Source organism: Shimia sp. (genome assembly GCF_965227725.1).
Taxonomy (GTDB): Bacteria; Pseudomonadota; Alphaproteobacteria; order Rhodobacterales; family Rhodobacteraceae; genus Shimia.
Genome location: NZ_CBDDGH010000005.1, coordinates 679,174 through 901,445, shown reverse-complemented (window position 1 = coordinate 901,445; position 222,272 = coordinate 679,174). Strand labels below are relative to the sequence as shown.

Annotated in this window: 231 protein-coding genes, 4 tRNA genes, 1 other RNA gene and 2 pseudogenes (2 of these 238 only partly in view); 112 read left to right on the top strand and 126 right to left on the bottom strand. The window is 58.7% G+C overall.

Going from position 1 to position 222,272, the window contains the following annotated elements:
* Window positions 1-45: the beginning of an Lrp/AsnC family transcriptional regulator gene (locus ACO07T_RS14740; protein WP_209062445.1), read on the bottom strand. It extends 417 nt beyond the left edge of the window; the window shows 45 of its 462 coding nt (coding positions 1-45); it begins with the start codon at window positions 43-45; its stop codon lies beyond the left edge, outside the window.
* Between the two features lie 123 nt (window positions 46-168).
* Here ACO07T_RS14740 and ACO07T_RS14735 point away from each other — a divergent pair, with 123 nt between their 5' ends.
* On the top strand, window positions 169-966 hold the full coding sequence (locus ACO07T_RS14735; RefSeq protein WP_422050033.1) for a phenylalanine 4-monooxygenase: 798 nt from the start codon (window positions 169-171) through the stop codon (window positions 964-966).
* Between the two features lie 2 nt (window positions 967-968).
* A complete protein-coding gene (locus ACO07T_RS14730; RefSeq protein ID WP_422050032.1) occupies window positions 969-1,304 on the top strand; it encodes a 4a-hydroxytetrahydrobiopterin dehydratase in 336 nt (111 codons plus the stop codon).
* A 12-nt stretch (window positions 1,305-1,316) separates the two neighbouring features.
* On the opposite strand, the gene ACO07T_RS14725 is transcribed toward ACO07T_RS14730, so the two are convergent.
* Window positions 1,317-1,499 (bottom strand): hypothetical protein, encoded by a 183-nt coding sequence (locus ACO07T_RS14725; RefSeq protein WP_209078943.1) that lies wholly within the window; start codon window positions 1,497-1,499, stop codon window positions 1,317-1,319.
* A gap of 168 nt (window positions 1,500-1,667) precedes the next feature.
* Window positions 1,668-2,213 (bottom strand): hypoxanthine phosphoribosyltransferase, encoded by a 546-nt coding sequence (hpt, locus tag ACO07T_RS14720; protein WP_209062457.1) that lies wholly within the window; start codon window positions 2,211-2,213, stop codon window positions 1,668-1,670.
* Window positions 2,214-2,336: 123 nt separating this feature from the next.
* On the opposite strand from hpt, the gene ACO07T_RS14715 reads away from it, so the two are divergent.
* On the top strand, window positions 2,337-2,792 hold the full coding sequence (locus ACO07T_RS14715; RefSeq protein WP_422050031.1) for a type II toxin-antitoxin system RatA family toxin: 456 nt from the start codon (window positions 2,337-2,339) through the stop codon (window positions 2,790-2,792).
* A gap of 87 nt (window positions 2,793-2,879) precedes the next feature.
* Here ACO07T_RS14715 and ACO07T_RS14710 read toward each other — a convergent pair whose 3' ends face one another.
* From ACO07T_RS14710 to ACO07T_RS14695, 4 genes are all read right to left on the bottom strand, one after another.
* Window positions 2,880-4,067: an ammonium transporter gene (locus ACO07T_RS14710; protein ID WP_209078941.1), complete on the bottom strand. Its 1,188-nt coding sequence runs from the start codon at window positions 4,065-4,067 to the stop codon at window positions 2,880-2,882.
* 160 nt (window positions 4,068-4,227) lie between these two features.
* Entirely contained in the window at window positions 4,228-4,701 is a 474-nt protein-coding gene (locus tag ACO07T_RS14705; RefSeq protein ID WP_422050030.1) for a CinA family protein, read from the bottom strand.
* Window positions 4,701-5,183 (bottom strand): phosphatidylglycerophosphatase A, encoded by a 483-nt coding sequence (locus ACO07T_RS14700; RefSeq protein ID WP_422050029.1) that lies wholly within the window; start codon window positions 5,181-5,183, stop codon window positions 4,701-4,703. Before ACO07T_RS14700 ends, ACO07T_RS14705 begins: the two co-directional genes overlap by 1 nt.
* The gene (locus ACO07T_RS14695) at window positions 5,180-6,361 is read right to left on the bottom strand and encodes a bifunctional 2-C-methyl-D-erythritol 4-phosphate cytidylyltransferase/2-C-methyl-D-erythritol 2,4-cyclodiphosphate synthase (RefSeq protein WP_422050028.1); all 1,182 of its coding nucleotides are present in this window, start codon (window positions 6,359-6,361) and stop codon (window positions 5,180-5,182) included. Before ACO07T_RS14695 ends, ACO07T_RS14700 begins: the two co-directional genes overlap by 4 nt.
* 159 nt (window positions 6,362-6,520) lie before the next feature.
* Here ACO07T_RS14695 and dusB point away from each other — a divergent pair, with 159 nt between their 5' ends.
* The 5 genes from dusB (at window position 6,521) to ACO07T_RS14670 (ending at window position 13,784) form a co-directional block, all read left to right on the top strand.
* Window positions 6,521-7,537: a tRNA dihydrouridine synthase DusB gene (gene dusB / locus ACO07T_RS14690; protein WP_422050027.1), complete on the top strand. Its 1,017-nt coding sequence runs from the start codon at window positions 6,521-6,523 to the stop codon at window positions 7,535-7,537.
* On the top strand, window positions 7,534-8,619 hold the full coding sequence (locus ACO07T_RS14685) for a two-component system sensor histidine kinase NtrB (RefSeq protein ID WP_209078936.1): 1,086 nt from the start codon (window positions 7,534-7,536) through the stop codon (window positions 8,617-8,619). Before dusB ends, ACO07T_RS14685 begins: the two co-directional genes overlap by 4 nt.
* Entirely contained in the window at window positions 8,619-9,983 is a 1,365-nt protein-coding gene (locus ACO07T_RS14680; RefSeq protein ID WP_422050026.1) for a response regulator, read from the top strand. Before ACO07T_RS14685 ends, ACO07T_RS14680 begins: the two co-directional genes overlap by 1 nt.
* 136 nt (window positions 9,984-10,119) lie before the next feature.
* Window positions 10,120-12,372, top strand: a complete 2,253-nt coding sequence (locus ACO07T_RS14675) for an ATP-binding protein (protein WP_422050025.1) — start codon at window positions 10,120-10,122, stop codon at window positions 12,370-12,372.
* The gene (locus ACO07T_RS14670) at window positions 12,369-13,784 is read left to right on the top strand and encodes a sigma-54-dependent transcriptional regulator (RefSeq protein ID WP_209062485.1); all 1,416 of its coding nucleotides are present in this window, start codon (window positions 12,369-12,371) and stop codon (window positions 13,782-13,784) included. Before ACO07T_RS14675 ends, ACO07T_RS14670 begins: the two co-directional genes overlap by 4 nt.
* 72 nt (window positions 13,785-13,856) lie before the next feature.
* Here the strand turns inward: ACO07T_RS14670 and ACO07T_RS14665 are convergent, their stop codons facing one another.
* Both ACO07T_RS14665 and ACO07T_RS14660 read right to left on the bottom strand, forming a co-directional pair.
* Window positions 13,857-14,318 carry a hypothetical protein gene (locus ACO07T_RS14665; RefSeq protein ID WP_422050024.1) on the bottom strand — a complete coding sequence of 154 codons (462 nt, stop codon included), beginning with the start codon at window positions 14,316-14,318 and terminating at the stop codon, window positions 13,857-13,859.
* 39 nt (window positions 14,319-14,357) lie between these two features.
* Window positions 14,358-14,843: a hypothetical protein gene (locus ACO07T_RS14660; protein WP_422050023.1), complete on the bottom strand. Its 486-nt coding sequence runs from the start codon at window positions 14,841-14,843 to the stop codon at window positions 14,358-14,360.
* A gap of 130 nt (window positions 14,844-14,973) precedes the next feature.
* Between ACO07T_RS14660 and trkA the strand changes: the two genes are divergently transcribed.
* From trkA to hflX, 4 genes and pseudogenes are all read left to right on the top strand, one after another.
* Window positions 14,974-16,350 (top strand): Trk system potassium transporter TrkA, encoded by a 1,377-nt coding sequence (gene trkA / locus ACO07T_RS14655; protein WP_209062495.1) that lies wholly within the window; start codon window positions 14,974-14,976, stop codon window positions 16,348-16,350.
* A gap of 4 nt (window positions 16,351-16,354) precedes the next feature.
* Window positions 16,355-17,851 carry a potassium transporter TrkG gene (locus ACO07T_RS14650; RefSeq protein ID WP_422050022.1) on the top strand — a complete coding sequence of 499 codons (1,497 nt, stop codon included), beginning with the start codon at window positions 16,355-16,357 and terminating at the stop codon, window positions 17,849-17,851.
* Between the two features lie 151 nt (window positions 17,852-18,002).
* Window positions 18,003-18,242, top strand: a complete 240-nt coding sequence (gene hfq, locus ACO07T_RS14645) for an RNA chaperone Hfq (RefSeq protein ID WP_008204623.1) — start codon at window positions 18,003-18,005, stop codon at window positions 18,240-18,242.
* Window positions 18,242-19,517: pseudogene (hflX, locus tag ACO07T_RS14640) on the top strand (GTPase HflX). The gene hfq and the pseudogene hflX overlap by 1 nt, the downstream one beginning before the upstream one ends.
* 43 nt (window positions 19,518-19,560) lie before the next feature.
* Here hflX and ACO07T_RS14635 read toward each other — a convergent pair.
* A complete protein-coding gene (locus ACO07T_RS14635) occupies window positions 19,561-22,029 on the bottom strand; it encodes a penicillin acylase family protein (RefSeq protein WP_422050021.1) in 2,469 nt (822 codons plus the stop codon).
* Between the two features lie 81 nt (window positions 22,030-22,110).
* On the opposite strand from ACO07T_RS14635, the gene ACO07T_RS14630 reads away from it, so the two are divergent.
* A complete protein-coding gene (locus tag ACO07T_RS14630) occupies window positions 22,111-22,983 on the top strand; it encodes an NAD(P)-dependent oxidoreductase (protein WP_422050020.1) in 873 nt (290 codons plus the stop codon).
* Window positions 22,984-23,223: 240 nt separating this feature from the next.
* Here ACO07T_RS14630 and ACO07T_RS14625 read toward each other — a convergent pair whose 3' ends face one another.
* Together ACO07T_RS14625 and hemB are read right to left on the bottom strand one after the other, a co-directional pair.
* Window positions 23,224-23,784, bottom strand: coding sequence for a YSC84-related protein (locus tag ACO07T_RS14625; RefSeq protein ID WP_209086473.1), 561 nt, complete (start codon window positions 23,782-23,784; stop codon window positions 23,224-23,226).
* A 105-nt stretch (window positions 23,785-23,889) separates the two neighbouring features.
* Complete coding sequence (gene hemB / locus ACO07T_RS14620) at window positions 23,890-24,885, bottom strand: porphobilinogen synthase (protein ID WP_209078926.1); 996 nt, start codon at window positions 24,883-24,885, stop codon at window positions 23,890-23,892.
* 107 nt (window positions 24,886-24,992) lie between these two features.
* Between hemB and ACO07T_RS14615 the strand changes: the two genes are divergently transcribed.
* Together ACO07T_RS14615 and mfd are read left to right on the top strand one after the other, a co-directional pair.
* The gene (locus ACO07T_RS14615) at window positions 24,993-25,526 is read left to right on the top strand and encodes a component of SufBCD complex (RefSeq protein WP_422050019.1); all 534 of its coding nucleotides are present in this window, start codon (window positions 24,993-24,995) and stop codon (window positions 25,524-25,526) included.
* A gap of 38 nt (window positions 25,527-25,564) precedes the next feature.
* On the top strand, window positions 25,565-29,032 hold the full coding sequence (mfd, locus tag ACO07T_RS14610) for a transcription-repair coupling factor (RefSeq protein WP_422050018.1): 3,468 nt from the start codon (window positions 25,565-25,567) through the stop codon (window positions 29,030-29,032).
* Between the two features lie 163 nt (window positions 29,033-29,195).
* On the opposite strand, the gene ACO07T_RS14605 is transcribed toward mfd, so the two are convergent.
* The 3 genes from ACO07T_RS14605 to ACO07T_RS14595 form a co-directional block, all read right to left on the bottom strand.
* Window positions 29,196-30,404 carry a multidrug effflux MFS transporter gene (locus ACO07T_RS14605; protein ID WP_422050017.1) on the bottom strand — a complete coding sequence of 403 codons (1,209 nt, stop codon included), beginning with the start codon at window positions 30,402-30,404 and terminating at the stop codon, window positions 29,196-29,198.
* A 179-nt stretch (window positions 30,405-30,583) separates the two neighbouring features.
* A complete protein-coding gene (locus tag ACO07T_RS14600) occupies window positions 30,584-31,225 on the bottom strand; it encodes a DsbA family oxidoreductase (RefSeq protein WP_209062518.1) in 642 nt (213 codons plus the stop codon).
* On the bottom strand, window positions 31,222-32,769 hold the full coding sequence (locus ACO07T_RS14595; protein WP_422050016.1) for a class I adenylate-forming enzyme family protein: 1,548 nt from the start codon (window positions 32,767-32,769) through the stop codon (window positions 31,222-31,224). Before ACO07T_RS14595 ends, ACO07T_RS14600 begins: the two co-directional genes overlap by 4 nt.
* 86 nt (window positions 32,770-32,855) lie before the next feature.
* Here ACO07T_RS14595 and ACO07T_RS14590 point away from each other — a divergent pair, with 86 nt between their 5' ends.
* On the top strand, window positions 32,856-33,479 hold the full coding sequence (locus tag ACO07T_RS14590; RefSeq protein WP_209062522.1) for a helix-turn-helix domain-containing protein: 624 nt from the start codon (window positions 32,856-32,858) through the stop codon (window positions 33,477-33,479).
* Window positions 33,480-33,763: 284 nt separating this feature from the next.
* On the opposite strand, the gene ACO07T_RS14585 is transcribed toward ACO07T_RS14590, so the two are convergent.
* The 4 genes from ACO07T_RS14585 to ACO07T_RS14570 form a co-directional block, all read right to left on the bottom strand.
* Entirely contained in the window at window positions 33,764-34,267 is a 504-nt protein-coding gene (locus tag ACO07T_RS14585; protein ID WP_422050015.1) for a hypothetical protein, read from the bottom strand.
* 130 nt (window positions 34,268-34,397) lie between these two features.
* The gene (locus ACO07T_RS14580; RefSeq protein WP_422050014.1) at window positions 34,398-35,075 is read right to left on the bottom strand and encodes a DUF1638 domain-containing protein; all 678 of its coding nucleotides are present in this window, start codon (window positions 35,073-35,075) and stop codon (window positions 34,398-34,400) included.
* A gap of 20 nt (window positions 35,076-35,095) precedes the next feature.
* The gene (locus ACO07T_RS14575) at window positions 35,096-35,788 is read right to left on the bottom strand and encodes a methyltransferase domain-containing protein (protein WP_422050013.1); all 693 of its coding nucleotides are present in this window, start codon (window positions 35,786-35,788) and stop codon (window positions 35,096-35,098) included.
* Window positions 35,789-35,992: 204 nt separating this feature from the next.
* The gene (locus tag ACO07T_RS14570; protein ID WP_422050012.1) at window positions 35,993-36,694 is read right to left on the bottom strand and encodes a corrinoid protein; all 702 of its coding nucleotides are present in this window, start codon (window positions 36,692-36,694) and stop codon (window positions 35,993-35,995) included.
* Window positions 36,695-36,911: 217 nt separating this feature from the next.
* Here ACO07T_RS14570 and ACO07T_RS14565 point away from each other — a divergent pair, with 217 nt between their 5' ends.
* Complete coding sequence (locus ACO07T_RS14565; protein WP_422050011.1) at window positions 36,912-37,997, top strand: PA0069 family radical SAM protein; 1,086 nt, start codon at window positions 36,912-36,914, stop codon at window positions 37,995-37,997.
* Window positions 37,998-38,175: 178 nt separating this feature from the next.
* Window positions 38,176-38,883: a TIGR02594 family protein gene (locus tag ACO07T_RS14560; RefSeq protein ID WP_422050010.1), complete on the top strand. Its 708-nt coding sequence runs from the start codon at window positions 38,176-38,178 to the stop codon at window positions 38,881-38,883.
* 83 nt (window positions 38,884-38,966) lie between these two features.
* On the opposite strand, the gene bmt is transcribed toward ACO07T_RS14560, so the two are convergent.
* From bmt to ACO07T_RS14545, 3 genes are all read right to left on the bottom strand, one after another.
* Window positions 38,967-39,989, bottom strand: a complete 1,023-nt coding sequence (gene bmt / locus ACO07T_RS14555; RefSeq protein ID WP_209078917.1) for a betaine--homocysteine S-methyltransferase — start codon at window positions 39,987-39,989, stop codon at window positions 38,967-38,969.
* 98 nt (window positions 39,990-40,087) lie between these two features.
* Window positions 40,088-41,998 carry a phosphatidylglycerol lysyltransferase domain-containing protein gene (locus ACO07T_RS14550; protein WP_422050009.1) on the bottom strand — a complete coding sequence of 637 codons (1,911 nt, stop codon included), beginning with the start codon at window positions 41,996-41,998 and terminating at the stop codon, window positions 40,088-40,090.
* Between the two features lie 143 nt (window positions 41,999-42,141).
* The gene (locus ACO07T_RS14545) at window positions 42,142-42,456 is read right to left on the bottom strand and encodes a DUF1476 domain-containing protein (RefSeq protein WP_422050008.1); all 315 of its coding nucleotides are present in this window, start codon (window positions 42,454-42,456) and stop codon (window positions 42,142-42,144) included.
* A gap of 156 nt (window positions 42,457-42,612) precedes the next feature.
* Between ACO07T_RS14545 and purC the strand changes: the two genes are divergently transcribed.
* The 12 genes and pseudogenes from purC to ACO07T_RS14485 all read left to right on the top strand — a co-directional run bounded on the left by purC (window position 42,613) and on the right by ACO07T_RS14485 (window position 57,101).
* Window positions 42,613-43,371: a phosphoribosylaminoimidazolesuccinocarboxamide synthase gene (purC, locus tag ACO07T_RS14540; RefSeq protein WP_422050007.1), complete on the top strand. Its 759-nt coding sequence runs from the start codon at window positions 42,613-42,615 to the stop codon at window positions 43,369-43,371.
* Window positions 43,372-43,481: 110 nt separating this feature from the next.
* The gene (purS, locus tag ACO07T_RS14535) at window positions 43,482-43,712 is read left to right on the top strand and encodes a phosphoribosylformylglycinamidine synthase subunit PurS (protein WP_209062546.1); all 231 of its coding nucleotides are present in this window, start codon (window positions 43,482-43,484) and stop codon (window positions 43,710-43,712) included.
* Entirely contained in the window at window positions 43,712-44,380 is a 669-nt protein-coding gene (purQ, locus tag ACO07T_RS14530) for a phosphoribosylformylglycinamidine synthase subunit PurQ (protein WP_209086497.1), read from the top strand. Before purS ends, purQ begins: the two co-directional genes overlap by 1 nt.
* Before the next feature lie 36 nt (window positions 44,381-44,416).
* Window positions 44,417-46,179, top strand: a pseudogene (locus ACO07T_RS14525) (sensor histidine kinase).
* 4 nt (window positions 46,180-46,183) lie between these two features.
* Window positions 46,184-47,518 (top strand): sigma-54-dependent transcriptional regulator, encoded by a 1,335-nt coding sequence (locus tag ACO07T_RS14520; RefSeq protein ID WP_422050006.1) that lies wholly within the window; start codon window positions 46,184-46,186, stop codon window positions 47,516-47,518.
* 127 nt (window positions 47,519-47,645) lie between these two features.
* A complete protein-coding gene (locus ACO07T_RS14515) occupies window positions 47,646-48,332 on the top strand; it encodes an HAD family hydrolase (protein WP_422050005.1) in 687 nt (228 codons plus the stop codon).
* A 578-nt stretch (window positions 48,333-48,910) separates the two neighbouring features.
* Entirely contained in the window at window positions 48,911-52,270 is a 3,360-nt protein-coding gene (locus ACO07T_RS14510; RefSeq protein ID WP_422050004.1) for an Rne/Rng family ribonuclease, read from the top strand.
* A gap of 218 nt (window positions 52,271-52,488) precedes the next feature.
* Entirely contained in the window at window positions 52,489-53,622 is a 1,134-nt protein-coding gene (locus tag ACO07T_RS14505; protein WP_209062556.1) for an ABC transporter substrate-binding protein, read from the top strand.
* A 142-nt stretch (window positions 53,623-53,764) separates the two neighbouring features.
* Entirely contained in the window at window positions 53,765-54,682 is a 918-nt protein-coding gene (locus ACO07T_RS14500) for a branched-chain amino acid ABC transporter permease (RefSeq protein ID WP_209078911.1), read from the top strand.
* Between the two features lies 1 nt (window position 54,683).
* Window positions 54,684-55,667, top strand: a complete 984-nt coding sequence (locus ACO07T_RS14495; protein ID WP_422050003.1) for a branched-chain amino acid ABC transporter permease — start codon at window positions 54,684-54,686, stop codon at window positions 55,665-55,667.
* Entirely contained in the window at window positions 55,660-56,415 is a 756-nt protein-coding gene (locus ACO07T_RS14490; protein ID WP_422050002.1) for an ABC transporter ATP-binding protein, read from the top strand. The genes ACO07T_RS14495 and ACO07T_RS14490 overlap by 8 nt, the downstream gene beginning before the upstream one ends.
* Complete coding sequence (locus ACO07T_RS14485; RefSeq protein ID WP_422050001.1) at window positions 56,412-57,101, top strand: ABC transporter ATP-binding protein; 690 nt, start codon at window positions 56,412-56,414, stop codon at window positions 57,099-57,101. Before ACO07T_RS14490 ends, ACO07T_RS14485 begins: the two co-directional genes overlap by 4 nt.
* Here the strand turns inward: ACO07T_RS14485 and ACO07T_RS14480 are convergent.
* Window positions 57,098-58,210 carry a CaiB/BaiF CoA transferase family protein gene (locus ACO07T_RS14480; protein ID WP_422050000.1) on the bottom strand — a complete coding sequence of 371 codons (1,113 nt, stop codon included), beginning with the start codon at window positions 58,208-58,210 and terminating at the stop codon, window positions 57,098-57,100. The two genes, ACO07T_RS14485 and ACO07T_RS14480, sit on opposite strands and share 4 nt — an antisense overlap.
* 236 nt (window positions 58,211-58,446) lie before the next feature.
* Between ACO07T_RS14480 and ACO07T_RS14475 the strand changes: the two genes are divergently transcribed.
* A complete protein-coding gene (locus ACO07T_RS14475; RefSeq protein WP_422049999.1) occupies window positions 58,447-59,661 on the top strand; it encodes an acyl-CoA dehydrogenase in 1,215 nt (404 codons plus the stop codon).
* Between the two features lie 37 nt (window positions 59,662-59,698).
* Here ACO07T_RS14475 and ACO07T_RS14470 read toward each other — a convergent pair whose 3' ends face one another.
* The 3 genes from ACO07T_RS14470 to ACO07T_RS14460 form a co-directional block, all read right to left on the bottom strand.
* Entirely contained in the window at window positions 59,699-61,456 is a 1,758-nt protein-coding gene (locus ACO07T_RS14470) for a hydantoinase B/oxoprolinase family protein (protein ID WP_422049998.1), read from the bottom strand.
* Complete coding sequence (locus tag ACO07T_RS14465) at window positions 61,453-63,531, bottom strand: hydantoinase/oxoprolinase family protein (RefSeq protein WP_422049997.1); 2,079 nt, start codon at window positions 63,529-63,531, stop codon at window positions 61,453-61,455. The genes ACO07T_RS14470 and ACO07T_RS14465 overlap by 4 nt, the downstream gene beginning before the upstream one ends.
* 61 nt (window positions 63,532-63,592) lie before the next feature.
* On the bottom strand, window positions 63,593-64,378 hold the full coding sequence (locus ACO07T_RS14460; RefSeq protein ID WP_422049996.1) for a copper chaperone PCu(A)C: 786 nt from the start codon (window positions 64,376-64,378) through the stop codon (window positions 63,593-63,595).
* A 28-nt stretch (window positions 64,379-64,406) separates the two neighbouring features.
* Between ACO07T_RS14460 and ACO07T_RS14455 the strand changes: the two genes are divergently transcribed.
* The 6 genes from ACO07T_RS14455 (at window position 64,407) to ACO07T_RS14430 (ending at window position 70,596) form a co-directional block, all read left to right on the top strand.
* The gene (locus tag ACO07T_RS14455; protein ID WP_422049995.1) at window positions 64,407-65,846 is read left to right on the top strand and encodes a hypothetical protein; all 1,440 of its coding nucleotides are present in this window, start codon (window positions 64,407-64,409) and stop codon (window positions 65,844-65,846) included.
* A 107-nt stretch (window positions 65,847-65,953) separates the two neighbouring features.
* Window positions 65,954-67,258 carry an ABC transporter substrate-binding protein gene (locus ACO07T_RS14450; protein WP_422049994.1) on the top strand — a complete coding sequence of 435 codons (1,305 nt, stop codon included), beginning with the start codon at window positions 65,954-65,956 and terminating at the stop codon, window positions 67,256-67,258.
* A gap of 66 nt (window positions 67,259-67,324) precedes the next feature.
* Entirely contained in the window at window positions 67,325-68,251 is a 927-nt protein-coding gene (locus ACO07T_RS14445; protein WP_422049993.1) for a branched-chain amino acid ABC transporter permease, read from the top strand.
* Complete coding sequence (locus ACO07T_RS14440; RefSeq protein ID WP_422049992.1) at window positions 68,248-69,195, top strand: branched-chain amino acid ABC transporter permease; 948 nt, start codon at window positions 68,248-68,250, stop codon at window positions 69,193-69,195. The genes ACO07T_RS14445 and ACO07T_RS14440 overlap by 4 nt, the downstream gene beginning before the upstream one ends.
* Window positions 69,192-69,914: an ABC transporter ATP-binding protein gene (locus tag ACO07T_RS14435; protein ID WP_422049991.1), complete on the top strand. Its 723-nt coding sequence runs from the start codon at window positions 69,192-69,194 to the stop codon at window positions 69,912-69,914. Before ACO07T_RS14440 ends, ACO07T_RS14435 begins: the two co-directional genes overlap by 4 nt.
* Window positions 69,901-70,596, top strand: coding sequence for an ABC transporter ATP-binding protein (locus tag ACO07T_RS14430; protein WP_422049990.1), 696 nt, complete (start codon window positions 69,901-69,903; stop codon window positions 70,594-70,596). Before ACO07T_RS14435 ends, ACO07T_RS14430 begins: the two co-directional genes overlap by 14 nt.
* A gap of 32 nt (window positions 70,597-70,628) precedes the next feature.
* On the opposite strand, the gene ACO07T_RS14425 is transcribed toward ACO07T_RS14430, so the two are convergent.
* Complete coding sequence (locus ACO07T_RS14425; protein WP_422049989.1) at window positions 70,629-71,144, bottom strand: MarR family winged helix-turn-helix transcriptional regulator; 516 nt, start codon at window positions 71,142-71,144, stop codon at window positions 70,629-70,631.
* A gap of 79 nt (window positions 71,145-71,223) precedes the next feature.
* On the opposite strand from ACO07T_RS14425, the gene ACO07T_RS14420 reads away from it, so the two are divergent.
* From ACO07T_RS14420 to ACO07T_RS14405, 4 genes are read left to right on the top strand one after another with little or no spacing between them, the layout of a single operon-like run.
* The gene (locus ACO07T_RS14420; RefSeq protein ID WP_422049988.1) at window positions 71,224-72,069 is read left to right on the top strand and encodes an FAD binding domain-containing protein; all 846 of its coding nucleotides are present in this window, start codon (window positions 71,224-71,226) and stop codon (window positions 72,067-72,069) included.
* Window positions 72,066-74,786, top strand: coding sequence for a molybdopterin-dependent oxidoreductase (locus tag ACO07T_RS14415; RefSeq protein ID WP_422049987.1), 2,721 nt, complete (start codon window positions 72,066-72,068; stop codon window positions 74,784-74,786). Before ACO07T_RS14420 ends, ACO07T_RS14415 begins: the two co-directional genes overlap by 4 nt.
* A 1-nt stretch (window position 74,787) precedes the next feature.
* Entirely contained in the window at window positions 74,788-76,254 is a 1,467-nt protein-coding gene (locus ACO07T_RS14410; RefSeq protein WP_422049986.1) for a 6-hydroxynicotinate reductase, read from the top strand.
* Window positions 76,251-77,072 carry a UPF0280 family protein gene (locus tag ACO07T_RS14405; RefSeq protein ID WP_422049985.1) on the top strand — a complete coding sequence of 274 codons (822 nt, stop codon included), beginning with the start codon at window positions 76,251-76,253 and terminating at the stop codon, window positions 77,070-77,072. The genes ACO07T_RS14410 and ACO07T_RS14405 overlap by 4 nt, the downstream gene beginning before the upstream one ends.
* Here ACO07T_RS14405 and rsmA read toward each other — a convergent pair.
* From rsmA to lptF, 6 genes are all read right to left on the bottom strand, one after another.
* On the bottom strand, window positions 77,056-77,898 hold the full coding sequence (gene rsmA / locus ACO07T_RS14400; protein WP_209062593.1) for a 16S rRNA (adenine(1518)-N(6)/adenine(1519)-N(6))-dimethyltransferase RsmA: 843 nt from the start codon (window positions 77,896-77,898) through the stop codon (window positions 77,056-77,058). The genes ACO07T_RS14405 and rsmA overlap by 17 nt on opposite strands.
* Before the next feature lie 86 nt (window positions 77,899-77,984).
* Window positions 77,985-78,977 (bottom strand): 4-hydroxythreonine-4-phosphate dehydrogenase PdxA, encoded by a 993-nt coding sequence (pdxA, locus tag ACO07T_RS14395; protein ID WP_422049984.1) that lies wholly within the window; start codon window positions 78,975-78,977, stop codon window positions 77,985-77,987.
* On the bottom strand, window positions 78,974-80,218 hold the full coding sequence (locus ACO07T_RS14390; protein ID WP_422049983.1) for a peptidylprolyl isomerase: 1,245 nt from the start codon (window positions 80,216-80,218) through the stop codon (window positions 78,974-78,976). Before ACO07T_RS14390 ends, pdxA begins: the two co-directional genes overlap by 4 nt.
* A gap of 22 nt (window positions 80,219-80,240) precedes the next feature.
* Window positions 80,241-82,412, bottom strand: coding sequence for an LPS-assembly protein LptD (locus tag ACO07T_RS14385; RefSeq protein ID WP_422049982.1), 2,172 nt, complete (start codon window positions 82,410-82,412; stop codon window positions 80,241-80,243).
* Complete coding sequence (gene lptG, locus ACO07T_RS14380; protein ID WP_422049981.1) at window positions 82,409-83,506, bottom strand: LPS export ABC transporter permease LptG; 1,098 nt, start codon at window positions 83,504-83,506, stop codon at window positions 82,409-82,411. Before lptG ends, ACO07T_RS14385 begins: the two co-directional genes overlap by 4 nt.
* Window positions 83,503-84,618, bottom strand: coding sequence for an LPS export ABC transporter permease LptF (lptF, locus tag ACO07T_RS14375; protein WP_422049980.1), 1,116 nt, complete (start codon window positions 84,616-84,618; stop codon window positions 83,503-83,505). The genes lptG and lptF overlap by 4 nt, the downstream gene beginning before the upstream one ends.
* 144 nt (window positions 84,619-84,762) lie before the next feature.
* Here lptF and ACO07T_RS14370 point away from each other — a divergent pair, with 144 nt between their 5' ends.
* Together ACO07T_RS14370 and ACO07T_RS14365 are read left to right on the top strand one after the other, a co-directional pair.
* The gene (locus tag ACO07T_RS14370) at window positions 84,763-86,229 is read left to right on the top strand and encodes a leucyl aminopeptidase (RefSeq protein ID WP_422049979.1); all 1,467 of its coding nucleotides are present in this window, start codon (window positions 84,763-84,765) and stop codon (window positions 86,227-86,229) included.
* Between the two features lie 4 nt (window positions 86,230-86,233).
* Entirely contained in the window at window positions 86,234-86,701 is a 468-nt protein-coding gene (locus ACO07T_RS14365) for a DNA polymerase III subunit chi (RefSeq protein WP_422049978.1), read from the top strand.
* A gap of 10 nt (window positions 86,702-86,711) precedes the next feature.
* Here ACO07T_RS14365 and ACO07T_RS14360 read toward each other — a convergent pair whose 3' ends face one another.
* From ACO07T_RS14360 to ACO07T_RS14350, 3 genes are read right to left on the bottom strand one after another with little or no spacing between them, the layout of a single operon-like run.
* Window positions 86,712-87,293 carry a retropepsin-like aspartic protease family protein gene (locus ACO07T_RS14360; protein WP_422049977.1) on the bottom strand — a complete coding sequence of 194 codons (582 nt, stop codon included), beginning with the start codon at window positions 87,291-87,293 and terminating at the stop codon, window positions 86,712-86,714.
* 26 nt (window positions 87,294-87,319) lie between these two features.
* Window positions 87,320-87,943, bottom strand: coding sequence for a MarC family protein (locus ACO07T_RS14355; protein ID WP_209062609.1), 624 nt, complete (start codon window positions 87,941-87,943; stop codon window positions 87,320-87,322).
* Between the two features lie 42 nt (window positions 87,944-87,985).
* On the bottom strand, window positions 87,986-89,836 hold the full coding sequence (locus ACO07T_RS14350) for an ATP-binding cassette domain-containing protein (RefSeq protein WP_422050512.1): 1,851 nt from the start codon (window positions 89,834-89,836) through the stop codon (window positions 87,986-87,988).
* Window positions 89,837-89,970: 134 nt separating this feature from the next.
* On the opposite strand from ACO07T_RS14350, the gene ndk reads away from it, so the two are divergent.
* Complete coding sequence (ndk, locus tag ACO07T_RS14345; protein WP_209062611.1) at window positions 89,971-90,393, top strand: nucleoside-diphosphate kinase; 423 nt, start codon at window positions 89,971-89,973, stop codon at window positions 90,391-90,393.
* 208 nt (window positions 90,394-90,601) lie between these two features.
* Window positions 90,602-91,021 (top strand): NUDIX hydrolase, encoded by a 420-nt coding sequence (locus ACO07T_RS14340; protein ID WP_422049976.1) that lies wholly within the window; start codon window positions 90,602-90,604, stop codon window positions 91,019-91,021.
* Here the strand turns inward: ACO07T_RS14340 and ACO07T_RS14335 are convergent.
* From ACO07T_RS14335 to ACO07T_RS14305, 7 genes are all read right to left on the bottom strand, one after another.
* A complete protein-coding gene (locus ACO07T_RS14335) occupies window positions 91,018-91,347 on the bottom strand; it encodes a TfoX/Sxy family DNA transformation protein (RefSeq protein WP_209062617.1) in 330 nt (109 codons plus the stop codon). The two genes, ACO07T_RS14340 and ACO07T_RS14335, sit on opposite strands and share 4 nt — an antisense overlap.
* Before the next feature lie 44 nt (window positions 91,348-91,391).
* On the bottom strand, window positions 91,392-91,517 hold the full coding sequence (locus ACO07T_RS14330; RefSeq protein ID WP_422049975.1) for a hypothetical protein: 126 nt from the start codon (window positions 91,515-91,517) through the stop codon (window positions 91,392-91,394).
* 82 nt (window positions 91,518-91,599) lie between these two features.
* On the bottom strand, window positions 91,600-92,247 hold the full coding sequence (locus ACO07T_RS14325; protein ID WP_422049974.1) for a hypothetical protein: 648 nt from the start codon (window positions 92,245-92,247) through the stop codon (window positions 91,600-91,602).
* Window positions 92,248-92,518: 271 nt separating this feature from the next.
* Window positions 92,519-93,688, bottom strand: coding sequence for a ribonuclease D (gene rnd, locus ACO07T_RS14320; protein ID WP_422049973.1), 1,170 nt, complete (start codon window positions 93,686-93,688; stop codon window positions 92,519-92,521).
* 85 nt (window positions 93,689-93,773) lie between these two features.
* Entirely contained in the window at window positions 93,774-94,367 is a 594-nt protein-coding gene (gene purN, locus ACO07T_RS14315; RefSeq protein ID WP_422049972.1) for a phosphoribosylglycinamide formyltransferase, read from the bottom strand.
* A complete protein-coding gene (gene purM / locus ACO07T_RS14310) occupies window positions 94,364-95,413 on the bottom strand; it encodes a phosphoribosylformylglycinamidine cyclo-ligase (RefSeq protein WP_422049971.1) in 1,050 nt (349 codons plus the stop codon). Before purM ends, purN begins: the two co-directional genes overlap by 4 nt.
* Window positions 95,414-95,520: 107 nt before the next feature.
* Window positions 95,521-96,486 (bottom strand): MBL fold metallo-hydrolase, encoded by a 966-nt coding sequence (locus tag ACO07T_RS14305; protein ID WP_422049970.1) that lies wholly within the window; start codon window positions 96,484-96,486, stop codon window positions 95,521-95,523.
* A 125-nt stretch (window positions 96,487-96,611) separates the two neighbouring features.
* Here ACO07T_RS14305 and ACO07T_RS14300 point away from each other — a divergent pair, with 125 nt between their 5' ends.
* On the top strand, window positions 96,612-97,544 hold the full coding sequence (locus ACO07T_RS14300; protein WP_422049969.1) for a LysR family transcriptional regulator: 933 nt from the start codon (window positions 96,612-96,614) through the stop codon (window positions 97,542-97,544).
* 35 nt (window positions 97,545-97,579) lie between these two features.
* A tRNA-Ile gene (locus tag ACO07T_RS14295) sits at window positions 97,580-97,655 on the top strand.
* Between the two features lie 90 nt (window positions 97,656-97,745).
* On the opposite strand, the gene ACO07T_RS14290 is transcribed toward ACO07T_RS14295, so the two are convergent.
* Complete coding sequence (locus ACO07T_RS14290) at window positions 97,746-98,252, bottom strand: hypothetical protein (protein WP_209078881.1); 507 nt, start codon at window positions 98,250-98,252, stop codon at window positions 97,746-97,748.
* A 128-nt stretch (window positions 98,253-98,380) separates the two neighbouring features.
* Here ACO07T_RS14290 and ACO07T_RS14285 point away from each other — a divergent pair, with 128 nt between their 5' ends.
* A complete protein-coding gene (locus ACO07T_RS14285; RefSeq protein WP_209062633.1) occupies window positions 98,381-98,791 on the top strand; it encodes a SufE family protein in 411 nt (136 codons plus the stop codon).
* A gap of 69 nt (window positions 98,792-98,860) precedes the next feature.
* Here ACO07T_RS14285 and ACO07T_RS14280 read toward each other — a convergent pair whose 3' ends face one another.
* The 12 genes from ACO07T_RS14280 to ACO07T_RS14225 form a co-directional block, all read right to left on the bottom strand.
* Window positions 98,861-99,094, bottom strand: a complete 234-nt coding sequence (locus ACO07T_RS14280) for a ribbon-helix-helix domain-containing protein (RefSeq protein ID WP_422049968.1) — start codon at window positions 99,092-99,094, stop codon at window positions 98,861-98,863.
* Window positions 99,091-99,276: a DUF4169 family protein gene (locus ACO07T_RS14275; protein ID WP_209086585.1), complete on the bottom strand. Its 186-nt coding sequence runs from the start codon at window positions 99,274-99,276 to the stop codon at window positions 99,091-99,093. Before ACO07T_RS14275 ends, ACO07T_RS14280 begins: the two co-directional genes overlap by 4 nt.
* Before the next feature lie 76 nt (window positions 99,277-99,352).
* Complete coding sequence (locus tag ACO07T_RS14270; protein WP_422049967.1) at window positions 99,353-99,490, bottom strand: hypothetical protein; 138 nt, start codon at window positions 99,488-99,490, stop codon at window positions 99,353-99,355.
* Window positions 99,491-99,618: 128 nt separating this feature from the next.
* A complete protein-coding gene (fumC, locus tag ACO07T_RS14265) occupies window positions 99,619-101,013 on the bottom strand; it encodes a class II fumarate hydratase (protein ID WP_422049966.1) in 1,395 nt (464 codons plus the stop codon).
* Window positions 101,014-101,165: 152 nt separating this feature from the next.
* Window positions 101,166-101,636: an SspB family protein gene (locus tag ACO07T_RS14260; protein ID WP_209062642.1), complete on the bottom strand. Its 471-nt coding sequence runs from the start codon at window positions 101,634-101,636 to the stop codon at window positions 101,166-101,168.
* Window positions 101,637-101,715: 79 nt separating this feature from the next.
* Entirely contained in the window at window positions 101,716-102,972 is a 1,257-nt protein-coding gene (gene chrA, locus ACO07T_RS14255) for a chromate efflux transporter (protein ID WP_422049965.1), read from the bottom strand.
* Between the two features lie 51 nt (window positions 102,973-103,023).
* Window positions 103,024-103,455 carry an ester cyclase gene (locus ACO07T_RS14250; RefSeq protein ID WP_422049964.1) on the bottom strand — a complete coding sequence of 144 codons (432 nt, stop codon included), beginning with the start codon at window positions 103,453-103,455 and terminating at the stop codon, window positions 103,024-103,026.
* Window positions 103,456-103,684: 229 nt separating this feature from the next.
* Window positions 103,685-104,034, bottom strand: a transfer-messenger RNA (tmRNA) gene (gene ssrA / locus ACO07T_RS14245).
* A gap of 120 nt (window positions 104,035-104,154) precedes the next feature.
* The gene (locus ACO07T_RS14240) at window positions 104,155-104,802 is read right to left on the bottom strand and encodes a TenA family protein (RefSeq protein ID WP_422049963.1); all 648 of its coding nucleotides are present in this window, start codon (window positions 104,800-104,802) and stop codon (window positions 104,155-104,157) included.
* A gap of 77 nt (window positions 104,803-104,879) precedes the next feature.
* Window positions 104,880-105,512, bottom strand: coding sequence for a ferric reductase-like transmembrane domain-containing protein (locus ACO07T_RS14235; protein WP_422049962.1), 633 nt, complete (start codon window positions 105,510-105,512; stop codon window positions 104,880-104,882).
* 1 nt (window position 105,513) lies between these two features.
* Window positions 105,514-105,999: a twin-arginine translocation signal domain-containing protein gene (locus tag ACO07T_RS14230; RefSeq protein WP_422049961.1), complete on the bottom strand. Its 486-nt coding sequence runs from the start codon at window positions 105,997-105,999 to the stop codon at window positions 105,514-105,516.
* 111 nt (window positions 106,000-106,110) lie between these two features.
* Window positions 106,111-106,857, bottom strand: coding sequence for a FadR/GntR family transcriptional regulator (locus ACO07T_RS14225; RefSeq protein ID WP_422049960.1), 747 nt, complete (start codon window positions 106,855-106,857; stop codon window positions 106,111-106,113).
* 81 nt (window positions 106,858-106,938) lie between these two features.
* Between ACO07T_RS14225 and ACO07T_RS14220 the strand changes: the two genes are divergently transcribed.
* From ACO07T_RS14220 to ACO07T_RS14150, 15 genes are all read left to right on the top strand, one after another.
* Window positions 106,939-107,742: a DUF2182 domain-containing protein gene (locus tag ACO07T_RS14220; RefSeq protein WP_422049959.1), complete on the top strand. Its 804-nt coding sequence runs from the start codon at window positions 106,939-106,941 to the stop codon at window positions 107,740-107,742.
* Window positions 107,743-107,744: 2 nt separating this feature from the next.
* On the top strand, window positions 107,745-108,449 hold the full coding sequence (locus ACO07T_RS14215; RefSeq protein WP_209078869.1) for a DUF1326 domain-containing protein: 705 nt from the start codon (window positions 107,745-107,747) through the stop codon (window positions 108,447-108,449).
* Complete coding sequence (locus ACO07T_RS14210; protein ID WP_422049958.1) at window positions 108,449-108,964, top strand: DinB family protein; 516 nt, start codon at window positions 108,449-108,451, stop codon at window positions 108,962-108,964. The genes ACO07T_RS14215 and ACO07T_RS14210 overlap by 1 nt, the downstream gene beginning before the upstream one ends.
* Window positions 108,955-110,058: a dimethylsulfoniopropionate demethylase gene (locus ACO07T_RS14205; RefSeq protein ID WP_422049957.1), complete on the top strand. Its 1,104-nt coding sequence runs from the start codon at window positions 108,955-108,957 to the stop codon at window positions 110,056-110,058. The genes ACO07T_RS14210 and ACO07T_RS14205 overlap by 10 nt, the downstream gene beginning before the upstream one ends.
* A gap of 105 nt (window positions 110,059-110,163) precedes the next feature.
* A complete protein-coding gene (gene acuI, locus ACO07T_RS14200) occupies window positions 110,164-111,156 on the top strand; it encodes an acryloyl-CoA reductase (RefSeq protein ID WP_209078866.1) in 993 nt (330 codons plus the stop codon).
* A gap of 201 nt (window positions 111,157-111,357) precedes the next feature.
* A complete protein-coding gene (locus ACO07T_RS14195) occupies window positions 111,358-111,801 on the top strand; it encodes a hypothetical protein (protein ID WP_422049956.1) in 444 nt (147 codons plus the stop codon).
* Between the two features lie 123 nt (window positions 111,802-111,924).
* Window positions 111,925-112,341, top strand: a complete 417-nt coding sequence (locus ACO07T_RS14190; protein ID WP_209062667.1) for an HIT family protein — start codon at window positions 111,925-111,927, stop codon at window positions 112,339-112,341.
* Between the two features lie 80 nt (window positions 112,342-112,421).
* A complete protein-coding gene (locus tag ACO07T_RS14185; RefSeq protein WP_422050511.1) occupies window positions 112,422-113,645 on the top strand; it encodes an aminotransferase class V-fold PLP-dependent enzyme in 1,224 nt (407 codons plus the stop codon).
* Window positions 113,646-113,713: 68 nt separating this feature from the next.
* Window positions 113,714-115,141 carry a cryptochrome/photolyase family protein gene (locus ACO07T_RS14180; protein WP_422049955.1) on the top strand — a complete coding sequence of 476 codons (1,428 nt, stop codon included), beginning with the start codon at window positions 113,714-113,716 and terminating at the stop codon, window positions 115,139-115,141.
* A 65-nt stretch (window positions 115,142-115,206) separates the two neighbouring features.
* A complete protein-coding gene (locus tag ACO07T_RS14175; RefSeq protein ID WP_422049954.1) occupies window positions 115,207-116,418 on the top strand; it encodes a class I SAM-dependent methyltransferase in 1,212 nt (403 codons plus the stop codon).
* Window positions 116,415-116,849, top strand: coding sequence for a TrgA family protein (locus ACO07T_RS14170; RefSeq protein ID WP_422049953.1), 435 nt, complete (start codon window positions 116,415-116,417; stop codon window positions 116,847-116,849). The genes ACO07T_RS14175 and ACO07T_RS14170 overlap by 4 nt, the downstream gene beginning before the upstream one ends.
* Before the next feature lie 3 nt (window positions 116,850-116,852).
* Window positions 116,853-117,980 carry an NUDIX domain-containing protein gene (locus ACO07T_RS14165; RefSeq protein WP_422049952.1) on the top strand — a complete coding sequence of 376 codons (1,128 nt, stop codon included), beginning with the start codon at window positions 116,853-116,855 and terminating at the stop codon, window positions 117,978-117,980.
* A 58-nt stretch (window positions 117,981-118,038) separates the two neighbouring features.
* Complete coding sequence (locus tag ACO07T_RS14160) at window positions 118,039-119,076, top strand: cysteine synthase A (RefSeq protein WP_209078860.1); 1,038 nt, start codon at window positions 118,039-118,041, stop codon at window positions 119,074-119,076.
* A gap of 12 nt (window positions 119,077-119,088) precedes the next feature.
* A complete protein-coding gene (locus tag ACO07T_RS14155) occupies window positions 119,089-121,548 on the top strand; it encodes a DUF3772 domain-containing protein (RefSeq protein ID WP_422049951.1) in 2,460 nt (819 codons plus the stop codon).
* Window positions 121,545-122,264, top strand: coding sequence for an alanyl-tRNA editing protein (locus tag ACO07T_RS14150; protein WP_422049950.1), 720 nt, complete (start codon window positions 121,545-121,547; stop codon window positions 122,262-122,264). Before ACO07T_RS14155 ends, ACO07T_RS14150 begins: the two co-directional genes overlap by 4 nt.
* Window positions 122,265-122,426: 162 nt before the next feature.
* On the opposite strand, the gene ACO07T_RS14145 is transcribed toward ACO07T_RS14150, so the two are convergent.
* The gene (locus ACO07T_RS14145; RefSeq protein WP_422049949.1) at window positions 122,427-123,125 is read right to left on the bottom strand and encodes a PAS domain-containing protein; all 699 of its coding nucleotides are present in this window, start codon (window positions 123,123-123,125) and stop codon (window positions 122,427-122,429) included.
* Between the two features lie 235 nt (window positions 123,126-123,360).
* Between ACO07T_RS14145 and ACO07T_RS14140 the strand changes: the two genes are divergently transcribed.
* The 12 genes from ACO07T_RS14140 (at window position 123,361) to ACO07T_RS14085 (ending at window position 136,590) form a co-directional block, all read left to right on the top strand.
* A complete protein-coding gene (locus ACO07T_RS14140; RefSeq protein WP_422049948.1) occupies window positions 123,361-124,251 on the top strand; it encodes a YicC/YloC family endoribonuclease in 891 nt (296 codons plus the stop codon).
* A 4-nt stretch (window positions 124,252-124,255) separates the two neighbouring features.
* On the top strand, window positions 124,256-124,897 hold the full coding sequence (gene gmk, locus ACO07T_RS14135) for a guanylate kinase (protein ID WP_209062693.1): 642 nt from the start codon (window positions 124,256-124,258) through the stop codon (window positions 124,895-124,897).
* Window positions 124,897-125,418, top strand: a complete 522-nt coding sequence (locus tag ACO07T_RS14130; protein WP_422049947.1) for a gamma carbonic anhydrase family protein — start codon at window positions 124,897-124,899, stop codon at window positions 125,416-125,418. Before gmk ends, ACO07T_RS14130 begins: the two co-directional genes overlap by 1 nt.
* Window positions 125,419-125,550: 132 nt before the next feature.
* Window positions 125,551-126,639, top strand: coding sequence for an ATP-binding protein (locus ACO07T_RS14125; protein WP_422049946.1), 1,089 nt, complete (start codon window positions 125,551-125,553; stop codon window positions 126,637-126,639).
* A 153-nt stretch (window positions 126,640-126,792) separates the two neighbouring features.
* Window positions 126,793-127,830 (top strand): substrate-binding domain-containing protein, encoded by a 1,038-nt coding sequence (locus ACO07T_RS14120; RefSeq protein ID WP_209078854.1) that lies wholly within the window; start codon window positions 126,793-126,795, stop codon window positions 127,828-127,830.
* Between the two features lie 90 nt (window positions 127,831-127,920).
* Complete coding sequence (gene pstC, locus ACO07T_RS14115; protein ID WP_422049945.1) at window positions 127,921-129,393, top strand: phosphate ABC transporter permease subunit PstC; 1,473 nt, start codon at window positions 127,921-127,923, stop codon at window positions 129,391-129,393.
* Window positions 129,390-130,745, top strand: coding sequence for a phosphate ABC transporter permease PstA (gene pstA, locus ACO07T_RS14110; RefSeq protein WP_422049944.1), 1,356 nt, complete (start codon window positions 129,390-129,392; stop codon window positions 130,743-130,745). The genes pstC and pstA overlap by 4 nt, the downstream gene beginning before the upstream one ends.
* Before the next feature lie 17 nt (window positions 130,746-130,762).
* Window positions 130,763-131,560, top strand: a complete 798-nt coding sequence (gene pstB, locus ACO07T_RS14105) for a phosphate ABC transporter ATP-binding protein PstB (protein WP_422049943.1) — start codon at window positions 130,763-130,765, stop codon at window positions 131,558-131,560.
* 12 nt (window positions 131,561-131,572) lie between these two features.
* Complete coding sequence (gene phoU, locus ACO07T_RS14100) at window positions 131,573-132,268, top strand: phosphate signaling complex protein PhoU (RefSeq protein WP_422049942.1); 696 nt, start codon at window positions 131,573-131,575, stop codon at window positions 132,266-132,268.
* Between the two features lie 23 nt (window positions 132,269-132,291).
* Window positions 132,292-132,981 carry a phosphate regulon transcriptional regulator PhoB gene (gene phoB / locus ACO07T_RS14095; protein ID WP_209062710.1) on the top strand — a complete coding sequence of 230 codons (690 nt, stop codon included), beginning with the start codon at window positions 132,292-132,294 and terminating at the stop codon, window positions 132,979-132,981.
* Between the two features lie 310 nt (window positions 132,982-133,291).
* On the top strand, window positions 133,292-134,056 hold the full coding sequence (locus ACO07T_RS14090) for a LuxR family transcriptional regulator (RefSeq protein WP_422049941.1): 765 nt from the start codon (window positions 133,292-133,294) through the stop codon (window positions 134,054-134,056).
* 722 nt (window positions 134,057-134,778) lie between these two features.
* Complete coding sequence (locus ACO07T_RS14085) at window positions 134,779-136,590, top strand: HAMP domain-containing methyl-accepting chemotaxis protein (protein ID WP_422049940.1); 1,812 nt, start codon at window positions 134,779-134,781, stop codon at window positions 136,588-136,590.
* Window positions 136,591-136,813: 223 nt separating this feature from the next.
* Here ACO07T_RS14085 and tsf read toward each other — a convergent pair whose 3' ends face one another.
* On the bottom strand, window positions 136,814-137,689 hold the full coding sequence (gene tsf, locus ACO07T_RS14080) for a translation elongation factor Ts (protein WP_209062716.1): 876 nt from the start codon (window positions 137,687-137,689) through the stop codon (window positions 136,814-136,816).
* Between the two features lie 75 nt (window positions 137,690-137,764).
* Window positions 137,765-138,535, bottom strand: coding sequence for a 30S ribosomal protein S2 (gene rpsB, locus ACO07T_RS14075; protein ID WP_058240801.1), 771 nt, complete (start codon window positions 138,533-138,535; stop codon window positions 137,765-137,767).
* Between the two features lie 338 nt (window positions 138,536-138,873).
* Between rpsB and ACO07T_RS14070 the strand changes: the two genes are divergently transcribed.
* Window positions 138,874-139,488, top strand: coding sequence for a glutathione S-transferase family protein (locus ACO07T_RS14070; RefSeq protein WP_422049939.1), 615 nt, complete (start codon window positions 138,874-138,876; stop codon window positions 139,486-139,488).
* Window positions 139,489-139,543: 55 nt separating this feature from the next.
* Here ACO07T_RS14070 and ACO07T_RS14065 read toward each other — a convergent pair whose 3' ends face one another.
* The 3 genes from ACO07T_RS14065 to ACO07T_RS14055 all read right to left on the bottom strand — a co-directional run bounded on the left by ACO07T_RS14065 (window position 139,544) and on the right by ACO07T_RS14055 (window position 141,442).
* Window positions 139,544-140,362 (bottom strand): lysophospholipid acyltransferase family protein, encoded by an 819-nt coding sequence (locus tag ACO07T_RS14065; protein WP_422049938.1) that lies wholly within the window; start codon window positions 140,360-140,362, stop codon window positions 139,544-139,546.
* Entirely contained in the window at window positions 140,359-141,138 is a 780-nt protein-coding gene (locus ACO07T_RS14060; RefSeq protein ID WP_422049937.1) for a GNAT family N-acetyltransferase, read from the bottom strand. Before ACO07T_RS14060 ends, ACO07T_RS14065 begins: the two co-directional genes overlap by 4 nt.
* Before the next feature lie 121 nt (window positions 141,139-141,259).
* Entirely contained in the window at window positions 141,260-141,442 is a 183-nt protein-coding gene (locus ACO07T_RS14055) for a DUF3553 domain-containing protein (protein WP_209062721.1), read from the bottom strand.
* A gap of 29 nt (window positions 141,443-141,471) precedes the next feature.
* On the opposite strand from ACO07T_RS14055, the gene ACO07T_RS14050 reads away from it, so the two are divergent.
* Entirely contained in the window at window positions 141,472-142,068 is a 597-nt protein-coding gene (locus ACO07T_RS14050) for a histidine phosphotransferase family protein (RefSeq protein WP_422049936.1), read from the top strand.
* 59 nt (window positions 142,069-142,127) lie between these two features.
* Here the strand turns inward: ACO07T_RS14050 and ACO07T_RS14045 are convergent, their stop codons facing one another.
* The 36 genes from ACO07T_RS14045 to ACO07T_RS13870 form a co-directional block, all read right to left on the bottom strand.
* On the bottom strand, window positions 142,128-143,393 hold the full coding sequence (locus tag ACO07T_RS14045) for a glutamate-5-semialdehyde dehydrogenase (RefSeq protein ID WP_422049935.1): 1,266 nt from the start codon (window positions 143,391-143,393) through the stop codon (window positions 142,128-142,130).
* A 76-nt stretch (window positions 143,394-143,469) separates the two neighbouring features.
* The gene (proB, locus tag ACO07T_RS14040) at window positions 143,470-144,576 is read right to left on the bottom strand and encodes a glutamate 5-kinase (RefSeq protein WP_422049934.1); all 1,107 of its coding nucleotides are present in this window, start codon (window positions 144,574-144,576) and stop codon (window positions 143,470-143,472) included.
* The gene (obgE, locus tag ACO07T_RS14035; RefSeq protein ID WP_422049933.1) at window positions 144,564-145,610 is read right to left on the bottom strand and encodes a GTPase ObgE; all 1,047 of its coding nucleotides are present in this window, start codon (window positions 145,608-145,610) and stop codon (window positions 144,564-144,566) included. Before obgE ends, proB begins: the two co-directional genes overlap by 13 nt.
* 55 nt (window positions 145,611-145,665) lie before the next feature.
* Window positions 145,666-146,205: a GNAT family N-acetyltransferase gene (locus tag ACO07T_RS14030; RefSeq protein ID WP_209062731.1), complete on the bottom strand. Its 540-nt coding sequence runs from the start codon at window positions 146,203-146,205 to the stop codon at window positions 145,666-145,668.
* 14 nt (window positions 146,206-146,219) lie between these two features.
* Window positions 146,220-146,813, bottom strand: coding sequence for a LysE family translocator (locus tag ACO07T_RS14025; protein ID WP_422049932.1), 594 nt, complete (start codon window positions 146,811-146,813; stop codon window positions 146,220-146,222).
* A gap of 83 nt (window positions 146,814-146,896) precedes the next feature.
* Window positions 146,897-147,166 carry a 50S ribosomal protein L27 gene (gene rpmA, locus ACO07T_RS14020; RefSeq protein WP_209062735.1) on the bottom strand — a complete coding sequence of 90 codons (270 nt, stop codon included), beginning with the start codon at window positions 147,164-147,166 and terminating at the stop codon, window positions 146,897-146,899.
* A 23-nt stretch (window positions 147,167-147,189) separates the two neighbouring features.
* Window positions 147,190-147,795 (bottom strand): 50S ribosomal protein L21, encoded by a 606-nt coding sequence (locus ACO07T_RS14015; protein WP_209086667.1) that lies wholly within the window; start codon window positions 147,793-147,795, stop codon window positions 147,190-147,192.
* A gap of 235 nt (window positions 147,796-148,030) precedes the next feature.
* Window positions 148,031-148,903, bottom strand: coding sequence for a DUF2059 domain-containing protein (locus tag ACO07T_RS14010; RefSeq protein WP_422049931.1), 873 nt, complete (start codon window positions 148,901-148,903; stop codon window positions 148,031-148,033).
* 620 nt (window positions 148,904-149,523) lie between these two features.
* Entirely contained in the window at window positions 149,524-149,826 is a 303-nt protein-coding gene (locus ACO07T_RS14005; protein WP_422049930.1) for a hypothetical protein, read from the bottom strand.
* Between the two features lie 24 nt (window positions 149,827-149,850).
* Window positions 149,851-150,144: a helix-turn-helix domain-containing protein gene (locus ACO07T_RS14000; protein WP_422049929.1), complete on the bottom strand. Its 294-nt coding sequence runs from the start codon at window positions 150,142-150,144 to the stop codon at window positions 149,851-149,853.
* Between the two features lie 4 nt (window positions 150,145-150,148).
* Window positions 150,149-153,976: a beta strand repeat-containing protein gene (locus ACO07T_RS13995; RefSeq protein ID WP_422049928.1), complete on the bottom strand. Its 3,828-nt coding sequence runs from the start codon at window positions 153,974-153,976 to the stop codon at window positions 150,149-150,151.
* The gene (locus tag ACO07T_RS13990; RefSeq protein WP_422049927.1) at window positions 153,969-154,325 is read right to left on the bottom strand and encodes a hypothetical protein; all 357 of its coding nucleotides are present in this window, start codon (window positions 154,323-154,325) and stop codon (window positions 153,969-153,971) included. The genes ACO07T_RS13995 and ACO07T_RS13990 overlap by 8 nt, the downstream gene beginning before the upstream one ends.
* Window positions 154,326-154,530: 205 nt before the next feature.
* Complete coding sequence (locus ACO07T_RS13985) at window positions 154,531-154,836, bottom strand: hypothetical protein (protein ID WP_422049926.1); 306 nt, start codon at window positions 154,834-154,836, stop codon at window positions 154,531-154,533.
* Window positions 154,833-155,390 carry an N-acetylmuramoyl-L-alanine amidase gene (locus ACO07T_RS13980; RefSeq protein ID WP_422049925.1) on the bottom strand — a complete coding sequence of 186 codons (558 nt, stop codon included), beginning with the start codon at window positions 155,388-155,390 and terminating at the stop codon, window positions 154,833-154,835. The genes ACO07T_RS13985 and ACO07T_RS13980 overlap by 4 nt, the downstream gene beginning before the upstream one ends.
* A gap of 154 nt (window positions 155,391-155,544) precedes the next feature.
* Window positions 155,545-155,877: a hypothetical protein gene (locus ACO07T_RS13975; protein WP_422049924.1), complete on the bottom strand. Its 333-nt coding sequence runs from the start codon at window positions 155,875-155,877 to the stop codon at window positions 155,545-155,547.
* Window positions 155,878-155,888: 11 nt separating this feature from the next.
* Window positions 155,889-157,736 (bottom strand): glycosyl hydrolase family 28-related protein, encoded by a 1,848-nt coding sequence (locus ACO07T_RS13970; protein ID WP_422049923.1) that lies wholly within the window; start codon window positions 157,734-157,736, stop codon window positions 155,889-155,891.
* 26 nt (window positions 157,737-157,762) lie between these two features.
* The gene (locus ACO07T_RS13965; RefSeq protein WP_422049922.1) at window positions 157,763-159,832 is read right to left on the bottom strand and encodes a hypothetical protein; all 2,070 of its coding nucleotides are present in this window, start codon (window positions 159,830-159,832) and stop codon (window positions 157,763-157,765) included.
* Window positions 159,826-160,197, bottom strand: a complete 372-nt coding sequence (locus tag ACO07T_RS13960; protein WP_422049921.1) for a DUF6950 family protein — start codon at window positions 160,195-160,197, stop codon at window positions 159,826-159,828. The genes ACO07T_RS13965 and ACO07T_RS13960 overlap by 7 nt, the downstream gene beginning before the upstream one ends.
* Entirely contained in the window at window positions 160,194-160,808 is a 615-nt protein-coding gene (locus ACO07T_RS13955) for a hypothetical protein (RefSeq protein ID WP_422049920.1), read from the bottom strand. Before ACO07T_RS13955 ends, ACO07T_RS13960 begins: the two co-directional genes overlap by 4 nt.
* The gene (locus ACO07T_RS13950; protein ID WP_422049919.1) at window positions 160,805-161,515 is read right to left on the bottom strand and encodes a hypothetical protein; all 711 of its coding nucleotides are present in this window, start codon (window positions 161,513-161,515) and stop codon (window positions 160,805-160,807) included. The genes ACO07T_RS13955 and ACO07T_RS13950 overlap by 4 nt, the downstream gene beginning before the upstream one ends.
* On the bottom strand, window positions 161,515-163,713 hold the full coding sequence (locus ACO07T_RS13945; protein ID WP_422049918.1) for a hypothetical protein: 2,199 nt from the start codon (window positions 163,711-163,713) through the stop codon (window positions 161,515-161,517). The genes ACO07T_RS13950 and ACO07T_RS13945 overlap by 1 nt, the downstream gene beginning before the upstream one ends.
* A 5-nt stretch (window positions 163,714-163,718) precedes the next feature.
* The gene (locus ACO07T_RS13940) at window positions 163,719-164,246 is read right to left on the bottom strand and encodes a gene transfer agent family protein (protein ID WP_422049917.1); all 528 of its coding nucleotides are present in this window, start codon (window positions 164,244-164,246) and stop codon (window positions 163,719-163,721) included.
* On the bottom strand, window positions 164,246-164,689 hold the full coding sequence (locus ACO07T_RS13935) for a phage tail tube protein (RefSeq protein WP_209065643.1): 444 nt from the start codon (window positions 164,687-164,689) through the stop codon (window positions 164,246-164,248). The genes ACO07T_RS13940 and ACO07T_RS13935 overlap by 1 nt, the downstream gene beginning before the upstream one ends.
* Window position 164,690: 1 nt before the next feature.
* Window positions 164,691-164,861, bottom strand: a complete 171-nt coding sequence (locus tag ACO07T_RS13930) for a hypothetical protein (RefSeq protein WP_422049916.1) — start codon at window positions 164,859-164,861, stop codon at window positions 164,691-164,693.
* Between the two features lie 27 nt (window positions 164,862-164,888).
* Complete coding sequence (locus tag ACO07T_RS13925) at window positions 164,889-165,293, bottom strand: HK97-gp10 family putative phage morphogenesis protein (protein WP_422049915.1); 405 nt, start codon at window positions 165,291-165,293, stop codon at window positions 164,889-164,891.
* Window positions 165,293-165,685, bottom strand: a complete 393-nt coding sequence (locus ACO07T_RS13920) for a DUF3168 domain-containing protein (protein WP_422049914.1) — start codon at window positions 165,683-165,685, stop codon at window positions 165,293-165,295. Before ACO07T_RS13920 ends, ACO07T_RS13925 begins: the two co-directional genes overlap by 1 nt.
* Before the next feature lie 8 nt (window positions 165,686-165,693).
* A complete protein-coding gene (locus ACO07T_RS13915; RefSeq protein WP_422049913.1) occupies window positions 165,694-166,017 on the bottom strand; it encodes a phage head completion protein in 324 nt (107 codons plus the stop codon).
* Window positions 166,014-166,580, bottom strand: a complete 567-nt coding sequence (locus ACO07T_RS13910; protein WP_422049912.1) for a head-tail connector protein — start codon at window positions 166,578-166,580, stop codon at window positions 166,014-166,016. Before ACO07T_RS13910 ends, ACO07T_RS13915 begins: the two co-directional genes overlap by 4 nt.
* Before the next feature lie 6 nt (window positions 166,581-166,586).
* Entirely contained in the window at window positions 166,587-166,721 is a 135-nt protein-coding gene (locus tag ACO07T_RS13905) for a hypothetical protein (RefSeq protein ID WP_422049911.1), read from the bottom strand.
* A gap of 55 nt (window positions 166,722-166,776) precedes the next feature.
* Window positions 166,777-168,006, bottom strand: coding sequence for a phage major capsid protein (locus ACO07T_RS13900; protein WP_422049910.1), 1,230 nt, complete (start codon window positions 168,004-168,006; stop codon window positions 166,777-166,779).
* Window positions 168,007-168,022: 16 nt separating this feature from the next.
* The gene (locus ACO07T_RS13895) at window positions 168,023-168,859 is read right to left on the bottom strand and encodes a head maturation protease, ClpP-related (RefSeq protein WP_209065649.1); all 837 of its coding nucleotides are present in this window, start codon (window positions 168,857-168,859) and stop codon (window positions 168,023-168,025) included.
* Complete coding sequence (locus ACO07T_RS13890) at window positions 168,846-170,102, bottom strand: phage portal protein (RefSeq protein WP_422049909.1); 1,257 nt, start codon at window positions 170,100-170,102, stop codon at window positions 168,846-168,848. Before ACO07T_RS13890 ends, ACO07T_RS13895 begins: the two co-directional genes overlap by 14 nt.
* Before the next feature lie 10 nt (window positions 170,103-170,112).
* Window positions 170,113-171,894, bottom strand: a complete 1,782-nt coding sequence (locus tag ACO07T_RS13885; RefSeq protein WP_422049908.1) for a terminase large subunit — start codon at window positions 171,892-171,894, stop codon at window positions 170,113-170,115.
* Entirely contained in the window at window positions 171,872-172,270 is a 399-nt protein-coding gene (locus ACO07T_RS13880) for a P27 family phage terminase small subunit (RefSeq protein WP_422049907.1), read from the bottom strand. Before ACO07T_RS13880 ends, ACO07T_RS13885 begins: the two co-directional genes overlap by 23 nt.
* A gap of 122 nt (window positions 172,271-172,392) precedes the next feature.
* Entirely contained in the window at window positions 172,393-172,683 is a 291-nt protein-coding gene (locus ACO07T_RS13875) for an HNH endonuclease (protein WP_422049906.1), read from the bottom strand.
* 87 nt (window positions 172,684-172,770) lie between these two features.
* The gene (locus ACO07T_RS13870) at window positions 172,771-173,955 is read right to left on the bottom strand and encodes an SGNH/GDSL hydrolase family protein (protein WP_422049905.1); all 1,185 of its coding nucleotides are present in this window, start codon (window positions 173,953-173,955) and stop codon (window positions 172,771-172,773) included.
* A 96-nt stretch (window positions 173,956-174,051) separates the two neighbouring features.
* Here ACO07T_RS13870 and ACO07T_RS13865 point away from each other — a divergent pair, with 96 nt between their 5' ends.
* Complete coding sequence (locus ACO07T_RS13865) at window positions 174,052-174,441, top strand: thermonuclease family protein (protein WP_422049904.1); 390 nt, start codon at window positions 174,052-174,054, stop codon at window positions 174,439-174,441.
* Window positions 174,442-174,696: 255 nt separating this feature from the next.
* Here ACO07T_RS13865 and ACO07T_RS13860 read toward each other — a convergent pair whose 3' ends face one another.
* The 9 genes from ACO07T_RS13860 to ACO07T_RS13820 form a co-directional block, all read right to left on the bottom strand.
* The gene (locus tag ACO07T_RS13860) at window positions 174,697-175,323 is read right to left on the bottom strand and encodes a hypothetical protein (RefSeq protein ID WP_422049903.1); all 627 of its coding nucleotides are present in this window, start codon (window positions 175,321-175,323) and stop codon (window positions 174,697-174,699) included.
* Window positions 175,324-175,344: 21 nt separating this feature from the next.
* Window positions 175,345-175,560, bottom strand: coding sequence for a hypothetical protein (locus ACO07T_RS13855; protein ID WP_422049902.1), 216 nt, complete (start codon window positions 175,558-175,560; stop codon window positions 175,345-175,347).
* 201 nt (window positions 175,561-175,761) lie between these two features.
* Complete coding sequence (locus tag ACO07T_RS13850) at window positions 175,762-176,100, bottom strand: helix-turn-helix domain-containing protein (RefSeq protein WP_422049901.1); 339 nt, start codon at window positions 176,098-176,100, stop codon at window positions 175,762-175,764.
* On the bottom strand, window positions 176,097-176,537 hold the full coding sequence (locus ACO07T_RS13845) for a hypothetical protein (protein WP_422050523.1): 441 nt from the start codon (window positions 176,535-176,537) through the stop codon (window positions 176,097-176,099). Before ACO07T_RS13845 ends, ACO07T_RS13850 begins: the two co-directional genes overlap by 4 nt.
* Entirely contained in the window at window positions 176,422-177,264 is an 843-nt protein-coding gene (locus ACO07T_RS13840) for a YdaU family protein (RefSeq protein WP_422049900.1), read from the bottom strand. Before ACO07T_RS13840 ends, ACO07T_RS13845 begins: the two co-directional genes overlap by 116 nt.
* The gene (locus tag ACO07T_RS13835; RefSeq protein ID WP_422049899.1) at window positions 177,261-177,581 is read right to left on the bottom strand and encodes an HNH endonuclease; all 321 of its coding nucleotides are present in this window, start codon (window positions 177,579-177,581) and stop codon (window positions 177,261-177,263) included. Before ACO07T_RS13835 ends, ACO07T_RS13840 begins: the two co-directional genes overlap by 4 nt.
* Entirely contained in the window at window positions 177,578-178,036 is a 459-nt protein-coding gene (locus ACO07T_RS13830; protein ID WP_422049898.1) for a hypothetical protein, read from the bottom strand. The genes ACO07T_RS13835 and ACO07T_RS13830 overlap by 4 nt, the downstream gene beginning before the upstream one ends.
* Window positions 178,033-178,209, bottom strand: a complete 177-nt coding sequence (locus ACO07T_RS13825) for a hypothetical protein (RefSeq protein WP_422049897.1) — start codon at window positions 178,207-178,209, stop codon at window positions 178,033-178,035. Before ACO07T_RS13825 ends, ACO07T_RS13830 begins: the two co-directional genes overlap by 4 nt.
* 221 nt (window positions 178,210-178,430) lie before the next feature.
* On the bottom strand, window positions 178,431-178,619 hold the full coding sequence (locus tag ACO07T_RS13820; protein WP_422049896.1) for a hypothetical protein: 189 nt from the start codon (window positions 178,617-178,619) through the stop codon (window positions 178,431-178,433).
* A 248-nt stretch (window positions 178,620-178,867) separates the two neighbouring features.
* On the opposite strand from ACO07T_RS13820, the gene ACO07T_RS13815 reads away from it, so the two are divergent.
* Entirely contained in the window at window positions 178,868-179,101 is a 234-nt protein-coding gene (locus ACO07T_RS13815; RefSeq protein WP_422049895.1) for a hypothetical protein, read from the top strand.
* A 396-nt stretch (window positions 179,102-179,497) separates the two neighbouring features.
* Window positions 179,498-180,154, top strand: a complete 657-nt coding sequence (locus ACO07T_RS13810; protein ID WP_422049894.1) for a hypothetical protein — start codon at window positions 179,498-179,500, stop codon at window positions 180,152-180,154.
* Between the two features lie 115 nt (window positions 180,155-180,269).
* On the opposite strand, the gene ACO07T_RS13805 is transcribed toward ACO07T_RS13810, so the two are convergent.
* Complete coding sequence (locus tag ACO07T_RS13805; protein WP_422049893.1) at window positions 180,270-180,470, bottom strand: helix-turn-helix domain-containing protein; 201 nt, start codon at window positions 180,468-180,470, stop codon at window positions 180,270-180,272.
* Window positions 180,471-180,543: 73 nt separating this feature from the next.
* Between ACO07T_RS13805 and ACO07T_RS13800 the strand changes: the two genes are divergently transcribed.
* Both ACO07T_RS13800 and ACO07T_RS13795 read left to right on the top strand, forming a co-directional pair.
* Window positions 180,544-180,879, top strand: a complete 336-nt coding sequence (locus ACO07T_RS13800; protein WP_422049892.1) for a helix-turn-helix domain-containing protein — start codon at window positions 180,544-180,546, stop codon at window positions 180,877-180,879.
* A gap of 178 nt (window positions 180,880-181,057) precedes the next feature.
* The gene (locus ACO07T_RS13795) at window positions 181,058-181,819 is read left to right on the top strand and encodes a hypothetical protein (RefSeq protein WP_422049891.1); all 762 of its coding nucleotides are present in this window, start codon (window positions 181,058-181,060) and stop codon (window positions 181,817-181,819) included.
* On the opposite strand, the gene ACO07T_RS13790 is transcribed toward ACO07T_RS13795, so the two are convergent.
* Window positions 181,740-182,459 carry a hypothetical protein gene (locus ACO07T_RS13790; protein ID WP_422049890.1) on the bottom strand — a complete coding sequence of 240 codons (720 nt, stop codon included), beginning with the start codon at window positions 182,457-182,459 and terminating at the stop codon, window positions 181,740-181,742. The two genes, ACO07T_RS13795 and ACO07T_RS13790, sit on opposite strands and share 80 nt — an antisense overlap.
* Window positions 182,460-182,714: 255 nt before the next feature.
* Between ACO07T_RS13790 and ACO07T_RS13785 the strand changes: the two genes are divergently transcribed.
* The 19 genes from ACO07T_RS13785 (at window position 182,715) to ACO07T_RS13695 (ending at window position 191,622) form a co-directional block, all read left to right on the top strand.
* Window positions 182,715-182,975: a hypothetical protein gene (locus tag ACO07T_RS13785; protein WP_422049889.1), complete on the top strand. Its 261-nt coding sequence runs from the start codon at window positions 182,715-182,717 to the stop codon at window positions 182,973-182,975.
* A 56-nt stretch (window positions 182,976-183,031) separates the two neighbouring features.
* Window positions 183,032-183,991, top strand: a complete 960-nt coding sequence (locus ACO07T_RS13780; RefSeq protein ID WP_422049888.1) for an ATP-binding protein — start codon at window positions 183,032-183,034, stop codon at window positions 183,989-183,991.
* 11 nt (window positions 183,992-184,002) lie between these two features.
* A complete protein-coding gene (locus tag ACO07T_RS13775; RefSeq protein WP_422049887.1) occupies window positions 184,003-184,683 on the top strand; it encodes a hypothetical protein in 681 nt (226 codons plus the stop codon).
* The gene (gene ssb, locus ACO07T_RS13770) at window positions 184,683-185,129 is read left to right on the top strand and encodes a single-stranded DNA-binding protein (RefSeq protein ID WP_422049886.1); all 447 of its coding nucleotides are present in this window, start codon (window positions 184,683-184,685) and stop codon (window positions 185,127-185,129) included. Before ACO07T_RS13775 ends, ssb begins: the two co-directional genes overlap by 1 nt.
* Before the next feature lie 13 nt (window positions 185,130-185,142).
* Window positions 185,143-185,310, top strand: coding sequence for a hypothetical protein (locus tag ACO07T_RS13765; protein WP_422049885.1), 168 nt, complete (start codon window positions 185,143-185,145; stop codon window positions 185,308-185,310).
* Window positions 185,310-185,696: a recombination protein NinB gene (locus ACO07T_RS13760; RefSeq protein ID WP_422049884.1), complete on the top strand. Its 387-nt coding sequence runs from the start codon at window positions 185,310-185,312 to the stop codon at window positions 185,694-185,696. Before ACO07T_RS13765 ends, ACO07T_RS13760 begins: the two co-directional genes overlap by 1 nt.
* Window positions 185,696-186,121 (top strand): hypothetical protein, encoded by a 426-nt coding sequence (locus tag ACO07T_RS13755; protein ID WP_422049883.1) that lies wholly within the window; start codon window positions 185,696-185,698, stop codon window positions 186,119-186,121. The genes ACO07T_RS13760 and ACO07T_RS13755 overlap by 1 nt, the downstream gene beginning before the upstream one ends.
* 162 nt (window positions 186,122-186,283) lie before the next feature.
* On the top strand, window positions 186,284-186,544 hold the full coding sequence (locus ACO07T_RS13750) for a DUF2312 domain-containing protein (protein WP_422049882.1): 261 nt from the start codon (window positions 186,284-186,286) through the stop codon (window positions 186,542-186,544).
* 58 nt (window positions 186,545-186,602) lie between these two features.
* Window positions 186,603-186,809, top strand: a complete 207-nt coding sequence (locus ACO07T_RS13745; RefSeq protein ID WP_422049881.1) for a hypothetical protein — start codon at window positions 186,603-186,605, stop codon at window positions 186,807-186,809.
* Entirely contained in the window at window positions 186,809-187,450 is a 642-nt protein-coding gene (locus ACO07T_RS13740; protein WP_422049880.1) for a hypothetical protein, read from the top strand. Before ACO07T_RS13745 ends, ACO07T_RS13740 begins: the two co-directional genes overlap by 1 nt.
* Before the next feature lie 67 nt (window positions 187,451-187,517).
* Window positions 187,518-187,973 (top strand): hypothetical protein, encoded by a 456-nt coding sequence (locus ACO07T_RS13735; protein WP_422049879.1) that lies wholly within the window; start codon window positions 187,518-187,520, stop codon window positions 187,971-187,973.
* Between the two features lie 85 nt (window positions 187,974-188,058).
* A complete protein-coding gene (locus ACO07T_RS13730; protein ID WP_422049878.1) occupies window positions 188,059-188,532 on the top strand; it encodes a hypothetical protein in 474 nt (157 codons plus the stop codon).
* Window positions 188,525-189,160, top strand: coding sequence for a hypothetical protein (locus ACO07T_RS13725; protein ID WP_422049877.1), 636 nt, complete (start codon window positions 188,525-188,527; stop codon window positions 189,158-189,160). Before ACO07T_RS13730 ends, ACO07T_RS13725 begins: the two co-directional genes overlap by 8 nt.
* On the top strand, window positions 189,160-189,414 hold the full coding sequence (locus tag ACO07T_RS13720) for a hypothetical protein (RefSeq protein ID WP_422049876.1): 255 nt from the start codon (window positions 189,160-189,162) through the stop codon (window positions 189,412-189,414). Before ACO07T_RS13725 ends, ACO07T_RS13720 begins: the two co-directional genes overlap by 1 nt.
* Window positions 189,404-189,712 (top strand): hypothetical protein, encoded by a 309-nt coding sequence (locus tag ACO07T_RS13715; RefSeq protein ID WP_422049875.1) that lies wholly within the window; start codon window positions 189,404-189,406, stop codon window positions 189,710-189,712. The genes ACO07T_RS13720 and ACO07T_RS13715 overlap by 11 nt, the downstream gene beginning before the upstream one ends.
* Window position 189,713: 1 nt before the next feature.
* On the top strand, window positions 189,714-190,160 hold the full coding sequence (locus ACO07T_RS13710) for a hypothetical protein (RefSeq protein ID WP_422049874.1): 447 nt from the start codon (window positions 189,714-189,716) through the stop codon (window positions 190,158-190,160).
* A gap of 3 nt (window positions 190,161-190,163) precedes the next feature.
* The gene (locus tag ACO07T_RS13705) at window positions 190,164-190,349 is read left to right on the top strand and encodes a hypothetical protein (RefSeq protein ID WP_422049873.1); all 186 of its coding nucleotides are present in this window, start codon (window positions 190,164-190,166) and stop codon (window positions 190,347-190,349) included.
* Complete coding sequence (locus ACO07T_RS13700; protein WP_422049872.1) at window positions 190,334-191,485, top strand: tyrosine-type recombinase/integrase; 1,152 nt, start codon at window positions 190,334-190,336, stop codon at window positions 191,483-191,485. Before ACO07T_RS13705 ends, ACO07T_RS13700 begins: the two co-directional genes overlap by 16 nt.
* Window positions 191,486-191,532: 47 nt before the next feature.
* A tRNA-Ser gene (locus ACO07T_RS13695) sits at window positions 191,533-191,622 on the top strand.
* A 14-nt stretch (window positions 191,623-191,636) separates the two neighbouring features.
* Here the strand turns inward: ACO07T_RS13695 and ACO07T_RS13690 are convergent.
* The 3 genes from ACO07T_RS13690 to ACO07T_RS13680 form a co-directional block, all read right to left on the bottom strand.
* Window positions 191,637-192,767 (bottom strand): S8 family serine peptidase, encoded by a 1,131-nt coding sequence (locus ACO07T_RS13690; RefSeq protein WP_422049871.1) that lies wholly within the window; start codon window positions 192,765-192,767, stop codon window positions 191,637-191,639.
* A gap of 34 nt (window positions 192,768-192,801) precedes the next feature.
* A complete protein-coding gene (locus ACO07T_RS13685; protein WP_422049870.1) occupies window positions 192,802-193,398 on the bottom strand; it encodes a hypothetical protein in 597 nt (198 codons plus the stop codon).
* A gap of 83 nt (window positions 193,399-193,481) precedes the next feature.
* Window positions 193,482-194,024, bottom strand: a complete 543-nt coding sequence (locus ACO07T_RS13680; RefSeq protein WP_422049869.1) for an RNA polymerase sigma factor — start codon at window positions 194,022-194,024, stop codon at window positions 193,482-193,484.
* Between the two features lie 274 nt (window positions 194,025-194,298).
* On the opposite strand from ACO07T_RS13680, the gene ACO07T_RS13675 reads away from it, so the two are divergent.
* Window positions 194,299-194,373: transfer RNA gene (locus ACO07T_RS13675), tRNA-Asn, on the top strand.
* A 103-nt stretch (window positions 194,374-194,476) separates the two neighbouring features.
* Here the strand turns inward: ACO07T_RS13675 and ACO07T_RS13670 are convergent.
* The 4 genes from ACO07T_RS13670 to ACO07T_RS13655 all read right to left on the bottom strand — a co-directional run bounded on the left by ACO07T_RS13670 (window position 194,477) and on the right by ACO07T_RS13655 (window position 197,686).
* The gene (locus ACO07T_RS13670; protein ID WP_422049868.1) at window positions 194,477-194,833 is read right to left on the bottom strand and encodes a hypothetical protein; all 357 of its coding nucleotides are present in this window, start codon (window positions 194,831-194,833) and stop codon (window positions 194,477-194,479) included.
* A gap of 111 nt (window positions 194,834-194,944) precedes the next feature.
* Window positions 194,945-196,204: a TRAP transporter large permease gene (locus ACO07T_RS13665; protein ID WP_209062765.1), complete on the bottom strand. Its 1,260-nt coding sequence runs from the start codon at window positions 196,202-196,204 to the stop codon at window positions 194,945-194,947.
* A gap of 1 nt (window position 196,205) precedes the next feature.
* Complete coding sequence (locus tag ACO07T_RS13660) at window positions 196,206-196,679, bottom strand: TRAP transporter small permease (RefSeq protein WP_422049867.1); 474 nt, start codon at window positions 196,677-196,679, stop codon at window positions 196,206-196,208.
* 8 nt (window positions 196,680-196,687) lie between these two features.
* The gene (locus ACO07T_RS13655; protein ID WP_422049866.1) at window positions 196,688-197,686 is read right to left on the bottom strand and encodes a TRAP transporter substrate-binding protein; all 999 of its coding nucleotides are present in this window, start codon (window positions 197,684-197,686) and stop codon (window positions 196,688-196,690) included.
* Window positions 197,687-198,215: 529 nt separating this feature from the next.
* Between ACO07T_RS13655 and ACO07T_RS13650 the strand changes: the two genes are divergently transcribed.
* Complete coding sequence (locus ACO07T_RS13650; RefSeq protein WP_422049865.1) at window positions 198,216-199,223, top strand: AraC family transcriptional regulator ligand-binding domain-containing protein; 1,008 nt, start codon at window positions 198,216-198,218, stop codon at window positions 199,221-199,223.
* 39 nt (window positions 199,224-199,262) lie between these two features.
* Here the strand turns inward: ACO07T_RS13650 and ACO07T_RS13645 are convergent, their stop codons facing one another.
* The 8 genes from ACO07T_RS13645 to ACO07T_RS13610 all read right to left on the bottom strand — a co-directional run bounded on the left by ACO07T_RS13645 (window position 199,263) and on the right by ACO07T_RS13610 (window position 210,164).
* On the bottom strand, window positions 199,263-200,555 hold the full coding sequence (locus ACO07T_RS13645) for an amidohydrolase family protein (protein WP_422049864.1): 1,293 nt from the start codon (window positions 200,553-200,555) through the stop codon (window positions 199,263-199,265).
* Between the two features lie 10 nt (window positions 200,556-200,565).
* Window positions 200,566-201,507: an ABC transporter permease gene (locus ACO07T_RS13640; protein ID WP_422050510.1), complete on the bottom strand. Its 942-nt coding sequence runs from the start codon at window positions 201,505-201,507 to the stop codon at window positions 200,566-200,568.
* A gap of 25 nt (window positions 201,508-201,532) precedes the next feature.
* Window positions 201,533-202,582, bottom strand: coding sequence for an ABC transporter permease (locus ACO07T_RS13635; protein ID WP_422049863.1), 1,050 nt, complete (start codon window positions 202,580-202,582; stop codon window positions 201,533-201,535).
* On the bottom strand, window positions 202,579-204,096 hold the full coding sequence (locus tag ACO07T_RS13630; RefSeq protein WP_422049862.1) for an ABC transporter ATP-binding protein: 1,518 nt from the start codon (window positions 204,094-204,096) through the stop codon (window positions 202,579-202,581). Before ACO07T_RS13630 ends, ACO07T_RS13635 begins: the two co-directional genes overlap by 4 nt.
* 39 nt (window positions 204,097-204,135) lie before the next feature.
* Window positions 204,136-205,128, bottom strand: coding sequence for a BMP family protein (locus ACO07T_RS13625; protein WP_422049861.1), 993 nt, complete (start codon window positions 205,126-205,128; stop codon window positions 204,136-204,138).
* A gap of 204 nt (window positions 205,129-205,332) precedes the next feature.
* The gene (locus ACO07T_RS13620; RefSeq protein ID WP_422049860.1) at window positions 205,333-206,610 is read right to left on the bottom strand and encodes an aspartate aminotransferase family protein; all 1,278 of its coding nucleotides are present in this window, start codon (window positions 206,608-206,610) and stop codon (window positions 205,333-205,335) included.
* A gap of 3 nt (window positions 206,611-206,613) precedes the next feature.
* Complete coding sequence (locus ACO07T_RS13615) at window positions 206,614-207,717, bottom strand: mandelate racemase/muconate lactonizing enzyme family protein (protein WP_422049859.1); 1,104 nt, start codon at window positions 207,715-207,717, stop codon at window positions 206,614-206,616.
* The gene (locus ACO07T_RS13610; RefSeq protein ID WP_422049858.1) at window positions 207,708-210,164 is read right to left on the bottom strand and encodes an FAD-dependent oxidoreductase; all 2,457 of its coding nucleotides are present in this window, start codon (window positions 210,162-210,164) and stop codon (window positions 207,708-207,710) included. The genes ACO07T_RS13615 and ACO07T_RS13610 overlap by 10 nt, the downstream gene beginning before the upstream one ends.
* A 65-nt stretch (window positions 210,165-210,229) precedes the next feature.
* Between ACO07T_RS13610 and ACO07T_RS13605 the strand changes: the two genes are divergently transcribed.
* The 6 genes from ACO07T_RS13605 to speB all read left to right on the top strand — a co-directional run bounded on the left by ACO07T_RS13605 (window position 210,230) and on the right by speB (window position 217,705).
* The gene (locus tag ACO07T_RS13605) at window positions 210,230-211,114 is read left to right on the top strand and encodes a MurR/RpiR family transcriptional regulator (protein ID WP_422049857.1); all 885 of its coding nucleotides are present in this window, start codon (window positions 210,230-210,232) and stop codon (window positions 211,112-211,114) included.
* Window positions 211,114-212,205 carry an aromatic ring-hydroxylating oxygenase subunit alpha gene (locus tag ACO07T_RS13600; protein ID WP_422049856.1) on the top strand — a complete coding sequence of 364 codons (1,092 nt, stop codon included), beginning with the start codon at window positions 211,114-211,116 and terminating at the stop codon, window positions 212,203-212,205. Before ACO07T_RS13605 ends, ACO07T_RS13600 begins: the two co-directional genes overlap by 1 nt.
* A gap of 238 nt (window positions 212,206-212,443) precedes the next feature.
* Complete coding sequence (speA, locus tag ACO07T_RS13595; protein ID WP_422049855.1) at window positions 212,444-214,333, top strand: biosynthetic arginine decarboxylase; 1,890 nt, start codon at window positions 212,444-212,446, stop codon at window positions 214,331-214,333.
* 31 nt (window positions 214,334-214,364) lie between these two features.
* The gene (locus ACO07T_RS13590; protein WP_422049854.1) at window positions 214,365-215,576 is read left to right on the top strand and encodes a saccharopine dehydrogenase family protein; all 1,212 of its coding nucleotides are present in this window, start codon (window positions 214,365-214,367) and stop codon (window positions 215,574-215,576) included.
* 123 nt (window positions 215,577-215,699) lie between these two features.
* Window positions 215,700-216,869, top strand: coding sequence for a carboxynorspermidine decarboxylase (nspC, locus tag ACO07T_RS13585; protein ID WP_422049853.1), 1,170 nt, complete (start codon window positions 215,700-215,702; stop codon window positions 216,867-216,869).
* Window positions 216,866-217,705: an agmatinase gene (gene speB, locus ACO07T_RS13580; protein ID WP_422049852.1), complete on the top strand. Its 840-nt coding sequence runs from the start codon at window positions 216,866-216,868 to the stop codon at window positions 217,703-217,705. The genes nspC and speB overlap by 4 nt, the downstream gene beginning before the upstream one ends.
* Before the next feature lie 187 nt (window positions 217,706-217,892).
* Here speB and ACO07T_RS13575 read toward each other — a convergent pair.
* Window positions 217,893-217,967, bottom strand: a tRNA-Asn gene (locus tag ACO07T_RS13575).
* A gap of 105 nt (window positions 217,968-218,072) precedes the next feature.
* Window positions 218,073-218,987, bottom strand: a complete 915-nt coding sequence (locus ACO07T_RS13570; protein ID WP_422049851.1) for an MBL fold metallo-hydrolase — start codon at window positions 218,985-218,987, stop codon at window positions 218,073-218,075.
* 39 nt (window positions 218,988-219,026) lie between these two features.
* Between ACO07T_RS13570 and ACO07T_RS13565 the strand changes: the two genes are divergently transcribed.
* The 3 genes from ACO07T_RS13565 to ACO07T_RS13555 form a co-directional block, all read left to right on the top strand.
* On the top strand, window positions 219,027-220,331 hold the full coding sequence (locus tag ACO07T_RS13565; RefSeq protein WP_422049850.1) for an ATP-binding protein: 1,305 nt from the start codon (window positions 219,027-219,029) through the stop codon (window positions 220,329-220,331).
* Between the two features lie 98 nt (window positions 220,332-220,429).
* Window positions 220,430-221,461: an N-acetylneuraminate synthase family protein gene (locus ACO07T_RS13560; RefSeq protein WP_209062809.1), complete on the top strand. Its 1,032-nt coding sequence runs from the start codon at window positions 220,430-220,432 to the stop codon at window positions 221,459-221,461.
* A protein-coding gene (locus ACO07T_RS13555; RefSeq protein ID WP_422049849.1) for a rhamnan synthesis F family protein crosses the window boundary here: on the top strand, window positions 221,458-222,272 show its 5' portion. It continues 268 nt past the right edge of the window; the window shows 815 of its 1,083 coding nt (coding positions 1-815); the start codon lies at window positions 221,458-221,460; its stop codon lies beyond the right edge, outside the window. Before ACO07T_RS13560 ends, ACO07T_RS13555 begins: the two co-directional genes overlap by 4 nt.

Here is a 222,272-nt window from a genome sequence, read left to right as displayed (position 1 = left end):
ACGCTGCAGGACCTTAAGGATGAGCCGTTCAAAGCTGTCGAGCATATTTTGCCTCATAAAATCGAGATTCGGGTAAAATCTGTCTGAAATCTCTTTTGCAGCCAAAAGATGGAAAAACTCTTGTTCAGATTCAGACCTAACATGGTTTCAGGAGGAGGAGCGTTTAAAATGCCCAAAAGCACCAAATATGTGGCCAAAGAGCCGGATGCGACCGGACGGATTCTCTACACCGCTGCGGAGGATGCGGTGTGGCGGGATCTGGTGGCGCAGCAACAACCCCATGTGGAGAAACTTGCGGCGGAGCCGTTTCTGGCCGGGCAGCGTAAGCTGAACCTGCCCAAAGACCGCGTGCCACAATGCGTGGAGGTGTCAGAGGTTCTGCGTGAACATACCGGTTGGCGGGTGGCCCCGGTGCCGGCGCTGATCGGGTTTGGGCGGTTTTTTAAAATGCTCTCGGAAAGGACCTTTCCGGCGGCGTCATTCATTCGGGACCGCGAAAGTTTTGACTATATCGAGGAGCCCGACATCTTCCATGAAATCTACGGACATACGCCATTGCTCACGGACGCGCGCTTTGCCCGGTTTTCTCAGAAGATTGGTGAGACGGGGCTGACCTGTGCGGCGGCAGACTATTCCTGGCTGATCCGGCTTTATTGGTTCACGGTGGAGTTTGGTCTGATCCGCGAAGGGGGAGAGATCAAGGCGCTGGGATCGGGGTTGGCGTCCTCGCCCGGGGAGCTGGCGCATTCGGTGCAAGAGCCAAGCGTGATCCGCAAGCCGTTTGAGGTGATCGACATTCTGCGCACGCCGTACCGGATCGACATCAACCAGCCGATCTATTTTGTGCTCGACACGGTGGAGCAGCTTTTGGAAGCGGCGGAGCGGGATCTGCTGGCCGACATCAAATCCGCGCAGGCGCTTGGGTTGCATGACCCTGTGTTCCCGCCAAAGCCGGAGGCCGCGTGATCATGGAGGATTTGACGGCGGGAACCTGTGCGTCCTGTGACGGCTGGGTGCCTCCGCTCAGCGCTGCGGAGATTGAGGCGCTGAAAGCCAAGCTGCATCCGGACTGGGTGATGGTCGCGGATGGCAAAAGCCTTGTGCGGACACTGAGGTTCAAGGCCTATGCCAAGGCGGTTTATGCGGCCAATATGGTGGCGTTTCTCAGCGACAAAGAGGGGCATCATGCGGATGTGCGCTTTGGCTGGGGGTATTGTGAAATCACCTATACCTGCCATGAGCTGGACAGGCTTTCGGAGAATGATTTCATCTGTGCGGCGAAATTGGATGCGCTGCTGGCCTGACCACGTGGCGCGTTAGAATTTCACCGTTGTGCGCGCCTTGGGATCAAGCGTGAGCGCGTCGGGCCAGCCGACAAAGCGCTCGATCAGCACAAGGACGATGCAGAGGATGATCACGCCAAACACCAGCTTGACCCGCTTTTCAGAAGGCGGGTTGCGCGCCCATTGGCTCATGCGGATCAAATGGCGAAAGTTCATCTTTGGGGCCACCGCTGGATTTGGATATTTGTGGAATGAGAATGCCTGAGGTTTTGCGCCCGCTCAATGGGCGCGTCCCATGTTTGGCGTTCTGCAGCTCAGATAGAGTGGCGTTGGGGGCGCAGCGCGTCATAACTGCGCTCCCATAACTGGTGGCTCTGAGAGGGATCAGCTCTCTTCGGTGAAGCGCACTTTGCCGATGAAAGGCAGGTTGCGGTTGCGTTGGGCGTAGTCGATGCCATAGCCCACGACAAATTCATCAGGAATTGAAAAGCCGATCCAATCGGCGGCGATGTCCGCTTCGCGGCGGCTGGGTTTGTCCAGAAGTGCGATGGTTTTGATCTTGGCCGGGTTGCGGGCCTTCAGCAGGTGCATCACGTGGGTGAGCGTGTGGCCTGTGTCGACGATATCTTCGACCACCAGAACGTCACGGCCTTCAATCTCGCCACGCAAGTCTTTGAAAATGCGCACTTCCCGGCTGCTTTCCATGGCGTTGCCGTAAGAGGAGGCCTCAAGGAAATCGACCTCGACCGGCAGTTCCAGCTCGCGCACCAGATCGGCGATGAAGACAAAAGAGCCGCGCAGAAGGCCCACCACAATCAGCTTATCGGTGCCCGCATATTCCGCTTGGATTTCGCGCGACAGATCTTCGATCCGGGCGGCAATCGACTTGGCTGAGATCATTTGATCAATGACATATGGACGCTCTGACATGAGACCCTCTTGATTTTACGCCCGCAGAGTGGATATGAGCGCGGGCAGCACAGTGCATAGCGGGGACGCGAAACACTGTCACGCTAAAATGGCACGTTACTTTGGACAGCTTTACGGAACCACATGCCCACGCACTCTGAGACTCGCACGCTGCCCTATTCAGCCCAACAAATGTATGACCTTGTGGCCGATGTGGCGGCCTATCCGCAGTTTTTGCCCTGGTGTGCGGCGGCGCGGGTGCGCTCGACCACGCCGATTGAGACCGCGCATGGCAAAGGCGTGGAGATGCTGGCGGATCTGGTGATCTCGTTCAAAGTGTTTCGGGAGCGGTTTGGCAGCCGTGTGGGGCTTTATCCTGAGGCCAAGCACATCGACACGGAGTATCTGGACGGGCCGTTCAAATACATGAAATCCACCTGGGATTTTGCGGATGTGGACGGCGGCGTCGAGGTGAAGTTCTTTGTGGATTTCGAGTTCAAGAACATCATTTTGCAGAAGGCGATTGGCCTTGTGTTTTATGAGGCGATGAACCGGATTGTGGCGGCGTTTGAGGCGCGGGCGAAAGCGCTTTACGGCTGAGGGCCGCTGTTTTCTGAAATCGTTGGGGCAATAAAAAGGGCGGCCTGATGTGGCGGCCGCCCAAGAGTTGCGTGTTCTGACCTCGCGTCAGGAGGCGGTGTCGTAGGCGCGCTCGCCGTGGACTTCGAGATCCAGACCGTTGACTTCGGTTTCCTCATCCACGCGCAGCGGGGTGATGAAGCTCACGACTTTCACCAGCACCACGGTCACAACCAGTGTGAAGAGGCCGACAACCGCGAGGCCGCCGAGCTGGGCGACCCATGTGCCCTGACCAAACACAGCGATCATGATGGTGCCGAAGATGCCGCCGACGCCGTGGACCGCGAAGACGTCCAGCGTGTCGTCGATGTTGAGCATGTTGCGCACGACATTCACGGCTTCCTGACAGAGAATGCCTGCGATGGCGCCGATGATCAGTGCTTCGACCGGGCCGACAAAGCCTGAGGCAGGGGTGATCGAGGCGAGGCCTGCGATGGTGCCGGTGACAAGACCCACAAGGGAAGCTTTGCCGTATTTGATGCGCTCCCAGAGTGCCCATGTGAGCGAGGCGGTGGCTGCGGAGATGTGGGTGACGGTGAGCGCCATGGCTGCGCCGCCGTCAGCGGCGAGTTGGCTGCCGCCGTTAAAGCCGAACCAGCCGACCCAGAGCATGGCCGCGCCGATCATCACCATCCATGGGGCGTGCGGCGGGGTGGTGCGGTGGCGGCGTGCGCCGAGCATGACCGCGATGATGAGGGCGGCGAGGCCTGCGGTTTCATGCACCACAATGCCACCGGCAAAGTCGCGCACACCGATTTCGCCGAAGATGCCGCCATCCGCCATCATGCCGCCGCCCCAGATCCAGTGCACCACAGGCGCGTAGCACAGAAGCATCCAGAGACCGGAGAACAGCAGCACAAAACCAAAGCCGATGCGCTCCACATAAGCGCCGACGATCAGCGCCGGGGTGATGATGGCAAAGGTCATCTGGAAGGCGAAGAACAGCACTTCGGGCAGGGTGCCGGAGAGGCTGTCGGCGGTGACGCCTGCGAGGAACATTTTGCCAAGCCCGCCCCAAACCGAGCTTGCGCCGCCGTCATTGCCAAAGGCGATGGAGTAGCCAAAGGCCAGCCACAGAACGCTCATTAAACAGGCAATCGCGTAGGTTTGCATAAAAACGCTGAGCACGTTGCGCGCGCGCACAAGGCCCCCGTAAAACAAGGCCAGACCTGGCAATGTCATGAACAGGACCAGGGCTGTCGCCACAATGATCCATGCGGTGTCCGCTCCGTTCATAATTTCTTTCCTCTTTGTCCCTGAGTGGTGATTTCAGGTCAAAAAGCGGAAAACCTGCTTATAACAAAGTCTGAATATGATGCGGAGCGCCTTAAAATGGGGCGTTTTGTAATGTGATTAAAATATGGGCGGAAAATGCAGCTATTTGTGCAAATGCGCGTCAGTTTGCGCAGGATGCCTTAAAAAGAAGCGATAGCGCATGATTCCGCGCCGCTTTGCGCACATTTCCGCGGCCCAATGCGCCAAACTCGACGGTCTCGGTGCTGCATCCTGTTGCAGAGGCGATGCCAAAACAGACGCGGCCTTCGGGTTTGAACTCGGAGCCGCCGGGACCAGCGATGCCGGTAATTGACACGGCGAGATCCGCCGCAGAATGGGCCAGCGCGCCAAGGGCCATTTCTCGCGCGACCTCCTCTGACACGGCGCCAACCGCATCCAGCGTGGCTTGCGCCACGCCCAGCATCTCGACCTTGGCCTGATTGGTGTAGGTCACAAAGCCGCGCTCAAAGGTGGCGGAAGAGCCGGGAATGTCGGTCAGCGCAGCGGCCACCATGCCGCCGGTGCAGCTTTCTGCGGTGGCGATGCGCAGGTCGGCGGCGCGGCAGGCCGCAAGCAGTGCGGCGACATCCACCATCACAACAGCACCACATGAAAGAGCGCAGCAGTCACAAGCGTGGCGACACCGGCAAAGACACCGGCCCAGAGGTCATCAAGCATCACACCCACGGGATCATGGCGGCGGTCGGCGCGGCCCACGAGCCAGGGTTTGCGGATGTCAAACAGGCGGAAGAAGAAAAACGCCGCGATGGGCCCAGGCCAGACCATGGACATGTCGCGCGCCGCAAAAGCGATGGCTGGGAAGAGCAGCGCGATCCACATGCCCGCGACCTCATCAATCACGATCTCTGAAGGGTCGTCACCCGGTCTGTCGGCCAATTCGCGGTGGCAGGCCCAGAAACCGGCGATGATGGAGATCACGGTCAGCAGGATCAGCAGCCAGAGGCCGACGTAGCGCTCAGCGGCCCAGCCGATCAGCAGCGCAGCCAGAGAGCCCCATGTGCCGGGAGCAAAGGGCAGGCGGCCGACGCCGAAGAATGTTGCGATCATCGTGCTCATGGTTTCACCAGCGTTGCGGTGGCAATGGCCGCAATCCCTTCTTCGCGGCCTGTGAAGCCGAGTTTCTCACTTGTAGTGGCTTTGATGGAGACGCGGGTTTCCTCCATGCCCATGATCTCTGCCATGCGGGCAATCATGGCGGGGGCGTGTGGCCCGACTTTGGGGCGTTCACAGATCAGGGTGCAATCGACATTGGAGATGGTGAAGCCTTTGGCGGCTGCGAGATCCACCGCGTGTTTCAGAAAGACCGCACTGTCCATATCTTTCCATTCCGCCTCAGATGGCGGGAAGTGGCGGCCAATGTCGCCTTCGGCCAATGCGCCGTAGATCGCATCTGTGACCGCATGCATGCCCACATCGGCGTCTGAGTGGCCTTTGAGGGCTTTGTGGTGCGGGATGCGGACGCCGCAGAGGATGACGTGATCGCCCTCTTCAAATGCGTGCACATCATATCCGTTGCCCAGTCTGATATCGGGAAGACTATTCATGTCGCCTCTCAGGTGCTGTTCCAGACGGGCAAAATCGTCTGGTGTGGTGATTTTCAGGTTGCGCTCATTGCCCGGCACGATGGCGACGTCAAGCCCGGCGGCGCGGGCGACCTCCACATCATCAGCCGCACCGCCCGGATGGGTGTGATGGGCCGCGAGAATTGCCTCATAGGCGAAGCCCTGGGGCGTTTGCGCGCGAAACAGGCCGTCGCGGTCCTGCGTGCCGGTCACAAGCCCGCCTTCGCCGCGCCAGAGCGCATCGGTGACGGCGAGCGCAGGGGCTGCACCGGAGGCACCGGAGGTCAGGGCGGCAATCACAGAGGAGATCGTGGCGGCATCAATGCCCGCGCGGGCCACATCGTGGATCAACACATGGGTGATGCCACGCCCGCTGAGGGCCTCAAGCCCGGCCAGCACCGAAGCGTCCCGTGTTGCGCCGCCGTGAACCTGTGTCACCGGCAGTTCGGCGGTAAATTGCGTGTCGTCGAGGTGGGTCACCAAAACCACCTCGTCTACCTCCGGGTGTGTTAGAAAAGCGGTGAGCGTCCATTCAGCGACGCTTTTTCCGGCAACCTGCCGCCACTGCTTGGGGATTCCACCTCCCGCACGGGTGCCGCGACCGGCGGCAACAACCACTGCGGCAGTGCGAGGCGGGGTATCGGCGGGGCTATTGAAAGAGGCATTTGTCATGCCCACTGTGTAGAACCTGCAAGTCAGAGTGGCAATTGACCCTTAGCGATTGCTTAATTTTTAAGCATATGCAATTTGCTGCCGAAAAAATCACCACCCCTTCATTGAGTTTGACCAATGGGTCAGATACGCCGAAGGCACTGCACAAGGATTAGGCACGTGACCGTTCAAGTCGCACATCTCTCTTTGACACCGCCCGTTTTTCTGGCGCCGTTGGCCGGGATCACCGATCGCCCGTATCGGGATCTGGTGAGCCAGTTTGGTGCCGGACTGGTGGTGAGCGAAATGGTGGCAAGCCAGGAAATGGTGCAGGCCAAGCCCGGTGTGCGCGAGCGTGCGGAGCTGGGATTTGGTGATGCGATCACCTCGGTGCAGCTTGCAGGCCGTGAGGCGCATTGGATGGCAGAGGCCGCGCGTCAGGTGGAGGCCAATGGCGCGACGCTGATCGACATCAACATGGGCTGTCCGGCGAAGAAAGTGACCAGCGCCAGCGGTGCGGGAGCCAGCGGCTCCGCTCTGATGAAAGATCTGGATCACGCGCTGACGCTGATTGAGGCCGTGGTGGGCGCAGTGGAGATTCCGGTGACGCTGAAGACGCGGCTGGGGTGGGACGACAATATGCTCAATGCGCCGGAGCTTGCGAAGCGGGCAGAGGATGCGGGCGTTCAGATGCTGACCATCCACGGGCGCACGCGCTGTCAGTTTTACAAAGGGTCCGCCGATTGGGCGGCGATCCGGGGCGTGAAAGACGTGGTGTCGATCCCGGTGATTGCCAATGGCGACATTGTGGACGCGGAGAGCGCAAAGGCGGCGATGGCGGCCTCCGGCGCGGACGGCGTGATGGTGGGGCGCGGGGCGCAGGGCAAACCCTGGCTGCTGGCGCAGATTGCGGCGGAGATTTTTGGCACAGAGGCGCCGGAAGTGCCCACCGGCACAGCTCTGGTGGAGCTGGTGCAGGGGCATTATGCAGCGATGCTGTCCTTTTACGGCACCGATCTGGGCCTGCGCGTCGCGCGCAAACATTTGGGTTGGTACATGGACACCGTGGGCACCGAGGCCGGCTTGCGCCGCCGGGTGCAGACCAGCCGGGACATTGACGAAGTGATGGCGCTTTTGGCGGAGGCTTTGATGCCGAGCGGTGATGATGCGCCCAACAACAACAAAGAGGCCGCATGAGCGCGCATAACCCCATATGGAACTCGCTGCCCGTGCCGGGGCTGGTGGTGGACGCGGATGACAAGATCCTGCGCATCAACCCGGCGGCGGAAACTTTTCTGAACGCCTCGGCCAAATCGATGGTCGGGCAGCCCATCTGGGACAAGGTGATGATTGACGCCCCGCTTGAGGAGGCGTTTCAGCGCGCAAGGGAACATGGCACGCCGCTGTTTGTGAATGACGCGGATCTGGGCACCGGCAATGCGCCGCCTGTGCAGTGCAATCTGCAGATTGCGCCGTTGGCGGATGCGCCGGGCGAGATGCTGTTTCTGATTTCCAGCCGTGAGCTGGCCGGGCGCATGACCCGCAGCAACGGTGTGAAATCATCGGCCAAATCCGCCATCGGCATGGCTGAGATGCTGGCCCATGAGATCAAGAACCCGCTGGCGGGGATCACCGGTGCGGCGCAGCTTTTGTCGATGAACCTGAGCGCGGAAGATCTGGAGCTGACCGATCTGATCGTGGAGGAAAGCCGCCGGATCGTGAAGCTGCTGGAGCAGGTGGAGCAGTTTGGCAACCTGTCGCTGCCGCAGAAGAAGCCGGTCAATATCCACGATGTTCTGGACCGCGCGCGGCGCTCTGCCTTGGTGAGCTATGGCGCGCACATGGAGATTGTGGAGGATTACGACCCCTCCCTGCCACCGGCTGAGGGCGACGCGGATCAGCTCCTGCAGGTGGTGTTGAACCTCCTGAAGAATGCCTCTGAAGCTGCTGGAGATTCAGGGAAAATCCGCATTCGCACCTATTATGAGCATTCCTTCCGGATGCGCCGTGCGGATGGCACAGGCCAGCCGCTGCCGCTGCAGATTGAGGTCATTGATGATGGTCCCGGCCTGCCGCAGCATCTGGAGGGCGACGTGTTTGATCCTTTCGTTTCCGGGCGGGAGAATGGCACGGGACTTGGCCTCGCGCTGGTGAGCAAAATCATTTCGGATCATGGCGGTCTGATCACAGTGGACAGCGTGCCGGGGCGCACGGTGTTCAAGCTGTCGCTGCCACGGGCGAGCAAAGAAACTCTCAAGAAATATGAGGAGAGCCTCTGATGGATGGCACGGTTCTGGTCGCAGATGACGATCGCACAATCCGCACAGTATTGACGCAAGCGCTGACGCGGGCGGGCTGTAAGGTGCATGCCACCTCCTCGCTGACCACGCTGATGCGCTGGGTGGGCGAAGGCAAGGGCGATGTGGTGATCACCGATGTGATGATGCCCGATGGCAATGGCCTTGAGATGCTGCCCAAGATTTCCGAGGACCGTCCGGGCCTGCCGGTGATCGTGATTTCTGCTCAGAACACCATCATGACGGCGATTCAGGCGGCGGAAGCAGAGGCCTATGACTATCTGCCCAAACCGTTTGATCTGCCGGATCTGATGAAGCGCACCGGAAAGGCGCTGGAGCAGAAGCGCCGTGCGCCTGCCGCGCCTGCGGTGGAGGAAGACCGGCCTGATGAGCTGCCGCTGGTGGGGCGTACCCCCGCGATGCAGGCGCTTTACCGGCTTGTGGCGCGGGTGATGAACACCGATCTGCCGGTGCTGATTTCAGGTGAAAGTGGCACGGGTAAATCTCTGATCGCAAAAGAGATCCACGACTTCTCTGATCGGCGTAACCTGCCGTTTGTGGTGGTCAATGCTGCGGATTTGAGCGACCTGGAAGGCCCCGCGCGCGTGCTGGCCAAAGCCAAAGGCGGCACGATCCTGTTTGATGAGATCGGCGATATTGAAGACGAGGTGCAGGCCCGCATTGTGCGGATGATTGACACTCCGGGCGACCAGAACCCGCGCTTTATGGCGACCAGTCAGGTGAACCTGAACACCGCCATGGAGAACGGCACCGTGCGGCAGGATCTCTACTATCGCCTCAATGGCGCGGCGATCCATGTGCCGGCATTGCGGGAGCGGGTGGACGACATCCCACTGCTGGTGGAGCACTTCCTGCACCGTGCAGAGCGCGAAGGCGCGCCGATGCGGGTGTTCTCGGAAAATGCGATGGAAATGTTCCGCACCTACAGCTGGCCGGGCAACGTGCGTCAGCTTGAAAATGCGGTGCGCCGTCTTGTGCTGACCGCGCAGGCGGAAGAGGTGATCAAAACCGAAGCGGAAATGGTGCTGGGCACTGCGCCGCAGGCGGGCCCGCTTATGGGCGGTGAGGACAATGAAAAGCTCTCAGCCAGCGTGGCGCGCCATCTGCGCCGTTACTTTGATTTGCATGGAAATATGCTGCCCCCGGCAGGGCTCTATGCGCGGATTCTGCGCGAGATTGAGCTGCCTCTAATCGAAATCGCGCTGGATGCAACCGGCGGAAATCAGGCCAAATGTGCTGATTTGTTGGGGATAAATCGGAATACTTTGCGTAAAAAGATCACCGATCTGGATATTCACGTGACACGCCGCCGCAAATTGATGTAAAAAGGCCACATAAATGTGGTGCCAGAGCCGCAGTCGTCAAAAAACGACACGTCTCATAGAATGTACCACCTGATATGGCGGTGGGGCGCGCAAGCGCCACCAAATCAATTGGGGAAGTCGGGTGTCGAGCCGGACAATGACGAGTCACTGGGCGCGTTTTCAGCGCCTGCGCAGTCAAAGGCGTGTCCAGAATGCCGCAGCTTTCGGGCTGGTGGTGCTGGCTCCGGCGCTTGCTTTGGCGACCTATCTGGCGCTTGGTCCGTTTGGGCTTGGCGCCTCCTCCAGCACATTGCGTGCAATTTTTCTTGCCGATTTTGCCTATGTTCTGATCGTGGCCGCGCTGGTGCTGCAGAATGTGGTGCGCGCGATTTCCTCGCGCCGTGCCCGCTCTGCCGGATCGCGCCTGCATCTGAGACTGACCGGGGCGTTTGCCGTGCTGGCTGTGGTGCCTGCGGTGACGGTGGCGGTGTTTGCCGGGCTGACGCTGAACATCGGCCTTGAAGGCTGGTTCAGCGAGCGCGTGCGGCAGGTGGTGGGCAATTCACTCTCAGCGGCGCAGGCCTATGAAGAAGAGCATATTGAGGCGCTCAAAGAAGACGCGGGCGCGCTGGCGGAGTTTCTCAACAACCGGCGGCGCGCGACCTTCTTTATGGATGCGGGTGAGCTTCGGGTTTTGCTGGCCGCTGGGCAGGTGCAGATCCAGCGCGGTCTGAAAGAAGCCTTTGTGATCGATGGCACAGGCGAGCTGCGCGCGCGGGGTGAACGCTCCTATCTGTTTGACTTTGAAAAGCCGACCGAAGCGGAGATGGCCGCGACCGTGGAGGATGGCTATGTCATCATCCGTGATCTGGACAACAATGAGATGCGCGCGCTGGTGCGGCTTGAGGCCTTTGTGGACCGCTATCTCTACATCAGCCGCGAGGTGGATGCGGAGATTTTCCAGCTGCTGGATGACACGCAGGCCAGTGCGCGGCTGTATTCGCAGCTGGAGAGCGAGCGCGGGCAGCGGCTGTTTGAGTTTGGTCTGATCTACCTCGGGTTTGCGCTGATTCTGGTTCTGGCGGCGATCTGGATGGGCATGTGGATGGCGGAACGGCTGTCACGTCCGGTTGGGCGGCTGATGCAGGCGGCACAGCGCGTCGGGGCGGGTGATCTGGATGTGAAAGTGCGCGAGGAAGAAGGCGATGATGAGATCGCCATGCTGGGGCGCTACTTCAACCAGATGACCGGCCAGCTGAAGGTGCAGCGCGAGACATTGCTGGACAACACCCGCCAGATTGACCGCCGCCGCCGCATGTTTGACAGCGTGCTGACCTCGGTGACGTCCGGTGTTGTCGGGCTGACGGCGGAGGGCAAGGTGTCCTTTGTGAACCGCTCCGCAGAACGGCTTTTGGCCTGGGCGGATGACCATCAGGCGATGCCTCTGGCGGTGGCGGTGCCGGAGTTTGGTCCGGTGCTTGAGGAGCTGACTTCGGGCGGCAAGGAAGTGGCGCAGGAAGAGGTGAAGGTGGTCCGGGGCGGACGACTGGAGCATCTCTTGGTGCGCATGTCCACGCGGCGGCGCGACGATGGCACGCTTGAGGGCTATGTGGTGGCCTTTGATGATGTGACCAATCTGGTGACGGCACAGCGGACAGCGGCCTGGGGCGACGTGGCACGCCGCATTGCCCACGAGATCAAGAACCCGCTGACCCCGATTCAGCTGTCGGCTGAACGTATTCGCCGCAAGTTTGCCAGCCGTCTGGGAGAGGACAGCGACACGCTTGAGCAGATGACCGATGTGATTGTGCGCCAGACCAATGATCTGCGCCGGATTGTGGATGAGTTTTCCAAATTTGCACGGATGCCGGAGCCCGATCGCAAGGCCGCTGATCTGGTGGAGCTGGTGCAGGCGGCGGTGCTGTTGCAGGAAACCGGCCAGCCGGATGTGCGGTTTGTGCGCGACATCTGCAAAGGGCCGATGACCGTGGATCTGGACGCCACGATGATCTCACAGGCGCTGACCAATCTGATCAAGAATGCCGGTGAAGCAATTGAAACCTATCGGGAAAAACATCCTGAGGAGGTCATCTCTCCGGAAATTCGGGTGAGGTTGAAAATTGAAGAAGAGCACGCGGTGCTGCGGATTGCAGACAATGGCATTGGCCTGCCTGCCGATCGTGCCCGACTGTTTGAGCCTTATGTCACCACGCGTGACAAGGGTACGGGGCTGGGTCTCCCCATTGTGAAAAAGATCATTGAAGAGCATGGCGGGCAGCTGTCGCTGCTGGATGCGCCGGTGTTTGAACCGTCTTCTCATGTTGGTGCAATGGCAGAGATCAAGCTGCCTTTGGCCCCTTTGGGCGCTGCACCTGCTGAGGACATCAAAGAGAGCGAGCGAGTATTATGAGTGACATTCTGATCGTTGACGATGAGCGCGACATTCGGGAACTGATTTCGGACATCCTGAAAGACGAGGGGTTTTCGACGCGGCTGGCGGGCAACTCGGATGAGGCGATGGCGCAGGTTACCAGCGAGCAACCGGCGCTGATGATCCTCGATATTTGGCTGAAGGACAGCAATATGGATGGCATCGACATCCTGAAGGCTGTGAAAAACGACTATCCTGAAGTGCCGGTGGTGATTATTTCGGGCCACGGCAATATCGAGATTGCGGTCGCGGCGATCAAGCAGGGCGCGTATGATTTCATCGAAAAGCCGTTTAACATTGACCAGTTGCTGGTGGTGATCAAACGGGCGATGGAGACCAGCCGTCTGCGTCGTGAAAACACCGAGCTGAAACGTCAGGACGGCAAGCCGGCTGATCTGATCGGTGACAGCGCGGCCTATCGCGCGATGGTGTCGCAATTGGATAAGGTCACGCGCTCCAACGGGCGGGTGATGCTGACCGGGCCTGCGGGTGTCGGCAAAGATGTGGCGGCGCGCTATATCCATGCCAATTCCAACCGCGCCAGCGCGCCGTTTGTCACCGTCTCCTGCGCGGGGATGGATCCGGACCGCGTGGAAGAGATCCTGTTTGGGCGCGAAAGTGCGGAGCGCGGTATAGAGACCGGACTGCTGGAGCAGGCCAATGGCGGGATTGTCTATTTTGACGAGGTTGCGGATATGCCGCTGGCGGCGCAGAGCAAGATCCTGCGGGTGCTGGTGGATCAGCAGTTCACCCGCGTGGGTGGCTCAAAGAAGGTGCGCGTGGATCTGCGTGTGATTTCTTCGACCAATCAGGATCTGACGCAGGCGATTGCAGAGGGCACGTTCCGCGAAGAGCTCTATCACCGCCTGAATGTTGTGCCGATCGCGGTGCCGTCGCTGGAAGAGCGGCGCGAAGACATTCCGGCGCTGGCGAGCTATTTCCTTGGTCAGTTGCATGAGAGCCAAGGCCTGCCGCTGCGCGAGCTGAGCGCGGATGCGATTGCACTGATGCAGACCATGGTCTGGCCGGGCAATGTGCGCCAGCTCAAGAACCTGATTGAGCGGGTGCTGATCCTTGGGGACGGGCAGGGGCCGATTGAGAGCCGCGAGTTGCCCGGTGAAACCGATACGCCTGCGGAAGATGGCCGCGTGGTGCTGTCTGGCACGTTGGCGACGCTCCCGCTGCGCGAGGCGCGGGAGGCGTTTGAACGGGAATATCTGCTGACCCAGATCAACCGCTTTGGCGGCAATATCAGCCGCACCGCGAGCTTTGTCGGCATGGAGCGCAGCGCGCTGCACCGCAAGCTAAAATCGCTGGGGGTTGTGACCTCCAACAAGGCAGGCGCGCGTGTGGCGCATGTGCCTGAAGAGGAAAGCGAAGCGGCTGAATAAAGCTGCACCGCGGAGGGGTATACACAAAACGCGCGGGGCGGAAGCTCCGCGCGTTTGTTTCTGGGCGATGATCTAGCCGCTGGATTTGCTTGAGATCGGCTTGCTCAGATCGATCAGCACGCGGCCGCCATCTTCGGTGCGCAGACCGCAGATGCTGGGGGTCAGCTCCGGGGCGACCTCGATCTTGGCATAGTGATTTTCACCAAGCTGCTCGTCCTTGCAGTAGGGGATCTGAACCCTCTCATAGCCTTTCTCCGTCATGCAGCTGCGCACAGCGGTGTGACGGGGGCCTTCGTTGATGTCATATTGCTCGGTGCGATGGCTGACGACGCGGCCGTAGCGGTCATAGATCGGCCACCAGTCGGTGACAATGTTGGGCGGATAGGCATCGGCTGCGGCGCGGTTGCACTGGCCACGGTCGATGTTGAGTTCTGATTTGGTGACACCTTCTTTGTAGTAGGTGCCAAACTCGGTGCAGCCGCTGAGAACAACAAATAGCGAGGCGGCTAGGGCGGGGTATTTTACGAAGGACACAATGAACCTTTACTGTATTTTTGGTTAGATGGTTTGGGGTTAGATGGGTTTGCTGAGATCAATCAGGGCAACGCCGCCGCCTTTGGCCCGCAGGGCGCAGATGTTGGACGCCGGAGCAGGCGCGCCGGAAATGGCCGCATATTGGCGCCCGGCGAGTTGATCCTCAGTGCAGATCGGGTGGGTCACAGGAGTGTATCCCTTCAGCGTCATACAGTCGGAGCGATGCTCGGCCCGCAGACCGGCGTTGGCGTCCTGAACCTGAACATGGCTGCCGCCCCAATAGCCGGGATAGCCGCCCCAATAGCCGCCGGCGTAGCCGCCATAGCCGCCGTGGTAGCCGGAATAGACCGTTGTGGTGAATGTCGCTGCTGGGAAGAGTTTGTTGGCTTCTACAGAACAGGCCGTGTCATCATATGCAGCTGTTTCGCGGGTGACCCCGGATTTGGCGTAGCCTGAGTAAGTGGTCGGGGCGCAGCTCGCCAAGACCGTTGTAAGAGCCGCAAATATAACAACAGTTTGCCGCATCTTCTTATCTCACTTCATAATTTAGTTTGCGCCCTAAGAAGAAACCCAAACGGGACTGGCGTCAATGCTTGCAATTGACCTGATTGGCGCTCTCTGGCATGTCGGACAGACAAACCCTTGAGGGAAGCATATGAAGGTCATTATCTGTGGGGCCGGTCAGGTCGGATGGCAGATTGCTCGCCATTTGTCCGGTGAAAACAACGATGTCACCGTTGTGGACAACAACCCCGAATTGGTGCGCCGCGCCACGGACACGCTGGATGTGCAGGGGATCGCAGGGTTTGCGAGCTATCCTGATGTGCTGGACCGTGCGGGCGCGCGCGATGCGGATATGCTGATTGCGGCCACCTATTCTGACGAGGTCAATATGGTGACTTGTCAGGTGGCGCATTCGGTGTTTTCCGTGCCGCGCAAGATCGCCCGACTGCGCAGCCAGTCTTATCTGGATGTGCTTTATTCCGATCTTTACCGGCGCGATCACATGCCGATTGACGTGGTGATCTCGCCCGAGCTTGAGGTGGCGGATGCGGCGCTCAAACGGCTGACGGCGCCCAATGCCTTTGACACGGAGACCTTCCTGGAAGGCAAGGTGCAGATGCTGGGGCTGGTGCTGGATGAGGATTGTCCGGTGGTGAACACGCCTTTGCGGCAGTTGACCGATCTGTTTTCCACGCTGAATGCGGTGGTTGTGGGCGTGCGCCGTCATGGCACGCTGTTTGCGCCAGAGCCGGGTGACCAGCTGTTTGTGGGTGATGAAATTTATGTCTTCAGCTTTGTTGAGGACGTGAGCCGCACCATGGAAGTCTTTGGCAAGGTTCAGAAAAAGCAAGAGCGTGCGGTGATTGTCGGCGGCGGCAACGTCGGCCTGATGGTGGCGCAGCGTCTGGAGAAGAGCGCGCACCGTATCCGCACAAAGATCATCGAGAAGGACCGCCGCGTGGCGGAGCGCGCCGCCGAAGCGCTGGAGCGCACGATTGTTCTGAACGGGGATGGTCTGGACGCCGCACTGCTCGCAGAGGCGGGCGCGGACCGCGCAGACGCCATTTTGGCAGTCACCGATGATGACAAGACCAATATGCTGGCCTCTGTGCGCTCCAAATCGGCAGGCTGCCCGCTGGCGATTGCGCTGATCAATGACCCGACACTTGCGCCTTTGATGCCGCCTTTGGGCATTGATGCCTTTATCAACCCGCGCGCCACCACGGTGAGCTCGATCCTGCGCCATATCCGCCACGGGCGGGTGCGCGAGGTCTATTCGGTCGGCGATACCGAGGCGGAGATCATTGAAGCCGAAGTTCTCTCGACCTCGCCGATTGCAGGGCAGCAGGTGCGCGATGTGGCTTTCCCGGAAGGCGTGCTGATTGGTGCGATCCAGAAGGGCAAAGAGGTTGTGAAACCCAAAGGCGGCACGCGCATCAATGAAGGGGACGTGATTGTGCTGTTCTCCCTGTCGGCGGATGTGCCGGGGGTGGAGCAGCTGTTGCAGGTCTCCATCGACTTCTTCTGAGCCGATGACGCTGCGCCTGTCTCAAATCCCGCTGTTTGTGCAGATGGTCCTGATTTCAGGGCTGCTGATGTATGTGCCTGCGGCGGTGGCACTGGTGCAGAACGACCATTTTGTGTCGCGCAGCTTTTTCTATTCCGGCACGATGGTGCTGTTTGTCTGCACGCTCATAGCGATTGCGGTGCATGGCACGCGGGGGCGCACGCGCACGGTGGACAACCTCAAAGCGCTGTTTTTGGCGCTTGCGCTGTTACCGGCAGTGCTGGCGTTGCCGATGTATGAAACACTTGGTGTGGTGCCCTATGTGGATGTCTACTTTGAGATGGTCAGCAGCCTGACCACCACCGGGATGACCACCTATGAGCCGGCCAGCATGCTGACGGATGCGGTGCATCTGTGGCGCGGGATGGTGGGCTGGCTTGGCGGGCTGTTGATGTGGGTGGCGGCGGCGGCGGTTCTGGCGCCGCTGAGCCTTGGCGGATTTGAAGTGACGGCCATGGGGGAACCCGGGCAGCTTGATACCGGCCAGACCCATATGCAGCGCGCGCGCCCGATGAAGCGCTGGAGCCGCGCGGCGCAGGCGCTGTTGCCGATCTATGTTGGCCTGACCGGCGCGCTGTGGATCATGCTGGTGGTGCTGGGGGATCGCCCGATTGTCGGGCTGATGAACGCCATGGCGACGCTTTCGACCAGCGGGATCACCACCGGCGTAGGGGTACAGAACAGCAATTCCGGCGTTGCAGGGGAGATGATCATCTTCCTGTTCCTGCTGTTTGCCCTGTCGCGCAGCACCTTCAGCTCTGACACGGGGGCGGTGCGGCGCAACAGCCTGCTCGAAGATCCGGAGCTGCGGCTGGGGTTTCTGATCGTGATGGTGGTGGCGGTGATGCTGTTCATGCGCCACTGGTTCGGGGCGCTGAGCGAAGAAGATGTGAGCGATCCGCTGGCCGGTCTGAAAGCCGCCTGGGGCGGGATTTTCACGGTGATGAGCTTTCTGACCACCACCGGTTTTGAAAGCTCGGAATGGCATGTGGCGCGGGACTGGAGCGGATTGCAGACGCCGGGCCTGATCCTGCTGGCGCTGGCCATGGTGGGCGGTGGTGTGGCGACCACGGCGGGCGGTGTGAAGCTGCTGCGGGTCTATGCGCTCTACGTGCAGGGGCTGGGTGAGATGGAGCGGCTGGTGCATCCCAATGTGGTTCTGGGGCGCAAGCGGGCCGGTGCGCGCGGGCTGAGACGGCGCGGCGCGGTGATTGCCTGGGTGTTTTTCATGCTGTTTGCCCTGTCGCTTGCAGCTGTGACCCTGCTGCTGGCGCTTGCCGGAAACAGCTTTGAGGAGGCGCTTATTCTGGCGGTCTCCGCGCTGACAACGGCGGGGCCGTTGACGCAGGTGGCCGGGCGAGTTCCCAATTGCGATTTCGTCGTTGGGGCCGGTGGAAAAGCTTATTCTTTGTGCAGCTATGATTGCCGGACGGTTGGAGGCGCTTGGCGGTCATCGCCCTGATTTCACCGGACTTGTGGCAGAAATGATGCGGTTGACCCCGTAGCGGTTTAAAAAGGCGTCATTTTAGGCTGGTAAGTCATAGAATGTGCGCTCCATACTCGCGACTGCATACCTATCCCGATGCACAAACAAGAACAAAGGCAAGCACGACATGGCTTCGGATCGACAGAATCTCCAAGATGCATTTTTGAACCACGTCCGGAAAACCAAAGTTCCGGTGACCATTTTTCTGATCAACGGTGTGAAACTGCAGGGTGTGATCACCTGGTTTGACAACTTTTGTGTGCTGCTGCGCCGCGATGGTCAGAGCCAGTTGGTCTACAAACACGCGATCTCGACAATCATGCCGGCGCAGCCGATTTCTCTTTATGAAGGTGAAGACGCCTCTTGATGGAGCATGACACGCAGGTCACCCGCGCTTGGGTCCTGCATCCCGATATCACTGGCGCTGATCAGCGGCGCGAGGCCTCTTTCGCGTTGGAAGAGGCCATTTCGCTTGCGGCGGCTTTGCCGGAACTGGAGGTGGTGGGCTCAAACGTCGTGCGCCTGCCCAAAGCCCAGCCCGGCAAGCTGTTTGGCAGCGGTAAAATCGAAGAACTGAAGGCGCTGTTTAAGGCCAATGAGGTGGAGCTTGTCCTGATCGACGGGCCGGTCACCCCTGTGCAGCAGCGCAATCTGGAAAAAGAGTGGAAGGTCAAACTGCTGGACCGGACCGGGTTGATCCTTGGAGATCTTCTCGGATCGGGCGCGCACCCGTGAGGGTGTGTTGCAGGTGGAGATGGCCGCGCTGTCTTATCAGCGCACGCGACTGGTGCGGGCCTGGACCCACCTTGAGCGTCAGCGGGGCGGACTTGGCTTTGTGGGCGGTCCGGGGGAAACCCAGATCGAGGCGGACCGTCGCGCGATTGACGACCAGTTGGTGCGGTTGCGCCGCCAGCTTGCGAAGGTTGTGAAGACCCGCGAGTTGCACCGGAAGGCGCGCGCCAAGGTGCCGTTTCCGATTGTCGCGCTGGTGGGCTACACAAACGCCGGAAAATCCACACTTTTCAACCGTGTAACCGGTGCAGATGTGATGGCGAAAGACATGCTTTTTGCCACGCTTGATCCGACCATGCGCGCGGTGGAGCTGCCCAACAACGGCCCTGAGGTGATCCTGTCGGACACGGTGGGTTTCATCAGTGATCTGCCAACGCAGCTTGTGGCGGCCTTTCGGGCGACGCTGGAAGAGGTGCTGGCCGCAGATTTGGTGCTGCATGTGCGCGACATTGCGCATCCGGAAACGGAGCATCAGGCCGAAGATGTGCGCACCATCCTTGAGACCCTTGGGCTCAATGAAGAAACGCCGCAGATCGAGGTCTGGAACAAGATTGACCTGCTGAGCGCGGATGATCGCGATGCGATGGTCGCCAAGGCGGAGCGCGAAGAGGATATCTTTGCGGTGTCCGCTGTGAGCGGGCAGGGTCTTGATGAGATGTTTGCGGCGATCCAGCAGGCTTTGGCCAGCGAGAAGAGCCGCGAGACGCTGAAGCTGAGCTTTGCGGCGGGCAAGGCACGGGCGTGGCTCTTTAAAGAGGGCATCGTGGAGGAAGAAGCCCAGACAGAAGAGGGCTTTGAGATCACCGTGCTGTGGAGCGCCAAGCAGCGGGCGCAGTTTGAAAGCCTCTGACAGAGACCTTAAGACCACATCCTAAGATATTGATGGCGCAGGATTACTGCGCCATCGGTTCGATCCGCGTGACGCCAACAGCAGCGGCGCGGGCCAGCTCTTCATCCAATGACATCGGAATATATTCGCCGCGGCGCCACAGCTGGGCCATGTCGTCATAAAAGCGCGACAGGAAGTGGCCGGACTGGCCGGTGGAGATCACAAAAACCGAGCTGTCGGGATCGGCGAAGTCATAGACCCCGCGGTAGCCGGCGGCGTGGACGTTGTGGTACGGGTTTTCACCGATGCCGCTTGTTTTGCCGCGCTGAAGTGTGTTGTCGCCCCCAGAGGTGGATTGGCGGATGTTCACAAAGAAGCGCAGGATCGGCACCTCGCCAAGCGCCTGATGGTCATGGGTGGCCTGATGGACATCGCCCCAGCGCAGGGATTCAAGCTGTGGGCCGTAACGCTCTTCAATGGTGATGAGCGCGTCATCCAGCGCAAGTTTGGCCATATCGGCGCAGGTTTCCTGAGGCACGCTTTGGCGCACGTCACACCATGCGGCGGCGCCGTCGATGTTGCGGAAAACACGTTCGATAAAGAGCGGCTCCACATGGGTATACTCATCGGCCAGCGGGCCAAGATCGTCGCGGATCAGGCGCTCCTGTAGCGCGCGCACCCATGCGGCATAGATCAGCGGCTCCGGCAGGTGTTCGTTCATTTCGCCATTCCACTCAGACAATAGCGTGAGCGCGCGCTGGCGCTGGCGTTCGCGGCTGCCTTCGGGGGCGGCTTCTCCGGTGAACCAGAGCTCTGCGCCAATCAGCGGCAGGATCGAGCGGGCGGAGAAGCTGACGGTGTCGAGCTGGGCCTCGATAAAGCTGTCGCGGGTGTGGACGCGGCGGCCCTGCATCAGGCGTTGCCAGCGTTGGATGCGCTGACTGTCGCCCCAGATATAGGAGATATGCTGGGGGAAGGGGCGGTCGATGAATTTGTTGTTGGTGTTGCCGACGATGCCGCCCACGGGTTCCACAAATGACGGGTTGTTGGCCGCATCAAACACGCCCTGCCAGCGGTTTTCGGCAAGCGCCCCCAGCGACGGCAGGCGCCCGCGACTTTGGTGCGCGCTGTCTCTGCGTGGGACGGCACCGATGAGGGCCATGCCGATGTTGTCTTTGTCCGCCAGTGTGAGCGTGAGGCCGGGGGCGACGTGCTGTTTGGTGACCTCAATGGCGCGTTCAACAGAGTCGGCATACATCAAATCCAAAAGCGCGGTGGTGGAGCGGTCTTTCGGGCTGAGCGCGGTCCAGCGCAGGGCGGCCACATGGCCCGGAGGCGTAATGGCGGCGAGGTTGAAATCTGTGCCCGGCAGGACGGGGCCGTTTTCTGTCCAGCGCAGGGTCAGGGTGACCGGACTGTGATCTTTGATGGTGATGATCGACTTGCGGGTTTCAAAGGTTTTGAAGCCGTCCGGTGTGCGGTAGCGCTCCGGATCGCTGGGGTCGAGCTCTTCGATATATAGGTCCTGATCATCCACATAGGCGGCGGTGATGCCCCAGCCCAAAGCCTCGCTGCGGCCGGAAAGCACAACGGGAATGCCGGGGATGGTTGCGCCGATCACGCCGCCGCTTTGCAGCTCCAGACGGGCGAGATACCAGATCGACGGCGCGGTCAGGCCGAGGTGCGGATCATTGGCCAGAAGGGTGCCTCCGGAGGCGCTGCGGGTGGGCGCGGCGGCCCAGGCGTTGGAGGCGCCTGACAGCGCGGGGATCTTGAAAGGTGAGAGCGGATGGGCGGGCAGAGGCTTGCTCGCGGCATAGCGCGGCGTGCCGGGAACAAGGCTGGCATATTCCGGCAACGCGGCGACACCGGTGCCGGGCGCATCTGGAAGAATGTCCGCCAAGCGATTGATATCATTGATCGCTAGAGAGGTGCGCGCGCGCAGAACTTCTGATTGCATCTGGCCTGTGAGCTGCAGGGCCATGAGCTTTTGCAGGGCGATGGTGTCAGCAGGCTGCCACGGAGAGAAGGCTTGTTTGAAGAGGAAGAGCTCCGGTGCGCCGCGGCCCAGAGCGGAGCGGTTGACCTCGTCAATGCGCGCGTTCACGCCACGGGCATAGGCCTGAAGCGCGGCCAGCACCTCCAGATCCTGCGCGGAGACTGATTGCTGGGCAGCGCCCGCGATGTCGAGCCGCCGCATGAGCTTGTCGATTTCCAGCGTGCGGGTGCCAAAGACCTCAGAGAGCCGCCCCTGAGCTGTGCGGCGCATGGTGAGCATCTGCCAGAGACGGTCCTGCGCGTGGGCATAGCCGAGACCAAAGAACACATCCTCGTCGGTTTCCCCGAAAATATGCGGCACATTGGCATTGTTGCGCACAATCTCCAACGGTGCGGAGACGCCGGCCGCGGCAAAGGTCTTGTCGTAGTCCGGCAAGCTGCGGGAGGCGAGGAAATAGATCAGCATCACGCCGAGCACGGTGAGAATCACCAAGCCGCTGGCAATGCGCAAAAGCCATCTGAAAAATGCCGCCATGGGTCTGCCTCTTATAGTCCTTGCCTTCTGCTTGCGCAGGCGAGACAAGTATTACGACGAATGAAAGCAAGGGGAAAGCCGATGGCAAAAGTTGCGTTTTTGGGCTTGGGAGTGATGGGGTATCCGATGGCGGGATACCTGGCGAAAGAGGGCCATGAGGTGACGGTTTACAACCGCACCACCGCCAAAGCGGAGGCCTGGGCCAAGGAATATGGGGCCGGATTTGCGGCGACCCCGCGCGAGGCGGTTGCCGGTGCAGAATTTGTGATGTGCTGTGTGGGCAATGATGACGATCTGCGCTCGGTTTGCCTTGGCGATGACGGTGCTTTTGAAGGCATGTCAGAGGGCAGCACCTTTGTGGATCACACCACGGTTTCGGCCAAAGTGACCGCAGAGCTTTACACAGCGGGCAAAGCGCAGGGCATCGCTTTTGTGGATGCGCCTGTGTCTGGTGGTCAGGCGGGGGCTGAGAACGGCATTCTGTCAATCATGTGTGGCGGCGATCAGGCGGCCTACGATGCGGCGGAGCCGATCATGCAGGCCTATGGGCGCTCGATCAAACGGCTGGGCGAAAGCGGGGCCGGGCAGCTGACCAAGATGGTCAATCAGATCTGTATTGCCGGTCTGGTGCAGGGGCTGTCAGAGGGGCTGCATTTTGCGGAGAAAGCCGGGTTGGATGGCCGCGCGGTGGTCGATGTGATCGCGGGTGGCGCGGCGGGCAGCTGGCAGATGCAGAACCGCTATGAGACCATGATTGACGACGAGTTTGACCACGGTTTTGCGGTGGACTGGATGCGCAAGGATCTGGGCATTGTGCTCTCCACTGGCGATGAGATCGGCGCAAGCCTGCCGGTGACGGCGCTGGTCGATCAGTTCTACAAAGACGTGCAGAAACTGGGCGGCGGACGCTGGGACACCTCCAGCCTGATCAAACGCCTGCGCGCGCTGGATTGAATTTCGGATCCTTTAGATCATGGTCCAGAAAACCTGAAGCGCTTGGTTTCCATCAGTGTGTAGGAGGCGAAGCCGACCAGCCCCCGACCCTCCCCAAGGGAGGGGGCTTCACCCCCACCCAGGGTCGGGGGCCGGTCTATGTGAGGCGCTACACTCGTTTCAGATTTTCAGGACGATGGTCTGGAATCAAAAAAAAAGCGCAGGGGGTGGCCTGCGATTTTTCTTTGGAAAATAAACCGCTTACGGGATGATGCGGTTGTATTTGATGCCTTCCAAAGTGGCGCCGATTTTCAGGCCTGCCTGGCCAAAGATCACGGCGATCACCGGGGCGAGCAGGTTGGTGGTTTCGGCACTCAGGTTGCCGGCTTCGTTGGCGACCACATATTGTGCGCCTGCACCTGCGGCCCAACCATTGGAGCTGCGGAAATCTGCGAGTGCGCCTTCGGTCATGAAGAACAGCACATGGGCGTGTTGCTGGGCGCCGATTTGCAGGCCCACGCTGCCTTTGGTGGCAGAGTAGTAATCCACGGTCACGTCATTCACGCGCAGGGCGCCGCGGCCGTAGCCGCCGCCAAAGCCAAATCCGGCCTCGGTGACCAGCGGCATCACCAGAATGCCGGCGGCTTTGTCGCGCAGGTCGGTGGTGTTCGGATATTCGGAATAGAGGTAGCTGAGGGTTGCATCCGCGCGGGCGTCAATTTCGCTTGCGCCATTGGAGCCAACACCGTTGCCACATGCAGCGGTGACGCCAGCGGCTGCAAGGCCGGTGAGCGCGAAGCCGCGTCGGGTGAGATTGGTCATGGTCTTTGCCTGTGTTTGTTGAAGTCTGCTCAGTTCACCGGTTTTGATCCGGCTTTCCGGCAGTATAGACGGCCTGAAGGTCTATGTCACTAGATCTGCAAAGCTCTACCCGATTTTGCGGGCCACTTCGGGGGCAAAATAGGTCAAAATCCCGTCACATCCGGCGCGTTTGAAGGCCATCAGGCTTTCCACCATGGCGCGGTCACCGTCGATCCAGCCGTTTTGCGCGGCGGCCTGGATCATCGCGTATTCGCCGGACACCTGATAGGCAAAGGTCGGCACGCCAAAGCTGTCTTTCACGCGGCGGCAGATATCCAGATATGGCATGCCGGGCTTCACCATGACCATATCCGCGCCTTCATCGAGATCGCGGGCCACAAGGCGCAGGGCTTCGTCCGAATTTGCCGGATCCATCTGATAGGTGGTTTTGTCGCCTTTGAGCGCGCCGGATGCGCCCACCGCATCGCGGAAGGGTCCGTAAAAGGCAGAGGCATATTTGGCGGCATAGCTCATCAGCATGACATTGTGGTGCCCGCCTGCCTCAAGGGCCGTGCGGATCGCGCCGATGCGGCCATCCATCATGTCAGAAGGGCCAATGATGTCTGCACCGGCCTCTGCCTGAGAGAGCGCCTGCTTCACCAGCGCCTCCACAGTGGCGTCGTTGACGATCTCGCCATTCACCACAAAACCGTCATGGCCGTGGATGTTGTAGGGATCCAGCGCAACGTCGGTCATCACGGCGATTTCCGGCACGGCGGCTTTGATCGCGCGGGTGGCGCGGTTGGAGAGGTTTTCGGGGTTCCAGGCCTCGGCGCAGTCTTCGGTTTTGAGCGCCGGATCGGTGTAAGGAAACAGGCAGATCACAGGGATGCCCAGATCAGCCGCTTCGCGCGCGGCCTCGACGATTTTATCCACCGAGCGCCGCATCACGCCGGGCATGGAGGGCACAGGTTCCTCAACCCCTTCGCCGTCGCGCACAAACACCGGCCAGATCAGATCATCCACCGTGAGCGTATTTTCGCGCACGAGACCACGGACGGCCGCAGATTGGCGGGTGCGCCGCAGGCGGGCGGTCGGAAAGGCAGCGGGGGAAGTGGGCATGATCGGCTCCATGTGTTGCTGCCCCGTAGGTGCCACGGAAATTCCGCCATCTCAAGGCTAGGAATTGCCGCAGTGGCAGGGTATGTCGTTTAAAAATTTAAAGGGCAGTGAAAACTTTGGACCTGAGCCAAACCGTATTAGAACTCATCGACTTCCGAAGCTTTTCGAACCTGTGGTTCTGGATTGCATTGGCGGTGTTTTGGTCCTCTGCCAGCCACTGGGTGCTGGGCGTTCCGTGGGATCTGGTCCTGCGCGCCAAGCGCAAGGGCGGGCAGTTTGAGGAAGATTTTCACGCGCTGGTGCAGATCAATATCAACCGCATTCTGCACATGGTGGATGTTGCCGGTATGTGGCTGGTGGGGATCGTGAGCTTTGTGCTCACCGGATTGGCGGTTCTGGGCTTTGGCTACGCTGTTGAGTTTGCCCAGGCGGTCTTCTTGATTGCGCTGCCCATGAGCCTTGTGTTTGCGATGAGCGTGCGCGCCTCTCGGCACATCAAGCGCGATGATCTGAACGGTGATACGCTGCGTAAACGGCTGACGCGGCACCGTTTCTGGGTGCAGCTGGTCGGGATGATCTCGATTTTTGTGACCTCTCTGTGGGGCATGTATCAGAACTTGTTGGTGTCGCCACTGGGATAAGCCCGTGGCGTAACCCATTGAAAATGAAGGCGTGAGTGATGAAAGACGCGCAGCACATCTCTGTGGGTGGGGCGCCGGAAGGCTTTGATGCCCAACTCATTCTGAATGAGGTGGCCAAAAGTGGCGGCCCGGTGATCCATGTGGCGCGCGATGACAAGCGCATGGCGGCGACCCGCGCCGCGCTGAGTTTCTTTAAGCCCGACATGCCGGTGATTGTCTTTCCGGGGTGGGACTGTATGCCTTATGACCGGGTGTCGCCCAACGCCGATATCTCGGCGACCCGCATGGCGACGCTGGCAGGACTGGTGCATGGCATGCCGGAGCAGTTTGTGCTGCTCACGACGCTCAACGCGGTGACGCAGCGCGTGCCTGCGCGCAATATCCTGAAAGAGGCGGCCTTCCGGGCGCAGGTGAACGCGCGTGTGGATGAGGAGGCGTTGCGTAACTTCCTCGTGCGTATGGGATTTTCCCAAGCGCCCACGGTGATGGAGCCAGGCGATTATGCCATTCGGGGCGGCATCATCGACATTTATCCCCCCGGCGACAGCGGCCCGGTGCGGTTGGATTTCTTTGGCGATGTGCTGGATGGGGCGCGGCGGTTTGATCCGGCCACACAGCGCACAACAGAGACATTGGACGCGATTGAGCTTGCGCCGGTGAGTGAGGTCATTCTGGATGAGGCGGTGATCACGCGGTTTCGGCAGAATTACCGCATCGAATTTGGCGCGGCGGGCACAGATGATCCGCTTTATGAGGCGATCAGCGCAGGGCGCAAGCATCAGGGTGTGGAGCACTGGCTGCCGTTCTTCCATGAAGAGCTGGAAACGCTGTTTGACTATTTGCCCAATGCGTCAATTTCCGTGGATGATCAGACAGATGCGGCGCGTCTTGCCCGTTGGGAGGCGATTGCTGATCAATATGAAACCCGCCAGCATGCGATGACGCAGAAGGCGCGGCTGGACACGGTCTATAAGCCGGTGCCGCCGGGGCTGCTTTATCTGGATGACAAGGCCTGGGATCAGGCGGTTGCAGGGCGGCGGATGCTGCATTTTGCGGCTCTGCCGCAGGCGTCGGGGCCGGGCACAATTGATGCGGGCGGGCGCATCGGGCGCAATTTCTCACCGGAGCGTCAGCAGGAAAACCTGAGCCTTTTCGGAGCTTTGGCGGATCATATTCGCAAGAAATTGCCGGACGGCCCGGTGGTTGTGGCGAGCTATTCCGAGGGCGCGCGGGAGCGTCTGAGCGGGCTCATTGAAGATGAAGGGCTTGCGGAAACGATTCCGGTGACAGACGCCAGCCGGATCGGTAAAACAGGGCTCTATCTGGCGGTTTGGGCGCTGGAGCACGGGTTTGAGACCCCCGGTCTGACGGTGATTTCCGAGCAGGATGTGCTGGGGGATCGCCTGATCCGCGCGCCGCGCAAAAAGAAGCGGGCCGAGAACTTCCTGACCGAAACGCAATCGCTGAGCCCCGGGGATCTGGTGGTGCATGTGGACCACGGGATCGGGCGTTATCACGGGCTTGAGGTGGTCACGGCGGCCGGGGCCGCGCATGAATGTATCCTGCTGGAATATGCCGAGAGCGCAAAGCTTTACCTGCCGGTCGAAAACATCGAGCTGCTTTCCAAATACGGCCATGATGAAGGCCTGCTGGATCGGCTGGGCGGTGGCGCTTGGCAGGCCAAGAAAGCCAAGCTGAAAGAGCGCATTCGCGAGATGGCGGATCGGTTGATCCGGGTGGCAGCAGAGCGGGAGTTGCGCTCAGCGCCTGTGCTGGAGGCGCAGCATCATGCGTGGGAAGAGTTCTCTGCGCGCTTCCCGTATCAGGAAACCGATGATCAGCTGCGCGCGATTGGAGATGTGATTGACGATCTCTCCTCGGGCCGGCCCATGGATCGGCTGGTCTGTGGCGATGTGGGCTTTGGAAAAACCGAGGTGGCGATGCGCGCGGCCTTTGTGGCGGCCATGTCTGGCCAGCAGGTGGCAGTGATTGCGCCAACCACGCTTTTGGCACGTCAGCACGCCAAGGGGTTTGCGGAACGATTTCGCGGATTTCCTTTGGAAGTCAGATCCTTGTCGCGATTTGTTCCGGCAAAGGAAGCGGAGAAAACCCGCGATGGTATGGCCCGTGGGACGGTGGATATTGTTGTCGGCACCCATGCGTTGCTGGCCAAGAATACGCGGTTTCAGAACCTTGGGCTGCTGATCATTGACGAAGAACAGCACTTTGGTGTGGCGCATAAAGAGCGGCTGAAACAGATGCGCAGCGATGTGCATGTGCTGACGCTGACGGCGACGCCGATCCCGCGGACATTGCAGCTGAGCCTGTCGGGCGTGCGGGATCTGTCGATCATTGGCACGCCACCGGTGGACCGTTTGGCGATCCGCACCTATGTGAGCAGCTTTGATGCGGTGACCGTGCGCGAGGCGCTGCTGCGCGAGCATTATCGCGGCGGGCAGAGCTTCTATGTGGTGCCGCGGGTCAGCGATCTGCCGGAGATCGAAGAGTTCCTGCGTGATCATGTGCCGGAGGTGAGCTTTGTCACCGCCCATGGGCAGATGGCGGCAGGTGAGCTCGATGACCGGATGAACGCCTTTTATGACGGCAAATATGATGTGCTGTTGGCGACCACGATTGTGGAAAGCGGGCTGGATATCCCGACGGCTAACACAATGATTGTGCACCGCGCCGATATGTTTGGTCTGGCGCAGCTTTATCAGATCCGGGGACGGGTCGGGCGCTCAAAGACACGGGCCTATGCTTATCTGACCACCAAACCACGGGCGAAGCTGACCCCGGCGGCAGAGAAGCGCCTGCGGGTGCTTGGATCACTGGATACGCTGGGGGCAGGCTTTACGCTGGCCTCGCAAGATCTGGACATTCGCGGCGCGGGGAACCTGCTGGGCGAAGAGCAATCTGGTCAAATGCGCGATGTGGGCTATGAGCTTTATCAGTCGATGCTGGAAGAAGCGATTGCCAAGATCAAGGCCGGAGAGCTGGAAGGGCTGTCTGACGGGGATGACCAATGGGCGCCACAGATCAATCTGGGTGTGCCGGTGCTGATCCCGGAAAATTACGTGCCGGATCTGGATGTGCGCCTTGGGCTCTATCGTCGCCTGAGCGGGCTGCAGGGCAAGGTGGAGCTTGAGGGCTTTGCCGCCGAGCTGATTGACCGATTTGGGAAATTGCCTAAAGAGGTCAACACCTTGCTGCTCATTGTTCGCATCAAGGAGATGTGCAAGAAAGCCGGAATTGCCAAGCTTGATGGCGGGCCAAAGGGCGCGACCATTCAGTTCCACAATGACAAATTTGCCTCCCCGCAGGGGTTGGTGGAGTTCATTCAGGATCAGAAGGGGCTGGCCAAGGTCAAAGACAACAAGATTGTTGTGCGGCGTGATTGGGCCAAGTCCTCTGACAAGATCAAAGGGGCTTTTGCGATTGCCCGTGATCTGGCCCAGAAGGTTGTGAACGAGCAGAAGCGCGCCAAGGCCAAAGCTGCGAAGTAGGCGGCTGACGGGGGCGGTTGTGGTGGCAACAAGAGACGCTGTCTCTGCCACCGCAGAGGGTGCTGGGCGCTGCCCGTTCGCCGCTGGACGCGGCTCACCCCCGGGATATTTTCCGAATGAGAACGCGGGCTTGTGTGCGCCCAAGTCGCCGCTGCGCCCTTCGTTAAGCCAGCGCTTCCTGACGGCGCATGTGCAGCATCATGGCGAAGCTGATCACTGCAAACACAAACAGCGCGAGGGCCATCGGGAATGGGGTGCCGTCAAAAGCCAATCCAACCGGGGTGGCGAGCAGGCCGCCCAGAATGGTCGAGATCGCACCCATCACCGAGGCGGCGGTGCCGGCCATATGGCCAAGCGGCTCCATGGCCATGGCGTTGAGATTGCCGATGGTCATGCCGATGGAAAAGAACAGTCCGGTTTGCCAAATCACGAAGGCGATGAACTGAACGCCAATGTCCGGTGAGGCGCTGGCGGCAATCATCACAATGGCAAAGACCGCCTGTGCGGCGATGGCGACGGTGACCAGATAGCGCATGCCAAGCACCATCACGAGCTTTGCATTCAACAGGCTGGCGGTGCCGGAGAACAGTGCGACTGCGGCGAACCAGAACGGAAATTGGTCTGCGCGGTCAAAGGTTTGCTCGTAAATCGGTTGCACAGAGCTGATCATGGCAAAAAGCCCAGCAAAGATCAGCGATTGCACCAGCATGGAGGTGCGCACCGCGGGGATGGCCCACATTTCCCGCACCCCTGCCATCAGTTTGGCAAAGCTGAAGGGACGGCGGTTTTCCGGAGCGAGGGATTCCGGCAGGCGGGTGCCGATCCAGATCATGGAGATCACCGAGAAGACAATGAAGGCCACAAAGATGCCGCGCCAGGAGGAGAAATCAATGATCACCATGCCAAGGGCCGGGGCAAAGGCGGGAACCAGTGTGAAAATCATCATGGCAAAAGACATGATGCGGGCCATTTCGCGCCCGGCAAACAGATCCCGCACAATCGCCATGGTGGCGATGCGCGGACCGGAGGCACCGATCCCTTGAAAGAAGCGGGCGGCGAGCACCCATTCCAATGTTGCGCTTTGCCAGCCGATGAAGGCGCAGATCGAGAACAGGATGGCGCCGACAATCACCACGGGTTTGCGGCCAAAGCGGTCTGACAGCGGGCCGGTGAAAAAGGTGCCAAGCCCCATGCCCATCACAAAGGAGGTGATGATCAATGTGGCGCGCGACGGCGCGTCGGGGCTGAGCTCGTTGGCGATTTCAGGCAGCGCGGGCAGCATCGCGTCAATCGAGAAAGCAATGGTGGAGAACATCATGGCGCACAGCGCGATGAATTCGGCCTGCGTCATGGGCAGGGAGTCTTTGGTCATGACGGTCTCCGGTGCTTTGCCTGTGATGCGGGCGCGCTTGAGGGAGGCGCTGTGCGTCTCTGCGGAGCGGGTCCACACCAGTTGGGCGTTGTGCTTGGCTTTACGGCGGCACAGTTTGGCCGCGCGCAGAGCAGAGCTTAGCGCGGCCCCCGAAGGGTCACAAGATCAAAAATGAACGGTTATTCAGCGGCGGTTTGGGCCTTCAGATCGGCGATCACCTTCAGCCAGAGATCGGCAGGCTGCGCGCCCGGAACCGCGTGCTGGTTGGCCACAATGAAGGTGGGCACCGAGTTCACACCCATTTTGCGGCTATGGGCATCGCGGGCGCGGATGTCATCGACATCGGCGTCAGAGTCGAGCAATTTGCGCACCATGGCGGCGTCCATGCCGGCGCTGTCGGCGATGTCTGCCAGCACGTCGGTGTCGCCAATGTCGCGGCCTTCGTTGAAGTAGGCGGCAAAGAGCGCATCCACTACGGCGTTCTGTTTCTGCTCGATCCCGGCCCAGTGAATCAGGCGGTGGGCGTTGATGGTGTTGGGGGTGCGCTTCATCGCGGCGAAGTCGATGTCGAGCCCTTCTTCGCGGGCGTGGCGTTCGATTTCGCCATAGACGCGCACGGCGTTTTCCTTGCCGCCAAATTTGGTTTCCAGATATTCGCGGCGGTCCATGCCTTCATCAGGCATGTCCGGGTTGAGTTGGAAGGGGTGCCATTCGATCACGAAGGGGTGGTCTTCGACCTCTGCGAGCGCTTTCTCAAGACGGGTTTTGCCGATGAAGCACCAGGGGCAGATCGGGTCAGAGATGATGTCGAGTTTGATCATGGTGTGGCCTTGAGGGTTTGCGTTTCAAAATCTGCGCGCATGGCGCGGCGGTTGAGCTTGCCGTTTGCATTGGTGGGCAGGACCGGCAGGCGGATGTAGAGCCTTGGCTGCTTGTAGCGTGCCAGGCGGGCGGCCGCAAAGGCTTTCAGATCCGCCTCCACGAGATCGTGATCAGCGGTATAGAAGGCGGCAATGACGCGGGTGTCGGCTTTGATCTCGACATCGGTGACGGCCAATGTGGCGATGTCCGGATGGTTGAGGAGCGCGGCTTCGACCTCCAGCGGGGAGACGCGGAAGCCGCCAGCGTTCATCATATCGTCGGCGCGGCCCATGTAGGTGATGTGGCCCTGTGCATCCATGGCGCCGAGATCGTCGGTGAGAAACCACTCTCCCTCAAACCGTGCAGCGGTGGCCTCGGGCGCGTCAAAATAGCCGAGCATCAAGCCGGGATCGGATCTGTGGATCGCGATGACACCGGGGGTGCTCAGCGGCGCAGGCGCGCCCTCTGCAAGGATCGCAACGCGGCGCCCGGTCTGGGGCTGGCCCAAGGTGTCTGCCGGTGCCGGGGCTTCCGGGCTGGCGGAGATGAAGGTGGAGCACTCAGACATGCCAAAGGCTTCATAGAGTTTGGTGCCGGTGGCGGCATTCCAGCGTTTCCGCAGCGGCTCGGACAGTTTCTCGCCTGCACAAAGGCCATGTCGCAGGGCGGGCAGCGCCGGGGTCGCGGGCGCGTCCAGCATCTTGCGGTAGACCCCCGGCGCGGCGGCAAAGAGGGTGGCCTGATGCGCCCGCAGAAGGTCTGGCAGGGCGGCGGGGGCGGTGTCTGGGGCTGGGATGAGGGCGGTGGCGCCGATGGTCCATGGATCCATGAGGCCGGTGCCCAATGTGAAGGTCCAGTTGAACGCGCCTGCATGCAGCAGGCGGTCCTCTGCGCGCAGGCCGTACCAGCCGTCAAACATCATCTGACGCGCCCAGATGGCCCGGTGCGCGTGTTGCACGGCGCGGGGTTGGCCGGAGGTGCCGGAGGTGTAGATGACATAGGCGGGACGGTTGGGGTCGCCCATGGCAAACTCCGCGGGCGGGAGGCTGCGCATCCCAAAAAGGTCATTTGTTGTCAGCGTCTTGGCGGTGGGAGCTGAGGCGGTGGGCACGGCCGGATCATGTAGAATAGCGGCTGGGGCCAGCGTGTCGATCATACGCGCGACCTCAGGCTCCGTGAGCTGGGTCGATGTGGGTACGGGGATCAGATCGACAGCGATGGCAGCGAGGTAGGCAATGGGGAAATCCACGGTATTGCCCAGACGCATTAGCACGTGGTCGTCGGGGGTGAGACCTGCCTCAAGAAGGCCGGTGGCGGTGCCGAGAATGGCGGATTTCAGCTCGCTGTAGCGCCAGATTTGCACGCCGGTTGGCGAGATCACTTCGAGGGCGGGTTTGTCTGCCAGCCTGTCGGCCTGCGCCAGCACATGGGCGGCCATATTGAAGGCCTGCGGGCAGGGTGGCGGCGGGCCTTGGTCAAAAAGTGAGGTGGTCAGCGTGGTCATGCAGATTGGGTACGCAGGCAGGGACAGGAGCGCAAGCGCGACGTGGCGGTTGCAGAGCTTGGGGCAGGCGCGCTAGAAGCGCTGGCATGACAGAAAAAGACCCCAAATCGCTCATCCGCATCGCCCGTGAGAACGGGGAGCAGGATCATGTGGAACCGCTTGACCTGGGCCAACGTGTGCGGGACCTGCGCAAGGCGCGCAAATGGACGCTGGAGCAGGCCGCCAATCAGGCGGGGCTGGCGCGCTCGACCCTGTCAAAGATTGAAAACGGGCAGATGTCGCCGACTTATGACGCGGTGAAGAAGCTGGCTGTGGGGTTGGAAATCTCGGTGCCGCAGCTGTTTACCGCGCCGCAGAAAGGGCAGATCACGGGCCGCATGTCGGTGGTGAAATCCGGCGAAGGCGCGCATCAGGTCACCGCGACCTATGAGCATGAATTGCTGGCGGAAGGGCTGCGCAAGAAGGCGATGCTGCCTTATCGGGCGCGGGTGCGCGCGCGCTCCATGGAGGAGTTTGACGGCTGGGTGCGCCATGACGGCGAAGAGTTCCTCTATGTGCTGACCGGGGTGATCACGCTTTACACCGAGTATTATGAACCGGTGGAGATGCGCCGCGGCGACAGCGCCTACTACGACGGGGCGATGGGCCATAATGTGGTCTCGGTAAGCGATGAGGATGCCACCATTCTCTGGGTGACCTCGCTGGTGTGAGGTGTTTGCGCCTTAACGTTGGAGCGTAAGGGCGAAAGGTTCACCAGAGCAAAACCGCTTTGCGCCTGATCCATCCCTGTCTGATCACACACTGACCTCTCTGCTTTCGGCCTCAAGACAAATAGCCGTCTCCCCGCCTGTGGCGGGGTCCCTCGGCGATTTGTCTTGCGCCTGTGCAGCAGACAGGCCGTGCGGAGGTCAGACAGGGTGGCTCCGGAGCAAAGCTTTTGGCGCGGGGAAACGCGAAAGGCGATCCGTTGGCCGCAGATAAAACGCAAGAGACTTCAGCAGGCGGCTTTGACGTTGAGGGTTTGATCGTCTCCGCCAAACGAGAAGGTGGCGGATTTGTTGTAGGCCGCGTCAAAGCTGGTCCAGTCGCAGGCCCTGTCTTTGTCCAGAAGGGCTTTGGCGTAGTCGATGCGGGCCTGCAGCGGCAAGGTCGGGGCGGCTTTGCACAGGCGCTGGCGGATGGCGTCGATTGTGCAGACATGCAGCGTGCCATCCGCGCCTTTGTAGGGATTGGCGCCGTAGATGATGCGCATGGTTTTCATGTCCAGACCAAGCCGTTTGGCCTCGCGCTTGAGGTCTGACTCAGTCACGCCGTTGATGGGCGTACGACCGGCATAGGTGTATGTGAACAGCAGCGGCGTGAGGGGGCCGGTGTTGCCGACCTCCACATCGTTGAGCTCGGTATAGACCACGTCATAGTCTCCAAGTCTGGTGACCTGTGAGCTGCGCCCGGAGCCGGTGGTTTCACAACCCGCCAACGCACAGAGCAGTGCGGCCATGACAGCCTGTCGTGACCCCAAGATTTGAAGATGCGCCCAATTCATCATGCGCGCCCTTTTAGAGGGGTGTCGCGCAAATGGCAACTTTTCTTCTATATTTCAGGTGCGTAGGTGGTGCCGCTCATGTGGTTTAAGTGAGCTTTTTGCTCTGGTTTTGCAGCGCGGTTTCCAGATCGCCATAGCCCGTGAAGCGGCGCTCAAAGGCGAGGCCCAGCCGATCCGCGCAATCTTTGGCTTTTTCGGTCAGCGCGGGATCATCGGTTTGGGCCTGATAGACCAGCTTTTCATAATTGCCAAAATACATGTCCCGCAGCTCCGGATGGCGGTCCAGCCCCATGGGTTTGATGACAAAGGCGTCAAACTGGCGCACCAGAAAATCGGTGAGATAGAAGGCCGTGAATTCATCCTCAGCGAGTTCGGCAAAGCGGTCGTTGCCCTCAAAGAAGCTATAGCAATGGGGACCTGCGATCATTTCCACACCCAGCTCTTCGCAGGTCTGGGCCAGCCCGCCGCCGGTGCCGCAATCGGCGTAGACCACAAAGATCTGATCGTGGGTGTCGCGGTGTTTGGCCACGGCGTCGCGCACCGCAGGGGCGATCTTTTCGGGGTGCACATGGTAGATTGCGGGCAGGCAGGTGAGATCCATGTGAGACCAGTTGTTGCGCTTGATCAGATCGAGGATTTCACGTGCCAGTGCGCCGCAGGCCAGCAGCAGAACGCGACCGGTTGCGCCGGTGGGGGCGAGGCCGGTTTCGGTGAGGGTGCTGTCGTCGGGAAGCGGACTTGGCGATGTTACTGGCTGGGTCATGGGCTTGGTCGCGGGTTGGGTCAGGGTTTGGTCAGTTTGACGGCGAAGCGGCCGGGTAGCAGCGGGCTTGGGCCGTAAGCGGTGAGGATGTCGCAGCGCCAGCCGATGTTTTCGAGGGCGGACTTGGTGGCCTGGGGCGCACGGCGGGTTTGATGGTGTGTGACCCAGTCGATGCGGTCTGCGACCTGGGTTTCAATGCGGCGGGTCAGGCGGGCGCCGCCCACGGTGACTTCGACACGCACGGCCCAGTCTTCGCCGCTTTGGCGGGTCGCCTGTGGCAGGCAGCGGTGGCCGATGAGATCAGCGATGAGTCGTCCGCCGGAGGGCAGCGCCTCAAAGGCGGATTGGGCGAGCGGCAAGAGTGTGTCGTGGCCGGTTTCCGGATCAATGTAGCTAAGCACCTCACCCAGACAGGTGATCGCCGTGGTGCCTGCCGGAATCTCTACGCTGGCGGCGTTGCCTTTGGTGACATCAAGGCCGCGGCTGCGCGCCAGATCGACAAAGGCGGGGGAGAGATCGATGCCCGCACCAGCAAGTCCGCGCGCCTGTGCGGCCGCAAGCCAGGTGCCGTCGCCACAGCCCACATCAAAGAGTTGCGCTGGAACCGGACCGCCGGAGAACTCTGCCACCAGCCAGTCAAAGGCTTCGGCAAAGGTTGCAGTGTGGCCTTCGGCGTGAATGCGGGCGAGATCGGGAGAATAGAGACCGGACATGCGCGCACCTTATCGCATTTTACGTTTGAGACTAATCACTTGTTCGCGGCGTCTCTTGGGGATCAGCGGCAAAAAATGATGGTGAGGTTTTGAGTGGGGCGCACAGGCAAAAACAGGCAAAACCTGACGCATGTTACAAAAAGGCCCGCCTGATAAGGGCGGGCCAAGTCCGCTTCCGCGGAAGGGGAGTGTGACTTGGCTGTGTTAGCCGGCAGACATCTGGTTGTGCTTGCGCGCAACGAAGTCTTTCGCCATTTCCACGGCCACAGCAGCGTCGCGGCAGTAGCCGTCTGCGCCAATGGCTTTGCCGAACTCTTCGTTCAATGGCGCGCCGCCAACCAGAACGATGTATTCGTCACGCAGGCCTTGCTCGACCATCGAATCGATCACGACCTTCATGTAAGGCATGGTGGTGGTGAGCAGCGCAGACATGCCGAGGATGTCTGGTTTGTGCTCTTCCAGAGCTTCGATGTAGTTTTCGACCGGGTTGTTGATGCCCAGATCCACAACTTCAAAGCCTGCGCCTTCCATCATCATGGAAACGAGGTTTTTGCCGATGTCGTGAATGTCACCTTTGACCGTGCCGATCACCATGGAGCCCATGCGTGGGGCACCGGTTTCTGCCAGCAGCGGTTTCAGGATGGCCATGCCGCCTTTCATGGCGTTGGCCGCCAGCAGCACTTCTGGCACAAACAGGATGCCGTCGCGGAAGTCTGCGCCCACGATGGTCATGCCGCCCACGAGGGCTTCTGTCAGGATGCGGTAGGGGGCCCAGCCGCGCTCCAGAAGAATGTTCACACCTTCTTCGATTTCCTCTTTGAGACCATCGTAGAGGTCGTCAAACATCTGCTGGACAAGTTCCTCGTCGTCCAGCTCGGACAGGATGATGTCTTCTTCTTCTGACATGCGCGTTCTCCCATACCTTGGCGTGGCCCTCATTGGGGCGCCGGTTGCTCTCTGATTTTCAGGTGTCGTTCTTTTTGCTGCGACAGACTGTCTGATTAACGACATAGCCAAAGCCGCGTGCGACGTGTAGCGGCAAAATTGGCATGTGCGATGAAAGTTTTTCATCCAGATCATGGGGTTTGTTGTGCGTGTTCTCTTTTTGTTCTAAATTGGAGGCATGTCCCAGGATGAGATGCCCAAAATCGACCCGAAGCGGCGGCGCGCGCGTGGTGCGTTGAGCAATCACGCGAGCCGATATGAGCCGGTGCGTGAGGAGGTGACCGATGGGTGGGACATCGAAGAAGAGCGGCGCAGCTTTGTCACTGAGGTGAGTGAGGAGAGCCCGCGCAGCGTGATCACGCGCAACCAATCTCCGGATATTTCCTTTGACCGGTCGCTCAATCCGTATCGCGGTTGTGAGCATGGCTGTGTCTATTGTTTTGCGCGGCCCACACATGCCTATCTGGGGCTGTCGCCGGGGCTGGATTTTGAAAGCAAGCTGGTGGCACGCCCAAAGGCGGCGGAGGTTCTGGAGCGGGAGCTCTCCAAGAAATCCTATAGGGCGGAGGTGATGGCGATCGGGACCAATACCGATCCCTATCAGCCGATAGAGCGGCGCTACCGGATTATGCGGGCGACGTTGGAGGTGCTGGAGCGGTTCAATCATCCGGTGGCGATTGTCACCAAAGGCACATTGATTGAGCGCGACATCGATATACTGGCGCGCATGGCAGTCAAAGGGCTGGCGCAGGTCGGGATTTCGCTGACCACCATGGATGCTGGGTTGTCGCGCGCGATGGAGCCGCGTTGCCCACTGCCAGCGCGGCGGGTGGAGATGATCCGCAAGCTGAGCGCGGCGGGCGTGCCGGTGCGGGTGATGCTGGCACCGGTGGTGCCGGGGCTGAGCGATCATGAGGTTGAGGCGTTGTTGACGGCAGGGGTCGAAGCCGGGGCCAAGGCGGCGAGCTGGGTGATGCTGCGCTTGCCGCGAGAAGTGGCACCGCTCTTTGAGGAATGGCTCAAGGAAGCGTTCCCACAGCGGGCGGCGAAGGTCATGGCGCGGGTGCGGGAGATGCACGGCGGAGAGGTTTACGCGGCGGATTGGGGCAAGCGCATGCGGGGCGAGGGCGTCTATGCGGAGATGGTGGCGCAGCGGTTTGAGGCGGCGCGCAAGCGGTTGGGGCTGGCCCGTGATCTTCCTGCGTTGAGAACGGACTTGTTTGCGGTGCCTCTGGCACGTGACGGGCAGCTCGCCTTGTTTTAAGCGGCGTTTCAGCCACTTGCCGCGCGGTCCTCATCGGCACTGCAGAACAGAGGCGTTCGGGCAGGATAAAGCCGACGGGCGCGGGGCTGGTTCAGAAAATGCGCGTTTTGTGGTAGGATGGCGGCAGGGCACGCGGTTGTGCCGATTGATTTAGTGATAGGTTAAAGGGAGTATTTCAATGACTCCACGTGATTGGATTAAGGTTCAGAAGCGTTTGATTTTGCTGGGGTTTAACCCAGGGCCGGTGGACGGCATCCGGGGTCGGATGACCATCGGGGCAATCAAGAATTTTCAGCAGTCAAAAGGGCTGGTGCCAGATGGCATTGTCGGGCCGCTGACCTATGAGGCGCTGTTTGGTGAGGCCACGGGCGGCACGGTGCCGAGCTTTGACTCGCTGCCGTGGTTTGATGAGGCCAACCGGCTGATGGGCACCCGCGAAGTGGCCGGGCCGGGCAACAACCCTGTGATCATGGATATGGCGGCGGATCTGGACATTGACTACGCCGGAGATGACGTGCCGTGGTGTGGGTTGTTTGTGGCCCATTGTATCGGCTCGACCATGCCTGCCGAAGCCCTGCCCAACAATCCGCTGGGCGCGCGCAAATGGATGAGCTTTGGTGAGGAATGTGAGCCTCAGCTGGGCGCAGTGATTGTGTTCTGGCGCGAGAGCCGGGCGTCGTGGAAAGGCCATGTGGGCTTTTATGCGGGCGAGGATGCGAGCCATGTGCATTGTCTTGGCGGCAACCAGAGCAATGCGGTGAACATTCGCCGCTTTCCACGCAGCCGTGTGCTTGGCGCGCGTTGGCCGCTGACCGGTCCGTCACAAAGCGGCGTGACCCTGCAGGGCGGCTCTGGCGTTCAGGATACGGATGGCGACGAATCCTGATCGACGTCTTGCCTTTGAAAGCGAGCAAAAAACAAAAAGCCCGGCGCAGGCCGGGCTTTTGGATTTTGATGTGAGGGCAGCAATTAGGCGCTGCGACGGCGGCGGCCGCGGCGCTCACGTGCCGGTGCCTCAGCGTCATCACCGGTGCCATCGGTTGCGGACGAAAAGCCGCCGAGCACTTCGGTCACCTGCTCCAGCGACGGGCGGGCACCGCGTGGGCGGGTTTCGAGCGCTTTGCGCATCGCGCTCAGGTGCTCCGGCATGGTGCCACAGCAGCCGCCAATGATGGTTGCGCCACAGTCGCGCGCCATCACGGCATATTCCGCCATCAGCTCTGGTGTGCCGTCATAGTGGATGTGGCCGTCGTGGTATTTCGGGATGCCCGCGTTGCCCTTGGCGATGATCGGGGTTTCGGTGCCCTGAGCGGAGAACCCCAGTACGGTGCGCAGAAGGTCTGCTGCGCCAACGCCGCAGTTTGCCCCAAAGCCGATGGGTGCATTTGGCAGGCCATTGACCATCTGGACCATATCCGCGGAGGTCATACCCATCATGGTGCGGCCAGCGGTGTCAAAGCTCATGGTGCCACACCAAGGCATATCCGCCAGCGCAAAAGCTTCGGCAGCGGCCTTATATTCTTCAGGGGCGGAAATGGTTTCCAGCCAGAGCACATCTGCGCCGCCTTCTTTCAGGCCTTCTGCTTGCTCGTGAAACATCTCCACCGCGTCTGCGTGGCTGAGGGAGCCGACAGGTTCCATGATGTCGCCGGTCGGGCCAACGGAGCCGGCCACGATCACCGGGCGGTTGGCGGCATCTGCGACCTCGCGGCCAATCTCTGCGGCGAGACGGTTCAGCTCGCGCACACGGCCTTGGGCGTCATGCAGTTTCAGGCGGGAGGCGTTGCCACCAAAGGAATTAGTCAGAAAGATGTCTGAGCCGTTGTCCACCGCGAGGCTGTAGAGCTTCTTGATGTTCTGCGGGTGGGTCGCGTTCCAGAGTTCTGGTGCGTCCCCGGAGCTGAGGCCCATGTTGAACAGGTTGGTGCCGGTTGCGCCGTCGGCCATCAGCCAGTCGCGTTTCTCGAGAAGTCTGGACAGGGCGTTTGTCATCTGTGCCTCCTATCGGCGCGTCGATCACGCGCGCGTGTTGTGTTCAGCGCATGTGCCATGGCACTGACATGAGCACAACTTCATTTGCTGCAAGAAAATTATGAGGCGCGTTGCATAACCGGCTGCGGGGTGGGCGCAAGTGGTTGATTTGCAGGCATACAGGCGATCGGCGTGGCCGGAGCGCTGCGCAGGTTGACCGCGCGGATCATGTCCAATGTGGCCACACAAAGCTGCATCGGACCGGGGGCTGCCATGAAGAGCGGCTGCCAGCGCGGGGCAAAACAAGCTTTGAACTGACGCAGGCCCGCGCCGCCGCCATGTTTGAAATGTTTGGTGCGCAGGAAGCGTTCAAGCCGTGTGCGGCCGGTCGCCAGCGCCGGTGCGGCGGCGAGAGAGAGGCTATCCACACTCAGCTCGGCGGCGGCTTCGATGGCAGTCTGCACAAGCAGGTGCATTGTGCCGTCTGGCGCGTCTGGCAGCACACGCATGAGATCCAGGCACCACTCATGGGCGGTAGCATGGAAGCTGACGAAGCCCACAAGGCGGGCATCCTGATAGGCGAGGAAGACCTTTTGGTGGCCCACATAGAGGTCATCAAAGCGGCCCATGGTCAGACCGCGGGGCACGCCGTTGCGCGCTTCCCATGCGGCAGAGACGCGGGCCATATCGGCCAGCGGCAGCCGGGTGCGGGAGGCAGAGACGGTGACGCCGGCTTTCTCGGCCTGACGCAGCTTGCGGCGCAGCTGGCGGTAGGTGGAGCCGTCGGTGCTGTGATCTGCGGGGCGCAGGATGGCCTCATCAGAGACATGCATCACAGCCCAGCCAGCGGCGCGGGCGCGCACGGCCTGGCGGGCGGAGATTTTGTATTTGCAAGCGATGCGGTTTTGCGCGCGGGCGGCCTGACGCAGAGGGCGGGCCAATGTGTTGGCGTCGCCTTCGATGGGGTCAAACAGCGCGACAAGGGTCTGGCCGGTGCGCACGGTGCCGTAGCGGCCCGCATCACAAGACAGGAGCGCGCCGCCGTTTTGACGGATCACACCCAGCTCAGCGCGGCTGATCGGGGAGAGCGGGGCGTCCTCCAGCGGCTGGAAGGCGCGCATGTGGCGCGGGGCACGGGCAGGGCGCGGGCGCAGCAGGTGACGCATGAAGACCAGACCGGCGATCATCGCAGGCAGCGCGTAGTAAATCGCGCGAAACGCCAGAACAGCGCCTAGCAGAGCAGGCTCCGGCTGATGTGGCAGCAGGGCCAGCAAGGTGAGCTCAAAGGGGCCAACGCCGCCGGGGGTGCCGGAGAAAATCGCCGCACCCAGAGCAATCAGGAAGACCGGCATGAGGGTTGCAAAGCCGATGGTGATCTCATGCGGCAGCAGGACATAGAGGGCCAGACCGGCAAACACTGTGTCGAGCAGGCAGAAGCACAGCAGGCTGAACATGGCCGAAACCGTGGGCAGGCTGAACATGCGACCCTGACGGGCCAGCACCGGAAACACAAAGGCCACAACCGCAAGCCCCAGCGCCACGGTCAGGATGCAATAGGGCATCAGGGCCGGGATATGCGGGGTTGGCAGGGTCAGTGCGGCGAGCGCGATGGTCACGGCAAGGGCCGCCATGAAGGTGACGGTGACAAAGGCGGTGATGCGCGCGGAATCTTTCAGTGACAGATCCGGGGTCATGCGCCAGCGCACGAAAGCGCCAACAACTGCGCCTGCGCCGAGGGTTTGGCCCAAACCAATAGCCGTGGCGCCAATGGCCATGGTCTCGGTTGAGGCGCGTTGCATCTGGAAGTGACGCTGTGCGATCACATCATAGCGCGCCACGGCGAGAAAACTGACGATGGTGGCGCCAATTGCGAGCGCCCATTGCAGCGGGGACACGCCCATGACCGCCGACCAGAGCGCGGAGAGGTCCAAACCATTGAGTTGTCTTGCAAGAATCAAGCAACAGGCTGCGCCGAGTGCAAAAGGCCAGATGTGCCGCAGCACTTTCCCAACAGCTGAAAAACGCGTCATCGTAAAGTTTCCCGCCCCAAAAATTTTAAATCCACCTACCCAGCGCTACAGGAAAGAGGGTTTCTGCGGGCTTAACGTCTTCAATTGGACATAAAAAAACGCGCAGGTTGTCCTGCGCGCCTTGCGTGCTCCGATACGGTGTATCAGGCTTCGTTAATCAACTCGTCTTGCGCTTTGGCAAGGCATTCGCGACGTTTGGCGCGGATGGCGGCCTCATCAACGATGCCTTCCAGATCGGCGGCGACTTTGCGGATCACGTCGTCATGACCGGCTTCTTCGAAGTCTGCACGGATCACAGTGAGCGCATAGGCTTCGGCGTCTTCGCCAAATTTGTCCTGCAGATCAGCTGCCCAGAGCCCCAAAAGCTTGTTGGCGCGGGCCTCTGCCTTGAATTTGATTTCTTCATCGTGTGCGAATTTGGCCTCAAAGGCGGCTTCACGATCATCAAATGTGGTCATGGATGACTTTCCCTATAAGTCTCAACTGATGCACAGATTATATGCGCATCGCGTGAGATAAGCGCAAGAGCACTTGGCACGCTTGCGACAATCCACCCCTTCCAGTATGAGGGCGGCTGAATCCGGGACTCATTCTCGGAAAAAGAGGGTCTAGCGATGGCACGCGGCAAAAAAATCTACGAAGGCAAAGCAAAAATCCTGTTTGAAGGGCCTGAGCCGGGCACGATTGTGCAATACTTCAAAGACGATGCCACCGCGTTCAACGCTGAAAAGAAAGACGTGATTGACGGCAAAGGCGTGCTGAACAACCGCCTGAGCGAGTATTTCATGACCGGTCTGGGCCAGATTGGCGTGCCAACCCACTTTATGAAGCGCCTCAACATGCGTGAGCAGCTGGTGCGCAACTGTGACATCATCCCGCTGGAAGTGATCGTGCGCAATTTTGCCGCAGGCTCCATGAGCAAGCGTCTGGGCATCGAGGAAGGCACGCAGCTGCCGCGCCCGATTGTGGAATATTGCTTCAAGGACGACAGCCTTGGCGATCCGCTGGTGAGCGAAGAGCACATCGCGGCCTTTGGCTGGGCCAGCCAGCAGGATATGGACGACATTCTGGGCCTTGCGCTGCGGGTGAATGACTACCTCAGCGGCGTGATGTATGGCGTCGGCATCCGTCTGGTGGATTTTAAGATCGAGATCGGCCGCGTTTATGAAGGGGATTTCCAGCGCCTTGTGGTGGCTGATGAGATCAGCCCGGACAGCTGCCGCCTGTGGGACATCGAGACCGGGCGCAAGCTCGACAAAGACGTGTTCCGCCGCGATCTGGGCAATCTGACCGATGCCTATGCGGAAGTCGCGCGCCGTTTGGGTGTGATGCCCAAGGGCACCGGACCGCAAAAGCCGACTTTGGTGAACTGAGATCCCAAGCTGAGGCGCCTGCGTCCGGTTGCGGGCGCCGGGCATGAGAAATTTCGGCAGGATGAAGCGGGAAAGGCCCGTGATGATCTGCCCCACAGGAGAGACCGCTAATGAAAGCCCGCGTATACGTCATGTTGAAAAACGGTGTTTTGGACCCGCAAGGCGAGGCCGTGCGCCACGCGCTTGGCAGCCTTGGGTTTGATGGCGTGGATGGTGTGCGTCAGGGCAAGGTGATCGAGCTGGATCTGGCGGAAGGCACCACCGAGGCCACCGTGAACGAGATGTGCGAAAAGCTGCTCGCCAACACGGTGATCGAAAGCTACCGGGTGGAGATGGGCTGATGAAAGCGGCGGTCATTGTTTTTCCGGGCTCCAACTGTGACCGCGATCTCGCGGTGGCGTTTGAGCAGGCCGGTGCCGATGTCACCATGGTGTGGCACAAGGACACCGCGTTGCCAGAGGGCATCGACATCGTGGGTGTGCCGGGCGGCTTCAGCTTTGGTGACTACCTGCGCTGTGGCGCGATTGCGGCCAACTCTCCGATTTGCCAATCCCTGATCCAGCACGCTGAGCGCGGCGGCTATGCGCTTGGGGTGTGCAACGGTTTTCAGATCCTGACCGAAACCGGCCTGTTGCCGGGCGCGCTGCGTCGCAATGCCGGGCTGAAATACATCTGCCGCACGGTTGGTCTGAACGTGGCCTCCGCGGACACGGCTTTCACATCCGGTTACAGCAAAGGCGACGTGGTGAACGTGCCGATTGCCCACCACGATGGCAATTATTTCGTGACAGATGAAAAGCTTGCGGAACTTCAGGCCGAAGACCGCATTGCCTTCACCTACACCGACAACCCGAATGGCTCGGTTGCGGATATTGCAGGTGTGGTCAGCAAGAACCGGCGCGTGCTTGGCATGATGCCGCACCCGGAGCGGGCGGCGGATATCGGCCATGGCGGCACCGACGGGGTGGCAATGTTCCGCGCGTTGGCGGATCAGTTCATGCTTGCCTGACTTGAGGCTAAGAGTTGAGCAGCGTAATGTTGAGCAATGACGCTGCCGACTTCTCGATCATATGACATGGTGCCTGCCACCCCCAGCGGGTGGCGCGCGCGTTTTGCTCTGATCATTATTGTTGTGGTTGCGGCAGCCACGATCTGGATCACCAACAGCTTCCTGACAGACCGGTTTACTGAGAATACGCGCAACCGTGCGGAGCTGCGTCTGGCGCTCTATTCCGGTAACTTGCTGAGTGAGCTGCGCCGCAACGCGATTGTGCCGCAGCTTTTGGCAAAAGACCCAGAGCTGATCGGCGCTTTGGAATCACAGGACTTTTCCAGCTCGACCGCGCGCCTGATCAGCTTTGTTGACGAGATCGGCGCGGCCTCGCTTTTGCTTCTGGATGAAAGCGGGCGCACGGTGGCGGCCACAGATCGCACGCGGCTTGGCACGCTCTATCGTGATCAGCAGTTCTTCATCAACGCGCTGCGCTCCAACGCAACGCTGTTCACCACTGCTCGTGAAGAGACCGGGGCCTATCGTTTCATCTATTCGCGCCGGTTGGAAAGTCAGGGGAAACCCTTGGTGTGATTGCTGTTGAGGTTGATCTGCACAAGTTTGAGCGGGCTTGGGCCGGGATTTCCGATGCGGTGCTGGTGACCGACAGCGAAGGCGTGATCATCCTTGCCAGCGAGCCGCGCTGGCGGGGGGCGACCGAGGAAGAAGCGCTGGCGCGTCAGCCTGCGCTTGGGGCGATTGAACGCGCGATCAAAGTGACCTCTGATTGGACGCAGGTGCCCGCGGATGCCTATCTGCAAGGGGAAGCGGTGATGCGCATGGGCGCGCGCATTCCGTTCCGGGGCTGGCAGATGGCGAGTTTCACCACCTATGCCAGCGTGCGGGAAAAGGTGAATGCGGTTCTGGCGCTGGAGATCATGGGCTTTGCGATCCTGCTGGCCGTGGCGTTTTATGTGCTGGGGCGCAAAAGCGCCTCTCGCATGGTGTTTTTCCAGCGCGAAAGCGTGGAGCTGCGCCGGTTGAACCAGCGGTTGCAGCGCGAGATTGCCGAACGTGAGCGCATGCAGTTGAGCCTTGAGGTGGCGGAGCAAAGCCTTGCGCAGAGCTCCAAACTGGCCGCGCTTGGCGAAATGTCAGCGGCGGTGAGCCATGAGCTGAACCAGCCGCTTGCGGCGATGAAAACCTATCTGGCGGGGGCGCGGCTTTTGGTGCAACGCAATCGCCCGGAAGAGGCGCTGACCTCGTTTCAGCGGATTGACGATCTGATTTCCCGGATGGGGTCGATCACCAAGCAGCTGAAATCCTATGCCCGTAAAGGCGGGGACGAGCTGCATGCGGTGGATATGGGGGATGCGGTGGCCTCCGCCCTGTCGATGATGGAGCCGCAGCTGCGTCAACGTCAGGTGCAGATCAGCAAGATTGTGCCCTCAGAAACCGTGAAGGTGATGGGCGACCGGGTGCGGATCGAGCAGGTGATGATCAACCTCTTGCGCAATGCGCTGGATGCGACGGAGTCGGTCTCTGACCCTGAAATCGAGGTGCTTTTGGCGGTTGGGGAGACAGCGACGCTGACGGTGCGGGACAACGGGCCGGGGATCGAAGACCTCGACAGTCTGTTTGAGCCGTTCTTCACCACCAAGCAACCGGGAGACGGGGTTGGGCTTGGTCTCGCGATCTCTTCGGGCATCGTGAATGACCTTGGTGGGCGGCTCACCGCGCGCAATGGCGAGACACGGGGGGCTGTATTTGAAGTACAACTCCCTATCTTAAATGAAGATATAGAAGCAGCGGAGTGAACGCGTGGCTCAAGGAATGAAAATCGCAATCGTGGATGATGAACAGGACATGCGCCAGTCCATCAGCCAATGGTTGGCTCTGTCCGGCTATGACACGGAGACCTATGGCAGCGCAGAAGATGCGCTGAAGTCTCTGGGGGCGGATTACCCCGGGATTGTGATCAGCGACATCAAGATGCCCGGCATGGACGGGATGCAGTTCCTTAAGAAGCTGATGGGCACGGACAGTGCGCTGCCGGTGATTATGATCACTGGGCATGGGGACGTGCCGATGGCGGTGGAAGCCATGCGGGTGGGGGCGTTTGATTTCCTTGAGAAGCCTTTTAACCCCGATCGCATGACCCAACTGGCCAAGAAGGCCACCAATGCGCGCCGTCTGACGCTGGATGCCCGCGCGCTGCGTCGTGAGCTGAGCGATGGCGAGCAGATCATGGGCAAGCTGATTGGCGCAAGCCCGGTGATGACCCGTCTGAAAGAGGATATTCTCGACCTTGGTTTGGCCGATGGGCATGTACTGATTGACGGGGAAACCGGCACTGGCAAAACGCTGGTGGCGCATGCGCTGCACGCAGTGGGCAGCCGCGGCGGGCGCAAATTTGTGCTGGTGAGCTGTGGCGCCTTTGAGGAAGAGGCGCTGGCCAAACGTCTGTTTGGGCCGATGAATCCGGAAGACAGCCAGCTCCCCGCCATTGAAGAAGCGCGCGGCGGCACGCTGGTGCTGGAAGATATCGAAAGCCTGAGTGACAGCCTGCAGGCGAAATTGCTCAATGTTATCAATGAGCAGGGCACGCCAGCTGAGACGCGTATTATTGCGATCTGCAACATGCAGGAGCAGGACCGCACCTGCGAAGATGCGCTGCGTCCGGATCTGTTTTACCGTCTGGCTGCGTTGCGGATCACAGTGCCGCCTTTGCGTCAGCGCGGCGAAGACATTCTGTCGCTGTTCACGCGACTGTCGGAGCAGTTCAGCGAGGAATACGGCTGTGATGCGCCCAAGGTCAGTGCGCAAGAAGCGGCGCAGCTGCTTCAGGCCCCATGGCCGGGCAACGTGCGCCAGCTGATCAATTTGGCGGAGCGCGCGGTGTTGCAGAGCCGCCGTGGCGGCGGCACCATCGCGTCACTGCTGATGAACGATCACGAGGAGATGCAGCCGGTGGTGACCACCGAAGGCAAGCCGCTGAAGGAATATGTCGAAGCCTTTGAGCGCATGCTGATTGACAACACCATGCGTCGCCATCGCGGCTCGATCGCGGGGGTCATGGAAGAGCTGTGCCTGCCGCGCCGGACGTTGAACGAGAAGATGGCCAAATATGGCTTGCAGCGGGCGGATTATCTCTAGGGATCGTTACACGCCGTTAGGAATTTTGAACGCCACATGACCGAAGAGGGATTGTGGCGTTTTTATTTATTTGCAATGGGTTGCGCAGCGCAACTTCACGTATTTCCTGCCTTAAAGGTGATTTCAAATGACCGAGTTTCTGTCACGCCCCGCCGCGTTCCTTTTTGATATGGACGGGCTGCTTCTGGACACGGAGCGCATGTTTATGCAGGCGTTTGTGACTTTGACGTCGGAGATCGGCATTGCGGCGGAGCGCGCAGAGGCGTTTTTTGCCACTCTGGTTGGCTCTTCCAGTGCACACACCACGGCGAGATTGGTGGAGTTCTTGCCTGAGGGGATCGATTTTGCGGCCTTTGATCAGGCCTGGCGAGGCTTACATCGGGAAAACGCGCGTGCCGGATTGCCGGTGAAAGCCCATGCGCGTGAGATACTGACGGCCATTCGCGCCACGCAAATTCCTGTGGCTGTGGTGACATCAACCCATGCGGAAACGGCGCATCATCATCTGGAACAGGCGGGGCTGCTGCCGTTTTTTGAGACCGTCTGTGCCGGGGATGAGGTGGCTGCGAACAAACCCGACCCTGCGCCTTATCTGGAGGCGGCGCGGCGGCTTGGCGTGGCTGCCTCCGATTGCGTGGCCTTTGAGGACAGCGATATGGGGACAACGGCAGCGGTGCGGGCAGGGTGTTACACCTTTCAGGTGCCTGATTTACGTCCTGCAGACCAGCCACTGCCAAATCTTGGACAGGTGATTGTGCCAGACCTCGGAGAAGCGGCGCGGCGTATCTCTGTGTTGCAGCACGCCTTTGCATAAGCATTGAGTCGGCGCGCAGTGGCTTGTGGATAACTCGGGTGCCGAAGGTTGGATTTGCGCGGCTCAAAGGGTTAATAAAGACTTAAGTCCACATGTTCCGGTGCCGCGAAAATATACGGAATTTCAAGGAATTTAGAGCAAAGCGCCGGGATATCCACAGCGTGGCGCGATTGGCCATTGTAATCTGGTCGGGCTTGGTCTTATGTAGTTTGACGGCAGGTGAATTTTTCATCGCCGCATGAGTTTCGCTGTTTGGCGCGTTTCAAACGGTCCGCAAAGCCCAAGAGGCACGGGATCGGCGCATCAGACAGACCGATTGGATCTGGAGACAGATCAATAGAGATGCCCGCACCGCTGTTGCGGAGGGCTTAGAACAGGCGCAGACGCGGCAATCATTGCCCGCTGTGTCGGAGAAGAAACGCGATGAAGCGCGCGATTGATTTGAGAGACCGAGTGGGGGCCGCAAGCGGCACCATCGGCGGCGCGCATCCCCTCGCTCTGACAAGACACCCCCTGCAACGTTACTGGCCTGATCCTCCGGGAGGGTCACGGCGCTTGTGTGGGTGCACACGGAAAACATGGCTAAGAAAATGCTCATCGATGCCACCCACGCGGAGGAAACCCGCGTCGTGGTGGTTGACGGAAACAAGGTTGAGGAGTTCGACTTTGAATCCGAAAACAAGCGGCAGCTCGCCGGCAACATCTATCTTGCAAAAGTAACACGGGTTGAGCCGTCGCTTCAGGCGGCCTTTGTGGACTATGGCGGAAACCGTCATGGTTTCCTCGCGTTCTCGGAAATCCATCCTGACTACTACCAGATCCCTGTAGCGGACCGTGAGGCGCTGCTGGAAGAAGAGCGCGCCTATGCTGAGGCGATGAAAGCGCGCGATGAGGATGAGGAAAAGCCGAAGTCCCGTTCGCGTTCGCGCAGCCGCTCCCGCCGCAAAAAGGGTGAGGATCAGGTTTCAGGAGAAGCACAGACCACAGAGACCAACGAGGCCACTGTTGAGGCAGATGCGCCAGTAGAGGCCGCCGCAGAGGCCCCCATGGCGGAGATTTCCGGCATGGAGACCATCGATCTGGTGGAAGATGCTGGCGATGATCCTGAAGAGGGTCTGTCTCCTATGGAGCTGGTGGAAGACACACCGGTTGAAGAGCCAACAGAGGCGTCTGATGCGGCTGAGGATGCGGGTGCAGATGCGCCTGCGGAAGACTCTGAGGCAAGCGACGCTGCTGAAGACGCATCAGCGGAAGGCGCTGAGGCGGCTGCTGAGGACGCGACTGAAGAAGAGGTTTCTGAGGACGTAGCCGAAGAGACTTCTGAAACGTCTGAGAGCGCAGAAGCGGCAGAAACGGATGAGTCTGGCAAAGACAGCGGTGGCAAGACCATGGCTGCTAACACTGAGGGCGAAGACGCCGTTGTTTCCAAAGATCCTGAAACAGGTGAGGAAACCGAGACCGAAGCCAGCACCGGTGAAGACGCGGCTGAAGAAGCCCCTGAAGCCGACGCTGACACAGAAGATGCGGCTGTTGAGACAGTTGAAGCCGATGCTGTAGAGGCTGAGGCGCCTGAGGCCGAAGCGGCTGAGGTTGAGACCGTTGAAGCGGATGCAGCTGAAGAGGTTGCGGCGGAAGATGCTCCAGCGGAAGAAAGCGCTGAAGAGGCGCCGGCTGAAGAGGCTGCTGAGGGAACTGCTGAGTCTGACGCGCCGGAGGCGGCTGCAGAAGAGGCATCTGACGCGGAAGCTGCTGATGAGGCTTCGGACGAGTCTGAAGCAGAGGGCGATGAGTCTTCTGATGAGGATGACGACGAGGACAGCGAAGACAACGGCAAGAAAAACGGCCGTCGTCGCTCCCGCCGTCGCGGCAAACGCTCTGATGCGGCAGAAAAAGACGAGAACATCGAATCCGTTGCGGATGACGATGACAGCGATGATATTCGCCCACCGCGCAAGCCACGCCCACGCCGCTACAAGATCCAGGAAGTGATCAAAGTGCGCCAGATCATGCTGGTGCAGGTGGTGAAAGAAGAGCGCGGCAACAAAGGCGCGGCGTTGACGACCTATCTGTCGCTGGCGGGCCGCTATTGTGTGCTGATGCCAAACACCGCGCGTGGTGGTGGCATTTCGCGCAAGATCACCAATGCCGCAGACCGCAAGAAGCTGAAAGAGATCGCCAGCGAGATCGACGTGCCACAGGGCGCGGGTCTGATCGTGCGCACAGCCGGTGCGAAACGCACCAAGAGCGAGATCAAGCGTGACTATGAATATCTGCAGCGCCTGTGGGAGCAGATCCGCGAGCTGACGCTGAAATCCATTGCGCCTGCAAAAATCTATGAAGAAGGCGACCTGATCAAACGTTCGATCCGTGACCTGTATTCGCGTGAGATCGACGAGGTTCTGGTGGAAGGTGAGCGCGGCTATCGCATCGCCAAGGACTTCATGAAGATGATCATGCCGTCCCACGCTAAGAACGTGAAACAGTATCAGGACGCGCTGCCGCTGTTTGCGCGCTATCAGGTGGAAAGCTACTTGTCGGGCATGTTCAACCCGACCGTGCAGCTGAAATCTGGCGGTTATATCGTGATTGGTGTCACGGAAGCGCTGGTGGCGATTGACGTGAACTCCGGTCGGGCCACCAAAGAGGGCTCGATTGAAGAGACCGCGCTGAAGACCAACCTTGAGGCCGCGGAAGAAGTGGCACGTCAGCTGCGTCTGCGCGATCTGGCTGGTCTGATCGTGATCGACTTCATCGACATGGATGAGCGCAAGAACAACACTGCGGTTGAGAAGCGTCTGAAAGACAAGCTGAAAACCGACCGTGCGCGCATTCAGGTGGGCCGTATCTCGGGCTTCGGCCTTTTGGAGATGTCCCGTCAGCGTCTGCGTCCGGGTATGATTGAGGCGACCACACAGCCGTGTCCGCATTGCCATGGCACCGGTCTGATCCGCTCTGATGACAACCTTGCGCTGTCGATCCTGCGTCAGCTGGAAGAAGAGGGCACCCGTGGCCGCTCTCGCGAAGTGCTGGTGAAAGCGCCGGTGGCGATTGCGAACTATCTGATGAACCAGAAGCGTGAGCATATTGCGCAGATCGAAGCGCGCTATGGCCTGTCCGTGCGTGTGGAAGGGGATCCTGCGCTGGTGTCTCCGGACTTCACCATCGAGAAGTTCAAGACCGCGACCCGTGTGGTTCCTGAGCCAAGCGCGCCGGTTGTGTCTGCCGATATGTCCATCATGGACGCGATTGACGAAGCTGAGGTTGAAGAGGCCGAAGAGGTCACCGCCGCAGCTGAGGAGGCCGCGCCGGAGGATGGTGAGGCGAAACCGAAGAAGCGCCGCCGCCGTCGTCGCCGTCGTCGTGGCGGGTCTGACAATGCGGATGGTGACGCGAACGGCAACGACAACGCGTCGGACGAAAACGCAGAAGCTTCTGACAACGCGGATGCTGAGGCGAAAACCGACGAAGCGCCTGCAGAGGATGCAGAGGCGGAAGAGAAGCCCAAGAAGCGCTCCCGCAACCGTCGCAGCCGCTCCCGTGGCAAGAAGGCGGATGCAGAGACCAACGCAGACGCCGAAGCGCCAACTGAGGAGGCATCCGCTGAGGAAGCTGCGCCGGTAGGCGCTGAGACTGTTGCTGAAGCGGAAGCACCTGCTGAGGCCGTGGTCGAGGCCGACGCGACTGACGTGGAGGCGCCGGAAGCTGAGGCTGTTGAGGCCGTCGAAGAAGCGCCAGCACCTGCTGAAGAGCCCGCTGAGGAAGCTGCCCCTGTGGTTGCAGAAGCGGCGGAACCGGTTGCCGAAAAAGTTGTGGAAGAGGTGGCAGAAGAGCCTGCGCCGGAGGGCACTCCTGAGCCTGAACCAGCGGTGGCGGAGGTGGCTCCAGAGCCTGCCGCACCCCCCAAGCCAAAGCGGCGTGGCTGGTGGTCACGAGGCTGATAATTGAGAGACGCCGGGGTTCGCCCCGGCGTTTTCTTTTTGGATTGCGCTTTGACTTCATGTGAGCTTTGATCGCCAACGTGCTGAATTGACGTGTGAAACCTCTTTTTTAGGCTTCGATATTTTAAGCTTAAAAAAATTTCGTCTGCTTATTGACGGAAAGGGGGCTGAGCGCTCAAGGTTTGGTAACAGGATAAAAAGCGATAGGGAGCGAAGCGATGTTTTTAAGGACGGCGGTTTTGGCCGCGTCGACGGCCCTTTTGGGCGCCATGGCGCAGGCAGATGTGAAGGTTGGGATGATCACCACTTTGTCCGGTGGCGGCGCCGGGCTTGGTATTGATGTGCGCGACGGATTTATGCTGGCGGTCAAACAGGCCGGGCGTGATGATCTGGAAGTTGTCATTGAGGACGACCAGCGCAAGCCGGATGTGGCAGTGCAGCTGGCCGACAAGATGATCCAGTCCGAGAAGGTCGATGTGCTGACCGGGATTATCTGGTCCAACCTCGCCATGGCCGTGGTGCCAGCCGCAACGGCGCAGGGCAAATTCTACCTCTCGCCAAATGCGGGCCCATCCCCATTGGCGGGCAAGGGCTGTCATCCGAACTACTTCAACGTGGCCTGGCAGAATGACAATTTGCATGAGGCGGCCGGGGCCTATGCCAATGATGCGGGCCTGAAAAACAGCTTCATCCTTGCGCCGAACTATCCGGCGGGCAAAGACGCGCTGACCGGTTACAAACGCATGTTTGGCGGGGAGCTGGCGGGTGAACTTTACACCAAGCTGGGCCAGACGGACTATGCGGCAGAGATTGCGCAGATCCGGGCGAGCGGCGCGGACAGCGTGTATTTCTTCCTGCCCGGCGGCATGGGGATTTCCTTCCTGAAGCAATATGCCGCAAGCGGCGTGGATCTGCCGCTGGTCGGTCCGGCGTTCAGCTTTGATCAGGGCATTCTGCAAGCGGTGGGTGACGCGGCATTGGGTGTGAAGAACACCAGCCAGTGGAACAAGGACATCGACAATGCGGCCAACGCGGCCTTTGTGGAGACCTTCCAGGCAGAATATGGCCGTCTGCCATCGCTTTATGCGAGCCAGGGCTTTGACACGGCCAACCTGTTGATCTCGGCCATGGGCAAAGCGGATGTGGCAGATGCGGATGCCTTCCGGGCGGCGCTGAAAGCGGCGGAGTTTGACTCTGTGCGCGGGGATTTTGCCTTTGGCGACAACCACCATCCGATCCAGGACATTTATGTGCGCGAAGTGATCAAAGAGGGGGATGTGTTCACCAATAAGATCATCGCGACCGGCCTGTCTGATCATGCCGATGCCTATGCGGCAGAGTGTAAGATGTAAGAGACTTTGGGGAAGGCTCGCGGGCCTTCCCCAATGATGTTTTAAGCGCAGGCAGTGCATGCGCTTTGGTGGGTAACTTTCTGATAGATATGACTTTCTGCTTTGAGCAGAGCTGCGCTTAGGACCGGCGCGGGGTGGGGCAATGACAACTCTTCTATTCATAGAACAGCTGCTGAACGGGCTTCAGTTTGGCGTGATGCTGTTTCTGATGAGCGCCGGTTTGACGCTGGTGTTTGGCGTCATGGGGCTGATCAATCTGGCGCATGGCTCGCTTTATATGATCGGGGCTTTTGCGGCAGCAGCGGTGGCGGCGGCGACAGGATCCTTTCTGCTCGCGCTTATGGCTTCGTTGGCGGCGGCCGCATTGGCAGGGGCGTTGATCGAGCTGACGATCATCCGGCGGCTCTATGATCGGGACCATCTGGATCAGGTGCTGGCGACCTTTGCGTTGATCCTGATTTTCTCGGAAGGCACGCGCTGGCTGTTTGGCTCGTTCCCGCTGTTTCTGGATGTGCCCGCAGCGCTTTCAGGGCCGGTCACCTTGCCCGGCGGCATTCAGTATCCGGCCTACCGTTTGACCATCATTCTGGTGGGACTGGCCGTGGCGGTGGGCATGTTTGCGCTGATCAACCGCACGCGGGTGGGCATTCGCATTCGCGCAGGTGAGGCGGATCGGGAGATGATCGCCGCGCTTGGGGTGGATATTGCCAAGCTTTACACCTTTGTCTTTGCCCTTGGCGCGGCTTTGGCGGGCTTTGCCGGCGCGCTTGTGGGCGCGATCCAGTCGGTGCAGGTGGGCATGGGGGAGCCTGTGCTGATCCTGGCCTTTGTGGTGATCGTGATTGGCGGCATCGGCTCGATCAAAGGGGCTTTTGTGGGCGCGTTGCTGGTGGGGCTGACCGACACGCTGGGGCGGTTTTTGCTGCCGCAGATATTTGCCCTGATCTTGGAGCCTTCGGCGGCGGTGTCTGTCGGCTCAGCCCTGGCCTCGATGCTGATTTACATCCTGATGGCCGGTGTATTGATCTTCCGCCCGCGCGGACTTTACGGGGTGGCATGAGATGACGCGAGAGACTTGGACAAACCTCGCTGCTTTGGCCGTTTTGGCGGGGGTGCCTCTGTGGGCTTATGTGGCGGATGAACCGTTTATCATCACGCTGGCGACACGGGCGGCGATCTTTGCGCTGGCAGGCGTGGGGCTGAACCTCGCGCTGGGGCTTGGCGGGCTGGTGAGCCTTGGCCATGCGGCGTTTTTCGGGATCGGCGGCTACGCCATGGGCATATTGGCAAGCCATGCGCAGGCCTATACGCCGTTGGCGGAATGGCCGTTCCTGATTGAGGGCACAAAGTCCATGCCGGTGATCTGGCTGGTGGCGGTGGTTGCAAGCGCGCTGGCCGCGCTGGCCATCGGGGCGCTGAGCCTGCGCACCTCGGGGGTGTATTTCATCATGATCACCTTGGCCTTTGGGCAGATGATCTATTACTTCGCGATCAGCTGGCCTGCCTATGGCGGCGAGGACGGGCTTTCGATTTATGTGCGCAACGGCTTTCCGGGGCTGAATACGCTGGATCCGATCCAGTTCTTTGGTCTGTGTTTCGCGGTGCTCTGTGCGGTGCTGGTGCTGATGTGGCTGGTGCAGAATTCGGCTTTCGGTCTGGCGCTGAGCGCGGCGCGGCAGAATGAGACGCGGGTGCTGTCGGTGGGCATGGTGCCTTACCGTCTGCGGCTGGTGGCCTTTGTGATTTCCGGGGCGATCACAGGATTGGCTGGCGCGCTGTTTGCCGATTTGAACCGCTTTGTCAGCCCCACGATGCTGAGCTGGCAGATGTCTGGTGAGATCATGATTTTCATTATCATTGGCGGGGTAGGTCGCCTGTTTGGCCCGGTGATCGGCGCGATGGTGTTTATCCTTCTAGAGCATACGTTGGGCGGCCTTTCCGAGTTCTGGCATGTCTATCTGGGCGCGCTTCTGCTTGGCATCGTGCTCTTTGCCAAAGGCGGCGTGATTGGCGCGATTGCGGGGCGGGAGAAGGCACATGACTGAGGTGGTGCTGCGCACGGAGCGGCTTTTCAAAAGTTTCGGAGCCTTGAAGGCCACAAATGATGTGTCGCTGGATTTGCGCAAAGGGGAGATCCACGCGCTGATCGGCCCGAACGGCGCGGGGAAATCCACGCTGATCCAGCAGATCACGGGGCATTTGGCGTCGGATAGTGGCGCTGTGGAGCTGATGGGCACGCCGTTGACCGGGCTTGGACCAGCGCAGAGGGCGCAGCTGGGATTGGGGCGCACGTTTCAGATCAGCGCGCTGGCGATGGAGCACACTGTTTTGCAAAATGTGGTGCTTGGGGCGCTGGGGCAGCGTGGCACTGTGATGCGGTTTTTCGCGCCGGTGATGAAGGACAAATCCCTGCTGGCAGCGGCCCATGAAGCGCTTGCGCAGGTGGGCTTGTCCGAGTTTGCCAGCACGCGCACCGCGGACCTGAGCCACGGGCAGCGGCGGCAGTTGGAGGTGGCTGTGGCGCTGACACTGAAACCAAAGGTGTTTTTGATGGATGAGCCGATGGCGGGGCTCGGGCTGGAAGGGGCGCAGCAGATGATTGCGCTGCTGACCGAGTTGCGGAAGGCCGCGCCGATCCTGCTGATTGAGCACGACATGGATGCGGTTTTTGCGCTTGCAGATCGGATCAGCGTGTTGGTTTACGGGGAGATTATCGCCACAGGCACGCCGGAGGAAATCAAGGTGAACCCGGAAATCCGGCGCGCCTATCTGGGGGATGAGGTGCCGGCATGAGCCTTTTGACTGTACAGAATGTTGCGGCGTTTTACGGGCCAAGTCAGGCGCTGTTTGATGTGTCACTTGATGTGGCCGAAGGCGAGGTGATTGCGCTGATGGGGCGCAATGGCATGGGCAAAAGCACCACGGTGAAAGTGATCTGCCGGATGCTGGGGCATTCTGCCGGGAAAGTTAGTTTCGCGGATCAGGACATCGGCGCTTTGCCTTCACATAAGGCGGCGCGGCTTGGCATCGGGCTGGTGCCGGAGGGGCGGCGCTGTTTTGCAAATTTGTCGGTGCATGAGAACCTGATCGCCGCTGCGCGCAAAGGTGCCTGGGATTTCGCCGCGGTCTGTGCGCTGTTTCCGCGACTGGAAGAACGGCGCGATCAGCTCGCCGCCTCGCTGTCTGGCGGCGAGCAGCAAATGCTGGCGATTGGGCGCGCGCTGATGACCAACCCCAAGCTGCTTATTCTGGATGAGGCCACCGAGGGGCTTGCGCCGGTGATCCGTCAGGAGATCTGGGCGGCGATTGCCAAGCTCAAGGCGGAAACCGGCATGGCGATCATTGCGATCGACAAATCGCTGCGTGAGCTGGGGCAGGTGGCGGACCGTGCGGTGATCCTAGAAAAAGGGCGCACGGTCTGGAGTGGTGGGTTCTCTGATTTGGGACCAGAAGAGACGGACCGCTATTTGGGCGTTTAGGGTTTCACCTTTGGAAGCGTGGGCGCGGATTTGTCCAGCGCCAGTTCCGCATCTGAGAAGGTCCAAGGGCCGCGCACGCCTTTGACGCCATCGGCCTCAATCACCATGCCGCGCGCTTGGATCTGTGGATCGTTGAGCGTGTCGGCCACCGCGTTGATCGGGCCTGCGGGCACGGTGGCGGCCTCAAGTGCCGCGAGCAGATCAGACGCCGACCATTTGGCGGTTTCGGATTCGATTTCAGCGGTGAGCGCGTCGCGGTTCGTGACCCGCAGTTGGTTGGTGGCGTAGGCCGGATTTTCGCCAAGATCGCCACGGCTGAGCACACCACAGAGGCGCTGAAACTGCCCGTCATTGCCCACGGCAATAATGATGTGGCCGTCTGATGTTGGCACCACCTGATAAGGCGCGATATTAGGGTGGGCGTTGCCCTTGCGCGTTGGGCTTTCGCCGGTGGCAAGGTAATTCATCGCCTGATTGGCCAGCAGCGCGGTGGCACAATCCAGCAGAGACATGTCGATATGCTGGCCGCGCCCGGTGGTGTGGCGCTGTTCCACGGCGGCGAGAATGCCGATAGTGCTGTAAAGCCCGGTGACCACATCGGTGACAGCAACGCCGACCTTTTGCGGCTGACGTTCGGGCTCTCCGGTGATCGACATCAGGCCGGACATGCCCTGGATCATGAAGTCATAGCCCGCGCGGGAGGCGTAGGGGCCGGTCTGGCCAAAGCCGGTGATGGAGCAATAGATCAGGCGGGGATTGATTTTGGCGAGGCTGTCGTAGTCCAGCCCGTATTTCTTGAGACCGCCGACTTTGAAATTCTCGATCAGAATGTCGGCGTCTTTGATCAGCTCCAGCACCTGCGCGCGGCCTTCCTCGGTGCGAAAGTCAGCTACGACGGAGGTTTTTCCGCGATTGGCGGCATAGAAATAGGCGGCGGTTTTGTCGCCGTCGCGTTCGATGAAGGGCGGGCCCCAGGTGCGGGTGTCATCCCCCTGAGGGGCCTCGACTTTGATCACCTCCGCGCCAAGATCGGCAAGGGATTGCCCGATCCATGGACCAGCAAGAATGCGTGCGAGTTCAACAACTTTGAGACCGTGTAGTGGGGTCATTGGGGGCCTTTATCATTCTGGGCCAAGCTGTGTTAAACTGGCCGTCATATGCGCCGCCTTCGGCGGTGTTGCGGTCTAACAATTTGCAAAAACCCTGAAAAGGCAAGGGTATAGAATTTTTGCGACGTCGCGGACTTTTGCAGGCATTGGCTTGACCTTACAGACGCGCGGCGCATTGTGGGCCGCAAAGAAGACACCCGCAAATGCCCAGCCAAGGGCGCGAGGAAGGAGATCACATGGCCAAAGATCTGGCACCGCAGTCCAAACCAGAACTGGGATCATTCAACTGGGAAGATCCGTTTCTGATCGAGAATCAGCTTCTGGAAGATGAGCGCATGGTCCGTGATGCTGCGCGGGCGTATTGCGAAGAGAAGCTGGCGCCACGTGTCACCACGGCTTTTGAGAATGAGGAAACCGATCCGGCGATTTTTGCGGAGATGGGCGCGATGGGCCTTTTGGGCACCACCATTCCAGAAGAATACGGCGGGATCGGCTCCAGCTATGTGACCTACGGTCTGGTGGCGCGTGAGGTTGAGCGCGTGGACAGCGGCTACCGTTCGATGATGTCGGTGCAAAGCTCGCTGGTGATGTATCCGATCTATGCCTATGGCAGCGAAGAGCAGCGCCAGAAATATCTGCCAAAGTTGGCGTCTGGCGAGTGGATCGGATGTTTTGGCCTGACCGAGCCGGATGCGGGCTCTGATCCTGCGGGCATGAAAACCACTGCGAAGAAAACCGACGGTGGCTATGTGCTGCACGGCTCCAAGATGTGGATCTCCAACGCGCCGATTGCCGATGTGTTTGTGGTCTGGGCCAAATCCGAAGCCCATGGCGGTAAGATCCGCGGCTTTGTTCTGGATAAGGGCACCAAGGGCCTGAGCGCGCCAAAAATCATGCATAAGGCCAGCCTGCGGGCCTCGATCACCGGTGAGATTGTTCTGGACAATGTTGAGGTCTCCGAGGATGCGTTGCTGCCGAATGTGGAAGGTCTCAAGGGGCCGTTTGGCTGTCTCAACCGCGCGCGGTACGGCATTGCCTGGGGCGCGATGGGCGCGGCAGAGTATTGCTGGCATGCGGCACGCCAATATGGTCTGGACCGCAAGCAGTTCAACAAGCCGCTGGCACAGACCCAGCTATTTCAGTTGAAGCTCGCAAATATGCAGACTGAGATTTCGCTGGGCCTGCAGGCGGCGCTGCGTGTGGGGCGTCTGATGGATGAGGCGGAAGCCGCACCGGAGATGATCTCTCTGATCAAGCGCAACAACTGCGGCAAGGCGCTGGATATTGCGCGGATGTCGCGGGATATGCACGGCGGCAATGGCATCAGCCTTGAGTTTGGCGTGATCCGTCACATGGTGAACCTTGAGACCGTGAACACCTATGAAGGCACGCATGATGTGCATGCGCTGATCCTTGGTCGGGCGCAGACTGGCCTGCAGGCATTTTTCTGATTTTAATCAGTGCATTGCTGAATGAATTTGATGCGCGTCACTCACGGGTGGCGCGCATTTTTGCACGGAGGGTCTCTGTGCATTCGGCGTTGTCATCCCCGGTGGCGGCATTGATCATCACGCCAAAGAGCTCCCGCGCCTGAGGCGCGTTATAGCGGCCAAGCCGCACGTCTTCGACGACAAGCGCCGGGTCGCGTGCCAGTGGGTCGCCGTAGCCACCGCCACCGGGGGTTTGCACATGCACCCGATCTCCGGGCGCAAGCGGGATGTCCTGTTCTTTGGACAGATGCTCGGGCGTGTAGGCCACGCCGTCCTGCCAGACGGTGACGCGATTGATGCCGCCGTCACAGCCGCCCAGCGCGCCTTGCGGGCCAAAGCGCCCGTGATCCATCACAAAACTTGCCTTGGCATGGCCGCGGCGCAGCTCGATTTCATAATCAAGCCCAAAGCCGCCCCGTTGCGTGCCCGCGCCGCCGGAGCCTTCGTGCAGGGCGTAGCGGTGATAGAGCACAGGGTAGGCCTGTTCCATGATTTCAATGGGTGGCGCTTTGGAGATGCCGATGGTGGAGCAGCCGTTGGCCAGTCCGTCATGGTCGGCGTTGCCGCCATATCCGCCGCCGGAAATCTGATACATCACATAGTCGCGCCCCTTTTCAGGATCATGCCCGCCCAGCGCAAAATTGCCGCTGGTGCCAGCAGGCGCGGCGGTGACGCGGCCGGGCAGCGCGGGCACAAGCGCGGCAAACACCGCTTCGGCGATGCGTTGGGAGACTTCGGCGGCGCAGCCTGAGACCGGGCGTGGGTAATGGGCATCCAGAAAGGTGTTCTCGATGCCGGTGACCGTGAAAGGCTCAAAGGCTCCGGCGTTCATCGGCACCTCGGGGAAGATATGGCGCATGGCGAGATAGACTGCGCTTAGCGTGGTGGCGCGCACAGAGTTCATCGGCCCCATACAGGGGGCGCTGCTGCCGCTGAAATCAAAGGTCAGACCAACCTCATCGCGGGTGACCGCAAGCGCGATTTCAAGCGGGGTGTTCACCACGCCGTCGCTGTCGACATAGGCGGTGGCGCGGTAATGGCCCGGCGCAATTTCATCAAGACAGCTGCGCATCTGGGTTTCGGCGCGGGCGCGCAGCTCTTTGATGGCAGCAGCAACCTGCGCATCCCCGTAGCGATCCAGTAGCGCGCACAGGCGGTCCTGGCCCACGAGCAAGGCGGCGGCCTGCGCCTGTACGTCGCCGATGCGCTGATCGGCCACGCGGATATTGGATTTGATGATCGAAAAGATCTCCTGATCCAAGACGCCCTGTTTGAAGAGTTTCACGGGGGGCAGGCGCAGGCCTTCTTGTTCCACAGCGGTGGCAGAGGCGGAGAAGCCGCCGGGGACCGCGCCACCGGTGTCGGGCCAATGTCCTGTGTTGGACAGCCAGCAGAAGATCTCTCCGCCGCGGAAGAGCGGCGTGGCAAAGCGCACGTCCATCAGATGCGTGCCGCCCAGATAGGGATCGTTCACGATGTAGATGTCGCCGGGCTCGGGGGCCGCCACGTCACCTGCGGCAATCATCTCAACTAGCGTGCGGGTGGAATACTGCATGGTGCCGACAAAGACCGGCAGACCGGCGTTGCCCTGTGCAATCAATGCCCCGTCGTCGGCGGCGTAGATACCATCGGAGCGGTCGTTGGCCTCAGCAATCACAGGGGAGAAGGCTGCGCGGGAAAAGCTGAGGTCCATCTCGTCGCAGACCTGTTGAAGCCCGGCCTGGATGACGGTCAGGGTGATCGGATTAACGGTCATGATGCGCTCCCGATGGTGATGATCAGATTGCCGTCTTCATCCGGTGTGGCTTGATCTCCGGGCGGGATGAGGACGGTGGTGTCGAGCTGTTCAATCACCGCCGGGCCGGTGAGGGTGAAGGAGGTGGGAAGGGCATCCCGTTCATAAACGGGCGTTGTGTGCCACCTGTCCTCAAAGAACACATCGCGGGTGCCGGTTTGGGCGGCCTGCAGCGTGGGCTGGCGCTTGGCGGGGTCAAAGAGCAGGCTGAGATCCAGCGTTTCGCGGCGTCCGATCACAGAGCAATTGACGTTCACCACGGCAGCGTGGATGTCTTTCAAGGCGACATGAAAACGGTCGTGATAGGCTTTTTCAAAGAGCGCCTGCAGGGCGTCCTGCGCGATATAGGGGCTGGACAGGGGCACGCGGAGCAGATGGGTTTGGCCGACAAACTGCATATCCAGTGAATAGAGCGTGTCAATGTCAGTTACAGGCAGGTTTTCACCTGAAATCAAACGCTTGCCGCGTGATGTTTGTGCAGTAAGTATCTCGGAGATTTCGTTGGGCTGCAGGTCTTTGAGGGGCGTGTTGATGGTTTGCACAAAATCATGGCGCAGGTCAGCAACCACGCATCCGAGGGCATTGGTCAACCCGGGGCGCGCAGGCACAAGCACGCGGGGGATATTGAGTTCGCGCGCAAGAGCGCAGGCGTGCAGCGGCCCGGCGCCGCCAAAGGCAAAGAGCGCAAAATCGCGGGGATCGGTGCCCAGCGACAGTGAGACCATGCGGATGGCCCCGGCCATTTTGGTGTTGGCAACCTGGATCACGGCAGCGGCGGCCTGAGTGACGGTGCAGCCCAGCGCGGAGGCGATCGAGGTTTCAAAAATTCCTTCGACCGTCGCGCGTTGAGCCTCTCCAGTGATGGTGCTGAGACCTGACGGGTTCAGCCGGCCAAGCAGCATGTTGGCGTCGGAGATGGTCGGGTCTGTGCCGCCCAGCCCGTAGCAGATCGGCCCCGGTGTTGCGCCTGCGCTTTGCGGGCCGATGTCAAGCAAGCCGCCGCTGTTGATCTTGGCAATGGAGCCGCCGCCCGCGCCGACGGTGCGCACATCAACCATGGGCACATGGATGGGCATGCCGTATTCCACGTCGATCTCATTTGAGACCGAAGGCGTGGTGTCGCGGATCAGGGCGACATCGGTGGAGGTGCCGCCCATGTCATAGGTGATGACATTGGCGATGCCCGCCCGGCGCGCGGTGTAGGCGGCGGCCATGACGCCGGACGCGGGGCCGGACATCACGGTTTTGGCTGCCTCCTTGGCCACATGGGCCGCGCTGACCATGCCGCCGTTGCCATTCATCACCAGCAGCTCACCGGGATAGCCTTTCTGGGCAAGGGTGGCAGCGAGCTTTTGCACATAACGATCCAGCAAAGGCTGCACAGAGGCATTCACGGCGGCGGTGACACCGCGTTCATATTCTCGGTTCTCCGAAAGCAGCTGGTGGCCTGCGGTGATGTAGCGGTTGGGCCAGAGGGACTGGATTTCGGCGATGGCCTCAAGCTCATGCGCGGGGTTGGCGTAGGCGTGCAGGAAATGCACCACAATGGCCTCACATCCCGCATCCAGAAGCATTTTGGCCGCTTCGCGCACGGCGGTTTTGTCCAGCGGGGTCAGAACTTGGCCGCTGCTGTCCATGCGTTCCGGTACTTCAAGGCGTAGATCCCTTGGGATCAGAGGAGAGAAGGTGCCGTGCATCCCATAGGCTTGCGGGCGGGTGCGTCGGCCCAGCTCCAGAATATCGCGAAAGCCCATGGTGGTGATCAGCCCGGTGCGGGCCAGTTGGCGCTCCAGAACCGCATTGGTCGTTGTGGTGGTGCCATGCACGATCAGCGAAAGATCGGCGGGGTTGCATCCGCCCGCGGCCAGGGTGTTGAGCACGCCCTCCGCCTGATTTGCGCGGGTGCTGGGCACTTTGGCGAGCTGTAGGCGCCCCTGCGCATCCAGCGCCACCAGATCGGTGAAGGTGCCGCCCACATCAATGCCGGCCACCGCCGCTTTGGGCGTCTGGATCGGCTCCGGAGCAGATTCGGGCATAACGTGTCCTCCACGGCAAATTCATTTGCATACAAATGATGGAGGGCGCGGCTGGCCGCTGTCAATCGGCCAGAATACGAATCGCTGCGCTGATGGGTTGCTCTCCGGCCACATAAGCCCGGTGGTCATTGGTGGAGAGCGTCACGCGGATGTCATGCTCTCCGGGAGGCAGTGCGCCGATGGTGGTACTAGGCTCATACAGCCGACCAAGTTTCATGCCATTGAGGTAGATGTGACCATGCCCGGTGCCGGGAACATGGGGGCCGTCCACCAGATGCGGCGTGAACTCGAAGTCCTGTGACAGAACCTGCACCACCCATTGATCGCCGTTCTGGGTGGCTGAAAGGGTGATTTCCGGAGCGGGTTCACCTTCGCCGACGCGGCAGATGTCGCCGATGCCAAAGAGGCCAAAATCGGGCGCTTCGCCGGTGGCGCGCGGTGCGACGATGCGGGCGCGGGTGTTGAGCGTGCCTGCGTTCTCAAAGGTGAGGGAAACGGGCAGGGTGCGCCCGTCGCTCAAGGCACCGGATACGCCTTTGAGATGGACGAACATCCCATCAGCCGCCAGTGATACCGCCGAATCCGCAGGGATCGCGCGTCGGGTATCCTGACCGCTGAATATGGCTTTCTCAGCGTCGGGGGCTGAGACAGAAATCAGCCGGTCGGGGTGGCCGTTGTTGGCGATTTTGAGGAAGACGGCGACCGCTTTGTCTTCGTCAACAAGCGGGGCGGCGGTGGCATTGGTGAGCAATACATCGCTTGAGGCTGCAGGGCGCATCAGCATCCAAGCGGCGCCAGAGACACAGAGAGCGATGAGGAAAAGCCCCAGTGGTTTTCGCGCTTTCATCCCAAAGGCCCCTCAGTATTATCCGCCCATGCTCCAGAAAAATCTGCCTTCCATTCTAAGCTTCAATGGGATCGCTGCAAAGGCTTCCCTTGCGTTTATGATCAGCCTGCTGTGCGTGGGTGGCGCGGCTGCCCACACGGCGGAAGGTGGATTTGTTCTGTTGTTGCCCACGGATATCTATATTGCTTCAGGCGTGCTGGCCGTAGCGCTGACGGTGGCGATGCTGTTGGTTTTGCCGGATAGTTTTGTTTCTTTGTCTTTTAAAAACAAAAGCTTGTGGCACGCTCCAAATCTGCGGATGTTGCCGGTCAGGCCGCATCATCTCAGCAGTTTATTGTCCGCGCTGTTTCTCTTCTGGCTGATCTATATTGGGCTTGAGGGGCCAAGAGATCCGCTGGCAAATCCGTTGCCTCTGACGGTTTGGACCTTGTGGTGGATCGCCTTTGTGACGTTGCAGGGGCTCTTTGGGAACCTCTGGCGCTGGGTGAACCCGTGGCACGGGCCGGTTTGGTGTTTTCAAGCGCTGTTCGGGCGCTCGTTCAGGCTGCGGTATCCAAGCTGGCTTGGCCACTGGGTTGGGGTTGGCGCGTTTCTGGCGTTGGTGGGCTTTGTTCTGGCGGATCCGGCGCCCACTGATCCGGCGCGGCTGGCGCGGGTGGTGGCGGCCTATTGGGCGGTGACATTCCTCGGCCTGATCCTCTTTGGCCCACGCTGGGGACATCGTGCGGATGGCGCGAGCATGATGCTGGGGCTCTATGGCAAGGTTGGCCTATTTGCACGACGTGGTGCGCATGTGCGGCTGGGGCTGAACGGTTGGCAGCTGGTCAACCTGCGCTCGGTGCCATTTGGCGTGGCGGTGCTGTGCCTGCTGATATTGGGCAGCGGCATTTTTGATGGGTTAAACGAGACTTTCTGGTGGCTGGATCAGCTGGGCCTCAATCCTCTGGAGTTTCCGGGGCGGTCAGCGGTGATCTGGCAAACGCTTATTGGGCTGGTGCTGACCAATCTGGCCGTTGTGGCGCTGTTCGCCATGGCGCTTTGGCTGGGCCTGCGCTTGGGGCGGTCACAGATGCCGCTGCGCCGCGCGCTTTGCCTCTTTGCGCCAACGGTTCTGCCGATCGCATTGGGCTATCACGTGGCACATTACTTCACGAGCTTTCTGGTGCAGGCGCAATATGCGCTGGCGGCGGCAACCGATCCCTGGGCGCGTGGGCAGGACCTCTTGGGGCTTGGGACATTTTATGTCTCCACCGGGTTTTTCAACACCCAAGACAGCGTGCGTGTCTTGTGGCTCTGTCAGGCCGGAAGTGTGGTGATTGGGCATGTGGTGGCACTGCTGCTGGCCCATGCGGTGGCGCTGCGTCACGTTGAGACGCGTGCCGCCCTTACGCAAGTCCCGGTCGCTATCTTTATGATTTTCTGCACGTTTTTTGGACTTTGGCTGCTTGCATCACCTCGCGGCTTCTGACACAAACCGCGCCCTCTAGACACAACCGCCAATCGTTTGCACTCTAACAAGCATTCTGATTGCGATATTTTCGGTCACAAAACCATGTGAACACAGGGGGACACAAGATGACCAAATCGAAGACGATTACGCCTAATTCACAACAGACAACCCGGCGCGGCGCGCTCAAAACTTTGGCGCTTGGCGGGGCCGCGGCGGCGGCTTTGCCGATGTGGGCGCGCTATGCAGGCGCGCAGAGTGCAGAGCCGATCAAGATTGGGTTTCAGGTCCACCGCACCGGCATCGGCGCGGCCTACGGGCGTTGGTATGACCGCACCACACAAGCGGCGGCTGCGCTGATCAACGAGCAGGGCGGGATCAATGGCCGCCCCGTGGAAATCATCGCGGAAGACGATGGCACGGACCCGAAACGTGGCGCCGAAGTGGTTGAAAAATTTGCCAATCAACACAATTGCGACATTGGCTTTGGCACGCTGTTTTCCCATGTGGTGATCGGCTCCGCGCCGCGCGCGGGCGAGCTGAAGCTGCCGTATTTTGTGGTCAGCGAAGGCCATCATGTGGCGAGCGGCATGCTCAACCGCTACACCCTGCAACCGGGCATCACCGATGTGAAAAGCCAGGTGCAGGCGATGGCGCCGTTTGTGGCCAGCAACCTTGGCAAGAAGGTCACGATGATCTTCCCGGATTTTGCCTTTGGTCATGACCACCGGGATTTCTTCACCGCCGCGATTGAAGCGCAGGGTGGTGAGGTGCTGGAGCATATTGCCATTCCACCCACAGAGACTTCTTTCACCAAGTATTTCCCCAAGATCCCGCGCGACACCGAGGTGATCTACCACGTGATGGTGGGCCCGGCTGTGTTGACCTTTGTGAAAGAGCTTGGTGAGTTCTTCGGCCCACAAAGGCCTGAAATATTTGGATTTATCGACAGTCTTGAAGCGGTGGATATTGGCAGCCCGGGGCTTGAATTCCTGGAAGGCACCTATTTCTGGGAAGGCAATCCGCGCTATGCGCAGGCCGATCAATCCTCTTATGACGCCTTCTTCCGCGAGCGGGTTGGGGTGGATGCCAATGGGGCCTCGGTAAGTGATCCCAAGGATGTGTCTACCTATGCGCATATGTTTGGCTGCTGGGAGACCTTGCATGTGGTCAAGGCGGGCATGGAAGCAGCAGGCTATCAAAGCACCGCTGATCGCGCCAAGCTGATTGAAGCTGTTGAGGCGATGACAGACATGCCGCATTCCAATGCGCATCCACAGGGCGCGAAGGTGTTTAACGGCAAAACGCACCAGGTGTTTGGCCATCAGTACATCACCAAGGTGACCGACGGAAAACTGCTTCTGGTGCATACGACCTCCATTGAGGACACCTATTATCCGGACGAAGTGGATTACACCACACAACCGCTCTGATTGACAAAAGTTGTGGTGCGCCAAGGGTTTGGCGCACCCTTCGTAAGCGATGCGGCAGGAGCGGCAATGGATTTTGGACCTTATTTGATGCTCGCCACGCTGGAAGGCGCGGTGACAGCGGCGGTGTTGGCGTTGACCGCGAGCGGCTTGGCGCTGGTGTTTGGCGTGATGCGCGTGGTGAATGTGGCGCATGGCGAATTTTTCATGCTGGGCGCGGTGCTGGCATGGTGGGTGACAAGCTGGCTGGATGGCTATGCCGCGCTTGGGTTTGCTCTGGCGCTGTTGATTGTGCCGGTCATGGTTGGGGTTTTGGCCGCTTTGGCGGATGTCACTGTGTTGAAGCGCCTGTCCTATGATCCAGAGCGCACCATCGTCGCCACCATCGGGATTCTCTATATTCTGCAGCAAGTTACGCTGATGACTTACGGCCCGGACGCGCGGCCGGTAACGCCGCCGTTCAACACTCGACTGGCTTTGCCCTGGGTGGAGATGACCGACACGGGGCTCAGCCTCTATTGGCCCTGGGGGTTGAGCATCACGAGCTACAAGCTTGCGGTGATTGGTGCGGCGGCGGGCGTGCTGGCCGCGCTTTGGCTGTTGATGACGCGCAGCAAGCTTGGGCTGATGATGCGAGCGACCGAACAAGATCGCGATATGGCATTGGCCTTTGGCATCCCGGTCGAGCGCGTCTATGCGTTGGTCTTTGGTTTGGGGGCAGGTCTTGCGGCTTTGGCGGCTGTGTTGATCGTGCCGATCCAGCAGGCGCATTACCTGATGGGGGGCGATCCGCTGCTGCTGAGCTTCATCGTGGTGATCATCGGCGGTTTGGGCAGCCTGCCGGGAACCGTGCTGGCCGCGCTGTTGATTGGTCTGTCTGACGGGATCATTTCGGTGTTCTTCTCGCCAACGCTGGCCAAGATCATGGCCACGGTTCTTGTGGCGCTGGTGCTGGTGTTCCGTCCGCAGGGTCTTTTCGGAGCCAGCCGCGCATGACGTCAGAAGTGAGGAAAATCATAGGGTTGCATGGTGGTGTTCTGGCAATCCTGTTGGTTCTGCAATTCGTGCTGCCAGCCTATCACCATGGCAATCTGGCGCGGATCATGGTGCTTGCGACCTATGCCATCGGCTACAATTTGTTGTTTGGCTACACGGGTTTGCTGAGCCTAGGCCATGCGCTTTTCTTTGCCGCGGGGCTTTATGGCATGGGGCTTGGCATGACGCAGCTTGGGCTGAGCGCCGGGGGCGCTTTGCTGCTTGGTGTTTTGGCAGGGGCCACGGTTGGCGCGGTCATTGGCGCGCTGGCGCTGCGCACCGAAGGCGTGGCCTTCATGATCGTGACATTGATGTTTGCGCAGGCCGGATACCTGACGGTGCTCTACTTTGGGGCCTACACGCGCGGGGACGAAGGATTTGTGATCCAGCAGGCGGACCGTATGTTGTGGGGCTTTGATCTGTCTGATCCGAGCAACCGGTATTTTGCCGCTTTTGTGGTGTTTGCCGTGGCCTTTCTGGCGCTGCTGGCGGTGCTGAGATCGCGGTTTGGCCGCGTTTTGATCGCGATCCGGGAAAACGAAGAACGCGCGATGATGCTGGGCTATGACGTGATGCGCTACAAACTTATGGCGGTGGTGCTGTCAGCGACTTTGTCTGCGCTTTCCGGCGCGGCCTATGGGCTGCTGTTTGGCTACGTCGGGGCGAGTTTTGCCTCGGTGCAATACTCCATTTTCCCGCTGCTGTGGGTGCTTCTTGGTGGCGCTGGAACCGCGCTTGGCCCCTTGGTGGGGACGGTATTTATGTTTTACCTCATAGACTTAAGCTCAGGCATTACCACGGCTTACATGCTGATCGCCGGGGTGGCGCTGGTCTGTCTGACGCTGTTTGCCCCGCAGGGGTTGATGGGAGAGATCCGCAACCGGTTCTGGAGGTGGTTGCCATGAGTTTGCTTGTTGCGAAGGGGCTTTCCAAACAATTCAATGGCTTGCTGGCCGTTGACGATGTGAGCCTCGATATTCCGCAAGGACAGGTCCGTGCGTTGATTGGGCCAAATGGGGCGGGCAAGACCACTTTGGTGGGCCTTCTGTCTGGTCGCTTGCAGAGCAGCGGTGGGGAGATTTCTTTTGATGGGCAGGATGTTACGGCCCTCTCTGCCCATAAACGGATCGCCATGGGGATGGCCTATACCTTCCAGATCACCTCAATTTTTCCGAACCTGCCGGTTTGGGAGAATGTCGCATTGGGCGCGCGCCGGGTGTTCCCCTCTGCAACTGAGGCGGACCGCAAAGTGGAAGCCGCGTTGAGCCGTGTGGACCTGTTGGATCGGGCGCGTGAGGATGCTGGCGATTTGAGCTATGGTCACCAGCGGTTGCTGGAGATCGCGATGGGGTTGGCGCAAGCGCCAAAGTTGTTGATCCTGGATGAGCCAACGCAGGGATTGGCAGATGGAGAGGTCGCGGCGTTCAACCGTTTGATCGGAGAATTGCGGGCAACCACAACCGTGCTGCTGATTGAGCACAACATGGATGTGGTGATGCAAGTCGCTGATTTTGTGACGGTTTTGAATGCCGGTCAGGTCCTTTTTGAAGGCACCCCCGAAGAGGTTCAAGCCAGTGCGGCGGTGCAGGCCGCCTATCTTGGAGGCGAACATGCTGAAGCTTGAGGCGGTGGATGCAGGCTATGGCCGTGCGCAGGTGCTTCGGCAGGTGTCATTTGAGGCGCAAGCCGGTGAAATCACATGTCTTTTGGGCCGTAACGGCGCAGGCAAAACCACCACAATGAAAGCCATCATGGGGCTGCTGCCGTTGATGGGCGGGCAGGTGCGGCTGGAAGCCGAAACGCTCTCTGCGCTGCCCGCGCATCAGGTGCCACGGTGTGGCGTCGGCTATGTGCCTCAGGGACGGCGGTTGTTTGGGGAGCTGACGGTTGGGCAGAATCTCGAAGTGGGTCGGTTTTCCAAGCCGGACAATGAGGGTGTTCTGGAAGAGGTTTTACAACTTTTTCCAAGGCTTAGAGAGCGTTTTACTCAGCGTGCGAACACTTTGAGCGGTGGGGAGCAGCAGATGCTCGCGATGGCGCGGGCGCTGAGTTTGCGGCCCAAGGTGGTTTTGCTTGATGAGCCAACAGAAGGGCTGCAGCCTTCCATGATTGCGGCCATTCGTGACGTGACAGAAACCATGAGAGATCAAGGCGTTGCCGTGGTATTGGTCGAGCAGAGGGTTGAGGCGATATTGGCGCTCGCAGATCGTGCGGCGTTGCTTGAAAACGGACGGATGCGAGGTGTGGTCTCTGGTGCAGAGATGCGCGATGACCCCAGCATACTCGCTCGTCACCTGGGCGTCTGACGATGCGGGGCGACGGTGTTGGTGGCAAACACTCAGATCAGTTTTTTCAAGAGCAATGCGAAGATCGTCTGTTCGGCCTCATTCAGTGGGGCAAGCGTGTCTTTGGTGATTTGTTCGGCGGCGGCGGCGAGCTCTTCATAAAGCGACCAACCCTCGGCGGTCGGTTTCAGCAGGACGCGGCGCTGGTCTTCGGGGTCGGGCGCGCTGGCCACCAGAGACTTGTTGCGCAGACGGTCCACCACGCCTTTGATGGTGGCGGCATCCATGGCCGTGGCGCGGCCCAAGGCGTTTTGCGACACCGCGCCAAGTGCGCAGAGTTTGGCCAAAGCGGCAAACTGTGTGGGGGTCAGATCGGTGATATTTTCGGCGAAGATCGCGAGATGGCGCTGTGTTGCGCGCCGCAAAAGAAAGCCAACCTGATCGTCCAGATCATAACGCTCTGCCGCGGTGTGCGGCGGAATTGGGGGCTGAGACGTGTCCATCGGGGGCATGTGCTGGGCCTGACTGCGGTCGCGCAAGAGGGCGCGATGGCTGGGATTTGTTGACACAGGCGCAGATCCTGCCGCAAAATCCGTTTGTATACCAACAAGATTTTGAGCAATGCGCCCTGAGGGCTGAGAGGACAGCATGGGGATTTATCACCGCCCCGACAAGTTGAAAGATGCGCTCGCGCTGCTAGAGGCCGAGAGGGTGATCATTGCGGCGGGGTGTACGGATCTCTTTGCGGCGACGGAGGCCCAAGAGCTGGGCAGTGGGTCTGACGATGTTGTGCTGGATGTGACGGCGCTTTCGGAACTTCAAGGCATTCAAAAGGTTGCCAAAGGTTGGCGTATCGGTGCTGCTGCCACCTGGAGCGATGTTGTGGCGGCATCTTTGCCACCGGCATTTGACATGCTGAAGCATGCCGCACGGCAGGTTGGCGGCATTCAGGTGCAGAACGCAGGCACCTTGGTTGGCAACATCTGCAACGCCTCACCTGCGGCGGATGGCATGCCGCCGTTGCTTGTCTTGGATGCGGAGGTCGAACTGCTGAGGCCCGGTGGTATCCGCCGGGTTGCTCTGCGTGATTTTGTGACCGGCCCGCGCCAGACTGCGCGGGAAAACGATGAAATAGTGAGCGCTTTGTTGGTGCCCGAGGGGAGCGCGACTGGCCACAGCGCATTTGAGAAACTTGGCAGCCGCAGCCATTTGGTGATTTCCATCGCGATGGTGGCTGCGCGTTTGGAGGTGGGCGACGGACAAGTGACCGGTGCGGCGGTTGCGGTAGGCGCTTGCAGCCCAGTGGCTGCGCGCTTGAGCGCGTTGGAGACCGCGCTGATCGGGGCGGCGGTTGATGATATCGACGACGTGATCAGGGAAGCGCAGATCAATGCGGCTCTAAGCCCGATTTCAGATGTGCGGGGCAGTGCGGAGTACCGTTTGGACGCGGTGCCGGAACTTGTGCGTCGCGCCCTGCGGAGCGCTGCGGGATGATCCATCTGAAGGTGAACGGAACACATCATGAAGTGACTGCCGCGCCGGGGCGGCGGCTCTCGGATGTGTTGCGCCATGATTTGGGGCTGACGGGCACCAAAGTGGGCTGTGATGCCGGAGATTGCGGCGCCTGTACCGTGCTGCTCGATGGGGCCGCGACCTGCGCTTGCTTGACACCTGTGGCGCAAGCACAGGGGCGTCATATTGAAACCATTGAAGGACTGTCTGGCCCGGGACCAAGTGCGCTGCAGCGGGCATTTCTGCGACACGGAGCTGCGCAATGCGGGATTTGCACGCCGGGCATGGTTATGGCAGCGGAGGCGCTTCTGCGACAGGCGCAAAAGCCCGATCGGGAGACGGTTGAAGCGGCGCTTGGCGGGGTGCTGTGTCGCTGCACTGGATATGCCAAGATCATTGATGCGGTGCTGGATGCAAGTGGTAGCGGCGCGGGGCCGGAACCGGATGCGGCGGCCTCGGTGGGCGCACGGGTTGAGCGTCTGGATGGGGTGTCCAAGGTCTTGGGAACAGAGGCTTTTGGGGCGGATGTGCTGCCAGAGGGCGCGCTTTGGGTCAGGGCCATTCGCAGCTCCCATGCGGCGGCGCGATTTGTGTTCGGAGATCTGAAAGGCTGGGCCGCGGCGCAAGGCGTTGAGGTCTTCACCGCGGCGGATGTGCCGGGGCGCAATGTGACGGGGGTCATCCCGACCTTTGTGGATCAGCCTGCCTTGGCGGACGGGCATGTGCGGTTGGCCGGAGAGCCTGTGGCGCTGGTGGCGGGCGCGCGGGATGTGGTCCTTTCCCTTGATCTGACGCAGGCCCCGATTGCGTGGCAGCCGGAGGCTGCGGTGCTGGATGTGGCTGCGGCGCGTGCCGCCGATGCAAGGCAACTGCACGCGAGCCGTGCGGACAATCTTTTGATCGCAGGTGTGGTGCGCCGAGGTGAGGCTGCGGATGCGGTGTCCAAAGCTGAGTATGCGGTGTCAGGCCAGTTCACCACAGGCCATGTGGAGCACGCCTATATCGAGCCGGAGGCCGGGGCGGCGTGGATGGAGGGCGATGTGCTCAATATCCGGGCCTGCACGCAGTCACCTGTATTGGATCGTGATGAAACGGCGGCGGTGCTGGGGCTGCCTGGGGACAAGCTGCGCATTCGACCGGCCGCGACGGGCGGCGGGTTTGGTGCGAAGTTGGATCTGTCCGTGCAGCCGCTGATCGGGTTGGTGACATTGCTCACAGGGCGGCCCAGCGTGATGGTCTATGGACGTGCGGAAAGCATGCTGGCCTCCACCAAAAGGCATCCGGCGCAGATGACCGCGACGCTGGCCGCAGACGCGGATGGGCAGCTGACAGGCATGCTCTTTGACGGTGATTTTGACACCGGAGCCTACGCCAGCTGGGGGCCGACGGTTGCGGTTCGGGTGCCGGTGCACGCCAGCGGGCCTTATGCGGTGCCCAACTATGCCGCCGAGGCGCGGGCGATCCATACCAATGGGCCGGTGGCAGGTGCCTTTCGCGGCTTTGGTGTGCCGCAAGCCGCGGTGCTGCAGGAAACTTTGCTGGATGAATTGGCAGGTAAAGTAGGCATGGATCGGCTGGCGATCCGGCGCAAAAATGCTCTGCGTGAGTCTGCAGAGACTGTTTGTGGGCAAACAGTGCAGGGCGTTGGCATTGGCGCTTGTCTTGAGGCGCTGCAGCCGCGCTGGGATGCGGCGCAAATCGCCACGGCGGGCTTTAACGCGCAAAACAGTGGCAAGGCGCGCGGGATCGGTGTGGCCAGTTGCTGGTATGGCTGCGGAAATACAGCCCTGCCGAACCCTTCGACCATGCGGATGGGGATTACAGCGGACGGCCGGGTTTGTCTGCATCAGGGCGCAATGGATATTGGACAGGGGGCCAATACGGTGATCGCGCAGATCGCTGCGGATGCGGTGGGCCTGCCGGTGCATCAGCTTGAGGTGCTGGATGCGGATACGGGTATAACACCGGACTGCGGCAAGACCTCGGCCAGCCGCCAAACAGTGGTGAGCGGCAAAGCTGCGCTTTTGGCCGGGCAAAGCTTGCGGGCGCAGATATTGCAGATGGCCAACATGGGGCCGGCTGCGCGAGTTTACCTGCAAGGAGGGCACTTGCGCATTTCTGAGGCCGGAGCGACGCGAGAGATTGATCTGAGCGCTTTGCCTGCGGGGGCTGAGGGCTATGTGTTGATGGCGGAGGAGACTTATGATCCGCCCACCGAAGCACTGGATGAAAACGGGCAGGGTGTTCCTTATGCGGTTTACGGCTATGGGGCGCAGTTGGCTGAGGTGGAGGTCGATCTTGCGCTTGGCACGGTGAAGGTGCTGAAGATCACCGCCGCTCATGATTTGGGTCGGGTGATCAACCCGCTGCTCGCGGAGGGGCAGATTGAAGGGGGCATCGCGCAGGGCCTTGGCATGGCCCTGATGGAAGAGTTTGTGCCGGGGCGCACGGAGAACCTGCATGACTATCTGATCCCGACAATTGGCGACATGCCGGAGGTTGTGTCGCATCTGATTGAGGTGCCGGATCCGGAAGGACCGATGGGAGCCAAGGGACTTGGAGAGCATGTTCTTATCCCAACGGCGCCAGCCATTTTAAACGCAATCACAGATGCTTGTGGGGCGCGGTTGACGCAGTTGCCTGCGCGGCCAGATCGGGTTTTGGTGGCGATCAAAGCGGCAAAAGAGAGGTCTGGGTGAGATGAACACAACATCGGGCAAAGAGACACGAGTGCGGGAGGAGAAGCTCCGCTGTGACGCTTGCCCGGTGATGTGCTACATCGGCGAAGGCAAAATCGGCGCCTGTGACCGCTATGCAAACCAAGGCGGCGAGATCGTTCGATGTGACCCGCTGACGGTGCTGGACCGCACACTGGAACATGGCGGAGAGGTTCGTCCGTTTCTTGGGCGTGATTGGCACGACGGGCTGTCGACCGATGATCTGTTTGTGACGGCCGTGGGCGCTGGCACCACCTATCCGGACTATAAACCCGCGCCGTTTCTGGCGAGCCGCGAGGTGGATGGCGCGGATTTTGTGACCGTGGTGACGGAGGCGATCTTTTCCTATTGCGGCGTTAAGGTGAAAATCGACACGGATCGGCATCTTGGACATGAGGGCGCGGTGATCCGCCACCAGGGGGAAGCTGTCGGGCTGATGATCACCAGTGAATATGGCTCACAGATGATGAGCCTTGGCGGGGTTGATCACCTGACCGGCGGCAGCAAGTTGGAAGGGCGCGTGACTTGTGATGTGCTGCTGCGGCTGCTGAACCGTGAGGCGGTGACACTGACCGTTGATGGCGGTGCGGAAGTGGTGGTGGAGGCCGGTGTTGCTCCGATTGTGGATGGGCAGCAGGAAGCGCGGATGCGGGTGGGCTGCGGGTCGGCCACCATTGGCATGTTTGCAAGTCAATGGCAGGGTTTGGTTGACGAGGTGGTGGTGGTGGATGACCACATCACCGGCGTTGTGAGCGAGCATCAGGCGGGCAAAGTGCTTGGCTGGCCGGACACGGGCATTCGCATCAAAGGGCGGCGCAGCACGCCGGGGCGCTATTTTCAGGTGGCAGAACCGGGGTTGGGCTGGGGCGGCACCAATATTGATGATCCGCTGTCGATCCTTGGACCGTGGCTTGAGAAGAAAGGCGCGCGGGAAGGGCTGAGCCTGTTGATGGTCTCCACCACCGGAGAGCATGCGGCTTATTTTGAGCTCGACGCGGATTTGGAGCCGCAGGCCAAGCCGATGCCGGAGGCGTTGAAGCCGTCGGTGGCTTTGATCGCTGAGAACTGTGAGCCTGCGCTTTGCACAGTGATGTTTATGGGCGGTGCCGGGGGCTCATTGCGATCCGGCGTGACCCGCAATCCGGTGAAGCTGACCGATGCTGTTCAGGCCGGGCGCGCGGATGTCACCGTGGGCGGTGCAAAGTCATTTGTCTGGCCGGGCGGGGGCATCACGCTGATGGCGGATGTGACGCAAACGCCCAAAGGGGCCTTTGGCATGGTGCCAACCCCGGCCATTGTCGCGCCGTTGGAGTTTACCGTGTCCAAGGAAGAATATGAGGCGCTTGGCGGGCATGTTGACTCGGTGCGGGATGTTCTGGATATTTTGCAAAGCGGTGGCGCTTATGCGCGCGACAGCCATGTGTTTGGTAAAGGTGAGGACAGTGAATGACTGTTATGCCTCAGGTGGCGTGGTTGCCGGACGGGCGACGGTTGCATCTGCATCACGGACCCATTGATCTGATCATTGAAATCTGGGGCGACGGGCGCGCTGAGGCCTATGTTGCGGTGGTGCAGCGGTTTGAGACAGTTTTGCAGGAATTGGTGGAAGAGCTGCCGGGATTGCGGCAATCGGCCGATCAGGAAATCGTCTTCGAGGGTCAGATTGCCCAAAAAATGCAAAAGGCTGCGCGGGTCGGGTTGCCCGATTTTGTCACACCGATGATGGCGGTCGCCGGTGCGGTGGCAGATGAGATCGCCAATATCATCGCCAACGTCCCCGGTGTGGCGCGGGCCTATGTCAACAACGGCGGCGATGTGGCGCTGGTTCTTACGGAGGGGGAAACCCTGCGCGCCAAGGTGATTGGCAACTCCGCAGGCGTGAAAGTGAACGCAGAAGACCCGATCCGTGGCGTGGCGACCTCTGGTTGGTCAGGGCGCAGCCTGTCCCTAGGCATTGCGGATGCGGTGACCGTTCTGGCGCATACGGCGGCGGAGGCGGATGTGGCGGCAACTTTGATTGCCAATCATGTGGATGTGCCCGGGCATCCTGCGATCAAAAGAGCGGCTGCCAATGAGGTACGTGAGGACACGGATCTGGGCGCCCGGCTGGTAACCGTCGATGTTGCCCCGATGCCTGCAGAAGATGTCGAGCAGGCCCTGCTGCGCGGCGTGCAATACTCGGAAAAGCTGTCACAAAAGATGCCCCTGGCCGGTGTGTACCTTTATGCGCAGGGGCAAGCGCGTTGTGGGCTCAAGTTTCTTTCATAACCCGTGCAAGGGCGCAGAACTGTTCGAGTGAAACCTGTTCGGCGCGTTCGGTGGGCTGGATGCCTGCGGCCAAGAGCCGGTCTTCGATATCTGGTGCCTGACCTTTCAGAGCCGCGCGCAGCATCTTGCGGCGCTGGTTGAAGGCGGCAGCGACCACGCGTGACAGCGTGGCGGCATCAGCGGGATAGCGCGGCTCTTCCAGTGCGGTGAGATGGACGACGGCGGAATGCACCTTTGGCGGCGGGGAAAATGCGCCGGGTGGCAGGGACATCACGATATTGGCGTTGGCGCGCCATTGGGCGAGGATTGCAAGGCGGCCATAGGCTTTGGAGCCCGGTTGGGCGGTGATACGCTCGGCCACTTCGCGCTGAAACATCAGGGTGAGGCTCTGCCAGAACGGCGGCCATTCTTTAGGCGTCAGCCAGCGCACCAGAAGCTCTGTGCCGACGTTATAGGGCAGGTTGGCCGCCACACGGATGGGTGGCGTAAGGTGGGCAAGCGGGTCCACTTCAAGCGCGTCGCCGTTGATGACCTGAAGCTGGCCGGGGTAGGCGGCTTCGATTTCTGCAAGCGCAGGAATGCAACGGTCGTCTTTCTCGATGGCGAGCACGCGACGGGCGCCTTCGGCGAGCAAGCCGCGGGTCAGGCCGCCGGGGCCGGGGCCGATTTCCAACACATCACATTCGGTGAGATCGCCTGCGCGGCGGGCAATCTTGGCAGTCAGGTTGAGATCGAGCAGAAAGTTCTGCCCCAGAGATTTGCGCGCAGAGAGGCCATGGGTGTCGATCACCTGACGCAGCGGGGGAAGATCATCAATGGCGCTCATGGTGTTCCCTGTGGCTTACCTGTACGATTGCGCGCGCAGGGCGCGATATTGGCCTTGGGCGGGGATATGTGCCGCCCTTTGACGCGTCAAGCGCTTTGTGGGCGGCTGTCGGCCATGCGGGCGGCCATGCGCAGCGCCGCGATGGTGCTGGACGGGTTGGCCTGACCTGTGCCTGCGATGTCAAACGCGGTGCCGTGATCCGGTGAGGTGCGGATGAACGGAAGGCCCAAGGTGACATTGACGCCGCCGTCAAAATCCAAGGTCTTGATCGGAATCAGCGCCTGATCGTGGTAGGCACAAATGGCCACATCATATCGCGCGCGGGCGGCGGCATGGAACATGGTGTCAGCAGGCAAAGGACCGGCGATGTCAAAACCCTCAGCGCGCAGCTTGTCGAGAACGGGGGCGATCACGCTGGCATCCTCATGGCCCATGGCGCCGCCCTCACCTGCGTGCGGATTGAGGCCCGCCACGGCGATCCGGGGATTGCTGAGACCAAACTGATCTGTGAGGCCTTTGGCGGTGATGCGGATGGTGTCTTCCAGCAGGTCCGGTGTGAGTGCGGCAGGAACCTCAGACACAGGAATGTGGATTGTGGTGGGCACGACGCGCAGCATTTCGGAGGCCAGCATCATCACCACATTGTCCACGCCACCGAGTTGCGCAAGAAATTCTGTATGACCCGGATAGGCAAAATCAGCGCCGTCTTTCAGAGCTTTCTTGTGGATTGGCAGCGTGCAGACCGCCCTGGCGCTGCCAGACATGGCCATATCAACCGCTTGGGAAATCACATCAATCACGCCTTCGGCGTTCTCAGGATCCGCCTGACCGGGTGTGCGCGGCGCGCCAAATGGATGGGGAAAGACCGGCAGGGCCTCGGGCATCAAACCCACAGCCTCCGCCGGGTCATCAATCATCTGATGCGGCACCGTGCCGGGCAAATGATCGGGATCGGCAATCAGAAAAAACGGCAGTTCCTCTTTCAGGGACTGCCAAGCTTTTTCGGCGATCTCAAGGCCAATGCCCCCCGGCTCACCACAGGTAAGGGCAATGGGTGCGCGCGATGATGGGCTGGTCACTTTTCAATGATCCGGGCTTGGGCGCGCAGCTGGCTGAGATAGCTGTTGGCGTAGCTTTCCAGACGCTGGTTGCGCAGGGCCTGGGCCACGTCTTCGCGCGAGATTTCCTCAGCCAGTTGGGCGGTGCGGCCGCAGAGCATCAGAAGAATGAGGTTCTGCCCATCTGCGGTGGTTAGGTTGTAGGAGGCCTCGTTGTCGTCGAGCTTGGCCAGCTCCAACGCCACGTCCTGTGGAATTTCATTGGGCGCCTGTGTTTCACGCACCAGAATTTCCGCGGGCTGATCCTGCGCAATGGCAAAGAGATCATCACAGCGGTCAAGGCTGCCAGCGAGTTCCTTGGCTTTTGCGAGGTTTTCCTCGGTGCGGCCACCCGGCAGGTAATATTTCATGTAATCGACGGCGGAATAGGTCGGTGTTGAGCGGCCGGTTTCAGCCACATCCCGCAGCTGGAACAGCGCCACGGCGTTGGGCAGCGGCAGCGGACGGCTCACTTCGCCGGGGCGCAGAGCAGTCACAACCGGGCGCAATTCGGCGGGCAGATTGGTGACGTTCATCCAGTCGACACGTCCGCCTTCGGCTTTGGTCGCGGAGGCGGAATAGGTGCGGGCGGCGTTTTCAAAGCTTTCAAAGCTGGTGAGCTCGGAAAGTTGCTCTGCGAGGCTGAGCACCTGACGCTGGTTTTGTGGCGTCAGAGGAATGATGATTTCATTCAACAGCACGCGCACGCCGCCGGAGCCGCTGTTCTGGGCGATGGCGCGGTCGATCTCTTCTTCGCTGACCTGGGCATTGCCCCCAAAGCGGGACTGCACAACACCGGTCCAGGTGATGTTGGAAATGATGAAGTCGCGCAGCGTTTCTTCGTCGATCCCTTCACCGGACAGAGCCTGAACCAGATCGTCGATGTTCATGTTGATGCGGGCGGCGAAGTTGTCGAGGCCGTTCTGGATGCCTTCATCTGTGGCTGCGATGCCGGTGAGGCGGGCGGCCTGCAATTTCAAGCGGTCATCGATCAGCTGTTCGCGGGCCAGTTTTCCGGGATCACCCGGCGCATTCATAATGGCAAGCAGGCGCGCGCGCTGATCAAGCTCGTAGTAGCTGACGGCGGAGTCGTTCACCAAAATCGCTGGGCTGAAAGCACTTTGCGCGGAGGCGGTTCCGGTCAACAAGGCGGCTGCTGCGAGTGTGCTGGCGGTGCCAGTGAAGGCGCGCAGAAGGGAGCGGATGAAAGGGCGTCGCGTCATGAGAGTGTCGTCTTCCTGTAATTCAGCCACAGGTGCGGCTATAGCTCTTATCGTTTGAATTGACCGAAAATCCAAGCAGGGCCACGTTGATGCCAAAGGTATTGCTGGATTGTACGGTATCGGATGTGGAGAAGCGGCGCGAGAGCGAAAGTTCGACCTGCACGCATTCGTTACGATACTGTAGACCGAGGCCTGCGCGGGCCGATTTCCCGGCCACGGCGTCATAGCGCCAGTCGACCAATCCGGTCCAATGACGCGAGAAACGGTAGCTGCTGTCCAAGGTCCATTCGGAGATGCGCTCGTCGCGGGCTTCTTCGGGATCTCTTGCGAGCCAAATGTAGCTGGCATCCACCATCAGCATTGGATTGCTCCAGCCCAGGCGGGCGGCTGCCTTGTTTAGGGTGCCACCGGAATCCAGCAGGCCACGCGCAGAGGCCACCAAGCCGTTTTGGTTGTTGAACTGACCCGCGATCAGCAGATCTGAGGTCTTGCCGGACAGGCCGGATGTTTCCGAAAAATCACCTTGGGACTGATCGCGGAACACTTGGCCAAAGGTGAAATGCCCTTCCCAGCCCTCGGAGGTGACGCGCGACCAGTTCACACCGAGTGCCGCAGCCAGGCCGCGTTCGCGCCGGTCATAAGACGGGAAGCGGGACAGAGCGAGGAGGTTGCCCTCGTCAAATTCCGCGCGGGTGCTTTCATCATTGGCGATGTCGAGATCGCTGCCACCGGTCCAGCCGATCTGTGCGAGCGGTTCCAGCAGATAGGTTGCCCCGTCGGTGCCGCGTTTGACCAACGGGTATCGCAGGTTCACGGCGACTGTGGGGGTGAAGCCGCTGTCAAAAGAGCTGAAATTGGAATCGTTCAGTGTTTTATAAGCGTCAAAGGCCAACCCACCGGTTGCGCCCACACGCAGACCGCCGGCCATCGTCCAGTTGCGCAGCCACTCAACAGAGGCATTGGTGCGCGCCACATCACGGCCGTCATCACCATCCGCACCTGAATCCCGCTGGTGGGAATGCGCCTCTAGCCGGGTACGCAGCTCGCCGCCAATAAGGCTTGGGAAATAGCGGCGCTCAGTTTCGGCCTGAAACACCAGCGTAGGAAGGGTGTTGTTGTCTTCGTCGTCGCGCAGCGAGCGGAAGTGGTATACGCCAAAGCTGGTGTTTTCGTAGCGCGAGGCACGCTGCACTTTCACGCTGCTGTTGAGGCGGTCGAGATCTGAGTAGTCGTAGTCAGAGAGATAAGCATCATCTGATACGGCTTTGATATCAAAGGTAAGTTTGTAGTCTCTTTGCAGCTGGAAGAGGCCATTGGCAAAGGCGTAACCACGGGTTTCTCCGGGGCGCAGGTCGTCATCAGAAATCGCGCCGTCAACCTGAAATCCGCCATTTTCAAACGCCTGCCGATAGCGGAACTCCAGCGTGCGGGATTCGGTGGAGATGTAAGGCGTGAGCGTGATGTCTTTGTCTTCGCCGATCGGGAAGAAGTAGGGCAGCTTCACCCCGTTGCCGAGCAGTGACGTGCGTGTGAATTGCGGAAACAGGAAACCTTTGCTGCGTTTCAGCGTTGGATCTGGCATCCGCAGGTAGGGGAAATAGAACACGGGCACATCGCGGACGAGAAAGCTCGCCTGCTCAAAATACACCTGCCGTTCTTCCTGATCGTGAATCACCCGTTTGGCACGGATTTGCCAAAGCGGGGCCTCGCCGGTTTCGCAGATCCGGCAGGATGAGACGGTCGTTTTGGTCAGGACGTTGTAGCGGCCCTCAACACGATTGAGCTGTTGCGCGGCCATTTGCACCTGATCGGCAAGCACAAGGCGCGCGCTGCGGATCAGGCCTGACCGGAAATCGGCATCAAGCTCGGCAGAGTCTGCAACGATGGAAACCTCATCGCCATCACTGATCCGGATAGGGCCAATGAGGCTGATTTCGCCGGTCTCGTTGTTGTAGGTGACCTCGCGGGCTTGCAGACGGGTGTTACCGGAGACAGCTTCGACATTGCCGCGCGCTTTGAGGATATTCTGCCCGACCAATTCCACGCTGTCGGCAATCAGCACCACATTTTGCGGCGCTTCTTGGGTGGTGTTTGAACCTGCCGCCGATGCGGGGGCGGATTGCGCGTAAGTGTGCGGAGCAAAAGCGCAAGTCAGTGCAGTGGCCGCCATCAGGCGGAAGAGGAGCTTCGTCATCCGTCCTCCATATGCAACAACAGCCCCAGTGCCAATAAGACACTTGCAGAAGGTGGTGCCCAGGCTGCGAGTAGCACGGGGATCTGACCGTTTTCTCCAAGGATCTGGGCGAAGTTGCGGATGAAATAGAGGCTAAAGCCAACAAGGATAGCAAACAGAACGGCGACGCCGGTGTTGCCAAAACGGGTATGGCGCATGGTGAACGCGGAGCCAACCAGAACCATGGCCATCAGGAACAGAGGCTGGGCCAACTCCATGTGCAGCCAAACCGTGTGGCGGCGCGATGAAAACCCTGCCTCGTCAAGCTCTTTGATAAATTGAGGCAACAGCCACACGGATATCGCAGAGGGGCTGCCGAAACGGTCGCGGATGCGGTCGGGCGTGAGATTGCTGGCCAGGTGGAGCGTTTCGTGATGTACGGCCTCAGCACCTTCGGTGACGCTACGGTTGAGGTTCCAGACGCGGGCGTTGGTGAGCTCCCAACCTTCCTCAAGCAGGCGCGCGGTCTTTGCTTCGATGCGCGATTGCGGCCCGCCGTTGTCGGCGTATGTGATGACGCTGAGGTTGATGAACTGGCTTGCATCCGCATTGGTGCGGTCAGCGTGAATGACCGCGTGGCCTTCCGGTCCGCCTTGGCGCAGCCAGATGCCTTCCTCGGTCAACGAGAGCGCCTCCCCGCCATTGTTGCGCAGGGCGTCGCTTTGCTTTTCGTATTCCAGAGAGGTTGTTGCGACCAATGGGTTGAGAACTGTCACCGCAAGCAGCCCCAGCAGCATGGCCACGATAACAGGTGAGAGTACCGCGACGATCCCGGATCTGCCTGCAGCGCGTACAACCACGAGCTCTGAGCTGCGGGCCAAGCCGATGAACAGGGCCACGGTGGCGAGAATAACAATCAACGGCAGGAGTTGGTAAAGCCCCTGTGGCGCGCGCAAGAGCGTGAGGCCGAGCACGCGATAAAATCCAACCTCATCAACATCAAAGCGGCGCAGCTGTTCCATCATGTCCAAAAGCATGGTCAGCACAAAGAAGACGGTCAGGATGCTGAGGAACATCCACAGGAATTTGCGCGCGAAATAGAGGTGCGTGGTCATGCGGTTGCCCTCCGCAGACGCAGAGGATTGGATGCAAAATAGAGCAAACCAAAGGCCACAAAGAAGCCAAGGGCCGCGGGCAAATAAAGCAGTGGCCAGAGGTCCGGGGCGTCCAGAACAGGGTCTGAGACCACATTCTTGAGCGCTTCGAGCACAACAAGGATGGCAAAGGCCGAGAGGATCTGCCGCCAGACTCCAAAGCGGCTAAAACTGCCGATGATCAGCATGCCAAAGCCGATCAAGGCAAAGACGATACACATGATCGGTTGCGTGAAGCGGGCGTGGAATTCTTCGGTGACTTTCCCAAGGCTTTCTCCGGTCTCGGCAGACACAGAGGCAAGGGCGCCAAAAATATCCCAGGTCGGCATGAAGTCGATAGAGCCGCGGGAGGCGACATCCGGGTCGACAAGGGCGCTGATGTCATAGGAGAAGTCAGCAAAGTTGGTGGTCATCAGGCGGTCCGTGCCGGTGGGGTTGAGCTGCATGAGGCCGTCGACCATCACCAGTTTGGGGCCGCTTTCGTCCTGAACCAGATAGGCCTCCGCAGCCGTGTGAACCGTAGAGCTGCCGGGGTCGCGGCTGTCAGCCATCAGCACGTCTCTGAGAACACCATCGGAGGTGATTTCGCGGATGTAGAAGGTGACCCCGTCAATGGGATGCAGAAAAGTTCCATCCGTCAAAAGGCGTGCGGTGACATTTTCGCTGATTTCAGACTGGCGCTGGCTCAGTTCTTTGGTGGAGCCAGGCACAAGAAAATGGGTCAGGGCGCTCATCATCAGAGCGGTGATCAGGCCAAAGATGGCCACCGGACGCGCCAGACGCCACGGGCTGAAGCCGGTGGCCTGCATGACGGTTAGTTCGCTTTCATTGGACAGGCGGTTGGTGACATAAACCGTGCCCGCAAAAACCGCGATTGGCAGCACGCGCCGGATCACGTTTGGCAGGGTCAAAACCGAAAGTTCCAGAAAAACAGCCACGTTCTGGCCGCTGGCGATCAGCTGGTCAAACAGTGACACCGCCTGATTGACCCAATAGACCGACACAAGGATCAGTGCGAAGAAGCCAAACAGGGTTAGGAACTGCGACAGGATGTATCTGTCGAATCTGCTCACGCCGTGGACTCCCTCAAGTGCCTATTCGTTCGGCGCAGTTTAGTGGAATTGATTGCGCGGTGAAACTGCAATCTGGCGATGGCCACTGGTCAAGCCAGATCGGGCGCGCTAGGTGTTTGGCATCAGTTAAACGGAGACACCAGAATGCGCCCTGTGCAGTTTGCTTTTGAAGAAACCCAATTGGACGAAATTGCAAAGGCAGAGGGGCGGATCGCGATTTTTGTGCCTCAGGAGGGTAACCTTGATCAGGGCGCGCGCCGGATCAACCGGCTGACCCGAGGCGCGATTGAGCGCCTGCGTGAAGAAAAGGGTGAGAAAGCCTCAAATGGCGATCTGATCAGCCTCGCGTTTCCGGCTGGTTTGGCCGCAGAAGCTGTTGATGTTGTGGTGCTGCCGCGCCGTTGCAGCGTGGAAGAGGCGCGCAAGGCCGGTGCCGCGCTTGGTAAGGCGCGTGGCAAAGCCGCACTGACCGTTTTGGCTGGTACCCATCCCAAAGCGGCGCAGATCGCTTTTGGCATTGCGATGCGTGACTACGGTTTTGATGACCACAAAACCGCAGAGGCCAAGGATGATGCGCGCGCCGTGCGCATGATAGTGAGCAAGCCTGACGATGTTGAGGCCGCCGCCAGCCCCTTGTTGGCCGTGGCAGATGGGGCGTTTTTCACACGTGACCTGACCAATGAGCCCGCCAATGTGCTGACCACCACCGAATTTGCCGACCGTCTGGTTGCGTTGAAGGACATCGGCCTTGAGGTTGAGGTGCTGGAAGAGGATCAGCTTAAGGAATTGGGTATGGGCGCGCTTCTTTCTGTTGGAGAAGGCTCTGAAAGCCCGTCCAAAGTTGTTGTGATGCAATGGAAAGGCGGCGATGCCAAGGCCGCGCCGTTGGCGCTGGTTGGCAAAGGTGTGGTGTTTGATACGGGCGGCATTTCGCTCAAACCGGCAGCCGGCATGGAAGACATGACCATGGACATGGGCGGCGCAGGTGTTGTGGCTGGCACCATGAAAGCGCTGGCGTTGCGCAAGGCAAAGGCCAATGTGGTCGGCCTTGTCGGGCTGGTGGAAAACATGCCCTCTGGCCGCGCGACACGTCCGGGGGATGTGGTGACCTCTATGAAGGGGGACACCATTGAGGTGATCAACACAGATGCTGAGGGCCGTTTGGTACTGTGCGATGTGATGCATTACGCGCAGGAGCGCTTCAAACCAGCAGGTATGATTGATCTGGCCACTTTGACGGGCGCGATCATCATCGGTCTTGGCCATGAAAATGCGGGCGTTTTCTCCAACGATGACATACTCTGCAACGCCTTCCTGAAAGCGGCGGATGCGGAAGGTGAAGGCGCGTGGCGGATGCCGCTGGGCAAAGGTTATGCCAAACAGCTGAAATCGCGGATTGCAGACGTGAAAAACGTCGGTGGCCGCCCGGCCGGCTCGATCACAGCAGCGGAATTCCTGCAGCGCTTTGTGCAGGAAGACATGCCGTGGATTCACCTCGATATCGCAGGCGTGGCCAGCGTGAAGTCGGAAACAGCGCTGGCACCTGCTGGTGCGACCGGCTGGGGCGTGAGCGCGCTGAGCCGGTTGGTGGCGGACAACTTCGAGGTGTAAGTCCTTGGGCGCGGCCTATTTTTATCACCTGACACAAGCGCCGCTTGATACCACGCTGCCGCGTCTTCTGGAGAAGGCGCGGGGCGCGGGCTGGGCGATTGCGGTGCGGGGGGTGGACCCGGGCCGCATGGAATGGCTGGATCAAAAGCTCTGGCTTTTGGGCGATGAGAGCTTTCTGGCGCATGGGCTGGCAGGTGGACCTTATGACAGGTTGCAGCCCATCCTGCTGACGACGTCGTCTGATACGCCCAATGAAGCGGCATGCATCATGTCAGTGGATGGCGCGGCGGTGAGCGCGGAAGAGGTCAACACAACCGAGCGTGTCTGTATTCTGTTTGACGGGCATGACCCGGAGGCCGTTCAGCATGCGCGGGGGCAGTGGAAAACGCTGACCGATGCGGGCTGCGCGGCGCAATACTGGTCTGAAGAGACGGGTGTGTGGCAGAAAAAAGCGGAGAGCGGCGGAAATTAAGTTCCCCGGCTTACCGCGTTAGAATCAAACGGTTTCCGGCGATGGTGATCTGCGCATAGCGCTGCAGATAGGACATGCCGAGCAGCGACTGAGGCATCTCACCTTCGTTCACCGTGGCGCGCACGTCGCGGTCTGTAAAATCTCCCAGAGAGATTTCTTCAACCCAGACAGGCGCAATGCGGACTTCGCCGTTGGCTGTCATGGCGCGGCCCCAATAAGCGAGGTTGTCCGGATCAAGTCCGGCGCGGCGGGCGTCTGCTTTGGACAGCACGATCTCCGACGCACCGGTATCCACCACAAAGTCGACGTTGGCTCCGTTGAGGCGCAGCGTGGCATAATAGTGGCCATCGTTGCTGCGCGGGATTTCGATGCGGCTGCCGTCTTCCAGAACGGTTTGCATGGGGCGCACCGTGGAGCGGATGTCTTCCCACATGCCGGCCACCGCAATGGCCCCCAGAAATATCAGCACCCAAATCGCCGCGTTGCGCAGGGTCTGGCCAAGCGCAAGGCGGCCCGATGAGATGTACCACATCAGAACCATCACCAGTAGCAGGCTCAGATATGCGAGGTGGCCGATCTCAAATTCGTTCATGATGCGGAGGTCCCAGATGCGCTTTGCTAGCCAACAAGCCCAAAATCTTTGAGGCCATCAAGGATAAACTGCACGGCAAGCGCTGCGAGCAGCATACCGAGAAGGCGAGTGATCACGGTGATGCCTGTGCGGCCAAGCAGGCGTTCCAGATAGCCTGCGGTGAGGAACAGACAGAACACAATCGCCAGAACCAGAAGCGCAACGCCAAGCACCGCGAGCGTGGCCTGCACGCCGGTGTCCTGACCTGCGAGCAGGATCACAGAGGTGATCGCGCCGGGGCCTGCCAGCAGCGGAATGGCCAGCGGGAAGATCGAAGGATCCGGGTAGTCTTCCTCAGCTTCTTCGGCCTGATCTTCGCGCCGCTTGGTGCGGCGTTCAAAGAGCATGTCGAAAGCTGTTACAAAAAGCAGGATTCCACCCGCAATCCGGAACGCAGGCATGGAGATGCCAATGCCGTTCAGCACAGCTTCGCCAAGGAAGCCGAAGAGCGACAGGATCACAAAGGCCGTGACGCAGGAACGGATGGCGATTGTGCGCCGTTCGCGCGCGGGCACGCCCTGGGTCAGCGACACATAGATCGGGAAAAGACCAATCGGGTCGATGATCACAAAAAGCGTCACAAAGGCCGTGATAAAGGCGGCGCTGTCCATGGTGGTTGGGTATTCCTTCTAATGATGGGGCAAAGGCTAAGGTCAGCCTTCGGCTTTTTCCAGCTTTTCCAGCGCTTTCATCCAAAGATCTTCGGCGCGGTCCTGGGCATCGCGGACTTCGGCATATTTCTTCTGCCAGACTTCCATTTCGCCAAGTTTTTCGCCCTCATAGAAAGCCGGGTCCGCCAGTTTGGTTGCCAGCTTGTCTGCCATCTCGTTGAGTTTTTCGACCCGCTGCTCTGATTTTCGAACTTCGGCGCGCAGGGCCAGAATTTCGTCGCGGCTGGCTTTTTTAGCCACGGGTTTGGCTTTTGGTTTTCCACTGGCCGGTTTGTCAGAGGTGAGCAGCAGTTTGCGGTAGGCCTGAAGGTCATCCTCATAGGGCTTCACTGTGCCATCCTTGACCAGCCAGAGGCGATCGGCCACCAAAGTGAGCAGGTGCATGTCGTGGCTGACCAGAATGACCGCGCCTGTATAGGCGGTGAGCGCCTCAACAAGGGCCTCGCGGCTCTCGATGTCGAGGTGGTTGGTCGGTTCGTCAAGGATCAGAAGATGTGGCGCATCCAAGGTGGCAAGCAACAGAGAGAGGCGTGCCTTTTGGCCACCTGACAAGCGGCCCACTTCGGTTTCCGCTTGCGCGGCACCCAGGCCAAATCCAGCAAGTCGCGCACGCAGGCGCGCCTGTCCTTCCGCAGGGCGCTCGCGCATCAGGTGCTGGATGGGAGACTCTTCCACGTAAAGCTCATCCACCTGATGCTGCGCAAAGAAGCCGATGCGCAGCTTGGGTGAGGTGGTGAATTTGCCTCCCATGGGATCAAGTCGGCTGGACAATAATTTTGCGAGAGTCGACTTACCTTGACCATTTTTGCCCAGAAGTGCGATGCGATCATCCTGATCTATGCGCAGATTCAGGTTTTTGAGCACAACCGTTTCGCCGTAGCCGGTCGATCCACCTTCAATCGCGATGATGGGCGGGGACAGTTCTTCGGGCTTGGGAAAGGTGAAGACCACACGTGCTGCATCTTCAGGCGCTGTGATCGGCGTCATCTTTTCCAGCATTTTCACGCGGCTTTGCGCCTGTTTGGCCTTGGACGCTTTGGCCTTGAAGCGATCCACAAAGGCTTGCAGGTGTTCGCGCTGCGCCTGCTGCTTTTTGGCGGCTGCAGCCTGAACCGCACGTTGCTCGGCGCGTTGGCGGGCGAATTGGTCATAGGGGCCGGTGTAATAAGCCAGCTTGCGTTCATCCAAATGCAGGATTGCGCCGACGGAGCGGTTCAGAAGCTCGCGGTCGTGCGAGATGATCAGAACGGTGTGTGGGTATTTGACCAGATAGTTCTCCAGCCAGAGCGCGCCTTCGAGATCGAGATAGTTGGTCGGCTCGTCAAGCAGCAGGTAATCTGGCTGCGAAAAGAGCACAGCCGCCAAGGCCACACGCATGCGCCAGCCGCCGGAGTAGTCAGAACAGGGGCGCAGTTGATCTTCGTGATCAAAGCCAAGCCCCTTTAGGATAGAGGCGGCACGGGCCTCTGCGCTCCAGGCGTCGATGTCGCTCAGGCGGGTCTGAATTTCGGCAATGCGGTCTGAGTCGGTGGCGGTTTCTGATTCAGCCAGCAAGGCCGCGCGCTCAGTGTCGGCCGCCAACACCGTGTCGATCAGTGACACCTCATTTGAGGGCACCTCCTGCGCCACACCGCCGATGCGGGCGCGATGGGGCAGTGTGATGCTGCCACCTTCCAGAGACAACTCGCCGCGGATCAGGCGGAAAAGGGTGGTTTTTCCAGCCCCGTTGCGGCCAATCAAACCCACTTTGTGGCCGGTGGGAATGGTCGCAGAGGCGCCTTCAAACAGAGGGCGGCCTTCGACGGAATAGGAGATGTCAGAGATCTTAAGCATGACGCGGGTTTGGCGCAGTATTACGGCGGCGTCAATCATCGCTTTTCAAGTCGTTAATCGCGTGCTATCGGAGCGACAATTCGAATGCGGGGCGGGCGTGGTGCTGGCCCCAATCTTATATGGAGAAAAGAGACATGGCTCTGGAACGCACCTTCTCGATCATCAAGCCTGATGCCACCCGCCGCAACCTGACCGGCGCAATCAACGCCAAGTTCGAAGAAGCTGGCCTGCGCATCGTGGCGCAAAAGCGCATTCACCTGACCAAAGAGCAGGCAGGTGTGTTCTACGCGGTGCACGCAGAGCGTCCTTTCTACGACGAACTGTGCGAATTCATGGCATCTGCGCCAATCGTGGCACAGGTTCTGGAAGGTGAAGGCGCAATCGCGAAAAACCGCGAAGTAATGGGCGCAACCAACCCAGCAGACGCAGCACCAGGCACCATCCGCGCCGAGTTCGCTGAATCCGTTGGCGAAAACTCCGTACACGGTTCTGACGCACCAGAAACCGCAGCGGTAGAAATCGCATACTTCTTCTCCGGTCTGGAGCTGGTGGGCTAAGCATTGCCCCGGGGCGAGATTATCGCCACTATGAATTTACGGATGGGTCGCGGGAATGCCGCGGCCCATTTTTTGTTCTGAGAGGGTGCTGATGGACGTTTGGAAAACAAAGGCGCGGGAAACGGTTTTTGAGGCTGCGCCTTATGTGAAGGTTGCCAAAGAAACGGTGGAGCTGCCCGATGGGCGTTTGATCGATGATTTCTATTAATTGGAGCTGCGGTCGTTTGCGCTGGTTGTGCCGGTTATGGACGACGGCCGCGTGATGATGTTGCGACAATACAAACATGGGCCGCGCAAAGTCTCTGTCACCTTTCCGGCGGGTTTCATTGATCCGGGTGAGGGGCCGGAGGCAGCAGCACAGCGCGAGCTGATGGAGGAAACCGGTTTGGCGGTTGGCACGCTGACCCCTATGGGCAGCTATGTCGACAATGCCAATCAGAAAGGATGCGAAGGCCACTACTTTCTTGCGCAGGGATGTCGTCGGGTTGCCACGCCTAATGCCGGTGATCTGGAAGAAATGCAGGAAGAGCTTTGGACGATAGAGGAGCTGGATCGCGCCATGTTGAACGGTGATCTGGCGGTGACGCATCATGTGGCGGCCTGGGGCATGGCGCGCCTTCGGCTCTAGCGTTTTTCGATCACGCCGATTTTGTTGAGCATGTCTTCGAGTTCCGAGCGACCCTTGTCATGGGCGCGGGCCTTGAGAGCATCAAAGCGTTTGCGCAGGGCGTCTTTCTCTTTGCCTTTGCAATCGTTCCAAGGGCGGCCTTGCAACCCCATCACCAGGACATAGTAACCGATGAAATGAGGCTTGGTGCCGGTCTTTAGCAGACGGGCATAGGTTTCATCGGCCCCCAGCGCCCTCAGCTCTTCAGCGGTGTGAATACCAGCGCGGGCGCAGGCTTCTTCATAGGCCGGGCCGAGGTTGCGGATGGAGGAAATCGGGTCTGACATGGCCCAACCATAAGGTGGGACCAAATCGTGAACAAGAGGGGATGTTAGATCATCGCCCAGTCAGTAAATTTAGCATCCGCGTTTGGCGCAGGTTTTGCTGCAGAAGCAGGGCTTTGTGACTGCTGTGCGTTCTGTGAGGGGTGCTGTGATTCAGGTTTTGATGTGGCCATGATCCTGCTCCTTTTGATCTAAGTGTCTGATCTCTTTTGGTGTGCCTGTGATCCAATCCTGGGCACAGGCGTTAGGTGTCTCCTAACATTGCGCCGCAATGTGCGAACGGAAGGCTTGCTTTGAGGCAAATTCATGCCCTTTCAGGTGGATTTGAGTAAACTTTGGGCGCGCTTTGCGTGTTTGATAGGAAGGCTCGCGGTCTGAGCCAGTTTGCGACTCTGCGGGATTGGCCAGCGGGTGTTGGAGCTTCACATCGAGGTAGGTAATCTTTTCCTTGATGAGCCCGTTTTCAAAGACGAGCACATCCAAGGCCGCGAGAATAACCGACGCCTCTGAATTTGTTTGCCGCCGTGGATCGAGTGGCACGACGGTTTTGGCATCAACTGTCAGTTCGTGTTTGAGAACCGCATAATTGGCGCCAGAGAGAATGGTCTTACGGCCGGTTTGCTTTGGCGGAGCTGCGGCATAGAGCGCAGCGAGTAAGGCGTTCAGGCTGTCGTTGTCCTGCGCGGGATTGATGCCAGCTGCGACCAGACGAAAGGCGGTGTCCTCGGGTTGGAGGGCGACAAGGGCGTCCATGTCGTGGCTTGCCCAGCTTGAACCGTAGGTGGCCAGCAATGTGGCGAGATCCTGTTTGGCTGCGGCACTGGCCGAGAGCGTGGAGAGTGTGGCGGCAAGGGCGAGGGTGGCCGGAAGCGTGAAGAAGGCACTTGGGGCTGTCCTGGACATGTCGCAATTCCTTTCGCGCAAAGAAGCGGTTGCGCCGGGATGCTCATGTGCCAAGGGATTTTAGGTGGCTCTCATCAGGGTGCGGCACTGGGCGCGGCGTATCTCCATGATAGGAACAGGCCGCGCTGCATCTGAATGTTGACTTCGGTCATGCAGACGACAGTTTCGGACAGGAACGCCTGTCGCGCAGGGCAAATTTGGCCGCGACGGTTTTGGCCAAGACGCTGCAGTGCAACGTCTTGCAGAGCATATTTGATGGGGCTTGGACGCCTTAAAGCTTCACGATTTTGATCGCAGATCCTTTGGCAGCGAGGGCAACTTCGCCTGTGCAAAGACGCAGGGCGTCCGCGCCAAAGACCTCATGCCGCCAGCCATGCAGCGCGGCAACATCGCGGCCACCGGAGGCCAGAGTATCCAGATCAGCGGAGGTCGCGATCAGCTTTGGCGCCACACCGGAGCTTTCGGTTTTGGCTTTCAGAAGCACGCGCAGAAGATCAGCCAAGGCCGGGTTGACCTGTTGCTTGTCGTCACGTTTGGGCAAACGTGGCATCTCATCAGACGGGCAAGACACCCCCGCTTTGACCGCGGCGAGAATGCCATCAGCAATGTCACCCTTGCGCGCTTCGCGCAGCAGCAGGCGGGAGCGGCCCAGATCCTGCATATTGCCGGGTTTGGTTGAGGCCAGTTCCACCAGAGCGTCGTCTTTGAACACGCGGTTGCGTGGTACGTTGCGCTCTTGCGCATAGGCTTCGCGGAATTTTGCAAGCTCGCGCACGATCGCAAGGAACTTGGGCGAGGTGGTGCGGGTCTTGACCCGTTTCCACGCATTTTCCGGATCAATAATGTAGGTCTCCGGACGGGTGAGCATCTGGATCTCTTCTTCCACCCAATGGGCGCGGCCGGTCTCTTTCAGCTTGGCAGCAAGGAATTCGTAGATTTTGCGCAGATGGGTCACATCTGCCAGCGCATAGGTTTTCTGCGCTTCGGTCAGCGGACGGCGGGACCAGTCGGTGAAGCGGGAGCTTTTGTCCAAGCCCTGTTTTGCAATCTTGCGCACGAGGGTCTCATACCCAACCTGCTCGCCAAAGCCGCAAACCATGGCTGCAACCTGCGTGTCAAACAGCGGGTTCGGGAATACACCAGCTTCAACAAAGAAGATCTCAAGGTCCTGACGCGCGGCGTGGAAGACCTTGACCACAGAGGTATCGCGGAAGAGCTCATAGAGCGGATCAAGGGAGATGCCATCCACCAATGGGTCGACCAGAACCGCCTTGTCCTCTTCGTCACCGGGCATGTCGCTGGGCACAGCGAGTTGAACGAGACACAGCTTGGAGTAGTAGGTGCGTTCCCGCAGAAACTCGGTGTCGATGGTAACGTAGGGGGCCTTGCGCGCTATTTCGCAGAACTGCGCAAGCTCTTCAGTGGTGGTGATGGTCTTCATAGGTGGCGTATCTTCTTCGTCCGTATTGCCGTGCTCTTCTAACCAGCACTAAGCAGAAACATAGGGGAAAGCAATTCACCAACCCTTAAAGCGTGAAGGGTGTGGTATTTCCGGCGGCGAAACGGCGCAGAGCGGCGGGATAAAGCCGGTGCTCCTGTACCAAAACGCGTTCCGCGAGAGTTTCGGGGGTGTCGTCTGGCAAGACCGGCACACGCGCCTGGCCCAGAATTGGACCGTCATCCAGCAGAGGCGTGACCATATGCACAGTGCAGCCATGTTCCGCATCGCCCGCTTCGAGCGCACGCGCATGTGTGTGCAAGCCTTTGTATTTGGGCAGCAGGGACGGGTGAATGTTCAGCATCCGGCCTTCCCATGGAGCGACAAAGCCTTCGGTGAGCACACGCATGAACCCGGCCAGACAAAGGATGTCCGGTTGGACCTTATCAAGCTCTGCCTGAAGCGCCGCCTCAAAAGCCGGGCGGTTGCCCTTAAACGGGCGGTGGTCGACGGAGATGGTTGGCACACCCATGGCCGACGCTTTGGCAAGACCGCCAGCATCGGCGCTGTTGGCAAGCACCAGAACCGGCTCTGCCTCATGACCGGGTGCGGCCATGTCCTCCAGCAGGCGGACCATATTGGATCCGCCGCCGGAGATAAAAATCGCAACGCGTTTTTTCACAGAAGCGATCCGCTGTAGGTGACGCCTTCGCCTTTGGTCACGGTGCCAAGGGTATAAACGGTTTCACCCTGCTCGCGCAGAAGCGTCGCAAGCGCATCGGCTTGATCCGCTTCCACAGACAGGATCATGCCCACGCCGCAGTTGAAGGTCTTGAGCAGCTCAGCTTCATCCATGCCGCCGGTTTTGGCGAGCCATTGGAACACAGGAGGCAGCTCCCAGCTGGAGAGGTCAATCGCACCGGCCAGACCTTCTGGCAGCACACGCGGCAGGTTTTCGGTGAGGCCGCCGCCGGTGATGTGGGCCAGAGCATGCACGCCACCTGCGCGCACGGCGGCCAGCGCCTGTTTCACATAAAGACGGGTTGGCGCAAGCAGCGCAGCACCGAGGGTCTGGCTGTCATCCCATGGGCAGGTGTCATCCCAGCCAAGGCCGGAAACCTCAACAAGCTTGCGCACAAGGCTGTAGCCGTTGGAGTGTACGCCGTTGGAGCTGAGCCCCAGAAGCACATCGCCCTCTTTCACGCCGGCCGGCAGGTCTGCTCCGCGTTCCATCGCGCCAACAGAGAAGCCCGCAAGGTCAAAATCGCCCGCTTCATACATGCCGGGCATTTCTGCGGTTTCGCCGCCGATCAGAGCGCAGCCGGACTGGTAGCAGCCTTCTGCGATGCCTTCGATGATGCGTGCGGCGGTTTCGGTTTCGAGTTTGCCGGTGGCAAAATAGTCGAGGAAGAACAGAGGTTCAGCGCCCTGACACACCAGATCGTTCACGCACATGGCGACCAGATCAATGCCCACGCCGTCAACATTTCCGGTGTCGATCGCAATGCGCAGCTTGGTGCCCACACCATCGGTGGCCGCGACCAGGATCGGATCGGTATAGCCTGCGTCTTTGAGATCAAAGAGCGCGCCAAAGCCTCCAAGGCCAGCCATCACGCCGGAACGTGTTGTACGTTTCGCAGCGGGCTTGATGCGCTCCACCAGCGCGTTGCCTGCGTCGATGTCCACACCTGCATCTGCGTAGGTGATGCCGTTTTTGCCGTCGCTCATGGGGCGTGTCCTCTCAATCAATACTTGGCGCGTTGCTTAAAGGATCACTTGGGTAAAGGGAACCATGGATTGCACCGTCTGCGCTAACAGACGGTGCATCTGAGTATTTAGGCGCCGTATTGCCACGGAGCTGCCTGATAGCTGAAGCCGTTCGCCGATTTTTGCACCTTGCCAAAGCCCGGGAAATCCAGATGCGCGCCGGTGACCAGCAGGTTGTCTGCAACCGCGCGGTCAAACATCTGCAGGCGGGTGTCGACGGTCTGTTTCGGATCTCCATCAAAGGCGAGGGTGAGGCCCGGATTTGCGAATTGCAAGGCGGTCATGTGCACGATGTCGCCCCAGAACAGCAATTGCTCACCGCCGGATTGCAGGAGGTAGCCGGTGTGCCCCGGCGTATGTCCCGGCAGGGGCAGGGCGACCAGCCCCGCCAAAGGCTCCTGTTCCTTGGCATGAAACAATAGCTGATCTGTGTAGGGCGCCAGACTGTTGCGCGCCATCTGGAAGAAGCCGCGGCTGCCCTCAGGCACACTGGTCATGATGGCGTCATCGTGCCAGAAGTTATATTCGGTCTCAGAAACAGCGATCTGCGCATTGGGGAAAGCGGCGCTGCCATCAGTGTTGAGCAGCCCGCCAGCGTGGTCAGGGTGCATATGGGTCAGCGCAACGGCGTCGATGTCCATGGCAGACACCCCGATGGCCTCAAGGGCTGCGCCCATCGCGCCAAGCGTGTCTCCCATCAGATTGGCTGAGCCCGCGTCGATTAGGGTTTTTCTGGCGCCTTGTTCGATTAGAAAGGCATTTACAGGAATGCGGACGCCGCCCGACTGGAGCGTTTGCTGCGCGTCTGCCAGTGCAGAGGAAATGGCTGGTTCGTCAAAATCAGACAACAGCCCCGGTGCGGCGTCGAGATAGCCATCCAAAAGCGCCGTCACGGTGGCCTCTCCGACCGTAAAGCGCACAGTGGCTGGCAAGGCTTTGGCGGTGGGGCCTTTGGCGTGGAGTACTTTCGGCAGGCTGATCAATGCGGGGGCTGCCAATGAGGACATGAGGAAACGTCTGCGGGACAAAGACATAAGGAACTCCGATATCGTTCACAGGGGTTAATTCGCCAGCTTGTGCTGGTGATGATGAAATAGCACTGCTATTCTGGCGCAGTACCGGGCTGCGCCTGATAGTTGATATAAGAGATGCTAATACTATGGATCGTCTGGGACTGCTGGAGACATTTGTGAGCGCGATTGCTGAGGGCAGCTTGTCTGCGGCGGGGCAGCATCGGGGGATCACCCAGTCTGCGGTGAGCCAGCAGATCAGGCAGTTGGAGGCCGCCATGGGTCAGCAGCTTTTGCACCGCTCACCCAATGGGGTTTCTGCAACGCGGGCAGGGGTGCTGGTTTGGGAGCATGCGTTGAAGCTCCTTGAACGCCATGATCTGATGCTGGCGGAGCTTGATGCGCTTGGCAGCGAGGTTGCGGGAACCTTGCGGATCAGCGTGGGACATTTTCTCGGGCGAGAGGTATTTGGGCCGGTTCTGATCGGGCTTGGGAACGAGCACGCCGAGCTGGATATTGTGCTGAAGCTCGAAGACCGTTTTGTGGATGTGGTGCGTGAAGGGTATGATCTGGCCATTCGTGCCGGAAAGCTGGGTGAAACCTCAGGCTACGGCCGTAAGATTGCGGCGTTGGAGACGGTGTTTTTTGCAAGCCCAACCTATCTGGATCAGCATGGCCGGCCGGAGAAGCCTGAAGACCTCAAGCGGCTCAAGTTCATTCAGCACCATGAGGACAAATCGCTGGGCTCGTTTTCAGTGACGCGGGACGGGATCGAATATCAGGCTCCGGTCCGGATCGGGTTTACCGCGGATGATCCCGACATCATTTTCAAAGCTGTAAAATCAGGGGCTGGCTACACGCGGGTCGCGCGCATGTTGATCCAGAAAGAGCTGGATGACGGCGTGTATGAAGAGATTCTGCCGGGCTTTGCTGCGCCGACAAAAGATTTGTTTGCAGTGACGCCAACGCGGATCATTCCGGGCTCCAAGATTGAGCTGGTGATCAATACGTTTGTTGAGAAATTAGCCGCGATCCACAGGCAGGCGGTCGCGGCGAACACGAATAACAAACTGACCGCTTGACGCCGTCTTTGGCATTTCATAACCAAGCATCAGGCGGGCCTGTAGCTCAACGGTTAGAGCAGAGCGCTCATAACGCTTTGGTTGCGGGTTCAAATCCTGCCGGGCCTACCACACACCGCCAGTCTCTCCCAAGCATCTGACACGGAAAACCTCTGCTAAAGGCGAAATGCCTTTGACGTGAGGATGTTAGCTGCCGCGCCTTTAGCGTGCGCGGCGATCCAGGGTGTTGTTTGCTGCAGCCACGCGAATGGTGCGCACGCCTGCCATCTGCTGATCCGTCAGCACCACCGCGGTGGTGATCTCACGTGTCAGATCCGAGCCGCCAAGGATCGGGTTCTCGGGTGGGATCGCCAGAAAATCAAGCGTCAGAACGCCACCTTCCACGCCGCCGTCGCGGGCAATCAGGCGGGCATCATGGGTGCCATGCACAGAAGAGACGCCAACCGCCATAACAAGCTGGCCCTCGGTCACGCGGTGCACCTCGACATTGGAGACCTGCGTTACCGGCTGCCCGACGTAGGCGACAATCTCGTCGCGGGCAAAGATCGAGCGGCCGCCTTCTTCCTCCGCATCGGGAATCAGCGGGTTGCCTTCCACGACTTGGTTGCTTTTGCCGCTGCCATCAAACCAGTTGACCGGGTTGAGGCGGGATTGGCAGGCGGTCAAAGCCAAGGTGGAGGTCAGCAAAATCAGGACTGGAGTGCGCATCGATAAGCCTCATTCTTTGACACCATGGGTTATCCTATTCGTATTGGCTTGAAAAGCATGGATAGCGGGGCTGGACCTTTTGTGACTGTCCACTTAGGTGAAAGACAGACAGAAGGAGAGCCGACCCTATGGCTGCGCAAGCGTTTGAAGACATTGTCGAAGACTTCGAGTTCATCGAGGATTGGGAAGACCGCTATCGCTATGTGATCGAGCAGGGCAAGGATATGGCCCCGCTGGATGAGGCGCTGCGCGTGCCGGCGACCAAGGTGGATGGCTGCGCCAGTCAGGTTTGGCTGCATCCCAAGATCGAAGACGGTGTTTTCAGCTTTGAGGGCGCAAGCGACGCGATGATCGTGAGCGGTCTGATTGCGGTGTTGCGCAAACTCTACAACGGGCTGTCGCTGGCTGAGGTCTTGGCGGTGGATGCCCGCGCAGAAATGGAGCGGCTGGGGTTAAATGAGCATCTGTCTTCGCAACGTTCCAACGGATTGCGCGCGATGATTGAGCGTATCCGACTTGTGGCCGGTGAAGCAGCCTGATCCTTTGAGAGCGCCCCAAAAGGGCGCTGCCTCCGGCGGGGATATTTTTGGCAAGAGGAAGCCTGCGGGCTAAGACGCCGCGTGTCGCGATTTGCTGCGATAGTGGTTGAGAATGTAGAGGCGGATGGCTGTGGCAAGGCCTGCTTCCAGATCGCGATCTGCGTCAATTTGCGCTGCCAATTCGTTGATTGGAATTGATTTTTCCTCGGCGATCTCTCGGAAGGCGCGCCAGAAATCTTCTTCCAGGGAGACGCTCGTGCGGTGGCCGCGCAGGGTTAGCGAGCGTTTTTGAGGGCGGCTCATTCCGGATCTTTGCTACGTTCTTTGCCGTCCAAGTCCCGCTCGGATTTTTCCGCCTGCGCCTCTTCCAATTGCTTCTGCGCCTTGGTGCGACCGAATTTCACAGCGTTTTCGTCTGCCTGCGTTTTTTGATCGGCGCGTGCGCGCGCTTTGCGGAATTTGTTCAGGTTGATAATCTCGGCCATGAACCCAAGGTATCGTGGCGTGCCTGATTTGCATAGAGGCCTTTGCGTTTGATCCGAAACGCTTTTTGCAAGCTTTTCAGAGGCCCATCACATCGAGAGGTTTTGCGCAGGCCAAGCCGCCATCGGTGGCAAAGACCGGCGAAGAGGCGAGGGACAGGCCGCCAAGCACAAAGATGATCAGCAGAAAGAGTGGGGGAAGAAATTGACGTTTCATAGGGCGCTCGTTGGTCAGGATATGGAACTGATACGGGTGCGGCCATGAATTCCGTCGCTGATATTTGACATCTCCAAAAGAAAAGGCGGCCCAAAAGGGACCGCCTTGATTTTGTTATGTCTGAGAGATCAGTCTTTGGGGCCGATCATTTGCTCTGGGCGCACAACGGCGTCAAAGGTTTCCGCGTCCACAAAGCCAAGCGCGATGGCTTCTTCTTTGAGGGTGGTGCCGTTTTTATGCGCGGTTTTGGCAACGGTGGTGGCGTTGTCATAACCGATGGTTGGCGCCAGAGCGGTCACCAGCATGAGGCTCTCTTTCATCAGCTTGTCGATGCGTGGCTCGTTGGCCTTGATGCCGTTGAGCATACGTTCGGTGAAGCTGTCGGCCACGTCACCCAGAAGCTGCATGGATTGCAGCAGGTTGTAGCTCATCATCGGGTTGTAGACGTTGAGCTCAAAGTGGCCCTGAGAGCCGGCAAAGGTCATCGCGGCGTTGTTGCCCATCACATGCGTGGCGACCTGTGTCATCGCTTCGGCCTGTGTTGGGTTCACTTTGCCCGGCATGATGGAAGAGCCTGGCTCGTTTTCCGGCAGGATCAGCTCGCCCAGACCGGAGCGTGGGCCGGAGCCAAGGAAGCGGATGTCGTTGGCGATTTTGTACATTGCGCCAGCAACAGTGGCGAGCGCGCCGGACATGAAGACCATGGCGTCATGGGCCGCAAGTGCTTCAAATTTGTTGGGTGCAGTCACGAAGGGCAGGCCGGTGATTTCGGCCATGTTGGCCGCCACAGCTTCGCCCCAGCCTTTCTGGGTGTTCAGGCCGGTGCCAACGGCGGTGCCGCCTTGTGCCAGCTCATAGATGCCCGGAAGCGCCGCTTCGACACGCGCAATGCCCTGGCGGATCTGGTGGGCGTAGCCGCCAAATTCCTGACCCAAGGTGAGTGGGGTCGCGTCCTGGGTATGGGTGCGGCCAATCTTGATGATGTCCCTGAACTCTTCGGCTTTCGCCTCAAGACCTTCGGCCAGTTTGGTGAGGCCGGGCAGCAGCACGTCGCGCACGGTCATTGCAGCCGCAATGTGCATTGCGGTTGGGAATGTGTCGTTGGAAGACTGACCCATGTTGCAGTGATCGTTGGGGTGTACCGGATCTTTGGAGCCGATCACGCCGCCGAGGATTTCGATCGCACGGTTTGCAATCACCTCGTTGGAGTTCATGTTGGACTGGGTGCCGGAGCCGGTCTGCCAGACAACCAGTGGGAAGTTGTCGTCAAACTTGCCTGCAACCACTTCGGAGGCTGCCTGGATCACCGCGTCTGCGATTTTCTCGTCCAGCTTGCCGGTGGCCTTGTTCTGCATAGCGCAAGCTTGTTTGATCACGCCAAGCGCGCGCACGATGGCGACCGGCTGCTTTTCCCAACCAATCGGGAAGTTCATGATCGAACGCTGGGTCTGTGCGCCCCAATATTTGTCAGAAGGAACTTCCAGCGGGCCAAAGCTGTCGGTTTCGGTGCGGGTATCTGCCATCGTGACCTCCGGTAAAATATGTCAGGAGTGTCATAGCGGAATGGGGCCAAAGTGCAATACAGTATACCGTGGGATACCGCTAACGCAGCCCTGAAACTTCAAGCAAACTGGTGCAAATTGGCAAAGCCCGCGACGATTGGCGCGGTGAGGCGCTATTTGCGGAAGCTGTCCAGGGAGACAACTTCGGCGTCTTTGCGGGGCTCTTCGACAATCTCTTCGAGGTTGATTTCCTCAGGCAGCTCGTCGAGCTCTTCATCTTCCAGCTCGTCCTCCTGCGTTTCAAAGCGCAGGCCAAATTCGACGGACGGATCCACGAAGGTCTTGATGGCGTTGTAAGGAATGTACAGAGGCTCAGGTGAATCGCCGAAGTTCAGCGTGACCGCAAAGCCTTCGTCAGAGACTGTGAGATTGTCATACCAATGCTGCATCACCACGGTCATTTCGCCAGGGTAGCGGTCTGCCAGCCATTCGGCGATCTCCACATCCGGGTGCTGTGTGTCAAAGGTGATGAAGAAGTGGTGCTCGCCCGGAAGTCCATTGGATTGCACATCGGTCAGAACCGTCTGGATCAGACTGCGCATCGCGCGGTGCATAAGGTTTCCGTAGTCGATGGTTCCGGACATGGGCTAGCTCCGATGGTCTACAATTCCGACAATAGCTCATTGAGCGGGAAACGAAAGATGATGCATGTCAAAAAGTGCATCATATCCAACCCAAAGCTGTCGCGCTTGCGGCGCTGATAAACAGTGTTGTGAGGAGTGGCAACCGAAGGGCGAGCAGAGCGACGCCCGCGAGGACACAAAGCAGCGCGGCTTGCAGGTTAAAACTCGTTAGAACGGGCAGGGGACCAAAGCCGGTTTGCACGGTTTCTCCAAACAGCAGATTAAGCGTGAACCACAGGCTCAAATTGAGGATTACGCCAAGAACCGCTGCGGAGATCAGGCTGAGGGCGTGGCTGAGGCGCGGCTCGGATAGGATGCGTGCAACATGAGGGGCACCTGTGAATATCCAGAGAAAACAAGGGATAAAGGTGCACCAGAGTGCTGTCAGCCCAGCGGCAAAGGCAAGCCATGGTCCGCCCTGCAAAGCGCCGGAAAGGGTTGCGACAAATTGGGTGACAAGAATCAGCGGGCCGGGAGTGGTTTCGGCAAGGCCGAGCGCATCCATCATCTGATCGGTCGACAGCCAGCCGAAGTCTTGCACCACGGTCTGCACCATGTAAGCGAGTAAGGCATAGGCGCCGCCAAAGCTGACGACCGCCAGTTTTGAAAAGAACAGCGCGACGTCTTTTAAGAAGCCCCCCTGCATCCACAGAAAGAGTACGGGAGCGACCCAAAGGCTGCCCCAGACCAGGATGGCCTTGAGCGATGTTATGATGGGATTGCCGCTGGATGGTGTCGGGCTTGCCGCGACATGGGTGCTGTCTTTGGACGGGATCAGAAAGCCGATTGCCGCAGCGATGAGAATGACCGCCGGAAAAGGCAGGAGAGCTGAGAAAAGCGCCAGAAAGCTTACCAGTGCAACGGCGGTATTTAATTTGTTTGTCAGCACCTTGCGTGACAAACCTAACAGCGCTTGCAGGATGATCGCTACCACGGCGGCTTTGACACCCACAAAGGCGGCAGCAACCAGAGGCAGGTTGCCATAAGCGGCGTAACCGGCTGCAAGGCAGAAGATTAGCGCCGCACCGGGCAAGACAAACAGGCTGCCAGCGATGAGGCCGCCAAGAGTGCCGCGCAGCTTCCAGCCACAGAAAGTGGCGAGCTGCATGGCCTCGGGGCCGGGCAAAAGCATACAGAAGGAGAGGGCGCCAAGGAACTCGCGTTCCTCAAGCCAAGGGCGACGCTCGACCAGTTCCTGATGCATCAAGCTGATTTGCGCCGCCGGACCCCCAAAGGACAGCAGACCTATGCGTCCAAAAACGCGAAAAAGTTCGGAAAGAAGCGGTGTCTGTGACATGCGCTCATGGCTAGCGACGCGGGTCACAGATGCAAGAGATTCGTTTCAGTCTTAGGCGACCTTTTGTCCGGTCAGACAGAGCGCGATGGTTTGCTCTGGCAGAAGCCCAAGCTGCTGAAAAAATCCAACCATATCAAAGTTGTTATAGGCCTCGACCATAACTTTGCCCTCAAAGCGGACAAACAGCTGGCCAAAGCCTTTGATGCGATCGCCGCCGGTTGGGTTGGCGATGCTCATGGTCCAGAGCGCAGCGGCCCAATCGCCATCGTCCATCACCTTGTCTACGGTCACGATCGGATCCTCGACCAGCGCCAAATACATGGTCGCCATTTCCCGGAAGTCGTCAGGGCCGACGCCAAAGCCGGGAAGAACCCCTTCGGCGGTGCTGTCCGGACGGAACATCTCGTCGATGGCGTCCATATCTTGTTCGATCCAGACCCGACGAAACCAGTCCTTGATGATTTGCTGCTTGTCCACAGTCATTGTTTTGAACCCTACTTTGTTATCCCCACGAGCACGCTAGGTATTAAAGAGTAAGTGAAAGGTTAAAAAATTAGATCAAAAGGTGGCGAAAATGTGTTTTTTGCGCCTGACACCGCCTTTGAAGATCTAAGTTCTTAGTAGCCACTCGCCAAGGTTGAGCCATTAACCAATTTCACGTTGGATTCCAAAGCTCTCGTCAGGTTTGTGGGTAGTGTCTTAACCTAAATTAGGTGCAGGTTTCTGTTGCCAGGTACCTGCGAACCCCGCCTGAAGCTGCAAGCGTCAGGGCTTAAAGTTCGGTGTTAGGCACTGCTTACGCAGCGACTGCTACCGGTGCACGATTGTCATTTGCAATTGTACGATTTTCGCCGATAACGGTGGCAGACAGCCGAGACAAAGCTAACTTCTTTAGACGTCCGTCGATCCTATTTCGTCCCCATGATCCCCAAATGAAGGATGTTTGGTGGAGACGCCGGGTACCGCCCCCGGGTCCGATCCGTTTATTACAAGCGCGTTTATGTCCATAGTCCCCGAGGAGACACCCTTTAGATAGTCTGGAGCCGTTGCGTGTGCAAGCGGGTGTTAACGAGTTTTTTCTGCGTCGGTATTGCGTCTGTATTGCGGCTGTATCGCGGCGGTGCGAATTTCGGTCGACTGAATTGTGTTAATCGACCGTGCGTTGCAGCCGCCGCTGGCCAACTAGGCCGCGTAGGACGCATCCCAGAAGGCGCGCTCCAGTTTGGCGGCGCGCAGAAACAACGCCTCCACTTCTGCTTTGGCCTCATCAGACAGCGTTGCCCAAACCGCATCCAACTGGCCACGCAGATAGTCCACCACGCCTTCGAAGCCTTCGCCCGCGTGCAGGGTGATCCACTCGGCAAAATAGAACGGCAGATCCTCTTTGGGCGGGTTCACCGGGGTGGCCCAGCTGAGGTAGACCCATTCAGCGACCACGAGCACCGCCAGCATCAACTCATAGCGGCCGGAGGCCGCGGCCTCTGCCATCAGCGCGATGAAACCTTCGGTGGGGGCAGCGGGCGGCGGGGTCTGGGCGGCTTCGTCCATGCCCAGCGCCTCAAAGGAGCGCAGGAAGTAGGTGTTTTCCGGACCTGTGACCAAGGCCAGAAACTGCGCTGCCGGAACAGAATCAGAGAGTGACGGCGCATGGGCAATGGCGCTGGCCAAGAGGCGTACAAAGCCGTCGATGAACTGGTAGTCTTGCGCCAGATACCAGCGCATTTTGTCCAGATCCAATGTGCCCTCTGCAAGCTCTGCGCAAAACGGGTGGGTTGTGGCGGCGATCCAGTCTTCTCCGGCAAGCTCTCGCAGATGATCAGTGGGGCGCATGGGGGTCTCCTGTCCGTCGGGCGTTTTGCCCGTTTTGGCGGAGAAAAGCGTTTGACGCGGCAAACCGCAAGCAGGTTTTAGCGGCGACGGCGCGGGCGGCGTATGCGAACGTCCCAAAGCACCCAGAGGGTGATTGCAAGTACGGCTATGCAGGTGAGCCATTTTGAAACCGTGCCCATGGTGCCTTCGATCAGCAGGGCATGCACCACGGTGGAGATCACGATGATCAGGGCCAGCGTGTTGTGCAGGATCGACCAATGCAGAAACCGCAGCGGCAAACGCTGGCGCAGCGTGACCAGCAGCGCGGTTATGATCAGCCCATAGAAGGCAATCGCGCCGTAGACGGAAAATGGCGTAGGCGCGACCAGCAGGAGCGCATCCAAAGCATCCGGCGGGCTGGTCAGATAGAGCCCTCCGATGTGTACGGCCACGGCGATCAGGATCAGGCTGCCCGTGGCGCGGTGCCAGAGACGGGCGCTGCGCGGGCGCAGGCCGGGTAGCTGGTTGGCCGCCAGCAAAGGTTGCACAAAAAACAGCAGCAGCGCGATGATGCCCGCAAACCCGGCCAGGATATAGGCGAGGTTGCGATAGGCAAGATAGGGGCTCTGGGCGGCTATGATCAGCGGCAGCAGCAATGCCAGACCCAGCGCACTCCAGATGAGCGCGGCCTTGCCAGGCGTGGCTATGGGCTTCTCTGTCACTTCTGCCATGCTAGGCAGGCTGCAGCACAAAATCGACGGTGAGCGAGGTGTCTTGCGCGCTTGGCATCACGGGACGCAGGAAGAGCGTTTTATAGGCCCCGTCGTCATAAGCGAGATGGGCATGCGGCTCTCCGAAGTTTGGCACGATCTGCTCCATCTCCAGACTGTAGCTGCCGTCTGCGCGGGTCAGTACCGAGCCGTGATTGCGCGGCTCTCGCTCTCCGCCAAGTGTGGTTGCGGCCCAGATCTGGATGCGGGTGTTGGCGACCGGTGCGCCGTTTCCAGCGCGCAGAACGGTGCCGGAGACAATGAAACCTGAGCCGAGACGATCCACCAGCGGCGCATTGGGGCGGTAATTGTTTGAGCCGCCGCGCATGGTTTGGGTGGGTTTCAACCCTGCGGCCTGCGCGGGGGACACAAGGCCTGCCGCCATTGCAGTGCCAGCAAGACCCGCCCCGATGAGAAAGCGGCGGCGGTTGTAGTAGGGGGTATTCATGAGGAGGCTCCTTTCTCGGAAAGAACAGGTGCGGTCCTCAAAAGTGTGCCACAGCCCTGCAGTGAAGGCGCACACAAATTCGTGAGCTGCCTTGGGAAGGCAGGAGATGGCTTATCGCTCTGACTGCGCCTTGGCAGCGGCGCGGGCGGCCATGGCCTCTTCTCCGAGTGTCAGGGTGTAGGCCGTGAGTTCAGCCAGCGCGGTGTCTGCGGCGGTGCTGTCCTGCGTCTCCACAGCGTCTGCGATGCGAGTGTGCAAACCGATGATCACATCGCGGTTGCGCTGGGTGAAGGTGATCATGTTCATCAGGGGCTGCATCGCCTCAACCGCGCCCGCCAGTTGGTAAGACAGCACCGGATTGGAGGCCCCATCCACCAGCGCGCGGTGAAATGCCACATCTGAATCACAAAACCGCTCGTCTGACAGGCCGGGCTGGGCCTGACGATGGATTTCAGCGCGCATGGTGGCCAGATGATCCGGGGTGCGGCGTTTCGCTGATAGGGGGGCGCAGGCGCGCTCCAGCGCAAAGCGGGCCTCACAGGCGGTTTCAAAATCCACCGCATTCATGGAGAGCAAAAGCGTGCTGGTTGTGATATGCTGGGCAAAGGCCTCGTCATAAGACAGCCTGCGCACAAAGGCCCCGCCGGAGGCGCCACGCTGTGTGCGGATCAGGTTTTGCGCGGCCAGACGTTTGAGCGCCTCGCGCACTGTGGGGCGGGAGACCTGAAACTGATCTGCCAGTTCCGCCTCTGAGGGTAGGCGCTCATCCACGATCATCTCCCCAGAAATGATGGCGTCCCGGATCGATTTGGCGATTTGCGCCGAAAGGTCGGCGGAGCTTTTGGGGTCAATTTTCATTTGTCTGACATTTAATGTTTGCTGCACCTTCAATTGTCTGACATTAAATAGGGAAATGCACGAGTCGCCAAGGGAGGGGAGATGTCGCGCTTTGATTTTCTTTCCGTAAGAAGCATTTTATGGCTGAGTTTCTTTGCTGCCATTCTGGCAGCATGGTGGGTCATGTACGATATGGCCATGTCGATGGACGTGGATCTGATCGGGCGCCCTGGCGAGATGGGCGCGCGCATGGCAGCGATGGATCCGCGCATGCCGATGTATATGCCAATGGCGAATTTCGGCCCGCTGTTTGTGATGTGGGCGGTGATGATGGCGGCGATGATGCTGCCGACCATGGTGCCCACATTGACCAATTATCAGCGCCTGATGAGTTCTGCGGATGGCAGCTGGGGCGGCTGGATTGGCGTTTTGCTGGGCTATCTGATTGTCTGGGTGGCCTTTGCGGCGGTGATCACGGGAGTGCAGCTTGCTCTGCTGTTTGGCGGCGTGATCGACATGCTGGGCATTGCGAAAAGCCCCTGGGTGTCGGCAGGTCTGCTGATTGTTGTGGGCGCGTTTCAGTTCACCCGTGCCAAAGAGGTGTGCCATGGCGTGTGCCACAGCCCGATGACCTATTTCCTTGGCCACTGGCGCACCGGTTTTGGGGGTGGGCTGCGCATGGGGCTTGGGCTGGGGGCCTTTTGTGTCGGCTGTTGCTGGGGCTTTATGGCGCTGGGTTTTGTGGGTGGCGTGATGAGCCTGTTGTGGATGGGCCTCGCCACGCTTTTCATGGTGCTTGAGAAACTGCCACAGATTGGCCATCGGGTGACCAAACCCATGGGCGTGGCGCTGATTGCTGGGGGTGGCGTTCTGATCGCCATGCCAAACTTGTTTTATGGAGGATAAACATGGCTTTGGAGCGTAAACCTGACGCAGAAAAACTGCCGGTGTCACAGCGGATCGACAACCGGATGAGCAACCCCAAGCGCCGCAAGATGACGCCGACGGAATGGGCGATCAAAGGCGAGTTGATCCTGAACTGTTCCTGCACCGTATTTTGCCCCTGCGTGGTCTCACTGGGGCAGCATCCGCCCACCGAAGGCGACTGTAAGGCCTGGATGGCGATTGCCATTGATGAGGGGCATTATGAGGGCGAAGACCTGAGCGGGCTGAATGTGGGTCTGATGGTCTATATCCCCGGCAAGATGGCTGAGGGCGACTGGCGCGTTGCGGCCTATGTGGATGAGCGCGCGAGCGGCAAGGCCTACAACGGACTGTTGCAGATCTTCTCGGGTCAAGCGGGCGGCACCACGGGGCTCTTTACCATGCTGGTGAGCGACATCTTCTCCGCAGAGCGTGAAAAGGTCGACATCATTCGCGACGGCAAGAAGCGTGCGCTCTATGTGGGGCGCAAAATTCAGGGCGAGGTGGAAATGCTGGAGGGCGCAAGCCCGGATCATCCGGTGATGATTTCCAACTCCAAATACTGGATGGGGCCGGACATCATTGCCGCTGTGGGCACGAAATCCAAAGTGCGCGACTTTGGCCGGGTCTGGGACTTTGGCGGCAAATCCGCAGAGATCTGCCCGATCGACTGGAAAGGTCCGCGGTAATGATTTCGCCTGCGTACTGTCAGATGATGGCGCGTTATAATGCTTGGCAAAACAGTCAGTTGCGCAGTGTTTGCGACACTTTGAGCGATGCAGAGCTGCGCGAGGATCGCGGGGCCTTTTTTTGCTCGATCATGGCGACGCTCAACCACATTCTGTGGGGCGATACCCTGTGGATCAGCCGTCTGGATGGGGGCGAGGGGCCAAAAGTGCCTGCCAAGCAGCATGCAGAGCTTTGTGCGACCTATGCGCTTTGGTCTGAAGAGAGATTGGCCGTGGACCGGCGGATCGCTGCGTGGGCCGAGGCGCTGCGCGCGGAGGATCTGGAAGGCGATCTGAAATGGCACGCCCAAATGCTGAATGCGGATATGCAAAAACCGGTTGCGCAATGTGTGGTGCAGCTTTTTAACCACCAGACCCATCACCGTGGCCAGATCCATGCCATGCTGACCAGCATTGGACATGATCCCGGCGATACAGATGTGGCGTTGTTGCCGGAGGGCGCGACATGGCTTTGATTTCTCCATCCCGGCGCCTGCGCCGCACGCCGTTCTCTGACGGTGTCGAAGCGGCCGGTGTGAAAGCCTACACGGTTTACAACCGGATGCTTCTTCCGACGGTGTTCCGCTCGGTTGAAGAAGACTACCGTCACCTCAAGACAGCGGTGCAAATCTGGGACGTGGCCGTAGAGCGCCAGGTGGAACTGCGTGGACCGGATGCCGGACGCTTGATGCAGATGCTGACCCCACGCGATCTGAGATCAATGCTGCCGGGGCAGTGTTTCTATGTGCCGATTGTCGATGAGACTGGCGGAATGCTGAATGATCCGGTGGCGGTTAAACTGGCCGAAGATCGCTGGTGGATTTCCATTGCCGACAGTGACCTGCTGTTCTGGGTCAAGGGCATCGCCTATGGGTATCGTCTGGATGTGCTGGTGGATGAGCCGGATGTGAGCCCGCTGGCGGTGCAAGGCCCCAAGGCCGAAAAGCTGATGGCGCGGGTGTTTGGCGACAAGATCCGCGACGTGAAATTCTTCCGCTTTGGCTGGTTTGATTTTCAGGGGCGCAATCTGGTGGTGGCACGCTCGGGCTACTCCAAACAGGGCGGGTTTGAAATTTACGTGGAAGGCAGCGACATTGGCATGCCCCTGTGGAACGCGCTGATGGAGGCGGGCAAAGATCTGGATGTGCACGCGGGCTGCCCTAATCTGATTGAACGGATTGAGGGTGGATTGCTGAGCTATGGCAATGACATGACCGACGACAACACGCCCCATGAATGCGGGCTTGGGCGGTTCTGTAACACCAACACCGCGATTGGCTGTGTCGGGCGCGATGCATTGTTACGGGTGGCACAGGAAGGGCCCGTGCGCCAGATCCGGCCGATTGAAATCCATGGGGAGGCCGTGCCGCCCTGTGACCGGCTGTGGCCGGTGATGGATGGAGATCAGCATGTGGGCAATGTGAGCAGTGCAGCCTGGTCGCCGGATTTTGCCACCAATGTGGCCATCGGCATGGTCCGCATGACCCATTGGAACAGTGGCACCGAGCTGGATGTTCTGACACCGGATGGGGTGCGTGCGGCCACGGTCTGGGAAGCTTTCTGGAGCTGACACCTGCGGCGGAGGTTGGATGCCTCCGGCGGGGATATTTTGAGAATGAGAAACCTGAAATGACATGCGCCAAGGGCGTTTGGCGCAACAGTTAGGAGAGATGAGATGTTTAAGGCATTGGTGATGACGCAGGGTGAGGATGGTCTTGCCAGCGGGGCCATTCAGGAGCTGGACGAGAGCCAGCTGCCCGAAGGAAATGTGACCGTTGCGGTGGAATATTCCACGGTGAACTACAAAGACGGGCTGTGCCTGTCACCCAAGGGCGGCGGGCTGGTGCGCGCCTATCCGCATGTGCCGGGCATCGATTTTGCCGGCACGGTGGAGAGCTCTGAGGATGAGCGCTACAAGCCGGGCGACAAGGTTGTGCTGACCGGCTGGCGCGTGGGTGAGGTGCATTGGGGCGGTTACGGCCAGAAAGCGCGCGTGAACGGTGATTGGCTGGTGCCGCTGCCGGAAGGGCTGAGCACCAAACAGGCCATGGCTGTGGGCACGGCGGGCTTTACCTCCATGCTGTCGGTTATGGCGCTTGAGGATCACGGTGTGACGCCTGAGAAAGGTCCGGTTCTGGTGACCGGTGCGGCGGGGGGCGTCGGCTCTGTGGCTGTGGCGATCCTGGCGAACCTTGGCTATGAGGTTGCCGGTGTCACCGGGCGTCCGGAGACAGCGGACTATCTGAAGTCGCTGGGCGTGACCCAGATTGTGGCGCGCGAAGAGCTGAACGAGACCATCAAGCGCCCCATGGAAAGCGAGACCTGGGCGGGATGTATTGACGCTGTGGGCGGCGCCATGCTGGCCCGTGTGCTGGGTCAGGTGAAATATGGCGGCTCGGTTGCGGCTGTTGGTCTCGCGGGTGGCGCTGGGTTGCCTGCAACCGTGATCCCCTTCCTGCTGCGTGGCGTGAACCTCCTCGGCATCGACTCTGTGATGCGCCCCTATGAGGACCGTGTGCGGGCCTGGCAGCGGATCGCCACAGATCTGCCGATGGAGAAGCTGGAAGCAATGGTAAAGCCTGCGAGCCTGTCGGATCTGCCGCAACTGGGCGCAGATATTCTGAAAGGTCAGGTTCAGGGGCGTGTTGTGGTGGATGTGAACGCCTGACACACACTGATAGTGAACGTATCAGGGCATCCCTTCGGGGGTGCCTTTTCTTTTTTGAGGAGAATCACATTCGCAAAAATGAATGTATATGACTTCGATCAAAGGCACTGAGATCGCTTTGTGGTGCTGTGACTTCCAGAGATGTCTCCGCAATCTCCCTTTGCGGGCATCTGTCTGATTTATGGATGAAAGGATGCCATTGTGACCCGATTGAAAACACACCTTGCGACCGCTGCCGCTGCGCTTTGTCTTTATGCTGGCTCCGCGGCAGCGCAGGAGGCGCCAAAGCTGGTAACCATTCTGACCGAGGCCGTACCGCAGACGCAGTTGATGGCGATGGTGTTGACCCTTCAGGCGGCGCAACAGGGGGCGGCCCCGCATGTGTTGCTGTGTGAGGCGGGCGGTGACCTGGCGCTGAAAGAGGCACCGGAGAGCGCCACTGCCGGGCAACCGCCGATGGATGTGAGCCCGCAGGGGCTGATGCAAAAGATCATGACCATGCCCGGTGCAAAGGTTGAGGTCTGCGCGCTTTATCTGCCGGGATTGGGGCAGGGGCCGGAGATCCTACTGGAAGGTGTGGGTGTCGCCAAACCCGGTGCCATGGCGCAGGCGATGATGGCGGCGGATGCGCGTATGAGCTTCTGAGCCGCCCGCGCGGCTTTCTGTTCACCTCCCATGCGGAGTGTCATTGCAAATCGGCTTGCACTTGGGGGGTGGCAGAGGCACCTTGGCGGCCAACGAACACCACCACAGCGGAGCGGCGTGGCCATGTCTTATGACAGCGACAATATTTTTGCGAAAATCCTGCGGGGCGAAATCCCGAGCGAGAAACTCTATGAGGATGAAGACACCTATGTGTTTATGGACATCATGCCGCGCGCGGATGGCCATTGTCTGGTGATCCCGAAAACGCCTTGCCGCAATATGCTGGACGCAACCCCAGAGCAGCTCGCCGCCTGTCTGAAAACGGTTCAGAAGATGGGCCATGCGGTGATGAAGGCGTTTGATGCGGATGGTGTGACCGTTCAGCAGTTCAATGAGGCTGCGGGGGGGCAGGAGGTGTTCCACCTGCATTATCACGTGTTGCCGCGCCATGAGGGCGTGGGTGTGCGCCCGCCCGGTACTATGGCCGATTTTGACGTGCTGAAGGCACAGGCCGATAAGATACGGGCCGCGCTGGCTTAATCTGTTTTGACGGGGTGCATCCCCGCTTGACCTTCCCCTGCATCAAGGCTCTTCTCTGACGCAATCAAAAGTGGAGAGCCCTGATGCTTGATGTGGAGTTTGTACGCAGCCAGTTCCCGGCCTTTGGCGAGGATGCGCTGAAGGGGCAGGCGTTTTTTGAGAATGCCGGGGGCAGCTACACCTGCGCGCCGGTGATTGAGCGGCTCACACGTTTTTATCGGGAACGCAAGGTGCAGCCCTATGCGCCTTACCGCGCCTCAGAGCTGGCGGGAGCGGAGATGGATGAGGCCCGTGCGCGCCTTGCCGCTGTGATGGGCGTGGACACCGACGAAGTGTCTTTTGGCCCGTCCAGCACGCAAAACACCTATGTTCTTGCGCAGGCCTTTCGCCAGTGGATGGACCCGGGCGATGCCATTATCGTCACCAACCAGGACCATGAGGCCAACAGCGGCCCCTGGCGGCGTCTGGCGGATGAGGGCATCGAGGTGCGCGAATGGCGCATTGATCCTGAAAGCGGGCATTTGGACGTTGAGGCGCTGTCCGAGCTGCTTGATGATCGCGTGCGGCTGGTGTGTTTTCCGCATTGCTCCAATGTGATTGGGGAGATCAATCCGGTGGCCGAGATCACGGCGCTTGCGCATGCGGCGGGGGCGTTTGTCTGTGTCGATGGCGTGAGCTATGCGCCTCACGGGCTGCCGGATGTGGGCGCGATGGGGCCTGATATCTATCTTTTCTCCAGCTACAAGACCTATGGCCCGCATCAGGGGATCATGGTCATCCGGCGCACGCTGGGGGAGCTGTTGCCCAATCAGGCGCATTATTTCAACGCGGGCACGCTCTACAAACGGTTCACACCAGCAGGTCCGGATCACGCGCAGGTCGCAGCCTGTGCCGGAATGGTGGATTATTTTGAGGCGCTGGCCGCCCACCATGGGGTGATGGGCAGCACCGCAGCTGCCACAGGGGCAGCAGTGCATGATCTGATGAGAGATCATGAAATCAAGCTCTTACAGCCGCTTCTTGATTTTGCGTCCACGCGCAATTCGGTGCGTCTTTTGGGCCCAAAAGATGCGGAAAACCGCGCGCCAACCGTTGCGATGGTTGCGCAAACGCCCGGTGAGGCCCTGGCCGAACGGCTGGCTGCACATGACATCATGGCGGGGGGCGGAGATTTCTACGCGGTGCGCGCGCTGGAGGGCATGAATGTGGATCTGACCCATGGTGTTTTGCGGGTCAGCTTCGTGCATTACACCTCTGAGCAGGAGGTCTCACGGCTGATTGACGCGCTGGACGCGGTTTTGTGAAAATTCGTGTGATCCACTCTCTTTAAAATCCCGTAAACTCAGAAACATACGGGATAGGACAACCAGACTTGGCCCAGAACCAAAACTCCAAAGCCACCACTCTCTTTTGGTTCCGGCGCGATTTGCGGCTGTGCGACAACCCTGGCCTTGCGGCCGCGGCCGCACGCGGCGATGTGGTGCCTGTCTTTGTATACGACGACGCGGTCAAGCGACTGGGGGCAGCGTCAAAGCTGCGGCTTGAGGTGTCGTTAAGGGCGCTGGCGCAGGATCTGGACGCGCACGGAATGCGGCTGATCCTGCGCCGTGGCGCGCCAGCAGACATACTCCGAGAGATGGCAGAGGAAACTGGCGCGGATGCGGTGCATTGGAGCCGCGCCTATGCGCCGGATTGGGTGGCGCGGGACACAGAGGTCAAAGCGACCTTAAAGGCCGCGGGGCTTGATGCGCAAAGCTTTGCAGGCACGCTGTTGTTTGAACCCTGGACGGTGGAGACCGGGCAGGGCATGCCCTATCGGGTTTATACGCCGTTCTGGAAGGCTGTGCGGGGGCGGCTTGTTGAGGCACCGCTTGCTGCGTCATTGCTGACAGCTCCGCAGATTTGGCCGCAGAGCGACGATCTGGAAGACTGGGCTCTTTCGGCTGACATGCGGCGTGGCGGCGCTGTGGTAACGCAGTTTGTGGCCGCCGGTGAAGCTGCGGCTCAGCAAACTCTTTCGCGATTTCTGGATGAAAAAATCGCTGACTACAAAGAGGCACGGGACCGATTGGATCAGGCGGCGACGTCTGAGTTGTCTGATGCGCTGACCTTTGGGGAGATCAGTCCGGCGCAGATGTGGCACGGTGGCCAGCGCGCGCTTGAGACTGGTGCGGCGGGCGCGGAGCATTTCCTCAAAGAGGTGGTCTGGCGTGAGTTTGCCTGGCATTTGCTGTGGCATTTTCCGCAGCTGCCGGAAGCCAATTGGCGCGAAGGCTGGGATCAGTTTGACTGGATCGAGGATCCCGAACATCCGCATTTTCAGGCCTGGTGTCAGGGGCGCACAGGGGTGGACGTGGTGGATGCCGCGATGCGCGAGCTCTACATCACCGGCAAGATGCATAACCGCGCGCGGATGATCGTGGCCAGCTATCTGACCAAACATCTGCGCATTCACTGGAAGCTGGGCCAGAAATGGTTTGAGGACTGTCTGGTGGATTGGGATCCGGCCTCCAACGCCATGGGCTGGCAATGGGTGGCTGGCTGCGGGCCGGATGCGGCGCCGTATTTTCGGATCTTCAATCCGGACACGCAGGCCGACAAGTTTGACCCTGATCAACGCTATCGCCGCCGCTGGCTGGCGCATGAGGCGGGGGCTGGCAGCGCGACTGCGCAGCTGTTTTTTGAGGCGATGCCGCTCAGTTGGCAGGCCGGTTTTGACCGCGCGCAGATGCAGCCGATTGTCAGCCTGCCGGAAGGGCGCGCACGGGCCTTGGCCGCCTATGAGGCTTTCAAAGCTTAATAATTTCTTGCCGCTAGGCGGTTTCTGCGCCTAGGATTCAGACCACGCTAAGAGGAGGGAGAAAGATGTTCCTGACTTCAACACAAGGTGAGACCAACTTGCCGCGCTATTTTTCCGCTGTTTTTGCGACAGCCCAAAAGATCAATCACGGGCGGATTGACTTTGTGATTGAGGATGGCCGTGTGTTCCGAGCCGAAGGTCCAAAGCCCGGTCCGGTCTGTGAGATGCATGTGCACAATGGCGATACATTTGGCCGCTTGATGCGCGAAGGCGAGCTTGGGTTCTCTGAGGCCTATCTGGAAGGTTGGTGGAGCACACCGGATTTGCAGGCGTTTTTTGATTTTCTGCGCGCGGACAATGACGCGCTTTATGATGGTTTTCCGGGGATGTTCTTTGTGCGCGCTTATGAGCGTATGCGGCACTGGATGAACAACAATTCCAAGACGCAGGCCAAGAAGAACATCAGCTATCACTATGATTTGGGGAATGAATTTTACGGTCTGTGGCTGGATGACACGATGACCTACAGCTCGGCCCTGTTCAAAACCGGTCAAGAGAGCATGGAGGCGGCGCAAACCGCCAAATATGCCTCCATGGTGGATCAGATGGGCGTGAAGCCCGGCGATCACGTGCTGGAAATCGGCTGTGGCTGGGGTGGCTTTGCAGAATATGCCGCCAAGGAGCGCGGGCTGCGTGTGACGGGGCTGACCATCTCTGAAGAGCAGCTCAAGTATGCGCAGGATCGCATTGAAAAGGCTGGGCTTTCTGACCTTGTGGACTTCAAGCTTCAGGATTATCGCGACGAGACCGCGCATTATGACGGGATTGCCAGCATCGAGATGTTTGAGGCGGTGGGTGAGAAATACTGGCCGGTCTATTTCCAAACCGTCCGGGATCGTCTGAAGCCCGGTGCCAAGGCAACGCTGCAGATCATCACGATCACCGAAAGCCGCTTTGAAGAGTATCGTAAAGGTGTTGATTTCATTCAGAAATACATCTTTCCGGGTGGCATGTTGCCGAGCCCGACCGCGCTCAAGGATGAGGTCAAGAAGGCGGGTCTGCTGTTCACCGGGTCGATTGAGTTTGGCGAGAGCTATAGCCAGACCCTGCGGCGCTGGTATGACACGTTTAATGCGCAATGGGAGCGCATTCAGCCGATGGGGTTTGATGAAAGGTTCCGCCGGATGTGGAATTTTTACCTAACCTCTTGTGCCGCAGCGTTTCACAGTGGAAGTTGTGATGTAACGCAAATCACAATATCCAAACCGGGCGCATGATCTCATCCAACAAACTGATTGCTGCCATCTCACTCGCCGTGGTCGGCGGGTTTGTGGCGGAATTTGCCAAGCCGCAAATGCCGGAAGGCTCAAACCCCGGCTATATGACGCTGATCTCCGCAGCTGTGGGGCTTTGTGTTGGCTGGCGCATTATGGGGCCGCGCGCAGGGCGCGACAGCTCCATCGGTTTGGGGATGCTTGGTGTGGTGTCATTGGTGTTCTGGGGATTGGCGGTGTTTGGCACCATCGAGATGCTCAGGCTTGCCATGCGCCGCCGGTTTGATGAACCGGTCGAGGCGCTTGAGATGATTGTGACCATCGCGTTGAAATATGGGCAATATCTCGCAGCGACGCCGGTCTATATCACCCTTGCGGTTGGCATTGTGATCAGCGGATATGTCACCAACTTTGCTTATCGCCGCTGGGGTTGATTTATGAAAAATCTGTTTGTGTACGGCACGTTGCGACACGTGCCTTTGCTTGAGGCTGTGCTTGGGAAAACCGCCGAAGCCCTGAAGCTGGCGCCCGCACGCCTGAAGGATCACGCGGTTCATGCGGTGCAGGGGCAGGATTTCCCGATCATCAAGGATGCGCCGGGCGAGGTTGCCGAGGGGCTTTGGATTGGCGCACTCACCGAGGCAGATGTGGCGCGCCTGGAGTTCTATGAGGGCGGCTTTGATTATGATCTTGAGCCGGTCACTGTGGATCTTGATGGCACTGCCCAAACTACGGAAGTGTTCAAAAGCGAAGACGCGGGTTGGGTGCCGGATGGGCCTTGGTCGCTCAGCGCTTGGCAAGAACGATATGGTGTGGCGGCAGTATTCGGTGCCATCGAGGAGATGAGCTATTTCGGTACGCGCAGCCGCGAGGATGTGGACCGGATGCTGCCAATGATCCGGGCGCGGGCGACATCCAAAGCACAGGCACAAGCGCGCAATCTTGCGGTCAGCCCAAGCGGCATGACCCGTGATGACGTCAGCGATGTGACGCTGAACCGCCCCTATGCAAAGTATTTCACGCTCGATGAGCTGACCCTGAGCTTTCGCCGCTATGACGGTGCGCAGAGCGAGATGGTGGAACGAGCGGTATTTGTGGCGACAGATGCGGTGATCGTGTTGCCGTATGATCCGGTGCGTGACCGCGTGATGCTGATCGAGCAGTTCCGGCCCGGCCCTTATGTGCGGGGCGATGCGCTGCCTTGGCAATTGGAGCCGATTGCCGGGCGGATTGATGCCGGGGAAACAGCGGAGAACACCGCGCGTCGGGAAGCTGAGGAAGAGGCCGGGCTTACGCTGGGCGCGCTGCATGAGGTGGCCAATTGCTATGCTTCGCCGGGCTGTACCACCGAATTTTACAACATATTTGTCGGTCTCGCGGATCTGCCGGATGACGTGATCGGTGTCTCTGGTCTGGATCAGGAGGCAGAGGATATCTGCTCGTATCTGTTCAGCTATGACAGGCTGATGGAGATGGTGGATCAGATGCAGGCGGTGAATGCGCCGCTGGTGCTGGCGGCGCTGTGGCTGGCACGCCATCGTGATCGTCTGCGCAGGACCGCTTGAGTTCCGGCGCGCCCTTGCCTACACAGGTTTTCAAACATCCATAAAAGGACCGCGCAACATGCATATTGCCCGTGATCTTGCCCAAGCGATCGGCAACACCCCTTTGATCCGTCTCAACAAAGTGAGCGAGGCGACCGGCTGTGAGATTTACGGCAAGGCGGAATTCATGAACCCTGGCCAATCGGTGAAAGACCGTGCGGCGCTTTATATCATCAAAGATGCGCTGGAGCGCGGTGAGCTGAAGCCCGGTGGCACCATTGTGGAAGGCACAGCGGGCAACACCGGTATTGGTCTTGCGCTGGTGGGCGCCTCCATGGGGTTCAAGACCGTGATTGTGATCCCTGAGACTCAATCTCAGGAAAAGAAAGACATGTTGCGCCTTGCGGGTGCGGAGCTGGTGCAGGTGCCTGCCGCGCCTTACCGCAACCCCAACAACTATGTACGCTACTCTGGCCGTCTGGCCGCTGAGCTGGCCAAGACCGAGCCAAACGGCGCGATCTGGGCAAACCAGTTTGACAACGTCGCCAACCGTCGTGCCCACGTGGAAACCACCGGCCCCGAAGTTTGGGAACAGACCGGCGGCAAAGTGGACGGGTTTATCTGTGCGGTCGGCTCCGGCGGCACATTGGCTGGTGTGGCCGAAGCCATTCAGGGCAAAGGCGTGAAAATCGGTCTGGCCGATCCAATGGGCGCGGCGCTGCACAGCTTCTACACCACAGGTGAGCTGAAATCCGAAGGTGGCTCGATCACCGAAGGCATCGGTCAGGGCCGGATCACGGCCAACCTTGAGGGCTTCACCCCGGACATGAGCTATCAGATCTCTGATGAAGAGGCGCTGCCTTATGTCTTTGATCTGCTGCAGGACGAAGGCCTGTGCCTTGGCGGCTCCTCCGGTGTGAACATCGCCGGTGCGGTGCGCATGGCAAAAGAGATGGGCCCGGGCCACACCATTGTGACCATCCTTTGTGACTATGGCACACGCTATCAGTCCAAACTCTTCAACCCGGCGTTCCTGAAGGAAAAAGGCCTGCCGACCCCGGAATGGCTGGGCAACAAAGGCCCATCCAGCATTCCGGGCGTGTTTGAAGACGTCTAAGGGCAACTGACGATGCGCGCTTTCGCCCGGACCCTGCTAGCGGCAACCCTGTGTTTGGTTGTCTGGATGACGGCGGTCTGGGCGCAAAGCGCCAGCGGGCCAGGTTCCGGGCCAAACTACGAGGATTGGCGCTCCGTCGCAGCCCGTGCCGAATTGGCCATTGAAAACAATCGCGCCTCTGAAGGCGCGATGACCGAGCTGCGCAAACAGTTGGTGGACTGGCGCCGACAGTTTGCCGCCGACAGTTCACGCAGCAGCGTGTCTTCTCAGACCTTGGAGGCGCAGCTCAACCGTCTTGGGCCGGTGCCTGAAGGCGGTGAGGCCGCGGATGTGGCCGCCGAGCGGCAGCGATTGGAAACCCAGCTTTCTGAGGCGCAGGCCCCCATCCGGCAAGCAGAGCTTGCTCAAGCGGAGGCAAATGAGCTGATCCGCGCGATTGATGCTTTGCTAAGAGACCGGCAGACAGATCTGCTTCTGGAGCCGGGACCAATTCCGCTGATCCCGTCGCTGTGGCCTGCGGCTTTCGTGGAAGTAGGCAAGACCATCCGCCTGCTGACGCTGGAGTTTGAGGGCAACTGGAAGCAGCAACGCCTGCGCCATGAGCTGCGCAAATCCGTGCCGCTGATGCTGTTCTATCTGGCAATTGGCGGCTTGCTGGTGACGCGCGGCATGCGCTGGACCGATGCGGCCCTGAGCCGGATTGTCTCTCAAAGCGAGCATATGTCGGCGCTGCGCTGGATCTCGGTCTTTTTGCTGTCCTTTGGCCAGGTGCTGTTGCCGATGCTGGGCGCGGTGGCTTTGGCAGAAGCGGTCTATGCCACCGATCTGGCGGGGCTGCGCGGCGGGGTGATACTGTCACTGCTGCCACAGATGACCTTTGAGCTGTTGGTGGCCAAATGGCTTGGAGAGCGCTTTTTCTCGCGCCATGAGCGTCCTTTGATGCCGGTCAATCTGACGGAGAAAGACAAACGTCGCGGACGCCGGGCGGCGACAGTGCTGGGCGCTTTGCTGGCTTTGGCGACGCTCACCGGCGAAATGTCCCGCTTTGAAAGCTGGGATCGTGGCACAGAGTCGGTGGTGTTCTTTGTGCTCTGCGTTCTGGCGGCTGTCTGCCTCGTGCAGATCGCTTTGCTGGGCAAGAAGCATGCCCATAGCCTGACCGATGAAACCTCGTTGAGCCGCTCGGCGCTTGAGCAGATGCTGCGCATTCTGGCGGTTTTTGCCATGGGCGCTGCGGTTGTCGGGATTGCGGTGTCGCTGGCTGGTCTGGTGCGCGGCGGCAGCTTCCTGATTTTCTCCACCGCCAAGACCATGTTGTTGGTGGGCTTCTTGCTGGTTTCCCAACGGGTGATCCAGAAGGTCTACGCCGCGCTCGAAGGGCGTGATGACGATGAAAGTTCGCTGGCGGCGGTGATCACGGGCATCGCCATGGTGATTGCCGCGCTGCCGATACTGGCGCTGACCTGGGGCGTGCGCACAGCAGACCTGCAGGAGCTGTGGACCCAGTGGAACAACGGGCTGAGCTTCAGCGGGCTGACCCTGTCACCGCGGGTGATCCTGATCCTGATTGTCGTGTTTGTGATCGGTCACGGCATCACACGTTTGATGCAGAGCTTCCTGCGCGACAACATCCTGCCCAAGACGCGCGTGGATGTGGGCGGGCAGACGGCGATTGTATCCGGTGCTGGCTATATTGGTAATTTCATTGCCATTCTGGTGGCCCTGTCGATTGCAGGCATCAACCTGAGCAACGTGGCGCTGTTTGCCGGGGCGCTTTCTGTTGGGATCGGTTTTGGTCTGCAGACCATTGTGTCCAACTTTGTGAGCGGGATCATCCTGCTGATTGAGCGCCCGGTGAGCGAGGGCGACTGGATCGAGGTTGGCGGCCAGATGGGCTATGTGCGCGATATTTCGGTGCGCTCCACGCGGATCGAGACCTTTGACCGCACAGATGTGGTGGTGCCGAACTCTGATCTGATCTCTGGCACGGTGACCAACTACACGCGCGGCAACACGGTTGGGCGTGTGATTGTGCCGGTGGGCGTGGCCTATGGCACAGACACGCGGCGGGTTGAGAAGATCCTGATGGAAATCGCGGAGGGCCATCCGATGGTACTGGCCAATCCGGGACCTGCGGTGGTGTTTCAGGGCTTTGGCGCAGATGCGCTGGACTTTGAAATCCGCGCTATTCTGCGGGATGTGAACTGGATGCTGACCGTGAAAAGCGATCTCAACCACGCGATTGCAGAGCGGTTTGTTGCGGAAGGCATCGAGATACCCTTTGCGCAGCGCGATATCTGGCTGCGCAATCCGGAAGCTTTGCGCAGTGCACCTGCTGCAGCGCCTAAGCCTGTGGATGCTGAGGACAGTGCGCCAGTTGCGCCCGCCAAGGGTAAGCTAACGCCGCCTGACGCGGAGGATATGGGCGGTGACGGGACCGCTGAGGGGGAGCCTGACGGGGAGGGGCGATGACGGATTTGTTGTTTTTGAAAGATGCGTATCTGAAGGAAGCACCGGCAAAGGTGATCGGACACACGCCGGAAGGCGGTATCCTGCTGGATGAAACGTTGTTTTACGCAACCAGCGGCGGGCAACCCGGCGACAGCGGCGAGCTGCGCTGGGATGGCAAGACGCTGAAAATCGCCACGGCTGTCAAAGTGCCGGAAGGCGGCATTGCGCTGGTGCCTTCAGAACCGGAGGAGCTGCCCCCGGTCGGGGCGCAGCTGATGCAGGTGTTGGATTGGCCCCGTCGTCACCGCCACATGCGCGTGCACACAGCGCTGCATCTGTTGTCTGTGGTGATCCCGCTGCCGGTGACCGGTGGATCGATTGGCACCGAGAAAGGTCGGCTTGATTTTGATATGCCTGAGGCCCCTGAGGACAAAGAGGCCTTAACGGAAGCGCTTAACGCGCTGATCTCTCAGGACTTTGCGATTTCACAGACCTGGATCACGGATGAGGAGCTGGAAGCCAATCCGGGGCTTGTGAAGACTATGTCTGTTGCGCCCCCTAAGGGCGCCGGTCGTGTGCGGCTGGTGCGGATCGGCTCTGGCACGGAACAGGTGGATTTGCAGCCCTGCGGCGGTACACATGTGGCGAGCACCGGTGAGATTGGGCGTGTGCGGATCGGCAAGATCGAGAAAAAAGGGCGTCAGAACCGCCGCGTTTATCTGCATCTTGAGGGGTGAATTCGCAGCGGGGCTCAAGCGCTAAGTCTGTGCGCCAGCTGTGTTCTTTAGCGCTTTGAATTCACTTTAAAAAACGGAAAAAGAAAAAACGAAAAAAGGCGAGGTGCCATGACCAAATAGACCTCGCCTTTTTCGTGACCAGTGGAGGGTTCTCCAGCGGTCTTAACTGTCAGTCACCACAAGCCGCAGGTGGGCATGTTTGGTGGGCGCCAGAGTTGTCTGCACAGGTGTCTTGGGCGCTTTGGCGCTTTGCGCGGCAGGATCAAACTGAGGCATGGAAATCTTCTGTGGGCGCAGGATTGTCGCGACCGGCTCAGAGCTGTTCTCGCTGGCGGCTTCGATGCGGCGCAGGAAGCTGCCTTCCAGGTCAAAGCGTTCCGGGCTGCGGCCAACGTCGCCATCGATGGTGATTGCGCCGAGGATACGGTTCACCTCACCGGAGTCGCTGCGTAGGGGCAGGAGCATCATTTCGCCCTGAAGACCGGTACGGCCAAAGCTGCGGCGGGAGGTGAGCTCAAGACGGCCTACGGCGGGTGCGGAGAACACTTTTTCCAGCACTTCGCCAAAGCTTTCACGGGAGTCGCCGTTGATCAGGGCAGACATTGGCATGCCGCGCATGTCCATGCCCATCACGTCAGACAGGGTGTTGCAGGAGACGCGCAGGCGGGCGAGGCCCGGTGCAATGCGCTCCAGAATGAATGCGTGCTTCAGGAGTTTCTGGATACGGCGCGGGTCAACATCGCTACGGTATGGAATGGAGTCGCCATCACGGAGACCTTCCCAGTAGGCTTTCACCTCCTGCATCACCTCGATGCTGTGCACTTTGGCGGCACCAGATTTTCCGTCTCCAAAAATTCTCACAACTCTCTCCCCGAATACCTATGGCGTTAGTCGTTACTCGTACGCAGAAGCTTTCGTTCTTTCTTGATTATCTGTCGGAACGGAAAGCGTTTACAACTCGTAAAACACTTATCTCACATTTTATTTGTTTTGCGCCCAAAATAGTCAAAATTGGTTAACGGATCGGCGCGTTAACATTGCTCTTCAGCTCAGAATAGATTTAGGTGCAGCAATAGCTTAGCGGCAGGAGGATCTGATGCTGGAGTCAATGACAGGATATGCGTCTCACAAGGGAGACGCGCTGGGACACAGCTGGACGTGGGATCTGCGCAGTGTGAATGCCAAGGGGTTGGACCTGCGTCTGCGGGTGCCTGACTGGATTGAGGGGCTGGAGCCAGCGGTGCGCGGCGCTTTGTCCAAGGCGTTGTCACGCGGGAGCGTGAACCTGTCGCTGCGTGTTCAGAAAGAAGAAGAGCAGGGCGCGCTGTCGGTGAACGCCGGACAGCTGGCCGCCGTGCTGAGTGCGATCAAGACGGCAGAGGCGCAGGCGGCAGAGGCCGGTGTGACGCTCGCACCCTCAAAGGCCAGCGATGTACTGGGTATCAGGGGCGTCTTGGAAACCACCTCTGAGGAGACCGACACCAAAGCGCTGTTGCAGGCGCTGATGGCGGAGGTGCCTGCGTTGCTTGAGAGCTTTAAGGCGATGCGCCAACAGGAAGGACAGGCGCTGCATACCGTGTTGATGGATCAGCTCAGCCAGATTGAAACACTGACCGCGCAGGCGGCAGAGGCGGCAGAGGCGCGGCGGGCGGAAAGTGCGGACACCCTGCGCAGCAATCTGGCGCGGGTTCTTGAGAACAGTGACGGGGCGGATGAAGCCCGAGTGGCACAAGAGCTGGCGATGCTGGCGGTGAAATCCGATGTTATGGAAGAGCTGGACCGGCTGCGTGCCCATGTTGAGGCCGCGCGCGGGCTGATTGAAACCGGCAGCCCGATTGGTCGTAAGCTCGATTTTCTGATGCAGGAATTCAACCGTGAGGCCAATACGCTCTGTTCCAAGGCGCAATCGGTGGATTTGACGCGGATTGGGCTGGACCTCAAAGCCGTGATAGATCAGATGCGGGAACAGGTTCAAAACGTGGAATGAGACTATGAGCAACAGACGCGGCCTTCTGATCATTTTGTCGAGCCCCTCCGGCGCAGGGAAATCAACGCTGGCGCGGCGCCTGATGGCCTGGGATCCGGGCCTGAAGTTTTCGGTCTCTGCCACCACGCGCGCACCACGCCCCGGCGAGGAGCACGGGCGCGAATACTTCTTTATGAAAGAAGATGCGTTCAAGGCGCAGGTGGCGGAAGGCCAGATGCTGGAGCACGCACACGTCTTCGGGAATTTCTACGGCTCCCCAGCGGGCCCTGTGAAAGAGACCATCGATTCCGGTCAAGACGTGTTGTTTGACGTGGATTGGCAAGGTGAGATCCAGATCCGCAATTCGGATCTCGGCAAACACGCGCTGTCGATCTTTATCCTGCCGCCCAGCATTGTTGAGCTGCGCCGCCGCCTGGAAACCCGTGCGCAGGACAGTGAGGATGTGATCGCCAAGCGTATGCTCAAGAGCTGGGATGAGATCAGCCACTGGGGCTATTATGACTATGTGCTGGTCAACGACGATCTGGATGAGACTGAAGCGCGCTTGAAAACCATTGTCGAAGCCGAGCGGATGCGCCGGATTCAGCAGCCTGAGCTGCAGGATCATGTGCGCCAGTTGCAGATGCAGTTTGAGGAGATGTCCTGATGGCGATTTACGAGCTGGATGGGGTGCAGCCGCAGCAGGACGAGAACAGCTGGTGTGCGCCGGATGCCAATCTGATCGGCAATGTGGTGCTGGAGGCCGGTGCCTCGGTCTGGTTTGGCAGCACGCTGCGCGGTGACAACGAAGAAATTCGCGTTGGCGCTGGCTCTAATGTGCAGGAAAACTGTGTGCTGCACACGGATATGGGCTTTCCGCTTTCGATCGGTGCGGGATGTACGATTGGCCATAAGGTGATGCTGCATGGCTGCACCATCGGAGAGAACAGCCTGATCGGCATGGGCGCAATCGTGCTGAATGGCGCCAAGATTGGCAAAAACTGCCTGATCGGGGCAGGGGCGTTGATCCCGGAAGGCAAAGAGATTCCGGATGGCAGCCTTGTGATGGGCACGCCAGGCAAGGTGGTGCGCACGCTGGATGAGGCGGCGATTGCCAAGCTGCGGCTGTCGGCGCTGCATTATCAGGAGAACTTCCTGCGCTACAAAACGGGGCTGCGCGAAATCTGACGCGCGGGCGGCGAAATATGACAAAGCTGGCTTTGCTGGCCGGATTTGTCATATCTCTGTTACAAATCTGCGGTTTGAGCCTTGCAAGTGCGCCATGCCGAAATGGCGCGGTGTTTGAGGCAGGGAGTCGACATGCAGCGTGAGTTTTACAGGTCTTATCTGGAGGCCATCCCGCTACCAGCGGTGCTGGTGGACAGCCGCGCCCGGATCATTGGCGGCAATGCGGCGGCGGTGAAGCTGAACCCGCATGCGGATGGGGATCGCCCTCTGATCCTGGTGTTTCGCCAGCCGAGCTTGAACACGGCGGTCGAGGATTGCCTGCGCGAAGGCGACGCGCAACGCGCGATCTATCTGCACAGCGAAGGTCCGCAGGAACATCGGTATGATGTGACCTGCTCGCCCGTGACATTGACACCTGATGACAGCGGGCCACGGGGTTTGCGCCTGCCGCAGGGCGGGCAGAGCTTCAAAGGTGTGTTGATCTGCTTTCAGGACGTCACCGAAATGCAGCAGCTCGATCAGATGCGCCGCGACTTTGTGGCCAATGTGAGCCACGAGCTGCGCACGCCGCTGACCGCAATCCTTGGATTTGTGGAAACGCTGCAAGGGCCTGCGCGGGCGGATCCCAAGGCGCAGGACCGTTTCCTTGGCATCATGTCGGCCGAAGCGAGCCGGATGAACCGCCTTGTGGGGGATCTGCTGTCTTTGAGCCGTGTGGAAGAGGTTTCACGGATGCGGCCCACGGATCCGGTGGATCTGGATCAGGTGATCCGCTCTGTGCTGCAGAATCTTGGGCCAATGGCAGAAGACAACGATTGCGCGCTGATCTACGCGCGGGAGCGCGATCCGGCCGTGGTGGCAGGCGATGCGGATCAACTTTTGCAGGTTGTCACAAACCTTGTGGAGAACGCGCTGAAATACGGCGGGCGCGGCACGCAGGTGACTGTGACCCTCAAAGAGCGCAGCAATAGCAATGGTGTGATGGGGCCGGGCTTTGCATTGGCGGTCAAAGATGACGGTCCGGGAATCGACTCTGTGCACATTGCACGTTTAACGGAGCGTTTTTACCGGATCGACTCTCATAGGTCGCGGGAAATGGGCGGAACCGGCCTTGGCCTCGCAATTGTAAAACACATTATTAACCGTCACCGGGGGCGTCTGCAGATCGACAGCGTGGTGGGTAAAGGTAGTGTTTTCAAAGTGTTGCTTCCGCTGCGTTAACTTTTACCTAACGTCTTTTTTGCTCAAAAGACATATTTTCTGGCCCGCTGTCATACAGCTGTTACATAGCCGTCACAAAAGCTTCGAACAGGCGCATTAGACCGCGTCGTGAGACTGACAACGACACAGTCCACAACACATGGAGTTAAATTAATGTCTGTCAAACTGACTGCCTCTGCTCTGGCCATCGCGGCCGTTGCTGCCACTTCTGCCGCCGCGCGTGACCAAGTTCAGGTCGCCGGTTCCTCCACGGTTCTGCCTTACGCTTCCATCGTTGCAGAAGCTTTCGGCGAAAACTTCGACTTCCCAACCCCGGTTGTTGAATCCGGTGGTTCTTCCGCAGGTCTGAAGCGCTTCTGCCAGGGTGTTGGCACCGAGCACACCGACGTTGCAAACGCGTCCCGCAAAATCCGCGACAAAGAGATCAAAGCCTGTGCCGAGAATGGTGTGACCGACATCATCGAAGTGCGCATCGGTTATGACGGCATCGTATTTGCTTCCCAGCTGAACGGCCCTGAGTATGTGGCTTTCACGCAGTCTGACATCTTCAACGCGCTGGCTCCAAAAGTGATGGTTGACGGCAAGCTGGTTGATAACCCGCACAAGAAATGGTCCGACTTCAACGCTGACCTGCCAGCCGAAGACATCCTGGCGTTCATCCCAGGCACCAAGCACGGCACCCGTGAAGTGTTCGAAGAGAAAGTTGTTGCAGCAGGCTGTGAAGCCACTGGCGCTTTTGAAGCGATGATCCACGCTGGCATGTCTGAAGACGATGCAGAAGACGCATGTCTGGAAGTGATGTCTGACGGCCGCGCCGTGGACATCGACGGTGACTACACCGAGACTCTGGCGTCCATCGACTCCAACGCAAACGGCATCGGCGTGTTTGGCCTGGCGTTCTATGAGAACAACACCGACAAGCTGAAAGTGGCGACCATGGCGGGCGTTGAGCCTTCCACCGAAACCATCTCCACCGGCGAATACCCTGTGTCCCGCCCGCTGTACTTCTACGTGAAGAAAGCGCACATCGGCGTGATCCCTGGCCTGAAAGAATATGCTGAGTTCTTCATCTCCGATGAGATCGCAGGCGGCGACGGCCCTCTGGCAGAGTACGGCCTCGTGTCCGACCCAGCACTGGTTGAAACTCAGGATGCAGTTGCTGCTGAGAAAACCATGGGTGGCGACAGCTAATCCGACCTGAGTGTCGATGAAACAAATTGAGGCGGCGCCCGTCGCCGCCTCTTTTCCAATTTGTCTTGGAATAAGACTACTGGGGGACCCATGCCTGTAATTTGGCTCTGTGTGATTGTGCTGGCGATATCCATCGTCGGCTTTATTTTTGGGAGACAGCGCGCGTTGAGCAGCGCTGGTGGTGACGCACGAAATCTCCATTCCCTGCCGAACTACTACGGCTGGAATGTGTTTATGAAAGTCGTGGCCCCCGCGTTCGGGTTGATGATTGTTTGGCTGATTGCTCAGCCACTTGTCATCCAGAACAGCATTTCCGGCATGATCCCTGAAGCCGAGATCAAAGAAGGCTCCAGCATTGGCCTCGTGATGGCCGAGGTGCGCCGCACCGCGGACGGGCTGAACAACGCTGTGGCTGCCGGCGTGATCTCTCAGGAACTTTCCAACGATCCGGGTGTCGATGTTGAGGCGCTGACCGCCAGCCTGAAAGAGGCGGGGCAGGTTGTGACCTCCACCATCACCCAGCCAATTTTGCTGGCCGCACAGGCCTACCGCACCATGACCAACACCGGCAGCCTGATTTTGGCCGCACTGGTGCTTCTGGTGTCGCTGGGTGCCGCAGGCTTTGCCGTGCGTCAGGCCGACAAAGACTACAAGGCGCGCAATGTGGTGGAGCAGGGTGTTCTGGCGCTGCTGATGGCGGCGGCTTCTGTCGCGATCCTCACCACCATTGGCATCGTGCTCTCGCTGGTGTTCAACACCGCCGAATTCTTCCGTCTCTATCCGGCGGCGGACTTCTTCACGCTGCTGGAATGGGCGCCAAGCTTCTCCGGCCGTGGTGGGGCCTCCAAGCTGGGTATCCTGCCGCTGCTGTGGGGGACGATCTATATCTCGATCATCGCGCTTTTGGTGGCTGTGCCGATTGGCCTGTTCGCTGCGGTCTATCTGTCTGAGTACGCCACACCACGTGTGCGCGGCATTGCGAAGCCGCTGCTGGAAATCCTCGCGGGTATCCCGACCATCGTTTACGGTCTCTTCGCACTGCTGACCATCGGGCCGCTACTGGTATCCGTGTTTGGCGAAGATGGCGCGGGCTGGATGAGCGGTGGCCGCGCGGTGATGACCGCTGGTATCGCCATGGGCATCATGCTGATCCCATTTGTGAGCTCGCTGTCTGATGACATCATCAACGCGGTACCGCAGGCGATGCGTGACGGCTCTTATGGTCTGGGCGCAACCCAGTCTGAGACCATCAAGCAGGTGATCCTGCCAGCGGCGTTGCCGGGCATCGTTGGTGCGATCCTTCTGGCCGCAAGCCGTGCGATTGGCGAGACCATGATTGTGGTGATGGGGGCAGGAGCCGCTGCACGGCTGTCGCTCAACCCGTTTGAAGCCATGACCACCGTGACCGCCAAGATCGTCTCTCAGCTGACCGGGGACTCTGACTTTGCCTCTCCTGAGGCGCTGGTGGCCTTTGCCCTTGGGATCTCACTTTTTGTTCTGACTTTGGGGCTGAACGTCTTTGCCCTCTACATCGTCCGTAAGTATCGGGAGCAGTACGAATGACCGACGCAAGCCTTCCCAACGCTGGCGCAAAGCCGCAGTCCGGCTCGCTCACGACCGTGGATGCGCGCACCAAGAAGCGCAATGCCGCCGAGAAACGCTTCCGCGCCTATGGTGTCGCGGCGATTTCGACAGGCATCCTGTTTCTGATCGTGTTGCTGTTTTCCATCGTGACAAGCGGTATTGGCGCTTTCCAGCAGACCTTCATCACGGTGCCGGTCTATCTGGATGAAGCCAAGCTCGACAAAAAGGGCAACCGCAACATCGACGACATCAAGAAGGTCTCAACCTTCGGCTATAACCCTCTGATCCAAAAGGCAGTTTTGAAAGCGGTCGAGGATGCGGGCATTGAAACGCCGCTGAAAAAGTCCAAAGACATGAAGGCGTTGATTTCGGCCTCCGCAGCTGGTCAGGTGCGCGCGGCGGTGATCGACAATCCGGCGCTGATTGGTCAGACCGTCGAGTTCAAGTTTCTCGCTTCCAGCCGCGTTGACGGCTATCTGAAGGACCGCGTGAAGCGCGAACATCTGGCGCGTGACAAGAACATCGACGCAGAGCACCTCGACATCGTGGATGGGCTTCAGGACGCGGGCGTTCTGGCAAAAACATTCAACCCGGCCTTCATCTTCGGCGCGGATGCATCTGAAAGTCGCGCAGAGCAAGCCGGTATCGGTGTCTCCATGCTGGGCTCGTTGTTCATGATGTTTGTGGTGCTGTTCCTGGCGCTGCCATTGGGCGTAGCCGCTTCGATCTATCTTGAGGAATTTGCGCCTAAGAACCGCCTGACAGATCTTATTGAGGTGAATATCTCCAACCTCGCAGCGGTGCCTTCCATCGTGTTTGGTATCCTTGGTCTGGCGGTTTTCATACAGTTCATGCACCTGCCGCAATCCGCACCGCTGGTGGGTGGTTTGGTGCTGACACTGATGACCTTGCCAACAATCATCATCTCCACCCGTGCATCGCTGAAATCAGTGCCGCCAAGCATCCGTGATGCAGCGCTGGGGGTAGGGGCCTCCAAGATGCAATCGGTCTTCCACCACGTGCTGCCGCTGGCTGCGCCTGGCATCCTGACCGGCACCATCATTGGTCTGGCGCAGGCGCTTGGGGAAACCGCACCTCTGCTGCTGATTGGTATGGTGGGCTATATTGCCTCCAACGCGCCGGACGGCATTGCCAGCGGTCTGCTCGATCCAAACTCCGCGATGCCCGCGCAGATCTATGAATGGGCAAAACGGGCTGACCCAGCCTATTATGAACGCGCTTGGGGCGGGATCATCATTCTGTTGGTCTTCCTCATCTCAATGAACACTCTCGCAGTCATCCTGCGCCGCCGGTTTGAGCGCCGTTGGTAAGCAAAGGATTGAAACACATGTACGATCAAGCTGAACTGGGGGCCGCTGTGGACCAGAATTCAACCAAAATCTCCGCCCGTAACGTGCAGGTATATTACGGCGACACCCATGCGATCAAAGACGTGAACGTCGATATCGACGCCAAAGCTGTGACCGCCTTTATCGGCCCGTCCGGTTGCGGCAAGTCCACTTTCCTGCGTTGTATCAACCGGATGAACGACACAATTGATGTGTGTCGCGTGCAAGGTGACATCCTGATTGATGGCGAAGACATCTATGACAAGCGCGTCGATCCTGTGCAGCTGCGCGCCAAAGTGGGCATGGTGTTCCAGAAACCGAACCCGTTCCCAAAGTCGATCTATGACAACATCGCTTATGGTCCACGCATCCACGGTCTCGCCAAGAACAAGGCAGATCTCGATGATATTGTTGAGAAATCCCTGCGCCGTGGCGCGATTTGGGATGAGGTGAAAGACCGTCTGCACGCGCCGGGCACCGGTTTGTCCGGTGGTCAGCAGCAGCGTCTTTGTATTGCGCGTGCTGTGGCAACCGAACCAGAAGTGCTGCTGATGGACGAGCCATGTTCCGCACTTGACCCGATTGCAACCGCACAGGTCGAAGAGCTGATTGACGAGCTGCGCCACCAGTATTCCGTAGTGATCGTGACGCACTCCATGCAGCAGGCCGCGCGCGTCAGCCAAAAAACCGCGTTCTTCCACCTGGGCAATCTGGTGGAATTTGGGGAGACCTCGCAGATCTTCACCAACCCAAAAGACGAACGCACCGAAAGCTATATCACTGGCCGGATCGGCTAAGGAGACTGGATTATGAACGACCAACATATTGCCTCTGCCTTTGACCGTGACCTTGAGGGTATTCAGGCGCATGTGATGAAAATGGGCGGCCTCGTTGAGGCGGCGATCGGTGATGCGGCCACCTCCATGCAGAACCGCGACGAAGAGCTCGCAGGTGAAGTGCGCAAGGGCGACAAGGCGGTGGACGCGCTTGAAGATCTGATCAACGAGCAATGCGCCAATCTGATTGCGCTGCGTGCGCCAGCGGCCGTGGATTTGCGGGTTGTGCTGTCGGTTATGAAAATCGCCGCCAACCTGGAACGCATTGGCGACTATGCCAAAAACATGGCCAAACGCACCGCGGTTCTTGTGCATATGGAGCAGGTTGAAGGCGCACACAGCTCTCTGCGCCGGATGGCTCAGGAAGTGCAGCTGATGCTCAAAGACGTGCTGGATGCCTTTATCCAGCGCGACGTAGCTTTGGCTCAGGATGTGCTGGAGCGCGATCAGAACATCGACCAGATGTACAATGCGCTGTTCCGCGAATTCCTGACCTTCATGATGGAAGATCCGCGCCACATCACACCCTGCATGCACCTGCATTTTATGGCAAAAAACACCGAGCGCATGGGGGACCATGTGACCGCGATTGCCGAACAGGTGATCTATCTGGTGACCGGCTCCATGCCGGAAGAAGCGCGCCCCAAGGCGACCCGACTGGACGCCTAAAGGCGGTTTGAGAGGCAAAGCAGATGGCAAAAGATCATCCCACAGTTCTCGTTGTAGAAGATGAGCCGGCGCAGCGCGAGGTGCTGAGCTACAACCTTCAGGCAGAGGGTTTTGACGTGGAGGCCGCCGCAGATGGCGACACGGCGCTGCTGATGGTTCAGGAAGTTCTGCCCGATATTATCGTTCTCGACTGGATGCTGCCGGGCACATCTGGCATCGAAATCTGTCGGCGCCTGAAAACCCGTGCGGAGACCAAAGACATCCCGGTGATCATGTTGTCTGCGCGTTCTGAGGAAGTGGACCGTGTCCGTGGACTGGAAACCGGTGCAGATGATTATGTGGTCAAACCATACTCTGTGATGGAGCTGATGGCGCGGGTGCGCAACCAGCTGCGCCGTGTGCGGCCATCCTCGGTGGGTCAGACGCTAACCTATGAGGATATCATTCTGGATGCGGAAACCCATCGCGTGACGCGCTCGGACGAAGCGCTGCGTTTGGGGCCGACCGAGTTCCGGCTGCTCGCAACCTTTATGGAAAAACCGGGCCGGGTCTGGAGCCGGGAGCAGTTGCTGGATCGGGTCTGGGGCCGCGACATCTACGTCGATAGCCGCACGGTGGATGTGCATATCGGGCGGCTGCGCAAAGCGCTCTGTGTGCATGGCGGAGAAGATCCGCTGAGAACAGTGCGCGGCGCAGGCTATGCGCTCGGCTGACTTACTTTTGTATCAATAGACATACAGGGCGCGTTGAGGCGCGCTTTGTATGCGCTTGATAATCAAGGAAAGTCCGGATGTTGGACCAAGTTTGGCGATGTAATCTATATTTCATATAATTGGTATTATGTCATTTAGTGACATTCCAACGACCATGAAACCACCTCTGGACACATAACTGGGCTTTACTATACCTTAAGGATTAGTTCGTGGGGATGAACGGTCCTGATGAAAACTCGAAATTCTGCCGAAATGAGCGCCCGTAAACCGATCCGGCGCTTGTTCGTCTACTTGCCAAACGGATGCACGTATGGACGAATCTTTGGATTATGTTGAAACGGTGATGAACCAGACCAGCCTTGAGGCGCTCTGGGAATTGCACTGCGCCAAAATGGCGACCTATGGTTTTGACAAAATCATCTATGGCTACACCAACTATCGCAGCGGTATGTCGCTGGGTGATGTGGAAGATTTCTTTATCCTGTCCAACCACCAGCGCGACTATCTCGACAAATATATCGGTGAAGGCCTCTATTTTGACGGCCCCATGATGAAATGGTCGCTGGACAATGCTGGCGCACAAAGCTGGAGCATCATTCAGAACGCCTTTGCGGCTGGAAATCTGACCGAGAAACAGATGCGCGTTCATAAGGTCAACAGAAGCTACGGTTTGAACGCTGGCTACACGATCAGTTTTCCGACGGTTTCGTCACGGCACAAAGGTGCGATTTCACTGGGTGCGCGCACAGACATGTCTCAGGAAGAGGTTGATAAGCTGTGGAAATCTGTAGGTCGAGAGATCTCTCTGATCAACAATGTGGCACATCTTAAGATCCAGTCCCTGCCCTACAAAAACCCGGAACGGGAACTCACAAAACGTCAAAGAGAAGTTTTGGAATGGGTCGGCGACGGCAAAACTATTCAGGATATTGCGCTGTTGATAGAGCGTACTCCCGCGACAGTTGAGAAGCATTTGCGACTCGCCAGAGACGCCATGAATGTAGAGACAACGGCCCAAGCTTTGCTAAAGGCGTCATTTATGCGTCAAATTTACTTGCTAGAGGGGCAAAACTGACGCATGATAGGGTCATTAGTATGGTATCCCTGACTTGTTGGTTAATTGTCAGACTGGCACTATCGAATTGTTCCGTGAGTGGTGGCTTTGGCCTTGGAACACATCGGCTCTGATCCTCGCAATTACGAGGCCCTCTGAGTTGACCGGTATACAACCCGGACGTTAGCTTTGGTTTATTTCAACCGCGAGCTGACAATTTTCGGTGGCCTCCCCATCCCCATGTTTTGGAGGCCTTGAAAAAAGGGCGGCGTCATCTTTAGGTGGCGTCGCTTTTCTGTTTGGTGCGGAGTTTTTGCACTCCCGAGAATCAACGGCTTAGAAGATTCGGTTTCATACCAACGTGGGCAAGACGCTGTACTGTTAGGGTTTAAGGTATAACGAGGACGATCACCTTCCGCGTGCATTCTGAGAGATGGAAGGCCTTTTGCCTCTCAGACCTTTGCACCTAAATGCATAAAGTGATCCAACGGCTTTGTTGTAACGTAAGGAGCCATTCGAGCTGGCCCCATCTTTTTTAAGCCTTTGTTTTTGAGGCAATTTCACTGCCATTTCTTCAGGCTACGCCTATGCGAGATGGCTCTCAAAACGCCCTCCCCTCATCAAACGCCTGATCAACTCTTTTGCGCGTTTAACCGTTCATTATCGCCAATTTCTGAGTGTCGCCAAAAGACATGCGGTGGCTTTTGTGGCGATCGCGACAGGCTATTGGAAATGGAGAAGACATGAACAACCTAGCCATCGGTACACGATTATTTGTCACGTTTGGTTTTATGTTGGTTCTCATGATTGGCCTCGCGATGGTCGCCGTTTGGAGGGTTGAAGCAGCCCGCGAAACGCTGGCGCAGATCAACGAGATCAATTCTGTGAAGCAACGTCATGCAATTAACTTTCGCGGCAGCGTACACGACAGAGCCATTGCTATCCGCGATGTTGTTTTGATCCCTGCTGGCGCCGAACGCGATGCGCAGATTGATCTGATCAAAAAACTGGCTGCGGATTATGCCGAAAACGAGGTGCAGCTGACCCAACTTCTGTCTGACAGCACGCAAGCGCAGCCTGAAGAAATCGAAATCGCCGCGCGTATTGCTGAAGTGCAGGCCAAAACCAATCCACTGGTCGATGAGATCGCCGCCAAGATCTATTCGGGTGATCCTCAGCAACAAGCGCAAGCACTTGAGCTGCTTTATGTAGTGTCCCCTCTGTTTTCTGCCTGGCTCGGGGTGATCAACGAGTTCATCGACTTTGAAGAAGCCGCGAACCAAGCGGCCGGGACGGAAGTAACAGCCGCAATGGACAGCTTTGGCATGCATGTGGTGATCATCCTTTTGTCTGCCGTTGTATTGTCCGGCTTTGCTGCGCTGTCGGTCACCCGCTCTGTCACCCGCCCGATCGCGCACCTGCAGGCCTTGCTGAGCCGTATGGCGGATGGGGATGTAACTGCGGACGACAGCCTTGCCCAGAGAAAAGATGAGATTGGTGCGCTGGCGCGTGTGGTGGCGTCTCTGCGTGAGGCACTTGAGGACAATCAGCGCAAGGAAGAGGAAATCCGCGAGAATGCGCGACAGGTTGAAACCGTTGTTGAGGCGCTCGGCAAGGGACTTAAAGAACTCTCCAAAGGTGATCTGACCTATCGTCTGGACACAGCTTTTGCTGGCTCGATGGACACGCTGCGCAAAGACTTCAACACCTCAGCGGAGAAGCTGAACGCCCTGTTGGCTGCGATCCGTGCAAACTCTTCGACCGTGAAGCATTTCTCGTCTGAGTTGGCGAGCGCGTCTCGTGAGTTGGCACAACGTACCGAAGGCCAATCCGCGACGCTTGATGAAACCACCTCTGCCATGGAAGATCTGACCGCCAGTGCAAAGTCTGCAGCACAAAGCGCGCGAAACGTTGAGCAGATCGTATCAGAAGCGCGGGTAGAGGCGGATCAAAGCGGCGAGATTGTCTCTATGGCCGCGAATTCGATGACCAAGATTGAGACCTCCTCTAACCAGATTTCGGCGATCATCGCGGTGATTGAAGACATCTCATTCCAGACCAATCTGTTGGCGCTGAACGCAGGTGTGGAAGCAGCCCGCGCCGGAGAAGCTGGACGAGGGTTCGCAGTTGTCGCCTCCGAAGTGCGCTCACTGGCGCTCAGATCCACGGATTCTGCGCAGGAGATCAAGGATCTGATCGCAGTCAGCTCGGATCAGGTGTCTGAAGGTGTGGATCTGGTGGCGCGTATGGGCGGTGAACTTAAGAGCATCGCTGACAAGGTTAGCGGGATTTCCGATGTGGTTGGAGAGATTGTGCAGGTGGTGGACCAGCAGTCCAATACGATTGCAGAGGTCAACACCGGAATTGCGCAGCTCGATCGTGTCACGCAGCAGAACACTGCGATGGTCGATCAGACACAGCAGCATTGTACAACACTGGAAGACAACTCCGTTGAGTTGATCCAGCAAATGTCTGTGTTTGAGATCGAAGAGGCGGATGGCTCCGTTGACAATGATGTTGCCACTGAGACGGAAGCGCAGCACATCGCGGCCTGATCAACGCAGCTTGTAGAACCAGCTTGAGGGGATCCTGTTTCAGGGTCCCCTTATGCATTCTGGGCTTCTGGGAGGCCGTGTGAGGGCCTATAGGATGAGACCCTGAGAGATAAGCCCCCTGCCCTCAAAAGCTCTGTAGATGAAAAAAACAGAGCTGTTCAAATACAAAAACGCCGCACACTCTGCAGTGCGCGGCGTTCAAAGTCTTCGACTTCAGAGGAGCTTAGCCCTGAGCGGCTTTCGCCACTTCTGCTGCGAAGTCTTCTTCTTTTTTCTCGATGCCTTCGCCCACTTCCATGCGGACGTAGCCAACGATCTCCGCACCTGCTTCTTTGGCAGCTGCTTCAACGGTCAGGTCAGGGTTGATCACGAAGTTCTGGCCCAGCAGGGTCACTTCGGACATGAATTTCTTCATGCGGCCCACGATCATCTTCTCGATCACCTGCTCCGGCTTTCCGGATTCACGAGCGATCTCGATCTGAACGTTTTTCTCTTTTTCAACGATGGCCGGGTCGAGGTCTGCTTCGCCCAGTGCCTGCGGGTTGGCCGCTGCGATGTGCATGGCAACCTGCTTGCCGAATGCTTCGTCGCCGCCTTTCAGCGCCACGAGAACACCGATTTTGCCCATGCCGTCGGTCGCTGGGTTGTGCACGTAGGAGGTCACGACGTCACCTTCCACGGACGCCATGCGGCGCACGGACATGTTTTCACCGATGGTGGCAACAGCGTCGGTCACGGTTTCTTCAACGGTCTTGCCGCCCAGATCCGCTGCTTTCAGCGCGTCAACGTCAGCAACGTTGATTGCTGCGCCAGCGATTTTGGCAACCATGGACTGGAAGTCAGCGTTTTTGCCAACGAAGTCGGTTTCGGAGTTCACCTCAACGGCAACACCTTTGCCACCTTCAACGGTGACGGCCACCAGACCTTCGGCTGCGGTACGGCCGGATTTCTTGGCCGCTTTTGCCAGGCCTTTGGTGCGCAGCCAGTCGATTGCTGCTTCCTGATCGCCATCGGTTTCGGTCAACGCTTTTTTCGCGTCCATCATGCCTGCGCCGGTCATTTCGCGCAGTTCTTTAACCATTGCTGCTGTGATCGCCATCTGTGGCTCTCCTCGTCAGAATTCGGATTGTGGGGGCGGGTGTACCCTGCCCCCATGTCAGATTTGTAACGTCGCTTACGCGTCTGCTGCGGCTTCTTCGGCCACGGCTTCTTCAACCGGAGCTTCGAATTCGCCCAGATCCACGCCTGCGGCGCCCAGCTGTGCGGTCATGCCGTCCAGAGCAGCGCGGGCTGCGAGGTCACAGTACAGGGAGATCGCGCGGGATGCGTCGTCGTTGCCTGGGATGATGTAGTCAACGCCGTCTGGGGAGCAGTTGGTGTCAACCACAGCCACAACTGGGATGCCCAGCTTGTTGGCTTCGGCGATGGCCAGTGCTTCTTTTTTCACGTCGATGACGAACAGCAGGTCAGGAACGCCGCCCATGTCGCGGATACCGCCGAGAGACGCTTGCAGCTTCTCCTGGTCGCGCTCGATGCCCAGACGCTCTTTCTTGGTCAGGCCTTCTGCGCCGGATGCCAGTTTCTCGTCGATCTCTTTCAGACGGTTGATGGACTGGGAAACGGTTTTCCAGTTGGTCAGCGTGCCGCCGAGCCAGCGGTGGTTCATGAAGTACTGAGCGGATTTCTCTGCTGCATCCGCGATTGGCGCTGCGGCCTGACGCTTGGTGCCAACGAAGAGAACGCGGCCGCCCTTTGCAACGGTGTCACGAACGGCTGTCAGAGCCTGGTCCAGCATAGGAACGGTCTGGGTCAGGTCCATGATGTGGATGCCGTTGCGGGAGCCGTAGATGAACGGGCCCATGCGTGGGTTCCAGCGCTGTGTTTGGTGACCAAAGTGAACGCCAGCTTCCAGCAGCTGACGCATGGAGAACTCGGGAAGAGCCATGCTATTTTCCTTTTCCGGTTTACGCCTTGGCGGGGAGAAGTGAGAGCGCCCTGAATTTCAGAGTGGCTCCAACCGGCGGACCGACAGGGATGTCTCCCCTGCCCAAGCCCAAACCCCGCCTGCGGGTTTGAATGGCGCGCGTTTACAGCAGGTTTTACTATCATGCAAGGGCCGAGTGGCAGACTTGGCTGCAAAAGGTGCAAAACACCGCTCGCTTTGGGTTGACGTCGCCTCACAGCACGGCAAAATCCTTAATAGGTTTACGATTGCGCAGCAAGCGCCGCTGGCCAAAGGCGGTGTATTTGTCTGTGCGAACACTCAGCTAAGGGGCTGTTTTTATGATAAAACTCTATCACCTCAACCGCTCGCGTTCCCTGCGGATCATGTGGCTTCTGGAAGAAATAGGAGTTGAATACGAGCTTTGCGCTTATCAGCGAAACAGCGAGACCTTTCTGGCGCCCGAAACGCTGAAAAACATCCACCCGCTGGGCAAAGCGCCGATGCTGGAAATCGACGGGCAGTTGATCACGGAGTCTGCTGCGATTGTCGAGATCCTGTGCCAAAGATTCGCGCCGCAAATGATCCCGGCCGCCACAGATGTCGCGGCCTCCCTTGAACATCTGCAGCTGATGCATTTCGCGGAAGGCTCCGCGATGACACCTTTGTTGCTTGGGATCTATACCAGCATTTTGGGTGATGCCGCCGCACCGCTGCAACCGCGCATCCAGTCAGAGACCAAGAACCACTTTGACTATATGGAAGGGCTGATCCGCCCGTCAGGTCATTTTGTGCTGGATGAGCTGTCTGCTGTGGATGTGATGATGCTGTTCCCCGCGCAATCTGCGATCCATCGTCTGGGATTGGCAGAGACCTACCCTAAGCTCGCGGCCTATGTTGCGGCGATTGAGGCGCGGCCCGCGTTTCAGCGCGCAGTGGCGCGTGACAACGGGTGACAAAAGGCTTCTGTGGGGCGCTTTGAGCTGATCAAGAGCGCCCCATTGGTGACACTTACCGGCCAAGCCCTGCGCGGATCTGATCTTCAGCGGCCCGCGCCAGAGCTTTGCGGTTGGCGAAGTCTGAAACCTTCAGGGGCGGATGATAGACCACCTCTACCTTCCCTTGCCGCGCAGCAGCCAAGGTCGACAGAAGATGTGGGCCAAAATCCATATCCCCCCACCAACCATAAAACCGCGGCTCTGCCCCTTTGGGGGCCGTGTAATGCACTGTGACAGGCTGGATCAGCATTTCCTCGCGCAGGCGCGGATCAAAGAACGCCTCAAACAGCGTTGTTTTGAAAGGTAAAACCCGCAAGCTGTCGCTGCTGGTGCCCTCCGGGAAGAACAGGAGCTGATGCCCGGCCAGCAGGCGATCCTCAAACATGGTTTTGTGCGCCCGTGCTTCGCGGCGGTCGCGTCGAATGAACAGCGTGCCCGTGGCGCGGGCCAGCCAGCCGATGCCGGGCCAATTTGCCACCTCTGCTTTGGAGACAAAGTAGACCTGCTGCGGCGCGTTGAGCGCAAAGATATCCAGCCAGGAGGAGTGGTTGGCCACCACAGCACCGCGATCTTTGATTGGCGTGCCGGAAACTGAAAAGCGGATGCCCAAGAGGCGGAAGGCGTTTCTGCAGACAAATTGCGTGATGTAGGGTGTCCATGGGCGGCGCAGGCCGAAGAGCGGCCGCTCGATCAGGCGCAGCAGAAGCAGGAGCGCGAGGCAGCCAAAGACGAGGAGTGCCAAAGGAAGCCCGCGCAGGATGGCGCGCACAATGCCCATGGCCCCAAGCTTGGGCAGCGTTGGATAGCCTTCTTCGCTTTCCCAGGTGCTCACAGCGAACGGTCCTTGGTATAAAGCGCGCGGTTTTTCTCGTTCATCCGGGCAGTGTCGAGGATCAGGCAGACGTCCGTGGTGTTAAACGCATGGTCGAGATAGGCCCCCTCCCCGACAAAGCCGCCAAGGCGCAGATAGGCCTTGATCAGAGGCGGCACCGACAGCATGGCTGCGCGGCGGTCGATCTCCTCTTCGGGCATGAGGTCCATCGGTTGGAACACATCGGCCTGCGTGCGGGTGCGAATGTCTTCAGGGGCCAGATGCCGGCTGTGCAGCAGAGACAGCGCCGCCGCATGTTCAGCCACATCGGTGCCGTGGAAACTGGCAACCCCAAAGAGCACCTCGATTTCATGCGCGGCGACATAGGCAGCCAGCGCATTCCAGAGATGAAACATCGCCGCCCCGCCGCGGTAGTCCGGATGCAGGCAGGATCGGCCCAGTTCCAGAAGGCGTCGGCCTGAGGCCTTCAAGGTGGAGAGATCATATTCATCTTCTGAATAGAATTGTCCGATCTCTTGGGCTTTCTCATCGGTGAGCAGACGGTAGACGCCGACCACCTGATCGAAGGGTTCGGCATCCCGCGCGTGATCGATCAGGATCAGATGGTCAAAATGCGCATCAAAGCGGTCCTGCTCAAGTTTGGCCTCGTGATCCACCATCGGCCCGTCTGCGCCGAGCTCCTCAACAAAAACGCGATACCGCAGCCGCTGAGCGGCCTTTAATTCGGCCTCAGAGCTCACAATTTTAACTTCGAAGTCTGGCGCCTGCGCAGTCATGGGAATGAGGCTTCCTCTTTGTTTTTAGGGTTCTTAGGCAGGGATGTGCGCAAAATCAACCGGCGTCGTTGGGTCGGCTTGTTGACGTTTTCGGATGTGCATGCACAATTTGTTAACCAAATTAGGTTTCTGATGCGGGCATCAACATGATACGCGTTCCATCGATGACAACTTTGCCCGCGTCTCGGAAATTGACGGTGACTTTGCCGCCGATGTTGGATTGCACCTGTCCCAGTCCCCAGTCGGGTTGGTCTGGATGGGTCACCAACATTCCGGGTTCAAGAAAGGCATTGAGATCGTCCATTGGGCCACTCGTCTCTAAAAGGAATACAGATGTCAGATAATACGGATTTCTCCGCATTGGTAGGGTCACGGATTTGCCACGACCTGATCAGTCCGGTCGGTGCCATCGGCAACGGGCTTGAGTTGCTCTCGCTGACAGGCGACGCCAAAGGCCCGGAAATGGAGATGATCGAGGACAGCGTGAAAAACGCCAACGCCCGCATCCGTCTCTTCCGGGTGGCTTTTGGTCAGCCGGGGGATGAGCAGATGGTGGGCGCGCAGGAGATCCAGTCCATCCTTGCGGATTTGGCACCAAGCTCGCGGGTGGAAACCTTTTGGGAGGTTGAAGGCGCTGTGGCGCGGCCCGAACTGCGCCTCGCCTTCCTCACTCTCATGTGTTTTGAGGCTTCCATGCCCTTTGGCGGCACGATCAGCATCGCGAAAGAAGGCACGGGTTGGTATCTGCTGGCGGAAAGCGAAAAACTGCGCGCGGACACCGCGCTTTGGGGGCCGGTGTCTCACGGCGACGTGCCTGAGGGCTTGGTGCCTGCGAAAGTTCAGTTTGGGCTTCTGCCGCAGGGCGCGAAACTGCTTGGCCGTCCGCTCAGCGTGGCCATGACCGATATGAGTTTGGAAGTGCGCTTCTAAACACGAAAAAAGGCGCCCGAGATCGGCGCCTTTCTTTTTTCTCAGGTGTCGTCGCGGTGTCAGGCGCGCGTGGTGCCGTCACCTTCGACCAGATATTTGAAGCTGGTGAGCTGAGCCGCACCCACCGGACCACGGGCGTGCATTTTGCCGGTGGCGATGCCGATTTCCGCACCCATGCCAAATTCGCCGCCATCGGCAAACTGCGTGGAGGCGTTGCGCATCAGGATGGCGCTGTCCAGTCGTTCAAAGAAACGCGTGGCGGTGGCATCATCTTCGGTAAGGATACAGTCGGTGTGGTTGGAGCCATACTGACGGATATGCGCGATGGCACCATCAACATCAGGAACCACTTTGGCGGCGATGTCCATGTCGAGGTACTCTTTACCCCAATCCTCGGACGTGGCCGCTGTGGTGCCTGCGATCTTGGCGAGTGTCTCATCCGCATGCACGCGCACACCTGCATCAAGCAGCATCTGAACGAGCGCGGTGCCAAGCGTGTCAACAAGGCTTTCGTTGATCAGCAGGCATTCCGCAGCGCCGCAAATCCCGGTGCGCCGGGTCTTTGCGTTAAGGATCACATCCATCGCTTTTTGCGCGTCGGCGGCTGCGTCCACATAGATATGGACGATGCCTTCGAGGTGGGCAAAAACCGGCACGCGGGCTTCACGCTGCACAAGACCCACGAGGCCTTTGCCGCCACGCGGTACGATCACATCCACCGTGTCGATCATGGTCAGCAGTTCCTGAACAGCGGCGCGGTCACGGGTGGGTACAAGCTGGATCGCGGCTTCGGGCAGGCCGGCTGATTTCATGCCATCTACGAGACAGGCGTGGATGGCACCGGAGCTGTGAAAGCTTTCAGAGCCGCCGCGCAGGATCACGGCGTTGCCGGATTTCAGACAAAGCGCACCGGCGTCTGCGGTCACATTGGGGCGGCTTTCATAGATCACACCCACAACACCCAGCGGCGTGCGCACGCGGCGGATATTGAGGCCCGAAGGCATGTCCCACTCGGTGAGCACTTCGCCGACAGGATCCTCCTGTGCCGCAACCGTGCGCAGGCCAGTGACGATGCCACCGATGCGGTCCTCATCTAGCATCAGGCGGTCCATCATCGCATCAGACAGGCCTTTGTTGCGGCCAAATTCGAGGTCTTTTTTGTTGGCCTCAATGATCTCGACGCGACGGGCCCAAACCGCATCTGCGGCGGCCTCTAGCGCGGCGCGTTTCACCTCCGGCGGGGCAAAGGCCAGCTCCGCGCTTGCCGCTTTGGCGTCTGCGCCAATCTGGGCCATCAGGGCGGGGATGTCTGCGATGTCTTTCATCAGATCTGTCCTTTGTTGAGGGTCTTTGGTTGGATTTGTTTCGCCTTCGGCGAGGATATTTTTAGCAAGAGGAAGGCTAAAGCGCCATGTCGTCGCGATGGATGAGCGCAGCCCGGCCCGGGTAGCCAAGAATGTCCTCGATCTCGCGGCTGTGGTGGCCTTTGATCTTGGCGGCATCCTGTGCGGTGTAGCCCGCAAGACCCTGCCCCAGACGGTGGCCGGTGTTGTCGGTGATCTCGATCGGGTCGCCGCGGCTGAAATCGCCGTTTACTGCTGTGACCCCGGCAGGCAGCAGGCTTTTGCCCGCGGCCAACGCGCGCGCGGCACCCGCGTCCACCACCAGAGCACCCTGCGGTTTCATCGAGTTGATCCAGCGCTTGCGGGCGAGCTGTGGGGTGCCTTGGGCTGTGAACCACGTGGCATTGGCGCCGTTTTCCAGCGCCTGCACGGGGCGGATGGCGGAGCCTTCGGTGATGGCCATGGCGCAGCCGCCTGCGGTGGCGGTTTTGGCCGCCATGAGCTTGGTGATCATGCCGCCCTTGGAGAGGCCAGAGACCCCCTCGCCCGCCATGTCTTCGATTTCGGGCGTGATGGTCTCGATCACCTCAAAGCGTTTGGCGCTTGGGTCGGTCATGGGGTTGGCGGAATAAAAGCCATCCACATCCGAGAGCAGGATCAGATGATCCGCACCTGTGGTCAGCGCAATCTGAGCGGCAAGCCGATCGTTGTCGCCATAGCGGATTTCATCGGTGGCGACCGTGTCGTTTTCATTCACGATGGGCACAACACCCAATGTGAGCAGTTGATCCAGCGTTGCGCGGGAGTTCAGGTAACGGCGGCGATTGGCGCTGTCCTCCAGCGTCACAAGCACCTGCGCGGTGGTGATGCCATGTGGCGCAAGTGCCTCTTCATAGGCGCGCGCAAGACGGATCTGGCCCACGGCAGCGGCGGCCTGAGACTGATCCAGCGTCAGGTCGCTGGCAGGCAGGCCAAGCGCGCCGCGCCCCAAAGCGATGGAGCCTGAGGACACCAGCACAACATCGGTGCCGCGCGCCTTCAGCATCGCCACATCTTCGGCCAGGGCCTTGAGCCAATCGGCTTTCAACAGGCCGGTGCTGCGGTCAACCAGCAGGGCTGACCCGATTTTTACAACAACCCGTTTTGCAGTCTTCAGGGTTGCCACGGTGCCTCTTCCTCGTCAGCGGTCTCTTCGATTTTCTGACGCAGGCGGTCCTCGTCGATTTCCGCACGCAGGGCGCGCAGGACTTCGGTGGTGCCCTCGTGGCTCGCGCCAGACATCAGCATCACGGGGCCGCCGACAACGGCCTCCAGCTCCTCTTTGAGGAACTCGCGTTCTTCTGCATCCAGCGAGTCGATCTTGTTGAGCACGGTCACGCGGGGTTTGTCCGCGAGGATGTCAGCGTAGTTGGTGATTTCCTGCACGATGGTTTTGTAATCCTCCAGCAAGGTGCCAGAGGTGCCATCCACCAGATGCAGAAGCACGGCGCAGCGCTCCACGTGGCCAAGGAAAAGGTCACCAAGCCCCCTTCCCTCGCTTGCGCCTTCGATCAGGCCGGGAATGTCGGCCACCACAAATTCTACCCCATCAACGCCCACAACTCCGAGGTTCGGGTGTAGCGTCGTGAACGGGTAATCCGCGATCTTGGGCCGCGCATTGGAGGTTGCCGCAAGGAAGGTCGATTTGCCTGCGTTTGGCAGGCCCAGCAGGCCCACATCGGCAATCAGCTTCAGGCGCAGCCAGATGGTGCGCTCCACACCCGGCTGGCCGGGATTGGCACGGCGCGGCGCCTGGTTGGTCGAGGATTTGAAGTGCAGGTTGCCAAAACCGCCGTTGCCGCCTTTGGCGAGCAGCACGCGCTGCCCCACTTCGGTCAGGTCAGCAATCAGGGTTTCCTGATCCTCGTCCAAAATCTCGGTGCCCACCGGCACACGCAGCACGATGTCGTCACCGGATTTACCGGTGCGCTGGTTGCCCATGCCGGGCTGGCCGGATTTGGCAAAGAAGTGTTGCTGATAGCGGAAATCAATCAGCGTGTTCAGCCCGTCCACGGCCTCGGCCCAGACATAACCACCGTTGCCGCCGTCCCCGCCATCGGGGCCGCCGTATTCGATGTATTTCTCGCGTCGGAAGGACACACAGCCACCCCCGCCGCCACCCGAGCGGATGTAGACTTTGGCAAGGTCGAGGAATTTCATAACATTTGTCCTTTTGCGGCGCGTTCTGCGCTCATACCCTGCCTGACGGCAAGGCTCAATCCAGTTTCAGGCTGTAGGTCCAAGTGGGCACATTGGCGTTGCGTGCCAAAGAGAAGCTTTCCGCGTCACCCAGATACTGGAAACCACAGTTGGTCAGCACACGGGCAGAGGCCGGGTTGTCCTGAAAGACGCTGGCAAAGATGGTGCTGCTGTTCAGCGGGTTGGCCGCAATCAAGAGGCGCACGGCTTCAGAGGCCAGTCCGGTGTTCCAGAAGGCTTTGCCAATCCAATAGCTGATCTCGACCTGACCTTCATCGACACGTGTCAGACCGATGAGGCCCATGACCTCGGGCTGCTGATCAGAGCTGCCATCAATGGCCCAGACATCTTCCACGCGGCCTTCAGATTGGGCGCGCGTGATAAAGGCTTCGGTTGCGCCGGGCGGCACCGGATGCGCGATGCTTGTGGTCATGCGCGCCAATTCGCGGTCTGCGGTGTGCATCTCGATCAGGCCCTGATCGGAGCGGCGCAGCGGGCGCAGCACAAAGCGTTCGGTTTCGATCACAGGCTGGTTGACGATAGTATCCAGTTTCATGCCTGTTCTCCTCCTCAAAGAACTACGTAAAGCACAGAGGCCACAGTGAGCGCGGCCAAAGTGCGCATCAAATAACGTTCGGCGGGTTTTCCGGCGACGGTTTGGGCGATCCGGTCCCCGGCATAGGTCCAGATCGGATGAAAAACGGCTTGCGCCGCCAAAAGACAGATGGCGATGGTGGCCGTGGCCTGCAACGCCGGTGTCGAAGGTGTTACAAAATTTGTGAAGCCTGCGACGATCATCGCCCAGGCTTTGGGGTTGAGCGGATGCACCAGCAGACCGGCGGCAAAACCGGGTGCTTTGGTCACCGCATCCTTATCCGCAGAAAGGCGCAGATGCGCCACTTTCCAAGCCAGCCAGCAAATATAGGCGGCACTTGCCCATTTCAGCCCGGCAAAAAGACCGGGCACCGTTTCGGCCAGCTCCATCAGACCAAAGCCGATGGGCCAGATGATCAGCTGTTTGCCCAAGGCCACGCCCGCCACAAAAGGCAAAGCGGCTCGAAAGCCAAAGCGTGCACCTGTGGCCAATAACGCCATATTCGCAGGCCCGGGTGTGCCCACCTGGCTTGCGGCAAAGACGCCAAAACTGATCACTGCGACGCTCATCTTTCTGACTGAACCTCATCAAACGAAAAAGGGACCGGCTGTTTCGCCGGTCCCTTAAATGTCTCATTACCCTTAAGGTCGGCTTACTCTGCGGCCTCCGCCACTGGCAGGACCGAAATAAAGGTGCGGCCCTTGAGGCCTTTGTGGAACTTCACGTTGCCGTCGACGGTTGCAAAGATGGTGTGATCTTTGCCCATGCCAACGCCTTCGCCTGGCCACATCTTGGTACCGCGCTGACGCACGATGATGTTGCCTGGGATCACGTTTTCGCCACCGTATTTTTTCACGCCAAGACGACGACCCGCGGAGTCGCGACCGTTACGGGAACTACCACCAGCTTTTTTATGTGCCATATCGTTAGTCTCCTATACTTCGCTTACTTCGCCAGTTCGGCTGCTTGTGCAACCCACTCAGGCTTCACTTTAACAGCGTCAAAGCTGTCTACGTCAACCGCTGCGAGCTGTGCAAAAGAGGTGATGCCTGCATCTGCCAGCTTTTTCGCTGCTGCCGGGCCTACACCGTTGATTGCGGTCAGGTCATCAGCTGCTGCAGCGGCAGGTGCCTCTGCTTTTGCTTCTGCCTTCGCCGCTTTCTTGGCTGGTTTGGCTTCTGCAGGTGCTGCAACGGAGCCTGCGCCCACTGCCGCTTTTACACCAGACTTGTCTGCGCCGGACGCGAGAATGTCGGTGATGCGAACCAGAGTCAGTTTCTGACGGTGGCCCACGGTGCGCTTGGAGCTGTGCTTACGACGACGCTTCACGAATTTGATCAGCTTTTCGCCTTTGATCTGGTCGATCACGTCTGCCTGCACGGCTGCGCCTTCAACGAAAGGTGCGCCAACAACGGTGTTGTCACCGCCAACCATCAGCACGTCGTTGAATTGGATTTTTTCGCCAGCGTCTGCAGCCAGTTTTTCGACACGCAGAACATCGCCTGCCTGTACTTTATACTGTTTGCCGCCGGTCTTCAGGACTGCGAACATGTCCTATTCCTTCGATCTGATCGCGTCCTGTGGCCCCTCCCCCTTGCGGGTTTGGCGTTTGTGGCTTTGTCTTACGACGGTGCCGCCTCGAACAGCGCGCCCCTTGTTGGGGCTGTGTTACAACAAAAACGCGGCGCAAAGTGCACACTCCACGCCGGTGGCGCGCTTATGCGTCGGATTTTGCTCTGGGTCAAGCCTTATATTGCAGGCGCTTTGCGCCCTCCGAGGCGGCTTTTCAAAGCTCCTGTGCCGGCTGCAAATCCGCCATCCGAGCAGCCAGAGCCTGAAAGCGGTTTGACATGACCTCAAAATGCACCGCGTTCATAAGCTCATAGACCGTCATCATGGTTGGGTCTTCCAAGGCTTCGGTGTACTCGATGAGCTCTTCAAGCGAGAAGTCCTGATAGGTATAGGCGGCATTGCGCAGGGTCGCCAGCGCGATCTCCTCCTCCATCTCCGCGGCATTTTCGCTCAAGGCCGCGCGCAAGCCGTCTTCATCCGTGCGCAGATCAATCACACCCGCGTAAGAGGCCGCTAGAATGAACCGCACCTGGATCTCCAGAATGGCATCTGAGCCAACATCTTCAGGGTCAATTGCCACGGTCATGCGGCGAAAGAGATCCACGCGCGGGTCATCTGCGGCTTCAAGATCTGCGAGCAAAGCCCCGCCAATCAACTCTTTTTCTTCATCATCCCCCATATGCGCGGCGTTTTCGACCTCGACCAGACGTTGCCCAAGGTCGCTGGCATAGAAGGCCGCAGCATGGGCAAGGCTCTCATCATCCAGCGTTGCCTCCAGAATATCGAGCGCCCGGTTGTGCATGAAGGTCGTGTCAAAAACCTCCTTGGTCAGGGAGGTCCATTGCAGCCCGAAATCTTCCTCTTCAAGCCCCAAAAGAAGCGGTGCCGAAGAAGCTGACAGCGCAATGGATTCAATGGCCACATCAAAGCCGGTCACCTGCAGGAAAGCTTCAACCCGCGCACGATCAGCGGCCTGCGCCGTTGGGGCAAAAGCGCTGAACCACGCAAAAATACCAGCAAGCAGAACAGTTGCCAGACGCGGAAGCAAGACAGACGACGGGGCCAGACGGGCGGTGAGTGTGCTCATGGTTCTACGCTAGTTCATTTCCTAAGGTGTTTCGAGATTAAGTTGAAACACACCGAGATTTTGAAGCACCCGCGATGTCGATAGGCTTTGAGCGTTTCGACGTATCGTTATGTCCCAACAATCAATCGGAAGGCTTTGGGCAAAACAATGCAAATCCCACTTGCGCCGAAATCGAAAGGTGATTAAACGACGCCCTCACCAAGACCACGGTCTATGCGGACGGAGAGGTGCCGGAGTGGTCGAACGGGGCGGTCTCGAAAACCCTCACGCACACCTTTGAAAACAATCACTTACTTTTAAAACCATCGCGGAACGTTTGCGGAACGAAACGCGAAAGGTTAAAACCGGCCTCATGCCGTCTTTCCGCTCAAACCCCCCGCCCCGCGACCGCCTTGGCCGATACGAGGTCATAGACAGCCCTGTATCGGAGCTGAGCGACACACAGTCTATATGGGTCTGCTGTGAGGACTATCTCTGCACTCATAGTCGGGGCTTTTCGCGCGATCAGCTATTGGAGCTTTTAGGCCCCAAGGCCACCATGAGAGACATCATGTGGCGAATGATCTGCTCCCAATGCGGGCGTAGGCCATACAGCATGAGGCTGGTGACCAAATAGAGCGTCAGGTGTCGTCGCCCTGCTCCGGTAGCGCCTCAGAAAGCCGCTCAAACGCCTGACCGGTGGCCATCAAACATGTCGCCCCGTTTGGCATGGTCATGGTAATGGTCCAACTGCCTGTTTCCTCAGAGGCGAAGATTTCCACCATGGCTCCCTGCGCACCAAGCCCAAGGGCCTGACGGGACTCGCCATACTTCTCCGCAAGTCGCTCCACCACCTTGTCACGGGTGGCGCAGTTTCGCGCGGTCTGAGCTGCGACAGGGCACGCCAACAGGGCCGCCAGAGCGGCAATGATCATCCGTTTCATGGGAAGTTCCTTTCTGCTGTGAGATCAGGTCTCTTCGTCGGGCAGCTCAAGCACGTACCCGCCGCCGTAGAGCGTCTTGATGGTGGGGCCGCCCTCGACTTTGCGCAGAGCCGCCCGCACATGCTTGATCACGTTGCGGATATCCCGCTCCCGCGTCGCGCCGTTGAAGGCATCGATCGCGTCATCGATCTGCACGTGATCCACGGGCTTCCCTGCCCGCTCGCGCAAAAGCCAGAACGCAACCGCTGGGCCGCGAGACATCCCAAAATCATACTGGATTTGGAGAATGGCTGACCTGTCGCCATCAAGCAGCTGCATGGACTTAGCTCACCTCTGTGAAGCCCGTGGGCGCTGCATGAGCCCAATCACCGGAGGCAATGGCCAGTGTCATCTCGTCCGCAGAGTGGAGGCTGACCATAGGGACAAGCTGCGCCGTGTTCATGCCAGAGATATCAACACCACCGACGCCGGTTGCCGGGTCAGCCCCTGGGGTGTTGTTCCAATCACCGGATCCGTTCTTGCGCATCCACAGCAACGCCGCCGCGCTATCCCATGCGATTTGAATGGTGTCTCCAACGCGCACCTGTGCTGCCATGCTGATTGAACCGCCGCCAGAGAACCGCAGGTTTTTATCCACCCAGCCGGATTTTTGCGTGCCATTGCCGCCACCGTTCTCCGGCGATGAGGTGGTGCCGAGGCCAGCGAAGAACACTGTGCTTGGGCCGGTGTTTCTGACCTCCGCATAGTTCTTGGGATTGCTGCTGACCGTATCAACGCGGGGATAGTGCAATGAGCCGTCCGTGTTGGTGGCCACTGTGTTGTTCTCGGTATAGGCCACACCACTCGCGTAGAGAGACGGATCAAATCCGATAGCAGAGCCGCCTTGCGTCGGGATAGCCGTGACAGTGACCGTAACCCGGGCCACGCTTTGCGCGCTGCCATCGGTGACGATGTAATCAAACTCATCCTGCCCGACAAACCCAGCATTCGGAGTGTAGACGATCCGGCCATTGGAGATCGCCACCGCGCCATTGCTTGGAGAGGAGATGGACAGGTCGATGCTCAGAACGTTGTTCTCAGGATCGCTGTCGTTGGCCAGAACATCAATTGTGATGCTGTTGTCCTGCTCCACCGTGCCGGCGTCATCGGCGCCAACAGGAGCGTCATTGACCGCAGAAACGGTGATATTCACGGTTCCGGTGTCTGTGCCTCCGTTACCATCGGAGACGGTATAGGCGAAGCTGTCCGCGCCGTTGTAGTTGGCGTTTGGCGTATACGTGACCGTGCCATTGCCATTGTTGACCACTGTGCCATTTGAAGCAGCACCCACAGCCGTGACAGTGAGCGTGTCATTCTCCGCATCGGTGTCGTTGCTGATAAGGTTGATTGTGACTGCGGTGTCTTCATTCGTTGTCACAGCGTCATTCACTGCCACCGGTGCGTCGTTGACTGGCGTTACAGTGATGCTCACAGTCGCCGTGTCACTGCCGCCGTTGCCGTCCGCGATGGTATAACTGAAGCTGTCAGCCCCATTGAAGTTTGCTGCTGGGGTATAGGTGGCGGTCCCGTCGCCGTTGTCGACCACCGCGCCGTTGCTTGCATCGCCAATGGACGCCACAGACACGGTGTCACCATCCAAGTCGCTGTCATTGATCAGCAGATCGATGCTGACCGGCGTATCTTCGGCTGTGGTGAGGCCATCATTGGCAGCCACCGGTGCGTCATTCACAGCGCTGACGTTGATTGTGACCGTCGCCGTAGCTGTCCCGCCATTCCCATCGGCGAGCGAGTATGTGAAGGTGTCTTGGCCATTGAAATTTAGTCCAGGCGTATAGGTGACGGTGCCGTTTCCGTTATCTGTCACGGTCCCGTCAGACGCAGATCCAATCGACGTGATTGAGAGCGTATCTCCATCCAGATCGCTATCGTTGGAGAGCACGGCGATAGACACTGCTGTATCTTCTGCGGTGCTGGCGGTGTCATTCACGGCAACCGGTGGGGCATTGGCCCCGACCGCCACAGATACTGTCCCGACATCAGTCCCGCCAAAGCCATCAGCCACGGTGTATTCAAACGAAGCTGCACCTGTGAAGCCGGTGGCCGGGGTAAAGGTCACGGTGTTTCCAGAAAGCGCAACCGTCCCGCCTACCGGATTTGCAACCGCGGCCACTGAAAGCGCATCGTTTTCAACATCCGTGTCGTTGGCGATAAGATCTGATGTGGCAATGTTAACCGGCGTTTCAAATGGCGTGATGAAGCTGTCAGCCAGAGCTACCGGCGCATCGTTATAGGGGATCACGTCGATAGTTACTGTTGCGGTGCTAGTCCCACCGTTCCCGTCTACAACGGTATAGGTAAACGTATCCTGGCCGTTGGCATTTGCATCAGGGGTGTAAGTCACCTGTCCCGCATCAATGGCCACAGTGCCGAAGCCGCCTTGTGTGACGGACTGAAGCGTCAGACTATCGCCGTCAGGGTCACTGTCGTTGCCGGTCACATCGACTGTCACGCTTTGATCTTCATTCGTGCTCGCGCTGTCACCTGCGGCAGACGGATCATCATTCACCGCGTTGACCAAAATAGACACAGACGCGGTGTCCGTGCCGCCTTTGCCGTCAGACAGGGTGTAGGTGAACGCATCAGGGCCGTTGTAATTGGCCACCGGCGTATAGGTCACCGTGCCATTGCCGCTGTCGACAACCGTGCCGTTGCTGGCAGGTCCGATATTGCTGATTGTGAGGCTGTCACCGTCCAGATCTGTGTCATTGGCCAAGAGGTTGATCACCACTGCCGTGTCTTCATTGGTCGTGGTGGCATCGTTAACCGCGATAGGCGCATCATTGACCGGCGCGATGTTGACTGAGACCGAACCGCTATCGGTGCCGCCATTCCCGTCGCTGATCTGATAGGTGAAACTGTCCGACCCATTGAAATTGGCATTCGGCGTGTAGGTAACAGATCCGTCGCCATTGTCAGCAACAGACCCATGGGAAGCCGCGCCAAGCGTGGTGATGGTGAGCGTGTCCCCATCGAGATCCGTATCGTTGTCAATGAGGGAAAGAGTGACGGCCACGTCTTCATTGGTGGTTGCGGAATCATCATTTGCCACCGGTGGAGTATTGGCACCAACCGTCACGGTGACACTGCCGGTTTCGGTGCCGCCATTGCTGTCAGACAGCACATAGGTGAACGATGCCACACCAGAAAAGCCATCAGTTGGGGTGAACGTCACATTGCCAGCGGCAAGAGAAACCGCGCCCCCTACTCCGCTTGACACAGAGACCACAGACAGGCTGTCGCCGTCCAGGTCACTGTCATTGGACAAAAGCGCCGAGGCCGCGAAAACCAAAGGTGTCTCATAAGGCGTGGCAAGGCTGTCATTTGCCGCAACAGGGGCGTCATTCACCGGCGCGACGGTCACGCTGACAGTCGCGGTGGATGCCCCACCCTGCCCGTCCGAGGCCGTGTATGTGAAATCAAAGGAGCCATGTGCATTGGCGGCGGGCGTGTAAACCAGCTCATTTGCGACGATGGCCACCGAGCCGCTCGCGGGCTGTGTGACTGATTGAATGGTCAGCGTGTCGCCGTCAATGTCGACATCATTGGCCAGCGCATCGATGGTCACCGCTGTGTCTTCATTGGTCGTGACTGTATCATCCTGAACAGTCGGCGCGTCGTTCTGCGGCTGGACGGTCACGGTGACGGATCCTTGCGCCTTGTCCTCGCCATCGCTGACCGTAAATTCAAATTCGTCCACACCGCCAAAATTGACGTCCGGGGTGTATTCGACTGTGCCGCCGGTCAGCGAAAGGTGGCCGTGCTCCGTCTCGACAACGTCTGCGGTGGATGGATCGTCAAAGTCGCTGCTCACACTGGTGACGGTCAGCGGATCGCCGTCTGCATCGCTTGACATGCCCAGCAGGTCGATATCGACAGACCGATCCTCTTGGGTAGTTGCCGCATTGGCTCCAGCGACAGGAGCCGTGTTGACCGGCTCAACATAATCAGCCGGGTTCGGCAGCAGCACATTCCCAACTGTCACTTGCTGCACCGCAGGACGGATTGTGACCAAAACAACTTCACCACCAGATTGATCAAGGGTGACCTCTGCGGCTTCCGCCAGCGCCTCCTCAACAAAAATCTCAGTCATCGTTGATACCCGCCAGAACTTCGATGTCACCCTGCAAGATGGTTCGTTGCTCATCACCTCTGCGCCATTCGATCTCATAGATCACACGCGTCCCGGGCGTCACATTTCGGAAGGTATCAACGTCAATAGGGATGGTGATGACGCCCGCAGCAGCATCCACGGTCAACTCAGACGCAGACAGAGACAACTTGAGCTGCATCTGATTTTGCCAGTACGCGAAGAAATGGACATCAACGCCAGAAAGCCCCAGCAAAGCCGCATCTCGCACCCCGCAAACAATGCCCTTGGCATTGCGCACCGTCCCTGTGTTTCCCTGCTTCACAGCCTGATTTCGCGTTGGGATGCTCATAGATCACTCCACTGTGTTGCCCGTTGAGGCGTTTAGAATTTCGTCAATCGTCGCGAGCTTGCCGTTGGCACAGAGGCGGCCAGCATGTTCCGCCACCAAGGCATCCGAGATCTGCCCTTCGTCTTGCGGGCGCGGCCCCAGGTAGCCGGGGCATGCTTGCAATAGGTCAGGCGGTACATTGTGCGGCTCAGGCCTGAGCGTCGGCTCATTGCGCGGGGTACAGCCGGTCAGAAGTAGAACGCAGCAGATCAGACAAAGGCGCATCGCGTCCCTCCATTTGTTGAAGCTCATTGCGGATTTCTTGGAACGCGCGCTCTTGATCGGCGGCGCGCGCCAGATGGGCGCGGTGGACCGCAGCGGCCTCTTCCGCACGCTCAAGACTTGCCTCTGCGGCGATGCGGGCGGCGCGCTCAAGCTTAAGGGCGGCTTTGTCGGTGGCGTAATCGCGCACCAGCCAAATCAGCCCGATAACCGCCAGAGCAGCCCCGCCCCAAGTGATCGCCCTGATCACACGAACACCTTGGATGCTCCGCGAAGGATCGCATCAGCCAAAAACACCATTTCGTCATGCTCATCTGTAGCCGCCAGCCCTTTGGGTGATGAGCCGAAGAAAGGCTCAATCAAGATCGCAGGTGCGCGCCCCACGAACAGGCTTTTACCGCCGCGATCCGTCCGTGAGACGGTCTTCAAGCCACGATCACGCAGCCCAAGTGCATCAAGCATTTCACGCTGCACGGCCATCGCAAACTGTCGTGACAACGGCGTGCCGCTGGTCAGCGTTTCTGTGCCGGTCGCGCTGGTGGTGCTGTGGCTGTTGAAGTGCAGCTCACAGGATGCCTCTGCCCCCCACTCATCCACTTGACGGTAGACCTCGCGAAGCTCGCGGCGATAGCTGCCCACATCCTCGCGAAAGAAGGTTTTCACAAACATGCCCGGAAAGCGGCCGGCGCGATCTTCGATGATCTCTGAAAGACGGCTGTTCCAAGAGAATTCCGTTTCACCCGTATCACGGCGCACAGCTCCTTGGGCGCGGGCGTTGTGCCCGACGACAATGGCCAGTTTCATGGCAATCTCCGATGTCAGAAGGTTTAGTGAACGATGGCGGAGAAGGCTCCAACGCCTCCCCAAATGAATATCGCAACCACAAAGCCCACACGCAGCGTATGCCACATGTCGGCGCTAGGCGTTTCTTTGTCTCGACGTAGTGGCTTTCTGGACATCAGTCCTCCTCCACCAGTTCTTTTCCCTCAAGGAAGCGCTCGATCATCGTGACAGCAATTAATCCAACGATGAAGGAGGCCGCGCAAAGCGTACCAAGCGCCCCGGACATATGCTCCGGCAGCTCACCGACCCATGGGCGAACGAGATAGGGCGCCAGGACCCCAACTCCAAAGGCCGTGACCGAACCAATAAAAATGACCCGCAAGCCCTCACGCCACGAGGTCCGCAAGGCTGCCGAGCGTACCGCACCGCCAAGCGCACCAAAGAATGCCAAGATCGCGCCGCGCTCACTAAACACCTGCTGCCAGAGGCTTGGATCGTTATTGCTCATATGCCCACCCTTTACGCATTGTCGCTTCTGGAAATTTCCACCCACAGTGAAAGTGAGGCGTCGTAGATGAGCTCAATCGCATCAACCACTGTATCGAGCGCAAAATCACCGTTGAGGCGAAGGTTGCCACCGCCGTCTTTCAACGTCACTGTTCGAGCATTGTCAGCAGCCCTAAGCAGAACGCGCATGCCGTCGTGGCCACCGGTCATCGAGAACAGATCATCGGTGGCGGCATTTGCCTCAGTATCAAGCGTATGGTAGCTGCGACTGACGTCGACACTACCGGCTGCAACCGAAAGCTCAGTGGGTGGCAAAGGCGTTGGAGCCCCCAGCACAAAATATTCCCCGTCGATCATTGAAATCTGAAATTCGGAGAATGGTGGGATTTTCTTGGAGCCTTTGACCACGCGGGCAGTGGACAAAGTGAGAAGCGCGCGCCCTTCGTTGCGGAGCTTGAAGCTCTTACCTTCAAGGATTGTGTTGTTCGGCAGCCCCGGCGTTCCAGTGCCCGCCCCATCAAAGGTATAGCGCTCGATTGAGCTGCTCACACCAATCAGCGGGTTCTGATCTGTGTGTGCCTTGGCTAGGCCCAGCCAATCAGTTTCAACAACACGCTGGGTATTTGTCCCCAGATTGTAGCTGCCGTTGTAGACGTTGCCTGAAAGATTGATATCGACGGTCTTGAAGGCTTCATTGCCGACATCGATATTGGTGCGCAGAATATCGACACTGTTCTCACCGGCTTCAAAGATGTTGCCATTAAGCCCAACGACCTGCGGAACACCCGGAGCGCATTCCAGCTCGATCAACGATTGCTTATTGCCATTGGCATCGGTGCCAGAGCCATCGCCCTGCCAAAATTTGTTGCCACCGATGATGTATGAGCTGGGATTGCCAAGCTGGATCTTGATGCGTGGCTCTGTGTCGTCCTCGAAGTAGTTGTCCAAAACCGAAACATTCAGGCCCGCCACAAACTCAAAATAGTGACCATTGAGTGTGCCGCCGTATGGGTGATTGCCTCGGAACACACCGCCGCTCGGCGTTTCCCAATAGATCGCATTTACTTGGCGACCATTGCCATAGAAGTAGTTGTCGATCACCCATGCATCTGTGTTGGCATGTGTGCCTGTTACGGCATAAATCCCATACCGGCAGCCGTAGAAATAGCAGTCTCGGATCTTGTTTTCGACTGAATAACCTTGGCCGTTCAGCGCAATGGCTTTCCCGTGATGGCACTCAAATCGGCACTCCTGCACCATCGACTGATAGCCTGTGTAAGACAGGCAGGCGACCAACGGACCATCGTGATTGTTGCGAAACTGAATGTTGCGGAATGCGTTGCGCCACATTTGCGTTGTGGAGTAAAACAGCGGACCATTGAAATCGCCAAAGAACCCTGCTGACCACTTCCCCCCACATTCCATGCTGACCCGGGATTTCATAGCGACAGGCGCTGTCAGCCTGTACAGGCCACGAGGCACCAAGACATATTCATCGTTTGCGCAGGCGTTGATCGCGGCCTGTGTGGGGGCGGTGTCGTCAGCAACACCATCACCCACTGCCCCGAAGGCTTTCAGGTTATATGCCCCAGATCGGAACGGCAGCACCTCGAAAGCCTGACCTCCGGCGTTTGTGATATGACCTCCCGATGCCACAGCGCGATAGGCAAAGCCCTCCTCAAGCGTGCGAACAATGGACCCGTCATCGTAGGTATGAGACGACGCCAAGAGCACGGACAGCATAAGATAGCCGACGCCCCCCTCAATGACCTGCCCCCAATCTCGGATTTCTGCTTTGCTTGGATTGTGGCCAGATCCATCACGGAAAATTTCGGCGGCTCCACCATGTGGATACTGCATCTCATTGCCTCTCTATTTTTGGATAATCATGCGATGGTGGCGCTCACCGGCCCTGCATCGCTTAGGTTTGGCACGTTGGAAACGTTGATAGACCTCACGGTCCAATTGAAGGTTCCGGATCCGCTGTTGTCGATGAACTCAAAGAAGGTGTCTGGCCCGACCATTCCGGCATAGAACGTCGCAACCAATGTCCCATCCCGGTAAACTTCTGTTTGCCACAAAGACGCGCTTACCGAGCTTGTCATGGACACCGTTGCAGATCCGTCTCCATTATCCGCAATATTCAGCCCTGTAGCCGCCGATGGGGGAGTGGACGCAGCAACAGCAATGACGTTTTCTTGGACCACCTCCGGCCCAACCAAACCGCCCGGCGTTACCCAGGCAAACCACAGGTCATAGCCATTCCCATCAATAAGGCCGACGACGTGATGATCGTTCGCACCTTCCCCGACCGCAACATCAACCCACGCCCCTGTTCCTGCCGGCGCATATTTCAAGACCGGTGAGAGCGCATCGCTGGGAGGCGCTTGCCAAGCGGTCGCAATACCCGCGCTAAAGACATTTTGCGAACTCTGAATGCCTGCGCCAGCCGCAGCAAAGTTTTCCGGCAGAGGTATGCCAGAAGGCGTGTCAGGCGGTGGCAGCTCCTGCACAGCCCCCTGCTCGTCTAGCGCCAGAGAAAATGCCTCATCTTCGATCTTATGCAGCGTCAGCGCGACCGCCCGCAGCATGCCCTGCTCAAAGCTCAGATTGTGCTCTTTGACTTCAAATTTCCCCGAGATGCGCAACTCTGGCACCTCAACAGCGATAACGCTCTCATATGCGGCTGGCAGAGCAGCAGGCTTACACACCAGCCGCAATCTCTGCTTGGGATTGTCACGCCCCATTTTGACCTTCATGGCCCCACGGGTCTGCCTGTGGCTTGGAGACATAAGCGCCTGATAGGCCTCACCGGCCACTAGCTCCTCGCCATCTGCGGCAATGCGCGCTTCATCGCGCCAAGCCTCTGCATCCACTTCGACATGGCTCAGGTCATGGCTCACAAACCGACCGGGAAGAACGTTGTATCGGTCGAGCCCATCCGGGCCAGCGTCAAGATTAGCGACCTCAAGCAGATGCTTGTATTGCAGGGTAAACTCTGCGTCCCGCTCACGTGCAAGCTCTATGCTCACCTTGCCATTTGGCTTTAGCCGAACCTGTCCACCGCCTGCGCGAAGCATGCGATTGAGAACTTCCTGAGGCTTTTCGTTCAGTCCGTATGAACCTGTCACCCGATAGCGCGCCTCGGTGCCCCCAGAGGCGAGCGGAACCTGCTCATCGCAAAGATCTGCCTCTTCGGAGATATTGCCCCAATCCACCGCATTTGGGCGATTAAAGCCGTCATCGGACGTGATCAGGTCCGCAATCGCCAGGGCAAGGTTCTCACTGAACGCGATCGCACCGGTTCTCGGGTCATAGAGCTTCGAGGTTTCGGCCAACGCAAATAGGGCGGGCTCATCCGCCGGATACATACCCCGAAAATGCTGGGCCGCCACGCTCTCGCAGACGATCAGGCTTGTCCACTGCCCGTCAAGGCGATGGTTCGGGCTCCACTCAGGCCAAATGTCGGTCAGCTTCTGGTAATGCGCCTCAGGAACGCGGCCCAAACGTGAGAGGATTTGAACCCGAGACCTGCCATACCCTTGATACTGCAAATCTGTCACAAACCCGCTGCCATCTAAGTCAACAGGCTCGTTGTTCAGATAATACTGGAGGACACGGTTAATCTCTCCATGCCCATGCACCATCAGGCGATAGCTAGAGCCGTCATTGGCCCGATGGAACACCACATTGGCGCCGGTCTTTGTCACCCCCACGTGCTTAAGGCGCGGGCCGGTCGCGGTCTTGCTGTTGGTCTGTACGTTCTCAGGGGTGATGTTTGGCACGTCCGGGGCAAGAATAGCATTGGCCGCTGAGCTGAGCAGCAACGTGCCGCCAAGGTTCACGAGGTTTCCGGCCAGAGTAAGCCCGCCAACTGCCGTAGTAAGTGGAATACCAAACAGCGTGATCGACGATCCTAGAGCCGCAGGCACGACAGCCGCAATCGCCGCTACCATGACCAACCTCTGATTTCTTCAAAACGCTCTGCGATCATCAGGCTGCCGTCCTTCTTCTTTACGTGAGCGCGCCCCGACATGATGACCGCACAAATCGTTTGGTCCGCGATCCGGACAATCGCCACGCCATCGCCAGTCAGAGGATCAAAGCGCTCCATTCTGGGCGCAATCAGCGCCTCTAGGCCACCTGCCTTCATGATCACACGGCGGCACCCGAACCATGTGTTGTAGGTGCCCCTGAGGTCCGCAGCTGGGTCAAAGCCTGTGCATGCGAGAGCCGCCGAGGCGCACCACAGCGCACAATCGTTCTGACCCCACTCGAAAGGCTCCGAGAGGGTGTCTGCGATGAAATCTGAGAGGGTCACCAGTTGGTCCAAACAATCAGCCGGCCACTTTCCGTGACGAACTGAAATCCTTCATCTGTCGGATGTCGGCGCTTCTGGTCGAAATAGGTCTGCATCCCATAGGCTGGCACACCCTTTCGCGCCAGAAGTCCCTCACAGCCCAGCGTAGCGACGGCCCCGCCATTGCCGAACTGAACGTTCATGCGGTCCATCAAACCTATGTCCATGGCGAACGGCAGGCCCAAAGGACGACCCTCTGTAAAGATCTGGCCATAGAGCCCATAATCCCGGCTGCGGTACTCTGAAACGTCTGACACCAGCTCCACCAGCTCACCGCGCCAATCGCCTTCGATCATCTGGTCTTTCGGCATGCCGAGGCTGTATTCGCGCAAGGGGGCGAGTTGCCCCTGCCCGCCGCTGAGGTCAGGCATGCCCACCAGCATCCCGCCGCCCGCGCGCCACTCCTGCCCCTCCAAATCGGTGAAAGGCACTGTGCGGTTGCTTATGCGAACCGGGTAAGTGGCAAAATCGAAATGCAGCATCACCGCGAACTCAACAGCCTCGCGCGCCAAGGCGTCCATGATTGGGCCATGAAACTCTGCGGGCTGGTGCTCAAGAAAGGCGAGTGTCACCGGTCAAAAGCCTCCACCACATCCACAGACATTGGCCGATTAAGGCGCCCGTACTGTGTGAATGGCTCCCATCCGCGATCGGCCTCCAATCGTACCAGAAAAGTCGGCTCAGAGAATTTGACCAGAGTGCCCGCACTCACCGCTTCCCGAAGTGGCGGCGAAAATGTGATCTCACCAGAGTCATTGCTTTCGACCTCATACAGAAAGTCATTGATAGAGAACCGCGCGCCAACGGTGGCGTTCCGACCGATATATCCGCCAATTTGGATCTCGCTTGCATCCTTCGGAGCATCAACAACAGCAGTTGGCTCGTCATTCTCTGGCAGTGCAAACCCAGATCCGTCGCCAAATGCCGCACCATCAGAAAAGGGGATATATCCTCTCGCAACGTCCTCCGCGCGCACATTTGCCTCAGCGTAGAACCGCGCCAGATCGCCCAAATAACGCACAGTGCCAACATTACAGAAGGTCAACCGCAGCAGGTTGGCGCGACCACGCAATCTTGTACCCACAGACCGGGCTGCAAGTATGTCTCCACCAAACAGATGCGCCAGATCGAGCTTGCCGCGCCAGATGCGGTTTTCGGCGAACATGATTTGCTCACGCCCATCAAGGCCAACGCCTGCCGAAACGGTTTGGCCATGGAGCCAGAAATTCTCGTTTGACCGTCTGTCACTCAGGCTCTGAGGTAGATCGATGATAGCCATTACTTGCGCTTGTCCATCTGGGAAATCTGGTAGTTGTTCTGCTGGATGCCGCCTCGGACGACCTGCACGGCCACGTCCTGAGCTTCGGAGCGGGCTATGGCGCCGATCTTGCCGTCATCATTCACAAAGACTTCGACTTGGACGGTGCCCATGGGCTGCGCTGCGCCAGGCATGGAAACACTGCCACCCTCCGGAACAACAAGCTCACCTTTCTTGAGGATGGCTGGCACTTCACCCGGCTTCAGTCCTGCTATTCCGCCTTGATGATAGCGCGGAGCACCCGCCCATGTAGATGAAGAGAACGATCTCCCATGCCCATAACCGTCGCGCCCAGCAACACCGCCGCTGTGCAAAATGCCGGGGATAATTTTACCGCCAAGCAATCCGCCAGATGCGCCTGAGCCACCAAACGCGCCAGTCATCAGCCCGGAGATATCAAAACTTGAAGCGACGTTGCGAATAGCCATCCTGCTGATGTCAGCAAAGAAGGCGCGCAAAGCATCTTTACCGCTTCCCGCACCCGTCACGAGACTGGCAAACGCATCCTCAAAACTGCGCTCCATCATCTGCGCCATCTTACCAACCTCAGTGGCGCCCTCTTTCAGAGCGTCGATTGCACGATCTCGCACGTCGCTGGTGATGATTTTCGGGAATTGACGGTGCAGCTCGTTAATACGCTCAATTTCGATGGCGTAGCGCTCAGCTTCGGTACGCGTGCTTCGATATAGGCTCTGCGCTTCACCTAGAGGCTGCTTGCGCTCCCTGTCGGCCTTTGCGCGGGCGCCTTTTGAAGGATCCTTGTAGTTTTCGAGGAACTCGGCAGCTTCCGCTGTCTGGATGTCGATCGCTCTTCCGCCATGAGAGCGTGGGTCAGAGCCACGACCTGAATAGACTTTACCAGACGGATCTCCGTTCAGACCTAGTCCTTGATCACCAAACGAAGCCAAACGCTCAGCTAATCCAACTGACACGCCTAATTGCTGAGCAAGCTCGGCGGCAGCATCTACAGCTGGCTGAAGAGACAAAGGAATATTGCTGCTGTTTTCTGATATCTCATCGACGGCCTTCGCTGCCTGCTTGAACCTCTCAGCCGCCTGACGAGACAGATCGTCGGCCTTGACCAATCCGTCCAAAACCCCTTGGTCAATCTCAGTTCCTGCTTCGGTAAGCAGGTCGCGAACTAGCGACAAGCCATCTGCTACTCCTGAGAAATCCCCCTCGGCAACCGCCCCCTTCAATGCATCTCGGGCTGTGTTGATCTGGACGAGCAGGTCTGGATCAATCTTGATCTCGGACGCGAGATCTCCAGAGGATTTTAAATCGCCATTTAGCAGGGCTAGTTCTTCGCGCATCTCTGCCAGCAGACGGCCCTCAGATGGGTCAACGATTACTCCCAGCTCTTCGCGCTGCGAAATGCTTGCCTGCATTCGCGAGACCTCATTTGCAAGGTCTAAAATCTCTTGGCGCGTGGTCTCAGCTACTGCCCCGCCAATTCCACCAAATACCTTTTCAATTTCAGCCTGAAATTTGTCACCAAGCGCACTATCCAAGACTTGGCCGACCTCAACCTTGGCGGCTCTAACTTCAATGTCCAACAACTCCTTTTGGAGCTCTCGTACAGCTTCGCTTGCCTCCCCATACTTCTCAAGGAGCTCTCTGAGCCCCCCGGACGCAAGGTTAGACATCGCCTTGTCAACTTCTGACAACGCAACCATCGCAGCCGATATTTTGTCAGTGAAAGTCTTTGTTTTCTTGCCTGCCTCTTCTGAATCCTCACCGATGCTGAATAAGCCTGCTGCAACAGGTATCGCCAAAGCCGATACGGTCCCAAGCAAAGGCCCGACCACCCCCAACGTCCCACCGAGGGCGGCAAAACCACCCAGAAGCTGGGGCAGCTGCTGCCCCAGTGCGCGGCTAGCGCTTGTACCGCTACCCATTTGGACCGCGATGTCGCCGATCTGATTGGCCGTGTTTTGAAGAACGAAGCGACCAGCCCCGGAAACATTGGTTACGCGCTGCAAGCCGACGGCCGCACGGTTTGAATTGGCAGCGATCTGCTTCCCCGCCTTACCCCAAGCAGCCTCTGCACCCCGCGCCGATCTAACCGCGGCCTTCCGCCCCTGCTCCATCTGACGCTCAAACTTGCGCAGCGAAGCTTCCATGCGAACAACAAGAGAGTCTTCAACGGAACGGGTCATGCAGTCTACTTCTCGGGCTCATAGCGACGGAGAATGTCTTCAAATTCTTCCTCGCTGATGTGTGGGATTTTATCTTCGCTGCCAGCGTTGAATCCGCGGATCATATTCACGAAGTCTGCATACTCCATCGCCCGTAGATCGAGCGGGGACATGTTGAACACCTGACAAATCTGACTGACTTCAGAGAACACCATCGGGCCTTGCGGCTCGGTATCTTCGTCGCTTTCAGTAGGCTCAATCCCTGCCATCAAGGCGGTCAGGATTTCACCAGCAAGAGCCGCGTTCTCCATGTAAGGCCGCAGGTCGAAGTGGCCTTTGATCAGCATGTCAGCATCGACAATCCGCTCACCGCCGCCGATCAGCGCAAGGCGAATTGTGTGATACACGTAGGCCGCCTTGAACTGCCCACCGATCACCGCCAGGAAAATCGCACCGATGCCCTCGCCAGCTGCCTGTTCGAGATCCAAGACCTTCCCGAAGTCGAGCCGGAAGCACCGAGGCTTTCCGGCCCATTCACGAACAATTTCCGCCATCAGGTTGCGTCAGCCCATACGCGCTGACCGGCGCCACTGATGCTTGCCGAGAACGACACCTTGCCGCTGCTCTGCTTGTTGATCTCAAGTTGCTGCAAAAATGCAGGCAGCGTCCAATGGCCGCCGTTGTTAGCGGCGCTTTCATCGATATTCAGCCGGATGTTTTTCTCAGCGCCGGTATCCGCCCATGCACGCCACGTGGGCCAAGACTCCATGGCAACCATACCAGCAATCGTGACGCTGGTATCTTGGCTTTCCAGATGGCGCACGATCGCAGCCGGGACGTCCAGAGGATTGTCGCAGTCCAAGACCACGTTTTCGCCGAGGTTGTTGGTGAGCGTCACGCCGAACGCGTTTGCGCCACAGGTATGTGCAAATACTTCTGGATCAGCGCCGTCGCCAAGTTGAATGACCAGCCGTGTGGTCTGTTTTCCCGTTCCCATTTCAATCTCCTTGATGCTTGGTTTCTGGGTCGAAAAGCACTGCATCCCCACGATTGATGAGGGCCTGTGCGGTCTTCTTTGGAAGGTTCAAAGGGTCAGGCTTCGCCTTGAATGACTGCGAAACCGCTGAAGACACGCGATAGGTCGTGTCGTTCACAATAGTGACTTTCATGCGAAGTTCCCTCTTTGATGAGCGGACTTAACTCTCGCGGATCGCCTTGCTGATCGCGCGAGAAATGCGGGATCTGACGTTTTTCCGGCGCACCCGCCAAACTGGGTAAAAGAACGGGTTTGCAGGCATATCCTGCGTCCCAAATTCCTGAAACCAAGCGTAAAACGCATCTCCTCCGCCTGCAAATATCGTGATGCGCATCGCGCCGTACTCGCGGCCGCCAACGGTTCCGATGGTCAGAGTTCCAGCCGGGGCTTCCCCCCAGGTCCATCCGATGGAAGCCGCGAGAACACCATCATCATATGGCGCGCGCGACCACATCTCTTCGACGATGTCAGTGGCGGCGTCTTCCATCGCGGCGCGCACATTGATCCGCGCGTTTTTCGGGATCGCCTTCCAGCGACGATTGAACCGGTCAAGACCTTCAACCATCAGGCTTCTTCGATATCGGCCATAACGCTGATGACGCCGTGAGCAGTGAGGCCATCGCGATCCAGAAACACGCGCATGCTCTCAACCTCGACCTTCACAAGACAGTTCGTCGCGAGTGACAGATCCGCCAAGTGAAGCGCCGACTTCACAGCATCTGCGATCTCCTTGCACGGTCGAAGCCGCCCCCCATCGCGGGACCAAATATCGATCTGGATCGTCTCTTCTCGCCCGGAAATGCCTTCCATGTCATCGGGGCTCATATCCATCGGACCAAATGTGATGCACGGATACTGTGTTTCGTCGGGACGACCGTCGAATACCTTTTCACCCACCAGTGCAGAAACGCCGGCGTCCGCGATCAAGGTGCTGTAGATCAGAGCTTGCAATTCCACGGAAGCACTCATTGAGCCACCCCACTTTCCACGGTCAAATAAACCCACTTTGGGTCAGTGATCGCGTCAACTTCACGGATGTTGTAGGCCTCGCTTCGACGTGTGTCGCGCATGCGCCAATCCGCCTTAATGACCCTTGATGCATCACACTGCCGGACTTTGATTTTATAGATTGCGCGCCCTTCCAACCGTGCTGCCGAAACGGCTTCTGATCCCCGCGAGTAGATGAATTTGGCGCGACAGGAATAGCGCTGCGCCCATTCTCGCTCGTGACCGCCAGAGCCATCCGGCGAAAGCACCGGAGCATCGAAAGCTACGTTTTCGCGCATCATACGCGGGTCCACCGATAGTTGCTGATGAGGCTCATGACCGATGCACTGAGATCGCCACTATCGCCTGACCGGTCCTCATACAGGCGGGTGACAATCTGATGAATTGCAACCCTGATGGGTTGGGGTACATCACCCGCTCCGCCAAAGCCCGCAGTGAACTCAACCCTAACCGGCGCCCGGTTGCCGGATTCCAATGCCGCAAACGAAAACCCAGACGAAATCACAACGAGTGTTCCAAGCGGCGCGGGATAGAACTTGATGCTGTCGGCTGGAATTTCCCGCTCCACACCCTCGGCGTCATCATACTTGATCGAGACAGCCGATACGTCTGGAACTGGCAGCAAAAACTCCCGCTGAAAGCATGGGAAGCCCTGTTGCCACGTTTGGTTGATAATGCAACGCCCCAAGACACCGCTGTATCCGTCAAGCTTTGCCATAGCCGCATCGATGTAACCAAGGATCAGCGCATCGTCTTCGTTGAAGTCAACAACGGCATGCTCCTTGCAATCGTGAACGGTGATGGGGTGCTCGGATGGGGGAGTGATCAAAATGGGGCGGAACATATATTTCTAGTCCTTCGATTTTGAGGACGGCTTGCCATAAGCGGCCGGGTCCAGACCGCGTTTCTTCGCTTCCTCGGGGGTCATTGCGCGGCGAGTTTTCGGCTGCTGAACCTGGTCTTTGTCCGTTTTTTGCGTTGCCATTTTCTGTCTCCTGAGAGGGGTAAAGTCCGCCCCAGGATGGGACGGATCAATTGATTTACGCGTGCCGCAAGACACGAAGGCCGCGAGGATCGATCACAGCACCGCCCACACGCTTGGTGGTGTAGAACAGAACTTTTGGTTTTGCTGTGAACGGATCACGCAGAATCCGCACACCCCAGCGATCCATGATGCGGTAGCCGCGCTTGAAGTTGCCAAAGCCGATCGAAAGCGCGCCGCTGGTCATATCAGGCATGTCAGGCATTTCAGTCAGCGGATGAGCCAGCAATTGAGACGGCTGGCCCGCCTGACTGGAGGGCTGCCACAGCTGGCGGCCATCACCATCGCGCAACTTCCGCACTTTACCCATGCTTTTGCGGTTCATGATGAAACGCGCGCCAGCCGAGTAAGAAGACGGAATGTCGTAGATCATGTCCAGCAGTTCGTCTTCGGTGACTGCCTGAGCGCCAGCCGCCGAAAGAACCCCAACAGCGCCCAGAGGATTGCGGTTTGCGTTCACACCACCGGTTGCGAAACTCAGGAAGCCTGCGGGCTTGTTGGTCCCATTGCCTGCAACGAAAGCTGCGCCTTCCTGTTCTGCGAACTCGGTATCGACTTCGCCAGCAAGCCAGGACTCCAGGTTGATCTCAGAATCGTCCAGCATCTGTTGCGTGGCGCCCGGGTTGGCGTAGATTTCGCCATTGCCCAGAGTGAAGGCAACAAGGGTTGGTGTGGTCGTTTCTGGGCGTGCGTCAGTCTCGCCCACCCAGCCGGAACCGGTGCCGCCTTGGTTGATCAGGACAGTAAACCCAGATTTGCCGACCTTCTGAACATCAGCGATCTGCCGCATCGGCGACACCTCGGACAGGCGATCGATGATCGTGCGGTCCCACTCTGTAGGAGCGAGATAGCCACCTTCATCGTCGGCACCTTTGTTCAACGCTGCCTGCACATCGCCTTTGCGCATGTGTGCCCGGAAGGACTCGCTGTACTCAGGATCACGCTCGCCTTCAGCGCCGCCATTCATTTCGAAAGCAGCCAGCTTGGCGTTGGCTTGATCCACAGCGGCCTGCAAATCCGAAACGCTGGCGTCGATGCGATCAAACTTTTCGGTCGTGACGACATCATCGAAGCGGTTTTCCACTTCTTTGTCTTTTTCAGCCTGCGTGTCTTTGTAGGCCTGCCAGTCCTTCTGCAGATTGGTCAGGATATTCTTCATATCGCCGGACGCATCAGCGCGCACGGCAACGATCCCGCGAGGCTTCGCGGGTGCGGAATGCATATTCATAATGCTTCTCCTTGGTTCAGATTTTGAAAAGGCCCTTGGCGAGAGCCGCGAGTTCGCCAGCGTCGTGCGTAGCGGTTGGAGCAGCGTCCGGCTTGCCCCCTTTTGCGTCAGACAGAAGCGCACGGCGTTCTGTCCTTGGCATTCCAGATTTAGCGAGGAGCGCGTCGATGCGTCGTGTCGCGTTGACCCCCTCCATCGCCTTGGCTTTGGTTTGGTCCTCGGTCACAGCATCCGCTGGGAGGAAACCATCAGCCAAGCCCACCTCAACGGCTTGTTCGCCGTTGAACCAGGTCTCGTCATCCATCCATGCAATAACCTTGGATTTCTCATCCCCAGAGCGAGATGCATACAGCGTCGCCATGGCATCATCAAAGGGCTCAATCGTTTCAGCCGCCTCAATGAGATCATGCCGGTTGCCTAGAGCGATGGTCCAGGCATTGTGGATCATCATGAACCCAGTTTTGCCAATCTGTATTTCATCGCCAGCCATCGCGATTACTGAAGCGGCTGATGCGGCGAGACCGATCACTTTCACTGTAACTTTGTGAGGGTGCGCTCTCAGCATGTTGTAGATGGCGATACCGTCAAAGAAGTCGCCTCCCGGGCTGTTGATCTCCACAACAACGTCTTGTGAGCCGATCCTGCGCAGTGCAGCCGCAATACGCTCAGAAGTCACCCCTCGACCGGTCCAGTAGTCTTCGCCGATCACGTCCAGGATTGTGATGGTGTTATCGTCGCTGTCACGCGCTTGAACGCCAGCATTCCAACGCTCCAACGCGATGGGATCAGCCTCAAAAGCGCATACTGAAGGCAACTTCTTGACCTGGAGGTCAGGTAGATCACGAAGGCTCATTTTTAGCTCCTTTTCCTGTAAGCCCCGGTGGTGGAGGCGGTGCCGCATCGATTGCTGGAAGATCCATGACTTCGCGGACCTCTTGCCATTCCATCCAAGGCTGATGGCCGCCAGAACCGAGCGCCTTGGCGAAAAACTCCGCCTGATCCTTCATCGACCCGCGCAGCAGCGCACCGGGGTTGAACTTGGCTTCATAGAGATCCGCCTCCCGCTCCGTGAGCAAATCCCGCTCAATTGCCTGCTGCCAAGCTTCAAACCACGGATTGAGCCCATATCTTACGAACAACTGACCAAGGACATCGATGCCTGAGCCCCAAGATGTATCGTCCATCCCAAGCAATGGACGGGGAACACCGAATGGGCGTGCGACCTCTTCAATTTGGTGCTTGCGGTTCTCGATTGCCTGGCTGTCTTTGTTGGACTGGGCAGAAGGCTGAAGCTCCATCCCCTCCTCCAGGATCTTCCACTTATGGGCACCCTCTGCGCCTGCGTCCTCGTTCATGCTGGCTCGAAGACGCTCATACGCTTCGGGGCTCAGAGTTCCCGGATGTTTCAACGCGCCCCCAACGATCATCCCGTTACGGAACAAGCGGGCCGCTGCTTTCTCAGCCTGCAATGCTAGGCCGATAGCCTCTGCGGATTGTTTCACCAGCGAGATGCCGGAAATGCCGTCATCAGAAAGCCCGTAGCGAAGATGGAAGACCTCGCGCTGGGGCAGAACCAACGGAGACTTATCTCGGCGGTCCAGGCGGTATTCGAGAGACCAATCATCGCGCTGGCGCACGGTCACATGCGCCGGATTCATCGGGATCAAATACAGCAGCTTGTTGCCGCTGTAGACCTTTCGAGCATACGCGTCACCATGCTGCAACGCCCTCTGCTCCAGCAAAGTGCGAAATTCGAAAGAAGTCTGCCAGGGGTTTGGCCTTCGGTGAAGAAGCCGAAACAACGGGTGTTCTGTGGCGTTGCTCTTGTCATCTTTCCTCTGAAGATGAAGCGGCAGCATGCCTATAGAGAAGGATATCAGCGAAACACAACGAATGATGGTTGTGTTTCGCATTGCGGATTTGATGGTTACGGTCTCACCGCTTTCGGTGAGGTTGCCGCCACCGGTACGGATGAACTCATAGAGCGCAGGGTCATCAAGGCCGTTGAATGCTGCAAGGTCGCCCGCCATAGATTTCACCGACGAATGAGATGCCGCCTGCGGTTCGCTGCGGCGGAAAATGTTAAACACGCTCATTCAAGCTCCCTCACACGGTACGAATGCCGTGGTTTTCATAGATGCTCGGCTCATTTGCCTTCACCTTCACCCCCTCAGAGGCGCCGGTGGCCATCGCCAGTGCGATCATTCCATCCATCCGGCCGCGCTGCCGTGACTTGTCGAACATCTGGTTTCCAATCGCATCCGTGCGGATCACAGTGTTGGCCGCGCAATATTGCGTCAGTCGGTTCGTCTCGATCACGATATCGCCGGTCAAAACCTTGTCGGTTAGGCGGGTGATTGAATGAGGCATGCACAAATTGCGCTCGCCAAACGCGACTTTCGTACCCTGCGAATGGCGAACAACCTTAAGCCCCTCGCCTTCCGGCTCCTCTGGCCCCTCGTAAACCCAGACTTTCAGACCGATCTTCTCGCAGGCGTCTCTGAATTTTTCCCAGAAAGAGGGGTCAATCGTAAGGCTGTCCACATCATGCTTTGAGACCAGATCCTTGATCTGCATTGCGACAAATTCGTAATCGATGACTGCGGACTCAGTGACGCTTAGCTCGCCCTTTTCGACATAGACCTTGTAAGGGATGCGATCCAATGTGGAGCGCCGCTCAAGACCGCCCGGCGTGGTCCAGTACCAGAGCTTTGCGGCAAGCCTGTCATCCACACCCTTAAAGACCGCGCCAAGAGCCGTGAGGTCGTTTTTCTCCGAGAGGTCCAGCGACAGAAAGCACTTTTTGCCCTCAATATCCTGCTCACTGACCTCGCCAATGCACTTTCGCCACTCGGCCTCATCCACCCAAAATCCGCTGGAGCCAACGGGAATTCCGAAATACAGGCGCGATACAGTTAGCCGTTTGGCTTCATCGTTCCGAGCTGTGTTTACTTGGCCTCTTACGTTGTCATAACCGAAGGTTATCCCAAGGGCTGGCATTGCCTTGATCCAGCACTCTTCATCTTGAAAGGGATCATCGTCATCATCGACCCGCGCGATGTATGCAAACGCCTCATCATCATCAAAAATGCCTTCAAGTAGGCGCTGATAGTATTCTGATTTCTCTGTGCCCACGATCTGATCAATCGCAGGTGTATTTGTTCCCAACAGCATGAAAGCTGAGCCCGCTTTCTTTGCAATCCCGGCCTCCCAGAGCTCAATGGGCTTCACCGACTGAAATTCGTGAACCTCATCAGCGATCACACAGTCTGGCCGCGGCCCTGAAAGGCTGTCTGTTGTCGCCTTTGCTTCGAAGAAAGAGCTGTTGTGAGGGAATTCAATCCTCCAGGCATTTTCACCTTTGCCGGAAATACTCACATCGCCGCGGGCCTCTAGGCTTTCTCCCATCTCCGGAATTTCCGCCCGACACAGCGCGGCCCCATCCTTGAAGGGGATCTTCGCCTGATCAAGCTTGGAGGCGATAGCGTAGCATTGCGCTCGCGGTATCTCTCGAAAACCGCAGATGTAGAGCGATATGCCGCCCATCAGCGGTGATTTCGCCTGCCCTTTGCCAGTTTCAAGCCACCCAGATCTGAACCTAAGACGCCCATTTTTGTACCAGCCAAATAGCGAGCCAACGACAAACTTGTGCCAATCCAAGAGGTGGAATGGTTCGCCCGCCTTTGCTCCATCCGTGATGGTGAACATCGCCGGGAAGAACTCGATTGCCTCCTGCGCAGCGTCATAGTCGAAGTAGATCCCTCGCTCCGGACCAGCCTCCAAATCTGAGAAATGGCGCTCGCATGCCAGCTTGACGTATTTTCCCGCCACAATTTCGCCGTCGAGCACCTTTCGCGCATATTCGCTAGTTGGGTCCAAGTCTGCCAAGGAACTTCTGTGCCGGCGCTTTTGTGTTTGGTTTTTTCGGGGCTTCATCACTCTTTGGAACCGTAAGTTTCAACGCCTCTTCGAGCTTTAGGATTTGATCTTTGATCTTTTGGAGCGCGGACCATTCGCCACTGAAAACGTCGCCACCATTTGGCCCGACTTTGATGGGCCCATGCTCGGACACGATAGGATAGAGAAACTCGTATTCAACGCGCTCCCTTACCAATCGGTCGATTATACGTTTTCGCTGCTCGTTTAGCTGGCCGTTCGCATCAAGCGCTTCGCAAAGCGCCTTCCATTCGGCGTCAGCAAATTTGGCACGGGCTTCGCCGTCTTCAGCTTGGGCAAAGAGGCGTTTGTAAACCGGCTTCTTCAATTGACCCCCACCCCCCTTTGAAAACTGATCTGCGCGAAAATGAAGCTTGGGCGCGGGTAGCGGCCGACCGACCCTGTTGCACTTTTACCACCCCCCCCCTGCAGCTGGCTGAGGGCACCGCATCAAGCCCGAGATGGCTTACCACCGGGACCACCCACTGACCCGTCCAGCGACACGAACCTGAACCTCATCTTCTCCGAAGCGATCCAGTCCGCACCACGTGGCGTCCACTGACGTATGCTCCGCGCCTTGTCCTCGATCCGTCTACATTCCCTATCGTGGCAGTCCCTACAGACGGACCAGAGGTTGTCAGGCTCAAGCTCTAGGTCTGGCCTAAGATCATATGGCCTGATGTGGTCCACTACTGCTGCTGTCTTTTGACGCCTGCCCTCACGGAGAACCACGCCACACATCTGACAGGTCCAGTTGTCTCTGATTAAGATCTTGGGGCGCAGCTTGCGCCATTGCCACGTTTGGTGGATGGCCACCATGCCCTGAGGTTATTGAGTTGCACGCACGGCGGCATCTGAGAGGAGCACAGAGCCGGAAAGGTCAGCGTTGTCCATAAAGGCGATGCCAATGCGGAATGTGCAGCCAGTGAGGTCTTCCGGCGCAGTGTAGGGGATGGAGAACAGCTCTGCGTCCATGTTTGCGGCTACCTGCCGATATGGGAGCGCACCGTCAGTTGAGGGCGACTGCATAGCTGTCAGGTATTGGTTGCCGCCCGACAGTGGCAGCAGGAGTTGAGAAAACACACCGATGACGCCCTTGAGCCCCGCAGTTTTCAGGCGGAAGGACGTGTAGACTGTTTGGCCCGAGGTTAGGTCGATGCTTGACTGGTTGTCGCGGAAGTACAGGGCACGGCCTGAACCCGATGGAGCGCCTGACAGTGAGAGCGTCTGCGTGCCTCCTTGAGCATCGAGCAGCGTTTCGCAGGCGATTTGCTCAGTGCCGGTTTGCGCATCCAGAAAGCGCCAGCCTGTGGCGATATTGCCCGCGATGTGTCCGCTGTTGCTTGTGCCCTCGTTACCCATGAACTGAGGGGTGCTGAGCAGGTTTGCGCCAAGGGAGGCGGGCGATAAACCTTCAGCTTGGAGAGCTTCGCGCAAGCCAGCTGCGACCACCCCAGCGATCTCGACGCAACGATCTGTGTTGGGGTGGGTGCCGTCATCAGCATCGTTTAGAGCGGAGTAATTCAGTCGGTGACCGTAGAAATCAAAATCAACGATGCCAGCAACAACACCCGCGCCTTTCAGGTTGCGCAGCCAGTTGTTGAATTGTGGCCGGATCGCGTACTGAGCGTCAGCCACGGCGCCACCCTCTGAGATGCGCTTGCGCTCCAGAACAGTGCAGCAAACGATCTTCCTGCCCTCAGCTGTCAGCGCCCGGATCAGGTTCTTGTAGTCGTTGATCATGCTCTCAAGCGTGGTGTCTGGGCGGGACAGGTCGTTGATACCGCACTCAACAAGCACCCAGTCAGCATCGGTTGCAATCACATCACCAACGCGCGCCAAGCAGTCGGAGATCGTCTCCCCGCCTACGCCGTGGTTGTAGTAGTCCAGGAACCAAGGGCCGAGCAGAGACACAAGCGGGCCGGAGATCCAGCGGTCAAAGGTGCGCAGGTTGTCTTTGTCCAAGCCGGTATCGATCATGCTGTCGCCCAGCATGGCAAGCTTTTGAGCCATGGGAACCTCTATCGGTCTGTGGTGGGTCGGCATCGCGCCGGGTTTCTTTTCGCCTCATGCTTGCGCGGCGCGGGCTCGCATCCACACATAGGCTGCATGAAGAAACTGATTTCTGCCGCCCTCATCCTTTGTGCTGTCCCTGCCTATGCCGGCGTCCATGTGCGTGACGCTGATACGATCGTCGTTGACGGTACACCGGTGCGGCTCAATGGCGTGGATGCGCCAGAGCTGGGAACACGGTCAGGCCAGAACGCCAAGCGGTGGATGGTCAACTACCTGCGCGGCAAGTCTGTGGAATGCCAGCTGAACGGGCAGCGGTCTTATGATCGGTATATTGGGGTTTGCTTTGCCGATGGTCAGGATATCGGGGCCGCGGTTATCTCTGCAGGTCATGCTCTGGACTGTGCCAGGTATTCAGGTGGGCGGTATCGTGAGTTTGAAACACGCGCAGCCCGATCACGTATCAAGCGGGCTGGGTATTGCTGAGCGCGGCGGTCACACACGCATTCCATTATGCTTGCCGCCTTGTGATCTAACCCAAATGCAAGCTACCGCGCTCAAGGAGCACAACGCAGTCAGCGCACGATGCTCCGGACCTTGTCGCCGCCATAACCCTCGCGGGCTTCACGGGCGGCTTTGATAAGTCTCTCACCAATGGTCATGCGAAGACCTCCGAAACGAAAAACGGCACGATCTGCTCACTGAACAAACCATGCCGTTGGCATAATATTAGATGTTCACCTATGCCCCGTCAACAACTTCTGCGAGCGCGCGCAGGGCTTCGACAAACAGGCGTCCGGGCTGGGTGAGCTCGGCCTCATAGATCGGCTGGACTCGGTCGCGGGCGATTGCCCATATGGCGTGCTGCTGGTGGCTGTGAAGGTGGCCGATGTATCCCCGCCAGCGCGCCCAGGCGTTGACCGCATCCCGGTGCTTTTCATCCTCACTGCGAAGATCGGGGCTGTCATCCTCGCGTGTCTCGAAGCGCTCAGGCATCATCTCGATCTTTGCGCACTTGGCGTGAAGGCTCTTACCCAGCACCAGCCGCGAATACCGCGCCTCAGTCGCTGTCAGCCCCGCGTATACATCCCAGAGCTTTGCCGCCTCATCCTCATCGCAGGCGAGATAGATGGCCCGCCCTGCGGCCTCCCCAAGCGCCTGTGTTCTCATATCGCTTCTGTTCTGCAATGTGTTTTCCTTGCCCATCATTCGTGCGCGCGCCGACAGAACAACGCGCTGCGGATCTTGCTCCCGCGCTATCTCTGTCATGCGTGCCTTGCCCCGCTTCTTCGGGCGAGGTGTTGGCGCCAGCCCCGGAAGGCTGAGCGGCTTCTGCTTCACTTTATTGCGGCGGTCGCCCTTGCCCATGGTTCAAAGTCCCTTTGTTGGTTATCGGCGCCGGGCGCCAAGGCGTAGACGGCGCTCAGCTTCGAGCTCCGTCTTAAGTTGGCGAACTTGCGCTTTGAGATCGGCTATTTCTTCATCATGCTCACAAAAGCGCTTGCGAAGCACATCCACCAGTTCATCAGAGAACTCCTCGAACTGCTCATTCAAATCGCGAACAAACCCGTTGAACTCGGAGCGCGGCATCACCGGCCACTTCACTGGCTTGCCTCCCATGGTGCGCGGGGCGGCAGGGTGACCGGAGCCACAGGCTCCTTTACAACGCTCTGGGTGCTCATGACCGGAACCAAGCAAACGTCACCCTCGCGCCGGAATCGACGCTGGGTCTCCGACAGTGTCAGGTGCAAGCGCAGCGGCGTATCATGTGGCTTACGGACAGGCTGACGGTGCAAAAGGTCTTTTTCAAACATTCGCTGCGCTCCTTGTGCTGGAAAATGCCATGGCGTTGTGGCGGATGAATTGCGGCTTGAGGCTTTCCTCAATCGCTTCGATCTGGTTCCGATAGTCGTCTTGCGACATGCGCGCCTCGACGGCTCTCAGGCTGTGAAGGATCGTCGTGTGGTCCCTATCCAGCCGCTTGCCAATGCTGGGCAAGGACATGGTTGTCAGGTTGCGCGCAAGGAAGGCGACCTCTTGGCGAGCGTGGGCGATCTGGTGGCAGCGGCGCGTGCTGAGAATGGCTTGCACTGGAACGCCGCGGGCCTCTGAAACGCTGTGAAGGATCTGGGCAAAGGTGGTCATTTCGAACCTCCGAATTTCCGCGGCCGAAAACCAACCTCCTCCATGATCTCCTTGGCGCGCTCTTTCGTGCAGGGAGCATCTCGTGCGCCTTCTGCCTTGGGCGGCAGGCTGGACGCGTACTCCCGCCCTCGCCACAGCTTGAGAATTTCAGAGATGTGGCCTGGGTTCGGCCTCTTCGATGGGTTCCGGCTGCGCCATTCGCGCAATGCCGCACGCACCTGATCCTGCGGCCAGTCCTCAAGGTCATCGCACCAGTCAGCCAAAACGGCGCCTTTCATCTCGGGGGAAAGCGGAGCCTGCCAGTACCCCTGCAGCACGATCTCAACCTCGAAGGCGATCCGGGCTCGATGGTCTTCGACTTCGTGCGGCGATAGCGATTGCGTCAGCCGTGGCGTCGGTGTGGGGAGTTTGGTGACGTGTGCGGGAACGTTGGTCATAGTTGCCCTCCATCAGTTTTGCGAATGAAGATTGACGGGTAAGAAAATCGAAGTTTGCGACCCAGCCTCGGTCGTTCTCTCCGTTGCACAGAGGGGACGCTCGGGCCTTGCTAAGAGCTGCGCACCAGCCAGTCACACCTCCCGCCTCACGCAGCCGGGCAGCTAGCGCCGACCTCCGAGACGAATTGAGTTTCTGGACTTTAGGCCAACCGCAATCGGCTGCGGTTTCGTTGTAAGCTGAGACAGCGGCAGCGATTTCATCCACCGGACGCACGTCGTCGTCAGGCGACAAAGAAGATACGTCAGTATCTTCTCTTAACTGTGGTTCTGGTTCTGGTTCTGGTTGCTTGAGCTTTGCTTTAGCATTGCTAGAGGTCACTTCTTTATTTTTCAGTGACTTAGCGCGACCACCCTTTGAGCCCGCCTCAACTCGGCGTTCGTGCTTTGCATTGGACTCTTCCCAGATTTTCAGGAGCCTTGGGTTGAAAAGCTTGCCCGCGCGCTTCTTGAAAAACTCCTCCAATACAATCCGAACCGTCTCCTTGTCCTCCTCCGAGTGGGCACGAAGTTTACGGAAAACCCATGCCTCATCTGCGGGGATTTTGCAGCCAGGAGATCGCCAGCAGAGGCGCAGGAGGCGGTTGTAAGCCCCATCCTCTGCAAGGGTCAGGTGTGCTGTGTCAGCCTCGAAGTCGTCGGCATATAGCGGGAAGAATGGCAGACTCATACCTCACCCCCAAACGAAACCATCGTTTCATATGCAGCCATTTCGGCTGACAGCCATTCTTTGAATTCTTCATAGCCCTTGGTTCGCTTGCTCGAGTTGCAGGAGCGACAGGCTGCCACAAGATTAATTGGGTCGTCGGTGCCGCCGCTCACCTTTGGGACGATATGGTCAATCGTTAAGGCGTGAGGGCTACCACAGTAGTGGCACCTCCAATCATCACGCGAGAACACTTCAACGTCCAATGCGCTCAGGTTCTTGCGAAGGGTGACCTTGCTCCGAGTTTCAAAGTCCTTGACGGGTCGAAATGAGATGCTCATGAGATCTGCCCCCGATGCCCAACCAACGAGGAGCCTGAAATCTGGCGGGCAAGCAACTGGACTTCTTCGTTCCAGGTCTTGATGCCCTGCGGAACGGAAATCGCAGCGACCTCACAAGTCCCGGACACCACGTCAGAGCACCGCATGTAGGTACCGCCTAGAAGCCACCTGTCATCAGGTGTGGCACCCATCATGTGCAATAGATCATGAAGGGCCTTGAGGCGGTTGTCGCTGTCGCCCAAATGGTTTTCAGGCAGGCGAACATCAGTCCAATACCAGACCTCAGGTGGCAACGGCTTAAAGCGACCACCGGCCCGTGCTTCGTTCATTCGCCAGCCCGCCTCATCAAACCAAGCCTTGCACTTGGGCGTTTTCTGCATCGCCTTACCGCGACATTGATAGAGGCTGTTTACGGACGGCGGCAAAGGCAGGGTTACTTTGAAATGATCACTCATCCCCCAAACCCCTCTGCCTTCATGAGCGCGTGCGTGGCGTTGCGCAGGCGATCTGTGGCGGCTCTCTGCGCACGTGTGTCGCGGCGCTCTACAGCGTCAGCCAGAAGAGCCTCAGCGGCGCGGCGCGCGGCCAGTGCCTTGCGAATGCGGCGGTTGCGAAAGAAGATCATCACTCAGACCACCGCCACTCTTGCGCTTCCACCTCGGCAAACAGGCCGGGCGAAACAGCTTCCATATCCGGGGTAAGCTTGCGATAGGTCGCTGTGGTGACTCTGCCCCCCCCCTGAGAGGTAGTAGACGGCCTTGTCGCTCTCTGTGTTGCCCGTAGGCAGTGTGCAGAGAAGGGTTTCGCCTGCCTTGAGACGGCGGATTACTTCTTGCTGACGAATGGCCATTACTTCACCTCCAGTCTTCCAAGCGCGGTTACGAGCCGCTGCCTGATCGTTTTGGTTTTTGTGGATTTCGGGGCGCGGCAAGGGCACTCAGCCAGCGCAACGCGGAGACCTGAGACTTCGCTCAACGGAATGCGAATGACCGCATAGCCGTCTTCTTTGGTAAGTTTTGGCCGGAGAGGTTCGCTCATGCGTATTTATCCACAGCTTTTTCACCGGGATATGCACAGAGACCACAGTATATAGATGATAAGCCGGTATTAAACCACAACATTTTGCCCGAAATACGGATCAACCGGGAAACGGCGTGTTGAACGCTCAAAGGCCCGCGGTATATGGTTAAGGGCATGGCGGGCTGATGATTCGCACTCATCAGCCCGCTGCACGAAGCCACACCAAGCCCGGTGTGGTTCAAAATAGCCAAGAAAGGAGAATTTCTATGGCTACTATTAGGTGCCCGTTCTCGGGCATTGACCTCAACGACATAGCCGTGAAGAGGGCTAGCTTGTCGTTTGAGGCAGCTCTTACAGTTCACATCCTTCGCCTGCAAGGGCGTAAGATACACACGATCAGCGCTATGCTTGGTACCAACCAAGCACGAGTTGTTGATGTGTTGCAACTGAAAGTGCATCCAGAGGCTGCCAACCTGGCAGTCGAATTGGCGGCGGCGTAAAGCTGGCGTCAAGGCGGGCAAAGGGAGGAGGTCCGCCACTTTTTTCATCAAAAATCGAAGCCCTGAAAAAGCCCCCGACCCGAAGGCCGAGGGAGTTCCAACAGGGGAGGATGACGCATTAACCCAAGCGTCGGGGATAAGTGCGGGGGCTGTGGGCGCCTGCCCCGCATAGGCAACAGTGTTCGCGCTCCCCAAAGCGCGGCCCGTCCCGTGTCCGTGAGTTGCGGTGGGGGCCTGTTTGATGAAGGAATTTCGCAACCTATCCGCAGGCGAAGAGACAACCTTATGTTGCGTGACGGCGCGTTTCTTACTCATATGATCGAGGGAGGCACTACGCTGGCTGGCGCGCGGAACAAGATGCCGACTGCATCCACTGGGATCAAAGGAGAAAGCGCTATGGATAGCTTTATGGTACTGATCACGATCGCAGGAGTTGCCCTGATCCTCTACCTCTGCATCACTGAATACCAAAAATGGCAAGCAGAACGCGATAAGGCTGTCAGGGATAGTCAGCGCCAATGGTCGTCCATGGAGAATGACCGCTACGCCAGAAGACATCGAAGAGCCACTGAACATAGAATTGAAGCAGAGCCAGATTGGGAAGATGAGATCCCAAAGCAAACTTGGGACAAACTCAAATGGCCCCTGAGACACGATTTGCGCCCTGAAGGCTACGTCGTGTTGCCGGGTTGCGCCAACGTCTCGGTGAAAGGTGTTAATCTTCGCGTCAACGAAGGCAAGGAATTCGCCCTCGAAGCAGAATTGGACCCCGCGCCCATTCTCAGAGTTGTAGCCAACCCAAAGGACTCCGATCACCCCGAGGGCTACGCAGTTATCGCCAATGCAGGCAGAGGGTTCCCTAACCGACGCATCGGCTATCTGCCGAAAGATATGGCGTTGAAAATTCGCGCCGAATTCCGCGCAGATCTGCCGCTCTCGGCAGAAATTCGATCCCTTGGCACTCATCTCCAGAAAGGTTCGATCTTCATCAAGATCAACGTACTCGCCCCGAAGGCAAAGGAACGAAACAAATTCAAGATTGCAGACACCTAACCCCAAATCGTTCTCTTTGGCGCGAAGCATCTGGCAAGAAGGGTTAGCGACACCCTCCTCTGTCACCGCTGCGAACGGTGAATTCCGTGTGTGTGTAGCCGGATTTGGCTTCGGGTTATGCCTCATCCCTGCCCCCATAGAGTTCTTCTAGGGAGACAAGTCCTTTCGTGTGCTTGACAATCTTCCGCGCGACTTTCGGGCCCGGCTCTTTCAGATTGTCTTTGATCTCACTGAGGTAGGACGCAGACACACCCATTTCGCGGGCATGCTCCCTAAGAGTGAGGTCAGACGAGGTAAGGAAATCAATAAGCTTCATGCCCCTTTTATTCGCATATAGCGAACACTAAATCAATAGGCACATTAACTTCATTCGCTATTAAAGGAGAGACATGTTCGCCATCAGCGATTACACTGACGCCATGAAGCTCAGAGTGAAAGATGTGCGCTTAGCACGCGGCATGACCGTTCAAGACCTTGCGGATGTCACGCACATCAGCAAGAGTCATATCTCCGAGCTCGAAAACAACAAAAAGACAGTCAACGGGAACAAGCTTCTGCAGCTCGCAGAAGGTCTGAATTGCAGCATTATAGATCTGATTGATTTACCTGAACTCTCACCGGAAATCCGGAGATTGTTGACGCTCGCTAATGGACTTTCAGAGGACGCTCAGAAGGAGCTGGCTGACTTTGCAGAGTTTCGCGCACACTCATCAGAGCAGCAATAGTCAGAAGCTCTTGTAATTCGGCTTCTGTCAACTTGTCCGCGGCGACTGCCAGACGGGCGAGCGCGTTGCCTTTTTTGGTTTCGGTCATAATTCCCAGCCTAAAAATAAAATAACTTGTATACGTTACCCGCATTAGGTGAGTATTCAATCTCATAGCATTCCTTTACGAGGTTTCATAATGACGACCCTTGATATTATCAAAGCGGAGCTTGATCGAACCCAAGAAAAGATCACGGACATAGCGAGATCCACAGGGATAGCCGAGCAAACTCTTTATTCTGCATTGCGACCGGGAAAGAAATTGAACTGGGAAATGATGTGCGCCATCGCTGACCACTTTGGTCGCGACGTCTCGTTCTTTCGTGACGGCCTTCGGCGTAAGCCCGCAGGCACAACATCCGAAATAGAGGCGGCCATGAAATATGCAGGTAACAGGGAGTGGCGCCCTGTAGCTGCGCATCAATTTTCTTCTGATGACTTTTTGACTTGGTGGGAAACTCACAGTGGTAGGCTTGAGAACTTTGACACTCCGTCCCCGCAAGTGGATCTCTTTGAAGTCCCGGACGCAGACAGCCCAACAATCAAGCCCCTACGCACAGGGGGAGCCAGCTTGGCTTCACTATGCTTTAAGGTTCAAGGTCACGACCAACTTTCTAAGGCACTCGAAGGCTTCTCAAAGCCCCTGAACAAAGAGCTTGTAAGCGCCCACCTTGAGTCACTGAAGGTAGGCGCTCCAGTTATTTCCTATCAGAGCCTCACCGAGAAACTCCCCGATGGTTCTTTTTTTGTTGGGAGGTACAGGCGTATATTGGCACCTGTGAGGGACAAGAACCGTACTCTAATAGCAAACTTTTCACAGCCTATACCTGGGCAACCTCTTGGCAGCTTTCCACCTGAAGAGATCCCCAGAAGCCTCGAGCTTCCGCCCTCAGAGAGTTAGCAAGCTGCGCGCGCGTTGATGAAACCAGATATTCGTCGCTAGATCGCTTCTCTGGAACAGGCTCATTCCAAAGCTGTGCGGCCTCAATAACCGTGCTAAAAGAATAGACGCGATCTAGCCTCGCCTTGTAATGGCGCGCTGGAATGAAGGCATAGATGGCGTCGAAGTCCCAGCGATCGATTGCGACCAACTGCATAACTCGCATCAATGCAGCGAGAACCTTGCGATCTCCCTTGAAACCATCGCGCCGGGCAAGCTCTCCGACATAGACGAGAGAACCCGAATAATCATAAAGAGGCTCCGCAACCTCAAGGATAGTTTCGCCATTGGGATGGGGGAACTGATTGCGATATGTGCGCACAAGGAAATCGGCCAAGCTTTCCCTTCCCAACTGCTGCAGTGTAGCAGCCACACAGGCAACGGGCTTTCCTCCCTGCTTTAAGAAAAGCCAAAATGCAGACTGTCTCGCGAGGTGCGCCGACGAGATCGCAAAAGTCGGCATAATCAGGGCTCGGCCCGCTGTTAGAGACATCCTTTGCGCCTCCTCGAAATCATTGCACAACTCCAACTCAAGCCCAGCATCTCGAATTGTGGTTAGTGCTCGCTCTCCTATCATCAAGCGATCAATTTCACTTTCCATCTGTACGCTCTTCCTAAAATTTTGAACTTAGACGGCGCATGACTCATCCTTCAAGGCTCCCGCAGAAGTCGAGCGAAACAGCGCCGACTCCACTTTAGCTCAATTTGAAAATTGTTTCACGAGATCGCAAAGGGCGAATTTTTGTTCGCTATTGGCGAACTTTTTGATTGACTGATTGTTCGTTATTTGCGAACATGATTCCCATCAGCCGCCGAAGACGCACCAGCAGATCGCGGCACTTAGGAGGGAATGACAATGCTGACACAAACCATCGCACTGCCTGAATTTTTCATCGTCGTGACTGAGTTCGAAACCGAGGGCTTTGCCTCTGCAGGTGACGCAACAACCAGCCGCGACACCGCTTACGACCAGTTCGCCGAGGCGCGCGAAGAAGGTCAGCCCGCCCGCGCATTCCTCCTGCAATTCGATGTCTCCAACAGCACTTTCGAAACCGCGTCCGAAGTGACCGAAGAATTCGAAGCTGAATACGAAGGCATCCTGATCGCCGCCGAGTGATCGCAGCGGGCGGCACAGCAAGCCGCCCCACCCCACAGATTTCATAGGAGGGAATTATGACATTGAAGATCACAAAAGCGAACGATGTGATTGAGGTGAAGAACCTCTGCCTTACGATTTACTCGCAGCCCGGTCTTGGGAAGACGAGCCTAGCATTCACAGCCTCCCGCCCGCTCCTTTTGGACTTCGACAAGGGTGCCTATCGCGCTGTTGACCGCAAGGACGTTGTGCAGATCGAAGACTGGCGCGATGTTGCTGGGATCAAGGCTGCGGACATCGCCGACTATGACACGGTCATTATCGACACCGTTGGCAAGGCACTCGACAGCCTCGCCGCCGATATCATTCGAGGCAACAGCAAACTCTCCTACGGCGGCGCTCTTAACCAGCAAGGATGGGGTCAGCTTGGTGTGCGTTTTAGCGCTTTCCTCAAGCTCCTGCGCGGCATGGGGAAGGATGTCGTTCTGATCTCTCACATGGATGAAAAGCCAGATGGCGATCAGATCAAAGAGCGCCTCAAAATTCAGGGTGGCTCAAAAGACCTCGTGCTGACGGATAGCGATGTGATCGCGCGCATTTCGATTTTCAACAAAGAACGCCACCTGATCTTTTCACCGACAGAAACCGCCTTCGGGAAAGACCCTGCTGGGATTGGCGCAATGGAAGTCCCTGATGCGGCGAGCGCTGCCTACGCAACCTGTCTGACCGATATCATTTCGAGCATCAAAGACGGCTTGAACTCCCTTTCAGAAGCGCAGGTTGAGCGCCGCTCTGAGGTTGAATGGTTCAAGGGCAAGCTGCCCGAAATGACCTCTGTTGAAGAGATCAACGGCGTTCTGAGCCGGGCGAAGAAAGGCGGGCGAGACATCTCCAAAATGGTTGTCGATCGGGCTGCTGAGCTTGGCTTCGACTTTGACGCGGACGCTCGCGAATATGCCGACCCGAACGCCACATCGAAAACCGATGAAGCCAGCGAAGGCGATGGCTTCGGCGACATCCCATTCGCTGCTGAATAAGGAGACTTCCCGTGCTTGACGCAAAACACAACAACCCGCCGGATCCAATTGACGAGGCTTTAGCCCCTTACTCCGACGCAATCGAAGAAGCTCAAAACTGGCTCGATGGCGAGCCAGTGCAGACAGAAGATCAAATGAAAGCGGTTGACGCGCTTCTTAAGCAAATCCGCACCGCAGGCACCGACCTCGCGAAGGCAGAGAAAAGCGAAACAGCACCTCTGCACGACGCCTGGAAGGCTGAAAAGGCCCGCTGGAAGCCCACGATTGACGACATTGCGCGCATCAAGACTGGCCTGACCGCTCTTGTCGGCGACTTCAAAAAGGAGCTCGCAGCAAAGAAGGAAGAGGAAAAGCGCGCGACCTATACCGAGGCACAACGCTTGGAGCGCGAAGCCCAAGAGAAAGCCGCCTCCGCTGTTGATGGTGATCTTGAAAGCCAGCGCGAAGCCGACGCGGCCAAAGAGCAGGCGATGCAGGCACAGAAGAACGCCAGCGCCGCCAACAAGGACACCGTCAAGGGCATGCGGACTGTCCAGAAGCACGAGATCACCGACCACAAGGCCGCGCTGCACTGGATCGCACGCAATGACCGCGACGCCGTGACCGCATTCATTGATGGCTACGTGGCCAAGAACTTCAAAACGGCGCCGATTGATGGCGTCAAAACATGGTCCGAAAAGGAAGCTTACTGATGGCCGATTTGAACCGTGCATCACTCATGGGGCGGCTTGGCCAAGACCCTGAAATCCGCACTACACAGGGCGGCGACAAGGTTGCGAACTTTTCTCTGGCTACTGGCGAGCAGTGGAAGGACCAAAACACAGGCGAAAAGCGAGAGCGCACCGAGTGGCACCGCGTCGTTGTCTGGGGGCCGCTGGCACGGGTTGCGGAGCAGTATCTGCGCAAGGGCGGCCGCGTATTGGTCGAAGGCAACATCCGCACCCGCAAATGGCAAGATCAGTCCGGACAGGACCGCTATTCCACCGAGATCGTTGTGAGCGGCTTTGGTGCCCGCCTCGACATTATCGATTGGCCAGAAGGCACAGGCGGCGCCGCGCGCGGGCAGGATCAGTCCTACGGGGGCGATAACATGCCGCCCGGCCCCTCCCGAGACATGGATGACGAGATCCCGTTCTAGGATGTCGGCCCACATGCAAACCGCTGTGTCTGACTACCTCGCCCGCTGGGATGAAGCTGGTCAGACACGGCAAGGCCCCGACCACCTCAAAATCTGTGAAGAGGTCGCGGCGAAACACGATCTGGACCCGGACGACCTGTCCAACGCCGTGATTGAAGAAACCATTTTCGGAGCGAACTGATGGTAGCCCACACCCTTAAGCTATCCCACGATGGCATCCGCGCCCGCGCCCACACATGGGTCGAAGCGGCTCCCGAAGGCATGGTGATCCAATTCAAAGAGCCAACCCGCTCCTTGGACCAGAACGCCAAGCTGTGGGCCATGCTGGGGGATGTGGCCAAGCAGGCTGAGCACAACGGAAACCGTTACACGCCAGAGGTTTGGAAAGCGCTGTTCATGTCCGCTTGCGGCTACGAGCTAAACTTACTGGTCGGTTTGAATGGCGAGCCTGTCCCGATGGGAACCAGCTCCTCCAAGCTCAGCGTTGGGAAGATGTCTGAGCTGATCGAATTCATTTCATTCTGGTGCGTTGAGAACGGCGTCACCCTTTCTGACAGGGGATTCTGATGCGTATCGCTAACCTCAAGGGGCCTCTGGGCCTCAAGAAGCCTCGCGCCGAGAAGCAGCCACGCAAGCCCATGCGCAAGGTGTCTGCCAAGCGCGCCGCATACCGCGCCAGCAAAGAGGGCGTGAGCGCTAAGAGCCACATCGAAGCAGTGAAGGGCATGGCCTGCATCATCTGCGGGAAGCCAGGCCCCAGCGATGCCCACCACTGCCGCAGCCAGCCACCAGAGGGCGACAAGCACCATTACCGGAAGTTGCCCGCAGCGAGCCGCAAATCTTCGGACTTCGACACGATCCCGCTTTGCCGCTGCTGCCACGAGGCCCGCCACACCAACCCGATGGAATGGCTGCGCGCCAATGGCCCTGACTACGGGTTTTTGCCGCTCGTTCGCGCCGCGCTTTCAGAGCCGCACGAGATTGATTTTTGAGGAGCAATGCAATGATCCGCTTTCGCTTCACCCGCCACCCTTTGAACCGCGAAACCCCGAATGCAGCTGACTCCTCCTCCCCGTCAGCGCATCGCACGGGCTGGGGGCTTTCCCTCCTCCACCGCCTCCAGCTCGTGCAACAGACAACCTAAGGAGAACAGAATGTCGGAACAAACCACAGACAGCCAGTACAGCGCCACCGGCCAAGAGCTAAAGCAGTTCATCGAGCGCGTTGAACGCTTGGAAGAAGAGAAAAAGGAAGTCAGCGAGCAGATCAAAGAGGTCTTTGCCGAGATGAAAGGCCGCGGCTTCGACGTGAAGGCGATCCGCACCATCCTGCAGGAACGCAAGGCCGACCCCAACGACATCGCCGAACAAGAGGCGGTCATCGACATGTACAAAGCCGCGCTTGGCATGGGCTGATGTCTCTTTCTGCCCCTTGGCGACAGGGGGCAGCGACGGACAGCAGGAGACAATCCCGATGGACAAGCACACACAGACCATATCAACGCGCCTTGACGCCATGCACAGCCGCCGCAGTAAGACGCTGATCGCACTCAGCTGCGCCACCGCAATCTTGGCCTTCTTCGGCCTTTCCATTGCTCTTGCCGGAAAGGCTCTCCCCAACACCGCCGCTACAGCTCTGACCGCCCAAGAACAGGCGCAGGCGCACAGGGAGGGGTGGTGATGCGGGTGCTAATCGGGTGCGAGCAGTCGGGTGTTGTGCGTGATGCCTTCCTTGCTGAGGGCTTCGACGCTTGGTCATGTGACCTGTTGCCAGCGGATACGCCCAGCAACCGCCATATCATCGGCGACGTGCGAGACGTTATGCGCTGGGGTGATTGGGAACTGCTGTGCGTGATGCACCCGCCCTGCACCCGCCTGTGCAATTCCGGCGTGCGCTGGCTGCACAAGGCCCCGCCCGGCAAAACGCTGGATGATATGTGGCGCGAGCTGGACGAAGGCGCGGCGCTCTTCTCCGATTGCTGGAACGCAGACATTCCTTTTGTCGCTGTGGAAAACCCCGTGATGCACAAACACGCCAAGGCGCGCATTCGCAATTTCCAGCCACATAGTCAGAGCGTCCAGCCATGGCAGTTTGGTGACGATCCAGAGGGGCCAGACAACGAGAGGAAGCGCACATGCCTTTGGTTGCGCGGCCTCCCTACCCTGACACCCACCGGCACACTGGACGGCACCACCGCGCGCGACAGCGTCCACAAGGCCAGCCCCGGTAAGGATCGCTGGAAAGAGCGCAGCCGGTTTTTTCCAGGACTGGCAAAGGCCATGGCCCAGCAATGGGGCCAGCACGCAATCAAAGCCGCATAACCCGACCCCGTCCGGCAGCTTTCCCTTTGCCGGGGCCGGGCGGGTCATTGATACAGGAGAGAGACGGATGGACAGACAGAAGCAACTGATCAAGCACGATCCGGACAACGGCCAATGGGGCGACTGCTACCGGACTTGCGTTGCGATCATCATGGGCATGCCTGCGGCGGAGGTTCCGCACTTCTGTGATGGCGGCGGACATGACGGGGCGAAGGAGTCTCAGGATTGGCTGCGAGAGCGGGGGTTGTCTCACGTGACAATCTATTACACCGCCGAAAATGACCTTGAGAAAATCCTCTCCACGCTAGGCCATTATTCCCCAGAAGTGCCAATGATTGTTACCGGCATGGGGAAGCGCGGCGTCAATCACAGCGTTGTAGCCGTTGACGGACAGATATTCTGTGACCCCGCAACCGGCAAGGCAGACCAAGATGCGCTTACAGGCCCAGCAAAGGGAAAAGACGGCGAATTCTGGTGGGTTGAGTTCATCGCGAAGCTTCCAAGCACACAGGCCGCCGCATGATCGCCACCATCACCATAGGCAAAGAAGGCCACCACTGCGTGCAGGGCCAGACATTCACCGGGAAAGAGATAGAGAGGACAAAGGCATGAGCACCGCACAAGAATTGAAAACTAATAAGTCCGCCTGGAACAAGGGGTTCTATTGGGGCATGTCCGAAGAGGGCCCGTGGTATGGCCCTCACGCCTCACACGAAGAGGCCCTTGAAGAAATGTGGCAGGATGGCTTTGGCGAAGAGAGATTCGAAGAAATGAAACTCGAAAAAGTCGATGACTCCAATTACACAAAAGAGAAATTCCTTACATCATGGGAATGGGTCGGATGCTTTGAGCATGGTCCTATTTCAACTGAAATCTTCGATGCTGATTATGTCTTAGAAAGCCTCGAAGAGAAGAACGAGGATCAGGTCTGGTGGGAAGCGCCTCCAAATTGGCCGCAAGAGGCGAAGCGCGAGCTTGAACAGATGCTGGGCGATGCCCTGTTCCGGTGGATCGAAAAGCACAATCTCTGGGGGCAATTTTTGTGCCTCAATAGCGCCACACAGGAGCAGAGCCATGACTGACATCAGCAACGACAGCCTGACGCAAATCGAGCAGCTGATGCTCTGCGTTGAAAACGATCTTTCTGAGCCGTGCCTAGATACGCTTTGGGATGAAGTCAAAGCCTTAGCCGCTGATCGGGATGAATGGAAAGAGGTAGCCGGTTCTCTCAAGGCATCAACCGAAGCCCTCTCCGCCCGCCTACAGGAGCTAGAGGCCACGATTGAAGGCTGGGAAAGCCTGTGTGATTTACGCTTTGATGAGGCCGAAACTTGGAGAAAGAAGGCGGCGGAGCTAGAGGTCATGCAAGGCGTCGTGAAGCCGCTGCCGAGAAACAACCGTAAGATTCCTTGGGAACTCGATTGGTTCTTTCTGGAGAAGCTTCACAAAGAGGCAAACAGCTATGAAGACGGGAGCGCATCTCACGTCGCCGTGGAGGCCATTGCATTGGCTGTAGAGCGCGAGTTTGCCTTCACCACTCCCCCAGCCGACGCCATAGCAGAGGCGGTGAAGGTTGAGCGGGAGGCGTGTGCATACATCGCCTTGAATGCGTGCCTCGTACCTCCTGACGGCGGATCACCTACCGAGGCCGAGGCAGCAGTTTGTGACGAGGCCGCAAGGCGTATCCGCGCACGTGGGGAGGAAGCGTGATGAGCAAACTGAAACAGGATATCGAAAACGTCCTGCAAAACGTCATGGACCCGCATTCGATGGCTATCGGCTCCAGCGACGTAGCGGAAGCAGTGGATGACATGCTGTCGATCATTGCCTCAGAGGTTGCCGCCGAAACCGAAAGCATCCTTCAGGTGATTAACAAGATTGAGCCCGGAAACAGGCGATGGATCAATCGCAAAGACTTGATCGAGAAAATCAGAGCGCGCAAGGAGCATTCCGATGAGATTTGACCCTACCGAAGCCGCCCTGAAACATTCCTGCATAGCCGGCGCCATCAGTTTTTTAGCTCTAGCACTTGCCGCTTGGATTTCATGGGGCGAACACCCAACAAAGGTTTCTGTGCTGATCTGCTTTGCTGGAGCTGTATTCTACACGGGCCGCGAGCTCTGTGACCTAGATAAGCGCTACGGCTGGAAACTAGGCCCAATCAATGACGATGGCGACCAATGGAACAGCGCAGAGCTTATCCTGCCGCTGCTAACCTGTGCGGCCATGGCGGGCGCTGTCTGGATGATGGGAGGGGTGTGAGATGCGAGACGACACAGAAGCACAGGAATTCGACTGGCCTCGCGAGATTTGGGCCGCGGCAATTGATCACTCCGAACACGAAATGTCCGGCACTTACGTCACATCGGAGTTTGCAACGGTGCCCCGATGGGAGGGCGATCCAGAGCGCGACCGCCCAATGAAGGAGTATGTCGATAAGGATATTGCGGATTGGTGGGAGAAATACCACCGTGAGCGTTTAGCCGCGAAGACTGAGGTTATTGCGCGGCTTGAGAGCGAAATCGCCACCCTCAAAGCCGCCCTCGCCCCCTTTGCCAAGATGGTGAAGGACAACGGTTATGACGGAACAGACCACCGGAAACTGGCCGTGACCGGGCGCACAAGCAACCGGACGCACAAGAACGCTTACCTGGCACTGCAAGGGCGTTATCCGCTGATTGGTGCCACCACGGCGCTAAGGAAGGAGTGAAATATGAGAGCTTCACAGATCACACCTGAAAAGGTCAGGAACATCATCAAAGGCGTGGAAGCCGCGGGGCGCGAAGTGACGCGCATCGAGATTGACGGCGTCACGGTTGTTCTCAAAGGTGACAATGAAAAACCGGCGCCAGAAAAATCAGGTGTTGGGCTCGGGGGTGTGAATTGGTCCGCAAATTAACTGACCTTCCCTATGTCGTTGACAGAACAGCGAAAAAGAAACTTCGCAATGGCGGCCTCAAGGAGTATCGCTATGTGTACTTTGAGCGCAATGGGTCACGGATCAAGCTGCCATTCCCCGAGGGAAACGAAGACGAATTTTTGAGGGCCTATCAGGCCGCAAAAACCGGCGTGGATGTTGGAAAAAAGATAATCCCCAAATACACTTACACCGAACTTATAAAGCACTACAAAAAGTTCAGCGTCACTCCAGAGGGAAGCAAGCGCAAAAAAGGTTGGACAGATCTCAAGCCGCGCACCCGCAAGGACTACGAGGCTTGCTTTGACTACATCGATCGCAACATTGGCGACAGCGACTTTCGAAGAACCATCCGCACCGACATCAAAGGCGCGATGAAGGCAAACATTCACCGCAAGAAATTCGCAAACAATCTCAAGCAGGTGTGGTCAATACTTCATGAACACGCGATTGACGAGGGGTGGCGAGAAACCAACGCCGCGGCCGGAATCATGAAGTTCAAGACGGGGGACGGACATGTCCCGTGGCCTGCGGATATTCAGCTGAAATTTTGGAACAAGGCCGGAGAGTTTGGCGAGCTTGGCTATCACGTTCGGCTGGCCATGATCCTCTATATCGACAGCGCACAGCGCGGCGGCGATATTCTCGACTTCAAATGGTCCGACATCAAAGATGATGGGATCAGCATCGAGCAGAACAAGACCGGTACAAGCGTGTTTATCCCGCTAACAGATTGGTTGAGAGATGCGCTTGACGTAGAGAGAAAGCGGCAGCTGTCATTGAAGCTGATACCCCTGCCCCCGAATGACTATATCCTCCAGGGGCCGCGTGGTGGAAAGCTGAGTTACAACACCCTGAATGCGCGCTTTGTGAAGGTGCGCAAGTCGGCAGGAATCGACCCCAAGTACAAGTTGCATGGCTACAGATACACGGGCGCAAGCGAGTTGGGTGCTGCTGTTGGTCGATCGGGAGCTTCAGTGACCGGACACCTCACCCCCGAGATGTTCGACAAATACGCGGGTGACGGAATGCGCCGCGCCCAAGCAATCAAGGCCCAATCGGTACGAAACGAAAACAGAACGGGCCGAGAACCTTTAAAACCGACTTTAAAACCGTAATTTCGTGTTGCAGCCAATTTTGAAAATCTCTAAGGAAACCAGCACGCGGAGAGGTGCCGGAGTGGTCGAACGGGGCGGTCTCGAAAACCGTTGTCCCTTCACGGGGACCCAGGGTTCGAATCCCTGTCTCTCCGCCATTATCTTCCCATTTCTAGCGACAGGCCGCTGGTGCTTGTATTAGCCCCTGACCAAACACGTCGTCTTGCCCCGGCGCGCCAATGTCGCGGGTAATCGTGCGTAGGTCTTCTTTAACCTCTGCGACCGAAAGCTCTTTCCAGCCGCTGTTGGCTGCAATGGAGGCTGTCACGAAGGGCGTTGCGGCCGAGGTGCCGCTGAGGATGCGTGTGCCGGTGCTGTCTTGCACCAGAATGTCGACACCGGGGGCGGCAACATCGATCTGTGCGCCCTGCACGGCCCGATCATAAACCTCAAGTGCGCTATCTACCGCCGTTACGGCCACAACATAGGGAAAGGCCGCCGGAAACTGCGGCGGGGCGCTGGCGCCTTGATTGCCGGCCGCAGCGACAAAGATCATGCCGTCGCTGGCGGCACGCTCCATACCACGGTTGAGCAATTTGTTACGCGGCCCCGCGAGGCTGATGTTGACGACTTCGACATCCTGCTGTGCAAGCCAGTTCACCGCCTCAAGCATCGCGCTGACACCTGCGGTCGTCTCTCCGTCTGGGCCTTGTTCCACCACACCAGCGCTGAAGAGCACCGTATCTGAGAGACGCCCCTCTCCAATCAAAAGGCTTGCCATCTGCGCGCCGTGCTCGGCGTTGGCAGGGGGCTGAGGAGCGACAAAAGAGTTTTGCACAACCCGCCCTGAGGCCAGATGTTCGTGCGCTTGGGGCAGTGCCTTATCTATCAGGCCGACGCGACGCACCGCGCGGCAGCCGTCGTCCCGCCATCCGATCAGACCATTCGCGTAATTGGCGCCGGATGCGGTAAATGGGTTGGCTTGCAGGCGATACACATGATGCGCCCCCGCGGTGACCCCCGGCACGGCCTCCTCGATCTGCGTAATTGCTTCGGGTATGGAGAGCCCTTCGGGAATCGTGAAGGCGACCAGCACGTCGCCAAGCTCTTCAAGCGGGCGCACCGACCGGGTGACATAGCCAAGGTTTTCGGCGTTGCTGATAAGCTCATCTGGCGCGCCGGCAACCATGACAATGAGTTCGCGTGTGTCGCGCACGTCCGCGCGCGCGACGGTAGAGGGACGTGAGCCGACACATGCGGTTAGCAACAGCGCTCCGAGCAGAACTCCGATAAGTCTGGACATGCACATTCCCTCACCTGTTTGGGTTTAACCCCTATCACGGTCGTGCCACGAGGGTAACGATATCTGAGCTCTCCAAAAGAATTTTTCCATCAATGAGAGCTTGTTGCGTCTCAAACCTCACACGAAAGAGCCCCAAGGCGCTCGGCCCATCCGCCAATTGCGCCCCAGCATTATCCAGAAGAGTGCCAATTTCAGCGATGCTGGCCTCTGCCTCGAACGCGATGGCCAATTCGATAGCCGCCTCGGGCTGAGACGCTGTTTGAAATCTTGACTCATTGGGTGCAAACGACGGCGCAATAAGGAATGCGCCCTGAATAAGTACGGCAACGCCAAGGGCAATGGCTGCGATGCGCCAATAATCTGGCTGCTTGGGGGCGGATGTTTCGTTGGATTGAGGGGCATCTGCCAACGCAACCTCCAGACGCCGCCAGCCAAGTTCACCCGGCGGCATGCCTGTCGCAATCTCGGAAAGCGCGGGTCTGAGGCCTTGCTGTAGGGAGATCTCCGCGCGCAGTTTGTCGTTGTGCGCCATCTCCCGTTCGATCTCTTCTACAAGCGTCGGTGCCGCCTGCCCGCGTACAAACGCGCTGACGTCTTCTTCGCTGAACCTATGTTCCCATTCATCGCTCATCGATACTCTCGCTTACTTTAGGCACATCGCGTCGCATGACACGTCTGCCCATTGGTCGACTGGCGCTTCACAAAGGTTCAAAATTACTGTTCCCCTTTGGACAGGCAGCGCATCAGAAGCTGCTTGGCGTGAAAAATGCGCGATTTGATAGTGCCTTCTGGCACGTCTTCGATCTCAGCGATTTCCGCGTAGGTCAGCTCTTCAAAGTAGGACAAGTGAATCGCCGCGCGCTGGCGCTCTCCAAGTTTGGTGATACACGCACGCAAGCGATTGGCATCCTGAGCGGCGGCCACCACGACCTCGGCGATTGGGGCTTCATCCGGAACCGTGTCATCCGCGTCCCTCAGATCGAGCCGCCCGTGTTTGCGCAAGTGGTCGACCACTTTGTTGCGGGCGATGGACAGCATCCAAGACCTGACAGAGGCCCTGCCCTCGTAACGTGCAGCGGTCCGCCACACAGTGATCATCGTTTCATGGACAATGTCATTGGCTTCGAACTCATCACTCAACCGGCTGCGCACAAAGCGCCAAACAGCTTCCGAATGCGCCTCATATAAAGCGCGCATGGCTGTCTGGTCACCTGATGCCACACGGGCGATCAGCGCGCTTTCGAGATCATTTTGCAATGGGGAGCTCATGAGGTTCGGAACAGTGCTCTCAATCAATAAAACACCCGTATTTTCTGTCACCTAAGGTGAGGCTGTCAACCGCTGCTGATGCTGGAATTTCGGGTCCTGATGATGAGTTCCACGCTGCCGTTTCAAGTTGGATGGCCAACACATGGCCGATCAAAATGTTCTTCTGTGAGAAAAGTCACATTTCTTGCAGAGACCCTCTGGACGTCCCCGAAAAGCAAAGTTATACCCGCCACATCTTCTGAGCCTGCTCAGAGATAGATGTTCCGGCGTAGCTCAGCGGTAGAGCAGTTGACTGTTAATCAATTGGTCGTAGGTTCGATCCCTACCGCCGGAGCCATAAAAAGCCCTTAGGTCTCAACGACCTGAGGGCTTTTTTGCTTTTAGGAGCGCTTGCAGATTCGTTTAGCGCTGATGATGCGCCTTTTGTACCAAGCAGCACCCTATTCCGGATCGCGCACCGAAGTGACCACCTCTTCCGCGTTGCAGCCGATTTCTTCCATGCAGATCGCCCCGAGCGTCTTGAGCAGCGACGCCCGCTCTTCGCTTTCCAAGACGCGGTTGGCATGCATCGACGTGATCACCGTGCGGGAGGGCAGCGCCGCGGTAAAGCCGCTGCCTTCGGGGACCACGACCCAGACAATGGCGGCCTCAGCGTCAAAAACACGCTGGGTGAGCGCACCGATGCGGGCCTTGAGGCTGGTTTCCACTGATTTCGGCACCTGCCCCGCCTGAACAACGCACATCACAGGGATCACCCCTTCTTGGCCGTCCTGCGGGTATGAAGGGCACTTAGACATGAAACTTCGTGGGAAATGGCGTGCTGCCGGTGTGGGTCTCCCGGCGCGCGTAATTTGCGCCGGGAGGAATGGCTCTTGTGATCAGCCCAAAGCGATCTGACCCGAGAGGACTCATTTGATCAGATAGAGCGTCAGCTCCGGTATGAACGTCACCATCATCAACGCGAGAAGCATCAAGAGGATGAAGGGCACCACAGAGAGGCTGACCTCAGCAAAGCGCTTCTTGAAGGCGCCTGAGGCTACCAGAAGGTTGAGGCCGATGGGCGGCGTCAACAGGCCGATCTCTAGGTTGATGATCATGATGATGCCAAGCTGGATCGGGTGCACACCAAAGTGCTGTGCCGCCGCCAGCATGACCGGCGCAAGCAGCAGGACTGCGGACACCACGTCAATCAGACAACCGACCAAGAGCAGCGCCACATTGAGTGCAAGCAGGAAGGCGATCTTGCTGGAGATCACGGTTTGCAACCACTCCGCAAAGGCGCCAGGAATGCCTTCGATGGCCAGCACCGATTTCAGCGACAGGGCCACGGCCACAATCGGGAAAAGTGTGCCGAGCATCACCGCTGTGGAGACCGCCTCGTCAAAGAAATCTTTGGCCGAAAGCTCGCGATAGACCAGCAGCTCCACCAAGATGGCGTAGCCCACGGCCACGGCGGCGGCCTCGGTTGGTGAGAAATAGCCGGTGTAGATGCCGCCAAGCAGGATCACCGGGGTCATCAGCGCAAAGATCCCTTTGCGCACCGCCTCCGCCAGCCGCGCCACAGAGAATGTGCCGCGCTCGTTTCCGAGGTTGGTGGTCATGCTGTAGATCGCAAAAATCGCGGTCAGCAGAATGCCCGGAATGATCCCTGCGAGGAAGAGGTTTGCCACATTGGTTTCGGTGACAATCCCGTAGATGATCAGCGGGATCGACGGTGGGATCAGAATGCCCAGTGTGCCCGCCGAGGTGACCGCGCCAATAGCGAATTTCTCGGTATAGCCGGCTTCTTTGAGCGCCGGATACATCACCACGCCCACTGCCAGCAAAGTGGCCGCAGAGGAGCCGGAGACGGCCGCAAACAGCGCGCAGGACAGCACCGAGGCAATGCCAAGCCCACCGGGCATCCAGTCTGTTGCTGCGCGCACCATGGCGATGAGGTCACGTGCAATGGAGCCGCGCGACATCAGCTTGCCTGCGATGATATACATCGGGATCGCTAGCAGGACGTGGTTGTCCATCGAGGACCAGAGGTCTTCGACCACATAAAGGATATCGCCTCCGGCCCAGACCAGCTGGATATAGGCGGTCACCACAAGAAGAATAAGAATGACGTTCTGGCGCAGGATCAACAGGCCCAGAACGATGCCAATCAGAATGAGAGCGTCCATATCAAGCGGTCCTCAGCTCGTCTTTTGCCTGAGGACTCAGTGCAAATATGGCGTGTTTGATGGCAGAGGAGATCATCGCGTAAGGCACCACGATCTGCACCGGCCAGAGCATCAGATTAACAACCGGAACACGGTCGCCAAAATCGCGGGATTCCAGAACGAACTCCACCGCGTAGTAAGCAATCACAGCAAAAAGCACCGCCGAGATCAGATCTCCTATCCGGTCAATCGCTTTGAAGCGCAGAACACCGTCAGCAAATTCTGGCCGGAAATGCGCACCGCGCCCCGTGGCGAGCGTCAAACCGATCATACCCGCAAGGATGCTGCACAGAATTGCGGTCTGTTGGGCGCCCCAGAGGGATTGAGAGAAAAACTCACGCGCGACAACATCCGCCAGCAATAGCAAAGTGGTGGCGGCATAAGCCGCCGCCGCCACAATGGCCTCTGCTTTCATCAGAAAACGTAGAAGCAACATCATAGACTTCAGGAACCACAGGCCACTTTGGCCGCGTTGATCTGCTCCAGAATGGAGACAGCCTTCGGACCAAGCTGCTCTGCCAGTTCTTCGCGCAGACCATCCGCAGAAGCACGCCATTCAGCCGCTTCCTCATCGCTCAGACGCGCGACAGGCAGCCCTGCGCCTTCAAGTTTGCCCAAGAGCGCGCCTTCGGCCCCAAGAACTGCCGCAGACAGCGCCGCGCCACCTTCGGTGAAGGCAGACAGCCATTCTTTTTCCTGATCGCTCAGCTTGTTGTAGCTGCGCTGGGACACGGCGACGGTGCCAATCAGGCGGGTGTGGTTGCTGACGGTGACATTGGGCGCCACTTTATGCGTGCCGATCGCGATGCCAAACACGCCCGGCAGGAATGCGGCTTCGACGTTACCGGTCTGCAGCGCCGGGATGGTGTCAGAAGTGCCCATTGGTACGCCAACCGCACCGATCTTGCGGGCGAAGAGCTCATCGGCGGTGGTGGCAGCCACGCGGACCTTGCGGCCTTCAAGAGCGGACGGGGTGCGCGCCTCGTCTTTGGAGAAGACGATATAGTTGCCAACTTCCATCCATGTCAGCGGCTCCAGACGGGCTTCGCGCAGGCTTGGGCCGAGAATTTCGCTGAGGTGGTTGAAGGCCACACAACTGCCCTGCTCAACGCTGTCATAGAGGAAAGGCGAAGACACCAGATCCATCTCCTGACCGATCAGGGACAGCGGAATGTTGGACACAAGCACCAGATCGACGCGGCCTTTCATGCCTTGGCGCAGAATTGTCTGCTCGTCGCCCAGCTGCGCATCGCCGATGACTTCGATTTTCATCTCGCCGCCGGACTCTTCTTCGATCTTTTTCGCCACGCCTTGTGCCCACTGACCCCATGGGGACGACAGCGGCGCAACGGTGGCCAGTTTCAAAGTGGTTTCCGCAAACGCTGTGCTGCTCATAACGCCCAACGCGAGCGCACAGGTGGTGGCGAATTTGGTAAATTTCATCGGCTTACTCCTCGTTCTTATCCGATCGGAGGAAGGCAGATTGAGAAACCGTTATGCGTTGCAAGCTCTTGCTATCACATCATAAACAAGCTCTCCCTCAAGCGCAGATATGCTTAAGGTTGGCTAGATGCAATCACGCAGACAAATGCTGCGCGGCCTGCCCCAACGGTTTTCAGACGCCTCCCTGGTCCTCCACCGGTATTTATGCGGGAGAGCGAAATCGGATGCTATGTCGTCATAGGCCAGAATTTTGACAATTTAGGACATCAAGGAAATACACAAATTAAATCAGCGCGTTATATGGTTAACCTCAGAGCCTCGTTCGCACGGTAAGCGTTGCGAAATGGCGCCCACGCCTTAAAGGCTCTTTGCCAAGGTGCTCGTTTGACGGGCAGTCCCCTTTTTCACGCAAGACATTAGGAAAACGCGGGGTCGTATGGCTTGCACCTGACCGGAAAAATCGGACATATGTGAAGCACTGTGACGATCGCCTGTTGTATAGGGCGCTTTCGGACGTACTGGAGCAGTTTTGGAAGACAAGATCTACCATACGGCCAAGCTCAACGCGGCCTTGGCAGCATTGGAAAAACGGGGCATCGACACGGCGCATGTCTTTGAAGGCACCGAGCTTGAGCCTCATGCATTGAAAGACGGCGCTCTGCGCGTCTCGTCAGCGCAGATATTGCATGCCCTCAGGAATATCTCTGAACGGTTTTGGCATCCGCATTTGCCTTATGAGATCGGCAGCCACATCCGAATTTCTGCTTACGGCATGTACGGTTATGCGGTGCTTTGCAGCACAAACTATCTGGAGACGGTGGCTTTTGCGCGCAAGTTTCACCACCTCGCGGCACCGACGTCCCGACTGGCGTTTTCCTTTGAGGACGGCGCACAGGGATGGGAAGCAGAACCGCTTGGCGCGGCTTATGCGGATCGGGCGTTTTATACCTTCCTCGTGAACCTGCAGATGGGCATCTTCAATGCGCTGCACAATGATGTGGTCGGGGACCGATTTCACTCAGACCTGATTGAGTTGCGCTATCCTGAGGACAGCGATTACACTTTGCCACCGCAGGCCGCCAAAGAAATCCGGTACGGGGCCGCGCAAAACCGGTTCCATGTGTCATCCGATTGGTTTGAGCGTCCACTTGAGCGCGGAAACACAGTGATATTTCAGAGCGTTGTGCAGATGTGTGAAAGGGAGCTTTCCGAGCTTAGCCAACAAAATGCCATCTCCGCTCAGGTCCGCAATACTCTGCTGCAAAGCGGTTATTTGTCCTCCAGCATGGAAGAGATTGCTGACCGAATGAACCTCACGAGCCGCACCCTGCGTCGGCATCTGAAGCGCGAAGAAACCACCTTTAGCGAGATTGTCGACATGACGCGCACCGAACTTGCGGTGAAATACTTGCGCGAGGCGGATCTGAGCATCGAAGAGATCGCCCGTGTTCTGGGCTTCTCTGAGACCGCAAGCTTTGTGCGGGCCTTTAAGCGCTGCACCGGTAAGACCCCCAAAGCCTACCGGATTTCTGCATAAGACCACGCGCCAAGATCTACTCTCGGCGCGCGCGGGATTTTAGCTATCAGAGGACGGTGCGTAGGCTGCCGGATCCACATGGCTTGGGCGGCCGGGCAGAGACAGCGCGGCCACCTGTAGGTCGTTTTGCGCAATCACCTTACCGCTGCGGATCACCGCCAGACGATGCGCCCGCAGGCGGATCGCTTCAATCGGGTCTTGGGCCTGCAAGAGCACCATATTGGCGCGACAGCCCGGGGCCAGACCGTATCCTTCCAGCCCCATTATTTTGGCGGAGTTGGTGGTCACAGCCTCAAAGCACCAGGCCATATCCTCGCGGCTCGATAGTTGGCCAACGTGCAGCCCCATGAAGGCCACATCAAGCATGTCCGCCTTACCAAGCGAATACCACGGGTCCATCACACAGTCAGAGCCAAAGCCCACGGTGATGCCCGCATCACGCAGCTCGCGCACACGGGTCTGGCCACGGCGTTTGGGATAGGTGTCATGACGGCCCTGCAACATGATGTTGATCAGCGGATTGGGGATCGCGTGCACCCCTGCTTCGACCATCAAGGGGATCAGCTTGGACACATAGTAGTTGTCCATCGAGTGCATGGAGGTCAGGTGAGAGCCAGCCACCCTGCCCTGCAGCCCCAGCCGCTGTGTCTCATAGGCCAGCGTTTCGATGTGGCGGCTGTGCGGATCGTCACTTTCGTCGCAATGCATGTCGACCATCAGACCGCGCTCTGCCGCAATCTCACAAAGCTGACGCACGGACTCTGCGCCATCGGCCATAGTGCGCTCAAAATGCGGGATGCCGCCGACCACATCCACACCCATATCAAGCGCACGAATGGTGTTTGCCATAGCTCTCGGGTCGCGTAGCACGCCGTCTTGTGGGAAGGCCACGAGCTGCAGATCAATGTAGTCCTTGACCTGCTCGCGCACCTCCAGCAGCGCCTGAACACCTTTGAGCTCATCATCGCAGGTGTCCACATGGGTGCGGATCGCGCCAAGCCCCATAGAGGCCGCCAGATCGCAATAGCGCATGGCGCGCGCGATGATGTCCTCAACGCTTTGGATCGGTTTTAACTCGCCCCAAAGCGCGATGCCTTCCAGCAGTGTTCCGGAGACATTCATGCGCGGCGTGCCAAGCGACAGCGTGGCGTCCATGTGAAAATGCGGATCCACAAAGGGCGGCGACACAAGATGCCCGCCTGCGTTGATCACCTCTTTGGCCTCAGCTGTGATGCCCGCCTCAACAGCGGCAATCACACCTTCCTTCACGGCGATGTCCTGCCCCTTGCGCCCATCCGGCAGCGTGGCGTTTTTGACAATCAGATCAAACATCTCTCAATCCTCAACGTTGGCCTTTGAACCATGGCGCCAGAAGCGCGCGCGGATAATCGGCGCGGCGGGCGGCCACAACAAGGGCAATAATGGACAACACATAAGGTGCGGCCAGAAACGCCTGGCTTGGGATCACGGCGCCAACTTCGGTTTGCAGGCGCACCTGCAACGCGTCAAATGCCCCAAACAGCAAGGCCCCCAGCAAGGCTTTTCCCGGCCGCCAGCTTGCGAAGATCACAAGCGCAATGCAGATCCAGCCGCGCCCGTTCACCATGCCAAAGAAGAAAGCATCAAAGGCCGACATGGTGAGGAACGCGCCGCCAAGCGCCATCAGCGCGGAGCCGGCCACAACCGCGCCAATCCGCAGGCCGTAGACAGATAGCCCCTGCGCGTCGACACTGTCCGGATTGTCGCCCACCGCCTGAATCGCAACGCCAAGCGGCGTGCGGTAGAGCACATACCAAATGACCACGACCATCAGCAGCGCGAGCCAGGTCAGCGCTGTTTGTTGGAACAGCACTGGCCCCAGAAACGGCAAGTCAGACAGCACCGGAATATCAAGCGCGCGGAACGGCTCGATGCGTGGTGGTGAAGAGACATTGGGCAAGGCGGTGCGGTATGTGAAATAGCTCACTGAGGTTGCAAAAAGCGTAACCCCAAGGCCCGAAACGTGTTGGCTGAGCCCCAATGGCACGGTCAGCAGCGCATGGATGAGGCCAAAGAAGGCCCCCGCTCCTGCGGCGACCAAAACCCCGCCCCAAAGACCTGCGCCCAGCCAAACAGCCATCCAGCCCGACATGGCACCAGCCACAAAAATCCCCTCGATACCAAGGTTTAACACGCCGGACTTCTCACAAAGAAGCGCACCAAGAACGCCAAAGATCAGCGGGGTTGCGATGCGCAGAGAGGCGGCCCAGAAGCTTTCGCTCAACAGGATGTTCAGAATATCCATCATGCGACTTCTCCTTTGCCGGAGGTCACCCGCGCGATGCGGAACCGGGCGAAGAAGCCCCGATCAGCACGCAGAGCAAAGACATCGCCACCACCAGATCCGCCAGATATGACGACACACCCATGGCGCGGCTCATGGAATCTGCCCCAACAAAGACCGACGCAATGAACAAAGCGGAGATCACCACGCCCACCGGCGATAGACCGGCAAGCATCGCAACCACAATGCCCGTGTAGCCAAAACCTGGCGACAGATCAGCGGTCAGATAGCCTTTCAAACCGGCCACTTCGCTCACGCCCGCCATGCCAGCCAGCGCGCCAGAGACAATCGCGACGCTCATCATGGTGCGGTTCACGGGAATGCCTGCATGGCGTGCGGCAGCCGCGTTTTCACCAACCGCGCGCAGCTTGAAGCCCCACACGGAGCGGGTAAGCATGAATTGCGCCACCACCGCACAAACCAGCGCGATAATCAGCCCGCTGTGCACACGCATCCGCTCCATCAGCGGCGGCAACATGCCTTGATCCAGAATGGGCGCGCTTTGCGGCCAGCCAAGGCCCATGGGATCCTGCAAGGGACCTTCCAGCATATATTGCAGAAAAATCAATATGATGAAGTTCAAAAGCAAAGTGGTCACCACCTCATCTGCGCCAAAGCGGGTCTTCAGCGCAGTGGAGGCCACCATGCCTGCTGCTCCCGCAGCACAGCCGCAGAGAATGATGGTCGGGACCAGCACAATGGCGGGCACATCAAGAAACCCGGCGCCCACAGCCACCGCAGCCATGGCACCAAGATAAAGCTGGCCTTCGGCACCAATGTTCCAGAGCCGCGCGCGGAACGCGAGCGCAGCGGCGAGCCCGGTGAAGATTAAAGGCGTCGCGCGGGTCAGCATTTCGGTGAAAGCAAAGGTGGAGCCAAAGACCCCGCGAAACATTTCGCCGTATGCTGTGCCGACATTGGCTCCCGCAAACATCAACGGCACCGCGGCTAAGGCCAAGGCTATCAAGGCTGACAGCACCGGAATGCCCAGTGTGAGCGCGCGCGACGGCACATTTCGTGGCTCGATGCGGATCATTCGTATTCTCCTGCCATCATCAGACCGATTTCCTCTCGGTCTCTTGTAAAGGCTTCGATCAGCTCACCGTCGTGGATCACCATGATCCGGTCCGACAGGCCAAGCAGCTCGTCCAGATCTTCGGAGATCAACACCACACCGGCCCCTTGTTTGCGCGCCTCAAGCAGGCGGCGGGCCACCTCGGCAGCCGCCCCCATATCAAGACCGCGTGTCGGCTGGTTGGCCAAAATGAGCTTGGGCGATTGTTCAAACACCCGCGCCAGAATGAGCTTCTGGATATTGCCGCCAGACAGCAGCCGTGCGCGCGCGCTCACGCCTGGGCCGCGCACGTCATAGGCTTCCGTCAAACGCGCAGCGTTCTCAGCAATCGCCTCACGTTTCAGAATGCCGCCGGACTGCACTTCAGGATCATTCAACCGCTCGATCACCATGTTCTCGGCCACACTCATGGAGCCGACGATGCCGTCATGGTGGCGGTCTTCGGGGATGCGCCCCACACCCGCTTTGATCATCGCAGAGGGGTTTCCATGGGCAATCGCTTCGCCGTCGATCTTAAACACACCGTTGCTGGGGATGTTCAGACCGGAGATCAGCCCAGCCAGCGCGCTTTGCCCGTTGCCCGACACACCGGCAATGCCAAGGATTTCATGGCGCGCGACCTGAAAGCTTACGTTTGTCAGGCTGTCGCGTTTTGAGCGGCCCGTCACTGAGACCTTTTCCAGGGTCATGATGGGTGCGCCCGGCGCCATCTCCTCGCGCTGGGTTTCGGGCGTATCCGCGCCCACCATCATGCGCGCGATGCTGCGTTCATCCGCATCTTTGGTGGCGATCTCGCCCACCTTCACACCGTGCCTCAGCACTGCGATGCGATGGGAAAACGCAAGCACTTCGCGCAGCTTGTGAGAAATAAAGATCACAGACAATCCGCGCTTTGTCATCGCGCCGATGTTCTCAAAAAGCGTGTCCGCCTCTTGCGGCGTCAACACAGCGGTCGGCTCGTCCAGAACCAGAATACGCACATCGCGGTAAAGCGCCTTCAGGATCTCGACACGCTGCCGTTCCCCCACTGATAACCGCCCGACAGGCACATCCAGAGCGACCTGCAAGCCTGTGTCAGACATGATCTTTTCGATCTTACTGCGTGCCATAGCACTGTCGCGACGCAACCGCCAAAGCGGCTCTGAGCCGAGCACGATATTGTCGAGCGCATTGAGGTTTTCGGCCAAGGTAAAGTGCTGGTGCACCATGCCGATGCCCGCGGAGAGCGCTGCCTGCGGATGGCCCAGCGTGAGTGGCTCGATCGCGCCGATTTCGTTGCGCACATCAATGGCGCCGCTGTCCGGCAAGTAGTGGCCGAAAAGCATATTCATCAACGTGGTTTTGCCTGCGCCGTTTTCACCAAGCAGCGCCAGCACCTCACCCTGATGCAAATCAAGGCTCACGTCGTCATTGGCCACAACCGAGCCAAATCGCTTGGAGAGCCCTTTGAGGGATAGAACAATTGTCTGTGTCATGGATGTGTGAGGCCGGCGGATGGCCGGCCTCCTATGTCATCAGTTGTCAGACACGGGGCGTGCGTCGTTCACGTTCACACGGAACAGGCCGTCCATGATCTCGGTCTCCTTGGCACGCACAGCATCGACCACCTCGGCAGGCACCAAGGCTTCATCCAGAACCAGAGAGCCGCCGCCGTAAGCCATGTAGCTGTATTGACCATAGTCAGCCGCCTCAAAGCTGCCGCCTTTGACGTTGGCGATGGCTTTGTCGATGGTGGCTTCCATGTGCCACAGGGCTGAGGCCAGAATGGTGCCCGGATAGTCACCAGAGGTGTCGATCACGTTGCCCACGGCCTTCACACCGCGTTCCACAGCCGCGTCTGACACGCCAAAGCGCTCCGCATACATCACGTCCGCGCCCGCATCCATCATCGCAAAGGCGCTCTCTTTGGCTTTGGGTGGATCATACCAGCTGTCGATGAAGTTCACGATAAACTTGACCTCTGGGTTCACTTCGCGCGCACCGTCCATGAAGGCATGCATCAGGCGGTTCACCTCAGGGATCGCATAGCCGCCGACCATGCCGATCACATTGCTCTCGGTCGCCTTGCCCGCAATCATGCCAGAGAGATAGCTCGGCTCGTGGATCCAGTTGTCAAACACCGAGAAATTCGGTGCGACCGGACCAAAGGACGACCCCATCAAGAAGGCGGTTTCAGGATAATCCTTTGCCACTTTGCGCGCGGCGCGCTCAAGGCCAAAGACTTCGCCAACAACCAGCTGCGCGCCCTGCTCCGCATATTCCCGCATCACGCGCTCATAGTCGGAGTTAGCCACATTTTCAGAGAATGTGTATTCGATATCGCCACGCTCAGCCGCCGCGTTCAGCGCCTTATGAATGCGGCTGATCCATTGCTGCTCAACGGGCAGCGTGTAGATCGCAGAGACTTTGACCGCGTCTGCCACTGCCGCACCTGCGCCAGCGACCAGACCAAAGCCCAATGCCGACGCCAGCAATAAGCGCCGGTTTAAATTGCCTATTTTACTCATCTTTTTCCCCTGTTGGTGGCTTGTGAAACAACCGTTCGTGTTTTTACTTCTTGGTCAAGTTTCAGGTAGGAGCACGTTAACACATTTCCTCCGCCGCCCAAGAGCTTTGCCAAAAAAAATGGCACAGCTCAAAATATGCGCGTTTCTAAGGGGGAGCGCAGGGATCGGGGTAGCTCATGTCCTGCGAGTTCGCCTTTCCGAAAACTAGCCTTCGGCAATGGCCCTAACAGCTTCAGAAACAGCACGCTTGGTCAGCTCCAGATCAGCTTCTGTCAGCGCCAGCGACGGGTAGAGTTTGCCCGGAGATTTAAACACGCCATGCGCGCGCAAGGTGGCATTATAGAGTGCGTTTTTTTTCGGCACATCGTGCTGCGCGCTGCGATAGTCCCGGCAAGGGGACCCGGTGAAATAGAGATCAAACAGCGTTTCATCTCCGACGATCTGATGGGTGATCCCAGCGGAGGTGAGCGCATCGCGTTGCACATCCTGCAGCCTGCGCCCGGTTTCACGCAGCTTGTCATAAGTTCCTTCGCGCCGCAGCACCTCCATGGTCTTCAGCCCCGCTGTGGCCGCAACGGGATTGCCGGACAAGGTGCCAAGCTGCATGAGCCATTTTTCCGGGCCGATGACGGGCTTGTCAAAATGCGCCATGATCTCGCGACTGGCCCCCAGCGCTGCGAGCGGAAAGCCACCCCCGATGATTTTGCCAAGGGTGCAAATATCTGGCGTCACGCCATAACGGTCCTGCGCTCCGCCATAGGCGAGCCGAAATCCGGTGACAATTTCATCAAAGATAAGCATCACGTGGTGCTTGTCACAGAGCGCGCGCAGCCCCTGCAGGAAACCTGGCTCCGGCGGGATGATACGTTGCAGCGGCTCCACGATGATTGCCGCGATATCCGCATGTTCTGAGAGTAGCGCCGCCACCGCGTCCAGATCATTAAAGGGCGCGATCAGCATCTGATCGGCCACGCCTTGCGGAATGCCTGCGCTGTCCGGCACAGCTTGCGGAAAATTCACGCGCTTACTTGGGGCAAGGCTCATCTGCGCCTCTGCACTCATCCCGTGGTAGCCGCCCTCAAACTTCAGAATCTTGTCGCGGCCGGTATAGGCCCGCGCCAGACGGATGGCATACATATCCGCCTCCCCGCCAGAGGTGACAAAACGCACCTGCTCACAACAGGGCACCGCCTCTACGATCGCTTCTGCCAGTTCGATGCCTTTGGTGTTGTTGGCGAAAAACGTCATGCCATTCGGCAGTTGCTCAAGCACGGCCTCCATAACTTCCGGATGGCCATGACCCAAAAGCATCGGACCGGAGCCAATCAGATAGTCGACGTATTCCTTGCCGTTTTCATCCCAAACCCGGCTGCCCTCACCACGTGCGATGATAATGTCTGCGTCAAAATTGCCAAATCCCGCCGCCGGCAGAACTTCCTGCGCGCGCGCGATCCACTCCGCTTGGCTGTGCACTCTGTTCATCATTCACTCCAGCTCTAAAATTGGCGATCCCAAGACATCCAGATCCGGTGCTACCCCCAATCCCGGCCCTTCCGGCGGCGCAATGCGGCCCGCGCTGCGTGTCGGCGCCTCAGGGCATAGTCGCGGGCTAACGTAGCCTGAAAGATCACAGGTGTTCAGCAAGGAGCCTTTGGGAGTTGAGGCCGCAAAATGCAGCGCCGCGGCGGTCACAATGTCTGAGCCCCAGGTGCATTCAGCACAAATCTCAGCCCCAAGATGCACCGTGAGATCCCGTGCGCGGCGCATGGCGGATAACCCGCCAAACTTGGAGAGTTTCAGGGCCACCGCATCCATGATGCCAAGCTCATAGGCCTTCAACAAAGAGCCAAGATCATGCGCGCCCTCATCCAGTTTCATGGGCAAACCTGAGGCCTGTCGCACCGCCGCGCAGTCCTCAAGCGTCTTGCAGGGCTGCTCCAGCATCACATCCAGATACGCCACCGCCCGCCCTGTGCGCGTGGCCTGCAGGCGCGTGGCCCCGCAGTTCCAGTCGCCATAGACAATCGGCCCCATGCCCACCGCCTCACGCACTTTGATCAGGCGTTCCGCATCCGCTTGCCAGTCTGCATCCGCGCCCAGCTTCACCTGAAACTGCCTGATGCCTGTGGCGTAGGCTTCCTTGGCGATCCTTGCCATCTCATCCGGCGCAATACAGGTGATCGAATGATAAAGCGGCATATCCCGCCGCGTCCGCCCGCCAAGCAAGGCATAGAGCGGTTGCCCTGTGATCTTCCCCCAAAGGTCCCAGAGCGCGATATCGACAAGCGATTTGGCATGCGGGTGGCCGATCAGATGCGCATCCAGTCGGTGCATCAGCGCATCCACGCCTGCCAGCTCGGCCCCGAGGATTTCCGGTGCCATCTCGACAACCGCACTGGGTACACCCTTTGCAAAGGCAGGCAGGTAATGTGGGATCGGACAGACTTCGCCCCACCCCTTCAGGCCCTCTTTTGTCTCAAGACACAGCACATGGCTTTCCACGGTCGTGCAGCTTTTGCCCTCAGCCATGTAGTAGTTTTCATGGCTGGTCAGGTCCACGGACCAGAGCGAAAGCTTGACTAAGGACATGTGGCCACCTCGCGCGCATCCGCTCTCGGGCGCAGGCTATCCGGATCATAGGCCGGTTGCCCAAGCACACGCGCCTGTCGCGGCTGCCCATGAATGACCACCTCCAGATCAGTGCCGGGTGCTGCGGCTGCTGGCTTCACATAGGCAAAAGCGAGAATTTTGCCGAGAGTTGGCCCATATGCGACAGAGCTTGTTGCCCCGACAACCTCACCATTGTGCAGAACCGCCTCGCCGCTATGGCCGTCAATTTCCCCGTCCGGCTCAATTTCTAGGTAAGCACAGACCCAAGGCAGATCCCGGTTCAGGGTCAGCTCCCGTCCGAGGAATGTTTTGTCCGCGCGCACAAACCGCAACACGTCTGCCTCCGCCAAAGTGACCTCATTGGTCAACTCGCCCGCGCCTTTGAAACCCTTCTCCATGCGCATCACGTTCATGGCGAAGCTGCCATAATCCGCGATCCCATGCGGCGCGCCAGCAGCCCAGAGCGCGTTGTAAACGTCCAGACAGGCCTCGGCAGGCATGTGCAACTCCCAGCCCAACTCTCCGGCATAAGACATGCGCAGTGCCCAGAGCTGATGGCCAGCAACAGTGACCTCTTGAGCAGACAGCCAGCGGAACGCCACGTTGGACAAATCTGTTTCCGTACAAGCGCCCAGCACGTCTCGGCTCTTTGGTCCGTTGAGCGTCAAAGCCGCCCAGGCTTCTGAAAGCGGCGTCACCACCACCTGCGCGTCAGTGCGGTTGTGCGCCAGATGGTCCAGAAGGCGTTGTTCAAAAAACGCAGCACAAACAAGATAATACCTATCTTTATTCATGCGTAGGATTGTTATTTCCAGCTCGATCCGTCCCCGCTTATTCAGCATATGGGTGAGCGTGATTGCCCCATCTTTCTGCGGCATCCGATTGGCGGTCAGCCTGTCCAAAAGCGCGTAGGCATCCGGGCCGGACACCTCAACTTTGGTAAACGCCGTGACATCCATGACGCCGACCCGTTCCCGTACCGCCTTAACCTCCGCAGCGACCATGTCGTCCACTGCCGTGCGACGGAAGGAGTAGTGATCCTGCTGCGCCACGTCGCCCTGCGCAAACCAGCGCGGGCGCTCAAAGCCATAGACCTCCTCATGCACCGCCCCCTTGGCTTTCAAAGTCTCGTAGAGCGGCGAGGGTTTGATCGGTCGCCCGGCCAAGCGGTTGTAATGCGGAAACGGGATCTCATGACGCAGGCAGTAGTCTTCCTCCGCCTTTGTGACTTGCCATGCTTTGCTGGCGTAGCTGCCAAAGCGGCGCGGATCAAACTCCCGCATGGAGATATCCGCCGCCCCATGCACCATCCAGCGCGCCAGTTCACGGGTCAGCCCCGGCCCCCAGCCGATGCCGATTTGCGTGCCGCAACAGCACCAATAATTGCGCACGCCCGGTGCAGGCCCGATCAGCGGATTGCCATCTGGCGGATGGCTAATCGCGCCATGCACCTCTCGCTGAATGCCCAATTCCGCAAAGATCGGCATCCGGTTGAGGCTTTCCTCAAGCCAAGGCATCACGCGGTCATAATCCGCGTCAAACAGCCAGTTTTCGTAGTCCCAAGGGCAGTGATCATGCCAGACGGAATTCGGATTGCTCTTCTCGTAAATCCCGATTAGCCCGCGTTTCTGCTCCATCCGGATATAGCCAGAGACCTTGCGATCATCGCGGATCACCGGCAGTTCGCGCTCAAGCGCTGCGAATTCCGGCACAGGTTCTGTGACAAAATAATGATGCGTCATCGAGGTCATGGGAAGTTGCAGGCCGGACCATTCGCCCATCTGCCGCGCATAGGTTCCGCCCGCATTCACCACATGCTCACAGCGGATGGTGCCCTGCTCGGTTTCAACCAGCCATTCGCCACTTGGTGCCTGGGTGATGTTGGTAGCACGGCAATGGCGGATGATCCGCACGCCCTTTTGACGTGCGCCTGCCGCCATGGCCATGGTCACATTTGTAGGATCCACATGGCCATCATCGGGCGTGTGCAGCGCCCCCAAAACGCCCTCAAGGTTATAAAACGGATGGTGTTTGGCGATCTCATCCGGCCCGACCAGCGAGATATTGAACCCCAGCGCGCGGCCCACCGACAGCGTGTGGCGCAGCCAGTCCATTTCATCTTCGGTATAGGCCAGCCGGAACGAGCCGCAACCATGCCATGTCACAGGTTGGCCGGTCTCCGCCTCAAGCGCGCCGGAATAGAGACCAATGTTGTAGTCCACACATTTGCCAAGGCCGAAGCTGGAGGTCGAATGGGTGATCTGCCCTGCCGCGTGCCAGGTGCTTCCGCTGGTCAACTCGGCCTTCTCAAGCAGAACCGTCCCTGCGCCCCAGCCCTCATGGGCCAGATGATAGGCCAATCCAACGCCCATCACACCGCCACCCACGATGACCACCCGTGCCTGAGTAGGAAATTCCGTTGCCACGTCCGCTTCCTCCTAGCGCATTTTTCTCTCGACAGGCTAAGCGATCAAAAATACCATCGTCAATCATGAATGGTACAAATGTGTCAAATACGATTCTGGAGCGGCTGGCGGAGGAACTGCCTGCGCTGACGCCAGAGACGCGCAAGGCGGCGACCTATGTGCTGGAAAACCCGCGCGATGTGGGAGTGTCCACCGTGCGTGAAATCGCAGAGGCTGCGAATGTGAAACCCAACACAGTTGTGCGCATGGCACGGCAGGTGGGGTTTGAGGGCTACGATGATTTTCGTGACCCGTTTCGCGAGGCGATCCGCCGCGGGGCTGCGGATTTTCCCGACCGTGCGCGTCTACTACAGGACATTCAGAAATCCGGCGATCTGGGCGGGCTTTACGCGGATATGGTGCAAAGCACCCTGCGCAATATTGAAGACAGCTTTGCCGGGATCAGCGCAGAGCAGCTTCATGCCGCCGCCAAAGCCATCTGGGCCGCTGACAATGTCTTCACGCTCGGCGTGGGTGTCAACAATTCCAACGCCCGCAATTTCACCTATCTCGCCTCCACAGGCATGGTGCGGTTTCACGCGATCCCCAAACCGGGCTCGACGCCCATCGACGATCTGGCCTGGGCGACAGGCAAAGATGTCCTGATCGCCATCACCTGCCGCCCATACCGGTCTGAGGTGGTGCAGGCCGTGCAAACCGCGCGAGATCAGGGCATGTGCATCATCGCCATCTCCGACAGCCCCGCAAGCCCGATCATCCGGGCCGCAGATCATGGCTTCCTTGTCTCCTGCGACACGCCACAGTTTTTCCCCTCCTCCGTCAGCATCATCGCGCTCTTAGAGACGCTTTTGTCTTTTGTGATTGCTGTTGCGAGCGACGAGGTGGTGGAGCGTGTCGAAACCTTTCACGCCCGCCGGCACAAACTGGGGCTTTATCATGAGGAAGGGTGATGGCTGACATTCTGCGCTCTCTGGAGGCTCGCTATTACACTGATCCGGAGGTCTTCCGGATCGAAACACAGGGTCTTCTGGCGCAGACATGGCAATTTGCCTGCCATACCTCTGATCTCCCCGATCCGGGCAGCTACGCTACCTTTGACATCGCGGGCGAAAGCCTCTTTGCGATCCGGGGTCAGGATCAGAAAATCCGCGTGTTTTATAATGTGTGCCAGCACCGCGCGCACCAGCTGGTCGAAGGCACAGGCCGCACCCGTGTTGTCGTCTGCCCTTATCACGCATGGACCTATGAGCTTACCGGTCAACTGCGTGCTGGCCCCAATCTAAAGGCCGTGAAAGGATTCGACAAATCAACGGTTTGCCTGACGGAAGTTCAGGCAGAAGAATTCCTGGGCTTCCTCTTTGTGAACCTTGATCCAGACGCCGCTCGGATGGATGAGTGGTTCCCAAATGTCCGCACAGAACTCTCTGAATGGGTGCCCAATTGGGCCGACCTCAAACCGTTGGAATGGGTCGAAATTCCAGAGCGCTGCAACTGGAAAGTCTCGGTCGAAAACTACTCGGAATGCTATCACTGCGCGCTCAATCATCCGACCTTTGCCAGCGGCGTGGTGAAGCCTGAAACCTATGACATTCAGCCCCAGGGCAAATGCCTGCGTCACACCACCGAATGCCAGAGCCTTGAGGATATGACCTATGACATCCATTCCGGCTTTGAGCATTTTGACGAATATTCCAGCTGGTTTCTCTGGCCAATGTTTTCTTTTCAGGTCTATCCCGGCAATGTGCTGAACACCTATCACTGGCGCGCGGTGGATGCGGATCATGTGGTGGTCTGGCGCGGCTGGTATTCCGTTGGCGGCGCAGAGGATCCGAAGCTGCGCCAGCTTGCCCAGCAGGACCGCGACACGACAGTGGCTGAGGACATCACCTTGGTCGAATCCGTGCAGCGCGGCTTGCAGTCGCGCGGGTATAAACCCGGTCCGCTGGTGGTCGATCCAAAAGGCGGCGTGAACTCCGAACATCCCGTCATGCACCTGCAACGCTGGATGCGCGCGGCCATTGACAAAGCCTCCCCCGGGTGACGCCTCTGAGGATTTCTGCACGGCGGTGATTTTTTCATTTGACAGAGGGCCTTTGCAAACTTAATGGCCAGCGCAGTTTCGTGCAGCGTTGCCGCTGAGAAATGGCTTGGGAGTGTGCTCAGATGAAATGGCTTCATCTTCGTAATGCGGGGCAAATAGAGCCCGCCTAGTCGCCTGCGATCGCGTTATCGCCTGCCCCTTCTTCCATCTTATCAAATATCAGCTAAGGTTTGTTCTCATGTCCCATGAACAGCCGCTCTCTGACTCCATTTACGGCATCGATCGTTGGAGCAAAGGACTGGTCACTGTTCTGCCGAACGGTGATGTCGCGCTTTGTGATCCGGCTTTTCCGGACGCAAAGCCGATCAGCCTGCCCGGCATTCTCGAAGACCTGCAGCAGCGCGGCATCGCAAGCCCGCTGTTGCTGCGTGTCAAAAGCTTTCTTGAAGCGGAAATTCGGCACCTCAATGAGAGCTTCGCGCAAGCGATCAGCAAGACCAACTACCGCGGCAGCTATCGCGGCGTCTTCCCGATCAAGGTGAATCAACAGTCGCAAGTGGTTGATCGCATTGTGGAGTTTGGCCGCCAGTATGAATTCGGCCTCGAGGCTGGCAGCAAACCTGAGCTGGTGATTGCTCTGGCGCACCGGCTTTCCAAAGAGGCGCTGATCATCTGTAACGGGGTGAAAGACGCCGAATTTGTGCGGCTTGCGATCCTGTCACAGCGTCTGGGATTCAACACCGTCATCGTGCTGGAAAGTCCAAAAGAAGCGGAGATCGTCATCGAGGTCGCCAAAGAGCTGGGCATTGATCCGCTGCTTGGCGTGCGGGTGAAACTCACCAACCAGATCAGCGGCAAATGGCAAAGCAGCTCCGGCGACCGCTCCGCCTTTGGCATGAACACCGATCAGCTCCTGCGCGTGGTGGATCGTCTGCGCAACGAAAACCTGCTGCATTGTCTGAAGCTGCAGCACTCCCATCTCGGCAGTCAGGTGCCAGATGTGAACGATGTGCGCCGCGCCGTCTCTGAGGCTTGCCGTTACTTCACCGAACTCACCCGCGAAGGTGTGCCGCTCACCCATCTGGATCTCGGCGGCGGTCTGGGCGTGGACTACACCGGCGAAAAACGCGCCTCTGAAAACTCGATCAACTACACGGTCGAAGAATATTGCGCCAATATTGTGGAAACGGTGGGCTACGCCATGGACGAGGCGGAGCTGCCCCATCCGGTGCTGGTCACAGAAAGCGGTCGCGCGGTCTCCGCTACATCCTCCATGCTGGTGTTTGATGTGCTCGAAAGCACGCTCTACGACGCACCGGACGCGCCAGAGGTGCAGCCTGACGACCACCACTATGTCACTGACCTTGCGGCGATTGGCGGCTATCTCATTCCCGCGCGCGTGCAGGAATGCTGGAACGACGCGCGGTTCTACCGCGACGAGCTGCGCGCCCTTTTCCGCCGTGGCCATATCGACCTGCGCCAGATGGCGCGTGCGGAGCGCATCTTTCTGCGTTTAATGTCTGACATCAAAGTGATAGCGCGTGAAAGTGAACCAAACAGCGATCTGGATCGCGAGCTGCAACAGGTGGCCGACGTCTACCATTGCAACTTCTCGCTGTTCCAATCGCTGCCGGATGTCTGGGCCATCGATCAGCTGCACCCGATTGTGCCGCTGCAGATGCTCAACCAGATGCCGGACCGCCGTGCAGTGCTGTCTGACATCACCTGTGACAGCGATGGCAAGATGGACAAATTCATTCTTGCCGGAGACATCGCGCCCTCCTTGCCGGTGCATACCCTGCCCGAAGACCGCCCCTATTATCTCGGCGTGTTCTTTGTCGGCGCCTATCAGGAAACGCTCGGCGATCTGCACAACCTCTTTGGTGACACCAATGTGGTGACCATTGATCTGCGCGCAGATGGCGGCTTTGATCTGCTGCATGAGCAGGAAGGCGACACCATCGCCGAGGTGCTCTCTTATGTGGAATACGACCCGGCCGACTGCATCGCGGCCTTCCGCAAAATGGTGGACGAGGCGATCTCTGCCGGCCACCTGCAATCCAAAGAACGCAAAACTCTCATCGGTGCCTATCGGGACTCGATGAACGGATACACCTATTTTGAATAACCCTCTGAAGACCAACAGTCAGGAGAACCTCATGGGAAAGACACTTGTCGTCGGCGCTGGTGGCGTCAGCCATGCCGCCGTTCATAAAATGGCGATGAATGCCGATATCTTCAGCGAGATCACGCTGGCGAGCCGCACCAAATCCAAATGTGATGACATCGCCGCAAGTGTGAAAGAGCGCGTGGCTGTGGAGATCAAAACCGCAGAGCTGGACGCCATGGATGTGGCCGCCACCGTGGCGCTGATCAAAGAGACCGGTGCGGAGCTGCTGGTGAACCTCGCCCTGCCGTATCAGGATCTGGTGCTGATGGACGCCTGCCTTGAGGCGGGCTGTCACTATCTGGACACTGCAAACTACGAGCCCGAAGATGTGGCCAAGTTTGAATACCACTGGCAGTGGGCCTATCAGGACAAATTCAAAGAAGCCGGCCTGACCGCCATCCTCGGCTCCGGCTTCGATCCGGGTGTGACCTCTGTCTTTGCCACCTGGCTGAAAAAGCACAAGCTCGACACCATCCGCCAGATCGACATTCTGGATGCCAATGGCGGCGACAACGGGCAGGCCTTTGCCACCAACTTCAACCCGGAGATCAATCTGCGCGAAGTGCTCGCCGAGGTGCGACACTGGGAAAACGGCGCATGGCAACACAGCCCGGCGCTGACCAACAAGGTGGAATTCGACTTCCCCGGTGTTGGCATGAAAAACATGTATCAGATGTATCACGAAGAGCTGGAAAGCCTCGCGACGCATTTCCCGGAAATCGAGCGCGCCCGTTTCTGGATGACCTTTGGCGATGCCTACATCATGCACGCCACGGTGCTGCAGAACGTCGGCATGACCCGCATTGATCCGGTGATGCATGACGGCAAGGAAATCATTCCGATCCAGTTCCTGAAAACCCTGCTGCCCGATCCGGGTGATCTGGGTGCCCTGACCAAAGGCAAAGCCTGCATCGGCGACATTGCCACCGGTCAGGCCAAAGACGGCTCCGGCGAGAAGACCTACTACATCTACAACATCTGCGACCACGAAGAATGTTATGCAGAGGTCGGCTCTCAGGCGGTGTCCTACACCACCGGCGTGCCCGCCATGATCGGCGCCGCACAGGTGCTGAAAGGCAACTGGAAAGAGCCCGGCGTATGGAACATGGAACAGCTCGACCCGGACAACTTCATGGACATGCTCAACGCACACGGCCTGCCCTGGCAGGTGCATGAACTCGACGGTCCGGTCGATTTCTAAACACGCAATGCGGCGGCCTGATATGGGCCGCCCCTTCCTCTTGCCCAAAATATCCCGGGGGAGTCACCGACTGCGGTGACGGGGGCAGCGCCCCCTCCCATCCTTCGTCGCGTGGAGCCAAAGATGTCTGATATGATGCAAACCCAGGCCGGGGACGCAGGCGCGTTTCGCGACTTCGATCTCAGCCGCGTGCCGAGCCCCTGTTTTGTGGTGGATGAGGCCGCCATCACGCGCAACCTGCGCATCCTCAAAGATGTCTCTGACCGCTCCGGCGCCCATGTGCTGAGCGCGCTCAAAGCCTTCTCCATGTTCTCTCTGGCCCCATTGGTGCGCGAATATCTCGGCGGCACCTGCGCCAGCGGCATATATGAGGCCCGTTTGGGCCGCGAAGAATACGGCGGCGAAGTCGCCACCTTCTGTGCAGGCTACAAAGACAGCGATATCGACGACATCCTTGCGCTCTCTGATCACATCATCTTCAACAGCCCCGCACAGAAAAACCGCTTTCTGAACAAAGCCCTCTCAACCCAAGTTCAGGTCGGCCTGCGCATCAATCCAGAACACTCCGAGGGCGAAATCCCCAAATACGACCCCTGCGCGCCCTGCTCGCGTCTGGGCACACCGGTGAGCCAGCTCACCCCGGACATTATGGAAGGCGTGGATGGTCTGCACATGCATACTTTGTGTGAGCAGGGTTTTGACCCTCTGGCGCGCACATGGGCGGCGGTGGAACCCAAACTGCGCCCCTATCTGGCGGATCTCAAATGGCTCAACTTCGGCGGCGGCCACCACATCACCCGAGCGGATTATGACCGAGAGGCGCTGATATCCTTCATCCAAGAGATCCGCAGCACCTACGATGTGGAGGTCTATCTGGAGCCGGGCGAGGCGGTGGCACTGGATGCCGGCATTCTGGTTGGCGAAATCCTCGATTTGCCCACCAACGGTATGGATCTGGCGATCACCGATATCTCCGCCACCTGCCATATGCCCGATGTGATCGAGGCCCCCTATCGCCCTGCGCTTCTGGATGAGGCGGACGCGGGGCACAGCTACCGTCTTGGCGGGCCGTCCTGTCTCGCGGGTGACGTGATTGGCGACTACACTTGGGCGCAGCCGCTTGCGATCGGCCAGCGCTTTGCCTTCCTCGATCAGGCGCATTATTCCATGGTGAAAACCAACACTTTCAATGGCGTGCCCCTGCCCGCCATTGCGCTGTGGAACAGTGAAACCGACGCGATCACCATGGTGCGCGAATTTGACTACACCGATTTTAAGGAGCGCCTGTCATGAGCGTTTTTCTGGACAGCGAACTGACTGAAACCGAGCGCACTGAGGACGCGTTTTTCCACGTGATCCCCGTGCCACTGGAGCGCACCGTGTCTTATGGCGCGGGCACCCAAGCTGGCCCGGCTGCGATCATCGAAGCCTCCAATGAGCTTGAGCGGCTGTGCAAAAATCAGGAGCCCTGCGCCAAAGGCATCTACACCCATGCCGCGCTGGATTGTGACGGCCCGCTGCCCGAGGTCATGGAACGTCTGGCCGCCAAGACCGAAGCTGTTGTGAAAGCAGGCAAATTGCCCGTCACGCTTGGTGGCGAGCATTCCCTCAGCTATGGCGCTGTCAGCGGCGTGGCCCGCGCCCTTGGTCAGCCTGTCGGCATCGTGCAAATCGACGCTCACGCGGATCTGCGCATCGCCTATCAGGGTGAAAAACACTCCCACGCTTCGGTCATGCATCTTCTGGCTGAGGATGGCATCCGGCTGGCCCAGTTCGGCGTGCGCGCGCTTTGCCCGCAGGAGGCGGAAAGTCGCAAAGAAAACAACATCTTTCACGTCGATGCTGAGGAGATCGTGGTCAACAATATCCACGCCATCGACCTGCCCGAAGACTTCCCGGAGCTGGTCTATGTGAGCTTTGACGTGGACGGGCTCGACCCCAGCCAGATGCCCGCCACCGGCACGCCGGTCCCCGGCGGCCTCGGCTTCTACCAGGCGCTGCATCTGGTCGAACACGCCCTCAAAGGCCGCCGCTGCGTGGGCTTTGATGTGGTAGAACTGGCCCCCAATGGCGAAGAAGCCTGGGATTTCACCGCTGCCCAGATCGTCTATCGCTTGATGGCGCTCTAGTTCCAGATAGCGCATGGATGAAGGAGCACGGCCGATCCGGCCGTGTTTCTCTATTTCAGTGTGCCTCTTTTTGAGGAGTCAAATCGGCATCACACGGCGCTTTTGAACGATTGTAGTTGCTGGTCTTTCGCTCAATCTTCCCAAAAACAAAAAAGCCCTCAGGTCGTTGAGACCTAAGGGCTTTTTATGGCTCCGGCGGTAGGGATCGAACCTACGACCAATTGATTAACAGTCAACTGCTCTACCGCTGAGCTACGCCGGAACATGCATCTCTGAGCTGCCTCAGAAGATGTGGCGGGGTATAGCTTTGCTTTTCAGAGACGTCCAGAGGATTTTTGGAAGTTTTTTGAAATTCCGCAAAAAACTTTTACAGAGGTTCAAAAACCGCCTCAGCGCTTAATCCACCTGGCGCAGAGACTATGTTTTTTCCATATAAATCAATGAGGTGAGCAAAGACATTGCGCGTGGCTGCGGGCAGCAAAGCAGGGGGTGTTTCCACGTAGATCATCTCAGCAAGCGCTTGAGCGGTGGCCGGCCCGTCTTGCAAAGCTTTCAGGATTTCTGCCTCCCGCCCCTTGCGATGCGTCATCAGCCAATCAAGGCGCCCTGCAGGATCATCAATTGGCGCACCATGGCCCGCATGAAACACCCGCCAATCGCGTGCGCGCAGCTTTTCACAGGACGCCATGAAATCTGTCAGATCCCCGTCAGGTGGCGATACCAGCGAGCTGGCCCAGCCCATCACATGATCTCCGCAGAAACAGATATCCCCCATTGCCAGCGATATGTGATTTCCGAAATGTCCGGGCGTGTGGATCACCTCAAGCGCCCAGCCACGCCCGCGTAGCACTTCGCCCTCACAGACCACCCGGTCCGGCATAAAATCCGCATCGACGCCCTCTCCGCCGCCAGCCAGACCGCTGTCTGCGAGCTCCTGCATAACTGCGCTGCGCCCGGCGTCCACATCCCCATACGCATAGATCGGTGCCCCGGTTTCCTCGGACAAAGCTTTGGCCAGCGGGGAATGATCCAGATGTGCGTGCGTGACGATAATATGGGTGATGCTCTGCCCAGGTGTCAGCGCCGCAAGGATGGCTTGCAGATGTTCGGCATTCTGCGGCCCCGGATCGATCACCGCGATCTCTGTCTCACCAATCAGATAAGTGTTGGTACCGCGAAAGGTCATGGGGGACGGGTTGGGGCACAACAGCCGGCGCACATTGGGTTCCAATTGCTCGGGCACACCGGGTTCAGGGTTGAAAGCCAAGATTTGCGGGTCCATGGTCGTCCTCTCGGGATAGTCAATGACCAAGGTGTAGGCATGTTTTTTCGCTGGCTCAAACACTATATGCCGCGCAGCCTCTACGGGCGCGCAGCGCTGATCCTGATCCTCCCAGTGGTGCTGCTGCAGGTGGTGGTGTCTTTTGTGCTCGTCAGCCGCCATTTCGAAGGTGTGACAGAACAGATGACCTTTGCCACATCGCGCGAAGTCATGCTGGTTCTTGAGGCCATGGAAGTGAGCGACACCTACCCGGACGCGCTGCCCACCGTCTTGGAAACGCTTGATATCTCGGTGTCCCACCCCGAGGCGCTCGCCACAGAGGACACCCGCCTTTGGTATGATTTCTCCGGCATCATTATGACGCGCGATTTCAAGAAGCTGCTGCCGGGTGTGCAAGCCGTTGAGCTGGTTGATGACAGCAAGGTGGTGCTGAATATGGCCGCAGCTTCAGGCCCTCTGGTGGTGGAATTTGACCGCAAGCGCGTTTCGGCCAGCAATTCCCACCAGCTGTTTGTGAACATGCTGGTCTTTGGCGCGCTCCTGACATTTGTCGCCTATCTCTATCTGCGCAATCAGCTGCGCCCGATCAAGCGGCTGGCGGTGGCCGCCGAGGCCTTCGGGCGCGGGCATTCCCTGCCCTACTCTCCGCGCGGTGCCATCGAAGTGCGCGCTGCAGGCAATGCCTTTTTGGACATGCGTGCCCGGATTGAGCGCCAGATCGAGCAGCGCACGCTCATGCTGTCTGGCGTCAGCCATGATCTGCGCACCCCGCTCACCCGCTTCAAACTCGGCCTATCGCTCTTGGAGGACGAAGACCGCGAACCGCTGGAGAAAGACGTTGAAGAAATGCAGCGCATGCTGGATGCCTTTCTTGATTTTGCCCGAGGCGTTTATGCCGACGAAAGCGAAGACACCGATCCAACGGCGCTGGTAGAGAATCTCGTCAACAGCTACACCCGCAGCGGCGCAGATGTCACTCTAAATGAACCGGCCGGGGCTGGCGAAATTCCGCTACGCCCGGCCAGTGTCCGCCGCGCCGTCGACAATCTAATCGGCAACGCCATCCGCTATGGCACCCGCGCCGAAGTCTCTGTCGAGATCACAGAGAAATACGTCCGTATCCGGGTGGAAGACGACGGCCCCGGCATCGCGCCGGAGCGTTATGAAGAAGCCCTGAAACCCTTTGCGCGGCTGGAACCAGGCCGCAACCAGAACAAAGGCATGGGGGTGGGATTGGGCTTGTCGATCGCCGCCGATGTGGCACGCGCGCATGGCGGCATCCTGCGCCTTGGCGAGAGCACAAAGCTTGGCGGGCTGCGTGCCGATCTAGTCCTCGGGCGCTGAGCCCGCGAAAACGTCGGCCCAGCTTTACACCTGCCACCGAAGGCGGTAGCACTCAGGTCACCCTTCTGCGACGGAAAAGACAAATAAAAGGAAGCGTTATGCGTATTGGAAACCGTGACATTGGCCCCAATCACCCGCCCCTCGTGATCGCAGAGATTGGCATCAATCACGGCGGCGATCTTGCCGTGGCCAAAGAGATGGTGCGCCTTGCCGCCCTGTCCGGCTGTGAAATGGTCAAACATCAGACCCATTTTGTGGATGATGAAATGACCGAAGAGGCCAAGCAGATTTTCCCGCCCAACGCCGATGTCTCGATCTGGGAAGTGATGGAGCAATGCGCGCTGTCCGGCGAGGAAGAACTGGAGCTGATGCGCTACACCGAAGAGTTGGGCATGATCTTCATCTCAACGCCGTTCTCGCGCAAAGCCGCTGATTTTCTGGCAGAGGCAGATGTGCCCGCTTTCAAAATCGGCTCCGGTGAGGCCGACAACCTGCCCCTGATCCGCCACATCGCGTCCTTTGGCAAACCGGTCATCATGTCCACCGGCATGCAGACCATCGAAACAATGCAGCGCTCTGTCGCCATTCTCGAAGAAGCCGGCGTCGAATACGCTCTGCTGGAATGCACCAACCTCTACCCGTCCCCGCCTGAAATCGTTTCTTTGCGCGGCGTGACCGATCTGAAAGAAGCCTTCCCAAACGCGGTTGTGGGCTTCTCTGACCACTCCATCGGCCCGGAAATGGCTCTGGCCTCTGTGGCGCTTGGCGCCTGCATTCTGGAGCGTCATTATACCGACACCCGCTACCGTCAGGGCCCCGATATCATCAACTCGATGGACCCATCCGAGCTGCGCTTTTTGATCGAACGCTCCCGCGAGATCTGGATCGCGGCCAACAACCCCAAACAACGCACCGAAGCCGAAGAACCTGTCTATGCCTTCGCCCGCGCCTCTGTAGTGGCCGACAAAGACCTGCCCGCAGGCCATGTGATCACCGAGCAAGACATCTGGGCCCGCCGCCCGGGCTCCGGCGAAATTCCAGGCTACGACTTTGACAAAGTCGTTGGTAAAACCCTGACACGCGCGGTTACCCGCAACACCCAGCTGAAGTGGGAAGATCTGGAGGGATGATACCCGATTGGAAAATCAAGCGTGAGATCTCCCGCCTTGGCCAACAGCTCAAGGCGATCCCCGAAGCGCTCTACGAGCCTATTTTGCGCAAGCGCCACGATGAGGCGCTAAGCCGCGGCTTCCCCACCTATGACGGTGACGTCGCGATGGCCGAAAAAATTGCGGTTTTGCTTGTCTTCCAGCCATCCGGTTTGGCTGCGAGCACGCTTGAGACGTTGCGCTATCTGGTGGCCAATGGCTTTGCACCCTTTGTCGTTGCAAATCATTCACTGAGCCCAGCGGACCAAGAACGGCTTCACCCCGTTGTATGGCGGGCCATGGAACGTCCGAATTTCGGGTACGACTTTGGCGGATATCGTGACGCAATTAAGATGTTGGAGCATTGGGATATCGATCCCGAGCACCTGCTCATCATGAACGACAGTATTTGGTTTCCTACGGTAGCCTCTGATGATTTGCTCGAATTCGCTTTGTCCATAAAAACAGGCGTCGGAGGCACCATTCTACGAGAGCGGGGAGAAACTCGTTTCTTGGAGAGCTATTTTTATTCGGTGCCAAAAGCAACGCTCGCATCTGACGCGTGGAAGGCGTTTTGGCGTTCTTTGAAACTCACATCGAACAAATACAAGGTCATCCGCCGAGGCGAGCGTGGGTTTTCCGAAGCCATGGCGCAAGCTGGCTTAAAGCTGCAACCGGCATTTCCTTACAGTTCTTTTCGGAGCGCTCTAGCTGAGCAGAGCGACGCGTTTTTGGAGAAAACTCTGCGCTATGCGGCGAACAACTATGGGGAAACGGAGCTGCAAAGTAAGAC

What these genes read in the sequence shown, in the direction of transcription:
- ACO07T_RS14735 (WP_422050033.1), top strand. Translation starts at nt 169, where the DNA reads ATGCCCAAAAGCACCAAATATGTGGCCAAAGAGCCGGATGCGACCGGA.
- ACO07T_RS14730 (WP_422050032.1), top strand. Translation starts at nt 969, where the DNA reads ATGGAGGATTTGACGGCGGGAACCTGTGCGTCCTGTGACGGCTGGGTG.
- ACO07T_RS14725 (WP_209078943.1), bottom strand. Translation starts at nt 1,499, where the DNA reads ATGAACTTTCGCCATTTGATCCGCATGAGCCAATGGGCGCGCAACCCG.
- hpt (WP_209062457.1), bottom strand. Translation starts at nt 2,213, where the DNA reads ATGTCAGAGCGTCCATATGTCATTGATCAAATGATCTCAGCCAAGTCG.
- ACO07T_RS14715 (WP_422050031.1), top strand. Translation starts at nt 2,337, where the DNA reads ATGCCCACGCACTCTGAGACTCGCACGCTGCCCTATTCAGCCCAACAA.
- ACO07T_RS14710 (WP_209078941.1), bottom strand. Translation starts at nt 4,067, where the DNA reads ATGAACGGAGCGGACACCGCATGGATCATTGTGGCGACAGCCCTGGTC.
- ACO07T_RS14705 (WP_422050030.1), bottom strand. Translation starts at nt 4,701, where the DNA reads ATGGTGGATGTCGCCGCACTGCTTGCGGCCTGCCGCGCCGCCGACCTG.
- ACO07T_RS14700 (WP_422050029.1), bottom strand. Translation starts at nt 5,183, where the DNA reads ATGAGCACGATGATCGCAACATTCTTCGGCGTCGGCCGCCTGCCCTTT.
- ACO07T_RS14695 (WP_422050028.1), bottom strand. Translation starts at nt 6,361, where the DNA reads ATGACAAATGCCTCTTTCAATAGCCCCGCCGATACCCCGCCTCGCACT.
- ACO07T_RS14685 (WP_209078936.1), top strand. Translation starts at nt 7,534, where the DNA reads ATGAGCGCGCATAACCCCATATGGAACTCGCTGCCCGTGCCGGGGCTG.
- ACO07T_RS14680 (WP_422050026.1), top strand. Translation starts at nt 8,619, where the DNA reads ATGGATGGCACGGTTCTGGTCGCAGATGACGATCGCACAATCCGCACA.
- ACO07T_RS14675 (WP_422050025.1), top strand. Translation starts at nt 10,120, where the DNA reads ATGACGAGTCACTGGGCGCGTTTTCAGCGCCTGCGCAGTCAAAGGCGT.
- ACO07T_RS14670 (WP_209062485.1), top strand. Translation starts at nt 12,369, where the DNA reads ATGAGTGACATTCTGATCGTTGACGATGAGCGCGACATTCGGGAACTG.
- ACO07T_RS14660 (WP_422050023.1), bottom strand. Translation starts at nt 14,843, where the DNA reads ATGCGGCAAACTGTTGTTATATTTGCGGCTCTTACAACGGTCTTGGCG.
- trkA (WP_209062495.1), top strand. Translation starts at nt 14,974, where the DNA reads ATGAAGGTCATTATCTGTGGGGCCGGTCAGGTCGGATGGCAGATTGCT.
- ACO07T_RS14650 (WP_422050022.1), top strand. Translation starts at nt 16,355, where the DNA reads ATGACGCTGCGCCTGTCTCAAATCCCGCTGTTTGTGCAGATGGTCCTG.
- hfq (WP_008204623.1), top strand. Translation starts at nt 18,003, where the DNA reads ATGGCTTCGGATCGACAGAATCTCCAAGATGCATTTTTGAACCACGTC.
- ACO07T_RS14635 (WP_422050021.1), bottom strand. Translation starts at nt 22,029, where the DNA reads ATGGCGGCATTTTTCAGATGGCTTTTGCGCATTGCCAGCGGCTTGGTG.
- ACO07T_RS14630 (WP_422050020.1), top strand. Translation starts at nt 22,111, where the DNA reads ATGGCAAAAGTTGCGTTTTTGGGCTTGGGAGTGATGGGGTATCCGATG.
- ACO07T_RS14625 (WP_209086473.1), bottom strand. Translation starts at nt 23,784, where the DNA reads ATGACCAATCTCACCCGACGCGGCTTCGCGCTCACCGGCCTTGCAGCC.
- hemB (WP_209078926.1), bottom strand. Translation starts at nt 24,885, where the DNA reads ATGCCCACTTCCCCCGCTGCCTTTCCGACCGCCCGCCTGCGGCGCACC.
- mfd (WP_422050018.1), top strand. Translation starts at nt 25,565, where the DNA reads ATGAAAGACGCGCAGCACATCTCTGTGGGTGGGGCGCCGGAAGGCTTT.
- ACO07T_RS14605 (WP_422050017.1), bottom strand. Translation starts at nt 30,404, where the DNA reads ATGACCAAAGACTCCCTGCCCATGACGCAGGCCGAATTCATCGCGCTG.
- ACO07T_RS14600 (WP_209062518.1), bottom strand. Translation starts at nt 31,225, where the DNA reads ATGATCAAACTCGACATCATCTCTGACCCGATCTGCCCCTGGTGCTTC.
- ACO07T_RS14595 (WP_422050016.1), bottom strand. Translation starts at nt 32,769, where the DNA reads ATGACCACGCTGACCACCTCACTTTTTGACCAAGGCCCGCCGCCACCC.
- ACO07T_RS14590 (WP_209062522.1), top strand. Translation starts at nt 32,856, where the DNA reads ATGACAGAAAAAGACCCCAAATCGCTCATCCGCATCGCCCGTGAGAAC.
- ACO07T_RS14585 (WP_422050015.1), bottom strand. Translation starts at nt 34,267, where the DNA reads ATGGCCGCACTGCTCTGTGCGTTGGCGGGTTGTGAAACCACCGGCTCC.
- ACO07T_RS14580 (WP_422050014.1), bottom strand. Translation starts at nt 35,075, where the DNA reads ATGACCCAGCCAGTAACATCGCCAAGTCCGCTTCCCGACGACAGCACC.
- ACO07T_RS14575 (WP_422050013.1), bottom strand. Translation starts at nt 35,788, where the DNA reads ATGTCCGGTCTCTATTCTCCCGATCTCGCCCGCATTCACGCCGAAGGC.
- ACO07T_RS14570 (WP_422050012.1), bottom strand. Translation starts at nt 36,694, where the DNA reads ATGTCAGAAGAAGAAGACATCATCCTGTCCGAGCTGGACGACGAGGAA.
- ACO07T_RS14565 (WP_422050011.1), top strand. Translation starts at nt 36,912, where the DNA reads ATGTCCCAGGATGAGATGCCCAAAATCGACCCGAAGCGGCGGCGCGCG.
- ACO07T_RS14560 (WP_422050010.1), top strand. Translation starts at nt 38,176, where the DNA reads ATGACTCCACGTGATTGGATTAAGGTTCAGAAGCGTTTGATTTTGCTG.
- bmt (WP_209078917.1), bottom strand. Translation starts at nt 39,989, where the DNA reads ATGACAAACGCCCTGTCCAGACTTCTCGAGAAACGCGACTGGCTGATG.
- ACO07T_RS14550 (WP_422050009.1), bottom strand. Translation starts at nt 41,998, where the DNA reads ATGACGCGTTTTTCAGCTGTTGGGAAAGTGCTGCGGCACATCTGGCCT.
- ACO07T_RS14545 (WP_422050008.1), bottom strand. Translation starts at nt 42,456, where the DNA reads ATGACCACATTTGATGATCGTGAAGCCGCCTTTGAGGCCAAATTCGCA.
- purC (WP_422050007.1), top strand. Translation starts at nt 42,613, where the DNA reads ATGGCACGCGGCAAAAAAATCTACGAAGGCAAAGCAAAAATCCTGTTT.
- purS (WP_209062546.1), top strand. Translation starts at nt 43,482, where the DNA reads ATGAAAGCCCGCGTATACGTCATGTTGAAAAACGGTGTTTTGGACCCG.
- purQ (WP_209086497.1), top strand. Translation starts at nt 43,712, where the DNA reads ATGAAAGCGGCGGTCATTGTTTTTCCGGGCTCCAACTGTGACCGCGAT.
- ACO07T_RS14515 (WP_422050005.1), top strand. Translation starts at nt 47,646, where the DNA reads ATGACCGAGTTTCTGTCACGCCCCGCCGCGTTCCTTTTTGATATGGAC.
- ACO07T_RS14510 (WP_422050004.1), top strand. Translation starts at nt 48,911, where the DNA reads ATGGCTAAGAAAATGCTCATCGATGCCACCCACGCGGAGGAAACCCGC.
- ACO07T_RS14505 (WP_209062556.1), top strand. Translation starts at nt 52,489, where the DNA reads ATGTTTTTAAGGACGGCGGTTTTGGCCGCGTCGACGGCCCTTTTGGGC.
- ACO07T_RS14500 (WP_209078911.1), top strand. Translation starts at nt 53,765, where the DNA reads ATGACAACTCTTCTATTCATAGAACAGCTGCTGAACGGGCTTCAGTTT.
- ACO07T_RS14495 (WP_422050003.1), top strand. Translation starts at nt 54,684, where the DNA reads ATGACGCGAGAGACTTGGACAAACCTCGCTGCTTTGGCCGTTTTGGCG.
- ACO07T_RS14490 (WP_422050002.1), top strand. Translation starts at nt 55,660, where the DNA reads ATGACTGAGGTGGTGCTGCGCACGGAGCGGCTTTTCAAAAGTTTCGGA.
- ACO07T_RS14485 (WP_422050001.1), top strand. Translation starts at nt 56,412, where the DNA reads ATGAGCCTTTTGACTGTACAGAATGTTGCGGCGTTTTACGGGCCAAGT.
- ACO07T_RS14480 (WP_422050000.1), bottom strand. Translation starts at nt 58,210, where the DNA reads ATGACCCCACTACACGGTCTCAAAGTTGTTGAACTCGCACGCATTCTT.
- ACO07T_RS14475 (WP_422049999.1), top strand. Translation starts at nt 58,447, where the DNA reads ATGGCCAAAGATCTGGCACCGCAGTCCAAACCAGAACTGGGATCATTC.
- ACO07T_RS14470 (WP_422049998.1), bottom strand. Translation starts at nt 61,456, where the DNA reads ATGACCGTTAATCCGATCACCCTGACCGTCATCCAGGCCGGGCTTCAA.
- ACO07T_RS14465 (WP_422049997.1), bottom strand. Translation starts at nt 63,531, where the DNA reads ATGCCCGAATCTGCTCCGGAGCCGATCCAGACGCCCAAAGCGGCGGTG.
- ACO07T_RS14460 (WP_422049996.1), bottom strand. Translation starts at nt 64,378, where the DNA reads ATGAAAGCGCGAAAACCACTGGGGCTTTTCCTCATCGCTCTCTGTGTC.
- ACO07T_RS14455 (WP_422049995.1), top strand. Translation starts at nt 64,407, where the DNA reads ATGCTCCAGAAAAATCTGCCTTCCATTCTAAGCTTCAATGGGATCGCT.
- ACO07T_RS14450 (WP_422049994.1), top strand. Translation starts at nt 65,954, where the DNA reads ATGACCAAATCGAAGACGATTACGCCTAATTCACAACAGACAACCCGG.
- ACO07T_RS14445 (WP_422049993.1), top strand. Translation starts at nt 67,325, where the DNA reads ATGGATTTTGGACCTTATTTGATGCTCGCCACGCTGGAAGGCGCGGTG.
- ACO07T_RS14440 (WP_422049992.1), top strand. Translation starts at nt 68,248, where the DNA reads ATGACGTCAGAAGTGAGGAAAATCATAGGGTTGCATGGTGGTGTTCTG.
- ACO07T_RS14435 (WP_422049991.1), top strand. Translation starts at nt 69,192, where the DNA reads ATGAGTTTGCTTGTTGCGAAGGGGCTTTCCAAACAATTCAATGGCTTG.
- ACO07T_RS14430 (WP_422049990.1), top strand. Translation starts at nt 69,901, where the DNA reads ATGCTGAAGCTTGAGGCGGTGGATGCAGGCTATGGCCGTGCGCAGGTG.
- ACO07T_RS14420 (WP_422049988.1), top strand. Translation starts at nt 71,224, where the DNA reads ATGGGGATTTATCACCGCCCCGACAAGTTGAAAGATGCGCTCGCGCTG.
- ACO07T_RS14415 (WP_422049987.1), top strand. Translation starts at nt 72,066, where the DNA reads ATGATCCATCTGAAGGTGAACGGAACACATCATGAAGTGACTGCCGCG.
- ACO07T_RS14410 (WP_422049986.1), top strand. Translation starts at nt 74,788, where the DNA reads ATGAACACAACATCGGGCAAAGAGACACGAGTGCGGGAGGAGAAGCTC.
- ACO07T_RS14405 (WP_422049985.1), top strand. Translation starts at nt 76,251, where the DNA reads ATGACTGTTATGCCTCAGGTGGCGTGGTTGCCGGACGGGCGACGGTTG.
- rsmA (WP_209062593.1), bottom strand. Translation starts at nt 77,898, where the DNA reads ATGAGCGCCATTGATGATCTTCCCCCGCTGCGTCAGGTGATCGACACC.
- ACO07T_RS14390 (WP_422049983.1), bottom strand. Translation starts at nt 80,218, where the DNA reads ATGACGCGACGCCCTTTCATCCGCTCCCTTCTGCGCGCCTTCACTGGC.
- ACO07T_RS14385 (WP_422049982.1), bottom strand. Translation starts at nt 82,412, where the DNA reads ATGACGAAGCTCCTCTTCCGCCTGATGGCGGCCACTGCACTGACTTGC.
- lptG (WP_422049981.1), bottom strand. Translation starts at nt 83,506, where the DNA reads ATGACCACGCACCTCTATTTCGCGCGCAAATTCCTGTGGATGTTCCTC.
- ACO07T_RS14370 (WP_422049979.1), top strand. Translation starts at nt 84,763, where the DNA reads ATGCGCCCTGTGCAGTTTGCTTTTGAAGAAACCCAATTGGACGAAATT.
- ACO07T_RS14360 (WP_422049977.1), bottom strand. Translation starts at nt 87,293, where the DNA reads ATGAACGAATTTGAGATCGGCCACCTCGCATATCTGAGCCTGCTACTG.
- ACO07T_RS14355 (WP_209062609.1), bottom strand. Translation starts at nt 87,943, where the DNA reads ATGGACAGCGCCGCCTTTATCACGGCCTTTGTGACGCTTTTTGTGATC.
- ACO07T_RS14350 (WP_422050512.1), bottom strand. Translation starts at nt 89,836, where the DNA reads ATGCTTAAGATCTCTGACATCTCCTATTCCGTCGAAGGCCGCCCTCTG.
- ndk (WP_209062611.1), top strand. Translation starts at nt 89,971, where the DNA reads ATGGCTCTGGAACGCACCTTCTCGATCATCAAGCCTGATGCCACCCGC.
- ACO07T_RS14335 (WP_209062617.1), bottom strand. Translation starts at nt 91,347, where the DNA reads ATGTCAGACCCGATTTCCTCCATCCGCAACCTCGGCCCGGCCTATGAA.
- ACO07T_RS14330 (WP_422049975.1), bottom strand. Translation starts at nt 91,517, where the DNA reads ATGGCCACATCAAAACCTGAATCACAGCACCCCTCACAGAACGCACAG.
- ACO07T_RS14325 (WP_422049974.1), bottom strand. Translation starts at nt 92,247, where the DNA reads ATGTCCAGGACAGCCCCAAGTGCCTTCTTCACGCTTCCGGCCACCCTC.
- rnd (WP_422049973.1), bottom strand. Translation starts at nt 93,688, where the DNA reads ATGAAGACCATCACCACCACTGAAGAGCTTGCGCAGTTCTGCGAAATA.
- purM (WP_422049971.1), bottom strand. Translation starts at nt 95,413, where the DNA reads ATGAGCGACGGCAAAAACGGCATCACCTACGCAGATGCAGGTGTGGAC.
- ACO07T_RS14305 (WP_422049970.1), bottom strand. Translation starts at nt 96,486, where the DNA reads ATGTCTTTGTCCCGCAGACGTTTCCTCATGTCCTCATTGGCAGCCCCC.
- ACO07T_RS14300 (WP_422049969.1), top strand. Translation starts at nt 96,612, where the DNA reads ATGGATCGTCTGGGACTGCTGGAGACATTTGTGAGCGCGATTGCTGAG.
- ACO07T_RS14290 (WP_209078881.1), bottom strand. Translation starts at nt 98,252, where the DNA reads ATGCGCACTCCAGTCCTGATTTTGCTGACCTCCACCTTGGCTTTGACC.
- ACO07T_RS14285 (WP_209062633.1), top strand. Translation starts at nt 98,381, where the DNA reads ATGGCTGCGCAAGCGTTTGAAGACATTGTCGAAGACTTCGAGTTCATC.
- ACO07T_RS14280 (WP_422049968.1), bottom strand. Translation starts at nt 99,094, where the DNA reads ATGAGCCGCCCTCAAAAACGCTCGCTAACCCTGCGCGGCCACCGCACG.
- ACO07T_RS14275 (WP_209086585.1), bottom strand. Translation starts at nt 99,276, where the DNA reads ATGGCCGAGATTATCAACCTGAACAAATTCCGCAAAGCGCGCGCACGC.
- ACO07T_RS14270 (WP_422049967.1), bottom strand. Translation starts at nt 99,490, where the DNA reads ATGAAACGTCAATTTCTTCCCCCACTCTTTCTGCTGATCATCTTTGTG.
- fumC (WP_422049966.1), bottom strand. Translation starts at nt 101,013, where the DNA reads ATGGCAGATACCCGCACCGAAACCGACAGCTTTGGCCCGCTGGAAGTT.
- ACO07T_RS14260 (WP_209062642.1), bottom strand. Translation starts at nt 101,636, where the DNA reads ATGTCCGGAACCATCGACTACGGAAACCTTATGCACCGCGCGATGCGC.
- chrA (WP_422049965.1), bottom strand. Translation starts at nt 102,972, where the DNA reads ATGTCACAGACACCGCTTCTTTCCGAACTTTTTCGCGTTTTTGGACGC.
- ACO07T_RS14250 (WP_422049964.1), bottom strand. Translation starts at nt 103,455, where the DNA reads ATGACTGTGGACAAGCAGCAAATCATCAAGGACTGGTTTCGTCGGGTC.
- ACO07T_RS14240 (WP_422049963.1), bottom strand. Translation starts at nt 104,802, where the DNA reads ATGCGCCCCACTGATCATCTGCGAGAGCTTGCCGGAGAAGACTGGATC.
- ACO07T_RS14235 (WP_422049962.1), bottom strand. Translation starts at nt 105,512, where the DNA reads ATGGCAGAAGTGACAGAGAAGCCCATAGCCACGCCTGGCAAGGCCGCG.
- ACO07T_RS14230 (WP_422049961.1), bottom strand. Translation starts at nt 105,999, where the DNA reads ATGAATACCCCCTACTACAACCGCCGCCGCTTTCTCATCGGGGCGGGT.
- ACO07T_RS14225 (WP_422049960.1), bottom strand. Translation starts at nt 106,857, where the DNA reads ATGAAAATTGACCCCAAAAGCTCCGCCGACCTTTCGGCGCAAATCGCC.
- ACO07T_RS14220 (WP_422049959.1), top strand. Translation starts at nt 106,939, where the DNA reads ATGTCGCGCTTTGATTTTCTTTCCGTAAGAAGCATTTTATGGCTGAGT.
- ACO07T_RS14215 (WP_209078869.1), top strand. Translation starts at nt 107,745, where the DNA reads ATGGCTTTGGAGCGTAAACCTGACGCAGAAAAACTGCCGGTGTCACAG.
- ACO07T_RS14210 (WP_422049958.1), top strand. Translation starts at nt 108,449, where the DNA reads ATGATTTCGCCTGCGTACTGTCAGATGATGGCGCGTTATAATGCTTGG.
- ACO07T_RS14205 (WP_422049957.1), top strand. Translation starts at nt 108,955, where the DNA reads ATGGCTTTGATTTCTCCATCCCGGCGCCTGCGCCGCACGCCGTTCTCT.
- acuI (WP_209078866.1), top strand. Translation starts at nt 110,164, where the DNA reads ATGTTTAAGGCATTGGTGATGACGCAGGGTGAGGATGGTCTTGCCAGC.
- ACO07T_RS14190 (WP_209062667.1), top strand. Translation starts at nt 111,925, where the DNA reads ATGTCTTATGACAGCGACAATATTTTTGCGAAAATCCTGCGGGGCGAA.
- ACO07T_RS14175 (WP_422049954.1), top strand. Translation starts at nt 115,207, where the DNA reads ATGTTCCTGACTTCAACACAAGGTGAGACCAACTTGCCGCGCTATTTT.
- ACO07T_RS14170 (WP_422049953.1), top strand. Translation starts at nt 116,415, where the DNA reads ATGATCTCATCCAACAAACTGATTGCTGCCATCTCACTCGCCGTGGTC.
- ACO07T_RS14165 (WP_422049952.1), top strand. Translation starts at nt 116,853, where the DNA reads ATGAAAAATCTGTTTGTGTACGGCACGTTGCGACACGTGCCTTTGCTT.
- ACO07T_RS14160 (WP_209078860.1), top strand. Translation starts at nt 118,039, where the DNA reads ATGCATATTGCCCGTGATCTTGCCCAAGCGATCGGCAACACCCCTTTG.
- ACO07T_RS14155 (WP_422049951.1), top strand. Translation starts at nt 119,089, where the DNA reads ATGCGCGCTTTCGCCCGGACCCTGCTAGCGGCAACCCTGTGTTTGGTT.
- ACO07T_RS14150 (WP_422049950.1), top strand. Translation starts at nt 121,545, where the DNA reads ATGACGGATTTGTTGTTTTTGAAAGATGCGTATCTGAAGGAAGCACCG.
- ACO07T_RS14140 (WP_422049948.1), top strand. Translation starts at nt 123,361, where the DNA reads ATGCTGGAGTCAATGACAGGATATGCGTCTCACAAGGGAGACGCGCTG.
- gmk (WP_209062693.1), top strand. Translation starts at nt 124,256, where the DNA reads ATGAGCAACAGACGCGGCCTTCTGATCATTTTGTCGAGCCCCTCCGGC.
- ACO07T_RS14130 (WP_422049947.1), top strand. Translation starts at nt 124,897, where the DNA reads ATGGCGATTTACGAGCTGGATGGGGTGCAGCCGCAGCAGGACGAGAAC.
- ACO07T_RS14125 (WP_422049946.1), top strand. Translation starts at nt 125,551, where the DNA reads ATGCAGCGTGAGTTTTACAGGTCTTATCTGGAGGCCATCCCGCTACCA.
- ACO07T_RS14120 (WP_209078854.1), top strand. Translation starts at nt 126,793, where the DNA reads ATGTCTGTCAAACTGACTGCCTCTGCTCTGGCCATCGCGGCCGTTGCT.
- pstC (WP_422049945.1), top strand. Translation starts at nt 127,921, where the DNA reads ATGCCTGTAATTTGGCTCTGTGTGATTGTGCTGGCGATATCCATCGTC.
- pstA (WP_422049944.1), top strand. Translation starts at nt 129,390, where the DNA reads ATGACCGACGCAAGCCTTCCCAACGCTGGCGCAAAGCCGCAGTCCGGC.
- pstB (WP_422049943.1), top strand. Translation starts at nt 130,763, where the DNA reads ATGTACGATCAAGCTGAACTGGGGGCCGCTGTGGACCAGAATTCAACC.
- phoU (WP_422049942.1), top strand. Translation starts at nt 131,573, where the DNA reads ATGAACGACCAACATATTGCCTCTGCCTTTGACCGTGACCTTGAGGGT.
- phoB (WP_209062710.1), top strand. Translation starts at nt 132,292, where the DNA reads ATGGCAAAAGATCATCCCACAGTTCTCGTTGTAGAAGATGAGCCGGCG.
- ACO07T_RS14090 (WP_422049941.1), top strand. Translation starts at nt 133,292, where the DNA reads ATGGACGAATCTTTGGATTATGTTGAAACGGTGATGAACCAGACCAGC.
- ACO07T_RS14085 (WP_422049940.1), top strand. Translation starts at nt 134,779, where the DNA reads ATGAACAACCTAGCCATCGGTACACGATTATTTGTCACGTTTGGTTTT.
- tsf (WP_209062716.1), bottom strand. Translation starts at nt 137,689, where the DNA reads ATGGCGATCACAGCAGCAATGGTTAAAGAACTGCGCGAAATGACCGGC.
- rpsB (WP_058240801.1), bottom strand. Translation starts at nt 138,535, where the DNA reads ATGGCTCTTCCCGAGTTCTCCATGCGTCAGCTGCTGGAAGCTGGCGTT.
- ACO07T_RS14070 (WP_422049939.1), top strand. Translation starts at nt 138,874, where the DNA reads ATGATAAAACTCTATCACCTCAACCGCTCGCGTTCCCTGCGGATCATG.
- ACO07T_RS14060 (WP_422049937.1), bottom strand. Translation starts at nt 141,138, where the DNA reads ATGACTGCGCAGGCGCCAGACTTCGAAGTTAAAATTGTGAGCTCTGAG.
- ACO07T_RS14055 (WP_209062721.1), bottom strand. Translation starts at nt 141,442, where the DNA reads ATGGACGATCTCAATGCCTTTCTTGAACCCGGAATGTTGGTGACCCAT.
- ACO07T_RS14050 (WP_422049936.1), top strand. Translation starts at nt 141,472, where the DNA reads ATGTCAGATAATACGGATTTCTCCGCATTGGTAGGGTCACGGATTTGC.
- ACO07T_RS14045 (WP_422049935.1), bottom strand. Translation starts at nt 143,393, where the DNA reads ATGAAAGACATCGCAGACATCCCCGCCCTGATGGCCCAGATTGGCGCA.
- obgE (WP_422049933.1), bottom strand. Translation starts at nt 145,610, where the DNA reads ATGAAATTCCTCGACCTTGCCAAAGTCTACATCCGCTCGGGTGGCGGC.
- ACO07T_RS14030 (WP_209062731.1), bottom strand. Translation starts at nt 146,205, where the DNA reads ATGAAACTGGATACTATCGTCAACCAGCCTGTGATCGAAACCGAACGC.
- ACO07T_RS14025 (WP_422049932.1), bottom strand. Translation starts at nt 146,813, where the DNA reads ATGAGCGTCGCAGTGATCAGTTTTGGCGTCTTTGCCGCAAGCCAGGTG.
- rpmA (WP_209062735.1), bottom strand. Translation starts at nt 147,166, where the DNA reads ATGGCACATAAAAAAGCTGGTGGTAGTTCCCGTAACGGTCGCGACTCC.
- ACO07T_RS14015 (WP_209086667.1), bottom strand. Translation starts at nt 147,795, where the DNA reads ATGTTCGCAGTCCTGAAGACCGGCGGCAAACAGTATAAAGTACAGGCA.
- ACO07T_RS14010 (WP_422049931.1), bottom strand. Translation starts at nt 148,903, where the DNA reads ATGAGCACACTCACCGCCCGTCTGGCCCCGTCGTCTGTCTTGCTTCCG.
- ACO07T_RS14005 (WP_422049930.1), bottom strand. Translation starts at nt 149,826, where the DNA reads ATGAAACGGATGATCATTGCCGCTCTGGCGGCCCTGTTGGCGTGCCCT.
- ACO07T_RS14000 (WP_422049929.1), bottom strand. Translation starts at nt 150,144, where the DNA reads ATGCAGCTGCTTGATGGCGACAGGTCAGCCATTCTCCAAATCCAGTAT.
- ACO07T_RS13995 (WP_422049928.1), bottom strand. Translation starts at nt 153,976, where the DNA reads ATGACTGAGATTTTTGTTGAGGAGGCGCTGGCGGAAGCCGCAGAGGTC.
- ACO07T_RS13990 (WP_422049927.1), bottom strand. Translation starts at nt 154,325, where the DNA reads ATGAGCATCCCAACGCGAAATCAGGCTGTGAAGCAGGGAAACACAGGG.
- ACO07T_RS13980 (WP_422049925.1), bottom strand. Translation starts at nt 155,390, where the DNA reads ATGAAACTGGCCATTGTCGTCGGGCACAACGCCCGCGCCCAAGGAGCT.
- ACO07T_RS13975 (WP_422049924.1), bottom strand. Translation starts at nt 155,877, where the DNA reads ATGAGCAATAACGATCCAAGCCTCTGGCAGCAGGTGTTTAGTGAGCGC.
- ACO07T_RS13970 (WP_422049923.1), bottom strand. Translation starts at nt 157,736, where the DNA reads ATGCAGTATCCACATGGTGGAGCCGCCGAAATTTTCCGTGATGGATCT.
- ACO07T_RS13965 (WP_422049922.1), bottom strand. Translation starts at nt 159,832, where the DNA reads ATGGTAGCGGCGATTGCGGCTGTCGTGCCTGCGGCTCTAGGATCGTCG.
- ACO07T_RS13950 (WP_422049919.1), bottom strand. Translation starts at nt 161,515, where the DNA reads ATGGCTATCATCGATCTACCTCAGAGCCTGAGTGACAGACGGTCAAAC.
- ACO07T_RS13945 (WP_422049918.1), bottom strand. Translation starts at nt 163,713, where the DNA reads ATGACCCGTTCCGTTGAAGACTCTCTTGTTGTTCGCATGGAAGCTTCG.
- ACO07T_RS13940 (WP_422049917.1), bottom strand. Translation starts at nt 164,246, where the DNA reads ATGGCGGAAATTGTTCGTGAATGGGCCGGAAAGCCTCGGTGCTTCCGG.
- ACO07T_RS13935 (WP_209065643.1), bottom strand. Translation starts at nt 164,689, where the DNA reads ATGGGAACGGGAAAACAGACCACACGGCTGGTCATTCAACTTGGCGAC.
- ACO07T_RS13930 (WP_422049916.1), bottom strand. Translation starts at nt 164,861, where the DNA reads ATGAAAGTCACTATTGTGAACGACACGACCTATCGCGTGTCTTCAGCG.
- ACO07T_RS13925 (WP_422049915.1), bottom strand. Translation starts at nt 165,293, where the DNA reads ATGGTTGAAGGTCTTGACCGGTTCAATCGTCGCTGGAAGGCGATCCCG.
- ACO07T_RS13915 (WP_422049913.1), bottom strand. Translation starts at nt 166,017, where the DNA reads ATGATGCGCGAAAACGTAGCTTTCGATGCTCCGGTGCTTTCGCCGGAT.
- ACO07T_RS13910 (WP_422049912.1), bottom strand. Translation starts at nt 166,580, where the DNA reads ATGTTCCGCCCCATTTTGATCACTCCCCCATCCGAGCACCCCATCACC.
- ACO07T_RS13905 (WP_422049911.1), bottom strand. Translation starts at nt 166,721, where the DNA reads ATGGCAACGCAAAAAACGGACAAAGACCAGGTTCAGCAGCCGAAAACT.
- ACO07T_RS13900 (WP_422049910.1), bottom strand. Translation starts at nt 168,006, where the DNA reads ATGAATATGCATTCCGCACCCGCGAAGCCTCGCGGGATCGTTGCCGTG.
- ACO07T_RS13895 (WP_209065649.1), bottom strand. Translation starts at nt 168,859, where the DNA reads ATGAGCCTTCGTGATCTACCTGACCTCCAGGTCAAGAAGTTGCCTTCA.
- ACO07T_RS13890 (WP_422049909.1), bottom strand. Translation starts at nt 170,102, where the DNA reads ATGAGCGTGTTTAACATTTTCCGCCGCAGCGAACCGCAGGCGGCATCT.
- ACO07T_RS13875 (WP_422049906.1), bottom strand. Translation starts at nt 172,683, where the DNA reads ATGTGTGGCGTGGTTCTCCGTGAGGGCAGGCGTCAAAAGACAGCAGCA.
- ACO07T_RS13870 (WP_422049905.1), bottom strand. Translation starts at nt 173,955, where the DNA reads ATGGCTCAAAAGCTTGCCATGCTGGGCGACAGCATGATCGATACCGGC.
- ACO07T_RS13865 (WP_422049904.1), top strand. Translation starts at nt 174,052, where the DNA reads ATGAAGAAACTGATTTCTGCCGCCCTCATCCTTTGTGCTGTCCCTGCC.
- ACO07T_RS13860 (WP_422049903.1), bottom strand. Translation starts at nt 175,323, where the DNA reads ATGGGCAAGGGCGACCGCCGCAATAAAGTGAAGCAGAAGCCGCTCAGC.
- ACO07T_RS13850 (WP_422049901.1), bottom strand. Translation starts at nt 176,100, where the DNA reads ATGACCACCTTTGCCCAGATCCTTCACAGCGTTTCAGAGGCCCGCGGC.
- ACO07T_RS13845 (WP_422050523.1), bottom strand. Translation starts at nt 176,537, where the DNA reads ATGACCAACGTTCCCGCACACGTCACCAAACTCCCCACACCGACGCCA.
- ACO07T_RS13840 (WP_422049900.1), bottom strand. Translation starts at nt 177,264, where the DNA reads ATGAGTCTGCCATTCTTCCCGCTATATGCCGACGACTTCGAGGCTGAC.
- ACO07T_RS13835 (WP_422049899.1), bottom strand. Translation starts at nt 177,581, where the DNA reads ATGAGCATCTCATTTCGACCCGTCAAGGACTTTGAAACTCGGAGCAAG.
- ACO07T_RS13830 (WP_422049898.1), bottom strand. Translation starts at nt 178,036, where the DNA reads ATGAGTGATCATTTCAAAGTAACCCTGCCTTTGCCGCCGTCCGTAAAC.
- ACO07T_RS13820 (WP_422049896.1), bottom strand. Translation starts at nt 178,619, where the DNA reads ATGAGCGAACCTCTCCGGCCAAAACTTACCAAAGAAGACGGCTATGCG.
- ACO07T_RS13815 (WP_422049895.1), top strand. Translation starts at nt 178,868, where the DNA reads ATGGCTACTATTAGGTGCCCGTTCTCGGGCATTGACCTCAACGACATA.
- ACO07T_RS13810 (WP_422049894.1), top strand. Translation starts at nt 179,498, where the DNA reads ATGGATAGCTTTATGGTACTGATCACGATCGCAGGAGTTGCCCTGATC.
- ACO07T_RS13805 (WP_422049893.1), bottom strand. Translation starts at nt 180,470, where the DNA reads ATGAAGCTTATTGATTTCCTTACCTCGTCTGACCTCACTCTTAGGGAG.
- ACO07T_RS13800 (WP_422049892.1), top strand. Translation starts at nt 180,544, where the DNA reads ATGTTCGCCATCAGCGATTACACTGACGCCATGAAGCTCAGAGTGAAA.
- ACO07T_RS13795 (WP_422049891.1), top strand. Translation starts at nt 181,058, where the DNA reads ATGACGACCCTTGATATTATCAAAGCGGAGCTTGATCGAACCCAAGAA.
- ACO07T_RS13790 (WP_422049890.1), bottom strand. Translation starts at nt 182,459, where the DNA reads ATGGAAAGTGAAATTGATCGCTTGATGATAGGAGAGCGAGCACTAACC.
- ACO07T_RS13785 (WP_422049889.1), top strand. Translation starts at nt 182,715, where the DNA reads ATGCTGACACAAACCATCGCACTGCCTGAATTTTTCATCGTCGTGACT.
- ACO07T_RS13780 (WP_422049888.1), top strand. Translation starts at nt 183,032, where the DNA reads ATGACATTGAAGATCACAAAAGCGAACGATGTGATTGAGGTGAAGAAC.
- ssb (WP_422049886.1), top strand. Translation starts at nt 184,683, where the DNA reads ATGGCCGATTTGAACCGTGCATCACTCATGGGGCGGCTTGGCCAAGAC.
- ACO07T_RS13765 (WP_422049885.1), top strand. Translation starts at nt 185,143, where the DNA reads ATGCAAACCGCTGTGTCTGACTACCTCGCCCGCTGGGATGAAGCTGGT.
- ACO07T_RS13760 (WP_422049884.1), top strand. Translation starts at nt 185,310, where the DNA reads ATGGTAGCCCACACCCTTAAGCTATCCCACGATGGCATCCGCGCCCGC.
- ACO07T_RS13755 (WP_422049883.1), top strand. Translation starts at nt 185,696, where the DNA reads ATGCGTATCGCTAACCTCAAGGGGCCTCTGGGCCTCAAGAAGCCTCGC.
- ACO07T_RS13750 (WP_422049882.1), top strand. Translation starts at nt 186,284, where the DNA reads ATGTCGGAACAAACCACAGACAGCCAGTACAGCGCCACCGGCCAAGAG.
- ACO07T_RS13745 (WP_422049881.1), top strand. Translation starts at nt 186,603, where the DNA reads ATGGACAAGCACACACAGACCATATCAACGCGCCTTGACGCCATGCAC.
- ACO07T_RS13740 (WP_422049880.1), top strand. Translation starts at nt 186,809, where the DNA reads ATGCGGGTGCTAATCGGGTGCGAGCAGTCGGGTGTTGTGCGTGATGCC.
- ACO07T_RS13735 (WP_422049879.1), top strand. Translation starts at nt 187,518, where the DNA reads ATGGACAGACAGAAGCAACTGATCAAGCACGATCCGGACAACGGCCAA.
- ACO07T_RS13730 (WP_422049878.1), top strand. Translation starts at nt 188,059, where the DNA reads ATGAGCACCGCACAAGAATTGAAAACTAATAAGTCCGCCTGGAACAAG.
- ACO07T_RS13725 (WP_422049877.1), top strand. Translation starts at nt 188,525, where the DNA reads ATGACTGACATCAGCAACGACAGCCTGACGCAAATCGAGCAGCTGATG.
- ACO07T_RS13720 (WP_422049876.1), top strand. Translation starts at nt 189,160, where the DNA reads ATGAGCAAACTGAAACAGGATATCGAAAACGTCCTGCAAAACGTCATG.
- ACO07T_RS13715 (WP_422049875.1), top strand. Translation starts at nt 189,404, where the DNA reads ATGAGATTTGACCCTACCGAAGCCGCCCTGAAACATTCCTGCATAGCC.
- ACO07T_RS13710 (WP_422049874.1), top strand. Translation starts at nt 189,714, where the DNA reads ATGCGAGACGACACAGAAGCACAGGAATTCGACTGGCCTCGCGAGATT.
- ACO07T_RS13705 (WP_422049873.1), top strand. Translation starts at nt 190,164, where the DNA reads ATGAGAGCTTCACAGATCACACCTGAAAAGGTCAGGAACATCATCAAA.
- ACO07T_RS13690 (WP_422049871.1), bottom strand. Translation starts at nt 192,767, where the DNA reads ATGTCCAGACTTATCGGAGTTCTGCTCGGAGCGCTGTTGCTAACCGCA.
- ACO07T_RS13685 (WP_422049870.1), bottom strand. Translation starts at nt 193,398, where the DNA reads ATGAGCGATGAATGGGAACATAGGTTCAGCGAAGAAGACGTCAGCGCG.
- ACO07T_RS13670 (WP_422049868.1), bottom strand. Translation starts at nt 194,833, where the DNA reads ATGTCTAAGTGCCCTTCATACCCGCAGGACGGCCAAGAAGGGGTGATC.
- ACO07T_RS13665 (WP_209062765.1), bottom strand. Translation starts at nt 196,204, where the DNA reads ATGGACGCTCTCATTCTGATTGGCATCGTTCTGGGCCTGTTGATCCTG.
- ACO07T_RS13660 (WP_422049867.1), bottom strand. Translation starts at nt 196,679, where the DNA reads ATGTTGCTTCTACGTTTTCTGATGAAAGCAGAGGCCATTGTGGCGGCG.
- ACO07T_RS13655 (WP_422049866.1), bottom strand. Translation starts at nt 197,686, where the DNA reads ATGAAATTTACCAAATTCGCCACCACCTGTGCGCTCGCGTTGGGCGTT.
- ACO07T_RS13645 (WP_422049864.1), bottom strand. Translation starts at nt 200,555, where the DNA reads ATGTTTGATCTGATTGTCAAAAACGCCACGCTGCCGGATGGGCGCAAG.
- ACO07T_RS13640 (WP_422050510.1), bottom strand. Translation starts at nt 201,507, where the DNA reads ATGGATATTCTGAACATCCTGTTGAGCGAAAGCTTCTGGGCCGCCTCT.
- ACO07T_RS13635 (WP_422049863.1), bottom strand. Translation starts at nt 202,582, where the DNA reads ATGATCCGCATCGAGCCACGAAATGTGCCGTCGCGCGCGCTCACACTG.
- ACO07T_RS13630 (WP_422049862.1), bottom strand. Translation starts at nt 204,096, where the DNA reads ATGACACAGACAATTGTTCTATCCCTCAAAGGGCTCTCCAAGCGATTT.
- ACO07T_RS13625 (WP_422049861.1), bottom strand. Translation starts at nt 205,128, where the DNA reads ATGAGTAAAATAGGCAATTTAAACCGGCGCTTATTGCTGGCGTCGGCA.
- ACO07T_RS13620 (WP_422049860.1), bottom strand. Translation starts at nt 206,610, where the DNA reads ATGAACAGAGTGCACAGCCAAGCGGAGTGGATCGCGCGCGCGCAGGAA.
- ACO07T_RS13615 (WP_422049859.1), bottom strand. Translation starts at nt 207,717, where the DNA reads ATGTCCTTAGTCAAGCTTTCGCTCTGGTCCGTGGACCTGACCAGCCAT.
- ACO07T_RS13605 (WP_422049857.1), top strand. Translation starts at nt 210,230, where the DNA reads ATGAATGGTACAAATGTGTCAAATACGATTCTGGAGCGGCTGGCGGAG.
- ACO07T_RS13600 (WP_422049856.1), top strand. Translation starts at nt 211,114, where the DNA reads ATGGCTGACATTCTGCGCTCTCTGGAGGCTCGCTATTACACTGATCCG.
- speA (WP_422049855.1), top strand. Translation starts at nt 212,444, where the DNA reads ATGTCCCATGAACAGCCGCTCTCTGACTCCATTTACGGCATCGATCGT.
- ACO07T_RS13590 (WP_422049854.1), top strand. Translation starts at nt 214,365, where the DNA reads ATGGGAAAGACACTTGTCGTCGGCGCTGGTGGCGTCAGCCATGCCGCC.
- nspC (WP_422049853.1), top strand. Translation starts at nt 215,700, where the DNA reads ATGTCTGATATGATGCAAACCCAGGCCGGGGACGCAGGCGCGTTTCGC.
- speB (WP_422049852.1), top strand. Translation starts at nt 216,866, where the DNA reads ATGAGCGTTTTTCTGGACAGCGAACTGACTGAAACCGAGCGCACTGAG.
- ACO07T_RS13570 (WP_422049851.1), bottom strand. Translation starts at nt 218,987, where the DNA reads ATGGACCCGCAAATCTTGGCTTTCAACCCTGAACCCGGTGTGCCCGAG.
- ACO07T_RS13565 (WP_422049850.1), top strand. Translation starts at nt 219,027, where the DNA reads ATGTTTTTTCGCTGGCTCAAACACTATATGCCGCGCAGCCTCTACGGG.
- ACO07T_RS13560 (WP_209062809.1), top strand. Translation starts at nt 220,430, where the DNA reads ATGCGTATTGGAAACCGTGACATTGGCCCCAATCACCCGCCCCTCGTG.